We start from the raw sequence: 230,686 nt of genomic DNA, 5'->3' as shown, positions 1-230,686 counted from the left end.
TCTGACTCATCGCCTGGGCAGCGTACAGCATCATTTGAAAGGTACCAATCAAATTGACCTCGATCACCCGCTTGAAACGCGCCGGATCATGCACGCCTTCCCGACCAAGCATCCGCTCGGCCAGCACGATCCCGGCGCAACATACCAGAACGTGCAGCCCCTGCTGCGCAGCCGCGGCGCTGACAGCCGCAGCACACTGCGCCGGATCGGTGACATCGGTGCGCACAAATTGCCCCCCGATCCGCTCCGCCAGTTCCGTACCGGCAGCTTCGTTCAAATCAGCAATCGTTACTCGTGCGCCGGCCCCGGCCAATCGCTCAGCCGTCGCTGCGCCCAGACCGGATGCACCACCGGTAACGAGGACACTCAACCCTTGCAGTTGCATGATGCGCTCCTTTGCTCAACGGGCAACTGCCCACTCAAAATGCATACCATCACTGGCTCCCCTGCCATCGTAGTTCCAGTGACCACCCCAGAAGAAACCGAGGGCATTGGCAATGGGTACCAGTTCACGCACCGAACCGCGATCACCAACCAGCGCCGCCGGCTTGTAAAAGCCGTTCCACTGCGCATTAATATCAAACGCCGTCCCGTAAGCGTGATTACTCAACGTCGTCGGATTGCTGCGGATCGTCCGTGGCCACCAGGCCCCGTCAAATGTTAGCACCAAATGGAGCAGACCGGCATCTTCCCATGCCTGCCACAACCGCCGTAACTGGTCGGCAGCGACCCGATGAAACTTAATCCGCCCACCGTTGGTATTCCGAAAACGCTCCAATTGCGGAATATGCACCTCGATAATGTGACGGGCAACCCAATCATTTGTGATCGTAATATCATCACCACTCCGCCGTACCCACTCAATCTTCCCCAGCACCTGCTCACGCTGATTGTTCCGGTCGGTCAGGATGTTGAAATCAGGTTTGGGTGGCCAGTTGGGATCGCGACGCGGCTCACCCGCCCGTACCACCTCCGGGGCATTGCGCACATCAACGGCAGGTGATGGTGACGGTGATGGCGATGGCGCCGGTGCCGGTGCAGGTTGCGGTGCCGGCGTCGGTTGTACCGGTTGCGCAACCGGTTTGGGCTGCCAGTTCTGCACCTCAGCCGGACGCGGCAGTTCGCTCATACGGCGAATGACCCCATCACTGCCCCGGTACAACGTATCATACGCAAAGACCTGCACATCATAGACCTGCCCGTTAATCGTCTCACGCATGACCCCGCTCAACGGCGTGCCCAACTTCAATTCGATAGCCCGCTGATGAAACGGATCGGTAGGCAGATACGGAATCCCGGCCACCTTACAGGTCTCGGCCCAGATGAGAGCGTACTGCGGACTGGCCGGATCGGTCAGGCTGAGAAAGAAACAACCGGACTGCTGACTCATCGGGGTATAGAGCGTATCACCGGCAAAGACCTGCACTGCAAAGGCGCGGTCGGCAGTCACATAATTGCCACTGAGTGCCGGGCCAAGGCGGGCCTGCAGAGCGACAAAATGAAATTTCCAATCGGCCCGAAACTCCGTCTTCCCTTCGAGTGGTGCGCGAGCGGCACTGGCTTTGAGCGCACTACGATAACTTGCCTCAATCAACGCTCGGCTCACACCGGCAGTCGGAATCGCCCCAATGTCGGGGCCGAGCAGATCGGACAAACGCTGAACAGCGGCGTACTGCGTGCCTTCATTAAAGATCGTATCGCGGGCAAAGACCTGAAAATTGTACGTCTTGCCATCGACAGCCACCGGTGGCGGCTCGTTAGGTGCCAGCGGTGCACCCAGATCAACCTTCCCCCAATACAGCGAAAAGGCTTGATTAAGGCGCAACTGCGCTCCCCGTTGCCGCCAGGTAATCGTAGCCAGACCCAGCCAAAGCTCCTGCTCTGGCGACCGCACGCCACTCCCCAGCACGAACGCCGTATCGAGGGCAGGCTCTACCGGCGGGGCAGGCGGAATATACGGCTGCAACCGCACCTGACCATTGGCCGCTGACACCAGCATCCCGACATCGGCCAGTGACAGATGATGTTGGGCAACCAGCGCCGGGAGCCAGCCTGCCAGAACTGTCGCCTGCGCCTCACTGAGATCGGTGACCGAAGGCGCTTCGAGGCAGAGAATCAACGCACTACGATCAAGATTACGCCAGCGCTGACGCCAGATCGCCCGCCCGGCCCCCCAACCGGCACGTCCGGCTGTCAACAATTGATAGCGCGTGCCATCGCGAGCCAGGTAAAAATGGGGCAACAACGTCGTATCTGCCCGCTGGTAAGCAGCCAACGCGACGGCAAACGGTCGCTCATCGGCAACGACAACCACCTGTGAGACAGCACTACCCAATCGACTCTTTCCGGCGCGATCCGGTCTTCCAACCGAGACAATCTCTCCATCGGCATCGCTCATAGCTTACTCCGTCACAAGTGGCGAACGCTCAAGGCTCATCGTAGCACAGGGCGGCAGAGAAGGCAATTCAGATTTCAAGTTTTATCAGCAAGACTGATCAGGATGGGTAAAACCGGCATGACACCAGCGCCGACACCCCCGGCGCTCTAGCCAGGCCCGTCCTCAACCCGCCCGTCCACCCGCGAGAGTGTCTACCGCGCTCGCAGCACGGTCTGCTGATGGTACTGATAACACTGCCTCCAGCCCCGCCACCCCCGGCGCGCTAGCCAGGCCCGTCCTCAACCCGCCCGTCCACCCGCGAGAGCGCTTGCCGCGCTTGCAGCACGGTTTGCTGATGGTATGGATAACACCGCCTCCAGTCCCGCCACCCCCGGCGCGCTAGCCAGGCCCGTCCTCAACCCGCCCGTCCACCCGCGAGAGCGCTTACCGCGCTCGCAGCACGGTCTGTTGATGGTATGAATGCCACATCTACCAGCCCCGCCACCCCCGACGCGTTAGCCAGGCCCGTCCTCAACCCGCCCGTCCACCCGCGAGAGCGCTTGCCGCGCTTGCAGCACGGTTTGCTGATGGTATGGATAACACCGCCTCCAGTCCCGCCACCCCCGGCGCGCTAGCCAGGCCCGTCCTCAACCCGCCCGTCCACCCGCGAGAGCGCTTGCCGCGCTTGCAGCACGGTCTGTTGATGGTATGAATGCCACATCTACCAGCCCCGCCACCCCCGACGCGTTAGCCAGGCCCGTCCTCAACCCGCCCGTCCACCCGCGAGAGCGCTTGCCGCGCTTGCAGCACGGTTTGCTGATGGTATGGATAACACCGCCTCCAGTCCCGCCACCCCCGGCGCGCTAGCCAGGCCCGTCCTCAACCCGCCCGTCCACCCGCGAGAGCGCTTGCCGCGCTTGCAGCACGGTTTGCTGATGGTATGGATAACACCGCCTCCAGTCCCGCCACCCCCGGCGCGCTAGCCAGGCCCGTCCTCAACCCGCCCGTCCACCCGCGAGAGCGCTTGCCGCGCTTGCAGCACGGTTTGCTGATGGTATGGATAACACCGCCTCCAGTCCCGCCACCCCCGGCGCGCTAGCCAGGCCCGTCCTCAACCCGCCCGTCCACCCGCGAGAGCGCTTGCCGCGCTTGCAGCACGGTTTGCTGATGGTATGGATAACACCGCCTCCAGTCCCGCCACCCCCGGCGCGCTAGCCAGGCCCGTCCTCAACCCGCCCGTCCACCCGCGAGAGCACCTGCCGCGTTCAAAGGGAACTCACAAATTACACACTATCGCATTATGTCAATAAACAGCATCCTACCCGCAGAATAGCCAGGATGAGCTATTGTCTCTCACGGTAAACACCATGTACACTAGAGCAAGATAACCGGAACGGATTTCAGTAAGGAGCTGCTCGTGGCAAACCACTTTCCATTCCGTCGGTATTGTGTTGTCGCTCTGATGCTACTCATCGTGTCAACCAACGCCCTGGCTCAACCCGTTACGCAGACAACAACCACCACTGTCTTCATCCCAATGGTCGCCAATCCATTGCCACCACTTTCTAGCAACTGGCTGGAACGGGTGAACGGCTATCGACTACGCGCCGGTGTTCCTCCGGTCACCGAAGATGCTACCCTCAACAGCAATTGCTTTGAACACGCCCGCTATATGGCCGAAAACAATCACCTGACGCATAACCAGGACCCGAACCGTCCTTTCGCTTCCGCTGCCGGCCAGATCTGCGCCCAAAAAGGCAATGCCTGGATTGGAGGAGGTATTGTGTGGGAACCTGCCCACGCCGTTGATGGCTGGATGCGCTCGGTCGGTCACCGGATCTGGCTCCTGTACCCGACGACTCCTACATTCGGTTTCGGCTTCTACACAACCAGTAATGGAAATACAAGCGCGGCAGCACTGGATGTACTATCGTATTTCAACAATGGCGACAGTTACCCCAACTGGCCGGTGCGCTATCCGGCACCGAATCAGACCGACATCCCACCGACGCAATTCCCGATCACCGTACATTGGCGCTACTTCGGCGACACCCCGATTGTCAGCAGCACTGCTTTACGTGTCGTGGGTGGCGGCAATCTCGCGCATAGCTTCTCAACCTCATTACCGGTTGGACACAAGGGGATCGTGATCACGCCAACGCTCAGCCTTCCCCCCAACACATTGATCGAGGTTTCAGTCAACGGATCATACGCAAATCAACCGTTTAGCTACACCTGGCAATTTCAGACGGGAAGTGGGAGTTGATGGGGCGTGATTATTTGTATCGCCTTGCTGTAACACCTTACAGGCGCCCAGGCTCACGAACGTTGACAATGGACACCAGACGGCATAGCCTGCTTTCTGCATGACCAAAGGGCAGCGAGAACTGCGACCGTCCTCTACACAATCACGCATCGGATTGGGTTTCTACGCTCGGTGATATGCGTGTCACGTCATGTGGAGTGCGGCAGCGCTGCTGCCGCACTCACCGTACTCAGTATCAGGCGCGTGTCGCACCGGTGACCTGCACGACGTTCATTCTCGCTACGATCACCCGGTTTCAAGGAGATGACTTCTCCATCGCTTACACAGCCGTCTACCGGCATACCAGGCTCTTGGGCCTGGTATGCACGCCGTAACATGTCCAACACCATCTTTCCAGGTGGAGCAGGCGAAGTCACCACCTTCACTAACTAAGAGGACAGACCCCGGTACAGATTCCTCACCGGTCCTGTATCAGATCTGCACCGGCGGCAGTCCTTCCATTGCAGCGTAATCGCGCAAAATAGCCGCAACGTGCTCTAAATCCTCAAGGATGAAGTAGGTTTCATGCATCGAATAGGCCGCCCCTGGTGTATTGGCAACCCGTCGAATATCGAAGGGTACTCGCGGCGTATCGGGGGCGAAGGCGTGGTCGAGTTCACCAATCGACGACAGCAGACCGGCACCAAAGGCGCGTAACTCACCATCTTCGCGGATCAGGCCAAACTCGATACTGTACCACCAGAGACGGGCAATTTCGAGCCGCTGCCGTTCATCGCCGGCAAAGTAGAGCGGCCCAAACGCCTGGGCAATATCGGCAAACCGCTGATCGGTGAAAAACGCCAGATGACCGATGTACTCGTGGAACAGATCGGGGAGCGGTGTGAAATCAAGCTCGTCCATGCGCCGAATGTAATTGGTGACCGGAAAACGTCGTTCGGCGATATGCTCGAACCATTCGGTGGGATTGAGATACTCGTTTTGAGCGTCACACAACGTCCAGCCGGTCATCGCGGCCAGCCGTTCGCTTACCTGTACCGGATCGGGGAGACGCTGCAAATCGAGATTGAGTTTACGAAACCCTTCGCGGAAGAGCCGACAGGCGTACCGATCAAGCCGGGGAACCTGGCGTGCACAGAGTGTTGCCCAAACCAGATGGTCTTCTTCAGTGTAGGCAGGCATCGCGGGCGGAGCAATGGTTGTCATGACAATACCCCCTTGTATTGTATGCTACTGAATCGTCAACGAACGGCGAGTATCGCCCAATACTCACCGTTCGCTTACCACTTAGAAGAACCCTAACTCTTCCCGCGCCTCTTCTGACATCATCGACGGATTCCAGAACGGCGTCCAGACCAGATTAATTTTGACGTTTTCAAGTTCCTTGTAGACTTCTTTCAACGCCATCACTTCCCGGCGAGCCTGTTCGAGAATCTGCGGCCCTGCCGGACAGGCCGGTGTAGTCAGGGTCATATCAATATCAACGGTCTTGCCGCCATCGAGAATATCAATGCGGTACACCAGACCGAGATTGACGACATCCAGGCCGATCTCCGGATCGACCACATTCTTCAACGCTGCCCGAACCATATCTTCAGTAATCATACGATCCCTCTTTCTTAACCGTGGGTTGCCTCTTGCATGATACCATACACGGCGGATAACAACGACATGATACGAGAGGATGAACACCATCATGATCGATATATTAGCCAACAACCCCCTCCTGCTACTCTTTACAGTATCGGCAATCGGCTACCTGATCGGCAGGATCAACATCGGTGGAATCAGTCTTGGAGTAGCAGCCGTACTCTTCGTTGGGCTGGCCTTTGGCGCACTCGATCAACGACTGCGGCTGCCCGACATCATCTACCTGCTCGGTCTGGTCATCTTCGTCTACACGATTGGCCTGAGCAGCGGCCCCGGTTTTATCGCATCCTTTCGCCGACGCGGGCTACGTAACAACCTGTTTGTGGGTGGAGTCATCGTCGTTGCCGCCGGTATTGCTGTCGTGCTGCGCATGATCCTGGGTCTCAACAGCGCGCAAACCGCCGGTCTCTTCGCCGGCAGTCTGACCAACACCCCAGCCCTGGCGGCGGTCATCGAGCAGTTGAGTCAACGAGGCGCAGATGAAGTGCTCCGTACCGAACCGGTGGTCGGCTACTCGGTGGCTTACCCGGTTGGTGTACTCGGCATGATCCTTGCCATCTACCTGACGCGCCGGCTCTGGCGGATCGATCTGGCGCAGGAAAGCCAGCAGCTTCGCGAATTCGGGGCAGTTGGCGAGCACCTGATCAACTGCACTATTCGCGTGACCAACGCCAATGTGGACGGGCAAAGCATTGCCGAACTGGTCAGAGCTAATGGCTGGAACGTCATCTTCAGCCGACGCCAACATGATGGCCGGATCGAGCTGGCTACCGGAGCAGCCCGGCTCAATACCGGTGACCTGATCAGTGTCGTTGGCTCGCCGGAAGCCGTGGCCCAGGTCACGGCTGTACTTGGTGAGCCAACCGACGAGCAACTCATGCTCGACCGTCATACCCTCGACTTCCGGCGTATCTTCGTCTCCAATCCGGCGGTTATTGGAGTGCCACTGCGCATGCTCAACCTGCCCTCCACCCTCGGAGCGGTCATCACCCGCATTCGCCGTGGTGATGTTGAACTCTTACCGCACGGCGATACAGTGCTTGAACCCGGTGATCGGGTGCGTGTTGTCACCCAACGCGACAATATGGATCGGGTCAGCGCCTTCTTCGGCGACTCCTACCGTTCGCTGGCCGAAATTGACGTAGTTTCGCTGGGTTTGGGTACTGCACTCGGCATGCTGGTGGGACTGATCCCTATTCCGCTACCCGGTGGGGGAAGTTTCTCGCTTGGCCTGGCCGGTGGCCCGCTGATTGTCGCCCTCATCCTCGGCTGGCGTGGCCGCACCGGGCCGATTATCTGGAGCCTGCCGTACAGCGCCAATCTCACATTACGCCAGGTTGGCATGACCCTCTTCCTGGCCGGCATTGGCACCCGTGCCGGCTACAGCTTCTTCACCACCATCACCCAGGGCAATGGCCTGTTCCTCTTCATCGGAGGTGCGCTGATCACGATACCGGTTGCCATACTAACCCTCTTTATCGGTTATAAACTGCTCAAGATACCGTTCAGCCTGCTGATCGGGATGCTGGCCGGTCTCCAGACCCAACCGGCAGTGCTGGCGTTCGCCAATGAGCAGGCCGGCAACGAAGCACCTAATATCGGCTACGCGATGGTCTTCCCGACAGCCATGGTTGTGAAGATCATTCTGGCCCAGATTCTGCTTGGATGAAGGTGACGGGATACCTGCGCCACGGTTGTTTTGGATGCACCACCGAGGCACGGCGGGCACAGAGAGTTTCATGTGAACCTTCGCTGTGTTTTCCAGGTCTCGGCAACGCGATCCTGCCGGTGCCCCGGTTGGTGATGCGCACCACAGAGGCACAGAGAGCATAGAGGAAGTTGCAAAAAAAGCTGTGCGGTCGTGCTCCCAGACAGTCGCACAGGTGCATGAACGCTTGCCAATGACCAACAACAGCCTACCATACTTCTGAACCGTCGGCAGAGAGCAGCTCTGATCGTGCCATCACGCGCTGGATTGGTTGCCTTGCCCGCACATCATGCGCGTGTCGCGATGTTTGGAGTGCGGCAGCATGGCTGCCGCAGCAGCCGTACTCACGATCCGGCGCGTGGTACGCCGTTGACCCTGCTGGTCACGGGTAGGTTCTACAATACCAACCGCTGTCTCATCCAGGTCTCGGTGCCGCGATCCTGCCGGTGCCCTGGTTGGTCAGGTGCACCACAGAGACACAGAGAGCACCGGAGAATCTCTCGTTGGACTGGTTGCCTTGCCCGCACATCATGCGCGTGTCGCGATGTTTGGAGTGCGGCAGCCATGCTGCCGCAGCAGCCGTACTCACGATCCGGTGCGTGGTACGCCGTTGACCCTGCTGGTCACGGGTAGGTTCTACATACCAACCACTGTGTCCTCTGGGTCTCGGTGCCGCGATCCTGCGGGCACCCCGGTTGGTCAGGTGCACCACAGAGGCACAGAGAGCACAGGAGAATCTCTCGTTGGACTGGTTGCCTTGCCCGCACATCATGCGCGTGTCGCGATGTTTGGAGTGCGGCAGCATGGCTGCCGCAGCAGCCGTACTCACGATCCGGCGCGTGGTACGCCGTTGACCCTGCTGGTCACGGGTAGGTTCTACATACCAACCACTGTGTCCTCTGGGTCTCGGTGCCGCGATCCTGCCGGTGCCCTGGTTGGTTAGGTATTCGACACGCCGGTCGTTCGACTTGACAGCCATATTGATATAAGGTATCATTTCACTGCCGCATCCAGCGGCACCTTTTTGGTCAATCAAAAAATGATATAATGTATCAATATGGAACAACAAATGCCCGCCTCACAACCAATACCCGTTACCGTCCTATCCGGATTTCTCGGTAGCGGCAAGACGACCCTACTCAACCACGTACTGACCAATCGGGCCGGTCTTCGGGTAGCAGTCATCGTCAACGATATGAGCGAGGTCAATATCGATGCGCATTTAATCCGTTCTGGCGGTGCTGCTCTCAGTCGCACAGAGGAACGATTAGTGGAGCTAACGAACGGCTGTATCTGTTGTACCCTCCGCGAGGATTTGCTCATCGAAGTTGCCCGCCTGGCCCTTGCAGGCCGATTCGACTATCTCCTGATCGAGTCGACCGGCATTGCCGAACCCTTACCGATAGCGGAGACGTTTACCTTTCCTGGTCCCGATGGCACATCCCTGAGTGAGATTGCTCGCCTCGACACGATGGTTACGGTCGTTGACGCCTTTGCCTTTCCGCGTGACCTGCATTCGCTAGACGAATTGCGTGACCGTGATCTGGCTGTCAGCGGCGACGACGAGCGAACAGTGGTTGATCTGCTGATCGATCAGGTGGAGTTCGCAGATGTAATTGTCCTGAACAAGATCGATCTGGTGAGTGAAGCCGATCTGATCCGGCTTGAAGCACTCTTGCGCAAACTGAACCCAGAAGCTCGCCTGATCCGCAGCGTGTTTGGACAAGTTCCTCTCGACCACATTCTCAACACCGGACTGTTTAGCTTCGAGCGGGCAGCACAGATGCCGGGCTGGCTCAAGGAATTGCGTGGCGAACACACACCCGAAACGGAAGAATACGGGATTAGCAGCTTCGTCTTCCGTGCCCGGCGACCATTTCATCCGCAGCGATTATGGAACCTGCTCCACGAGGAATGGCCGGGAGTACTGCGCTCGAAGGGTATTTTTTGGCTGGCAACCCGTATGCACCAGTGCGGAATCTGGTCACAAGCCGGTGCTTCCTGCCGCATTGAACCGGGTGGATGGTGGTGGGCAGCGGTAGCCGACCAGCCGGATGATCCCGCCGAAGCAGCGGCACTGGCGGCAATCTGGGACGATCAGTGGGGTGATCGTCGGCAAGAGCTGGTATTTATCGGTCAGGACCTCGATGAAGCAGCCCTGCGAAAACGCATAACATCGTGTTTGTTGACCGATGAGGAGATGAGACCCGGTCCAACCGGCTGGGCAACGTTTACCGATCCATTCGGAAGCTGGGAGCCGGTTATGATCCTGGACGAAGAGGATTACCACCGCTGACAACAGCAGCATTCGCTCAGCGTTGACAGCGACCGTCATGCTCGCATAGGATAGGTGTCGCCAATTTCGCAACGTGTTCATATCGAAAGGATTGGAAAGGATGAAAGTTGCCTACATCTTCGCTACATCAGGCCACACCGCCAGCTACAAGCTCGGCAAGATGATTCTGCCACAGTTAGAAGCCGGCAACCACGGTGCCCAAGTTGTCGGAATGTTCTTCTTCGATGACAACACCTACCTGCTGCGGGCAGGTGATCCGATGGGGGAGCGGCTGGCAAAAGTCGCTGCCGAGCAGGGTATCCTCTTGATGATGTGCGACCAATGCGCGCTTGAACGCGGGCTGGCTGTCGGTGAACCGGGAAATTGCCGGGCAAACGGGACCGTGGCCGGCGTGCGGGTGGGATGCTTCCCCGACCTGTATGCTGCTCTGGCCGGTAACCCACCGGATCAGGTGATTACACTCTGATGCATCTCAAACTGGCAGCGAGAGGGTATATCGTTCTGACACCCTCTCGCCACAACGGAGGAACAGATATGTCACGTCGTTGTGATTTGACCGGTCGCTCTCCTTCATTTGGATACAACGTCTCATTTTCCAAGCGTCGCACAAATCGACGCTGGCTACCCAATGTCCAGAAACGGCGGATATGGGTACCGGAAGAACAGCGCTTTGTGCGCCTCAAGCTCTCGGCAGCAGCGCTGCGTGAAATCGAGCGGAAAGGTTTATTGCAAGCATTACGTGACCGCGGACTCACCCTAAAAGATGTTGAACGGCGTTCACGCGCATAACCTCTCCTTGACCGCTACAAGAGGCACCTCATCGGAGTCAATGCCGCAGTTGTAATACAACGATTGGTTCGGATTTATTCGTATGCATCTGGACTGGCTCATTGTCGGTGGCGGCATTCACGGTGTACATCTGGCACTCGTGCTGCGCGAGCGGTGTAGAATCGCCGCCGACCGCATTCGCATTATCGATCCCTACGATCATCTGCTCGCGCGCTGGGAGTCTTGCACAACCGCCTGTGGGATGCGTTATCTTCGCTCAACGGTTGTGCATCACCTCGCGCCTGATCCATACGATCTGCTACGATTTGCTCGACACATCAACGCTGACGATCACCATTTTCATGGTCGGTACCAGCGCCCATCCCTCGCTATCTTTCAGGCTCACACGCAATCGCTCATACGTCAATACCGATTGTCAGACTACACGCTGCAAGGGCGCGTATGCGGTCTGCGGCGGCGATCAACGTTCTGGGATGTGGAAACCGATCAGGGCATGCTCTCAGCACGACATGTGTTGCTGGCAGTGAGTTGTGGTGAACAATTGCGCTGGCCGGCCTGGGCGCGTGAACTACGAAAGGCCGACGCAGCGGTTTATCACCTCTACGAACCGACGTTCGCCCTCGATCAGATCGCCGCGCACAGTGCCGTCGCGATTATCGGGGGCGGGATCAGTGCCGGTCATCTCGCGCTAAACCTTTGCAGAAAAGCGCAGGTAACGTTGCTTATGCGTCGTCCGATCCAGGTCGCCCCGTTCGATAGCCCGCCCGGTTGGATGGGGCCGAAAGAGCTTCGTCGCTTCCACGCCGAACCCGATCCGACCCGACGACGTGCGATGATCACTGCGGCCCGCTTACCAGGAACGATGCCGGTTGAACTGGCCCAGAGTCTGCATGCCGCTGCGCAACAGCAACAACTTCAGATCGTGATTGATGAAGTACACGCCGCCACCATTGCAGATGGTGCGATCACCTTGCAGCTTACGCATCACCGGCTGGCGGTAACAACGGTTATTCTTGCCACCGGCTTCACATCTGAACGTCCCGGTCATCCGTGGCTCGATGATGCCATTGCCTACAACGAATTACCAACCGCGCCGTGCGGCTATCCCCTGATCGGCCCTGCTTTGCAATGGGCACCAGGGCTATTCGTGAGCGGCCCGCTGGCCGAACTCGAGATCGGCCCGGTAGCACGTAACATCATCGGTGCCCGTCACGCCGGTGAGCGATTGGCGCGTCAGTATGCCGATGGGAGCTGACAGGCCGATTGTATAACCGAGCTTCTGCGTCGCGTATCCGCCGGTGCGCCACCCGCAGTCGGCTATTGTCACCTTTGTTCTACATATCCGCGTTACCTTTGCACTCCTGACCCGGTTTATATATCAGAACACCGTGTTGATCCAGGAGTGCAGCATGCCACGCTCACGCTTCCCTCGTACCGGTGCCCCCTGCGCGCACCCCATCACCAATCACTGGCCAGCATGCCAGACGACCACTGTGGTACAATACCACCCCAGAACAGTTTCCCAACCGCTACCCACCCCAGCAGGGAGGTTTCATTATGAGCCAACCGTCGCCCAAAACTATGCTGGTTCCCGACCCGCCATCGGCCCCAACCGACGACCCGTTTCGCTACGGCTGGCGCTTTGTCCACCGTCCCACCCCCGACGACCCGCATCATCTCGAGCAGGTGCCGCTCACCCTCGAGGATGTCCTTCATCCCGAGGTGGGAGATTTCATCGTGCATAGCATCCGTCACGAAACCGACCAGCGCTACCTCACCGATGTGCTCCAGGCGCGGCTCGAACGCACCGGCGAAGCCACCGTGATGAGCGATATCCGCATCGCCTGGGACGTGCCCGGACTACGGCCACACAGCCCGGACGTGATGGTGATTCCCGGCATCACCAAACGGGAGAACTGGAGCACATTCGATGTCGCGCAGGAGGGGTAGCGGCCAGCGTTGATCATCGAAATCACCTCACCGGAGACTCGTGAGATCGATCTGGTGCGCAAAGTTGAACACTACGCACGGGCGGGGGTCGCGCAGTACGTGATCGTGGATTATCTGACACGGGAAGAGCCGCTCCGGCTGCGGTTGCTGGACTACCGGCTGGTGGGGGAGCACTACGTGCTGCACCCGCCGGACGAGCACGGACGGGTGTATTTGGAGAGTGCCCGACTGTGGTTGGGGATCGCGGACAACCACGTCGTGTGCTCCGACGAACGGGGCGAGGTGATGGGGAACTACACCGCGATGATGGAGCAGGCGGAAGCGGCGCAGGCCCAGGCCCGGCGCGAAGCCGAGGCACGGGCAGCGGCTGAGGAACAGGCGCGGCGTGAAGCGGAGGCCCGCGCTGCTGCCGAAGAGCATGCCCGCCGTGAAGCTGAGGCGCGGACGGCAGAAGCGGCTGCACGGGCGGCCGCCGAAGAACAGGCTCACCGCGAAGCCGAGGCTCGCGCTGCTGCTGAGGAGCGAGCACGGCTCGCGGAAGCACAGGCCCGCCGTGAAGCCGAGGCGCGGGCGGCCGCCGAGGAGCAGGCCCGCCGCGAGGCTGAGGAACGAGCGGCGGCTGAAGAGCGGGCACGGCTCGCTGAAGAACAGGCCCGCCGCGAAGCCGAGGCACGTGAAGCGATTGAAGCACGACTACGCGAGCTGGAACGCGAATTATGTCGATTACGCGGCGAAGAGTAGAGGTACATTTCAGATCAGCCAGGAGAAGACCTTATGATAGCCGGCACGATTCACCCCGCCACGCATATCGGTACTGTAGCCCTCACCGTCACCAACCTTGAACGCTCACTGGCATTTTATCAAAACCTGATTGGTCTGCGGCTTCATCAGCGTACTGCACAGACGGCTCATCTCGGCGTTGGTGGCCCTGATCTCTTGATCTTGTACGAACAACCGGCATACCGCCGCTACCGTGGCGTCTGCGGGCTGTACCACGTTGCAATTCTCGTTCCAAGCCGCTATGAACTGGCTCGTGCGCTGGCCCGTCTCTTTCGGGCACGTTATCCAAACGCACCAACCGATCACATCATGACCAAAGCCACCTATCTTGACGACCCGGATGGCAATGGGATTGAAATCTATTGCGAGTCGCCAGAGGACGGTGTCTTTGTCATGAACGATGACATCTTTTTTGCCCGTCGTGCAGACGGCAGTCTGAGCAACGGGCGTGAACCACTTGACGTAGCTGCATTATTACGCCTGCTCTCACCCACCGACGATCTTGCCGCTCCTATGGCAGCGACAACCAGTATCGGGCATATTCATTTGCACGTGGCAGATATAGATGTTGCAGTAGACTTCTACCACCGACTGATCGGCTTCGATATTCAGGGCGTAATGCGCCGTTTTCAGATGGCGATGGTCTCAGCCGGTGGCTACCATCACCATATCGGACTGAACACCTGGCAGGGCGAGGGTGCCCCCTCAGCACCACCCGATGCCCTCGGTCTCCAGTGGTTTTCAATTGTTGTGCCCGATCAGAACGCACTGGCACCGATCCTTGCCCGTCTTCACGACGCAGGGATCACCGAAGAAGCACATCCGGCAGGAAGGCTGCTGCATGATCCATTCCACAACCGGATTGTTCTCACCACAAGAGAACAATTCCTGGCAAGTGCGTCGCACAGCAGCAATCTAACCTGAAAGACGCATCCACAAGAGCGCCCGTTTCCACGCGACACAGTTGGAACCACGTATGCAGCGTAGCGCCGCGTTCATATTTAACGTGCGGTGTGTAGAAGTCATCCCATCAATCCAGACACGCCCGTTGTTCTTACAATCCGTAGCGTGACCGGTGAGACACGCGCATGGCATCCTGCACATCGAGCACGGAAGCGTGGCTGCCGCACGCCAAACTATGCAAACGTAAACAGCACCCACTTCGGCGTGTGATGTCTACACGGAAAGCAGCGTGATCGTGACTGTATAACTTTTTCTGTTGACGCCAATCTCCGTCGAGAATATAATGGGGCAACTATTTTCCCATTGGGCACCCAGACAAATGCACCTATCAGGAAAGGAGTTGCTATGCGTCGCGTTCTCCCGGTCATTCTGCTCATAGCAATGCTGCTTAGCGCATGTGGCAACCAGGCTACCACTTCCTCTTCGTTTGAGTATCCAACTGAGGCGATTAACATTATGGCGCCGGCCTCCCCCGGCGGTGGTTGGGATAGTACTGCTCGTGCAATGCAGGCGGCACTGGCCGCGACTACCGGTCAGACTGTGCAGGTCTACAACGTGAGCGGCGCCGGCGGTACCATTGGTCTGGCGCAATTTGTGAATGAAGCCAAAGGCAAACCACACGAGTTGATGGTCGGCGGCCTGGTGATGGTTGGGGCAATTCAAACCAACAAAGCACCGGTTAATCTGTCACAGGTCACCCCCATTGCGCTGCTCACTGCCGAAGCAGAGGCAATTGTTGTGCCTGCCGACTCGAAGTATCAGACCCTGCAAGAACTCATCGCTGACTTCAAGGCCAATCCGACAGCCATTTCGTGGGGTGGCGGATCGGCTGGCGGTACCGATCACATTCTGGTTGGTCTGATTGCTAAAGCTGTCGGCGTCGCCCCGGCGAATGTCAACTACATTGCCTATTCGGGTGGTGGTGAAGCGACCGCAGCGATTCTCTCCGGTGCAGTGACAGCCGGTGTATCTGGCGTGTCAGAGTTTGCCGAGCAGGTTGCCGCCGGAACCATGCGTATGCTGGCGGTATCGAGTGAGGAACGGATTGCCGGTATCGATGCACCAACCCTGAAAGAAGCCGGCGTCGATGTCGCATTAATGAACTGGCGCGCCGTGTTTGGTGCTCCCGACCTCACGCCTGAACAGCGGGCTGCCGTTATCGCCACCATCGAGAAGATGCACGCCAGCAAAGAGTGGCAAGACGCGCTTAGCAAAAATGGCTGGACTGACTTCTTCCGCACCGGTGATGAATTCAGCACATTTTTGAATAATGAGATCACTCGTATTGGGGGCGTCCTGCGCGATCTTGGGTTAGTGCAATGAATGCACCCACACGGGCACTGCTTTCGTTACGGCTGGCCGCATTAGCGGTGATTGGTCTGGGAGGGGTTATCCTCTCCCAGATCACTCAGATAAGCGAAAGTGCGGGGTTCACTGTCGTTGGGCCGCGTGTCTTCCCAACGATTGTTGGCAGTGGTTGTTTGATCTTCGGTCTCCTCTTCTTCCTGCGGGTTACGGTTGTACCAGATCACGATCTGGTGGCTGAAGTAGCTGCCGAGGAACAGACAACCGATTGGCCAACAACGCTATTACTGCTGGTACTGCTGGTCGCCTACGCGGCTGTGTTATGGCCACTCGGATATGTGATTGCCACCACCCTCTTCTTTCCGCTGAGCAGTCGCATATTGGGAAGCCAGCATCTGCGTCGTGATCTATTGATCGGCTTTCTGATCGGCCTCATTGTCTATCTCGCTTTCACCCGTCTCCTTGGTGTTCGCCTGCCCGCCGGTATCCTGAGCGGCTTGCTATAGGGATAGTCTGTGGACGTTATCGGTTATCTATTGGCCGGGTTCGCCAATGCGCTCACGCCACAATACCTCTTCCTGGCGGCGATTGGCGTCACCATCGGTACAGCAGTCGGTGTGTTGCCGGGCATTGGGCCGGCCCTTACGGTTGCCCTGCTCTTGCCGTTAACCTACAACTTCGACCCAACCGGTGCCCTGATTATGTTTGCCGGTATCTACTACGGCGGGATGTACGGTGGCTCTACCACCTCAATCTTGCTCAACACACCCGGCGAATCGGCATCGGTAGCCACCACCTTTGAAGGGTTTGCAATGGCGAAAGCCGGGCGGGCCGGCGCAGCCCTGGCGACAGCGGCGATTGGCTCGTTCGTGGCCGGCACCCTCTCGACACTCCTCCTCACCTTTATTGCACCACTCCTGGCCCGCGTGGCTCTGCTCTTCCAACCGGCAGATTATTTCGCACTCACCGTGCTGGCCTTTGTCAGTGTTACAGCGCTGGTCGGTTCATCAATCATTTGCGGCATGATCAGCCTCTTCATCGGTCTCTTTTTCGGGCTAATCGGGATCGATATCCTCTCTGGTCAGGTACGCCTGACCTTCGGGATTGTCGAATTGCTGGACGGGATCGATGTGGTAGTGGTTGCCGTTGGTCTTTTTGCCGTAGGAGAAGCGCTCTACGTCGCCTCACAGCTCCGCCATAAACGCGAAGAGGTACTCTCCGTCCGCTCGTCCGTCTGGATGAATCGTGACGAGTGGCGACGCTCGTGGCCGGCATGGCTGCGCGGTGCACTCATTGGCTTTCCGTTGGGAGCCTTACCTGCTGGCGGTGCCGAAATTCCAACCTTCCTCAGTTACACTGTCGAAAAGCGGCTATCTCGCCATAAAGATGAGTGGGGGAAGGGCGCAATTGAGGGTGTGGCCGGACCGGAAGCAGCTAACAATGCCGCCTTTTCGGGAGTACTGGTACCACTGCTAACACTTGGCTTACCAACATCGGCAACCGCAGCAATCTTACTGGCCGCTTTTCAAATCTACAACCTCCAGCCTGGCCCCCTCTTGTTTCAGCGCTCGCCCGATCTGGTCTGGACGCTGATCGCCAGTCTGTACATTGGGAACGTCATGCTGCTGATCTTGAATCTCCCTCTCATTCAAATATGGGTGAAGATTCTCACCATTCCGCGACCACTGCTTTACAGTGGGATTCTGGTCTTTGGCACCCTGGGTGTTTACAGCATGGCGAATAGTTTTGTCGATGTCGTCCTGATGTACGTTATCGGTGTCATCGGCTTCTTCATGCGTCGTTTCCGCATACCGGTCGGCCCGGCGATTCTGGGGCTGATTCTCCTTCCCCTGGCCGAATCGCAATTCCGCCGGGCACTCGCCATCAGCCAGGGCGATCTAAGCATTTTCATCACCCGACCACTCTCGCTCGGCCTTCTGCTGGCCGCCCTGGCAGCCCTGCTTCTGCCCTACGTACCGGTCATCATTAAGCGCATAACCGGCAAACAGGTGCAGGGTGGCCGACTCGTATTTGGGCGGGGTGAAGAGGATTGATCGGGCAATGGTAGTTGTGCCGGATGATACAGAGAACGCTCTCACCCCCGGCCCCTCGCCCGCTGCGCGCTATGCATTACCCATAACGCGAATACTGCATTGCCCGTGTGCCGGAGCGGGTCGGGGGTGTGATGACGGACGTGCTCCCCAGCCAGGCGCTGGGAGCGCGCGCCTCTGGCGCGTATGGTGCCGGTACCAGTGCTGGAGGGAGGAACCAGGAGCTGGGAGCGCGCGCCTCTGGCGCGTATGGTGCCGGTACCAGTGCTGGAGGGAGGAGCCAGGAGCTGGGAGCGCACGCCTCTGGCGCGTATGGTGCCGGTACCAGTGCTGGAGGGAGGAGCCAGGAGCAAGCTCCCGCCCCTGGCGGCATTCACGGACGGCCAGGACAGATGATCGAACCCAACGTCTACCCTATCAGGAAGCTCTGGATCACACGTCTACCCTCCCCTCTCCCGCCCGGCTATGCACAACCCATACCTGGTGTCAACCACGTGCGTATCAGCGGGCATGATCGCTATTGGTGTTGTTTTGAACGACTGGCCCAGTGGCAGTGCGCCGCTCCAGCCGTGGTATCACGTGCTGAATGGGTTGCCTTACACGCGCCTCATGTGCGTGTCGCGCAGTTTGGCGTGCGGCAGCCATGCTGCCGCGCCAGCCGTACACACGATCCGGCGCGTGGCATACCGTTACCCATCCTGGTCACGGGGATGCTGGATGTGCTCGTTTCGATCATCGAGTCGGTCAGGCATGCATGCGACACCTGCGCGTAGACGGTTATGTTGCAAGAGATTCGTGCCTGCGTACCAGCGGCCACGGCCAGCCCCTGCCGGCGGTGGTGAGGATGCATCCACGCAGGCTGGAAGCCTGCGCCACGGGGAGTACGTGCAGCCCGACCTAACGCAGCGTGACATGTGGGTAATGCATAGGCTGGAGGCGGAGGCAATGCTTTGGCGAGCCAGAGGCTCGCGCTCCCAACGCTGCCGCTATGCATTACCCACAACTGATGTTAACCATGTGCGTAGCAGCGGGAATGATCGCCATGGGTGGTGTTTTAGGCGACTGGCCCGTGGCAGTGCGCCGCTCCAGCCGTGCTATCACGTGCTGAATGGGTTGCCTTACACGCGCATCATGCGCATGTCGAACAGTTTGGAGTGCGGCAGCCATGCTGCCGCGCCAGCCGTACACACGATCCGGCGCGGATTGCAGCGGACTCCCGTGCCGGTATGTGACTCTGATGATGGAGATGGCTGAACGCAGATTGATCGCCTGCCCCACAGCGTGCTGGTGCCGGTGGTGTGTAGAGGCGGGTTCCGTAGGGGCGGGTTGAGAACCCGCCCCTACGGATGGTACCTGTACCGTTCACCTGACCATCCACGGGATGCGGTGGATGGGAATGTCTTGCATCGTGTGCCATGGCGTGCCATGGATGGTTGTTCAGAGGTGATCACAGCCGCTACGCTCCCCGCTCCCACGCAGCGCTATGCATCACCCATACCCAGGTTGTCACCTTCTTCGCACATAAGCAGCACCTATCTCATTGTGCGCGATCCTGTGTACTATCGCGTTGCATCACTGTCGCGAGAGTCTCACGTCACGCATGGGCAGCGGATGGTCGCAGTGGTAGCGACGGTAGACGGTGTATCCGACCGTGGGGCAGGCTGGAAGCCTGCCAGTGGGGCCAGCCCCTGCCGGCGGTAGCGAGGATGCCTTCACGCAGGCTGGAAGCCTGCGCCACGGGGAACGCTTGCAGTCTGCCTGACGCAGCGTGACATATAGGTCATGCATAGGCTGGGGGCGGGGGCACGCGCTCGACCTCCTCACCCCAGCGAGGGGAGGTTGGGAGAGGGACGAGATCACACCCCCACCCCCGCTGGAGGCGGAGGCAATGCTTTGGCGAGCCAGAGGCTCGCGCTCCCAACGCTGCCGCTATGCATTACCCACAACTGATGTTAACCATGTGCGTAGCAGCGGGAATGATCGCCATGGGTGGTGTTTTAGGCGACTGGCCCAGTGGCAGTGCGCTGCTCCAGCCGTGCTATCACGTGCTGAATGGGTTGCCTTACACGCGCATCATGCGCGTGTCGCACGGTGTGGAGTGCGGCAGCCATGCTGCCGCGCTAGCCGTACACACGATCCGGCGCGTGGCATACCGTTACCCATCCTGGTCACGAGGGTGCTGAATGTGCTCGTGCCGATCATCGAGTCGATCAGGCATGCATGCGACACCTGCGCGTAGACGGTTATGTTGCAAGAGATTCGTGCCTGCGTACCAGCGGCCACGGCCAGCCCCTGCCGGCGGTGGTGAGGATGCATCCACGCAGGCTGGAAGCCTGCGCCACGGGGAGTACGTGCAGCCCGACCTAACGCAGCGTGACATGTGGGTAATGCATAGGCTGAGGGCAGGGGCACGCGCTCGACCTCCTCACCCCAGCGAGGGGAGGTTAGGAGGGGGACGAGATCACACCCCCACCCCAGCCCGCCCCCGCTGGGGGCTGGAGTCCATCCTCCCCCGGCGGGAGAGGAACGTGAGCCGGAGATGTGATGAGGGGTCACTTCTTAACAGATTCTAAACTAAATCTGGCGCACATCGTTCAGGTAACGACCGTATCCGTGGTACAATCAAAGAAGAGGTTTTAAATGTTTATGCAACGAACTATCATCCTATGAACATCTACCAATTCACTGTACGAACCATTGATGGCGAACAGCAATCCCTCGCGGTCTATCGCAATAAGGTGCTCTTAATCGTCAATGTAGCCAGTCATTGCGGGTTAACGCCCCAGTACGGCGATCTTGAGTCGCTCTACCGACGCTACAAAGATCGTGGCTTTGTCGTGCTCGGTTTTCCGAGTAATCAATTCAACCAGGAACCAGACGATGAGGCGACGATTAAATCCTTCTGCGCTCGCACGTATGCAGTGACATTCCCGCTGTTTGCCAAAGTTGAGGTGAACGGCCCCAATACTCACCCGCTCTTTGCCTATCTCAAGGCGCAGCAGCCAGGACTTAGCCCCGATGGCGAGATTAAGTGGAATTTCACCAAGTTTCTGGTAAATCGGAATGGCACTGTCGTTCGGCGGTATGCCCCAACTGATACGGTCGGCGCCATTGAACGTGAATTGGTTGAGTTGTTGTAGAAGTAACAACGCAGAGAATTCCCCCTTATTGCCAGACATTTCCAAACGGCGGACAAACAAACACGGCGCAGCAGTGCTGCGCCGTGTTTCGCCATGTTTGCGAACATCGATTACTGTAACTCTGAAACTGCCCCTCCGCCGTCGTAGCAGTATAGACAGATACTGATAATACCAATCCAATGATGGTGTGTGATAGGGCCAAGGCACTGGGCTATCTGTCACAAATGAAGCATCTAAACATCCAGCCATCGTGTCCCGGACATGCTCCTCAACTTGAGGATAGCACCCCTCAGACATAAACGCCCAATTCAGTGACCACACGTTATCTTAAACCCTTCACAAAGTCATTTGCGCTCAAAGATACAACACACCCCTTGACGGGCGCCGGGAAGTCTGATAAGATTGACATTAGATCAAATATCTAATATCTAATATCTAAATTTTATGTCTACTGATCCATCACCCCATCGCCAATTGCGTAAACTGGTTGCCGATCAGTTACGTGCGGCTATCCTGGAAGGCCGGTACAAACCTGGCGAGTGGCTACGCCAGGAAAAGCTGGCGCAAGAACTCAATGTCAGCCAGATGCCGGTTCGTGAAGCCTTAAAAGAACTGACGGCCGAAGGACTTATCGAGCACGTACCCTACCGCGGAGTACGTGTGATCGCCTTTTCGCTGACTGATATTGAGGATTTATACGAACATCGCGCCTTTTTAGAGAGTAGAGCTGCGGCATTTGCTGCGGCACGGATCAGTGATGAAGAGTTAGCAAACATTGCTCAGGTGCTGGAGCAAATGAATATCTATTCCGCACCTGAGCAGGTCAATGAATATCGGCAACTGAATCGCACATTTCACCAGCTTATCTTTACAGCATCTGGGCGAGAATACCTCATTCGTACCCTCAATCAGATGTGGGCGACCTTCCCAACAATGCTCATCGGCAACTTTGCCGCTACCGCCCAGCGCCCCCTCTACAAGCGAGACGAGACTGACACGCTTGAACACCTTGCCATCTTTGAGGCGTTAAAAAACCATCAACCTGAAGCAGCCGAGCAGGCTATGCGCACTCATATCCTCAACACTGTACGGTATCTGCGCGATTCACTGCAAAGGCAAGCAGACTTGGAGCAGCCATGAAGATATTGATGCCCATTGGGGGTGCTCTCGATCACGAAAACCCTCATATTATGCGTGAATTTGTCGAGCGTTCAGGCGGAGCGCAAGCGCGGATCGTGATTTTGCCCCAGGCTTCAGCTTTAGCCGAAACCGGTTCACACTACGTACATCAGTGCCTGTCATTGGGAGCGGGACAGGTTATCTCATTGGAATTTCGCCAACGGCATGCTGCTGACACAACCGAAAACTTAGACGCGATTGAAGAAGCCAGCGGTATTTTTTTTACCGGCGGAGCACAAATGCGTATTACCCAGCTCATCGGTGGTACTCGTCTGGCCGATGCCCTGTATCGGGCATATCTACGAGGTTGCGTCATTGCAGGGACGAGCGCTGGTGCTTCCGTCCTGTCCAAAACGATGATCGCGTATGGTAAGAGTGGCCCTACCCCACGCGAGCGGATCGTGCAATGTTCACCAGGATTAGGCTTCACCGACCGCTTTGTCTTCGATCAGCATTTTCGTCAGCGTGATCGTTGGGGCAGATTAATTTACGTCGTATGTACTCATCCCGGTGTGTTGGGCATCGGTATCGATGAAGATACGGCCGCCATCATTGAGGATGAGCAGCACATCCGGGTATATGGAAAAGGCGCAGTTACGATACTAGACGGACGAACCATTTCGGAGTCAAATGTTGCTGAGGTTGAGGCTGGACGACCGGTGGCCGTTGGACACCTGACAGCACATGTATTAACGGCAGGCTGCACCTACGATTGTGTGAATGGTAACGCGCATATTACCGTTGTGCCCTCGCTTAGCGATGAGTAGCCAGAGACCGCCTGATTTATCTACAAGGAGCACTGCATGAAACCCTCGCACTCATTGTTAATCATCGCCGTACTTTTGGTCCTGACAGCCTGTAGCAGTTCACCCTCATCTTCGCCATCCGGTTCATCGCAAACTATGCCGACCACGGCCGTCACTCAACCCACGGCCGACCAGCCTGCTGTTGACCCAAATGCCCCCAAACAGGGCGGAACGTTAATTTTTGGTACCCCGCAAGAACCGGCTATTCTTAACACATTACTGACAACCTCGTCTATCGAAGATGCTGTCACCTCACTGTTTGTTGAAGGACTGGTTCAGGTCAATGATAAAGGTGAATATGTACCAGTTCTGGCTGAAGAACTGCCGACCGTCTCAGAGGATGGGCTGGTTGTAACGTGGAAGCTACGCAAGGGTGTAAGGTTCTCAAACGGGCTAGAATTCACATGCGAAGATGTGAAATTTACGATGGAAGGTGCTCTGTCTGACCTCTCCCAGGTTAGCACATCCGGGTATAGCTCTATCGAAACACTGGAATGCCCTGATCCATACACTGTCGTTGCTACCTTCTCGGAAGTATACGCACCTTATCTGCGTCTATTTGCTTACATCGTGCCCCATGATGCCGGCCCTCTCGATCAGATGGAAACCTGGGCATACAATCAGAAACCGTGGGGAACGGGACCTTTCGTCCTTGAAGAATGGGTTGCTGGCGATCATCTCACATTTGTGCGAAATCCATACTACCGTGAAGAAGGAAAACCATACCTGGATAAAGTCATTATTCGCGTCTTACCGTCACGCGAAGTGGGCATTCAATTGTTAGGAACCGGTGAGATTCATGCCTTGTGGGACATTACCGAAGCTGATCTGGCCACTATCGAACAGTCTGCTGGTCAGAATGTAACCTATAAAGCGACGGTAACCGGCGAGAACGAGCTGCTTGTCCTGAACTTTGGCAATAATGATGGCAGTGCTCCGGCCGATCCTGCCACGAATCCGCATCCCATTCTCTACGACCTGCGCGTGCGGCAGGCGATTCAATACGCCATCAATAAACAAATGATTGCTGACACCCTCTTGTATGGAAAGGTCAAACCGGGTAGTACCGTCCTTCCTGCCGGTCCGTTTGCCTGCCCTCAACCAGCCAGCGAATACAATCCTGAGCGGGCAAAGGCATTGCTCGAAGAAGCGGGCTGGCAAGTTGGCGCCGATGGCATTCGGGAAAAAGACGGTATGCGCCTGAGCCTGAAAATAAACTCAACGAGCGGCAACTTGCTGCGCGAGCAAACCGAACAGGTACTTGCCGAGATGTTGAAACAAGTGGGGATTGAACTCACGATTGAAAATATGCCATCAGACGTCTTCTTCGCCGGTGGGGAAAGTGACGGCATTCGCGACACAGGCAAGTTCGATATTATTCTCTACACAACCGGGCCAGGGCTTGATCCAGACAGCCATCTGTTCAGCAACTACAGCAGTGCTCGTATTCCGACTGCTGAAAATGATTGGGCAGGTGCAAATTTCAGCCGCTATATTAACCCCGATGTAGATGCATGGATTGATGAGGCTGCTATCGTTATGGACCAGGATGTCCGCAAAGAACTTTACTGCAAGGTAGCAACCCAGATTAACCAGGACTTGCCACGCATCTTTCTGTACGAGCGGCTATCAATCACTGCACACCGACAGGAATTTCACAACTTGACCATTTCACCCAGTTTCGTCGATTTTGCATGGGCCGCACAGGATTGGTGGCTCGATCAGTGATTATATTGCTTACCAGGGTGCTATGACTACCTATCTGCTACGACGACTGCTACAGGCAGTACTGACACTCTTTGTAGTCAGCCTGATCCTCTTTGGGCTGATTTCAGTAACGCCGGGTGGTTTCATGACCGTGTATGCTGAAAAATCAGACATGACGGCAGCAGACCTGGCGCGCATCCGGGCAAATTTAGGATTAGACGATCCGGTACCAATACGTTACGTGAAATGGCTCGGAAATCTGCTCAAAGGGGATTGGGGTCGCTCCTTAACGTCAAAGCGCCCGGTATTGGAAGAGATCGGCAGTCGATTACCCAACACCCTATTGCTGATGAGTTTGATGCTGATATGCACACTACTGGTCGCTATTCCGCTGGGAATCCTATCGGCAATCAGACAATACTCATGGCTGGACAACGTACTCACCACGATTGCGTTTGCCGGGCAATCGCTGCCGGTCTTCTGGTTTGGGCTACTTCTGATTATTGTCTTCTCGGTGCTTTTACGAGGTCCAGACGGAAAGCCTCTTCTACCGGGATCAGGTATGTACACTCTCGGTGAGCCATTCTCTCTGTGGGATCGTATCCGTCATTTAATTTTACCGGTGACCATGCTCACCTTTGTCTCCGCTGCCGAATATATGCGCTATATGCGTTCGGCGATGCTGGACGTCATTCACGAGGACTACATTCGCACGGCCCGTGCGAAAGGTATTCAAGAATGGGTCGTTATTTATAAACATGCCTTACGCAATGCGATTATTCCGCTGGTCACCCTGCTCAGCCTCGATCTACCATCACTATTTGCCGGAGCACTATTTACCGAGACGATCTTTGCGTGGCCGGGTATCGGGCGGCTCTACTTCACAGCCGCCCTCAAAAATGACTACCCCCTGGTTATGGCTATTCTTACAATCTATTCTGCTCTGATAATCCTTTCCAACTTATTGGTTGATCTGATCTATGCCATGCTTGATCCACGCATTCGACTGTCATGAAAGACTCACAATCACCCTGGTTCTTGTTCGTACAACGCTTTCGCAAGCATACTATGGCACTTGTCGGTATGGTCATTCTGGTAAGTATTACCATACTGGTTGCATTTGCGCCCTTCTTCACGACTCATGATCCGATGCAACAGAATCTGCTCAATCGCTTTCAGCCACCATCAGCAACGCACTGGCTCGGCACTGATGATCTGGGACGTGATTTATGGGCACGCATCCTGTATGGTGGACGTATTTCGTTGAGCGTTGGTCTGCTGGCAATGGCTGTGTCGATTACACTTGGTTCTCTCATCGGATTACTTGCGGGATATTTTGGCGGATGGGTTGATAGCGTGCTGATGAGGACAACAGAGATTTTTCTTTCTATTCCGCGATTATTTGTACTCATCGCATTGGGCATGTTTCTCCGTTCTCTCGACCTGTCAATGTTTCAGGCCGGTTCGTTCATACCTATCGCGCTAGTCATCGGTTTGCTTTCCTGGATGGGAACTGCACGCATGGTACGCGCTTCTACCCTCACGGTGCGCGAACGCGAATACGTCCAGGCATGTCGGGCACTGGGAGGTTCACATCGCCGGATTCTACTTCGTCACATTTTGCCAAACATTGCCAGTCCGATCATCGTTTCAGCAACGCTTGGACTCTCTGGTGCCATTATCAGTGAGAGTGGTCTTTCTTATCTTGGCTTTGGCGTACAGCTTCCCACACCTACCTGGGGGAATATGCTCTCTAATACCCAAAGTCAGATTACAACAGCACCCTGGGCGGCCATTTTTCCCGGTTTCATGATCTTCCTGGTAGTTATTTCAATTAATTATATTGGTGATGGTTTGCGTGATGCACTCGATCCGCGCCACCATTCACGCTAGGAAATAACGTATGATGCAGGTCTTTCGTTCTTTGCTGACCAGGAATCTTCTCGCGTTACTTCTCGCTTTCTTTTTTATCATATCGGTGCAGGCACAATCAACACCAGGATTACTTTTGATCATCGGCGGTGGATATACCGATACGTATAACGGTTTTATGCAATACGCCATCGCGAATGCACGCAACGGGTTGGTGAAGATTCTGGTGCTGCCGGTACCGTATGCAACTAATGCCGAAACCATTACCCAGGCTGAACGAAATCAGAACTTGAAAGATGCCGAGGAGCGGCGCCTGCAAATCGAGGGGGCGTGTCTGCGCAATGTACCGGCTGATACGTCTTGCGAGGTGGTATTAGTCCCTCTATTTACTCGTTCTGATGCTTCCGATCCGGCGATTCTTGAGCTGTTCAGCCATGATGTTGCCGCTATCTATATTCTGGGTGGCGATCAGGCTGTGGCAATGCAGGCTTTGATAGATACACCTGCTGAGCAACGGCTTACTGAACTGTATGCAAACGGTACCATTATTGGCGGAACCAGTGCCGGCGGCGCTGTGCAATCCAGAACAATGCTCGCAGCCTACCGTCCAAATTTCGCACCCGAAAATGCACTATTCTTCGGTGCGGTCGAGGTATGGAATACCGATGAACGTCGAGGGTTACCTTTCGGGATTCAGGACGCAATCGTCGACCAACATTTTCAGCAACGAGCGCGTATGGGGCGACTGATCAGCGTCATTACGCAACCCGATCTACCTCATGTTGGGATAGGTGTTGATGCCTATACCGGTGTTGTGGCCGACGGAAACTGGATTCGCGATGTGTTTGGATTGTATACGGTTACTGTGTTAGATGCCGAAACTTACCATGCCGCCGATTCTGTGCGCTATGTAACGATTGCCGACGGGCAGCCTCCCCTCATTAGTGTAAGAAATGTCTTGCTTACTGTGCTGTCACCGGGTGATTTTTCATACAATCTACAGACTCGGGTGCCCTATTTCGGTCAAACTGCCTATGAACCTCCACCAATACTAGAGCGCACGTTCGATTCATTACGTATTCCTTCAGGCGCAGGTACCCTTATTCTCGCCGGAGATATTTCCGACACCTTAAACAACAATGGTATTCTGCGCCGGTTTCTTGATATTACAGGCAAGGCAAATGCCAGTATTCTCGTGGTTGCCGATGGAGGTGCTTCCCCAGCAGCGAACCAGCGCACCGCTCAACGCTATGCCAATGCTCTGAGTGCTCTCGGAGCTCAGGTAACTGTAGGCGACGGGGAAGCGGTGCCTGATAATATTGACGGCATTGTGTTTGTTGGACGGGATGCGTCTAACATGACTCCCCCTGCATGGTTGCGTTCGGCCTGGCTGACCGGGACGCCTGTTCTTGCCGATAATGCTGCGGCAACTCTCCTCGGCAGCTTCTACGCCGCCCACGGGCCAACGCCGACAGGCGATGCAGAACAAGAAGAGATTGCAGTACAGCGATCCTTCGTGCAAGGGAAGACTGAGATTAAAGAAGGTCTGAATTTGCTACCTGTTACCCTGCAACCACAGGTATTGGCAGATAAACGTTTTGGACGGCTCTTCTCGCTGGCTTATAATCACCCGGATCAACTGGCGATTGCGCTCAATGCTAATACTGCGCTTGAAGTTCATGCAGAAGGTGCGCGTGTCCTTGGTGAGAATGGTATCTTTGTGTTGGATTTACGATTTGCCGAACGAACCCTGGGAACGAATAACGGGTTTGTCATTGCAAATGGGCTGTTAGATGTATTTGCGCCGGGTGAGATCGTTCAACCTGAACCTGCTGACATTGACGCCGTCTATCAACCACAGCCAACCCCACAACTACCAACGCTTACACCAACTCCGCTCCCCACCAGTACCGCAGCTCCTACCCTCACTGTCGTCAATCCAACAGTTCCCACTGCTACAACGTTCGCATCTAGCCCTGACGCTGAAACCGAAGCAACTCCGCCGGCTCAGCCCCCATATTGGCTGGTTGCTGTGTTAGGGCTGGCAGTATTGCTGGCAGTCTGGTTTGCGACAAAGGCAAGGCGGTGAGAATCTGCTGCGAACAATCATTTGCGAGCACTTCCCGGACAAAAAAACCACCCCCGCCAACCATTATCCGGTCGGCGGGGGTGATTGTTGAGCCTACGGCGTGAGATTACCGCCACCGAAATCATCGAAGGCAGCACCGACAGTGTCGAGGAACCAGACCCCGATCCGGCCGCCGGTACCGACGTAGCGGTTGCTGGCTACCGGTCGCGTGTCGGCCAGACCAATTGATTCGCAGCGCACGAAGACTTCAACAGTACCGTCGGCGTGCGCACGGGCACCGAGGGTGTCACCGGGTTGGAGCACCGCCGGGAAGGTGGCGATGGTCAGGAAGCCCTGCCCGCGTACCAACGCCTCAACCACCACTTGCTGATTGAGCGCATCGTAGCTGACCAGAATGGCACCGTTTTGCCCCTGATTGCCGTTCACTTTCAAGGCCAGCGTGTGATGCTGTCCCGCCGGATTGATGTTCGTCAGGCGCAGATAGGCTTCCTGATCTGGCCCAAAGACGGTTGGCCGCCACCAGGCCAGACCACCCTTCTCTACCGTCACTGCATTATTCTCGATGCGGTATTGATCACTCTGGGTTGCCCCACCCCAGTCTCGCCCCAGGCGGCCTGGGGCGCGGTTGAATGTATCGAGGGGAGATAGAGCCGGAAAGGAACTCACCTTGACCACCAGGGTCTGGGTTGGTTCAACATTGCCGGCACCATCGCGGGCAAAGAACTCGACGGTATACGTGCCGTCACTACTGAAGGTGAACGGCCCGGTGTAGGGCTGGAAGCCGCCGCCGTTGATCTGATACGCGATCTCGACAACGCCCGACCGATCATCGGTTGCGGTGAGCGTCACGGTGGCGCTGCCCGCATAGCAATCAGCCGGACAGAGCGGGTTATTCGGCCCGCTGACCGTCGCCGTGGTCGTTGGCGGTACTCCGTCCAGGTCGAGACCAACCACGATTGGATCGTGATCTGAGGTGCGGTAGAAATCGGGGGCGTACAGGCTACTGATCTGACCCGCCGACTTGAAATTGGTGTTGTAGTCGAGGACCGACGGTTCATCAGCATTGATGTGCCACTCGGCTATGCCGGCGATCTGGGGACTGAGGCTCGCATTTGCCAGCGCATAATCGAGATAGCCCCACTGACCGTTGAAGACATACGAGTAAGCATTCGCGCCCCCAAAGCGCTCAACCAGGTTCTCGTACCCCTGCGTCTCAAGGGCACGGATGGGGTCCTCTTTAGCGTAGCTGTTCAAGTCACCGATGATCAGCACGTCAGGATCGTTGATTCCGGTCGGATCACTCGCCAGCCAGGCCGCCAGCGTATTGGCGGCATTGGTGCGCACGATGTTGCAGTTGCCCTGGCCGTCACCGGCATCCGGCGCATCACAGGGGCTGCCTTTGCTCTTGAAATGGTTGACACTGACCACGAAGCGGGCACCGCTCGCATTCACCTCAAATGCCTGGGCCAGCGCTGCCCGATTGCGCGGTGCGCTATCACCGCCGGTGATGAAGGCGGGTGTATTGAGCGCCGCCGTCTGACCGACCGGTGTGACCAGAGCCGGCTGATAGATAATCCCCACCTTGATCGCATCGTTGCCGAGCGCATCAACCTGACCGGTCGCGGCATCAACATCGATGAAGGCATAGGTTCCCGGCGCTGTCGCACTGTTCAGCCGATTAACCAGATCGGCAATCGCACTGGCCGGGCCATAGCCGTCGTTCTCAACCTCCATGAGGCCCAGGACGGCCGGGTTGAGCGCAACAATCGTCGCTACCGTCTTGGCGGTCTGGCGGGTAAATTCGGTCGCATTCTCGGCCCCACGGCAATCGGTCGGCCCACCGGTAAGACCATTGGTACAGCCGCTGAAGGTGTTGAAATAGTTCAGCAAATTCATCCCGACCACGGTGATGCTGCCGCCAACCGCCGGCGGTGTCGTCGGACGTGGGTTCTCGGCGACGAAGACCGGGACGCCGCCACCCGGCGTCAAATCGCTCAAATCACCCACCGGCCGTACCCGATACGCATTCCCGCTCGCCGCATTACCGGCCCAGGTGTAGGTCATCACCCCAACCAGTCCGGTCACGCTATCGCCACCGCGCAGGGTATTGGCTGCACTCAACGGATTGCCACCACGCCCAAACAGGATCGGGTCGGGATTTTGATTCTGCAAGTTGTCGTCGACAATGATACGATTGAGGTCATTCGCAGCCTGTAACGCACTGGCCAGCGGCCCTGGCGGGAAGAGGCTGGTCGGCTGGTAGAGGCGTTCCGCTGCCGACATCACCACCTGACCGAAGCGACCGAGCTGGAAGTGTTCGGTCACTACCAGTTTCATCGGGAAACGCACCAGCATGCCTTCAAACCGTTCGAGATAGTCGGCTGCGGGGAAGGGCATGGCTACGTCAGTCGGGTCGATGGTACCACTGCCGACAACCGTGATTTGGGTTGCACTAATCTGGGTTTGGCCTTGAAATTCACTGACCGTGCCACGCACCTGAACCAGATTACCCAGAGCCACGTTGTTGTTGTTGCCGTTGAAGACAAAGATGCCTTCGGACGTCAGCGGATCGCTGTCGGCATCGGTTGCCTCTTCCTGCACGTAGAAGCCGCGCAGGTTGGGTGAAGGGCCTTCAAAATCACCCACGACCACACCTGCTACCAGCACCTCTTCACCGGCACAGGGTGAGGTGTCGGTTGTGCCTTGTATCTGGTGAATGAGGGTTACATTCGGCACATCAGGACAATTGCCCATCATCGGCGGGGGTGGCGGTGGACTGCTACATGGATTGGCAGGACTGCTCGTGTTGCGCGGATTGGGCGATCCGGCGCTGAAATCGCTTGCGTTGTTGTCAGTATCGACACAACCGTTCGTATTACGCAGGGCTGCCGTTGTATTACTCAACGTCGGTGCCGGCGCGCCCTCGAAGAAATTGGCACTCCCATAACCGACCAGATCAATGATCAGGGCCAGTTGCGCCGGCGAACAGGGGGTCGAGCCGCCGTTGCATGCCAGACCACTCGTGCTGTTCACGAGCGCAAATTTCCCGGCTGAGGCACTGGCATTGATTGAACCGGTTGCGTCCGGTGTCGGTAGCGGGCTACCGGTCGCCCCGCCGGACAGTTGCACCAGATAATACTGGCCAGGAGCCAGCGATCCACTGAGCAACACAATTGGGTTACTGCCAAAATTGCCCGTCCCGGTTGCACTGGCGTACTGAATCGATAGACCGCTCAGGCTAACCGTTGTCGTACCGCGATTAAAAATCTCGACAAAATCGTTGGTATACGGTGCGCCACTGTTGCCACCGCCTCCATAGACCTGGCTGATCACCAGATCGGCACTGACTGCGCGTGCCACCGGTGTTGATACACCGGCCTGCACCGCAATCAGGGCAACCACCAGCGCGAGATACATCCAGTGGCGCGTCCAACCTGCAATCCAACGCATAACATTCACCTCATACAATTCCAAACAAGCGACATCCACCGGTAAACCGGCCATGCGGAGGGCAGGCGAGGGTGAAGTGCAGGAGAGCCGCAAAGCAATGGTTGAGTCATCAGGCATCGCCTATGATAGGTGAAAATCTTGAACGGCACGTTAAGGGTTGTCCGAAAAATGGCTATAGTTTGATGACAGTTTTGTCAGATGGCAGGTGAATAAGTTGTCAGGAAAGGGAGAACAACCGGTGTGAGTTCGCCCCCTCTGTGCCCTCTGTATCTCTGTGGTGCAATTAACCACAGGGACACGGAGGACACAGAGGATGTTTATGTTAACCCTCTGCGCCCTCTGTGCCTCTGTGGTGCAACTATCACCACCGAGACCCGGAAGATTGTCTGCCAATTACCCCGAATTGCTCAATCTACGCTTGTCCTGCAAGCCACCGTGCGCCATGCTGTACTCAATGCACTGGCCGGTATGCAGGAGACGCACGATGGAACTATCAACACTTACCTGGACAGCCCGCCTCTCACTGTTGCGCAATCGCCTGATCTTCAAACAGACGCTACTGGTGTTTGGGATAGCAATCCTGGCCCTCGGCCTGCTGATCTTCCTCATTAGCGAAGAGAATCGCTGGCTCATCACATTGCAGGTCATGGGCATCACCACCGGCATCATCGCCGGGCTGCTCGTGATCGTGGTCGGGTTGCTGGCCCTGATCGGCTACGAACAGCAGTTTGTCCTTGATACCACCGGTGTCAGATCAACCCTCAGCGGGCGCACAAAGCTGTTCTTTCGGACAGTTCGGATTGCATCGCTGCTAAGCGGTCAGGTCACCGCCATGGGATCCGGCCTGGTCATGCGTACCAGCGACCACATCCGCTGGCAGGATGTTGAACGAGTCGAGGTTGACCGGCAACAGCGGGTGTTGACGCTATACCGCAAAAGAGGAGCACCCTTTCTGCTGGTATGTGGCCCTGAACAATTCAACACCGTGTGCGCGATTGTCCAGCAGCAGACCGGTCTCAGTGTGGGGTAGTGGTGGTTGTGGCGGGATAGGTGTTGGTGGTGCTGATAATCAGTCAGAGAGCGTGACGAGAAAGATGGGCAGCTCGTTGTTGCCCACCCGATCAACACCAAAAAGTCAAAAAGACATTAAGACAAGGAGAATGTACGGGCAAGACGCACACCCCAATCGGCGTAGACGTTAACGGGATTGAGGCCGCCGCGAGAGGCGCAACGGGCGCCGCCACGATCGCTGATCCACGAGCCGCCGCGCAGCACGTATCTAGCATCTTTGGTTCGTTTTTGCAGGTTCTCAGCAACCACATCACCGCTCAGCGGATACCTCAGATACGGGGTGCTGCACCATTCCCAGACGTTGCCCGCCATGTCTTCGGCACCACAGGCCACCGCGCCGTGGGGAAAGACACCGACGACAGAGAGCTGACCGATCCCGCTTTCGTGAGTATTTGCCCGCAGGCAGGGCACCTCATCCCACTCTCCCCACGGGTATTCCCGCCGTCCAGCACGGGGGTCAGTGGCCGGTATCACCACCGGATAGGCAGCGGCCCGCTCCCACTCGGCTTCGGTCGGCAACCGTACCGTTTCCCCGTCGTGCAGTACCCCGATCCTGTGCAGCCAGATGTCTACCCAGTGGGCAAAGGCAGTGGCCGCGTACCAGGATATAGCGACCACCGGACAGTTGCCTTCACCCGTTCGATAGCGTGTACCAGGCCAGAATCGTAATCGTGGGCGCATCTGATCAGGAGAGAGGCCATGCTGCCGGAGCAGGTGGCGTACCTCTTCCGCAGCCGCCACCTCTTCCCGACCGCCGCGCCCTGCCAGCGCGTCGAGGAAGCGCAGGTACTGGCGGTTGGTGACCGGAAAGCGGGCCAGGGCGTAGGGCTGGCGGATGTGATAAACGAATTGAGGCTTCTCGTCATCAGATTTCCCGTTGTCATCACCCATACTGAACGCCCCGGACTCGATGCGGGCCGCCCAGTAGTCGGGCTGTGTCAGATCCAGGCCGGGGCGGTCGTGATCAGCCTCGAGCCGGTCGAGCATGATTGCAGCCCGATTGCGCACCACCGGATCGGGATGCATCGCCGTGCGCCAGTCGGCGGTCAGGGCAGCCAGGGCACGCAGGCGGTCGGCAACCGCCAGCCGTTGCCTGGTCAGCTCGCCCACCGTGCGGGCATTGGCTTCATCCAGTGCCTCACCGGCCAGCAATATGGCCTCCGGATCGCCGGTTTCGCGCAACCGATCAATCATCATCTGCGCCATCTCGCGCGAGCCAATAGTGGCTTCGTGACCAATCGCGAGCAGGATCGTCTCTCGCCAGCGTCGCTCTGCCCAGCGGTCGATCAGGGCGTTAACCTTTGCTTCCTTATCGCGGCCCTGTTCGGTATAGTGGCGGGCAGCCAGATACTCCTGCAGGGTAAAGTGGGCAAAACTGAAGAGGGTGTCAATGTCGCGGGCCTGCACAAGCCCACTGTGGAGGGCGAGCTGGGCAAACAGATCGCGGATGTAGGTATCACAACGCTCATCGTGCCAGTCGGGATAGTATGCACGATAGATCGGACGTAGCAGTTCGCGCACCTGGGCCAGGGTCACTTCACGCTGTTCCTGCTCCAGCATGTGGGCAGCCAACAACTGCAACCGCAAGCGCACACTGTCATCGCTCTCCTCAAACAGCTTGACCGTCACCCCTGGCCGGTCACGGCTCAATTGCGCTTTGCGCCATGCCTCAATGGTCAACCGCACCAGCTTTTCGTAGATTTTCGCCCGCTCGACCGGCAGCGGTTCGCGTCCCTCAACCAGCACGGCCATACTGGTCAGCAAGAGCGGATTCGTCGCCATATCAAACAGGCGCGGGTTCCGTTCGAGGCTACGCCATAATTCAGCCGCCTCTGGTACCAGTCCCTCCGGGTTGAGTGACGCATCAGCTACACTGTCTTTCAGACGAAGGGCCAGGAAGAACTTGTTGAGCAGACGTTTGATGTCATCGGCATCCAACGGACGCAGATGGCGTTCGGTGAACCCCGCCAAACGGTCACTCAGCCCCTCAAAGGGGCGACTGGCCAGCAGATAGCGATGCTGCGGGTAGGCCCGTACCAGGCTGTTGATCAGATCGATGGTATGACCGCGCTCATCGGCATCACCGGTCTCGTCCAGGCCGTCAAACATCAGCAGACAGGGTGTGTCACGGTTTTGTACCCAGTCCCTGACCATCCCCGCCGGTAGATCGGGCACATCCCGCCGCAGCAGCTCGTCGAGCGCATCGAGCACCACCGTTGCCGGTACACCGACCAGATCGGCACTGGTGTATCGCCCACGCACATAGGTCATCAGCTCGGTCAGGCGGGCGTAGATCGGGAACGGGCAGCGTGTGACGAAGAGCTGCAACCGATCACGCAGGATAGCGACATCGCCTGTACGAAACGCCCGTTTTTTACGAAACGCCCGCGCCAGCATCAGCGCCCCGTAGTGCAGGGTGGTCGTCTTACCGCTACCGGCACGCCCGACCAGCAGCAGGCGGGTGGTAGTTGGTTCAGGACGTTCATCGCGGTTTACGTTAGTGCCCTTTCTCTTTTGTTGTCTATCGCGGGGTATAGCTGAAGGTTCACTCAACAGGCGAAACACCGGTCGGCTGGTCTCAACCGCCTTGTAGGCATCACGGCGCGGATCAGCCTGCCCGTCCAGCTTACCGAGCAGATAGGTGTCGAAACGCTCCATCTGCTCGCGCTCGACCACGTACAGCGGCACGTAGACCTGCTCCAGGTTCAGTTCGGGCTGTTCACGACCCAGGGCAGGGATTTTGGCCATACGCCGCATCTCCTACTCCAGTCTGAACAGGTAGCGTTCGCGAGCTGAGGACGCATGTTTCTGGCGCTCCCATTGTTCTAGCCGCTGCCTTTGACGCTCCTTCTCCCGCTCGAGTCTGGCTTCTTCCCCAGCATCGCTCTTTAGACCACCGATGATGTGGTAAATCCAGCGAAGTAGACTCTCGTACAAGCGTTTGACAATGGTAACCGCGCCAAAGATAAGCGCGGCGATGATGAACAGGCCGACAACCTGCAACGGTGGATACTGCGTAATCAACGACCACAGTTTTTCAATCGAGCATTCTCCACTGAAGAAGCCTATGATACAGATAAGAACTTCCTGCAGTGTCGGTGTCGGTTCGGAGGTGGGCAACGTGGCCGTCGGCGTCACCGCAGGCGTTGGCACAGGCGTTGCAGCCGATGGTGTCGGCGGCAGCGGGGTCTGGGCAGTCACGGTGTGCAACGCCACCAGCGCTATCACCGCTGCACCGGTTATCAGGAGCAAGGCTATGGTTCGTTTCAGCATAGGTGTGTCGTTGGGACGGCAGGTTGGCGAGTTCTTTACGGTGTATTATACGGATGTTCGAGGGTTTTGGTAGCAGGGAGTGGGGAGTGGAGACGGGCGTGCTCCATAATGATTCTCGTTCACCTTAATCCCGGCCCCCCTCCTGACCTCCCCCCGCTGGCTATCATTACCCATAACTGGTATCAACCACGTGTGTATCAGCAGGTGTGATCGCCATGGATATCGTTTTGGGCGACTGGCTCGGTGGCAATGCACCGTTCCAGCCGAGCCAGCACGTGCTGGATGGATTGCCTTACCCGCTCGTCATACGCGTGTCGCGTAGTTTGGAGTGCGGCAGCCATGCTGCCGCGCCAGCCGTGCTCACGATCCGGCGCGTGGGACGCCGTTCCCCCTCCTGGTCACAGGGATGCTGGATGTGTTCGTGACGATCATCAGGTCGGTCAGGCATGAATGCGCTACTGCGCGTAGACGTTTGGTTGTACCAGGTTCGTGCCTGCGCACCAGCAGCTACGACCAGCATCTGACAATGGTGGCGGGGATGCCTACACGCTGGCTTCCAGCCAGCGCCACGGGGAGCGCGTGCAGTCCGGCCTGACGCAGCGTGACATGTGGGTAATGCATAGCCAACTCCAGGGAGCGACCTTGGGCGACATATGCGTAGGGGCGACGCATGCGTCGCCCCTACGGAATGATGCACCGCTGGACACCCGTAGGGGCACGGCATGCCGTGCCCCCTGGCGTTTGGCCCTTGTTCCACCTCCCCCCAGCGGCTATACCTTATCCATAACTATTTTGTCAACTTCTTCGCTCACTCGCAGCCTCTACCGCATCGGGTGCAATCCTGGGCACTATTCGCGTTGCATTGCTGTAAGGTGGGTCTTACGTCATGAACGGGAAGTGGATGGGAGCAGCAGCGGTAGCCGGTGTATCAGCCTGTCGGACAGACGTTCACCCTGCGCACCATCTCATCGGCCACGGCCATCACCCGACGGCAGTGACGGGGATGGAATGCACGCAGGCTGGCAGTCTGCGCCACAGGGAGCGCTTGCAGCCCGACCTAACGCAGCGTGACATGTGGGTAATGCATAGCCGCTGGGGGGAGGAATTGTAGGGTGTATCCCCGCTGGGGGGAGGAATTGTAGGGTGTATCCCCGCTGGGGGGAGGAATTGTAGGGTGTATCCCCGCTGGGGGGAGGAATTGTAGGGTGTATCCCCGCTGGGGGGAGGAATAGCAGGGTGTATCCCCGCTGGGGGGAGGAATTGTAGGGTGTATCCCCGCTGGGGGGAGGAATAGCAGGGCGTTCCCCCTCGCCCGCACAAGCGGGGCCGAGGGCGACTACCTCATAGCCATTACTGCACCGGCAACCACGACCTGACCAAGCGCCAGGCCGCCGTCGTTTGGTGGCGCCAGGCGGGGGATCAGGACGGTGAAGCCGTCGGCGGTGAGCAGTGCGGTGAGGGTTTCCAGCAGGAACACGTTCTGGAAGACACCCCCACTTACCGCGACGGTTGTGAGGCCATGCTCATCACGCACGCGCCGGCAGGCCATCAATAAACCACGGGCTACTCCCTGGTGTACGCGCCCGGCGATGGCCGCCGGCGCTACCCCTCGTTGCATGTCATCAACCAGTGCCGCCAGCAGGGCGAGACCATCCAGCCTAAACGGCTCCTGAGCGGACGCCGCTTCACGGAGCGGCAGCGGGTAGGGCGGCTGGTCGTGATCGGCAATCTGTTCCAGGAGAATGGCCAGCTCCCCTTCGTAGCGCGCTGTTTGCCCGATCCCTACCAGCACCGCCGCTGCATCGAATAAGCGCCCCAGGCTCGATGTCCGTGGCGTGTTGAGCGAGCGTTCTATCATGCGGGCCAGCACTGTCCAGGCTGAACGATCAAGCTGTTGGACGAGTGGTAATGAAAGCTGCCAGAAGTCGGTGCCGTAGATCGTTGATAGTGCAGCCGCGGCCACCCGCCACGGCTGGCGTACCGCCTGTTCGCCGCCGGGCAGTAGCAGATGCGCCAGATGCCCGACCCGCCTGTAATCGGCGCAGGTCGCGATGAATATCTCACCACCCCAGACCGTGCTATCAGGCCCGTACCCGCTACCATCCGCCGCCAGACCAATCACCGGCCCATCAATGCCATATTCGGCCAATACCGCAGCAATATGTGCGTGGTGATGCTGCACGCCGATCTTGTGCGGGATCGCCATCGCCAGGGCAGCCTGCGTGGCCAGGTAGCCGGGATGGAGATCGTAAGCAACCACCTCCGGCTGGATGTCGAACAGGCGCTGAAAGTGGGCAATGCCTTCGTGGAATGAACGCAGGGTCGGGAGATTCTCCAGATCGCCGATGTGATGGCTCAGGAAGACCTCCCGTCCACGACCGAGGGCGAAGGTGTTTTTGAGGTGACCACCGCAGGCGAGGATCGGGCAGGGGAGTGCAGTCGCCAGGGTGATCGGTGCCGGGGCATAGCCCCGTGAACGCCGGATCAGCAATGGCCCACCGGCAGCCACCCGCACGACGCTGTCGTCACAACGCATATGGATCGGGCGATTGTGACTCAGCATCGCATCAGCAATTGGGCTTAAGCGTTGCACAGCATCGTCGTCTTCATACGCAATCGGTTCATCACTCAGGTTACCGCTGGTCAACACGATTGCCGCCGGGCGGGTCGGGCCAACCACCCTGGCGTATTCGGCCAGCAGCAGATGGTGCAGCGGCGTGTACGGGAGCATAATCCCCAGCGTCTGCATCCCCGGCGCTACCGAAGGGGCAACCGGTGCGTCTGGCCGGCGGGGTAACAGCACAATCGGACGCGCCGGGCTGGTCAGGATGGTATGCGCTACCGGATCGATGAAGCAAAGGTGGGCGGCGACTGCTTCATCGCGCACCATCAGCGCCAGTGGCCGTGCTTCGCGCTGCTTGCGTTGGCGAAGACGGCTTACCGCCGTTTCATCATCAGCAGCACAGGCCAGATGGTAACCACCCAATCCCTTCACGGCCACGATGTCGCCGTTTGCCAGGGCTGTGGCTGCCGCGATCAGCGGATCGGTGGTGTCAACCGACCAGCGCAGGTGCGGCCCGCACGCCGGGCATGCCGTTGGTTGAGCGTGAAACCGCCGGTTACGCGGGTCTTCGTACTCTGCCCGGCACTGGGCGCAGAGGGGGAAGGTTCGCATCGTGGTATTGACGCGGTCGTAGGGTACATCGAGCACTATCGTAAAGCGCGGGCCGCAATTCGTGCAGTTGGTGAACGCATACCGATAGCGGCGGTCGGCAGGATCGTTGATCTCGCGCAAACAATCGGCACAGGTGGCGGTATCAGGAGCGATCAGGGTGCGTCGCTGCGGTTGAGCCTGGCTGGTAGCAATCACAAAGCTGCGCTCACCAACCAGTGCCAGCGGCTCAACACTCACCTGATCGATCCGGGCCAGCGGTGGTGCCTCTGCGCGCAGGGCATGCACGAACGCATGCAGGGCATGCTCGTCGCCCTCGACTTCTATCGTAACCCCGTTGCTATCGTTGCGCACAAAACCGGCTAAACGCCAGCGGTCGGCCAGACCAAACACAAATGGCCGAAAGCCGACCCCCTGCACAATACCGCGCACACTGATCCGCCAGCGCCGCTGCTGAGGATTGTTCACTTCGCCTGTCATGAGTAATGCCCATCATCTTCGTGCTACCGACTGCTGGTACTACTGTAGCACAATCCAACCCGCAGAACGACTAACGACAACCGACGGTTGTGAAGTTACAACTTGCGTTATGCATCAGTAATTCTTATACTTCGTTCAAGCAATCACTTTTTTCGTTTGGATCGCCACGATTCGCGTTCGCTATCACTATTGAGCGAGGGGCGCAATGACCAGCAATGGCGCTACAACCACGGCTCATGCCGACCGTCCGTTAAACGCGCATGCGTTGCTCGAACGACTAAACGAACCGCAGACGGCTGCCGCCTTGCACCGGCTGCTCGACCACGCCGAACTGCTGGCTTTTTCGGTCGGCGCAGTGGATAGCCTCTTACAACGGGGTGACGTTATCGCCGACAACGTCGCTGCTAGCGTTCACGAATTGCGTGCCGCTCTCCCCGACGATGGTGGCGCTCTGGCTGCCCAACTAATGCGACTGTCGCGGACGCTCCCGCAACTGACTACGACTGTTGAGCAGTTGGCAACATTGACGGCCCAGCCGGCATTTCAGCGCCTGCTCGCAACCTTAAGCAAACCCGACACGCTGGCCGCGCTTGATCGTCTGCTGGCGCAGAGCGAACTACTCGCCTTCCTGGTCAGTGCGCTCGATCACCTGCTGGCGCGCGGTGATGAGCTGACCGAAAATATCCGCCTGGCGGTCGAAGAGCTGCGCACAACAATGAATGACCGCACGATCACGGCTGATAAGCTGATCGATGCCTTCATCGCGTTCCTACCCTACTTCCCCCGCCTGGTTGCCGTCGCTCCCAACTTCATCGAGGTGATCGAGCGAATCGAGCCATTTATCGCCTCGGCAGAGTTCGACGCACTGCTCGATTCGGGTGTGTTCCATCCCGATACGGTACAGCTGGTTGGGGAAGCGGGTAATGCCTTTGTCGCCAGTCGCGAGGCGTTGCGCCAGGAGCCAAAACCGATTGGTCTGTTTGGTCTGCTCCGGGCGTTACGCGATCCCGATGTGCAACGCGCTGCCGGGCTGATTGTTGAATTCGGTCGCCGCTTTGGTCGTTCGCTGAAATAGGCTGATGCACGAATTATCGATTGCGCACAACATCGTGACGATTGCCAGCGATGCTGCGGCAGAAGCAGGAGTGGATCGGATCAGCGCCGTTCACCTGCGGATCGGCGCCCTCGCTGGGGTGGTCGCCGATGCGCTTCGCTTCAGCTTCGCCATCGCCGCCGAAGGCACACCGCTGGCCGGGGCTGAACTGATTATCGAAGAGGTGCCGGTGGTCGTCTTTTGCCCGGATTGCAACGCCGAAGTGACGCTGACGAACCCACGGCTGTTCCGCTGTCCACGGTGTGATCGCCCCTGCGGTCAGATCGTTCATGGACGTGAGTTAGAACTGGTTGCACTGGAGACACCATGACCTACGAGACAAAACGGCTGATCGAAATTCGCCAGGGCGTGTTGAACAAGAACGATCAACTCGCTGCCGCGTTACGACACCGCTTTCACGCCGCCGGCGTGACGGTTGTCAATCTGCTGTCCAGTCCGGGCGCCGGCAAAACCAGCCTGCTCGAAGCGACGATGCGCATGATGCTGGCCGAGTGCCGGGTCGCGGCCCTGGTCGGCGATCTGGCTACCGACAACGATGCCCGTCGGCTGGCACGCAGTGGTGGGCTGGTACGGCAGATACAGACCGGCGATATGTGTCATCTCGAAGCCGACATCGTTGCCCGCCATCTCGCCGATTGGGACCTCAACCAGATCGATCTCCTCTTTATCGAGAACGTTGGGAATCTGGTGTGTCCCGCCGGCTACGATCTCGGCGAAGCGGTGCGCGTGGTCCTACTCTCTACGACTGAAGGTGAAGACAAACCGTTGAAGTATCCGGCGACCTTTGCCACCGCCGATGCGGTCATCCTGACCAAGATGGACCTGGCAGAACCGGTGGGGTTTGATCGGGTGAGCGCCGAGACTAATATTCGCGCTGTTAATCCTCTCGCCCCGATCATTGCCACCTCTGCCCGTAGCGAGGCCGGCCTGCAAGAGTGGCTAAACTGGCTGCGAGATCAGATGCGAACACGATCATCAAACGCAAAAACCCCATCAGCGTAGCGCTGTTTAGGGAAGTCTGGCGTCGTGAAGGAGTTGGACAGAACCGGTAGGGTTTGATCGGGTGAGTGCCGAGACTCATATTCGCGCTGTTAATCCTCTCGCCTCGATCATTGCCACCTCTGCCCGTAGCGAGGCCGGCCTGCAAGAGTGACTAAACCGGGTACGAGACCAGATGCGAACACGATCATCAAATTCAAAAACACCATCGGCGTAGCGCTGTTTTTGATAGGGAAGTCTAGCATCTTGAGAGGTGAAGGAGGCGGTTCAATGGCAACATTGCTCTGGTTACAGGGTGGCGCCTGTAGCGGCAACACGATGTCATTCCTCAATGCCGAGGAACCAAGTGCGTGTGATCTGGTCACCGATTTTGGAATTGAGATTCTGTGGCACCCGTCGCTCGGCATGGAGCTGGGTGAGAACGCCAAACGTATCTTTCACGACTGTGCCAGTGGCGCCCGCCCGCTTGACATCTTTGTCTTCGAGGGTACGGTGATCCAGGCCCCGAACGGCACTGGCCGCTACAACATGTTTGCCGACCGCCCAATGCAAGAGTGGGTGCGCGAACTGGCTGCGCAGGCCAGCATTGTGGTCGCCATCGGTGATTGCGCCTGCTGGGGCGGCATCCCGGCCATGGCCCCTAATCCCAGTCAGTCCACCGGTCTTCAGTTTCACAAGCGCGAGCTGGGCGGTTTCCTCGGCCCCAACTGGCGCTCGAAGGCCGGTCTGCCGGTGATTAACATTCCCGGCTGTCCGGCTCACCCCGACTGGGTGACCCAGATTCTGGTCGCGGTTGCCAGTGGTCGCGCCGCCGACATCGCCCTCGACGATCTGCAACGTCCGCAGACCTTCTTTACCAGCTTCACCCAAACCGGCTGTACACGGGTACAATTTTTCGAGTACAAACAATCAACGCTCGAATTTGGGCAGGGCACGCGCACCGGCTGTCTCTTCTACGAGTTTGGTTGTCGTGGCCCGATGACTCGCTCACCCTGCAATCGCATTCTCTGGAACCGCCAGTCATCGAAGACCCGCGCCGGTATGCCCTGTACGGGTTGTACCGAACCGGAGTTTCCCTTCTTCGATCTCGCGCCCGGCACCGTCTTCAAAACCCAGAAGATCAGCGGGGCGATCCCGAAAGAGGTGCCAACCGGAACCGATCCGATCAGCTATATGGCACTGGCCGCAGCCGCTCGTGTTGCTGCGCCCAAGTGGGCCAAAGAAGATATGTTCGTTGTGTAGTAAGGGGAGAAGCTGGCAATGGTTAATATCATCGAGAATCCGGCAACACTTACCGGTCGTGACTTGCGCATCAGCCCACTTGGCCGTGTCGAAGGTGACCTCGATCTGCGGGTGACCATCCGCGACGGCGTTGTCACCAGTGCGTGGACCGAAGCCTCAATGTTTCGCGGCTTCGAGATTATTCTGAAGGGCAAAGACCCGCAGGCCGGGTTGATTGTCACCCCTCGCATCTGTGGTATTTGCGGCGGTAGCCATCTGACCAAAGCCGTGTATGCGCTGGACACCGCATGGCAGACCGAGCTGCCACCCAATGCCACCCTGATCCGCAACATCGCCCAGGCGTGCGAGACCTTGCAGAGCATTCCGCGCTGGTTCTACGCTCTCTTCGCCATCGATTTGACGAACAAGAAGTACGCCCATCTGCCCGAATACGATGAAGCGGTGCGCCGCTTCGCACCCTTCGTCGGCACCAGTTACGAGCACGGGGTGACCCTCTCGAATAAGCCGGTAGAGATTTACGCTATCTTCGGCGGCCAGTGGCCTCACTCCAGTTTCATGATCCCCGGCGGTGTCATGTGTGCGCCAACGCTGGCCGATGTGACCCGCGCCATCGCCATTCTTGAGTACTGGAAAGACGAATGGCTGGAGAAGAAGTGGCTCGGCTGTTCGGTTGATCGCTGGCTGCAAAACAAGAGCTGGGCCGATGTGATGGAATGGATGCACGAGAACGAGCGCCATTACAATTCCGACTGCGGCTTCTTCCTGCGCTTCGCGATGGCCGCCGGTCTCGACAAATATGGCGCCGGGTGGAATAACTATCTTGCCACCGGTACCTACTTCCACCCCGAACTGTACGCTCGCCCCACCATCGAAGGGCGCAACGCTGCCCTGATTGCCCGTTCCGGCGTCTACGTGAACGGTCAGTTCTACGACTTCGATCAGGCTCAGGTCCGCGAAGATGTCAGCCACTCCTTCTACGAGGGGAACCATGTCTTGCACCCATTTGAGGGGCGTACCGAACCAATTGACCCGGAAGTTGGCCGGCGACAGGGCAAGTACACCTGGGCCAAAGCTCCCCGCTATCTCATCCCCGGCGTAGGGAGCCATCCGCTGGAGGCCGGCCCGCTGGCGCGCCAGGTGATTGCCGGTCGTCCAGGCGCTGCCGACTGGCAGGACTACGATCCGCTCTTCCTCGATGCCGTAACCACCGTCGGGCCGAGTGTGTTGGTGCGGGTGATGGCTCGGATGCACGAAGCACCGAAATACTACAAGCTGGTGCGCAAATGGCTCGATCAGATCAACCTGCACGAGAAGTTCTACATCAAGCCAAAAGAACTACCGGAAGGGCGTGGTTTTGGCTCAACTGAAGCTGCTCGTGGCAGCCTCTCCGACTGGATCGTTTTGAAGGACGGTAAGATCGAGAATTATCAGGTGATTACACCGACGGCGTGGAACATCGGCCCGCGTGATAGCCGCGAGGTCAATGGGCCGATGGAACAGGCGTTCCTCGGCGCTCCCATTGCCGACCCCAACGATCCGGTCGAACTTGGTCATGTGGCGCGGAGCTACGACTCATGCCTGGTCTGTACGGTACACGCCTACGACGAGAAGACCGGCAAGGAGTTGGCACGGTTCCGCATTGGTGAAGGCGCGTAGCAGGGGCAAGCGCGCAGGAACGTCTGCACCGGTACTGGTCACCATGCCGGTGCAGACGAACTCGCATTGTTCGTGCTGGCAATATCTGAACAGGTACGATCACGGTATGGCTGAACAGTTGCTGATAATCGGGTGTGGCAATCTGCTGCGCGGCGATGATGCCGTCGGGCCGGTGCTGGTGCGGCGAGTGCTGGAACTGGGGTTACCACCCGGCGTCGGTGTCGCCGATGCCGGTACCAGCGGGATGGATGTTGCCTTCCGTATGCGCGGCGTCGAGACAATCATTCTGGTTGACGCTGCCCGCACCGGCGCCGACCCCGGCACGATCTATTACGTACCGGGGTCTGTCGTTGAACACCTGCCACCTCTCAGCGGGATCAATCTGCACGCCTTTCGCTGGGATCATGCACTGGCGTTCGGGCGCTGGTTACTCAAAGACGAGTATCCCCGTTCGGTGCAGGTCTATTTGATCGAAGGGGCCGATTTCACAATTGGCGCTCCGCTCAGTCCGGCTGTGGCAGCCCGCATGGAAGACCTGGCCCGTCATCTCAGCCACAACCCGTGGCAGCCGTACCCTGGACACGCAATTGATGAACAACACAATGGAGACCTGGCAGCTTGAATTAACCGCGCAGGGCTATCTGCATCTACCCGCAGCCCTGGCCCAACGCTACTTTCCGACCGATTTGCTGGTTGTCCTTCCCCAGGCCGACGAAATCTGGTTGGTGCCGTTACGGGGTCCGGCTGCGGGTGGCTTGCTGCTCAAACAACGCAACGCCCGTGGTGATCGCAGTGTGCTGATCTGGGAAGCATTGCCCCCGGCAACACCACCCGGTTACCGGTCTGCCGTTTGGGATGCTACCAACGGGGTCTTGCGGATGTCGTTGCAACCAGTAGCCGAGGAGACCGTATGAACCAGCTTGCCATTCGGCCCCAACCACTCGGTATTTTTGCCTTACCGGCCGGCTACCTCGTCCTGCCGCCAACCGACGAACCATGCGCGACAACCGCCCTGGCAGCTCTGCTCCGTGGTACCACTCCCACTGAATGGCCGCAAGCCTGGCAATTCTACGCCCACGCGCTGGACGGAAATATCACGGCAGCCCTCGAAACCTTACCGTCGTCGCCAGAGCCACTTGCCATCTACAATCGCTATGTCTTGACCGGTTCCCACATCGATCATCTGGCGCTGCACATCATGCTCGACGGCGAACTGGCCTGTTTGCACGATGTCGCAGCGTTTACCATGGGTCAGCGCCAGGAACCGCCACCACTCGATCAGGCCACCGGCGAAATTCGGGCGCTCTGTCTGATTGCCCACGCAGCGGCAGCGATTGAGCGCGGCGAACCGACTGCTGCCGACCATTACTTTGCCGACGCCATTGCTGCGGCTACGCCGGTCTCACCGACGCTGGCGGGACAGATTTACCTCAACCGGGCTGAACTGGCGATGCAAACCGGTGGTGACGTATCGCTGATCACGCGCTGGCTGCAACAGGCGCTCGACCTGATTCCGGCTGAAGGCGGTTCCGATATGCGCGCCCGTGCCGCGCTGCAATTGGGGCAAATCCTGCAAGAGTACGCCGGCGGGCAACGCGGCCCCCTCCAGGCCGCAGTCCGTTGTTATCAAGAGGCACTCCGCTTCTTCCAGCGCGAGACCCATCCGCTTGAGTTTGCATTCATCCAGAACAATCTGGCCCTGGCGTACCTGGCGATGCCGATGACCGATGCCGGAGACCGGCTCCGGGGAGCGATTGCTGTCCAGGCGCTACGCGCCGCGCTGAGCATCTACGATCCCGATCAACATCCCCAGGAATGGACGAGCGCCCGCCTGAATCTGGCGAATGCGCTGCAATATGTCCACTCCGCCCGCCCTGCCGATCACCTGCTCGAAGCCGTTGCCATTTACGAAGACCTGCTTCGTCGGCGCGATCCGGCGACCGATCCGGGTGGGTATGCCCGTATTCTGGCCAATCTGGGCAATGCCCTTGCTCACCTCGGCGTCTTTGCCGAAGCCCGCGAGCGACTCAACGCAGCCGCAGCACTATTCGATCAACTCGGCGACGAGACGGCCCTGGCGACGGTGCGTGAACTACTGGCCAACATCGCCATCTGTGAAGCTCAGGGAAATTATGGAAGCCTATCAACGCCAACAGTTTGATCTTCTCTTGATGACGGCGGTCGATCACTTCGTCGAACGCATTGTGCAGCGGTGTGCCGGCGCAGAAAATGCCCTTATGCGCTTACGCAGCGATCCCCAGGGGGAAGGCATCTGGCTCGACCGGTTTGTGGCTGCGATCTTTCAAGACTTTTTGCTCGACAACGTTGCCGGCGCGTGTTTCGTGCTGCAAGGATTGGCTCAGCGCACAATTACCCCACCGCCCGCCGGAACAATCGACTCAATATTGCAAACGATGGCCAGACAGGCGTTCGCCGAATTGCTGGCCATGCGTAGCGAAGAAGTGCTCGAACAGATGATTGGCTATGCCGGCTAGAGATGAGACGGGTATGACCCAACAACTTCCTGCTACTGATGACCTTGAACAGATCGCAGCGCGGGTTGATGCCGCAGTCGCGGCTGTAGCCGGTCTGGAACCTGCGGCTCAGACCGTTGCGCTTGAGCTAAAACAGGCCATCGAGGCATTTCACAAACTGGCGCTCACGACGATGGTTCGCCATCTGAAGCACGATCCACGCGGCAAAGAGTTGCTGCTCGAACTGGTTGCCGATCCCGCCGTGTACGCCATGCTGCTGATGCACGGTATCGTGCGCGCCGATCCCATCACCCGCGCCCGCCGCGTGCTCGATAGCGCCCGCCCCTATATGCAGTCACACGGCGGTGATGCCGAGCTGATTGATGTTCGCGATGGGGTGGCCTACCTGCGCCTGCATGGTTCGTGCAATGGCTGCTCGCTGTCGGCATTTACCCTGCGCAAACACGTCGAAGAGGTACTCTTGCGCGAAGTGCCGGAGATCACTCGTCTCGAAGTGGTAAACGATCAGCCAGCACCGGCTATGTTACGCGCTGAAGCCCAAACCCATCCCGATCCGGCAAAAGGATGGGTGCAGGGACCGGCAGTCACTGCCGTTCCACCAGGGCAAATGATCAGTTTCACCACCGACCAGACCAGCGTGCTGATTGTCAATCTGGAGAATCGTTTAAGCGCTTACCGCAACGCATGCGCTCATCAGGGTCGCCCGCTCGACGGCGGTGTCCTCGATCCCGCCAACGGCACCCTCACCTGCCCATGGCACGGCTTTTGCTTCGACGTGACCAGTGGTGAATGTCTGACTGCGCCCCAGGCCCAACTCGAACCGTTTCCGTTGCGGGTGGTGGATGGGATGATCTGGGTACGACCATTATGATCACGCTGCAAACGATGCGCTGGCTGGGAGCACCGGCACCAGGCGGACTGGCGTTACCGGCAGCAGACGCCGCGCCGACAAATCTCTATGCGCCACGTGGTGTCTATCTCGACCAGCAGCGCCTGATCGCCGTTGACACCGGCAATCATCGGGTATTGATCTGGCAACAGCTCCCGGTGCGCGATCATCAACCCGCCGATCTCGTGCTTGGGCAGCCCGACTTCACGCACGAAGGGCCGCGTGCAGCCGGACGTGGCCCGGCCAACGGATTTCACGTGCCAACCGGAGTCACGGTAGCTGAAGGGCGACTCTACCTTGCCGATGCCTGGCATCATCGTGTATTATGTTGGCATCGATTTCCCGAACGATCCGACACACCACCCGACAGTGTCATCGGCCAGGCTAACCTGCTTGAGATTGAGCCAAACCGTGGTGGCGCAGTTGGGCCTACGACACTGTACTGGCCGTATGGAGTAGCATGGATCGCGGGCTGGTTTTATATTGCAGATACCGGCAATCGCCGGGTGTTGGGATGGCGCGGATTACCAGAACCCACTCAACCGCCCGATCTGATTCTGGGGCAACCGGATGGATGGAGCAATGCGGAAAATCGTGGTGGCCCGCCGACGGCGCACAGCTTTCGCTGGCCGCACGCCCTGGCCGGCGATGGCACCACGCTCTACGTTGCCGATGCCGGGAATCACCGCGTTTTAGCCTGGACACCACCACCAACCGATGACCGACCGGCCGATCTGGTCTTGGGGCAAACCGATATGCAAAGCGCGTTTGAACAACCACACGTACCCCAGGGAGCGCATCGCCTCCGCTTTCCCTACGCAGTTGCCTGTACTGCGGATCGACTATGCGTAGCCGATACGGCAAACAATCGGCTCCTGGTCTGGCAACCTCTCCCGCGTCACGGGGCCGGGCTTCCGGCCCAGGCCGTCTTCGGCCAGGCCGACTTTGCCGGTAGTGGGGAAAACCGCTGGCAAGCCATCGCTCCCGACACCCTCTGCTGGCCCTACGGCCTGTGTGCGCACCAGCAGTGGCTGGCCATCGCCGATTCGGGGAATAATCGAATCATCATCGGGCAATGGGCGGATGGGTAGGCAAAGGCAATACCTTCGGCCACCCCAGGAGAAGGTTGTGAATAGCAAAAATCGCACGACTCCTGTCTGACGATATGTGAAAGGAATGATCGTATGTGTCTTGGCATACCCGGTCGAATCATCGAGATTTACGACAACGGCCTCACCCGGATGGGCAAAGTCGACTTCAACGGCATCGTCAAAGAGGTCTGCCTGGCCTACCTGCCCGAATTGCAGGTCGGCGATTACACCATTGTGCATGTTGGATTTGCCATCACCCGTCTCGACGAGGAGTCAGCCCGCGAAACGCTGGCCCTCTTCCAATCGCTCGGTGTGCTCGAAGAGGAGCTAAATCCGACAGCGGAGGATCAGCATGAAGTATCTTGATGAATTTCGTGATCCTGAACTGGCCCGCCGCATGTTCGATCAGATTCGACGCATCACCACCCGCCCCTGGGCGATTATGGAGGTTTGCGGCGGTCAAACGCACTCAATCATTCGCAACGGCATCGACCAGCTCTTGCCGCCAGAGATTGAACTGATCCACGGCCCCGGCTGCCCGGTCTGCGTCACACCGCTGGAGATTATCGATAAGGCGTTAGCGATTGCAGCACGGCCCGGTGTCATCTTCTGTTCATTCGGCGACATGCTGCGCGTGCCCGGTAGTCGCAAAGACCTCTTTCGGGTCAAGAGCGAAGGTGGCGATGTGCGTGTTGTCTACTCGCCGCTCGATGCCGTCAAACTGGCCCAACAAAACCCCGACCGTGAAGTCGTCTTTTTTGCCATCGGCTTCGAGACAACTGCCCCCGCCAATGCGATGGCCGTCTACCAGGCGGCCCGCCTCGGCCTGAAGAACTTCTCGCTGCTGGTATCTCACGTGCTGGTGCCACCGGCGATCCGGGCGATTATGGAATCGCCTTCTAACCGCGTCCAGGGATTTCTGGCCGCCGGTCATGTCTGTAGTGTGATGGGAACGGATGAGTACCGCCCACTCGTCGAACAGTACCGCGTACCGATTGTGGTCACCGGCTTCGAGCCACTCGATGTGTTAGAGGGTATTCGCCGCGTCATTCTTCAGCTCGAACAGGGCAAAGCAGAGCTTGACAATGCCTATGAGCGGGCCGTGCGCCCAGAAGGCAACGTGGCCGCCAAACAGATGCTGGCCGACGTTTTCACCGTCACCGACCGGGCATGGCGCGGGATCGGGGTTATTCCCCGCAGTGGCTGGAAGTTGAGCGAGCGGTACGCCGCTTTCGATGCTGAACAGCGCTTCGATGTCAGCGACATCCAGACCACCGAGTCGGCACTATGCCGGAGTGGTGAGGTATTGCAGGGACGCCTGAAACCCAACCAGTGCCCGGCATTTGGCAAGGAGTGTACGCCCCGCACCCCGCTCGGCGCGACCATGGTCTCAAGTGAAGGCGCCTGCGCGGCGTACTACCAGTACGGACGCTTCATTCCGGTTAACCAGGTTGGCGTGACCGGCTAACGCTACCGGCATCACGATACGCTGATCGCCATAGTACACAGAAACCATAGCGGACAATGCCTATGCACGAACCACTCGACTTCAGCGGCTGGACATGCCCGGCACCACTGCGCGACTACCCGACAGTTGTGATGGGCCACGGTGCCGGCGGTAAGCTCTCCGCCGAACTGATCAATCATCTCTTCCTGCCGGCCTTTGGTCAACCTGCTCGCCCACTGGCCGACGCGGCCATCACCGAGATTGGCAATAGCCGTCTGGCCATCTCCACCGACAGCTTCGTCGTGCGACCGCTTTTCTTTCCAGGGGGCAACATCGGCGAACTGGCCGTCAACGGCACGATCAACGACATTGCCATGATGGGAGCGCAGCCCCTGGCGCTGACCGCTAGCTTCATTCTGGAAGAGGGCATGCCACTGTCGCAACTCGGCGTAATTGCCGAGAGCATGGGACGTGCCGCCCGTCAGGCCGGCGTCACCCTGATTGCCGGCGACACCAAAGTTGTTGACCGTGGTCACGGTGATGGAGTCTACATCACGACAACCGGTTTCGGCCTCATTCCGGCAGGCGTAACGATTGGCCCGGAACAGGCCCGTCCCGGTGATGCGATCATTGTCAGCGGAGCCATTGGCGTGCACGGTGTCGCCATCCTGAGCGTGCGCGAAGGGATTGAATTCGGCGCCCCGGTCGTCTCCGACACGGCTGCCCTGCACGATCTGGTACGCACAATGATTGCCAGTGGCGCACGCATTCACACACTCCGCGATCCGACACGGGGTGGCGTTGCGGCAGCACTCAACGAAATTGCCCAAACCGCCGGGATCGGAGTTGAGATTGTCGAACGTGACATTCCCATTCCACCCGCAGTCCAGGCCGCCTGCGAGTTACTCGGTATGGATCCATTACACATTGCCAACGAAGGCAAACTGATTACCTTCGTCGAACGCAGTGATGCCGAACACCTGCTGAGCGTCATGCGATCACATCCATTGGGGCGCGAGGCTGCCCTGATCGGCTATGCAACCGCCGATCATCCCGGCGTCGTGGTTGCCCGCACCGGCATTGGTGGCACGCGCGTCGTTGACACCTTGATCGGCGAGCAACTGCCACGCATTTGTTGAGCGCATTGGCTGCGATACAGAAGATCGCCGGATGGGGCAGGTGAAGGCAATGCCTTCGCCTGCTTCTTTATATCAATGACACCAAATCAAATGGTATAGAAATCCTGCCTCCATCCTGGCAGCGCGAGCCTCCGGCTCGCGTTGGAGCGCCAGCTTCCGCCACCCGCCCCCGCTGGGCTATGCATTACCCATAACTCGAATACTGCATTGTCCGCGTGCCGGAGCGGGTCGGGGGCGTGATGACGGGCGTGCTCCCCAGCCGGGAGCTGGGAGCGCGCGCCTCCGGCGCGCATGGTGCCGGTACCAGTGCTGAAGGGAGGAGCCAAGAGCAAGCTCCCGCCCCTGGCAGCATTCACGGACGGCCAGGACAGATGATCGAACACAACGTTTACACAAAGTGTCAAAGCCTGGGGCGAAAGTTTGGCAGGTGCGCTATCCCACCAGATAAACGTATGCGTGTCCAAAAGCAACTTCATGCGCTGCCCATCCAGAACTCGTCAGCCAAGGGGTCATCGAAGTCGAAACTCGTCCACGTAGCTCCTGCGTGTAAACCCGCCACCCGAGAAGCTATAGGCACAAGGCGGGCAATGGGTTTGTTTCCATCAGTGAGGATCCACTCTTCCCCTAAGGCGATCTGAGCAAGCAACTCTTGTAATCGCGTCTGGACTTCCTTTACATCTATTTGTTTAGTCAGCATGCACCTTTCTCCTTTGAGCCGTTTGGTGGACACGTTACACTCGCTGACTATGATTTAGGCGGCTTCCATCTGGTATGCCGACCAGGATACCTGGCCAGATTACACCAGGACATCCATATGGTTGTATTGTGCAGCATGGTTCTGTATCATGCCACCGGTTAAGCGACGTAGAGAATACCAGTGCCAACCATATCCCTTGCGTTTCCTGCTTCAACATATCACGCTACTGCTCTCATCGTCAAGAGGCGATCTTGCAAACATCATCCTAAACCCTCGCCTGGATGTACGCCACCATCCGCCTGAAACACGCTTCCATCCGTATCGGAAAAGCGTTATACTCTGCAACAAACATCACCCTAATGCGATAGGCGCCTGTCGGGCTCCGAGAGTACATCTATATCTCCACCACTATCTCAACCCAGACCCCGGCAGACCTGCGTTTTAGCTGTCGAAAACCCGGCACGGTTGACTCTGTTCGCGCCGTTAGGGATACGGTGGAGGTGATCGTCGGCTGTACGTGTATGTTGATGTTCTGGCTGCGCTATGGTAGTGGGTGAAGGGCATCGAACGGTGAACGCCGCCGGTGTGCGACAGTAGTGGCATAACGGAATACGTAGCGTACTCTTCTGGGCGTGAACGACCAGAACCCATGTAATGTACGCAATGGATATAGTTTCCCAACCGGATGACCCACAACGCATAGTTTGGCGTGCGACGCGGGTGCCTCTGGCTGGCAACAGTATTGTCTCCGAAACGCGATCCCACTGCGTGCGGAGCAGGAACACTGGTTCGGCACTTCCGCACTCAGGGATGGTGCAGGATGATCGTCGGATCACAGGTCATGAACGCTATGACACCAGATGTGATACGATACCACCCTCTGTGCCCCTGTAGTGCCCCCTCCCGGCAATCACTTTTTTGCGCCAAATCTTCAGATGATGCTATAATGCAACCAATATCTGCACGCTCTAATGATCGAAACTTGTAGCGGAAGGAGGTGAGCATATGGCAGACCCCAGCCTTGATGACCTTTGTTGCCATCAGCATTTGTGTTTGTTCCGTCTTCATTTGCTCACCTCTGGAGGTATCACACCGTATGAGCGACGTCAAAGTAGAAAAAACTCCGATTGAACGCTACGATCCTGCCGCAATTGAGACCAAATGGCAGAACCGTTGGGCTGCCGACCAACTGTACCGCACACCACCAATTGATCCCGCCAAACCAAAATATTATGTGCTTGATTTCTACCCCTATCCCAGTGGCGATGGTCTGAGCGTCGGGCACTGCCGTAATTACGTCCCAACCGATGTCGTCGCACGCTACTACCGCATGCGCGGCTACAACGTCTTGCATCCGATGGGGTGGGATGCCTTTGGCCTGCCAACCGAAAATGCCGCGATTAAGACCAAAACCAATCCGGCGGTATTGACCCGCCGCTACAGCGCCAACTACAAACGACAGATGAATATGCTCGGCCTCAGTTACGACTGGGACCGTGAAATTACGTCTTCCGAACCCGATTACTATCACTGGACACAGTGGATTTTCCTGCGCCTCTACCACTCCTGGTACGACCGACGGGTTGATAAGGCGCGTCCCATTCACGAGCTGGAAGCTGAACTGGCCGAATATGGCACCAGCCGTCTTGATCTGCCACTCACCGAACCCCAGGTCACAGCGGAAGAATGGCGCCAGGCCACGCCCTTGCAACGGCAAGAGATTCTGCGCCGTTTTCGGCTGGCCTACCGCAGCGAAGCCGTTGTTAACTGGGACCCGGTGGATAAGACCGTGCTGGCCAATGAAGAGGTCTTGCCCGACGGAACGGCATGGCGGAGCGGCGCCAAAGTTGAGCGCAAGGTGCTCAAACAATGGTTTTTCCGCATTACGGCTTACGCCGACCGTCTGGATCGCGATCTGGACACAGTCGACTGGCCGGCGAAGATCGTCACCATGCAGCGCAACTGGATCGGGCGCTCGCGTGGTGCCGAGGTCGTCTTCCACACCGAAGCCGGCGATCCCATCATCGTGTTCACGACTCGTCCTGACACGCTGTGGGGTGCCACCTTCATGGTGCTCTCGCCCGAACATCCGCTGGTCGCGAAGCTGACGACGGATGCGCAGCGTGAACAGGTCGAAGCGTATATTGCGCAGGCTCGTAATCGCCCCACAACAACGGCAGTTGCAGAAGAGAAGGAAAAAACCGGTGTCTGGACTGGTAGCTACGCGATCAATCCGGTAAATGGGGTCCGCATTCCGATCTGGATCGCCGATTACGTATTAATGGGGTACGGCACCGGTGCCATTATGGCGGTACCGGCCCACGACGAGCGCGACTTCGCCTTTGCGATCACGTATGGGCTGCCGATTATTCCGGTTATTGCCCGTTCTGATCAGGCGGCACGTTCTCTGGTGCGCGCCGGTACTGTGACTGATGATACGGCAGCGGCATTGCAGGCCGCGGGCTTTACCGTCACCCCGCAAGACAATGGCGATCTGCTGGTCGAATTGACCGCTGATCGCGTTGCTGAGTATGCCGCGTTGATCCAGCCTCGCTTGCGTTCAGGCTGGACCGAGGTGGTTGGATCGGGCTGGCTTTTCATCTTCCCCGATGAAGTCATCGCTCTTGAGTCAATAGCCGCCGATGAGCGCATTACAGCACGGTTGCGCGAGGGAACCGGTAATCCCCATCTGCCAACGGCGATGGCCTATCTGCATAGTATCGCCGCCTACCGCGATCTCGTGTATCACGACGAGTATGGCGTACCGATCCACTCTGGCCCGATCAACGGCGTACCGGCAGATCAGGCGGTAGAGCAGGCCATTGCCTACCTCGAACAGCAACGCATCGGCAAAGGTCGTACCAACTACAAGATGCGGGACTGGCTGATCAGCCGCCAGCGCTACTGGGGTACACCCATCCCGATCATTCACCGTGAAGATGGGCTTGAAATTGCGCTGGATGATCAGGATTTGCCGCTCACGCTGCCGAACGTCGAGAGCTACGAGCCAACCGCTACCGGCGAGTCACCACTGGCGCTAATCGACGAATGGGTCAACGTCACTCTCCCCGATGGCAGCCGCGGTCGTCGGGAGACGGATACAATGGGTACGTTTGCCTGTTCGTCGTGGTACTTCCTGCGCTTCGCCGACAACCACAACGATCAGGCCCTGGCCAGCCCGGAAGCGCTCAATTACTGGTTGCCGGTTGATATGTACGTCGGCGGTGCTGAACACGCTGTCATGCACCTGCTTTACGCCCGCTTCTGGACGAAGGTGCTCTACGATCTCGGTGTGGTGAATTTCTTTGAGCCATTCACCCGCCTGCGCAATCAAGGTCTGATCCTGGCCCCACCACGTGAGGTGAACGGCGAGATCGTGATCGAAAAGATGTCGAAGTCGAAGGGCAACGTAATTACACCCGATGAGGTGGTTGCCGAACACGGTGCCGATGCCCTGCGCGGCTACGAAGCCTTCATTTCAGACTTCGAGCTTTCGGTGCCCTGGAGTACCGATGGTGTACCCGGCGTAAAACGGTGGCTCGACCGGGTCTGGCGCATTGTGCTCTCCCCAACGGCTGAACGTGGTCAAACCAGTGCGGTCATGAACGAACGGCAACTGCGGCGGGTGACCCATCAGACCATTCAGCGCGTGGAAAACGATATTCTGAACTTTAAGTTCAATACGATGGTCGCGGCGCTGATGGAATTCACCAATACCCTCTATCGCGCCCGTGATGCCGGTCTGTCCGGAACACCGGCATGGCAAGAGGCGATTGAGACGTTGCTGCTGCTGATGGCACCGATCACACCGCATATCAGCGAGGAGCTGTGGGCACGCCTCGGCAAACCCTACAGTATCCACCAGCAACGCTGGCCGGTTGCCGATCCGGCAGTCGCCGCCGAGGAAGAGGTCGAGATTGTGGTGCAGGTGAACGGCAAAGTGCGTGGAAAATTGACCGTACCGGTCGATCTCGATGAAGCGCAACTCCGTGAGCTGGCACTAAATAACGAACGGGTACAGCAGTTTATTAACAGCAAGCCGATCCAAAACGTGATCGTTGTACCCCGGCGCCTGGTAAATATCGTCGTTGGCGCATAGGTTGCAGGATAGAGGAGGAGAGCCGCTGCCCGGCAACGGCTCTCCCTGATCTGGATATGAATCTGCCACCAATCCTGACTCACCGCGTCGTTCGCGCCTATCTTGTCATTGCGCTCGGCGCACTGCTCTTCTGGCTGCGCCGCATCTTCCTCCCTACCTTTTTTGAGCTACAGGGGGTCATGTTTGACATTGCGGTGCCCTCAGCACTCAACAGTTGCTACAACCGTCCGGCCCTGGCAACCTGTAGCGATGCCGTGATCGTCGTTCTAACCGTCTTCGGGGTCGTGGCTGCGGTTGGGTGGGGAAACCTGGCGATGACCGTCTTTGCACTTATTCTGGCAATTCCACCCCTTGCCCTCTACTTTGCGCTCAGCCCCATCTGGCCACCGCTGATTGCGCTGGCTTTCATTCCCATCGCGCTCGAATTCGGTCTCTGGTTTCTCTTTCCCCGCCAATCCGACACCCCCAACGATAGCGATTGATCACCAGCACGTTCCGGGTAATATGCGATTCTGCCTGCCGATGGTATCAGCGTCACGAATGTGCCAGCGCGATACGCCACTCGCTGAGTATACGATGGCCACTGACTCTTGAAGACACTATTCTGGGTGTCATCATCAATTATCGTGCCAACGGCTGATGCTGCGCCAACAGAACCACCACTCACTGCCTCTAAAAACACCTCAAGCGTTTCGTTCGGCTCAGGGATGTCATCGCCGATAACGACAACGATAATTGATGGCTTCTGATCATCGCGTGGAATGACCAGTTCGGCCGGTGTTGTCGCCTGATAGTCCTGACCGGGTGTCGCCGAAATTGGTTCAATCCGATAACGCACCCGCACATCGCGCTCACGATTGGTGGTACTGAGCGATAACGGAAACTCTAATTGCGTTGTCGCTCCCGAATTACCTTCATCTACGGCGGCTGGCCCAACACTCACGACGACCGTATCATCATCACGGATCGTCAACATCTGCACGGCATCAATCAGCTCGCCATTGGTAATACCGGTGAGTTGAAAACGAATCGTCTCATCCTCTTCAACAATGTCATCACCATACACCTCAATGGTAACAGTTGCAGTTGTGCCCGCCCGTGATCCGGCTGCAAACCGCAAGGTACCGGATGATCCACCTGGAACACCATAATCTCGATTACCCGCCGGGTATGTTCCGCCGGATTCAACCCGGTACGTCACCTCCACATCAAGTGCAGCATCTGTCAGCAGCTCGATGACTACATCACGGCGTGTTACCGCAGGCGGATTACCTTCATTGACCGGATCGATTGGCCGGACACGCACCTGTACAGCAGGCACAGGGGTCTCCGTTGGTGTTGCGGTTGGCTCCGGTGTCGAGGTCGGCACTGGCGTCGCAATGAACGTCGGTGTTGCGGTCGGCTCCGGCGTGAACGTCGCCGTCGGCGTATTCGTTGGCCGTGGCACGACCGTTGGCGACAGGGTAGTGGTCGGCGTTGCCGTGACGGTTGGCTCCGGTGTTGCCGTGGCAGTCGGTTCTGGCGTGGGCGTCGCCGTCGGCTCCGGCGTGAACGTCGCCGTCGGCGTATTCGTTGGCCGTGGCACGACCGTTGGCGACAGGGTAGTGGTCGGCGTTGCCGTGACGGTTGGCTCCGGTGTTGCCGTGGCAGTCGGTTCTGGCGTGGGCGTTATGGTTAGTGTCGGTGTAGACGTAAAGGTAGCTGTTGGCACCGGTGGCGGCTGGCGCGTCGGTGTCGTTGTGGCGGTTGGTACCGGTGTTGGCGTTACTGTCGGAGTGAACGGTTGCTGTGTCGGTGTTGCTGTTGGCAACGGTACATCAGTTGCCGTCGGTGTATTAGTTGGGCGGGCAGTTGGTGGTGTGGTTGGAGTCGCCGTTTCAGTGGCAACCACAGGCGAGCTAACAGTTGGTGTCGTTGAACGGGTTGGTGTTGGCGTGCTCACGACTATCGGCGTGGCCGTTGGCCCCGGCAGAACCACACCACTGCCGACAGTAGGCGTGAATGTGGGTGCTCCACCACCAGCCGGACTAGAGGTGGCTGTTGCGGTCGGTGTTGGTGTAATCGTTGGCGTTGGTGGATCGATGCGAGTAGGTGGCGGTGGCACAGCAATTATTGGTGCCGGTGAAGGGAAAGCCGCGGCCTGGGTCGGGGTTTGAGTTCGCCGTGCCACTTCAGTCGCTGCCAGATTTGGCAGATCTGCAGCCGGTGGCGCGAAGCTCAGATCGGCCGGAAATGGTTCATACGCTCGCAACAGGCGTGCAGCGCTAACACTGATAAACGGCTGATTGTATGGGGTCAGCCACCAGAAGATCACCTGGGTGACACAGAATACCGGTAGGATCGCCAGCAAAAGCGCTCCTCCTACCAGCCAGCGCAAATAGTCAGGGCCGGTATTTGTCTGTGTCTTACCCGCCGACGACACGTCCCCGCTCCTTCGGATAACGTAACCGGATCGTGAAGGTGCTTCCCTGACCGGGCGTGCTGGTCACGGTTATCGAACCACCCTGCAACTCCAACAACTGACGTGTGATTGCCAGACCTAATCCACCGCCACGCTGAGCAGAATTATTCCCGTCAACCCGTTGGAAGCGGGTAAACAAACGCCCCATAATCTCGGTCGGAATACCAGGGCCGGTATCACTGATCGCCAGCCAGAGTGTATCACTATCGACCCCTGCGCTCACCAATATCTGGCCCTGGTGTACGTAACGACGGGCATTATCGAACAACTGACTCAATGCCTGCTTCAACAACTCACGGTCAGCCAGAACTGGAGGCAGATCGTCCGGGAGAACGAGCAGTACCTGAATGTCACGCTCACTCAACACAGCCCGATAAGGACGCAGTGCCTCTTCGATGACCGGCGCCAGTGCTACCGGCTGGATCTGCACCTCAATCTGGCCGGCATCGAGATTGGCGACCATAATCGCATTATTGACCAGATGGGTCATCTGGATAGCACTCTGGCGCACCTCTTCCAGCATGTCACGTTGCTCGGCGTCGAGCGCTGATGCCGATTGCCGCAGGATCAGTTCGAGGTAGCCGCGAACAATCGTCAGCGGTGTGCGCAACTCGTGCGAAATCGTGGCGATAAAATCGGTCTTGGCCCGATCAATCTGGATCGCTGATGTAACATCGTGCAACACGATCACCTCACCGAGCCGGGTACCATCAGTCATACATACCGGTGCTCGTCCTACGGTCAGAAAGCGATGACCAATCGTAACAACTTCTTCTGGTCGGCCAAACAGCTCGGAACGCGCCTCTTTACCGGTTAATGGCAGGTCGTGGATCGAAAGATCGGCATGTGCCGGCAGCACCGGTTGCAGCAACTGCCGGGCTGCCGGATTCAGCAATACAATCCGTCCTCGCGCGTCACTGACAATCACACCATCACTGATTGAGGCCAGAATAGCACGGCGCTGTTCGGCATCGCGTTGCGCAGCTTCATACAGCAGTGCATTCACCAAAGCCACTACTGTCATGTTGGCAATCGCCTGTAAATGCGGCAGCACGGCAGATGAAAAGGCATTTCGCTCTGGATGGGCAAAGATAAGCGCACCAATTGTCTGCTGCTCACGAAGCAATGGCACCACCAGAGCACTTTGCACCCCACCGGCAGCCAGCAACGGATCGGTGTAGGGCACCAGTTGCGTTTCACCATTTACCGGCAGTGTAGTCAGCGCATGTTCGGTTAGCGTCGCATAATTCAGTGGTGCATTCGTGCGCACCCGAAAGCGCCAGCCATCGGTATCGGGAACGATGGCAATAGCTTCTGTTTGGGGTTGGAGATCGGTAGCACTGTTGGTGGCAATCTGCAAAATGGCATCAATCTGCAATTCACGGTTAAGCTGACGGCTGGTCTGATACAAATGCAACAGATGCGCCGTCATCTGGTTAAAGGCGAATGCCAGCCGCCCCAACTCATTTTCCGCCTGCACTGTACTGCGCCGGTCGAGATCGCCGGCACTAACCGCATCGGCTACTGCGACTAGTTCGTCGAGTGGACGGGTAATTTGACGGGCAACCCAGTAGCCAACAATCACCGCCGCTAATGCCAGGCCGGCAGTAACGCCGATAACTGCGTTGCGACTGCTGGCCCAGGCGCTCAGGATAAAATCACGTGACAGTCCAACAGCGAAATAGCCGCTTTGGGAGCCTCTTATCAACAATGGCGCGTACACCAGTTGATATTCGTAGTCGCCGGCGCTGATCGTGGTCGACAACGAACAGGTCGGCAGACGCACCGGCTCGATAGGGGTTACCAACCGTCCGGTTAGATTGCCAATGTCGAGACAGGTACCGAGCGCATTCATGCGCACCAACATCTCGATCTGATCCGCATTCAGACGAAACAGAGGGCGAAAACTCTCTGGTACAGTAGCAGCCAGGAGATCGCCATTGCTGTCTAACCACACGGTCAAGGCAGCCTGGCTACGCTCCTGCAAAAAGTTCAGCGTCCGGTCGAGCCGTTGCGCAACCAGCACACCACCCAGCAATTGTGGCACGTCAGCATCATCGGCACGGGCATAGACGGGAGCTACCGTAAAGAAGTGCAAAACCTGACTGCCATCAGCCTGTTGGAAAGCAATCAACCCACTATACTTATCACCCAGAATTTCGTCAGAGCCAACCGGTGTCTGTACACCTTGCAAGACCTGTTCGATCAACGGCAAGCCGGCAAGGTTTGTCCCAACATACCGGGTTGGCTCATCCCCAACCGGCGCGCGTTCCCAGTCGAGCAACGCCATGCCGGAGGAATCGAAGACTATCAGCCGATCTGGGGAAATATTCTCGTTACTCTGACCCAGTGTCCACAAACCGCGCAGTGCAATTGCCAGCCCATCTTCATCACGGCGGGCAATAGCGTCGACCACCGCTGGTGCACCGCTATCGGCATTGGCTGCGGTAAACACGATTTGTCCGAGGTAGGCAATATTGCTAATCTCGCGCAAAGCCAGGGTTTCGGCAAAGTTGCGTGCAACCTGCCCGAGTTGATTATTGAATCGTTCCTGCCAGCTTCCCGCTACCAGCGTCATCGCAATACCCGAACCGACGAGCATCACCATGATCATCAGGAGCAGGTAAGGCAGGATGATCGTAAACAGAATACGCGAACGTAAAACAGTGATGACCTGCCGCACGGCGTTCCCCCGGTGTATATACATTCATATATGTGCGGCGACGACTCATAGCCAGTATAGCCGATGACACAATGATAGAACAGAGGGGATTGGTAACAGTTTCGTAATCTGGTAACACGCCCTTCAGGAGTCGCAGCGTTTCACCGGCAGCGCAAACGCAAACGTACTACCCAATCCTTCACGGCTTTGCAACCAGATTTGACCGTGGTGCGCTTCGACAGCCAGCTTGCAGAAGGTAAGCCCTAGCCCTGTCCCACGCGACTTCTGCTGTTGTACCTGCCCAAACTTCTCGAAGATACGAGCGTGGTATTGGGGAGGAATCCCAGGCCCTTCATCCCGTACCCAGTAGACCAGCCACTCGCCGGCGAGCAATGCCGGGATGGTAAAGGAGAGAGCCGGATGTTCACCGCCGGTTGCATCGGTTGGCAATGATAGATAGCGCGCACCTATCGTCACGGCCCCCCTGTCGGGAGAGAATTTAACCGCGTTATCGATCAGATTTTGCAAAACACGAACAATCTTATCCCGATCAACCTCAATCTGTGGCAATCCAGCGGGCAGGTCACGAGCCAGCGTAATCTGCCGTTGCTGAGCTGCTACCTGAAGCCGCTCAACAGCATCCTCGACCAGATCATACGGTGAGAGCTGTTCATAGTTCAGCGTCATCCGCCCCTGCTCCAGCTTGCTGATGTCAAGCAGGGTATTGACCATCGCCAGCATCGTTTCGCTACCCTGATAGGCAATGCTCAATAACTCTTGCTGCTGAGGAGAGATTGAGCCTCCCAATCCCCGCTGCACCATCATAATGCCGTTCATGATCGCGGTCAGTGGCACCCGCAGATCGTGGATCAGCATCCCGGTGTTAATCATCACGCAAACGCGCCAGCTCTCGCTCTTTCGCAATGTCTTCAAACAGAGCCAGACTGCCGATCTGCATCCCCGCAGTATCGCGCACCGGTAAAATGGTATGGCGAAGATAACGGACAGCTCCCTCGCTTAATTCCATCTCAATCACACGATGTGGTGCGCCTTCATTCAACCACGGCGGCTCCTCTACCACCAGCGCTTTGTTCATCAATTCTTCGATCAACTCTGCAAGCCGACACCCGATTAGCGCCTCACGTGAACGATGGAAGATACGGGCAGCAGCCGGATTTCCGGTAACGACGACCCCGCGCATATCGGCCATGAGAATCCCATCGCTGGTTGAATTAACAATGGCCTCGAAGCGATCACGGACTGTGCTGACCTGTTGAAACAGATGGGCATTCTCTAGCGCAATCCCAATCGTCGCCGCCATCCGGGTGAGCCGAATCGCTTCCTCTTCAGTAAAGTGGCCGGTACGCTTGTTCAGTAGCTCGATCACCCCAATTGTGCGCCCTTTCACCACGATTGGCACACAGAGGATAGACTGAACATTGTAGCCAATCCCTTCACTGACCTGACGGTAGAAGCGTGCATCTTGTTCCGGGTCATGCACAATCGCATATTGCTGCGTGCGTGCCACATCACCAACAATCCCCAGGCCAGGTGGCACACGCAAGCCGACCAGCTTTTCCTGCCCTTCCTCCAGGGTCATCACAAAGACCAGTTCACCCGTCTCTTCATCGAGCATAAGCAGCGAACCGGCATCGACGTGGAAGAACTGGTTAATCTTTTCCATCACCAGATGGTAAATCTCTCGCGGGTCCAGGGATGAGGTGACTGCCGCAGCAATATCGTTCAAGGTTGCCAGCTCTGCTTCACGGCGTGCCGCTTCTTCGATCATCCGAAATGAGGTGATGGCAGCCGCCAATTGACTGGCCATCAGGCGGGCAACATAGACCTCTTTCTCGTCAAACTGACGCACCTGATCGATAGTTGCAAAGGCTAATGCACCAATCACCTGATCTTGCGCAACCAGTGGGATGATCAAGAGTGAACGGATACGGGCTTCGGAGAGCATTCTTAGCAGATACATCGTTTCTGCCGAGCGGTTACTCTGCCCCGAAAGAGTGGTGACATCCGATATCTGATGCGCCTGTCGCTGTTGCAACGACTGGCGCACGAGAGGGAAATCGCGTAGCGGGAGGGGCGGCGGTAACGAAACCCGTGGCGGAAATGTACTGACCAGCGAGATCGTTTCACCCGTCGGATCGAGAAGCAGCACACCACACATCGAGACATCCAACCCCTGAACAAATTCATTCAGCGCCAGCAAGAGGAGTTCATCGAGGGTTGCTGCCGTTTCTATCGCAGTTGCAATCCGTAATAGACTCTCAGGATGTAACTCTGATCGTTTTATCGACAATGGTTCATTCTTCATCACACCCACTCACAAATGGCCGGCCAATCGATACACCGAAGCCGGTTCGTTTCCATTATGTAAACTAACCGGCGTCAACGGCTCAAGAACAAATTGACCGGATGGCACAGTCTTCAAGACACTCTCAGCTACCACTATCTCATCATTACGCGCTAATTGACACAATCGTTGCGCTTCCCGCACCGCAGCGCCAGACCAGGCCATTGTTGCATTGTCGGCCTGACCAATCACGCCAATAACCACTTGCCCGGTAGTAATACCACCGGCCAGCGCGAGATCAACCCCAAACTGTTGTCGCCATTGCAACCGTACATCGCCAAGTACAGCCTGAACTTTGCGTGCCGTCTCCAATGCCCGTACTGCATCATCAGATTGTGGCTGTGGAAAGCCAAAGACTGCGCTGAAACTTCGCTCGTCGATTGCGATGTAGACCCCGCGCTGTTGATGAACTACCGACCGACACACGTTATGGAACGGAGCTGCAACACGTTCAAACAACTGTTGAGCGGTCAGATCGGTCAGACGCTCGATCCCGCGCAAGCAGGCGTAAACGAACACCCCAGAGACCGCCTGCGGCTGTAGCGCCTGCATTAACTTCGCTTGCTGACCCATCAATTCACGTACCGTGGTCGGTGGTAAATATCTACTCAGCAACCGCCGGGCGTGAAACAGGTGCTCTGGCTCAACAATCCCTTCGTAGCCGTAGCGCACCATGACGGTAATCGCATACGCTGCCAGCACCGATACCAGTGCCAGTGAACGCTGGCTATAATGATAGGGGTTAAGGCTGGCCAGCGTCAACACACCGATTGGTCGTTCGCCGTGGAACAGCGGCACCGAGAGCGCGGAACGCATCAACTCCAGGCCAGGAGTCGGAATCCAGCGTGTATCACGTTCAATATCATCGATGATGACCCCACGTTGGGCACGGAGCACCCAACCGGCCAGCCCATGCCTGAGAATCGGCGCTGATGCCAGGTTAAGCGGTAATACATCGCCACCGCTGAGCGTAATCCGGGTACGAATGGTCAACGTCTCGGCGTCGATCAATAAGAAGGTGCCGTGACTTGACTCGGTCAGCTCAGCAGCAATTTGCAAGAGTTGTACCAGCGCTCGCCCAAGATCAGGTTGTTCGGCCACACTGCCGGCAATCCGCTCGAATATCGCCAGGCGATTCTGTTCTCGTTCCAGCCATTGCCGGTAGATCGTTGTCTGCAGATAAGCTGTAAAGAGCGTAGTACTGTGCTCAACCAACTGTTGTTGTTCTTCATTCAAGCGCAGATCGGTACCGGCTAATATCAAACAAAGCGATCCGATAGGCGTTTGTTGCACCCATAACGGCCAGCTCACGACCGTCAAGGTCTGAGGCGAAGCGGTATTCAACAATTCCCGCATCTGTACACTTGAAAGATGAACAGAGCGTCGTTCACGCAACGCCCGACCAACGGCACTACTGTTGATGTCAAATGTGGTTGTTCGCCGGGCAACACCGATCCCCCAGGCTGCCGACGGAAACAAAAGTGCTCGCTCGACATCGTGCAAGAGCAACACAACACCGCGTACCGGCAGATGTTCAGATAGGGTCTCGGCAACCGCTGCCAGCATGGCCTCGCGATCAGAGGCCATACAGAGCCGCTGAGCCAGTGTTACCAGCGTTGAAGAGCGTGGCACTGCCGCAACTGCATCGGCAACGGTCTGACGTAATGCAACCAGTGGATCGGTATCGGTCAGTGGTGGAAGGTCTGCATTCAATGCCCGTACTGCGTGTTGCCGCGCCTCATGCAAGGCATAGCGGAGGCTAAGCCATGCCACAAGTGACAAGACCAGGCCAATGATACCGCCAAGGATAAGCGCAACGCCAAACGTCAGCGCCGTTTCGCCATTACCCCAGCGTGTCACAATATCAAGCAGAGCATACAGCAGCAGCCCAAGTGCAATCCCACCTGGCAGAGTAAGGGCAAAGATGCGATGCAGATTGCTACGTGGCAGATACACAGCGGCCTCTCAGGTTTAGTTGATGTTGCTCTATCTTAAACGTAGATCGAAGACGTATATTGCGCCTATTATATACGGTTTTGTGAAAAAAACATGACCGACTCACAAATTGTGAGTCGGTCGTAATACTGGAGCGGGAGACGGGGTTCGAACCCGCGACCTACACCTTGGCAAGGTGTCGCTCTACCAGCTGAGCCACTCCCGCCTACTGTGCCCTGTATTATACACAATTTGTTGCATTTGTCGAGTCGGGTTGCTCCTCCAGGATAGGTCGCGTCGACTATAACACACCTGAAAGGCGAGTTTCCAACCTGCCCACAGCTACTCCCACCTGCCGGAATACCACCTGCCGACTATTCACCACCGATTGCCCGGCCAGCGATAAAATATGCTACCCTTCTGCCACGACTGTCGATTAAACAGCAGGGCCGACCATGACAACACCACTCCTTGTACTTGACTTTTCCGGTACCCTCAGTCTGGAAGCAGTACGGTTTGGCGCACCAGACCGACTGACAAGCGCACTACAACAATCGGGCTTGTCCAGGCTGGGGGTCGATGCTACTCGCTACTGGAATGATCTGGTTATTCCCACCTGGAATGAAGGCAGCACGACCCGTATCGGGCTGCAACGATTATTGGCTCGCCAGCTTCAGAAGTCTGGCATTTCACCTAGCGTCGCTATGCGTGCTGCCAGCCGCTTTACGCGGGCATATATGGCTGCATCGATCATCGATCCCGCCTGGCAACCACTGTTCGCTACGCTGCGCACTGAACGCCGGGCAATCCCTCTGATTGCCACCGATCATTACGCCGAGGCCACAGTACAGATCGCCGATCAACTGGCAAATCTGCAATGGACGGCCAGGGCATTACGCTGGCACCACGGGCAGGTCAGACGCTGGCGTGTCCGTGCAACAGCTTATCCAGACCTGGCCTTCATTGCCAATTCCGCCGATCTTGGTACTGCCAAAGCCGATCCGGTCTTCTGGCAGCGGGTACAATCAGGTATTCGCACATCAATCAGTCACGTTATTATTGTTGACGACTTCGGTGCCAGCGAAAATCTGGCCGATTTCTACGCCAATCCAGCACGTGTTGAGCGGCGCCGTCAACAAACAATTGCCGCTATTGAACAAGTGTTTGGTGTGCCGGTAACGACCATCTGGTTTACAAGCGATCAGTCTATTGCCCAAACGGTGCAAGAGATTCTGAAGAAGTGAGTCCCCTGCGCTGATGTAAAGATCAAACCTGTTCCCGCATGAGCGCAGTGTTCATCTGAAGTCACCGGTATCCGTGTCATTGTCCGGCGCACCGCAAGATCGCGTGCGTCGTTGGTGAAACAGTTTTATCTTGTTGGCCGGTATACATCGCTGCTATAATCAGCATGCGCATGACTTGTCGTGTTTTTCTGGTCATGCGTTAGAGTGGAAAGGAAGGTTCTGCGTGCGTCTGCTTGCACTTATGCTAATGACAATCCTCCTCGCCGGTTGTACAACACCGATGCCGCCAACCCCAACCCCACCACCAACAGCAACTGCAACTCCTACCCCCATCCCAACCCCGACCGCCACACCCACACCGGTACCAACACCAACGCCGGCTGCCGAACCGGCAGGAACGGCTATCCCGGCAGCGATTCGCCAGACGGCAAATATCGAGACGTATCGGATGCAATTGTCGCTCCGCGGCAGTGGTCTGGTCGGTGGCTTTAATCTAGGCAATACCACAACCGACCTGCTCTCACTTGATGGTCAGTTCGCCGGCGCTGATGTCTCGTTTACCCTGCGCGGTTTCCTGGCCGCATTCCTCGGCGCCGATGTCACCCGTGGTCTACAGGCGATGACGGTCGGTGGTGTCAGCTATGTACGCGGCCCGCTCACCTTCCTTGGGGCGCCTGATGATGTCTGGTATCGCCTGACGCCTGAGCAGAGTGTGATTGCTACCCCACCAACCCAGGTTGATACGACACTCAGTGCGGTGAACAGAGCGGGTGCCGATTTCAGTCGTTTTACGATTGGTACGACCGCTGAACGTGATGGTGTGCAGTGTCAGGAGTATGTCGGCGACCGTGAGGCGACAACAGCCCTCTTTGCCAGTCTTGGCGCCATCGGTCTACCAACCCAGTTACCTGATAGCACCGTTACCGATGCCGCTGCCCAGATTTGGGTGTGTGAGGATGGCTATCTACGGCAATTGACTGTAACCTTTAGTGGTACGGCAACCGATGCCCAGGGCCAGGCGCAACCATTCTCGTTTGCGCTTGATGTGCAATTGAGCGATATTAATGAGGATATTCGCCTGACCCCACCTGCTGATGCACGCGACCTGCCCACGCCTGGAAGCGGTACGCCGTAAAAAGACTGCAACGCACGACCACATTGCGTCGTATTGTATAAGTAGGAAACACATAGATCGCCTGCATCAACACGACAACCTACAGACAGGTAGTGACTGCATCCAGGCAGGGGGAAATTTCATGCGCGCCTCATTGCGTTGGTTCATCGGTATTGTACTCGGCGTCCTATTGCTGGCACCAGTGTTGGCCCAGGGACGCCTGGTGCTGGTCGATCCCGGCAATCGATTAAACGAATCGGCAATTCAGGCTGCCGCCGGCCCACTGCTACGCCGTGGTGCAGAGGTGGCAGTGTACGTGGTGGATAATGGTGGTGAAAGTGATTTTGAACGACGCCTGATCGCCGATGGCCTGGCCCGTAGCGACGGCAGCGTGCGTTCGACGCTCATCGCCATTTACGTTGCCGTGAATAATCGCTACAGCGCCATCTGGTTCGGTGACGAGTGGAGTGATGCGCTGGCTGTCAATGACAACTATGAATTGATCCGCACCGACCGCCTTAATCCCGGTCTGGCCGACGGTGATTTTACCCGTGGGGTCACCAGTGCATTAACCGCAATCGAAGAGGCGATTGTCAATCCACCACGTCCCGGCGGGGGGATTACCATCAACACAGATTTAACACCGGTGGTGATTGGTGGACTTAGCCTGGCCGGTGCCGCAGCAGCCGGTGCGGGGGTTTATCAGGTTCAACGCCGCCGCAAGACGCGCCAGGCTGCCGAACGTCGGCTTCGTGATGCGCGAGAGCAAATGGGTACGCTGATCGTCCAGCTTGGGCAGCGCTTCAACACTGCCACCGAAAAAGCTGCGTTTGACCACGTTTCGTATCCACCCGCTGCCGTTGCCGAGCTAGCCCAGATGAGCGAGGCGGCACGAAGAGCATTTACCGATCTCAAAATAGCCTTTGACGCCATCGGTGAGCAACTGGAACGCGAGGCCAAACCAACCTTAGAACGACTAGAGCAAGCCGCCGTTGCTTACGAGCAGTTGCAACCGCAGGCTGCCGCCGTCGCCGAACGGTTGGATGCCCTTGAACAGCGCCGTGCCCAACTCGATGCGTTGATCCGTCAGGCACAGGAGGATGTTGCACAGGCAAAAAAAGGATTGACCGACGTCTCTGAGCGCTTGCCGCAGTTTGGCAATGAGCTATCCAACCACGCTGCCGTTCTGGAGCCGCTTCAGCAGGCTATCAGCCGTGCCGAAGCCGCACTGGAGCGTTTGGAAGCTGATGCGGCAATCGCCGCAGCGCAAGAGGCGTCGGTTATCCAGCAAACGTTACTTGGTGTGCTTGAGCGATATGCAACCGCACGGCAGGCCATTGTGCAGGGTCGGCGCACCGCCGAACAACTGGCTGCTGAAGGCTATCGCATGGATACATGCCACGCCGCACTGGATACGGCACGGGCGGCGCTTGACCGGCTGGCCGGTTTGCTGCAACAGGGAGCGTTGAATGCAGCAGTCACTGCGATTGCTGAAGCTGAAGCAGCCCTTGAAAAGGCACGGCGCGAAGGCTTCGACCTGCCAACAATTCGGGCTGACAATGAACGCCGCATTGCCGCTCTCGCCGAGCGTGGGCCGCAGATCAACGATCTGATCGAGGCAGGCCGTGAAGCGTTCGATCTGGTTGATGAATTTGCCGAGAGCACCTGGGCTGATATTCGCGGGAACGGCAGTGAAGCGGAGGCTGCCGCCGAACGGGCTTTTGAGCACTGGGAGCAGGCTCGTGCCGCTAACACGATGGAAGCCCAGGACTTCCTGACCGCCCGTGACTATCTTGACGCCGCCGAGCAGGAACTCGATCACGTTGAGCGCCTGATAACCGCCATTACCGACCGCCTGCGTGCCCTGGAAGAGGCACGGGCTATCGCCCGCGATATATTAGCCGAAGCGGAACGATCCATTCAGGCGGGCCGCACATTTGTCGCCCAACACGATACCGACGTTAGCCCCCAGGCCGATACGCTACTGGTCCAGGCCAGCTCGCTGTTGCAAGCGGCGCAGGCCGAAGCTGCCAAAGAAAAACCTGACTGGCTACAACTGACCCGTGCAGCGCAAGAGGCCGACCGCCTGGCTGATGAAGCACTCGCCGGTGCCCGTGATGAGGTCGAGCAGGTCAACCGTCTGCGCGAGCGAGCGCACCAGGCGCAGCAACTGGCAAGGAACGAGGTGCAAAAACTCGTACATTACGTTACTGTTCACGACGCCGATCTCTCGCCGGCTACTCACCAGCAGATCGAACAGGTGCGCCAACAGCTTCAGCAAGCGTATGCGCTACTACGGCAGGCCGAGGAAAGTGAGGATGCAGCGCGGCGTCAGGCATTGGCAACTGCGATTGACCACTATCAGTCGCTTATTCAGGCAGCAACCGAGACCTACCAGCGTGCCTACGCCGAGGTACAGCGTCTTGAGCAAGTGCGAGCTACACTCAATCAGACGCTCCAGCAAGTGCGCGAGAAGCTCAACCGGATTAGCCAGTTCCAATCGGCACTGCGTGCATCGAGTGCAGCAAGCGGTACATTTGCCGCTCTCCAACAACGGTTTAACCAGATTCGGTTGCCGATTAACGGTGAAGCGGCTCTGCAGGCCGCATTGCGTGAGGCGCAGGCGATTGATGCTGCGGCGACCGATCTCCTGAGGACCCTTCAGCCACCGATGCCATCAACCCTGGCAACTGACAGCATCGCGTCTACCCTTGGACGGATGTCCGGGGGCTGGGGACATAGCCGTTCGTGGAGTTCTTCGTCAAGCCGCCGCAGCTCGTGGAGCAGCCCCCGCTCCAGTGGGTGGAGTAGTCGAGGCGGTGGCGGCGGCTCGTTTGGCCGCGGCGGCGGTGGTGGCTCATTTGGTGGACGCGGTGGCGGCGGTGGCTGGTAATGATAACGCCACGGGTGTTTCGTCACTCAATGTCTGCCAGGGCAATAGATGTTCGTGGCGCTCAACCGGCATCGGCGCAGCTAACAAACGGCGGGGGCCGTAGCGAAAGAAGAGGCCGTGGGTCACGCAACGCAGGTAGGTACCTTCAGTGGTGAGCGCCTGACCACAATGTGGACATGTCAGATGGGTGTGCATATCGTCTTCTCCTTAAAAACGACACGCCGCTCCCCCTTATGGGTAGAGCGGCATTGCTTTGTCCGGCCTCTTTACCGGTAGATAATTCGTTCTTAGCTATTGTACAATATTCTCATCATTCTGTATAGAGTGATCTTAACGAAAAAGGCACTCCCCAGGATGTACGTACACATCTCGCAGACATTGGTCACACGCAGTAACTAATGAGCGACCTGCCTGTATTGATCGGGGTGCTTACCTGACAATCACATACCAGCAGCGACTAGCACGTCAACATATACATCCGGCAAAGTGCATGATGGGGCCGCTGCCCTCCATACAACGTATACGGTTGTCAGGCTTTACTATGGTATATCATAGCGACAAACTACTCTCTGGAACGGGTTAGGAATTGTCATGGCGAAACATCCGTTAGTGATGGCCCTGGCCAAAGTGATTATCGCGGCTGCATGGGCCGATGGAGAACTATCACTTGACGAAGTCAACGACCTTAAACGACTGCTGGCCGAACTTGGTCAGACCGGCGGTCAGTTTGCCTTGACTGCCGACGATTGGGCGGAGCTGGAGATTTATCTCTATTCACCGGTGGAAGCTGCCGAACGCGCTCGCCTGATCGCCGATCTCCGCGATTTAATTATCACACCAGGACAGCAGCAGCTCGTCTTGCAGGCAATCGAACGACTGCTGATCGCCGACCGCGTGCTCACGCCGGTTGAGCGCGAGGTGGCGCAGGAGATTCAACGTGCCCTAACGCAGGATAGCCAGAGTCTGCTGTTTCAAATCGGACGCGCCTTTCGCTTAGCACTAGGCATACGGGCCGGCGGCCCCAACCGCGAAGACCTTCTGCCGGAATTTATGCGTAATCGTATTTACTATGCTTTGCAGATACGGCTGGGTCAACATATCGACGAATTTGGACTTGATCGTGATGAGCTGCACGTGTTGACCCTAGCCGGGGGTTTACTGGCAAGAGTTGCCTATGTCGATAAGCAGGTGACACCTGCCGAACACGACCGCATCGTGGCCATTCTCAAAGAGTGGTGGCAGCTCGATGATACGCAGGCAGCGCTGGTTGCTGAGGTAGCTCTCGACGAGAGTGCGGCCAGCCTCGATTTCTTTCGCCTGACCAAAGCCTTCGCCGACGCAACCACTGTGGAGCGTCGGCAACGCTTTCTCGACGCGCTCTTCGCGGTTGCCCTCGCCGATGGTGAACTTTCCGGCGCCGAAAGTGCCGAAATCAGTCGGATCACTGCTGCGATTAATTTGCCTCACGACAGTTTTGTGGCGGCGCGACTGCGCCTGCCACGCCAACCAGGAAAGCGTCTATGACAGTTACATTATTTGCCCCACTTGACATGCATCTGCACCTGCGCGAAGGCGCCATGTTGCGCCTCGTCGCGCCATTCTCTGCTGCGCAGTTCGCTGGTGCCGTGATCATGCCGAATCTCGTACCACCGGTGGATAACGCCGACCGCCTTGCCCGCTATCACGAGGAGATTCGGGCTGCGGTTGACCCGTACCCGTTTCTCCCGCTGATGACCCTGTTTTTTCGCCCCTACGATGCCCAAACCTTGCAGGCATTGCGTGAGCATATCTTCGCGATTAAGCTCTACCCGGAAGGCGTAACGACCAATAGCGCCGGTGGGGTCAGCGACCTGACGGCGATTGAGCCAACGCTGGCAATGATGGAAGAGTTGGGTATTCCGCTCCTGGTACACGGCGAGAGTCACGGGTTTGTGCTGGATCGTGAAGCCGAGTTTTTGCCGGTGTATGAGCGTTGGGCCCGCACGTTCCCACGCCTGCGGATTGTAATGGAGCATATCACAACGGCTGCCGCCCTCGACCTGCTGGATCGTTATCCGAATTTGTTTGCCACCGTCACCCTGCACCACCTCTTGATCACTCTCGACGATGTGGCCGGTGGTCTGTTGCAGCCGCATCTCTTCTGTAAGCCGATTGCCAAACGTCCGACTGACCGTGATGCACTGCTGGCTGCGGCATTAGCCGGCCATCCCAAACTGATGTTTGGCAGCGACTCGGCACCGCATCCGATAGATCGCAAAGAAGCCGCGTTCTGCGCTGCCGGTGTCTTCTCAGCGCCGGTGTTGCTGCCGATGCTGGTCGAATTGTTCGAGCGTCACAACGCCCTCGACCGCCTGCCCGACTTCGTGAGTGGGAATGCCCGGCGGATTCACGGCCTGAACCCGCCGCCCCGCACCGTGCGATTGGTCGAAGACCCCTGGCAGGTACCGATGCGTTATGGCGATGTCGTTCCGTTCGCCGCCGGCCAGACGCTACGCTGGCAGGTGGTTGCTGAGTAGAGTGTAGCAAGCTGTTTCTCACCACAATGGACACCGACGAGGGCCGGCTGCCTCGTCAACCTGGGTGAACAGGTGGCAATCGCTGCTACAGGCAGCCCGGCCCTCTGCACAATATCCCAACGACGGAGTGACAATCGGCTACGTGATCGATTTACCGGCCAAACCGGCCCCCCACACGTCGGGCGGTGGCGGTGGCATAAACAGATCGGTGATGTCAATTGCCTGCCGCAAGCGGCCAAAGGTCGTTGCAATAAACGTTATCCGACGGAGACGGGCAGCCGGTATGGGACGTTCCAGTTCATACAGCGGCCCAACATCAATCCGGTAATAGTGATCGCCGGCACGTGGATGGTTGGGTTCATCAGGGAGCAGGTCACGCCGCTGAACCAGTTGATAGCGCAGGACAGGGGCATAGTATTGCACCTGCCAGCGCGCTGCCCCGAATGACGCCGGCTGGTAGAACGCCAGATAATCGGCGGCCAGTTGGGGCGGGGCATGTCGCAGTGGCAACCGATACCAGCCGGCAATACACACCCGTTCAAGATCGTGCGGTTGTGGCACGATAACGACCAGCACCCGTGCATCGTTGTCAGGCTCAATCATAGCAACACCCTCATTGCACTACACCACCTCACCAATTCTGCGGTGAGGTGCACACTGACCTCTGAACGACCTCGACCCGTGGTACACTACTTGTAGAGTGTCTACATAATAAACCGCTAGAATTGACGAAACGTTATGCACGTCTGGCTCAGATGTTTTCTCATCGTGATAACTGCGGTTGGCCTTGCCGCTTGCACTACTACCAGCCGGCCTACCGTTCAAGCCACTATCGGCGCAATTGAAGCGGTCAATGCCGATAATATTGAGGGTTTTGAGCGGGTGATCGAACCACGTCCGTTTGTGTTTCCGGCTGACCACGGCCCCCATCCAACGTTCCAGACCGAGTGGTGGTACTACACCGGCAACCTGACCGCCGACAATGGCCGGCGCTTCGGCTTCCAGCTCACCTTCTTCCGGCGGGCGCTCAGTCCCTATCCGCCGGCCCGTGAGTCGGCCTGGGCAACTAATGATGTCTACATGGCACACTTTGCAATCAGCGATATTGATGGTGGGCGTTTCTACGCCTTCGAGCGCTTCAGTCGATCCGCGCTCGGTCTGGCAGGCGCCAGTGGCGATCCGTTCCGGGTCTTTCTCAACGACTGGTCGGTCGAAGGAAGTGGTCCGCAAGGGATGACGATGCGCCTCCGCGCTGCCCAGGATGAGGTTGCCCTCGACCTGGTTGCCGTTAATAGCCGACCACCGGTGTTACAGGGGAATGCCGGAGTCAGCCAAAAAGGGTCGCAGGTGGGTAACGCATCGGCCTACTATTCGCTCACCCGCATGATCAGCAACGGCACTATCCAGATCGGCTCAGCGACCTATACGGTGAGCGGCCTGACCTGGATGGATCGCGAGTGGGGCACCAGTGCATTGGAAGAAGGGATGACCGGCTGGGACTGGTTTGCCTTACAGCTTGAGAGCGGCCACGACCTGATGTACTATCAGCTCCGGGAAGCCGATGGCAAACCGTCGCCATTTGTCGGGGGTAGCCTGCTCCTCCCCGACGACACGGTGATCATCCTCGGCCCCGGTGATGTCGAGCTGGAGGTCACCGCGACCTGGCAAAGTCCGAAGAGTGGGGCGGTCTACCCGGCTGGCTGGCGTCTGCGGATTCCCCGTTATGGGATTGATCTGGTAATCACACCGGCACTGCAAGATCAAGAGCTACCCACGGCGGTCGTCTATTGGGAGGGCGCGGTGGATGTAGAGGGTAGTATGCGCGGTCGTGGTTATGTCGAGTTAACCGGTTATGCTGATGGACAATAACATACCAACAATTCCGGTCACTATCATCAGCGGTTTTCTCGGCAGTGGCAAAACGACACTGTTGCGCCGCCTGCTGAGTCGTGGCGATCAGCGAATTGGAGTGATCGTCAACGAATTCGGCACGTTGGGCATTGACGGCGAACTGTTAGCACAGAGTGGCGCTGCGCCACTGATCGAATTGAACGGTGGCTGTGTCTGTTGCGTCGCCGGTAGTGACCTGCTCCTCGCGCTTGAAACCCTGTTCGCCAGTGGGCCACTGTCAGCCATCGCAATTGAAACGAGTGGTCTTGCCGAGCCGGGCGCATTGATCCGACAGCTTCGCGCTGCCGATATTCCACTCGATACACTGGTTACCCTCGTCTCAGCCGTTGATTACGAGCAGGCGATGACGGCCTCGCCACTCACACTGCGCCAGATACACCTCGCCGATTTGATCCTGATCACCCACAGCGACCTGGTTTCTGCGCAAACCATTGCACAGATCAGTGAGCAACTGCGCACAATCAACCGGCGGGCACCGCTTGTCCCAATCGTCCAGGGTGATGTGCCACCGACGCTGATCTTCAGCCCACGCTACGATGGCACACTACCTGCCGAAAGTCCACACCTGCACGACGAATTTGCCGTCACGAGCTGGCAAACCGATCTACCATTACAACGCACTGCGCTCGAACAGACCCTGCGCAGACTGGCAGCCGATGGTATCTATCGGGCCAAGGGCATCGTATACTGCACCGACTCACCCTGGGCAGACGAAGTCCATCTGGTCGCCGAACGCTTGACTCTGAGCGCATTACGCCTCTCTACCCAACCCCGACCGCTCTGTCGCCTCACCCTGATCGGGCGCGCCGCAGCGCTGGAACCGGCAGCCAATGCGTTAGACTCCTGCATCGATAGCGACGAGCGGATTACCCGATGGCAACAGCGGTTAGCCGGGCAGATGTAGCAGATTGATCGTCGCAATTGTCCGACCAGCCTCGGATTCGATCATCACCAGATCGATCAGGCGGGGAATATACGCAGCGTAGGGCATCAATGCGTGCATCGCCTGTTGGCACAAGGTAGCGTGAGCCGAAGCCAGCTCCTGGCGCAGTGCAGGATCGATGAGCCAGCGTCCGGCAATGCGTTGCGTATCGATTAGCGCCGGCCCTCCCTCTGCACGCCAGATCGCCTCCGCAATCAGCCGGACACCCCAACTTGCCCGTCCGGCCCGAACATCGTCGGCCAGATCGTGTACATCATCACGAAGCTGACGGGCAAGGATGAGTGCATCGAGTGCAGCACTCAGAGCGATGGCACACGGATCGTCGAGCTTCAGACCGGCAAGCATGATATGAGCGCGTTGCACCACGTGCCACCCGGCTGCGCGTGCACACACCCAATGCGCCGTCAATGATTGCAGTTGGGCCGGTTGCCAGGAACCGGTATGCGTGCGAGCTGCGAGTTCCCGGCGATACGCCGCCACCATGCGTCGTTCCAGGTCTGCCAGCAACTCGCAATGAACGGCCAGCGTACCGAACAAGTGCCAGCTTCGTCGCCACAAAGCCCTGGTCAACGGCGCGGCAGCCTGTGTCAGTTCACCATCAAGACACGCATCACGGATGGCCGCAGCCCAGGCACCACACAATGTCGCCAGGCTCAGGCGTTCGATGATAGACGACGGCAATGGCAACAATGGTGACAACCAGACCGGCCAGAGGATGAAGATGCGATGAATCTCGCTATCGAGGACCTGATTCAGCGGACAGCGGATAACGGAAGGGAGTGGGTCACATAGAGCGATCAGGCGGGAATAGACTCGTTGCCAGTACGCTGCTTCAAAGGGGAGCAGGCTCAGCATGCATTTACGCCAGTACCTGGATAATAATCGCCGTCATATCATCATCTTGCTCGGCATCGCCGCGAAACTGGCTCACGACCGCCAACAAATGATCGAGTGCACGTTGCGGATCAGCCGGATCGGACTGGTCGATCGCTATCATCAACTGCTCGAAGCCAAACATTTTGCGCTGCGCATTTCGCGTCTCATAAAACCCATCGGTGAGAAGAAAGAGCTGATCGCCAGTCTGGAATTGCAGCGTCGTCTCACAATATTCCCGATCAAGACGAGCACCAAGGGGGAGGCTACCATAACCGATCTCTTGAATCTGGCCATTTCGGCGGAGATAAGGAAAGGGATGACCGGCAGTGGCAAATGTAATCATATTAGTGGATGAGTCGAGGATGCCAAGGAAAACAGTGACATATTGCGAGCCGACGCCATCACGGTAGAGTGCATTGTTAGCGGCACGCAGTATCGCTGCCGGTGATTGTTCAGTGGTGATGTAAGAGCGTAGAATTGAGCGCGCCATCACCATGACCATAGCAGCGGCAATACTCTTACCGGTAACATCAGCAACAACAATCGCCCAACGCCCATCTGACAACTGGACAAAATCATAAAAATCGCCACTCGTCTCGCGGGCAGGTTCAGAATACGCAACAATACGGATATTCCCGAACAGTGGTGGTGATGGTGGGAAAAGACGTTGCTGAAGCGAGCGGGCAATTTCGAGATCATGGTGCAATATCTTATCCTGAATGAGACGCGAACGGGCCTGATTGAGCCGGTAACGCGATGTCGTTAGTTGATACTGATAGAATGAAATTGCTGCCCACACCAACGCGGTATAGAGGAAGACCGGTATGAACAAACCGGTCGCCTCTTCAAATACACCACGTGTAGTACCACTGTTTGCAAAATACCAGACATAGGTGAGAAAGATAATAACAAGATTGACGATAGCAACAAAACCGGCAAGACCCCATCCCAATAACAGCCCGCTCAAAATTACAAATAATGGGGTGATTTCCGCAAACATTGTCATGCCAATATCGTCAAGCCTGACTGTATTGATCAGCATGAACACAACGACCCCTATGTTTGTCCAACCAACAAAGAGTCTTGCTCCTACTACTTCACGGTTTATGCGAATTAACCATTCAATAATCCCATTTATTGCAATCGAAACTGCAACCAGTATATACGCTACCGGTAGCGAGAAGGGTGGAATAAGCATAATGAGTAACGCTATAACGGTCAGCGTTAACACTAAAATATTGAGCATTCGCAAGGTGAAACGCAAGCGTACCTGGTCGTTTTCAATATCAAGCTGTTTCAATAACTCGTTGAATGATTGAATGTCCTGTGATTTCATATACCCTGCGAATGCTCTCCATAGAAAGAATCAATGTGAGAAGACTGTATTATCAGCTCCAGACCGGAGCAGCCGCCTGCCGCTCCAAATCTTCAAGCTGTTTTCGTTGCGTTGGGTCGGCAAGGGCTTTCCGCAGACGATCCATCTCTTCCGGGTCGGGCTGCAAACCAGCTTCCTTCGCTGCTGCATCCGGATCGGCGAGCAGGCGTTTGCGAAAATCGGGATCAAGCACTGCGCGACCGATCAGTCGCTCAAAGTCAGCACTCATGCGAACGTGGCCTCCTTTTCATTGACCGAACACCATTGACAAAGGCAAGTATACCACTTCTTTACTTTTATATTGCAGAAAATCGACCTTCAGCGCCGGCATACTCGCCCTGTAATACGCAAAACCCATTACAATACATGAGGCATAACCAAACCTATTCGCGGAGTTCCTTATGGAAATTGAGGCAAAGTACAAGATCAGCGCCAGCGACATGGATCGACTGGCAGCGCTGAGTGCGCTTGGGCCATATACGTTACGCACGATGGCCAGTGAACAGCAACGGAACACCTATTACGATAGCGCTGATGGCAGGCTGGCTCAGGCACGCTACGGTTTGCGGATTCGACAGATCGGCAAGCGATCAATCATCACGCTGAAAGGACCGGCCCGCGTTGATGGGCAGGGTATTCATCATCGGGCAGAGTTTGAGTTTCCCGGTGATGATCCCGATCCAGCTCATTGGCCAGAAGGACCGGCCCGTGATCTGGCGCAGGCGCTGTTACTGGGAGCGCCAGTACGCCCACTACTGACCATCGAAACCAATCGACGGATTATTCACGCCCATCGTGATGGGCAGGATCGCGTTGAGCTAAGTCTCGACCGGGGTACCATCTATGCCGGCAAGAAACAGGCACCAATTTGCGAGCTGGAACTGGAAGTGCTACCAGCAGGATCGGTCTATGATATAACTGAACTGGCTGCTGCACTCAGCGCACTGGTCAACATTATGCCCGAACGCCAGAGCAAGCTCGAACGGGGCATGGCCTTACTACAGCGCAAGTAATTCTTATATACCCGAGAGGAGCAGGCAGATGGGATCAGCCACACACTTAACGGATTATGTTGAGACATTGCTCACCGCATATCGGGTTGACCGAGCGCATGCCCGTCAGGTAGCCGATCACGCTTTGACATTGTTTGACGCGTTAAACCAAAACCGGTCATCCGATGCGCGTGTGCTGGTTGAGGCTGGCGCATTGTTACACAATGTTGGTCTGACTACCGATCCACCTGAACATCATCTGGTCGGTCGGGATATTGTGCTGCGCCATGCCCCTGGCGATGCAACCGACCACCTGATTATCGCGGCAATTGTTGCGCTTCATCGACGCAAGCCGCGCTTTCAAATTGAACCAACGGTGCTCTGCCTGAACAAACGATCACGAAAGCTGGCTCTGCAACTGGCTGCAATTGTGCGGGTAGCCGACGGTTTCGATTATAGTCAGACCCAGACCACAACAATTCAGGTTCTGAGCAGAAATGGTCGTCTAAGCCTGGTGGCTACCGGTCCACACGCCGCGGTTGATAGTGAACGAGCACTGGCCAAAGCCGATCTGTGGGAGCGCGTGATTGGGCCACGCCCGGAAATTGTGGTGCAGAGTGAGGGTACGGTCGTTGAAGAAGTGGCCGGTGAAGACGAGCCGGCTGACAGACTGCCCTACTGGTATGCATCAGGGGCGGTTCCATTTGCCGAATTGGGGCGCATCGTCTTGCGACGCCAGATTCGCCGTCTCCAGCAAACGGCACGGGCGGTCAGGGATGATGAAACGATTGAAGCGGTTCATGATCTACGGGTCGCCACCCGACGGATTCGGGCCGCGTTACGCCTTCTATCGCCGGTCGCCCCGGTCAAAACTGCTCGACAGGCAACTGTCGCCGTCCGCACACTGGCCCGGCAAGCCGGTGCCACCCGTGATCGAGATGTCTTGCTCCACGATATGACCGGTCGTGATATGAGCGGTCTGGAGCCGGTGATAGAGGCAATACGCGCCGAACGAATGGCTGCGCACGCTGAACTGGTGAATTATTTATCCGCCAAACAATATGAGCGTGAGCTGCGGGCATTAGCCCAACTGGCATGCGTCAATGAAGGATGGGACAACCGACCGCGGGTGCGTGATCACGCAGGCAGTATGCTGTACGCTCACTACGAAGCACTACGCTCCTATGATCGTGATGGGTTGCCTGAAGATGAAGCGAGCCTGCATGCGATGCGAATAGCCGGCAAGCGGTTGCGCTACGCACTTGAGCTGGTCAGTGATATTGTTGGCGAGCGATTGGGTGATCTCTTGCAACCTCTCATCGATTTTCAGGATCATCTCGGTGCTCTCAACGATATCAGTGTAGCGCGTGGCTTACTGGCACCCCATACCGACCATGCGCCGGCGGCGGTTGCCGGCTACCTGGCGGCACGCGAAGCGGAATGGGCTGTGCTTCGGCAGGAATTGCCGGAGTGCTGGAACGTCCTGGCCAGTTCCACCTACCGGAATCATTTACTCACCGTCATCGGTGATCTCTGACGGAGATCGGCCAGGGCAAATGGGAGATAAAGAATCAGAATAGTAGCAATGCCGATCACCTCCATCCAGATGATGTAAATCGGCCACGGGCCGAGCAGATCGAGGAGACTCGGCGTGTACGGTTTACGGGCCAGGAAGAGATAATTACTGTCGAGCAACCAGTTCACGACGCCAACCGCCGCCATCAACAGATTCGCCCCGATGATCACCCGCCCTACCGAACGCCAGGTGGGGCGGTATCCTTCCAGCGCGATCATCGTTAACGCGGCCAGCACGATACCCCCGTGCGAAATAAAACTCTGAAACGCCCGAAAGTGGGGAAAGCCGTAGACGCCGATGTCGGGTGTGAGCAATGCCTGCACCGCACCACCAATCCCCATGAAATACGCAAACTCGAAGATGCGATAACTACGGGTGAGGAGCATGATGACAGAGAGCCATGTAAACATGGTGCAGAGGTGCAGCGGCAACATATACTGAATTGACCAGAGACCGTGCACCCAGAACCACCAGTTGTACGCCAGCTCATTGACCGCTAGAATAAACGCCAATCCATACCGCCAGTAACGCCCTGCCTCCGCCGACATCCGACGGCCAGGGCCAAGTATCCAGACACAGGCAACGGCGACACATGTCAGCGCAATCAGGTGTGGCCCACTGAAGAGTACAAATGGTGGCCCATTCCAATGCAATGCGAAGAGATCGTTCATGTCCCCTCCATCGTTAGTTACTCGCAACAACTGGATACTTCTATCATAACCCAAGTTGCTACCTTAGTTCACCACAGAGACACGGAGGACACAGAGGATGTGGATAACTCGGGTTGCTTCCGTGAGATATGACGTAGCACGTCCACAGGAACTTGCTGCTCCCCATATCGTTCGTACAGTTACGCCATACAGTGTTGCGTGCAACGTCGTGCTGGTCATCCTGGTAGTAAACCCCTCTGTTCCGCTCACAGCATAGGTGGCAACTTGGATTATCATAACAGAAACCAAAAAAACTGGTATTGCCCACACTGCTGCGCTATCGCTATATCCGGCATCACTGTAGAACCTGTTTCAAAAAACATCTGCTAGAGATTATCTCATTCATTGCCGACCGACCCCATGATCGTGGCGAGCACCCACAGCATCCGCGTGACCAGCCGGGTCAACGGCAGGCCACGCGCCGGATCGTGAGCACGGCTAGTGCGGCAGCCTTGCTGCCGCACTCCAAACTTCGCGACACGCGCACGACGAGTGGGTAATGCAATCAATCCAACGTTGGCGATGGTCGTCAGCCCGCCTCGCTTTCACATCGGCAGCATGGGAGCAGGATATGCTGTCGTTGGCAATTGGCAAGCGTTCAGTCCACTGTGCGACAGTCTGGATGCATGACAGCACAGCTTGTATAAGTTCTGGGATATATATCATTCATTGCCGACCGACCCCATGATCGTGGCGAGCACCCACAGCATCCGCGTGACCAGCCGGGTCAACGGCAGGCCACGCGCCGGATCGTGAGCACGGCTGGTGCGGCAGCATGGCTGCCGCACTCCAAACTTCGCGACACGCGCATGACGAGCGGGTAAGGCAATCAATCCAACGCTGGCGATGATAGTCAGCTATCATCGCTGTCATACGGGCAGAGCGGAAGCAGGATATACTTGACGATTAGCAAGCGTTCATGCGCCTGGGCAATGGCACGACCGTACAGCTTTTATGAAATAAGCTCCAGGAAAACCCAAGTGCCACACTTTACCGGAATCCGTTGAATCGAGCCAAATGGCACCGGCACCGTCAACCATTAATACCAGACTGCATCAGGGCGTAAGCATACGAGGTAGGATTGGTGACAATGGTGAAGGTGAATCGTACCGCCTGCCTACCGCTTCGATATGGTCGCACGGCCAGATACAGACTGAACGCTCACGTATGGCGAGAGGCAAATCTGTGCACAGCTTTACAGCGCGAAAGCCAGATAGGACAACTGGTAGGATCTGCCTGGCGAACGAGCTTCTAGCAATCTCTAACGTCGAGTGCTAAAACTGACTTGACAAACCGACCGTTCTTGTGTACTATTACCAACGGATTAGCACTCTCGACGTGACAGTGCTAATTCATGGAACCTTCGCACATTGGAAGAAACCTAATACCAAACGGAGGATAGCAGCTATGGCGGATTTCCGCATCCGACCCCTTGGCGACCGTGTGGTGGTCAAGCCGGTAGAGCGTGAAGAGAAGACCAAGACCGGCATTTACCTGCCTGATACGGCCAGCAAAGAGCGCCCAATGGAAGGCACGGTGCTGGCAGTTGGTGAGGGTCGCCGTGATGACAATGGCAAGCTGATCCCGATGAACGTCAAAGTTGGCGACCGCGTGATCTTCGCCAAGTACAGCGGCACCGAATTCAAGCTCGATGATGTCGAGTACCTGATCCTGTCGGAGAAGGACATTCTGGGTATCGTTCAGGAGTAACAACGTCGCGCAAGTAGCGCTATTCTCAAGGGAGGATTATAGATCCTATGCCAAAGCAGCTTTATTTCAACGAAGAGGCACGCCGTGCCCTGAAGCGTGGTGTAGACCTGGTTGCTGATGCGGTAAAGACCACGCTCGGCCCGCGCGGTCGCAATGTGGCAATTGACAAGAAGTTTGGTTCGCCGACGGTAACCCACGACGGTGTGACGGTCGCGAAGGAGATCGAGCTGAAGGATCCCTTCGAGAACATGGGTGCGCAACTGCTCAAGGAGGCTGCGACCAAGACCAACGATGTGGCCGGTGACGGTACCACCACGGCGACGGTGCTGGCTCAGGCCATCGTCACCGAGGGTCTGAAGGTAGTAGCCGCCGGCGCCAACGCCATGCTGCTCAAGCGTGGTCTTGATCGCGGTGCCGAGGCCCTGGTAGCCGCTATCAAGGCGAGTGCCGTACCGGTTCGCGACCGCGCCGACATTGCCCACGTTGCCACCAACTCGGCGGCTGACAGCGAAATTGGTGAGCTGATCGCCGAAGTGATGGAGAAGGTTGGCAAGGACGGTGTGATCACCGTTGAAGAGTCGAAGGGCGTTACCTTCGAGAAGGAATACACCGAAGGTATGCAGTTCGACCGGGGCTACATTTCGGGTTACATGGTCACCAACGTCGAACGCCAGGAAGCCGAGCTTGATGAACCGTACATCCTGATTACTGACAAGAAGATTAGCAGCATTCAGGAAATCCTGCCGGTGCTCGAGAAGGTGTTGCAGGTGACGAAGAACTTCGTCATCATCGCTGAAGACGTTGATGGCGAAGCGCTGGCGACGCTGGTGGTCAACAAGCTGCGTGGCACGATCAATGCCCTGGCCGTCAAGGCGCCTGGCTTCGGTGATCGCCGCAAGGCCATGCTGCAGGACATTGCTATTCTCACCGGTGGCACCGTCATCAGCGAGGAGATTGGCCGCAAGCTCGATAGCGCCACTATCGAGGACCTGGGCCGCGCGCGCAAGGTGATTGCAACCAAGGATGACACGACGATTATCGAGGGCCGTGGCGATGAGGCGGCGATCCGCGCCCGCATCGAGCAGATCCGCGCCCAGATTGCAACCACCACCAGTGACTTTGATCGCGAGAAGCTGCAAGAGCGGCTGGCCAAGCTGGCCGGTGGTGTGGCCGTGATCAAGGTCGGTGCTGCGACCGAGCCTGAGCTGAAGGAGAAGAAGCACCGCGTTGAGGACGCCCTGAGTGCAACCCGTGCTGCCGTTGAAGAGGGTATCGTGCCCGGTGGTGGTGTCGCGCTGATCAACGCTATTCCGGCGCTCGACAACGTGCAGGTTGCTCACGAAGACGAGAAGGTTGGTCTCCAGATTCTGCGCCGTGCGCTCGAGGAGCCGCTGCGCATCCTGGCCCGCAACGCCGGTGAGGACGGTTCGGTGATTATCGCCAATGTCCGCCGCCTGCAAGAGGAGAAGGGTGACAAGACCATCGGTTACAACGTGCTGACCGGTCAGTATGGCAGCATGATCGAGCAGGGCATCATCGACCCGGTGAAGGTCACCCGCAGCGCTGTACAGAACGCGGTTTCGATTGCCGGTATGATCCTGACCACCGAGGCGCTGATTACCGACATTCCTGAGGACAAGCCGGCGGCAACTCCGGGCGCCGGTGGCGGGATGGACTTCTAAGGTTCCAGCGCTACGATAGTACGACAGGGGTGTACGAACGTGCACCCCTGTTTGTTTTTGGTTTGCGCATAGATGTGTATCACTTGGGCTGTCAGATCCGTGCTGGCGTACTGCTGACGTGCTGCCAGTGAGCTGCTAGTGGTTCGTCAGCGGCACACAAAATGGTGGTACGCGACACACCCCCACCCTCACCCGCCCCCGCTAGGGGCGGGAACCGGCATGCCGGATGGATGCCGCTGGCGCGTGCTGGTGCCGGTGATGAGCGCGCCGGAGGCGCGCGATCCCAGCTACTGCTCCGACGCTTGCTCAGCGCGCCTCCGGCGCGCTCCCAGGCGATGCCGGTGCCTGCTGAGCGCGCCGGAGGCGCGCGCTCCCAGGCGATGCCGGTGCCTGCTGAGTGCGCACGAGGCGCACGCTCCCAGGCGATGCCGGTGCTTAGAGTCTATTTCAAAAAACGTCTACCAGAAGTTATCTCATTCCTAACCGACTCGATGGTCATAACGAGCACATCCAGCATCCCCGTGACCAGGAGAGTCAACGGCGTGCCACGCGCCGGATCGTGAGCACGGCTGCTGCGGCAGCATGGCTGCCGCACTCCAAACCCTGCGACACACGCATAACGAGCGGGAAAGGCAACCCATCCAGCGCGTGATGGCGCGACCGAAGCTGCGCTCTGCCAACGGGCAAGGAGCCGGGTAGGCTGTCGTTGGTGATTGGCAAGCATTCAGGTGCTTGTGCGACAATCTGGGAGTACGAGAGCACAGCTTTTACACCACTATGGAGAACTCACGGACGTAGCGCGAGGGTGACGGTAAATAGCGTGTCGTGATTTTTATTAAACCAGATTTGATATTACGTCCAGGCTATCAAGCCTGACCGGCTCTGGCAAGAAATATATTGTTAAGAACAATGTTCCACCCGCTTCCTATCTGCTACCAATAGTGCTACCATGCGGTATATACACGCACAAGATATATCAGCAACCGGATTGTATTTAGTGTATAATAGCGGTATGATATGTCAAATATATGTCCAGACAGGAGGCGAGCGATGGATCTCTGGATTATGATCGGTATCGTCATCTTCGTCTTTATTGGGCAGGCCATTCTGTGGTCGTGGGTCATTATTCGGCGAAATCAGGTGGCGCCTGATGTTAAGATCTTCAACTGGCGTGAACTCTCGCAAGCCTTTGACCGCTGGCTGGCGGATCGGCAGCGCCGACGCCGTTCGTCGTACCGTTAAGCTGTTGTCAATGATCATGTACGGTGCAGCAGTCAGATGTTGCACCGTACATATCTTTCGTGCGCTAAACACGATGACAGGGGGATTGTCGATCAGAGAGGTAATTGCAGGTTAATAACGGTGAGGTTTTACCTTGCTTCAAGCTGCCAGCACTCTCTTACCATACGGCGTGCACCGGATTGGTGACGGGCATGTATACGCGCAATGGTACAGGAGACTGACATCAAACCTATCAACGACGCATAACACAAGACGATACCGGGTGTGAATAGATACCTGGTATCACCCATCGCATGCGGGGGCAACCGATCCATACCTGTCGAGAAATTCTGATAGGGGCTGAGACAGGGCAGGCAGTATGAGCGTTTGGGCGTTGCTTTCAACCGGTGCCTACGCTGTCACTCGCTGACGCCGTAGCGCAGAGGCAAGGTCGGCGGCGGTCGTTACCTCAGACAGGTCGATCCCCAGCGCTACAATCGTCTGCGCAACTTCTGGACGCACACCAACCAGGGTCACTGTTGCCCCCAGCAAGCGGGCCGACTGCACCAGTTGCATCAGACCGGCAGCAACCGTTGTGTCAACAAACGGCATCCCGGTAATGTCAAGCACCAGATGGCGGGCATCGGCCCGATCAATCGCTTGAAGCGCTGTCGCCTGCGCCACCGCGATCCGTTCGGCATCAAGCTCACCAACCAGGGGCATTACCAGGGTTTCCTGAGAAACCGGCAGCACCGGCATACTCAAACCACGGATCAGCTCGCGCTGACGCTCATTTTCGGCCAGTAGGCGCGATTGTTCGGCCATTTGTCGCTCAACTTCGGCTAACGCCTGCTGCAAATCAGCCGTCCGTTGGGCAACGCGTTCCTGCAAGCCGGTACGCTCCTGCTCAAGCGCCGCGTTGGTCTGCCGCAATTGTGTGATAACTCCTAGCAGGCGCTCGTGAAAGAGCCAGAGCTGTAATAACAGGATTGCGCTGATCCCCAACACACCGGCAAACTGAAACGGTAGTTCCAGAACCTCGGGAATAGGCGGAAAGAGACGGACTTGCGAACCCAGTACTATCGTGACAACAACGGCAATCCAGGCCACGATCAGCAAGCGCCTGAGCACAACTCCGCTCAGAAATGGCAGCATGGCGACAATTGCCAGCACAGGGGCAAATGCCATCAGCGAGGCCACATTCGGCAAGATAACCGCCCCGAATAGCCCATACAGAACGAGGGCAATAAACGAAGTCATTAACGCGACGCGCACCTGACCGCTGCGCGTCTGTGCCCATGCCTGTAAGAGGCCAACCACCAATACCCAATCCAGGATCATGAGCGCAATCAGGGTGGGAGTGCGCCAGATTGCCGCAGACACTGTCGCAACGATTGCGACAATCCCGACAATTCCGGCTACCCAGAGAAAAAAGCGCCGGAGCTGGCGAACCTGTTCGAGGGTAAGGATGGAAATGGTTGATTCGCTCATGTGAACTCTTCCTCACGTGAATGCGATCTGCGTTGTTTGCAGCAATGCTCAGTACGCCATCCTACCATATCTTAACAAACGCATGTCAGTCGGGCTTTTCCCCTAATCCATCGTCAGGCCACCATCAACATCAATCGTCTCGCCGGTGATGAAAGATGCTTCGGTTGAGGCCAGAAACAGCGCTGCTGCCGCCACCTCTGCCGGTAGGGCAAAACGACCCAATGGGATCAGGCGCTGCGCCCGTTCCCGTAATTCCGGTGTCATCACCGACAACAGCGTGGTCTCGACCGGGCCGGGACAAATTGTGTTCGCCGTGATCCCATGTGGTGCCAGCTCACGGGCCAGCGCTTTGGTAAGACCAATGGCTCCCGCTTTGGCGGCGCTGTAGGCAGCACTGCCGAGAATCCCACCGCCACGCTTGCCGGCAACTGAAGCAATGGTGATTAAACGACCGTAGCCGGTCGCAATCATCGCCGGCACGACTGCCCGGCACGTGTGATATATCGCGGTAAGATTGACTGCCAGTGTGCGTTCCCACTCAGCAGGTGTTAGATCAAGAAATGGCGCTGAACTGAGCACAGCAGCGTTATTCACCAGAATATCAATCCGCCCCCACTGATGCAATACGTGATTGACGGCGGTATCTACCTCTGCGGCAATGGCCACATCGGCCACGACGCCCTGCACCCGATCACCGAGTCGCTCAGCAGCAGGAACCACTGCCGCGTCACGATCTAGCAACGCAACCTGTGCCCCATGTTCGACAAATGCGGTGGCAATTGCGTAGCCAATACCACGTCCGGCACCGGTGACAATGGCAGTGCGACCTCGCAGATCAAACATTGACCATCCTCTGCAGGCGGTTATAACGATACTTCATCATAATTCTAAAAGACACAGCAGTCAACTTGCGGTTGGTAGATCAGAGCGATCAGCGTCGAGCGTGGTTCAACGTATTGAAGTTCGTTTTGCATAGTGTTACGACACGTATCTGGTAACAGGCGCGGTGGAAGCTGTACTCCATACCGGTGAGGCAGGGGTAGGCGCTGCGGGTGGCCGCGTATCTCCAAGCGATGGCTACGCGGCAGCATGGCTGCCGCACTCCAAACTTCGCAACACGGGTCGTGCTGCGATACGAGACGCATCTGGCAACGGGCGCGGTGGATGCTGCACTCCATACCGGTGAGGCAGGGGTTAGCGCTGCGGGTGGCCGCGTATCTCCGAGCGATGGCTGCGCGGCAGCATGGCTGTTGTACTCCAAACTTCGCGACACGGGTCGTGCTGCGGTACGAGACGCATCTGGCACAGGCGCGGTGGCTGCTGTACTCCATACTGGTGAGGCAGGGGGTGCTGCGGGTGGCCGCACCTCTGAGCGATGGCTGTGCGGCAGCATGGCTGTTGTACGCCGAACTCTGCGGCACGGGTTGTGCTTGCTGGCACGATCAGTAGGGGCGACGCATGCGTCGCCCCTACAACTCGTCATCACATCAAATATGGCAGCATAACGTGACACACCACACCAGCCAACTCTTACCCCGATACTGCACCTGGACGAGGCACCGCTAAATGCCAGCGCTAGAGGGGCACGGCATGCCGTGCCCCTACTGCTGCACCACCGACAACCAACCGACCCGCCGGTGGCACACCTGAACGACGCAGATTGTTGAGAACGATTTGGGGTCAGACTGTGGAATGTAACCACTACCAGGCCTCTCCACGGCGGGCTGGCACGCTCATCTTGCGCTATCGTTTGCCAGAACAAGGTAATCCTGCTATACTTGGCACAATTGTTCGGATAGATCACAATGACCGGGTGGAACCGGTCATTCTGTTGTCAGAGGGAGAACTCTGAAATGCAGTTGCTCTACCTCGATCCACATCAGTTAGAGGTTGATCCAACCGGTGTGCGTGAAGAACCGGGAGATATTGCCGGCCTGGCGACAACGATTGCCGAATACGGGATGCTCCAGCCAATAGGGGTGACACCAATCGGCGGTGGACGTTATCGAGTAGTGTACGGTGGGAGACGGCGAGCCGCTGCCATCCAGCTCGGCTTGAGCAAAGTGCCGTGTATTGTGCTCGATAACGATGATCCTGATCTTCTGTTACGTCAACTCATTGAAAATGTGCAGCGGCAGGATTTGAACGACATCGAACAGGCCCGCGCTTTTGCCCGTCTCCGCGAGCATATTATCGCAACCCGCGGTAAATTGCCCGACAACGAACTCGATGAAGCGGTTGGGCAGGCGGTGGGACTGGGGGCACGCACAGTTCGCCGCTACCTCGGCCTCCTGGAATTGCCTGAAGAAGTGCAGCAGATGATCCGGCGCGGCGATCTGAATGTAACCCAGGCTCAACATCTGCGCCGGATTACCAACCCAAAGACGCAAATTGATTTAGCCCGCTTTGCCGTTGAGGAGGGGATGTCGGCAGCCGAATTGAGCCGGCTCACCACCTACTTTGCCGCCAATCCAAACCTTACCCTCGACGTGGCTTTGCAGGCGCTTGAACAGGGTGAGGAGTTACGCACGAAGGCCACTCCAGCCGGTAGCAGTGGCGGCCCACTCAGCCATACCCCGGTGGCGATGGCCGATCTCCCTGCACACGATGACACCTGGGACGATGAGGAACAGGGCGACACCTATCTGACCGTAGAAGAAGAGACTATCGAGAACCAGCCCAAAAACAAGGCGCGCGTCTTCCGCATTCGCTCACTCGATCAGATGGTTGACGAGAGTGATCGACTGGCCCGGGCTGTACACGATGGTGATCTGCTGAAGTGGATTGAACGCGACGAGGGCGCAGTCTTCAAGGTGCGGCTTTTGTTACGTCAATTAGAAAGCCTGACTCACGCTTTACGGGAGATTGCCCGCCAACGCAACCTCCCGCTCGATGAGGAGTAGCGGCAATAACCACCTGCTGGCGTGGCGACCGTCAATTGCGCCACGCCAGTGGTGAGATAGCGTGCAGTGTTTGTACGTTCTTCACTACGGATACCATAACCCAGGTTGCTACCTTTATCACCACAGAGGCATAGAGGATGGGTGTAATCCGGGTTGCTACCATGAGGTATGACGAAATGCGTTCATAGGAACTGGCTGCTCCCTACATCGTTATGCGGTACGCCATACGGTGTTGAGGGTAACGTCGTGCTGTTCATTCTGATAGTCAGCTTCCGTCGCCTGCTCACAGCATAGGTGGCAACGTGAGTTGCCATAACCTCGCAAAGTAGGGTTTGCCTCAGCACCGTGTAGGGCAAGCGCCAGTATTGCGCTACACGGTGCATATCATCTATCTTTGCCTCACCATGTAGAAGAGACAACACCACAGTGAGTAAATTATCAGATACCCTGGTGCAGGTTTCACTGCCCACTGCCCCTACGCTATGCGGTCAGAACCGCCAGATGGGGAATGTTTCATACATACAGACATAGCCCAGCAGGACGCAGAGAGCGTACTGTCGTACACTCCTCTCAATGCTGACAATCGACGCCAATCATCACCAGGCACTGCGAGTGGAGGGCAACTATGCTGCTGACATCCTGTGCTGCCGACGGTGCAGCGTGGTTCGTCCCCTTTGGCAACTATTGACAAGTCTGGTATTATAACGAAACAACCCCTGTTCAAATCTGTGGTACGGCAAAGTTAGCTCGCACATCAACAAAGATGGAATGATGCTGAACGTATTGCTACCGTTGCCCAACAGACATCTCATCCATCCTAACGATAGGATGATCGGGAAAGAGCATCCATGCCGACAGCTCGCTCACGATAGTGTAGCGGCTACCGACCATTCATCGGCAACATACGGGCTGAAGTGCTATGCATACGAACGATAATCAGCCGGATTGGTGCGGAAGCCTGGCTTCTGCACACCGTGTGGCGTCCGGTAGGAAGCACTGACAGGGTAAGCGCGTCATTTCAGCGAGAGTACTGAAGTCATTGCACGCATCATTAACAGGCGAGATGACCATGACGAGGGCGCACGTCGTCCCTGCGACCAGCAGGGTGACCGGCACAACACACACCTGCCAGCGAGCACAGTGGGATTGGAAGCATGGCTTCCGCACTCCAAACTCCACGACACGCCCATCACTGAGCGGGAGAGGTAGCCAATCTGGCAGGTGATTAATCAGCTCTTGACAAACAGTTCAGATTGTGTTAACGTATAAATCGAATTAGTAATTCGTTTTAGTCCAATTCAAGATACGGTCAATGAACGACCAATCTCGTCCAAAACGGAACCGTCCGCCATCCATGTACGATGTGGCGCGACTGGCCGGCGTTTCGCAGACTACGGTATCGTTCGTGGTCAACAATGTCACGAGCGCTGCCATTAGTCAGGAAACACGCGACCGGGTCTGGGCGGCCATTCATGCCCTTGGCTGGCGCCCTAATGCAGTGGCGCGTAGTTTGCGTACCCGCCACTCACAAACGCTAGGGTTGATCTCCGACGAGGTCGTCACGTCTCCCTATGCGGTACGCATGATTTTGGGCGCCCAAGAAGCCGCATGGAATAATCGTCAGATGCTCCTGGTAGTCAATACCAGTGGTCAGCAGGATATTGAGCAGACAGCGCTGCAATTTATGCTGGAACGCCAAGTTGAGGGCTTGATTTACGCAACAATGTATCACCACGAAGTGACACCACCGACTGGAATTACGACAGTACCAACAATTCTGGTCAACTGCTTCGTGGCCGACCGGTCATTGCCGGCGATTATTCCTGACGAAGTGCAGGGAGGGTATACGGCGACGGAAACCCTGATCCTGCGGGGACACCGCCGGATCGCCTTTATCAACGAGATCATTCCAATGCCGGCTCTGTTTGGTCGCCTGGAAGGGTACCGGCGGGCGCTGACCGATTATGGCTTACCGTTTGATCAGTCACTAGTACGCAGTTGTCATTCCAATGCCCAGGATGCGTTTAGCGCAGCCCGTGATCTGCTCGAACGGCCTGATCGGCCAACCGCCATCTTCTGCTTCAATGACAAAATGGCGATGGGCGTGTATGATGCGATCAAGCGGTTGGGCTTGCGCATCCCCCAAGACGTGGCAGTTATCGGGTTTGACAATCTCGAACTCATCGCTGCTCAGCTCTATCCACCACTCACGACCATCGAGCTACCGCACTACGAGATGGGCAAACGAGCTGTAGAACTATTGCAATCGCTGCCCGCAGGCGAAAGCCTGCCACCGACACAGCATTATATCCCCTGCCCGTTAATTGAACGGGCATCAGTATAGTTGTTGTTCGTAACGTTACTCTTCGCGGAAAGGAGGTGTCTTTGTCGCAACAACCACTTTTGAACGGATCGTCAGAGTTGACTGCAACCCATGGAAGGAGCTAGAACCATGTTTCGTTCACGTTTGAGCTTTTTGATTGTGCTGATGGCCGTGGTAAGCCTCGTGCTGGCGGCGTGTGGTGGCGGTGGGCAAACGACACAACCAACCCAACCGGCTGGTGGGACCGGAAACCAGACGTCTGGTGAACAGAAGCGCGTCACCATTCTCGGTGCATTCGGCGGTGGTGAAGCCGATGCCTTCGAGGAAGTTATTAAGGTTTTCGAGGCCGCCAACCCGGATATTGATGTCGTGTACACCGGTGTGAATGATTTCGATACGCAGATTGTTGTCCGTGTACAGGCAGGCGATCCGCCGGACATTGCCGGCTTCCCGCAACCGGGTGGTGCTGCTCGCCTGGCTGCCGAGGGTAATCTAGTTCCGTTGTGGCCAGAAGTCATTGCGCAGATTGATAAGAACTACGCACCGTTCTGGAAGGAACTGGGTACATTTGGTGGGACTCCCTACGGCGTATTCCACCGTGTTAACGCCAAAGGCTTCATCTGGTACAACAAGCCTGCTTTTGAAGCTGCCGGCTACACGGTGCCAACCACCTGGGACGAGTTGAAGGCTCTAACTGAGCAAATGAAGGCTAACGGGCATACGCCGTGGTGCGAGGGGATCGAGTCGGGCGCTGCTACCGGCTGGAAAGGCACCGACTGGATCGAGAACATTATGTTGCGCACCCAAACCACGGCAACCTACGACCGCTGGATTTCGGGCGAAGTACCCTTCAGCTCGCCAGAAGTGAAGCGTGCCTTCGAGATTCTGGGTGAAACCTGGTTCACCGATGGCAATGTCTACGGTGGCCGGCAGTCGATTGTGTTGACCAACTTCGGTGATGCAGCAACCTTCCTCTTCACCGAGCCACCGAACTGCTGGCTCCACATGCAAGGAAGCTTTGTGACCAACTTCTTCCAGGACTCGGTCAAAGCCGATCTGGATAACAAAGTTGGCCTGTTCGTAATGCCACCGATTGACCCGAACGTAACGCCGGCCCTCGAAGTTGGTGGTGACGTCTTCGTCGTACTGAAGGACCGGGATCGGCCAGAAGTACGCAAGTTCATGGAATTTATGGCAACCGGTGCTGCTGCTGATCCGTGGATCCGGCAGGGTGGTGGTATCTTTCCGCACAAGGATCAGAATCTGAGCCTCTACCCAACCTCGATTGAGCGCCAGGTTGCCGAGGCAATCCTGGCTGCGCAGGCCGCTCGCTTTGATGCCTCAGACGCGATGCCAGCAGCCGTGAATGCTGCCTTCTGGAAGGGTGTGACCGATTGGGCAAGCGGCAATCGCGATCTCGATACGGTTCTGTCCGAGATTGACGCAGCCCGTAATCAGTAGCCGGTAGTTCGATATGGCGGGTAGCCTGCTACCCGCCATCCTCCATGTCTGATTGTGATATAGAGTGGCAATGCTGCCACTCAAGGAGGAGTTCTGATGCGACCAACACGTGAAATCAGCCGATCTCCAGAGGTAGGCGGCATCGGGGTCTTTTTGTCAACCACCCTCGGTCGTCTCCTGGTGTCGATTTTTGTGCCGGCCATTACGTTTTTTGTCCTGTATCAGGTCTTTATCTTCCTCCGCGACACCCAGATCCCGCAGTGGATTACAGCCATCATTGCTATTTTGTGGGGTGTCGGTGGCGTGTTGGCGCTCTATACACTCTCAAACTATCTGATCGAGCAGTTGAATCCATCGTGGCGCAGGCGTCTGATCCCCTTTGTGTTTGTGGGTCCGGCACTGGCCATCCTGACCTGGTACCTGGTCTTGCCGACTATCCGCTCATTCATTGCCAGTCTCTACGACGCCCGTGGTATCAATTTTGTCGGGCTTGATAACTATATCTACGCTTTTACCAGCCAGGAGATGTTGCAATCGTACCGCAACAACTTCCTCTTCTGGATGATCTTCGGTACCGGTATGAGTGTCGGCTTCGGTCTGCTGATTGCCGTGCTTGTAGATCGAACGCACCCGATCTTCGAGACGGTCTGCAAGGCACTGATCTTTATGCCGATGGTGATTTCCGGTGTCGGTGCTTCGGTGATCTGGAAATTCATCTACGAGTATCGCCCGACCGGCTCGACCCAGATCGGATTACTGAACGGGATCATTACTGCCCTGGGTTTTGAATCGCAAGGCTGGCTCCTGTTGCAGCCATGGAATAACCTTTTTCTGGTGATCATTATGGTCTGGCTACAGACCGGTTATTCGATGGTCATTATTTCGGCGGCCATTAAAGCCATTCCCGCTGATTTGCTGGAAGCGGGACGCATCGACGGTGCAAACGAGTTCCAAATCTTCCGCAGCATCATTTTGCCGTCGATTCAGGGCACGTTGATTACGGTCACCACGACGATCATCCTCTTCACGCTGAAGATTTTTGACATTGTGCAGTCGATGACGGGTGGTAACTTCGGGACACAGGTTATCGCCAACGTGCAGTACGTCCAATTGTTCCGCCAGGTGAATAACGGACGGGCCGCAGCCATTGCGATTATCTTGCTGCTGGCGGTGTTGCCGGTGATGTATTACAACTTGCGGCAGTTTGGCAAGCAGACGGAGGCCTTCCGATGACAACAGCAACTCTTGCAACACCACGCCATCGCCGCCGCTTTCGTTTCGGTACGTTCATGGTGTATGTGGTGATGATTATCATCACGCTATTCTGGATTACGCCAACGGTCGGTTTGCTGGTCAGTTCATTCCGCCCGGCTGATGATGTGAAGACGAGTGGCTGGTGGACGGTTGTCACCAATCCGGAGAAGGCCCGCTTTACGCTCGACAACTATCGCACAGTGCTCGGGTTACCTGTTGCCGGTCGCGCAGCACCGACTGGCGGCAGTCGGGTTGGGATGGAGGTCGCGCTGATCAATACCCTCACCGTCGCCCTCCCGGCAACAATCATTCCGATCTTGATTGCTGCATTCGCCGCCTACGGCTTCGCCTGGATCGATTTTCCCGGTCGGCGCGCGCTGTTTATTCTGGTGGTGGCGATGCTGGTGGTGCCACTGCAAATCTCGCTGGTGCCGATTTTACGTGACTACGTGGCATTGCAACTCGGCGGAACGTATCTTGGGGTCTGGCTGGCACACACCGGATTCGGTTTGCCCCTCGCCGTCTATCTGCTCTACAACTACATCAGCACGATTCCGCGCGATATTTTCGAGTCGGCTTTTCTCGATGGCGCAACCCACTTTACAATCTTTACCCGTCTGATTTTGCCACTCTCGACACCGGCATTGGCCAGCTTTGCCATCTTTCAATTCCTCTGGACCTGGAATGACTTGCTGGTGGCCCTGGTCTTCCTCGGTGCTGAGCCACGGGTCCAGGTCGTTACCCAACGCCTGCTGAGTCTGCTCGGCCAGTTCGGCCAGGAGTGGCATCTACTTACGTCCGGTGCCTTTATTTCGATGATCGTGCCACTGATCGTCTTCTTCTCGCTCCAGCGCTTCTTTGTGCGTGGTCTGATGGCAGGCTCGGTGAAGGGATAAGACGCTACCGTTCTGAATCTATTTCAAAAAACGTCTACGAGAAGGTATCTCATTCATTCCTGACAGACTCGATGATCGTGACGAGCACCCACAGCATCGCCGTAACCAGCAGGGTCAACCGCGTGACACGCGCATGGCACGAAGCACGGTTGGTGCGGCAGCATGGCTGCCGCACTCCAAACGCCACGATTTGCGCATGATGCGCGGGCAAGACAACCATCCAGCGTGTGATGGCACCGCAGATGGTCGGCAGCCCTCCTCGCTGCCATACCGGCAGCCTGGGAGCGGGATATGCTGGCGTTGGCGATTGGTAAACGTTCATGCACCTGGGTGATGGGCTGGGAGCACGACTGCATAGCCTTTCTGAAATAAGTTCCGACAATCTCCATGGTGAAGGTGATCCTATGGCAGGCGCTCAACAACGTCCGCGTTACCACTTTTTGCCGCCGGCAAACTGGATGAACGACCCAAATGGGCTTATTCAATGGGAAGACACGTTTCACTTGTTTTATCAGTACAACCCCGCCGGCGCATATCATCGCCATATCCATTGGGGTCACGCAACCAGTCACGATCTAATTCACTGGCAACATCAACCGATTGCCCTCTCACCAACGCCAGGTGGTGCTGATGCTGATGGTTGCTGGTCGGGCTGTGCCGTTAATGACCACGGCACACCCACCCTGATCTACACCGGCTTTCGATTGCCTGAAGTACAACAACCGTGCCTGGCAGTCAGTCACGATGGTTTACAAACCTGGCAGAAGTGGCCAGAGCCGATCATTGCTGCACCACCGCCGGAACTCGATCTGCTTGGCTTTCGCGACCATACTGTCTGGCAAGAACAGGGAGTCTGGCACATGCTGATCGGTTCGGGCATTCGTGGTCAGGGTGGTACCGTCTTGCTCTACCGCTCGCCCGATTTACGACACTGGGAATACGCAGGCCCACTCTTGATCGGTGATGCCGGTCAGTTCGATCCGGTCTGGACGGGTTTGCTCTGGGAGTGTCCAGACTTTTTCGCGCTAGGCGACCAGCAGGTGCTCGTCTGCTCGGCCTGGGATCGACGACCATACTACACGATTGCGATGATCGGCGCGTATCGGGATGGCCGCTTTGTCCCGCATACAACCCACAAACTGGATTATGGCGACGCTCATTTCTACGCCCCGCAAACCATGCCGATCCGCGATGGACGACGCATCATGTTTGCCTGGTCAATGGAGGGACGAAGCGAGGAGTCCATTGTAGCGGCAGGTTGGGCCGGGGTGATGACGCTGCCACGCGAGGTGAAGATAGCCGATGATGGTCAGATCGTAACATTGCCGGTGAACGAAGTCCAGCAGTTACGTCAAGACGAGATCGTTATCCCATCAACGCGGGTCATGCCGCACGACATCCACTGGCTGCCCGTCCACGGTGCGCAGCTTGAGGTAGAGTTAATCCTGCGCCCACCACGGCATGGAACGTGCACCGTCATGCTGCGGGCCAGCCCCGACGGCAGCGAAGCGACCGTTTTGCGCTACAACAGCCGAACCGCAACCCTCACCCTCGACCGGCGCCGGTCGAGTCTGGCCGGTGATGTCTGGCGTGACGCTCACCACGCCCCCCTTACTCTGCACAACGATGAGCCGTTAGTGCTGCGCATCTTTCTTGATGCCTCGTTGATTGAAGTCTTTGCCAACGAACGCCGTTCGATCACCAGTCGTATCTACCCAACCCGCCCTGACAGCACGGGTATTGCGATTTGTGCCGACGAGGCTGCGGTTGATCTCCTTGCCGGACGGGTGTGGGAGATGGCCGGAATCTGGTAGCGTACATTACCACGGAAAGAAGACCGGCACCAGGATCAGACAAATCACCATCACGAGCAATTGCAGCGGGACACCAGCTCGGACATAGTCAATAAAGCGATATTCGCCGGGTGCCAGCACCAACGTGTTCACCGGGGAAGCAATCGGGGTAGCGAAGGCGGTCGAGGCCGCAAGTGCTGCCGTGATCAACAGAGGTTCGGGGGCCAGGGTCAATTGATCGGCAACGCCGAGGGCAATCGGCATAATGAGGACGGCAGTCGCCGTATTCGAGATGAACTGGCTCAACAGGCTGGTAACGATGAAGATACCGGCCAGCACAACCAATGGTGAAAAGTCACCCAGCACGCTGACCAGTTGTTCAGCGATGAATGCTGCCCCGCCAGTCTTCTTGAGCGCAGTTGCCATCGGCAGCATCGCAGCAATCAGGACCAGACTCTCCCAGTTGAGTCGACGATAGACCCCACTGAGCGGCACGCAACCGCTCAACACCATGGCGACTGCGGCCAGCAAGGCGGCGGTCACAACCGGCAACCAACCGGCGGCCATAACGATCAACATGAGGATCATGATGGTCATTGCCGTCCAGGAACGCCAATCAAGCCGATGACCGGTTATTGCCATATCGCGTGGGAAGGCGACCACCACCAGATCGCCAGCGGTTTGCTGTGTCCGAACAATTTCCTGTAATTGATCAGGAGCACCTGCCACCAGCAGCGTATCACCGAAGCGTAACGGCTCGTTGACAAGATCGCCTTGAAATGGCTGACCGAGACGTCGTACCCCCAACACGGTCACACCGAAAAGCTGACATAATTCCGCCCTGGCAATAGTCTGCCCTTCAAAGCGCGAGCGCGGTGTTAATGCCACTTCCATGATGTGAAGATCTGGCCCGAATGGAAGACTCGACGATAGGGACTGGACAACAACTCCCTCCTGGCGGCAAAATCGTTCGATTGCGCCTTCGTCGCCTATCACATCGAGAAGATCACCTGCCAGAATCCGCGTTGCCGACGTAACGGCCCGCGGTGACCCCGGTTCTGGCCGTGATCCAGGCCAGCGTCGTACCCCAACAACCGTAATACCGTAGCGATTCTGGAGCCGCAGTTCAGACAGCGTGTGTCCGGCCAGTGGCGAATCAGCTAACACCCGTACCTGCACAAGGTCTTTGGTCAGGAAATAGTCAGCAGCCAGTTCGGCCAGGGTTGGCCCCCGCTCCACTTCTGACACCGGTACATCGCGCACCGGTAACAGCCAGTGGCCAAACCAGGCCACGGTGAGCGTGATCATGACCAGGATGGTCATCCCAATTGGCGTAAAGCTGAAAAAGCCGAGAGGTGGCCGCCCGGCACTGACCAATGCCTCTGCCGCAATCAGATTGGGTGGCGTTCCGATCAACGTCAACATACCACCGGTGAGCGCAGCATAGGCGAGCGGTAACAGCAGGCGGGCAGGGCTAATCCCTGCCCGGCGAGCCAGACTCAGCGCCACCGGAATCATAATTGCCACGGTACCGGTCGAGCTGATAAACGCCGACAGGAACGCAACCGGAACCATCAAAGTTACCAGCATCCGGCGCTCACTCTGCCCGGCGATACTACCGAGTTTATTCCCAATCCAGGCCGCAACCCCGGTCTGAAGTAACCCATCACCAACAATCATCAATGCCGCAATCAATATGACCGTCGTATCACCAAAACCGGCGACTGCTTCAGCCGGGGTCAGAATCCCACCGAGCATCAGTGCAAGCATACCGAGCACTGCTACGAGATCGATCCGGATTCGATCAGTGGTGAAAAGGACAATCACGCAGAGCAGGATGGAAAAGACCAGAATGATGTCAAATGTCATGAGCTGGCTCGAACCTATCTCAAAAACGCTTACGAGAAGTTATCTAATACCTCTCTGACCGACTCTCTAATGGTAACGAGCACATCCAGTATCCCCGTGACCAGTATGGTCAACGGCATACCACGCGCCGGATCGTGTGTACGGCTGCTGCGGCAGCATGGCTGCCGCACTCCAAACTCTGCGACACGCGCATGACGAGCGGGTAAGGCAACCCATCCAGCGCGTGATGGTACGGTTGGAGCTGCTCTCTGCCAGCAGGCCAAGAGCAGGGTAGGCTATCGCTGGTGATTGGCAAGCACGTGTGCGCCTGAGTGACGGTCTCGTAGCACGATAGCACGGCTTCTATGAAATAAGTTCTCTTGCACAGCTCTCGCCTGGCAACACCACTGGCATCGCCATTGTCAGACTATCAACTAAACACACACCCAGCGACGACCAGCCACAGATGTGCCTATACCCCTCCAGCCCTGATCAGGCCGGCCAGATTACTCCGCCCCTGATCTGCCAGTATTGTCGCCTGCGCGATAAAGAGCTGAGCTGTTGTCACTGCGTCATTCAGCGCGTTGTGCTGGGCATACACCGGCAACCCAAGCGCCGTTGCCAGACCACGCAACTCAATTGCGGGATCGGGCATATCGTGTGGTTGTTCGCCCAACCAGCGCGCATTCATATGGAGTGTGAGAGCCAGACGAGCAGTATCCAGAATTGGTCGCCGCAACTTACCACCAAACGGCTTCAGCGCGGCATTAATGAAACGAACATCCACTTGCGCCACATGCACAACTAACACCCGCCCGGCAATGCGACGCAGCAACTCGGCCAGCACCTCTTCGGCGGGCGGCGCATTCTGTAGCTCGGCTGGTGTCAAGTGATGCACCCGAATACTCTCAACACTCGGTTCACGATCAGGAGGTGGCTTGATCAGCGAATACCAGGTCTGTTTGAGCAAGACCCGCCCATTCTCGATATTCACGGCACCAACGGCAATCAAGGCATCATGACGGGTATCAAGGCCGGTGGTTTCGACATCGATCACGGTGTAGGGAACTTCCCGCCATGGTAAACGCCGATCAGGTTCGGGAAAGGCTTCGTAGGCCCGTACAAAATCAGCCGGTGGCGTGCGTTGAAACAGTCTCGCCCAAAACGCCATAGACACCTCTACGCCAGTCGGTCAGTTTGAAACATCAGCGCTACGCCACGTTGGACAGAGGCAATCGCCTGCAAGGACTCTTTGACTTCACGCCGTTCACGCGGCCCCAGTTGATGAAAATTGACCAGGTTATCCGGTGGCAGACCAAGCGCAATCTGCTTTTGCTGATGGTGCAATCGTAAACTTGAGAGCAATTCAAACGCGCTGATCAGGTTATCGGCATCTTCGTGGCTCAGCACACCGGCAGCTTTGGCTGCCCGCAAGCGGGCAATGGTGTTCGTTTCATTGCTGTGGGCTTCAAGGGCAAACAAACGTGCCAGATCAACTACCATCGCCGTTCCGCGCAGCTTGAGATCGAGCAGATCGCGTTGATCACCACGTCGTTCGAGCGCAACCTGACGAAAGAAGGTCAACGGCGCCGGCTGTCGCAACGCAGCGCGGGCCAGGCGAGCCATAAAGATGCGATGTTCGGCAGCGTGCTGAGTTATTGTGCGCAGAACAGGTTCGGCGGGCAACTGACCATATACCTGCCGGTAGTCAAAAAAGATTGCAATACGCAGCAACGACTCCTCATCGGGAATCTCGATCCAGCGGTGGAAATAGCGTTGCCAGGTAGCCAGTGACTGGCGCCATTCGGGATTGGTCGCCATAATGTTGCCTGGACAGCGCGGGAAACCACATTCAACCAGCCAATCAACCACCAGGGTAGCCAGTTGCTCAAAGTAACGGACATCGTCTGCCGAAGCCGAGTCATCGTACACCAGCGCATTATCCTGATCGGTGCGTAACGTCTGTTCGTAACGTCCTTCGGAACCGAGCACAAGCCAGGCATACGGCACCGGTGGCGGTCCAAGCTGCGCCTCGGCATCGTGGATCAGGCGTTGTAATAGAGCATCGTGCGCCACAGCCACTACCCGGCCAATATCACTGACCCGCGCTCCGGCAGCGGTCAGCGTGAAGACTGCATCAGCCACCTGATCGGTATAACGACGTAAATCGGCCAGCGATGTCGCCCGTTGCAACAGGCGCGGTAAAAAGAGCGGGCTATTGCTCTGGCGGCGCAAAATATCGGTGTGGGTAACGACCCCTACGACCCGATCACCTTCAACAAGGGGTAAGTGATGGATACCTCGCTCAAGCATCAGCAATAACCCCTCAAACGCCAGCGCGTCAGCCGCTATCGTAGTTGCCGGCGCACTCATCACCTGGCGTACCGGCGTCGTATCCGGCAGCCCTTCAGCCAATACCCGGTTGCGCAAATCACGGTCGGTGATAATGCCGATAGGCGTATGTTCAACAATCAACGATGAAATCCGCTCGTCACGCATCAAACGAGCTGCATCGCCAACTGTCGCCTCTGGGCTAATCGATACCGGCGGACGAGCCACCAGATCGCGTAAACGGGTTTGAAACAGGGCAGGGTTGGATTCCGACTGTCGTGATTGCAGGGCATAGCCGAGCCGCTCGATAACCGAAGCAGCAAAGAACGCGGCAAACTGTGGTTGTTCAGCTCGCAGGCGATGAAAGATCGCACCGGGCAGAAGATAGAGCAGCGTATCAGTATGTGCACGAACGGTGACCAGCGGTGGCTGGCCACGGATCAACGAAGGATGACCAAACGCCTCGCCGGGGCCAAGCGTATCAACGACCTGATCTTCACTACGCAGCAGATCGACAGAACCCTTACACACGATGTACAGAAACGACGATGGTTCACCGCCTTTGGTGAGAATGGTCTGCCCTGCCCGCACAAACTCAATCTGCAATTCACCGGCGATTTGATGCACAACCTGTTCGGGAAGGCGGTCAAAGGGTGGATACGAGCGTAAAAAGCGTGCGATCTCATCCATTGCGAAACCCTGCAACTACAACAATGGCGAATGTATCAACAGCCGATGTTATCGACCGGCAATCATCATTCGCGAGAGGTGACAATAGCTTAACTGCCGTAGCGCAATCATGCTACACACCGATAGCAAAAGAAAACCGGGTTACGCCCTTATGATAACCGATATTGTCATCTTCTCGGTGATGAAAGCAGAGCAAAATAGTAGAAGTCATCTCATCCGTGGGTGAAATATGGTGTGGTAACGAATGTTTTCAACCATTACCCAAGAGGTATTTCCGTATCGCATCAAATCGTAGGGGCACGGCATGCCGTGCCCCTACGACTGGCACACCTGGTCATGCTTCTGTACGAGGATCACACTTGAAGAATGCACATTTGTGAGCAAGATGTGGCATCATTCATCGCGCTAATGACCCGGTGGGGAAGGTTGCCAATCCACCTGATACACGCAAGACCATTTGGAAGAGTAGAACCTCTTTCAGAAAACGGCTGTCAGGAGTTATCTCATTGCTGACCAACCCCATGATCGTAACGAGCACATCCAGCATCCCCGTGACCAGTGGGGGCAACGGCGTACCACGCGCCGGACAGCGAGCACGGCTGCTGCGGTAGCCATGCTGCCGCACTCCAAACGCCGCAACACGCGCATGACGAGCGGACAAAGCAACCATCCAGCGCGTAATGGCACAAACGGAGCTACTCTCTGCCAACAGGACAGGATGAGGCAATGTATCATCACCAGGATGGAGAGAAAAACATTCTCCTCGCAGCCAGCAGGATAACCGGTGCAACAGGCCCCTGGCAGCTCACATAGCAGGTGCAGAAGCATGGCCTCCGCACGCCAGACTACGCGACGTGTGCAGCGCCAAAACACGCTCCCTCTGCAACCAGATCGACAGCCGGGGCTACGACAGGCACACCGCACCGGTCAAAAAAAGCACGAGGCACCTCTAGGTGGAGATGCCTCGCCAACGACGATGGAACTACACAGGAGACTACCGGCGCTCGATGAGGAGACGAATAGCCGTGCGTTCCTCGTCATCGATAGCGACATCGATAAACGACGGAATACAGACGATATCGATACCCTCCTCGCTCAGATATGCGCGAGCGATAGCAACGGCCTTAATGGCCTGATTGGTTGCGCCAGCGCCAATTGACTGTACCTCGGCCGAACCATTCTCGCGCATTACACCGGCAATTGCGCCGGCAACGGCACTCGGCCGCGAGCGGGTCGAGACCTTCAAGACCTCGGCACTGCGCTGACGAGCGGGGGTGGCGTTTCCTTCGCCAACAGCCCGCTCTAGCGGCTGGGCGTTGCTCATAGCTTCCTCCTGTTGGTGACGTGTACGGGTAGTTAGACGGCTCGTATCATCGGGCGGAGTTGCCAGGCTCATACCGGCGCAGCCTCCTCGTGTAAAAACCCTATAGCCGACGATCGAAAGCGTGTTGTAATTGTACCACACGTTATCGTGATGTGTAGACCAAAATATCACCAAATTTGGGTGTATCTGGCCAAACATCACCGTGCATAATCAACGGCGCGGGTTTCGCGGATAATCGTCACTTTGATCTGACCAGGATATTGCAGACTCTCTTCGATCTTCTTAGCCACATTGCGAGCCAGATGGATACTGGCCAGATCGTCAATTTGATCGGGTTGCACCATCACCCGCACCTCACGACCGGCCTGCACAGCAAACGCACGCTGGACGCCGGGGAATGATGTAGCAACGGTTTCGAGAGCCTCCAGCCGCTTGATGTACAGATCAAGCGTTTCGCGACGTGCACCAGGACGGGCACCAGAAATTGCATCAGCGGCAATCACAAGAAAGGCTTCGACGGTTTGCGGTTCTTCATCGTAGTGATGTGCTGCGATGGCGTGCACGATTGCCGCCGACCGCCCAAGACGCCGGGCAATTTCGGCACCAATCAGAGCGTGCGGACCCTGAACCTCGTGATCAACCGCTTTACCGATGTCGTGCAACAACGCAGCGGTCTTGGCAATATTGACATTGGCACCCAATTCAGCAGCCATATGGGCTGCCAGTAAGGCACATTCTAGCGAATGTTGCAAAACATTTTGCCCATAACTGGTGCGATATTTCAAACGACCGAGCAGCTTAATCAGATCGGGGTGCAACCCCTGCACATTCGCTTCGTAAGCGACACGCTCACCTTCTTCGCGCATAATCTGCTCGATCTCGAGTTGTGTCTTGTGAACCACCTCCTCGATACGGGAAGGATGGATCCGGCCATCCTTCAACAACTTCAACAGCGCCACTCGTGCTACTTCCCGACGTACCGGATCGTGGCACGAGAGAGTCACCGCTTCAGGGGTATCATCAACAATAATATCAACACCGGTGATCTGCTCGAAGGCGCGAATATTGCGTCCTTCACGACCAATGATGCGCCCTTTCAGTTCTTCACTCGGCAGGTTCACCGTTGAGACGGTCATTTCTGCAACGTAATCACTCGCGCAGCGCTGAATGGCCAGACCGATAATTTTACGGGCAATTTTATCGGCCTCCTCTTTCGTTTGCTGTTCGAGTTCACGGATGCGCCGGGCTGCATCTTCACGTGTTTCACGCTCAACTTCGGCCAGAATAATTGAGCGCGCTTCTTCACGCGATAACTGCGAAATTCGCTCTAGCTCTTGCGCCTGTTGGCGCTTTAACCGTTCAGCTTCTTGCGTCAACTGTTCAATCTGACGCTCGCGCTGCTGGATCAGCCGCTCACGACGCTCGATCCCTTCTAATTTACGATCGATATTTTCCTCTTTACGTTGCAGACGTTCTTCCTGTTTTTGCAAGCTCTGGCGCGATTCACGTAACTCGGCTTCAGCTTCGTTTCGAATCCGTAACGCTTCATCTTTTGCTTGCAAGAGGATTTCTTTTTGCTGCGAACGCGCCTCTTCAATTAACAGGCGGGCTTCGGCAGCTTTACGTTGGACCAGTGAGCTGACGCCATTGTTCGCCCAATAGACACCTATGCCTGCACCGCCAGCCAGCCCTGCCAGCAGGGCGACGACGGCCCAGAGTAGCTCTGTCACGGTAGCCTCCTATGCAGTTGTTAATGTGCACGACGCCGGATGGAAGTATGACCGACGATATGCAGATAGATATTGTAACTGTGGATTTTCAATCCATACAGGTAACTTTCATCATACTGATCGATGTACCACCTGTCAAGACTCTTGCCAATAGTGAATAAGATAACATACTTCTCAAATGAGAAAACCGATGATTTTTACCAGACCTGTTGTGATGACAACTCTAGCCTGTTCCAAAGCGATGGAGCGATGGCATTGCTATACGCAGCATCAAGCTCGTGTAGTACGGTGATTGCTGTTACTTGTCCGCCCCTGAACAACGTCTTTACGGGGCTTCCAGGTTGTCATGCGGAGCATCAGGCCACCTGTTTCTTCACATATCGCATGGTATCATGCAATAAACAACAACACCCGGAGGGAGTGATGGAGCTACCGTTTCCCGGCATGGACCCATACCTCGAACAGCCGGCGCTGTGGCCGGATGTGCATACAGCGCTGATTGCAGCAATGCGCGATGCCATCCAGGAGCAGCTTGGACCTGCCTATATTGCGCTCATCACGCCCTACATCGCGTTGGAGAGTATCGAGATTGCCCCCACCCGACAGGCGTTTGTGCCCGATATTGGCGTGTTGCGTGATGATCCTGCCGACACCGGTACCGCTACAGCAACCATCACCCCCGCCCCGCTCACGCTACCGGTGCAGATGACGGTGCCCACCCGGTATGCCCGGATTGAAATCCGCGCTGTTGTTCAGCAGACCCTGATCACCGCCATTGAGCTGCTCTCACCTGCCAACAAACGCCCCGGCCTCGATGGTGCCGATGCCTACGAAAAGAAGCGGCAGGAACTCTTCGCCAGCAGCGTTCACCTGCTCGAAATCGACCTCTTGCGCGGCGGGGTTCGCCCGCAACTGGCCCGGCCCCTGCCACCAACCGCCTACTGCGTCTTCCTCAGCCGAGCCTATCGCCGGCCACTGGTCGATGTCTGGCCGATTGCCCTTAGCGACCCGCTGCCGGTATTGCCGGTGCCCCTCAGCTACCCTGACCCCGATGTCGCCCTTGACCTCGGCGCGGTCTTGCGTCAGGTCTACCGTCGTGCCCATTACGAACGGCTGATCGATTACCGCGCCGACCCACCACCGCCACCCCTCGCCCCTGACGAAGCCGCCTGGCTGGATCAGCATCTGCGTGCGATGGGGTTGCGGTAGCTGACAACGATACCGTCGTGGAGAAGGGGTTTGACCCGTGTTGAAGCTGACATAGTAGTACACATAGCTCCACCGTTCACCAACAGGTATTACAATCGCGTATGCGATAGCACTGACCTGGAGAGAGTATCGTACAATAGTGAGGTAATCGCTCCTTGTACCGTCTGAAATGCTTAAGCCGGCAGGCATGGTGAATATGACAGCGCACGACAGTGTATTTGCAGGGCGGAACGGCGAAGGGGTGTTATAGCCTGAGTATTTCTACTCGAAAGAAGAGGTTCTGATAGCGCAGAAAAGCGAGTCGTACCCGGAGGGAGTGATGGAGCTACCGTTTCCCGGCATGGACCCATACCTCGAACAGCCGGCGCTGTGGCCGGATGTGCATGCGCGCCTGATTAGCGCGATGTGTGATGCCATCCAGGAACAGCTTGGGCCAGCCTATATTGCGCTCATCACGCCCTACATCGCGTTGGAGAGTATCGAGATTGCCCCCACCCGACAGGCGTTTGTGCCCGATATTGGCGTGCTGCGTGATGATCCTGCCGACACCGGTACCGCTACAGCAACCATCACCCCCGCGCCGCTCACGCTGCCGGTGCAGATGACGGTACCCACCCGGTATGCCCGAATTGAAATCCGCGCCGTTGTTCAGCAGACCCTGATCACCGCCATTGAGCTGCTCTCACCCGCCAACAAACGCCCCGGCCTCGATGGCGCCGATGCCTACGAAAAGAAGCGGCAGGAACTCTTCGCCAGCAGCGTTCATCTGCTCGAAATCGACCTCTTGCGCGGCGGGGTTCGTCCGCAACTGGCCCGGCCCCTGCCACCAACCGCCTACTGCGTCTTCCTCAGCCGAGCCTATCGCCGGCCACTGGTCGATGTCTGGCCGATTGCCCTCAGCGACCCGCTCCCGGTCTTGCCGGTGCCCCTCAGCTACCCTGACCCCGATGTCGCCCTTGACCTCGGCGCGGTCTTGCGTCAGGTCTACCGTCGTGCCCATTACGAACGGCTGATCGATTACCGCGCCGACCCGCCACCGCCACCCCTCGCCCCAGACGAAGCTGCCTGGCTGGATCAGCATCTGCGTGCGATGGGGTTGCGGTAAGGGTTAAGCGGCAGGTTGGAGTGTCTTATACGCTGCCCGTCCGGTGCAATGTGCGGTGGGCACAAAGGTTTACCTGCGAGCGCGAACGGTATCCACATCAGGTGAGTGATCCAATCTCTTTCCCAACGATGCCCACGTTCAAGAGGCATCCCTGCGCTGCATTGCGGCCAGGTGCGCCATCTGCTAACTACATCAATGGTCACCGCAGTACGAGAGGGTTGTCTGGTGCGTCCGCATTCAGGGTGCGATGCATCACCACCTCAAACCCCGTTGGGGGCGGGTCGGAGGGGGCGAGCCGGAGGCTCGCGCTCCCAGGGTACCGGAGCTGGGCGAGCCGGAGGCTCGCGCTCCCAGGGTACCGGAGCTGGGCGAGCCGGAGGCTCGCGCTCCCAGGGTGTCGGAGTTGGGCGAGCCGGAGGCTCGCGCTCCCAGGGCTATGCATTACCCACATGTCACGCTGCGTTAGGCTGGGCTGCAAGCACTCCCCGTGGCGCAGGCTTCCAGCCTGCGTGGAGGCGTTCCTCTCTACCGCCGTTAGATGCTGGCTGTGACTGCTGGTGCGCAGGCACGAACCTGGTACAACCAAACGTCTACGCGCAGGTAGCGTATTCATGCCTGACCGACTCGATGATCGAAACGAGCACATCCTGCATCCCCATGACCAGGATGGGGAACGGTGGGCCACGCGCTGGGTCGTAAGCGCGGCTGGTGCGGCAGCATGGCTGCCGCACTCCAAACTTCGCGACACGTGCCCGACGAGCGGGACAGGCAATTCATCCAGCACGTGCTGGCAGGGCTGGAGCGGCTTCCGTATACACCAGATTTGATATAAGAAGGGAAAGCCTCAGTTGAACACCCTTCTACCATCTGCTATAATCGGGATCAGGCATGGTTAGGAGACGGGTATGCCCTGGATGCACCATATTCAACCTGTCACAAGGTGAGGAAATACACATGCTTCGTTCATCATGGCGAGCCACGACGCTCCTGGTGGTATTAACACTCTGTATGCTTATATTAGCCACGTGTACTAACCGTGGCGTTTCACTTACAAATCCCTTGTACGTTCAGCAATTGACTACCGATCCAACCAACTACGCCGGTCGAGAAGTGACAGTTGATGGAGCCTACGTCTGGCGACCCGGCAACCCATCACTATCGGTACTGGCAGTCGGTGTGAGCACGCTAGACAATGGGCTGGATGCTCAACCTATCGGCGAACCCATCTGGCTCGAAGGATTTCCGGCTGAAGTTACCGAGCACCTTCATCGTCCGGGCGATTCGGTGTATGGCTTCGTGCGCGTGCGTGGTCGCTTCGAGGCGAACGGTAACTATGGGCCGGGTGGTGCCTACCGCTACCTGTTGACGGTCAGCAGTGCCGAACCGATTGAGCGGATTCGGCGGGTCGAGCAGCGGCTTGCTGATCGACCACTGGGGCCGGATAAGGTATCGTTCTTCGAGCTACTCCGCAATCCCGATCAGTATCAGGGTCAGCGGGTAACCACGCAGGCATATTACTTCTGGAATTCGGTCATTTATGTGCTGGCGGAAGGTATTTCGACCGAAGAAGACGGTTCCAGTCCGCAACCGGTCGGTGGAGCCATTTGGGTTGAGCAATTCCCACCCGATCAATCAGCGGCTTTGAATGTTGGCCCCAATAACAGCTTTGTCTGGGGTCTGGTTGAAGTAACCGGCACGTTCCAGACCGGCGGTGGTTTCGGGCGTGATGGCGCTTACCAGAGTATCTTCTTCGTCGAATCGGCCCGTCCACTCACACCGTAGCGGTTGGGTAGACGGTATCTTTCATCTGTTGGAACGAAACGTGCACCGGTATCGCCAGCGATCAGCCGGTGCACCATTCACGCAATGGGGCAAGGCGTGTGTACTACTTCATCGAGCCAATGCGTGAAGAAGATATTCCTGCCGTGCAAGAGATCGAGCGGCAGAGTCAGATGGCACCGTGGTCAGCCCTGACCTATCGCCGCGAGATTCGCAACCGTCAGTCGTGCCGGTATGTCGTGGCCCGCGCCGACACGCAGCTCCCCGATGGCACACCCCCTGCAACCGATTACCCTCTCCTGCTGCGGCTGTTGCAACGCATTGGCCTGGTTGCCCCCGCATCTACCAGTACTGCACCAATCGTTGGCTATGGCGGTATCTGGCTGAACGAAACCAGTGGTCACATTACAACGATTGCGGTTGCACCGGCCCATCGCCGGCGCGGAGTTGGTGAGCTGATCCTCAATGCGCTTATTGATGGTGCTTACGAACTGAACGCTCAGTACCTCTCGCTCGAGGTGCGGGTCAGTAACCTGACGGCCCAGCGCCTCTACCTCAAATACGGCTTTCGTCCGGTAGGTCAACGGGCGAACTACTATGTTGACAATCACGAAGACGCTCTGGTGATGTGGACAGACCCCATCACAACGACGAGTTATAAGGAGCGTCTCCGTGAGCTACGCCGACAATTGCACGAACGGCTACGTCAACAGGTCGATCAAGTGGTGGTTGGGAGTCCAAGTAACGGTCCAACCGTCGGGTAGAGTGGACTCTGGCGCAGATCGGCAGCCCGAAAACGACCCTGGAAGATGGCATCGGCCAGTTCACGGTGCAGATGGGCCAGTCGTTCCCTCCCCTGCAATCGATCACGAAACGCCGCGTGTCGCAGCAGCAACGCCGCTTCATTCCGTGGCGAGAGTTTTCCGGCGTAGAGCTGGTGCGGTGCGCGCGGTGCCAGCCCTAGCTCATCGCACCGTTGCAATAACTCGCGATCACGATCATGACGATAGATCGGATTGACGGTGGCCTGATCGCGATAGACATCGCGATAGTAGCGCGGTGGGTACGAGCCTAACTGACTGAGCAGCACGTTGATCCGATGACGATGCCGTTCATTTGGGATGTGGAGATAATCCCACACCACAAAATCAACCCCAACCTCAGCACAGGCGTGCAATACCCGTCGCAGATTGAGGTTGCTGTCGTTCACATAGGGCATCACCGGCAACAAGGCCACGCCAACCGGAATACCCGCCCGTTTCAGCTCGGCAAGCATCTCCAGGCGGAGTTGGGGTGACGGTGCCCGTCCTTCAAGGCGCGTCGCCAGATGCTGATCCAGGGTCAGCAACGTCGTTACCACCACCGCCAGACTACGCTCGTTCATCTTTTGCAACAGTGAGCGATCTTCCAGCACGAGTGGACTCTTGGTCATAATCAGACATGGCTGACCGTGTTCGGCAAAAAGCTGCAAGACCTGGCGGGTAATCCGATAGGTCTGCTCAGCCGGTTGATAGGGATCGCTCAAGGCGCTGATCGCAATCAGATCACCACGATCAATCTTTGGCAACGCTGCTGCCAGACGTTGCGGCAGATCAACCGGGATCGCAATCGTCTCGTTGAGCGGGCGTTCGTTGTACACCCAGCTATCGCAATAGGGACAGCCCAATTCACAGCCGGTATAAACGCTCATCGTATAGGCCGAGAGAAAATACTCGTTGATGAGCGGTCGGCGGGCACTTAGCGGCGGTACATTGGGCGCCAGTTCTCGTTGATAGTACGCCATACCAACCCAACTACGACAATTTCAGCGAACGTTGACGCCGAACCTCAGCCAGGGCTGCCAGTAGCTCGGCATGGATCAGACCATTGGTTGCGACCAGTCGATCACCGCCGAGCGGTCGCCACGGCTCACCCTGCCAGTCGGTGACGGTGGCACCCGCTTCGAGGGCGATCAACCCGCCGGCTCCAACATCCCATGGCTTCAGCCCCAGCTCCCAGTGTCCATCAGTGCGACCGGCAGCGACTGCACAGAGATCGAGGGCTGCTGAGCCGGGCCGCCGAATATCCTGTACAAGCATCGCCAGATGGGTCAACTCGGCCAGATTGTTGTCAGGCTGCTCAAACCGGTCGTAGGGCAACCCACTGCTCAACAAACTACGTGCCAGCGTGGGTGTTTGCGAAACCCGCAGCCGTCGCCCGTTGAGAAATGCACCCCGACCACGCTCGGCGTAGAACAGCTCGTTGCGCATGGGATCGTAGACAACTCCCAGCAACGGTTCGTTATAGGCGAGCAGGGCAATCGAGACACAGAAGATCGGCAGCCCGTGGAGAAAATTGAGCGTTCCATCGAGTGGATCGATCAGCCAGGTGTAGGGCGATGACATACTCACCCCACTCCCCTCCTCGGCGATAATCGCGTGATCGGGATAGCGAGCACGGATCGCGCCGACAATCAATGCTTCACTGGCTCGATCTACTTCGGTCACCACATCGGCGTACTGTTTCGGTTCGTAACTCACATCACGCTCGGCGCCGGCCCGGATCAGCGTGCCGGCCCGGTAGGCGAGATCGATAGCAAAATCAAGCATCACGGCAATCAATCCTGTGTATCAATGACGTATCAGTACCATTGTCATTGTAGCAGGGAGAACGCAATCCGCAAATCGGACAAAGTGCGTAACAGCGAATAATGCGTGACGGCACCATACGATTGCCGGCGCTGCTCGCTGCCATTGTTAAACATAATCCACCGCACGACCCGACCGCTCCTCATCGTGCGCTGCGACGCAACTACTATCTTGACAACGGCCTGTCACCGTCTTATAATATGACCACCTGGTCATATGACCAGGTGGTCACTTGAAAGAAAGGTACTCCAATGAGCATTCCAGACATCATCGGTCTTCTCCTCCTTCTCTACGGGCTGACCTGTCTCTACATCAGCCTTGCCAAACCGGCGGCGATCTGGCGGCTCGGCAAGATTCAAGGCTTTGTCCAGCTCATTGGCGAGAAGGGAACTACCGCGCTCATTTTCGGCCTGGGAGTTGGAACGGTAATTGCCGGGACGTACCTGCTCTGGCTGTAGGAGCATAGCAATGCCGACAGAAACCTTCTTCAACCTCCCCGAAGAGAAACGGTCACGCCTGATCGATGTTCTCCTCGATGAGTTTGCCCAGAACGACTACGACAGCGTTTCGATCAATCGCATCACCGAGCGGGCCGGCATTGCCAAAGGCAGTTTTTATCAGTACTTCGCTGACAAGAAAGACTGCTACCTGTATCTGATTCAGCTCGGCATCGAGCAGAAAACCGCCTTTCTCCGCCAAACACCGCCGGCATCAACCACAGATATGTTTGCCTATCTCCGCTGGCTGCTCGATGTCGGTATTCAGTTCCAGTTTCACAACCCCCGCCTGGCGCAGATCGCTTACAAGGCGCTGTACGACGATGTGCCACTACCGGCGGAAACGATGCAGGTGATCCGACACGGCAGTTTCGCCTACTTCAAACAACTGGTCGAACAGGGCATTGCCGATGGTTCACTTGTTCCCGACCTCGACGCCGACACAGCCGCGTTCGTGTTGAACGTTGTCTTCACCGAGCTGGGGAATCATCTGATCGAGCGTTTTGCGGTCAATCCGGCAGAGTTGTTGCGCGAGGGAGGCATCGTCTTGCTCCAACCGGCTATGCGTCGTGTCATCGAGCAGGTGATCGACATCCTGGAACGGGGCATGCGACGGCGATAACGCTGTGACCACTCGCAACAATATCAAGGAACAACCTTATGATTAACGTCCAGAATCTCTCTTTTACCTATCCCGGCACCAGCACACCGGCGTTGCATGACATCACCTTTACCATTGAGGCCGGTGAAATCTTCGGGTTTCTCGGCCCCAGTGGTGCCGGTAAATCCACCACGCAGAAGATTCTGATCCGCCTGTTGCGTGGCTTTCGTGGTCACGTCACGATCCTCGGTCGCGATCTGCGTGACTGGGACGACAACCTCTACGAGCAGGTAGGTGTCTGCTTCGAGCTGCCCAATCACTACGGCAAGCTCACAGCCATCGAAAATCTACGCTACTTTGCGCGCCTGTATTCCAGGCCAACCCTGGCACCTGAGACTGTGCTCGACATGGTTGGTCTGAGCGAGGACGGCCACCTGCTGGCTTCACAATATTCAAAGGGGATGAAGATCAGGCTCAACCTGGCCCGTGCGCTCCTGCATCAGCCCCAACTGCTCTTTCTCGATGAGCCTACTGCCGGTCTCGACCCGGTCAATGCACGGCGGATCAAAGACCTGATCAAGGCCCAGAAAGAAGCTGGCCGCACCATCTTCCTCACCACCCACGACATGAACATCGCCGAAGAGCTGTGTGATCGGGTGGCATTCATCATCGACGGTCAGATCAGGCTCATCGACTCGCCACGGGAGCTGAAGTTGCAGTACGGCAAAAAACTGGTACGGGTGGAATATCTGGTCAACGGTCACCTGGACGCCTGCGAGTTCGCCCTCGACGGTCTGGCCGATAATCGTCAGTTCCACGATGTACTCCGTCTGCCAGTACAGACCATTCACACGCAGGAGGCCAGTCTTGAGCAGATATTTATTCAGGTGACTGGACGCAATCTGAATTGACCCGTCATCAGCAACCGTTCGGTACGGCAGGCAGGGTGAACGTCCTGGTACGCCCCTGATCGTAAGCACGGCTGGTGCGGCAGCATAGCCGCTGTCCTCCACACCACGCGCTGCGGCAAGCCGGTCTGGGAACGGTATCCGCGCTGGAACGTGAGACCACTATTGACGAAGTGGCAACACCGGTTCTACGCTGCCACGCTCAGGGGTGGCAGGTTGATCGCTGGATCACGGGTCATAAACGTTATAACACCGGATTAGATATTACACTGCGAGAACGCTATGAACCGTCTCTTACACACAACCTATTGGGATATTGTTCGCCAGTATCGCAACGGATTTTACTTCGTTACGGTGTTGATCGTCGCGCTCCTGGTTGTTTTGTTACGTCAACTCGATGGCGTGGACTGGCAACTGTGGTGGCCGGCCATTCTGCTGGAAACGCTGGTGGTTAACAGCTTTTTCTTTATGGCCGGGCTGGTCTTGCTGGAGAAGGGGGAAGGCGTGCTGGAAGCACAGGTTGTCACCCCGCTCCGCGACTGGGAGTATCTGCTGGCGAAGATTATCAGTCTATTCGTCCTTTCAGCCAGCGAGTCGCTGGCCCTGATCCTGCTGGTGAGCGGCCCAGCCTTTAACTGGTTGTGGATGCTAATCGGCATCGGTTGTTTTGTCGCCATGTACACGTTATACGGATTTTTTGTTGTGGCGCGTTACGATTCGATCTCTGAATTCATCCTGCCTTCGGCGCTATGGACGATGGGTTTTTCGATTCCGCTGTTACCCTATTTTGATCTCTGGCAACACTGGCTGATCTACCTGCATCCACTTCAGGCACCCCTGATACTGGTGGAGGCAGCCTACAAGCCGCTACCGGCCTGGCAGTTGTGGTACGGTATTCTTTACAGTCTGGTCTGGATCAGTATCGGATGGGTCGTCGGGCGGCACACCTTCTACCGCTTCGTGGTGACCAAAGAGGGCAGTCGGCGGCGAAGCGTATCGTTAGCGAGGTCGTTATGAATATGTTGCAAACACTCCGTGCTCTTGGCCCAATCGATCTGCGCAGTGTCTGGCGCGATAAGATGCTCTCGTGGATGATCTTCCTGCCGATCCTGGGAGCAATCATTCTGCGAGTTGGATTACCGCCGCTCACCGCACGTCTGCGCGCACAGTACGCCTTCGACCTCGAACCGTGGTACCCGCTCTTCCTGAGTTATTTTTTTGTAGTGATGACACCGGCAATCTTCGGGATTATGATCGGCTTTCTACTGCTCGACGAAAAGGACGACCAAACGCTGAAAGCGTTGCAGGTCACGCCACTCTCGCTCAGGAACTATCTCGCGTATCGTATTGCCATACCCGTTGTTCTGACCATCGCCATGATGTTTATTCTCTTTCCATTGTCGGCGCTTGACGACATCTCAATCCCGGCGACGTTCCTCACGGCCATTGCGGCTGCGCCGATTGCGCCTGCCCTGGCCCTCTTTATGGCAGCACTGGCCCAGAATAAGGTGCAGGGTTTCGCGCTGATGAAGCTCGCCGGCGTTGTGCTGATCATGCCGATCTTTGCCTTTATCGGTGATGGACACTGGGAAGTGCTCTTTATGGTCATTCCAACCTACTGGCCGATGAAGAGCTATCTCTTGCTGAGTGATGGTCAGATCGCCACTGCCTGGCCCTACCTGATCGCCGCAGTTGTCTACCCGGCAATCATCATCTGGTTGTTCGGGAAACGCTTCAACCGGATAATGGTAGAATAGGCCGGGAATCATCAGCTTAAACCTGAGCAGATGTGGTGGTTTATCAACCCGGCATCCGCCCTGATATGAACAATCGTATGCAGCATATCGGCGTCGTTATTGTTTCTTACAACACCGCTCCGCTGCTCCGGCGCTGTCTGGCAGCGCTGGAGCATTGCCATCTTCCGCTACAGATCGTCGTGGTTGATAACGGCTCGCACGACGAGAGCGTTGCCCTTGTCCGACGCGAATTCCCGCACGTTATCCTGCGCGAACGGCCAGAAAACCCCGGCTACGCGGCGGCTAGCAATGAAGGCATTGCGCTGCTGCACGAACACAACGATGCCGTCCTTATCCTCAATCCAGACACCGAGGTCTTACCTGGTGCCATCGAGGCGCTGGCCGATTTTCTGGCTGCCCACCCGCGGGTCGGCCTGGTCGGGCCACGCCTGCTCAACCCCGATCACAGCCTGCAACGGGCAGCCTTTCGCTTTCCCGATCTGATCACCACGGCTCTCGATCTCTTCCCACCGGGTGAGGTGTTACCCGGTCGGCTGTACGATTCCTGGTGGCACGGTCGCTATCCGCACGAATTAGGCGACTCCCCCTTCCCAATTGACTACCCGCTGGGTGCGTGTATGCTCGTCCGCAGCAGCACCATTGCTGAGGTTGGTGGGATGGATGAAGGTTACTTTATGTACTGTGAAGAGGTCGACTGGTGCCGGCGGATCAAACAGGCCGGCTGGGCGATCTGGCAGGTACCGGCAGCGCGGGTTGTGCATGTTGGTGGCGCGGCTACCGGTCAATTCCGCTGGCGCATGCAGGTTGCGCTCTGGCGTGCCCGCCGGCGCTACATGCAGAAGTTTGCCTCACCGATCACGCAACGCGCCTACGCTGCCCTGGTCACGGTTGGGATGCTTCGCCTCACCGGCAAAGCCTGGCGCGACTATCTGAATGGGCGGATCGACCGCGATGCTCTGCGCGGTCAGCTCCTGGCTTACGGCACCATTTTGCGTGACAGCTCCAATTTCTCATCAATACCGGTTGCGAAGGTTGCAGGCTGATGCTATAGTAGCAACAAGAGCAGAATTGTCTGGCGGGACAATACCCTGCTCACATGTAGATGAGATTTTTATATCGCGATTCAAGCCTAACGCTGTGAGGTTGGTTCGCGTGAACATACCGACGCATTGCTCCGCAGTTCGTCGTAACGCTACCTGGATCAGATGTGTGTACGCCGTTCGCCGTTGCGAGCAGGCCGTTGCCGGTAGTGATACAACAACCCGGTACGATAGCGTGAGCTGGCGTCGATGAATGCTCCGCGCTCCACCCTCCCAATGCACAACAGGAGCAGACAAGACAACGATGTACGACCAAAAGCGACCAGATGTCGCGGTCTTCATCGACTTCGAGAACATTTATGTCAGCGTGCGCGACAAGCTCAACGCCACGCCTAATTTCGAAGCGATTATGGACCGCTGCAACGACCTCGGCCGCGTCGTGATTTCACGCGCCTACGCCGACTGGTACCGTTATCCTCGCATTACCAGTGCCCTTTACGCCAACGCTATTGAACCAATTTACGTTGCCACGTACTACTACGACAAAGATGCCGGTCGTACCGGACGAGCAATCAAAAACAGTGTCGATATGAACCTTTGTATCGACGCGATGAAGACGCTCTATACCAACCCGAACGTTGCCCGCTTCGTTCTGGTCACCGGCGACCGTGACTTTATTCCGCTGGTACACAGTATTCGCCAGCACGGCAAAGAGGTGTACATCATCGGTATCGGCGGTGCTGCCAGTACCCATCTGGCTCAAAGCGCCGACGAGTTTGTCTTCTACGAGCAACTGATCGGGCGTCAACCGAGTGCCAGTGCCGCCGCCACGGCAATTGCCAATCGGGCAACCGAGCTTAACCGCGCCCTCGAAATGGTCGAAGCCGAGCCGCCACCGACCCCGGTCGTTGCCCCACCCCCGCCCGAACCGGACATTTACGATGTGCTGGTGCAGGCTATTCACCTGGCCCGCAAGCGCGGCTATGTGACCACGCTGGGATCGCTGAAGATGCTGATGAAAGAGCTGATGGGTGGCGATTTCAAAGAGAATCGCTACCGTGACCTGAACGGACGGCCATTCTCCAAGTTTAAGGACCTGGTGATGGACGCCGAACAGCGCGGGAAGGTGCAAATCTTCACCAAAGGCTCGGTCAACGAGGTCTTCCTGCCCGGCGAAGACCCGATGAAGCTTTCGCGCTTTGCCCCGGCGCTGATGGAAGAGTTGCCGCCCGAACCGGTGGTGATCGATCCGCCCATCGGGAGTAACGGCAGTGTCCAGATCGCCGAGATCAGCCCGGTCGTGGTCGAAGAGTTGAAGACGGTTGTGCCAGAACCGGCACCGACCACCACAACCACCAGCAGTCGCCGCCGCCGCCGGCGGTCGCGGCGCAGTGGTCGCCAGCGCGAAGAGCATACCGTCATTCAGGAAACGACCGAGGTTGTTGTCGAACTGGACGAGCCTGAGTACAATCCGCCTCAGATCGATGAACCGACCCCGATCAGCGCGGAGACACCTGTCGCAGTCGAACTCGTGGCAGAGCCACTGCCTGTTCCAGCCGAACCAGTGGTGGAAGCGTTACCGGCCACGGTTGAGGCCGCCCAGGGTGCAGCCGAGAGCGAACAACCGGCCAAGCCGAGTCGCAATCGGCGCCGGCGGTCGCGGAAGGCAACCGCCGAGGCTGGCGAAGCGGCTACCGGCGCATCCGAGTCAACCGACGAGGCGGGGTTGACGGTTGCCCCGGCAGTCGTGGAGCCATCGGCGCCACTGCCCGAACCGGCAGGCGATCTAGCGATGACGGCGCCAGCGGTGACCACCGGCGCGTCGGAGTCAACCGCCGAGGCGGAGGTGATGGTTGCTCCGGCGGTTGAGGAGCCATCGGCGCCACTGCCCGAATCGGCAGGCGATCCTGCGATGACAGCGCCAGCAGCAGTGTCGGGTAACGAAGCGACGATGGCATCCACCGCTGAAGTGGAGTCATCTGCGGGGGCGTCAACAGCCGAGGACGGTATCGGTCAGGTTGATCTCAGCGTCGTATTTAGCGAAGCTGAATGGGAACTCTTACGAGCGACTGTCCGTGAATTGGGCAAACCGGCCACCTTCCAACAACTCTTGAGTGCGCTTCAGGCTGCACGTAAACAACACGGGTTGCCGCGTACTACCGAAGAGAATCGCACAATGCTCAAGCAAGCCATTCACCATGGCATGTTTGAGCGCACGACTCGGAGCCGTCGCGTTTATTACACCCTGAAGACGAGTGAGTAGCCTGATCAAAATCTGTGGCCTACGCACAGTCGATCTGGCGCTGGCAGCCGCCACTGCCGGCGCCGATCTGATCGGCCTGGTCTTTGCGCCCAGCCGACGGCAAGTCACCGTCGCCGCAGCTCAACAGATTGCCGCCGCCGTGCGCGCCCTGCCACCACCACGCCCGTTGATCGTCGGCTTATTCGTGAATGAACCGGCGGCCCACGTAGCCGACATTGCCGCCACAGTGGGATTAGAGGCGATTCAGTTGAGTGGCGATGAGCCGCCAGATTACCCGACCCCACACGGGCTACCGGTGATCAAAGCGATTCGGATGATCGATACCCCACTTGAGCAGGCATGGCTGGCGCGTATTGCAGCTATACCAACAGTTGGTCAGGGGCTACCCCCACTGACTGCACTGATCGACGCGCACGTCAGTGGTGCCTACGGCGGTACCGGCATCCAGGCCGACTGGGGACGGGCCGCACACATTGCGCGGCAGGTGCCGACCATCCTGGCCGGTGGCCTGACACCGGTGAATGTCGCACAGGCCATCGCCATCGTGCAGCCAATGGGTGTCGATGTCAGTAGCGGTGTCGAGCGTGATGGCCAGAAAGACCCGGCCCTGATCAGGGCATTTATCGCTGCTGCACGCAGTGCATAAGAACTTGAGACTGCAACACGCCGCTATCGCTCAACGTCAGATAGCAGCATACACGCCTTTAACACTCTGCCTGATGCACAGCCGGGCACACGACACCTGAGCCACTTGAGATAGGAACCGATGATGCGTAGCAGACCCAACCAATCCCTCACCCAACCACCACAACACCAACAGCCTGGCATCACCATCCTGCGAGCGGTTGGCATCCGGTTGCTGCGCATGCTTCTACGGGTAGTATGGGCCGTTGCGCTGCTGATGCTGTTGCGGTGGATCGTTTTACGAGTGCGCCGTATCCGTATCAGACCAACCCCATACACCACACCACCGATTGGCCCTGAAGCCATCGACACCCGTCGCCGCCGCATCGTTGTTAGCGATCTGCATCTGGGGGGTGGTGACAGGCGCGATGATTTTTGCGATGACGAAGCCTTGATCTCATTTATCGATCAGTATGTCAATCGTGAGCCGACCGAACTGATCCTGGCCGGTGATACCTTTGAGTTTTTGCAGGTCAGCCTGCCTGACGTAGACGATAACGAGTGGAGCGCACAGGCAGCGGCCCGTCGGCTTGAGGCCATCATCAACGCTCACGCCGGCGTCGTTGCAGCCTTGCGGCGCTTTGTGCAGAACACCAGCAATCAGCTCACGATCCTGATCGGCAACCACGATTTCGAGCTGCACTATCCGGCGGCAAAGATGGTGTTACGGCAGGCACTTGGTCTGCCAACAGATGATCCGCGCCTGCGGTTTGGCATCAGCTACCACGGTGGTGGCGTCTATATCGTACACGGCAATCAGTTCGATCCGTGGAACCGCTTCGTCAATTTTGCCGGGATTAGTGAACCATTTGAAGTTGTGCGCGGCACCCAACTGGTCAAAGAGGTGATCAACGATCTCGAAGACGATCCCTTCCCGCTGGCACCGTTAATCGACAACATCAAGCCATCATCGGCATTCTTCTGGTACTTGATGAGTTTGCAACGGCTACGCGACCCGGATGCCCGCCGCTTTGTGACGCGAGGTATTATTGGGTTTCTGCAAGTCACCGCGTGGGCGCCACCGCATCATCTCTCCAGCGAAGCAGACGAATGGCTGAAACACTCACCCTTCATCGTGTTCTGGCAACCAATCGCCACGTTCCGCCGTGGGCGTGTTGCACGCCATCAAGCCATCGCCCGTCAGTTTGGTGTAGCCGCCGAAGCCGTCGGTGACCTGCCAGAAGTGGTTGATCAGGTGCGCGACGAAGCCCGTCGGCAGGCGAGCCGCGAGGTTACGGCTTTCAACGATGAAATTGCCCGCGAGATGGCACAGATTGCGCGCCAGCCACCGTACCAGGCTGACCGCCTGTTCGTGTGTGGTCACACCCACCTGGCCCGCAATATCGAATTGGGTGATGGGAGGCGCTACATCAATACCGGTACCTGGACCGATATTGTCTTCGATGTGGAAACCATGCGTCGCCCCAGCCAGCGTTATCCATTTCTGGAGATCGTTAACGACAGCGCCGGCACACCTCACGGTCGGTTACTGGTCTGGCACGGCCCGACCCAACCACCACAGGTCTGGCACGACGAAGAACCACCGCAGCAACGGCGGCAAAGTCGTGTACAATAGGGTCAGATGCAACCTATCATCTCTAACAGGTTTCATAGGAAAAGGAGGCATTCAGCATGAAAAACGTTCTGCGACTACTCGGCATTGCCGCCGTCATCGGGCTGGCAATTGCCATTTTCCGCGCTGTACGCCAGTATCAAGAGGATAGCGTCTTCGATCTCACGCCGGCGACCAACACCAACACCGGCAACAACGGCCAACGCAGCAGCATCAGCCCAGAGCTGTTGAGCATGCTGGCCGATCCCGGCGACAAAGGGCCGGTCGAGCTGATGGTTGACGCGAACGGCAAAGAGTGGCTGGTCAACCGCCGCAACGGCTACCGCTATCCGATTGAAGACGGCATTCCGATTATGCTGCTCGAAGAAGGCGAGAAGAACAAGGACGAAAGCCTGATTCAGAAGTAGCGTCGCCTATGCTACAAGCGCCTCCCGTGCTACACGGGAGGCGTGTTGGCCTATACAAATCTGTCTGCTCATTTCGCTTTGCTCTATTCTCCTAGAAAGCCAGACTATGCACGAGGTTGCTTCACGACCGGGCCGTTTCGGTCCCTACGGTGGGCGATACGTCCCAGAAACGCTGATGCCGGCGGTCAGTGCTCTGGAAGAGGCGTATACCGCGGCAATAGCCGATCCCGCCTTCTGGGCGGAGTTGAACCGGCTCCACCGCACCTATACCGGCAGACCCACACCACTAAGCTTTGCTGCCCGCCTGACCGCGCACTGTGGCGGTGCGCAGATTTATTTGAAGCGTGAAGACCTGGCCCACACCGGTGCGCACAAGATCAACAATGCACTCGGCCAGGGCTTGCTGGCCAAACGGATGGGGAAACGACGGGTGATTGCCGAGACCGGTGCCGGTCAGCATGGGGTTGCCACAGCCACCGTCTGCGCGCTGTTGGGGCTAGAGTGTGTGGTCTACATGGGTGTTGATGATATGGCGCGCCAGCAGCCCAATGTCTTCCGCATGCGCCTGCTCGGTGCCGAGGTGCGCGGCGTCAGCAGCGGCTCACGCACCCTCAAAGACGCGATCAACGAAGCGATGCGCGACTGGGTCACCAATCCTGACAGTTACTACCTGTTGGGTTCGGCCCTCGGCCCGCACCCCTACCCAACAATGGTGCGCGACTTTCAGCGGGTGATCGGTCTGGAAGCGCGCGAGCAGATTCTGGCCGAAACCGGACGCCTGCCCGATGTGGTGGTCGCCTGTGTTGGCGGTGGATCGAATGCGATTGGCATCTTCCATCCCTTCCTGGACGATCACGGTGTGGCGCTCCGCGGGGTAGAGGCCGGCGGCAAAGGTGAACGCCTCGGCGAACATGCAGCCCGCTTCCGCGCCGCTACGCCCGGTGTGTTGCAGGGCACCTATTCCTACGTCTTGCAAGACGAGGCCGGCCAGATCGCGCTCACTCACTCGGTCAGCGCCGGGCTTGACTACGCCAGCATCGGCCCTGAGCACGCCTGGTTGCACGACAGCGGGCGCGCCACTTATACCGCGGCCAGCGACGATGAGGCGCTGGCGGCGTTCCAGTTGCTGGCTCGCCTGGAAGGGATCATCCCGGCCCTGGAAAGCGCCCATGCGGTTGCTGAAGCCATTCGCCTGGCGCCAACGATGCGCCCCGACCAGATCATTCTGGTCAATCTGTCAGGCCGCGGTGACAAAGATATCTTTACCGTTGCCGGGTTGTTGGGGGTATCAATCTGAACTTGAAGGGCGCGGAGCAGCGCGTATGACAACGACTGTCATTCTGAACCCGGCAGCCGGGCGTGGCCTGGCTGGTCGGCGGCGACACATCATCGAGGCGGAACTACGCAAGCACAATCTGGAATTCGAGATCTTCACCACCCATGCCCGCGGCGGTGCCACTGAACTGGCGATTCAGGCGATCAACCGCGGCAGCACGCAGATCGTCGCCGTAGGTGGCGATGGCACCATCAACGAGGTTGTCAACGGCATCGTCGAAGGGGGCAAGCGCACAGCGGTCACCTTCGGCATCATCCCACTCGGCACGGGCAGTGACTTTGTCAAATCACTGCCCGGCGTCAAACCGAACGACATCAGTGCCGCCGTTCAACGCCTGGCCGCCAACCAGACCCAGGCCATTGATGTCGGACGGATTCGGGTCACTGCCGGACGGCTCACCCTGACCCGCTACTTTATCAATGGGCTAGGCATGGGGCTTGACGCCGCCGTCGCCGTTGAAAGCCTCAAAATCCCCTACCTGCGTGGCTTTGCCGTCTACCTGATCTCCGTCTTACGGGCACTGGCTACCTACCGTCCCGGCCCGATGACCGTGCGTTTCGACGGACAGCAGATCAGCCGGCAACTCTTCTTTGCCAGTGTCGGCAACGGTCGTTGCCAGGGGGGCGGTTTCTGGATCACCCCTGACGCCAGACTCGACGATGGTCTGCTTGATCTGTGCATTGTTGATACGATGCCGATTCCAAGGGCACTACGCAAGATTCCGCTGCTGATGCGCGGTGTGCACGCCAACGAACCAGAAGTCACGATGGCGCGGGCACGTCGGATCGAGGTCACCTGCCCCACCCCCATCCCGGTCGCCACCGACGGCGAAGTCGTCGCCACCGCAGCCCAACGGGTTGAGGTAGAGGTGGTGCCACGGGCGGTGAAGTTGCTGGTGTAATCCCACTTTGCGGAATGGTGGGGGGGGAGTGGGGAATGGGGAGGTGAGGGATCACCCCCACCCCAGCCCGCCCCCGCTGGGGGCGGGAGTATACCCCCCAACTCCTCCCCCCAGCGGGGGAATACCCCCCCAATTCCTCCCCCCAGCGGGGGAATACCCCCCAATTCCTCCCCCCAGCGGGGGAATACCCCCCCAATTCCTCCCCCCAGCGGGGGAATACCCCCCAATTCCTCCTCCCAGCGGGGAAATACCCCCCCAATTCCTCCCCCCAGCGGGGGGAGGCCAGGAGGGGGGGCAAGTGACCGGAAATCATACGGAGCACGCCCATCTTCCCACTCCCCCGATGGGGGTGAGAGCCGGCCTGGTATCACTCCTCAAACGCGCAATTCGTAAACTTCAGTGTTTTGCCATTCTCGGTGACAATCCGCACGATCTGATCCGAGGCACCGTTTGGCAGCCTGGCTTCGATCTCCAGCGTTACGGAGACCTCCGCACCGGGTTGATTGACGAGGTGCGCAATTACTTCTTCGGCGATCCGGGCAACATCGCGACCGGCACGGATGGGGTCAAGGCGCACCGTGCCGTAGAAGCGCCGCCGTACCGGCGTCGGCGCCGGCGTCGGCTCCGATGGAGGCAGAGGCGGCGGTGGGGGCGGTACAATGGGATCGGGTACGTCTGGATCGCGGATAACGGGCACCACCGGCTTCGGCCCACGCTCGATCTGGCGGCGGGCAACGTCGGGCTTGACTAGCATGCCACCACTCTCCACGGATAGCGTGATCTGTTGGCCAGCGACCAGACCCACATAGCGTTCGTTCGCGGCGTCGTACCCTTCAGCGTAGGCAAATGTCTCTTCTGCCCACGTCAGTCGTGCCAGCCCATCGTTAATGGCTCGGATCAGCACCGATGGCCCGGCGAGGCGCGGCAGATAGAGGTAGGTGGCAAAGTATTTGATCAGTTGTTGCAGACCCACGTGGGGTGCGTCACGATCCCACAACGGCACCTCGTCCAGGTATTTGCGCAGCATCGTTGGCCCGAAGCTGGTGAGCAGTAGCTCTTCGGCGCGCAGTTTTTTGTACGCACGCGCAGCCAGGAAATCATTGCCGGACAGACGAAACGCTTGCCACGAGATCGGTTCCTGGGGTTTGCCCTGTTCGGGAACCAGCAACCAGCAGTAGGTTTCGGGAATCCGTGCATCCACGGTTTGATCGGCGCTCTGGCGTTGCGTCTCGGCCTGTTTGACCTGAAACGGCGACAGGTTGAGGACCTCACGCTCGGCCAGGATCGAGTCCCAGGCCAGGAATTTCCGCAGCGCATCGTCTAAATCCTGCCAGCGCACGCCATCGGCAGCCAGAAAGACCAGCGTATTTCGGAACAGACGAGGTGTGCTACCGCGCGATTCCAGGATCGCCTGCGCTTCCTGCTGCGCCGGGTTGGTGGCGTCTTTGCGGTACGGAGACTCGACCGGCAACACCACCAGGCGCGTCTCAAGATCATCAGGCACATCCGCCCCCGAACGCGGCAGGGGATGCACGCGGGCGAAGCCGCCCAGATTCCGCAATTCGGCACGCAGGCGCTTCTCCAGTTCGATAAACACGCTGTCGGGGTTGCGGCGAAGTTGGTCCGCCCGATCCTCGGCCAGCCTGGTCACGGTGGGTTGGGTGTCGTACCAGTAGCGGCTGCCATCCTGATATAGATACGTTGCTGCTCCTGCCAGCCGGCGCAGGGCATCGCCAAAGACTGCCGGTGACTCGCCCGGCATGACACAGCCGAGTTTCACCCGCCGATCCTCCAATCCACGCTGGGCAGCAGCGGTCTTCGGCGCCGAACCGAGGTAGATGGTGCGGGCGACGCGGCGGGTTGCCGATAGCCTGCCGAGGTTGGTAACGTCACTGTCAATCCTGGCCGGCAGTGACTGCGGGCCGTCTACGTCCTTTTCGATAATCGGTGTCCAGTTGTCGGACAGGTAGCGCGTTAACTCAAACTGTACCCGTGGATCGTCCATCGGGATGGTTGAGGGGAGGATGAGCGGGCTGCGATCCCCTTTTTCCCACAGACAGTGAATGACGGCGGCCATCAACCGCAATACGCCACGGGTGCGCTGAAACTTCACCAGCGTTGACCAGTCTTCGTAGAGGCGGTCGAAGACCTCTGGGTGAATCGGGTACGCCGATGCAATGCGGCGTTCGTAGTCGCTGGTGCGGCATTCCGGCGGAAATTCAGCCTGATTCGTGCGATACAGTTCGGCAAACGCCTGTACCGTCACATCGCGATATTTGTACGCTTGCGGCGAGTCGAGTGGCTGGAACAGGCGGCGTCGGACAATCTCAAACCCTTCTTCGGCAGTCGCCGGACGCCACGCCGACTCGACCCGTCCGATCACATTCCGCAGCCGATCCAGCGCTTCTCGCCCGCGCAGACCACCAACTTCCACATCATCAACGTGCGACGAGGTAGCGGTGTCGGACGCGGGGAGCGAGATGACCAGCAAACAGTTCCCGGCCAGCTTCGCCGACTCGGTCAACGCCTGGGCAAACGAGAACTGGGTCTCGAAACTCCCGCCAGGAAGATCGCTCTGGTCGTGGAGCTGCCGGGCATAGGCCACCCATTCGTCAATCAGGATCAGACAGGGGCCGTAACGCAGAAACAGCTTCCGCAGCGTATCGCCGGGACTGGTCGCACGTTCGTCGTCGGCCCGAATCTGCTCGTAAGCGTCACGCCCGCCCAGTTGCCACGCCAGCTCGCCCCAGAGCGTGCGAATCACCGTGCCATCAGGTTTCAGCGTCGGATTGCCGGGCGAGATTTTGTTGCCGACCAGCACCACCCGCCGCACGGACGGCAACGAACTCACCCCGGCCTCAGCCATCACCTCATCAACGCCAGGGAGCATGCCCGGCTGCACACCGGAAAAGAGATGGTACAACGCCAGCATCGAGTGGGTCTTGCCACCGCCGAAATTGGTCTGCAACTGGACAACCGGATCGCCGCCCTTGCCGGATAAGCGCTCGACGGCGCCGACCAGCAGGCGCTTCAGACTCTCGGTGAGATAGGTGCGACGAAAGAACTCGACCGGATCGCGATACTCATCACTCCCTTCACCGAGATGCACCTGCCACAGATCGGCAGCAAACTCTGCCTGCTGATAGCGCCCACTGGCAACATCGGGGTGCGGAATCACCACCTCGCGCCACGGGCGCAGCCCCCCGCTCGCCGCTACCTCGATCAGCGAACCGCCGGCTTTGCGCTTCTCACTCCGCACCTGTTCATCAAAGCGCGACCGCAACAGCTCCATCTTCATCCGCTCTATCTCGTCCGCCTGCGGAGCAGAAATAGCGCTCAGCAATCGCGCCGCCGAATCGAGCACGCGGTAGGTATCATCACTCGAAAACGTCTCCTGGTGCGCCCACTTATTCCGCCACTCGCGCAGCTCACTCACCAGACTACGTTCAGTAAAACCGAGGGTCTTGCGAAAGACATCATTCCACTGCTCCCACATCATCCTGAGCAGCACGGCCACATCGAGGTTCGGCGTATCGTCATCGACCCAGCTCAGCTCGTTGCGCCAGTTGCTGGTGACGGTCGTTACCCAGTACTTACCGTACTGCGTCTGCAACTCCCGTTCGACGAAGGGGCGCAAACCCTGCCGCAGCAGGTCAAGTGCTTTGCCGATCCGTTCCTGGTTGGTGATGGCCATAGATAACTCCTCTTCTGGCAAGATGGACTACTCAGACTGGCAAACCTGAACGACCTGGACGTTGTGCATTGCGAGCAATTGTCGGTAGTGAACCCAATCACTGTCAACTGCATTGTAGACAGGCGGATGTGATGGACAGGCACGGGCAACAGCGACAAATTTCCGGTCAGAGCGATCAAAACGTGCAAGTGCCGGATCGTCCGGAAACTCAGCAAATTCGCGCCCGTCTCCTACCGGAGTAATTGCTACCTGACGACACCGCTGCGGATTAGCCAGATTGGTCAGCACCCACTTCAGAAACCTGTCGCCAACTCCAGGCTGGCCCTCCTGTCTGAGATGTTGTTTGTATTCTTTGATAATCCGCCAGCCACTATCAATCACCAGTATACGTTGATCTTCTGTAAACTCGCGGAGAAACTGCTTACATTGCAGCACACACGCAGGTGACGCCTGAACAGCACGTTCATTAGCCACAACAGGGATATTCGTATCAACAATCGCTTCCTGAATCATCACACCTGCCCCAACTGACGTTTCATCGCTGCTTCACTCATTGCCAGCAGATCACCCATCTCGTCACCGAAGAAATCCTTTGGCCAGTTGGTAATGTTGCCATACGGATCGAGGTGCAAACGCTGAATGTGCGACACTCCCTCTGCATCGGTTGTGCAAACATAGAGAGCAGCCTGATCGGATGGCAACACGTCTTCCGCAATCCGACGTTGCAGTCGGCGTAGCAGATGCTCACTATGGCTTTCCACAATGATCTGCACGCCTCGCGTTTTGACTGCATCAATGAGAACGTCGGCCAGGTCTGCCTGCGCCCGTGGATGGAGATGAATTTCCGGGTGTTCAAGAATAACGATAGAGCCTTTTGGGACATAGTAACAGAGTGTGATCACCGGTAACATTTGGGAAATGCCAAACCCAACATCGGTCATCAACACCTCCGGCGCTTGCTGAGCACGGCGCACCCAAACCTGAAAGAGAGAAGCGCCCGGAGCTACCGCACGCACAGCAAAATCTGCAATCAGTTCCATGGTTTTGAGCCATTCGGCGACCCTTGTCTCCAGCGCTGACGGTTGATCGCTATCCGTGCCGGATGCGACATCTGAAGACAAACGAGAGGCCAGCAGCGCCTCAATCACGCGCTCACCCCGATACCCCACACCTGTGGGTGGCGTGCCTGACCAGGTGTACTGCCGACGCGGATATTCGCGTAATGGGCCGAGGTACGTCATACGGCGGCAGAGTTGTTCCAGGGCAAACTCAAGATCGGTTAGAAAGCTCACATGTTTATAATACTTTTGTACCTCATCCGGAAATCCGTAACACTTCACGGGTGACGGCAGGCGCGGGGACTTGCGGGAAGGCCGGCTAAACAAACCTGCCGGGTCACTGTACAGCTCATACTCCTGCTTTACCCGATCTCGCAAACGCATACCCAGCGTATAACCGGCAAGTTGATACGCCATCTCCTCAACTACTGCGCGACCGTGGGATGCCTGAGCTTGCAGGTTCGGCGTACTGTCGCTATGCTGATGCCATCCGATACGCGCCTGAAATGCAAGTTCTCGTGCGGGAAGATGGTCACCGTTCTTCCGTCCCGGTAGTGCAATCGTCAGGTCTGGTGGCAATTGCCACGCGATCCGCCAGAAGAGCGATTGTGTTTGCTCGTGTCGATGCAGCAGATCGGGAAATGTACCTGCATCAACCGGACTGTGCGTATCGCCAAGGTTCAGCACCTGTTGCCGATCCGATGACTCGGTTGTCTGCTTCAGTAAGAGGAGAAGCTGAAGCAGACTGGTTTTACCTGAGCTATTACTGCCGAAGAACATCGTGATCGGGGCACACGCGATCCATTCGCTTGCACGCCACGACTTGAAATGACGCACCTCAACCCCCGTTAGCATCCCCACTCCCTTCCGCTACAGCTCCATCCCCTGCTGCACCGACATTCCTTCAGCGCGCTCCCCCGCCAGCCGCACCACCTCACCCCAGCTCTGCACCAGCGCATTGTACGACAACGCCTCATCAGCCCACTTCTTGCGCTCGCAGATGCTGTACAGGCGATAGGCCAGTTCACGGGCCACCTCCGCCCGACTGCCCAGCCTGGTCAGCAGGGCGGCAGTCGCCACTTCCCCACCGGTCTCCAGCACCCGGATAAGCTGATGCACCACCTCCCAGTGCGTACAGCGCGCATCGCGGGCCGGGTCCCAATCGGCGGGCAACTCGGCGGGCCGGAACAGCCGCACCTTCCCCCGCTTCGCCTCCAGAATCCCCGCCGCAACCAGCCCATCCACACTGGTATTCTTCGCCTTCGAGAGCGTCTCGGCGACACCAAACTCACCCTCGCTGAAGCCATACTGCTCGAACCAGGCCAGCGCCCAGCGCGTATCGGCGTCGAAATCACCCTCCTGCTCGGCCAGCGTCTCGTCCAACACCTGATTGATCAGCGCCAGCGCCTCGCGCACCGTCACCGGCTGGCCCTGCGCGTCCAGCACCTGCGCGTAGCGCGAATAGACCGCCATACCGGGACCAATCGCGGCCTGGGCCAGGTCTACCGGCGCAATATTGCCCGCCTGCAACTCGCGCAGGGCACGGGGCAACTCCGCTTTCAGCGCCTGCACAAACGCGCGCCGCGTCGCCACCGGCGCATCCGCCGGACGCTGCCGGCAGACCAGGACGATGCTGGAGGCCAGGGCGTTGGTGTCCTTTCCAAGCATGCGATTGCTCAGTTCCGTGCGCATCGGCCAGGTACCACTGATGGCAAAGCCGGCGCGGATGACGGCAGACAGGAAGGTTTCCCAGCCGGTGCTGACGACGCCTGAGAGGGCGGGGGTCTCGCCCGCATGTTCCTGATGCGCGCCGGAGGCGCGCGCTCCCAGCTCTCCCGGCACTCCCGGCTCCGCCGTTTCACGCTGTTTGAAGGCGTAGTAGATGGTGACCGGAAATGCCGGGTGGGCCTGGGCAGCCAGGCGCTGGAGTGCCGTCGTCATCCCGTCCATAAAAAACCGCTCGGCAGCGGCTTTGCTACCGTGGCGGTAGGGCGTGGCTACCAGCTCCTCCGCTTTGGGCACGGCCACGGTGGCGAAGAGATCGGGGTAGACCGAGCGCAGCGTCCTGCGCAGCCAGACGTAGAAGAAGTCGGAGAGGTCGGCGTAGCCGATGTTGTCGAAATAGGGCGGGTCGGTGGAGATGATTTTGTTGGTGCTGATGGTTTGGTTTGCGGCGTCGGCCTGGAATGCCTGACCAAGAGCTTTCGCAGGAGCAACATGCAAAAACTCTACTACCCATTCCAGAAGCGCACTAAAGTTGCCTGTGGAGTCTGAGAAAACGTTAGCCTCTGCATAGTCCCACATCATTGGAATAGCTTGTCTACCAAAGGTATTCCTTATTTTTACAAATCCTGTATCCCAACTACAGATGGATGAAGATCTGTCACTGAGTCTGTCAACACCCAACGCCAAATACACCCCCACTGCCTCAGCGTAAGCCTGGGCATCGGCGTCGTTCTGCTGGGAGTGTGCGCCGGAGGCGCGCGCTCCCAGTGCCTGAAGGTAGTCGGCTTTCACCCGCTCCATCGCCTCTCCCACCAGGTCGGCAAACGTGGTCAACGCCACAAGCTGGCGTGGGGTGAAGAGGTCGGCCCATGTGAAAAATCCATACCCCCGGCCACTCACCAGGTCTCGTGTTTCTCTATTCATCGGTAAATCCGGCTTCCACGCCGGCTGCGCCTGGCGGGCGATCTCCTCATGCTCCGGCATCGGCGGTAGATACACCCGCCCACGCGGCCCCTCGGCCACAATCGCCAGCAACCGCGCACCCATCCGCCCGGCACATCCCTCAGCTTTGATGTAGTCCCCTGTTATCGGCATCCCCGACAGCAGGCACTCGAAGTTGGCACCACGGGCCAGTTTCGTTCCCCGCTTCACCCGCTCCGGGTCCCGGGGCTTACCCACCTTCACCGTGAAGCGGTAGGTATCACCTGCAATGACCGGCTCGACGTAGGCTTCCTTTCCCGGTTTGGTTGAGAGCATAAATGTCGATGCCAGCGGCACATCCACGTGGGCAAACGCCGGGTTGGGGCTTTTTACCGTCCGTGCCCACAGCCAGGCAATCACCGTGAGCTGCTGCCCCACCAGTGGTTGCAGATCGGGCCGATCCGCCGCCAGCTCCGCCGTGATTGTCACCTTTGGGTAGAGCTGCCCGATCCGCCGTTCGGCCTCATCGCGCATCCATTGCCCGTAATAGCGTACATCGGCGGCTAACCCCTGTGCGCCCTTGTAGGAAATAGGAGATAGAAGAGAGGAAATAGGCTGCTGCTGAAGGACAGTGCCAGGCTCCGTGACCGCAATCCTATTGCTCATTCCAGCCGACGATGACGACGCATGGTCGTCAGCATCCGGCCCACTTCGTCTATCAGTCCATTCAGCAGTGCTGTCTCTGTCTCCGGAAACCAGCCGATCTGAATGCAAAGTATCAACAGTGTTTCCAATTCTGCCAGTGACCCCTGGGCGATTGCCAGAAACTGCCCCTTCTCCTTGTCCGACTCCCGCGTCCAGCCCTCGGCGATGTTCGCCGGAATCGACACCGCTGCCCGGGTCATCTGCGCTCGCATCCCGTAGGTCTCCTCGCGTGGCAGGAACGCTACCAGACGGTAGACTTCCCGTGTGGCTGCCATCGCCTTCTGCCACACGATAAGTTCCTTGTAATGCATCAACGTCTCCCTCTCCACCCCCACTGCTTACACTTCCTCTCTCCCCCCTATCTCCTACCTTCTCCCCCCTATCTCCTATCTTCTCCCCCCTACCTCCTACCTCCTCCCCCCTATCTCCTATCTTCTCTCTCCTATTTTCTGGATTGACCGGGGGCTGATCACGAAACCGAGGCGGTAGCTCAATCATCGCCTTATTGATGAGCACCGCAACCGGATTCAAGTCACTGGCATACGCTTCCAACCCCAACCGCTGCGCTTCGAGCGGAATCGCCCCGCCACCCGCGAACGGGTCGTGAAACGCCGGCAAGCGGTCGGGGTTGAACAGCTCCGCCGCACGGGGATGCTGCGCGTTATCCCGGCACGTCCGTCGCCAGCTCTTCCAGATTTCCTCCCGCGCTGCGGCAAGCAGCGCCTCGTCGGTCGTGTTCTCCCACTTCACCAGTCGCTCGATCAGCCGGAACAGCCGTTGGCGCTCGGCGGCCTGCGCTTCCGGCGTCGGAAACTCCTCCGGCACCGCCGATGGGTCGTCCACCAGTTGCGCAAACAGCACTGCCCGCGCCGCCGCCAGCGGGCGCCGCGCCCACCACAGGTGCAGCGTCGAGGGGTGGCCGTGGCGAATGGATTTTTCACGGGCACTTTCGGCATTAATTTTCTCCAGTGGCAGTGCCACCTCGATCAGCTTACGGCGACGATGAATGCTGGTCATTGTGGTTCCTCTCCCCGGCTGAGCAATTCGGTCACCTGATACTGGACACTGGTCACGCCGAAATCCGGTTCACGCCGGAAGGGGTGGCGGATGTAGCGCACCTGATACCGGTCGTCCGGCTGGAAACTCACCAGCGCCAGAATGTAGTCGTCGGGTTTATTGAGTGCGGTCAAAATCTCGTTTCGGGTCACCGTGATCGTATCGGCGTCGGCCCGGCGCCCCTTGACTTCAATGAAGCGCAGCCGACCGGTGCGCGGGTCGCGGCTTTCAATATCGTAGCCGAGCCGGTCCCATTCCCGATCCGATGGCTCGTAGCCCAGGCTGCGCTCGATCTCCATCACAATGGCACGCGCCCGCGCCGCAATCGCCTGCGTATCCGTCGGTTGGGATGGGATGGTGGATGACCGACCGGTTAGCGCGTCCAGCAGCCCACGCGGGATAATCAGCGCCCCACCAACCAGCACGGGCGGTAGGGGCGAGAGTTGGGACTCGCGATCAAGCTCATCCATCCGCTGTTTGAGCCGGATTTCAAGATCGTCGGCTCGCTTCCGCGCCTCTTGCCAGTTAAGCCGGGCATTCCGTTTTCCGGCCTGCTCGTCCAGTTTCCATTCCTCGGCGCGACGATCCCAGTAGATAATCTCTTTGGTCAGCCGATCCTGCACGGCAGCCCGCGTCTTCGCAATCCAGGCCAGCCGTCGCTCGCGCACCTCGCGGATGTGTTCAGGCACCATCTGCGCAATCACATCCTGCATCACCCGCTGCTCCAGATCATGCGTCACCCAGGCCACATCAGGGTGCGCCAGTATGGTTGCAGCATCGGGTTCGTCGGCAGCGAGTGGGCGGTAGTCGAGGTACGGCGCATACTGGAGATGCCGGGTACGACCGTGGGCATCAATTTCGACCGCCAGCATCCGGCGCGACACCGTCCGCCGCTCGCCCGACGGCAGCAGGCTGGCGTCCTGAATGGCATGTTCGACGATGCAGAGCACCCGTGGTTCGCGCCCGACATCCCGCTCATCAACCAGGATCGCACCACGCTTGAGCAGATCACGGTGCTGTTCGAGCGTCAGGTCAATCACAGCATCGAGCAGCGGATGACCGGGGCACACGAAGGCAGCCAGTGGGCGACCCATCGGGGCGATAAGATCTTTCTCGAAGCAGATGCGCTCGTAGCGCGGGAGCACCGGATTACCGCTCCCGATCTGGCGATTGCGATTGCGTACCACTGCCGGCACGTGAGTTACCTCGTAGCGCCGGGGTTCGCGTTCGCGCACCGTACCGCCGAGCCGGCGAAACGCCGCGAGAAAGAACGACTCAATGTAATGCGGTTGTAGCCGCCGCGCTGCCGCCCGCTCCATCTCTACCCGGATACGGGCCACCCGACTGACATCCATCACATCGTGGGCCAGCGCCCGCTCTTCCAGCAACGCCTGCAACCGCTCCTTATCCACGGCGTTTTCAACTACCTGCGACAGCCGGGCGCGCACCTCCGGCTGATCACCGTAGCGGATCGCCTCGATCATCAGATCGCGCAGCGGGCGACCGTCGAACTGGAGCTTACCGAGCACGTCGAAGACCTTGCCACCGAGCGCCCGCCGCGCCTCTTCCAGCTTATCGAGCAGACGGCGGTACACATCGCCTTCGCGGGTCTCATCGGCCACCAGATTCCACAGGAAACAGACCTCGGTCTGCCCGATACGATGAATCCGGCCAAAGCGTTGCTCCAGCCGGTTCGGGTTCCAGGGCAGATCGTAATTCACCATCAAATGAGCGCGTTGCAGATTAATCCCTTCACCGGCGGCATCGGTCGCCACCAGCACCCGCACAGCGGGATCGTGCAGAAACTGCTCCTGCGCCTTCCGGCGCTCCTCGCGCCCCATCCCACCGTGGATCACCACAACCGCATCTGGCCGACCGAACAAACCGTTGATCTTCCGCTCCAGGTAGGTTAGCGTATCACGGTGCTCGGTAAAGACAACCAGCTTCTGCGTCGGCGACGGTTTCGGCTTCGGAGCACCATCGGCATCATACGGCGTATGCGCCTCGGCGATCTGCGGCGCGAGCGCAGCGGGCGTAAAAATCTCACCGAGCAGCGCCGACAACTCGCGCCACTTGGTATCAACCCCCTGGCGACGCACCGCATCAGCCTGCACCTCCAGCGCCCTCAACGTATCAATCTCACGCCGCAACTCAGCAATCGTGCGTGCTGCCGTCGCCTGATCGAGCACATCCTCCTCAATCTGTGCCAGCTCACTCTCAGGCGCCTCTTCGAGTTCGTCAATATCTTCCCGACTGAGATCGGGCATCGAACTGGTGACCTGCACCTCACGTTGTTCCAGCTCCAGCTCGCGCAGACGCCGCTCCAACCGCTCACGCCGGCGCCGCAGCGATTGATAAATCGCTTCTGGTGACGAAGCCAGTCGCCGCTGCAGAATAGTCAGGGCAAACCCCACCGTCCCTGATCGGCGGTCATTTTGCAATGCATCGGCGCGGTTAAATTCCTCGCGCACATAGGTCGTCACGTCGTGGTACAGCCGCGCCTCCTCAGCAGAGAGACGGTACGGCACGGTGTAGGCAATTCGCTCCGGAAAGAGCGGCGTCCCATCAAACTTCAGCAGATGCTCTTTCGTCATCCGCCGCATCAAATCGGAGACATCAACCTGATGGACACCATCGCGGAAACGACCCTCAAACCGATCAGCATCAAGCAGCGCAAGAAAGAGCTGAAAATCCGCTTCCTTGCCGTTGTGCGGTGTGGCCGTCATCAGCAGAAAATGCCGGGTCAGACGAGAAACGAGCTGACCGAGCTGATAGCGTTTGGTGTACTTAATCTCACCGCCGAAGAAGCTGGCCGACAGCTTATGCGCCTCATCGATCACCACCAGATCGTAGCGGTTATCAGGAGCAGCGAGCTTCGCCTGCGCCTGTTCATCGCGGGCCAGCTTATCGAGGCGGGCGATCACCAGCGGATGTTCCAAAAACCAGTTCCCGGTGCGGGCCGCTTCCAGACCATCGTTGGTCAGAATCTCGAACGGCAAATGGAACCGGCGGTCGAGTTCATCCTGCCACTGCTCAACCAGATTACCGGGACAGATAACCAGACAGCGTTGCAAATCACCGCGGGCGATCAACTCCTTCATCAACAACCCGGCCATAATCGTCTTCCCGGCGCCGGGGTCATCGGCCAACAAAAAGCGCAACGGCTGGCGCGGCAACATCGCCTCATAGACAGCGGTAATCTGATGCGGCAACGGTTCCACCAGCGACGTATGCACGGCCAGCAGCGGATCGAACAGATAAGCCAGCCGAATCCGATGTGCCTCAGCGACCAGCCGAAAGAGCGATCCATCGCCATCAAAACTCCAGGGTCGCCCCTGCTCAACCAGCTCCAGGCGCGCTTCATCACTGCGATACAGCAACTGATCGGCCACCTTCCCGCTGGGATCGCGATACACCAGCGTCAACGCCTCCGTCCCGTACCACTGTACACTCACCACCGTCACCGGCGTATCGGGCAGAATACCGCGAATCGTCACCCCAGGTTTCAAATCATCGAGCGCCAGCAACGTCTCTCCCCGTTCCTATCACGTAGAAAACACTCCTGATTTTTATGAATGGTAACACACCATGATTAGCGGTGCATTACAAACCACGTGGTGCCTGCCGCCTGAAGCGGCATACCCTCTAAGGATACCAGAGAAACGGGGGCACGGCATGCCGTGCCCCTACGTCACACCGAACGGATTCTTTGGACGCCGGTAGGGGCGACGCATGCGTCGCCCCTACCACCCGCTGGCGGCCCACCTGAGAACGCTGTGGCACCTGGCACAACCGCCTTCCACGCCCGGTAACATATCACCACATCTGGCGTGTGGCAGCCACCCTACCGCAGCCACCGTCCTCAACGCCGGGCACGTCTCACAACAACACGAACAACGTGTACGTCGCCGGATTGTCGGGGTACGGCATGCCGTGCCCCTCCGCCACACCGAACGGATTCTTTGAACGCCAGTAGGGGCGACGCATGCGTCGCCCCTACTACCCGCTGGTGGCCCACCTGAGAACGCTGCGACACCTGGAACGACCGTCTTCCACGCCCGATAACATATCACCACATCTGGCGTGTGGCAGCCACCCTACCGCAGCCACCATCCTCAACGCCGGGCACGTCTCACACCGGCCACACGAACAACGTGTACGTCGCCGGATTGTCGGGGCACGGCATACCGTGCCCCTACTGCCGCCGATAACAGGCCACCCCACCGCTTCCACCGTCCCCAACGCCGGGCTGCTGTTCTTGCCGACCGCTAATCCTCACCCACAGCGGCAATCACGTGATCGTAATCAACAATCCTCCCACCGCGAGCGGTAAGCGCGATCACGTCGATCCGCCAGCGGGTCGTGGCGGGTAGATCATGCGCCGAAAGATAGTGATACGCCAGCGCAACCAGACGTTGCTGTTTTGCCAGCGTAATCGTCTCCAGCGCGTGCTGATCGTGACGGGTACGAACCTCAACAAAAACGATCTGGTCGCCTTCACGGGCAACCAGATCGATCTCACCATCCCGGCAGCGCCAGTTACGAGCGATGATTGTATATCCGCATCGTTCCAGATACGCTGCTGCCGCCTGTTCACCAACTTCGCCTAACCGACGCTTAGGTGTAGGCATACTTTCGCCAGACATCGTGCCGTTCCAGCTCGCCGAGCAGGGCAAACGCCAGATACTGCGGCTGGCGCGGTGTCGAGAGCAGTACCATGTTGGCCTGTTCGGGAGTACGCCCACCCTTGCGGTGATTACAATCACGACACGCCGTCACCACATTCTCCCAGGTGGTCTGACCTCCTTGCGAGCGTGGAATAACGTGATCCATCGTAAGATTGTTCCGTCCGGGTTGCTGCCCACAATACTGACAGGTCTCACGATCACGGGCAAAAACTGCCCGCCGCGAACAGGGGAGCCTGAGCTGGCGCGGAATCCGAATGTAGCGTACCAGCCGAATAACCAGCGGCACACTGTAGGTCACGGATTGCGCCCGCAACTGCTGCATGGCAGCTTCGACAAGCTCAGCCTTTTCTTGCAGAAGGAGGATAAGCGCACGGCGAACTGAAATTAGTTGCAGTGGCTCGTAACTTGCGTTGAGAACGAGAACTCGCTGTGCCAAGACACAACCCCCTTAACATGAACCGATGTTATCACCATAACAAAGGCTCTTGCCCGGGGGCGTCCTGGCCCCGTGCTAGAGCGGCCTGATGCGGTTTGCGGAAGAAACTGCCCTTATGGCCTGCAACGCCGCACTATCACCGCCCATACTGCGCTGCCCGCGATGACGACTGGCGCAGTAACAGGCTACCTGCCCGGACGGTGCCGGACAGTACAATCTACGGTGTTGTAACGGCGAATGCGCCATAGAATATAGCTTTCCCATAAAACAATCTGAGTAACCGATATAAAAGTAACATATATTTCGCTACTTTGTCAACCCATTACCGATCTATTCTCCCTACCTCACTGAAGATTAAACCGTCAATCAGTTGTTCAACCGGTGCGTGATCGTCGGTGAAGGGTTGGAATTGCGCCATCGCCGGAGTGAATTCACGTAGTGGCCCGAAACTCCCTTCGTACAACGACCAATACATCACCAGTTGCAGCGCTGGTTCGTCGATCTGGGTGGCATTTTCGATAAAGTTGATCACCCCATCGCCAACCGGCTGATTCACCCCGATTAAGATCGCATTACTGAAGCGGGTGTCGATAATATACACCTGTGGAAAGACGGCGATCATTGTTGAAGCCAGCGCATTGACCAGCCGGTCATCACCGCTCGCCGGTCTCCCGGCATTCACGACCGCAACGCCACGAGGAGTGAGTTTCGCTCTGACTTCACGAAAGAATTCGACGGTGGTAAGGTGAAATGGAATGTACGGCTGGTGGTAGGCATCCATCCCAATCACGTCGTATTGGCGGTCGGTGGTTGCCAGCCAGTAGCGCGCGTCTTCGTTGTAGGTGGTGAAGTAGGGTGCCTGGGCCGTACCATCAGCCATGTCGAAGTAGCGCCTGCCCACGTCACTGATCTTCCGATCAATCTCTACCGCATCAATGACGGTATCAGGGCCATAGATAGCCAGAAATTGCTGGGCAATACTCCCCGCGGCAGCACCGAGCAACGCCAGTGAACGCACATCCTCTGGCCGGGTATTGGGGTAGAGGTACGGTGCAACGCTGAAGTAATCCCACGGCCCACCATCGGTGAGGAGATCGAGCGGATCCCCCGTTTCGCGGTATTTGAGCCGGTAAATGGAATGTAACGCCAGCCCTTCGTTGAGGATCAAGACCCGCCGCCGATCAACCACGCCGTCACTGTAGGTTACTTCCTGCTCAGCAACCTGAATGTAGTTGTAATCCGACTCAAATTCGGCAATTAACCGGCAATTACGACAATCAGCAGCTTTAATTGCACCGGTGTTGAGTTGATACGCTCCGGCCAGTAAGATGACCGTCAACACCAGGAATAAGCGTCGCGGATCGCGTAAACCGATCAAACTCAGAACTACCAGAAAGCCGGCAAAGAGAAAGAGCGTGCTGGTGACACCAATCGCCGGAATCAGCACCAGCACCGTCAGGAAGGTACCGGCAATAGAGCCAATTGTTGAGAGCGCCGAGATGGTACCGGCTGTCCGTCCGGCATGTTCAACATCGTCGGCCCGCCGCAACTGCAACCGGATCGCAAAAGGGCCAACCATGGCCATCAGAATGACCGGCACCGCAAAGAGAATGATAACCCCGATCAGCGCTGCCAGAAAACCGCCAGCAGCGACGTTCCGTAGTGCGCCCTGAGCCAGCCCGAGGATTGGACGGGCGATGAAGGGAATGATTGCGCAACTCAGCCCGGCCCAGCCAATGAGTTGAAACAACAATCGCCAGTCTGGCCGGCGGTCGGCCAATGCACCACCCAGACGATAGCCTATCGCCAGGTAGACCAGGGTCATGCCGATAACGACTGCCCAGATCGGTTGTGAAGTGCCGAAGAAGGGTGCCAGCATGCGCGGCATCACCATCTCGATACCGAGCGTGCCAATCCCGGCGAGAAACACGACGGTCAAGAGCAACCGATCATCTACTGTTGCAGTCTCGTGCGAGGGTAACGTTTCCTGAGCCATGCATTATGTCCACAATGTCCGGCGAACACATCTCCGATCTCATCCAACAGAAAACTCGATTATTATGTCAATCAAATAAATATCGAGAAAACACGTTCAAATATCGCATGGAACGCTCTTGAGAGTTCGTAATGCGTTCAATAATCAGTCAGCAGATGCCTGTCACCGAATTGCACTGATGATGAGCCGCTCAAGAAGCTGGAGGAGCAGCATGGCAATAATCGGCGAAAAATCAAACATCCCAAAGTTAGGCATCACACTGCGAATAGGCCCGAGAATCGGTTCCGTAATTTCGTGCAGAAACCGGGTAGCCGGAAAATTACCCTGTGGGTCGATCCATGACGCCAGCACACGTCCCAAAATGGCATAAAACAGGACAGTGAAGAGAATACTGACAAAACTAACCAGAAAGCCTGACATACTACTCCCTCCCATCGGTATCTGCCGACTCGAAGCGAACTTTGACGGCAGCAGCGTGCGCAACGAGACCCTCTGCTTCTGCTAACCGCATCGCTGCTGGCCCAATCCGATTGAGACCACTTCGATTCAGGCCAACCAGCGAGATGATCTTGCGAAAACTATCAACGTTGACCGGTGAAGCATAGCGCGCCGTGCCCTCGGTTGGCATGATGTGTGATGGCCCGGCAACATAATCACCCAGTACTTCAAACGACTCTTCGCCCAGGAAAATACCGCCTGCGTTGCGCACCATTCCGACATACGACCACGGGTCGGCGACCAACAGGCAGAGATGCTCTGGCCCGTAGTCATTGGCCAGCATGAAGGCTGTTGCCAGGTCGGGCACAATCACGATGCCACCACGCCGGGTCACTGCGTCACGGGCAGCCTGTGCATTTGGTGACGGTAATGTGGCAAGCTGTCGTTCGACTTCAACCTGCACCTGTTCGGCCAGCACCGGATCAGGGGTCAATAAAATGGCACTTGCCTCGACATGTTCGGCCTGTGCCAGCAGATCAGCCGCAACCGCCCGCGGGCTGGCTGTGTGATCGGCGATGATCAGGGTCTCGGTTGGCCCTGGCAGACTGACGATTCCTACCGTACCGTACACCAGGCGCATCGCCTGAATGACATACCGATTCCCTGGCCCGGCTATCGTCTCCACCCGTGGAACGCTCTCGGTGCCATAGGCCAGCGCGGCAATGGCCTGGGCGCCACCAACCGCAAACAAGCGATCAACTCCGGCCAGATGCGCCGCTGCCATCACCACCTCAGCCGGTTCACCGGTCGAGCGTTGTGGTGGCGAGCAGACCACAATCTCGCGCACACCGGCGACCCGTGCGGGTACCGCAGCGTGGATCAACGATGACGGGAGCGGGGCTGCTCCACCGGGAACGTAAAGCCCAACTCGATCCAGGGGCCGCACCAACTGCCCCAGTGCTCCTTCGACGCTAAATTCAACCCAGGAGTTGCGCAGTTGCCGTTCATGAAAACGCCGAATCTCGCCGATTGCCAGCAAGAGGGCATGACGTAACGCCGGATCAAGATCGGCTGCCGCCGCAGCCCACCGCTCACGCGGAATTTCAAGCGTTGCCCGATCTACCCCATCGAAGCGTTGCGTATACTCGCGTAATGCGGCATCGCCCCGTTGGCGCACGCCAGCAATAATCCCGGCAACGGCAGTAGTCGTCGCAGCATCGTCATCGAGTGGCATACGCCGCAGAATACCGGCACGGGCAGTATCAATGTCGCGGATGATAGGAACCGTCATGCTGTATCGCTCTCATACGCTACTTAGCTGCATCCATCACGCTGATAGTCATGCAGCTCTGAAACCAATCCTTTCCGTCATTCTACCGCATCCTGGTAACTATGGACGCGCCGCCAGCGTCACCGGGACGGTTACGGACTCGTTATCACGCCAGATCGTTAGCGTAATCTGATCACCAACCTGAAACCGGTCAATAATCCCAACGAGCTGGTCACTCGAGAAGACCGCTTCGTCATTGCAGGCAATGATCACATCACCACCGATCTGCACCGGTAATCCGCGGTACGTGGCAGATGTCGTCCCACCACGCAACCCTGCTACTGCTGCGGGACTCCCTGGTTGCACCGCGCCGATCAACACGCCTCGATCAATCGACAACCCAAAACGCTGCGCAAACAGGGTATCAACCGTGGTCATGCTGATCCCCAGCCAGGGATGATCGTAACGGCCCTGGCTAATCAACGCCGGCACCACCCGCGCCACGGTACTCGCCGGCACCGCATAACCCACCCCCTCGAAATCACGTCCACCCAGGCTAACCGCAATCGCTGTGTTGACCCCGATCACCTCACCGCGCAGGTTCAACAACGGCCCACCCGAATTGCCCGGATTGATTGCGGCATCGGTCTGAATCACATTGGGAATACTGAAACTGCCAAAACTACGGGCCGGTGCACGCAATGTGCGTCCCAGACCACTGATCACGCCAACGGTGAGTGTATTCTGTTCGCCGAATGGACTCCCAATCGCAACCGCAGTCTGACCAACCTGCAACGCGCCACTGTCACCAAGTGGCAGTGGTTCCAGGCCCTCCGGCAGATTAGTTAACCTGATCACAGCCAGATCACTATCGGGATCGCTACCGACCAGATCTGCCAGCACCGTCGCCCCATTGGCAAACCGCACCTGAATGTTCGTTGCACCGGCTACCACGTGGTGGTTGGTAACTATATGGCCCTGCGTATCGAAGAGAAAACCAGACCCCTGCCCAACCAGGCCGTCAGGAGATACTGGTGGATGACCGGGGGGCAAATTCGCACTCTGATCCACAACCACATCGAGGCTGACCACCGCCAGATGAGCACGCTGGTAGAGTGCGATCAATTGCTGCTCAATCTCATTCAAGCCAGCCGTACTTATCACGGCTTCATCGAACGTACTTACCGTCGCCAGCGGCGGCAATGTCGTTGGCGACGGGCCAATCGTTGCTGTGGGCCGCGGCAACTGGCTAACTGGCGTCGGCACCTCGTTTAGTTGTGGACGCGGCGCATTTGCAGAGGTACAACCAGCCACGATGAATATGGCAAACACAATCAAAAGCCGGTGCATAACAGGATCCTCGTTAATGTAGAACAAAAAACAGTAAGCAGATCAGCGACACTATTCTCATCATACCAGGAAACCACCGCTCTCAGTGGGGATGAGGCAGATGAACCTCACGATTTCACCATTCAGCCCCTGCCGGCAACGCATAGAGATCATAGCGGAGTTTATGCAGACACCCTCCGCCTCTGTGGTACCACGAAACTACCGCGATTCAAGAGAAGGAGTCAGACGGAATAAAAAAACCATCCGTGCCTCTGCGGTACGATTTCACCACAGAGACACGGAGAGCATTGGGGTCTGGATCGGCGCTAGCCTGCTTTCACCACGCCGACCGTCACTTCACCGTCACCGAATTCATGGGTTTCGGTGTAGGCATTGGTCGGCGGTGTGCCAACAGTGAGTTCCAGAGCCAGTGTCTCAGTCTTGAGGTATTGCTCGTACTGGGCCAGCGTACTGGCAAGCAACTCACTCTGGTCGGCAGTGTCGAGGAAGAGATGGATGCGATCACTGATCGCCAGCCCTGCACTCTTGCGTGCATCCTGCACATAACGCACCAGATCGCGGGCCGCGCCTTCGAGCCGCAACTCGTCGGTGACGGTGGTGTTCAATGCGACCAGCATCCCATCGGCCTCGGCAACGACGTACCCTGCCGGTGCACTGCTCTCGACCAGGATTTCCTCAGCCAACAGTTCTACCGTCTGACCATCAACAGTCAGGTGGACAGGCTGACCGGCTTCTACCGCCTGGGCCACGGCCCGCGCTGCATCACCGTTCAGGTCGCGCAGGGTAGCGGTGAGGGCCGGTACCAGCTTGCCGAACTTCTTGCCGACCAGGCGCAGATTTGGCTTCAACCGGTATTCCACCACAGCACTACTGGCGTCAAGGTAGCGCACTGCCTTCACATTGAGTTCATCACGCAACTCGCTCTCGAAGCGCCGTACACCGTTGAGGACTGCCGGCGTGCTGGCCCGCAGCCAGATTTCACTCAGCGGCTGGCGAACTTTCAAGTTGGCCTGCTTGCGCGCTGACCGACCCAGCGAAACGGCGGTGAGCAGTGCTTCAGTATCGCTGACCAGTTGCGCATCGAGCAGTGACTGATCGACACGTGGCCACTGGGCAAGATGCACACTCTCGGCAGCAGAGGGATCACGTTCGGCGACCAGGTTGCGGTAGATCTCCTCGCTAACGAACGGAATAAACGGTGCCGCCAGCTTCGCCACCGTCACCAGACAGGTGTAGAGTGTCTGGTAGGCTGCCTCTTTGTCAGCATCAGCTTCACTCTTCCAGAAGCGACGGCGATTACGGCGCACATACCAGTTCGACAGCTCATCAACGAAATGTTCGATGGCATTGGCCGCTGTATAGACATCGTACTCCTCGAAGCATGTCGTGACTTGCTGGACGAGCTGATTGAGTGCTGCCAGTGCCCAGCGATCAATCGGTTGCAGTTCGGCAGTACGGTTGCTGCCCGGCTGCCACTGATCGAGATTGGCGTAGGTCACGAAGAAGGCATACGTATTCCAGAGGGTTAGCAGGAACTTCCGCATACTCTCGCTGACCAGTGCCATGCTGAAGCGGCGAGCATTGCCGGGAGGCGCAGCGGTGAACAGGTACCAGCGCAACGCATCAACCCCGTAAGCATTGATCACCTCTTCCGGCTCGATCACGTTGCCCTTGCTCTTGCTCATCTTCAGACCGTTCTCGTCAAGAATATGACCGAGACAGATCACATTCTTGAACGCTGGCCGGTCAAAGAGCAGCGTGCTGATCGCGTGCAAGGTATAGAACCAGCCCCGCGTCTGATCAACCGCCTCGCAGATGTAATCGGCGGGGTGGGCCATCTCGAAGATGTCGCGGTTTTCAAACGGATAGTGCCACTGCGCAACTGGCATCGAACCACTGTCAAACCAGCAGTCGGCAACGTCGGGAATACGCCGCATCAGGCCGTGTTCTGGGTCTTCCCACACCACCTCATCGATGTAAGGACGGTGGAGATCAAGATCGCGCAGTGAACGCCCGACCTTCTCTTCCAGTTCGGCCAGCGAACCGATACAGACCATATGCGAGCCATCGGCGTTAGTCCAGATCGGGATGGGCGTTCCCCAATAGCGCTCACGGCTGATAGCCCAGTCGATGTTATTCTCAAGCCAGTTACCGAAGCGGCCATCGCGGATATGATCTGGAACCCAGTGGATCTGCTGATTATTGGCAACCAGATCAGCCTTGAATGCAGTCGTGCGAATGTACCACGAGCGCTTGGCGTAGTAGAGCAGCGGTGTACTACAGCGCCAGCAGAAGGGATAGTAGTGACGGACCCGGCCACTGCGCAGGAGTAAACCCCGTTGTTTCAGATTCCGCGTAATATCGGGATCGGCCTCTTTGAAAAACTTACCGGCAAAGCCGAGTTCGGCGAATTCAGGCAGCACGCGCCCGTCCAACCCAACCGAGAAGAGGGTGGGTAGACCGTGTTTGCGGCCAACCTCCAGGTCACCGTAAGCCGGCGCGATATGCACGATGCCGGTACCATCATCGAGGCTGACAATCTCGTCGGCGATCACCCGGTAGGCAGTATCCCAATCGACGGTGTCACCGGCACCCGGCACACCCCGGAAGAGTGGCTCATAGCGCAGACCAACCAGATCATTGCCGCGGAAGTGACGCAACACTGTAAAGCTCTCAGCCGGCAAGACATTGCCGACCAATGCGGCAGCCATCACCAGCCGCTCGCCGTTGTGTTCGACTTCGACATATTCAGCATCATGCTTCACGGCCAGGGCCACATTAGCCGGCAACGTCCAGGGTGTGGTCGTCCAGGCCACCAGAAATGCCCCTTCGAGGGTACCATCAACGGCAGGTGGCGGTGCGGTGAAGCCGTTTACCCGAAACTTGATGTACACACTCGGATCATCAACATCATCGCGGGCACCGAGGCTCACTTCGTGGTCGCTCAGACTCGTGCCACAACGCGGGCAGTGCATCGTCACCTTGTAATCGCGGAAGAGTAGCCCGCGATCCCACAGTTGCCGGAAGATCCACCACGTCGACTCAATATAATCGTTTTCGTAGGTGATGTAGGCATCTTCGCTGAGCCAGAAGGCGATGCGCTTGGTAAATGCCTTCCACTCCTGAATATACTCCCAGACACTTTCGCGGCAGAGACGGTTAAATTCGGCAATCCCAAAGCGCTCGATATCCGGTTTGCCGCTGAAGCCAAGCTTCTTCTCGATCTCGATCTCAACCGGCAGGCCGTGTGTATCCCAGCCTTCGCGCCGACCGATGATCCGATAACCCTGCATAGCGCGATAGCGCAGGATCACATCTTTGAAACTGCGTGAGATGGTGTGATGCAGACCGGGGCGACCGTTCGAGGTTGGTGGTCCCTCGTAAAAGACAAACGGCTTGTCGCCGGCTGCCAGCGATTTAGCGACAATGTTGTTCGCTTCCCACCAGGCAATCACCTCTTCTTCGAGCTGGGGGAACTTCACGTTAGTGTCAACTGGTCTGAACATGAAACCTCCATCCGAACCAAACCAAAAGCCCCGTCCCCAACAGGGGACGAGGCAGATTAACCCCGCGGTACCACCCCAATTCGATGCTGTGGCGCCTGCCACTAAGCACCGCACTTTGCGAGTGTCGATCAACACTCTGCCCCGCTAACGGTGGGCGTTCCGGGCGCGGTTACTGCGCGGACGAAACCATCACGCGGTTCACCTGCCAGCTCAGGGGTGATGTTCACTATCGCTGCTTCTACCCGGCTCACACCGCCCCAGGCTCGCTGAAGAGCTGGCGATAGCTACTCGTCCCCGTCATCGCCGTTATCTGACAGTATACGCCGTGAGTTGCGCTGCGTCAAGCATGGTGAACGGGGTAAGGATATTGATGTGGGGAGTGGGGAGTAGTGGAAAGCTGTTTCACTGCCTGTTTGCGAACCTTTGCCAGCAGTCTCAGTATGGATTATTCAGATGAGCCTCCTTTGAACGAACCCCCTCATGCCGGTTAGCAGTATACACCTGGGAGCGCGAGCCTCCGGCTCGCATCCCAGGTGATCGCCCTCATCATCTCGACCTGGTACTACCATCAGTGGATTCGCTGCGTAGCACCAAACCGGCGACCCGCTATCCGACATTCCATAGGCCCAATGCTGTAGGGGCGGGTTCCAAACCCGCCCCTACTCTCAACCTATTCCAAACCCGCCCCTACATTGATCCCTTCGGACAGAACCGTCTCAGTGGCTATGCGCCGCTTCCAGTTCTTTCTTGTGCGCTTCGACAATCTGGTTAACCAGATGTGGCGGCACCTCTTCGTAACCCGCGAAACTGATCGAGAAGCGGCCACGGCCCTGGGTCATCCCTCGTAAATCGGTTGCGTAGCGTTGAATCTCGACCAGAGGAGCCTGGGCGTGGATCACCGTCTTGCCGGTGCCGGTTGGCATCATCCCCTGTACCCGACCACGGCGCGTGCTCATATCACTCATCACATCGCCGGCAAACTGATCGGGAACAATGATCTCCATGTTGTAAATCGGTTCGAGAATGATCACACCGGCCTTTTGGGCAGCCAGGCGGAACGCCTCTTTCGCAGCGGTCTTGAAGGCAATTTCCTTCGAGTCAACCGGATGTTCTTTCCCGTCATAGACAGCAGCCCGTACATCGACAACCGGATTACCCGAAATGATGCCTTCTTCCATCGCCTCGCGAATACCCTTTTCGATTGCCGGCATAAACCCGCGCGAGATTACGCCACCCACAATCTCGTTCACGAACTCAAGCGGGTCTTCACGGTTCGGATCGGGTGGGAGCGGCTCAACACGCAGCGCGACATCGGCGAACTGACCGGCCCCACCGGTTTGTTTCTTGTGGCGGTACTGAGCAGTCGCAACACTACGGATCGTCTCGCGGTAGGGGATGCGGGGCAGTTCGAGGTCAATATTCACATCGAACTTGCGCTTCATCCGTTCGGCAATGATCTGCAGATGCGTCTCGCTTAGACCACTGAGCAACGCTTCGCCGGTACGCGGATCGCGGGATACGTGGAGAGACGGATCCTCTTCGGTCATCCTGGTGAGCGCAGAGCTGAGTTTGTCAAGGTCGGAACGGCTGCGTGGTTTGACCGTTGCAATGAAGGCCGGTGCCGGGAATTGGATAGGAGTAAGTGCGAGTGGTCGCGACGACAGGCAGAGGGTATCGTTGGTTTGCGTATCACCGAGCTTCGTTAACAAACCAATATCGCCAGGCCCGACCGACTCAACCTCAATCTGCTCTTTACCACGCACAATATACACGTGGGCGACGCGCTCTTCCTTACGGGTGCGTGCATTCATGAGCGTCATACCGGCCCGCACCTCACCCGAAAAGACGCGGAAATAGCTAAGCTTGCCGTAGGTGTCAGAGACCGTCTTAAAGACCAGTGCTGCCAGTGGTTCGGCGCGGTCTGGACGTAGCTCAACCTCCTGGTCGGTGTTCAGATCGGTGGCGGTGGTTGTCTTGCGGCCTGCGGAAGGAATTGAGTCGACGATTCCGTTAAGGAGCTGGGCAATCCCCACGACTTCAGTTGCTGAACCGCAGAACACCGGCACGATTGAGCCATCGGCAATACCGGTGCGCAGACCGAGCAGCAATTCCTCGCGGGTCAGCGCATCTTCACCGCCTTCAAGATACCGTTCGATCAGATGATCATTGGTTGCGGCAATTTTATCAATCAGCGCGGTGCGCCACTCGTGCATCAGATCATTGAGTTCCGCCGGCACATCAGCCTCGATGTAGCCGCCATCGTGTTTCGGGCTGGTCAGCCAGGCTCGTTGTTGACGCAGCGAGATAATACCCTTGAACTCTTTACCGGCACCGATAGGAATCTGCATCGGAATAACAGCGGCATCGAGCAGCTCACGGGCCTGCTCGATCACGCGGTAGAAATTCGCATTTTCGCGGTCGAGTTTATTGACAAACAGGATGCGTGGAATGCGCTGTTGGACGGCCATCTCCCAGAAGAGTTCGGTACCGACTTCAACACCGGCACTTGCATCGAGCACAATCAATGCGCCATCGATGATACGCATCGCGGCGGCAGCTTCACCGGCAAAATCAGCGGCACCGGGCACGTCGATCAGGTTGATCTTATCGCCGTTCCACTCCAGCGGCAGCACACTCAGCGAAATAGACATCCCGCGTCGGTGCTCGTCGGGGTCGTAGTCACTCGTCGTAGACCCGTCCTCGACGCGCCCCATCCGCGGGATGGCGTGGGCGGTCATCAGCATTGCCTCGGCCAGCGTTGTCTTCCCGCTGCCGAGGTGACCGAATATGCCGATGTTGTGGATCCTTTCCGATTCGAACGCTCGCATAGCTGTCCTCCTTGACGCAAGCCCGCGCCCGTTGGGCGTGTGCTGGAAAGGAAAATAAAGTTGTTAAGAACAGATTATCAGGGTTGTGATGGTTGCGTCAATAGGGTAAGACGCAACACAACTTTTGCACAGGAAATTCAAAGCTGTTGAGCGACTAGAGTCACAAACCGGCATCGTTGCCGGTACCTGTCCGGTGTAGATAGTTGGCACATATCTTCCGCAAAGGAACTGAGCATCAATGGGCAATCACCGCTCCTGGAGGGCAGGGATAACACCTGCCCTCTCAGGATGAATGAACAGACCGGCTGGGATCAGGAGCGATTGGCGTGCGACGTCACACCCCGCCAGCATATCTGAACCAGCCGCGTCGCAGGCCGGTGATACGACGCTTACGACTTGTCATGGTCGTGGCGCGGACGGATCACCAGCACCGGCGTGGGGGCAACCTGCACAACCTTTTGGGTCACACTACCAAACACCCAGCGACTCAGTCCACTGCGACCGTGGGTGGCGATGACGATAAGATCGACATTGTGGTTCTCGGCGTACTCGATAATCGCCTCGGCTGGTGGCAGTGCGCTGATCTCGGTATGTACCTCATAACCTTCGCTCTGGAATTGTTTGGCAATGTGTTTCAGATAATCGAGCGCCTCCTGTTCCATCTGCGTGATGGCTTCAGTTGTCGTCGCCAGCATGCCGCTGTAATCGACACTGGTGGTAAAAATGGGTGGTACCGCACGGAGTAATGTAATCTTCGTCGTACCTTCATTGGCGGCCAGGGCGTGGACGTGCGGTAATACCTGCTCGGCAAGTTCCGAACCATCGAGGGGAACGAGAATGTGGCGATACATTGCAACCTCCTTGTTGCGTCATCCTTCACGGCCCAGGATCGTCGAGTGGGCGTGGATTCCAACGACGGTGTCCTTCGATAACCTGTGCCAGACTGCCATCGGCGTTGAGCAAGAGGCGTAGTGAGCGGCGGAGATCACAACTTGGCACAGTGCAGACCGAAGGATCGGCCATTTCATACGGACATTCTCCCACATTTTGGCAGCGTGCGACCGAGACAGCGTAGCGCGGGCTGCCAGGTGGTCCATCGAGTGTGCGCAGGATCAGTGGCGCATATTGCAGATCTGGTGCAATAGTGCGCAGATGAGCGCGAGCGCGAGCAATCATCGGATGCGGCGGTCGTTTCGGTCGTGCCATAGCATGCTTATCTCCGGCTTGAAACCCTCTGCCAACGGTGATACTATGTACACGTTATCACAAATTCGGTTACGTAGAGTGCAATAGCCCGCAACCAGGTGTGAAGATTCTTATACCATTTCTCAATCTTCGACACCTCAATCTTTACTCATGAAATCAGTATGGTTGCATGGAGCGTTTTTGTGTTGTATGGGGGGAACGATGATCAAGGAGTTTCGCGAGTTTATCAGCCGTGGCAACGTGATCGATCTGGCGGTTGGCGTGATTGTCGGGGCAGCGTTTACAGCGATCATCAATTCATTGGTCAACGACATTATCAATCCGCTGATTGGCCTGCTGGTTGGTGGCCGGGCCGATTTTAGCAACTACTTTATTCCGCTGGCCGGTCAAACTGCGACAACGTTAGCCGAAGCTCAGGCCGCCGGGCCGGTGCTGGCCTATGGTTCGTTCTTGACGGCTGTGATCAATTTTCTGTTGATCGCATTCGTGGTCTTCATGATTGTACGTACCGTCAATCGTATGCGGAGTAAGCCGGAGGCTGTACCACCTGCACCACCGGAACCAACGCCGAGCGAACGCCTGTTGGCCGAAATTCGTGATTTGTTGGCCCGGCAGGGGTGATCAGGGGGTGATCGCATCATCCCCTGCCCTTTCATCTATTCAGGTGGGTGTGGGCAGCGCTGTGTGGTTTGGTACAGGATTGACGACGTATAACCTGCTATACCGCATCATCGTATGACAATGTGAACGGGCAAATGTACGTCCGTAGGGGCGGGTTCCAAACCCGCCCCTACGGGAACCCGCTCATCCGTATCCTGCACGTGACACCCACGGATCATCGCAGAGGGGACGAATAGTTATGGTTCACCGCATATGCGGTAGCAGGCAGTGATGCCCCCTATCGCTCAAGATTTGACATAGCGTAGATTCCCAATCACTCCGGGCTGTATGAAAGCCTGCACAGCTCAGCAGAGACAGCGGTCGGGGCGCACGACCGTGCGCCCCGACTGGATGGTGCCAGGATAATCTTTTGCGGTGAACTGCAATTCGTGCGGGTAATCTTTCGGGCCAACCCACGGATCGGATAGCCTCTCAGAACGAAACTGCCCGGTCACCCAGGGTGGTACCCGGCCAGATACGGATGCCGCGTTCAAGCCGGTTTTCCTGACCAATCTGACACTCATCACTGATGATAGTGCCGTCAATAATGTGGGATCGCTCGCCAATCCGATTGTTGTACCCCAGCACACAGTTACGGAGTGTACTGCCCTCTTCAATCGTATTCCCATCCCACATGACCACACCTTCGATCTGGCATTCAGGACCAATCGTGCAGCGCGAGCCGATAACGGTTGGGCCAATAATCCGTGTCCCGCGCCCAATCCGTGTCCCGTGGCCGATGACCACCGGACCAACAATCTGCGCGCTAGAGTGAATCTCTGCTTCGCCTTCAAGCCAGACACGCTCGCCAATCTGTTGTCCACGGAAGTGGTACTGCACTTTCCCGATCAAAATGTCATGGTGAACATCAAGATACGTTTGCGGCTTGCCAATATCCGTCCAGTAAGCGCGTGACGGAAAGCCGTACATCGGATCACCGGTCTGAAGCACCACCGGGAAGAGGCCGCGCTCGAACATATAGAACTGATTCGGGGGCACGTAGCGGAAAATCTCCGGTTCAATCAGATAGGTACCGGCGTTGACCAGATTGGTCGTGATGTCTTCGGCGCGGGGCTTCTCAAGAAAACGGCGCACACGTCCATCGCGTTCAGTCTCGACCAGCCCAAACTGCGTCGGATCATCAACCGGCGTGAGCGAGATGGTCACCTTGCTGCCACGCTCGCGGTGAAAATCGAGCATTGCCTGCAAATCGAGGTCGGTCATCACATCGCCATTGAAGACAAACGTTGTCCCATCAAGCATGTGCTCGACGTGTTTCACCGCGCCGGCAGTACCGCGTGGTTCCGGCTCTTCAACGATGTGGACATTCATACCCAGTCGTGAACCATCGCCGAGCGCTGTGCGGAAGCGGTCGGCCAGATATTGCACGGCCAGGATGACATCTCGAATACCATAGTCGCGGAGACGCAGCAACATCCACTCGATGAATGGCTGATTGACCAGCGGCAACATTGGTTTGGGTGTCCGGCAGGTCAGCGGGCGCAAACGTGATCCCTGCCCACCAACAAGAATAACAGCTTTCATAGACAGTTCTACTTACTAAATGTACACAACGCTCCTGATAGATAGGCGTAGTATAACGCCATCAGACCACAAAAAGTTTACCGCAAACCGGGGTTTGGGTGACGATTTTCTCAGCCGGTGGTCGCTTGTACTTCTGCACGGACTCGTGCGCGCCAGTAATTCAGGATATCGTGCAGCGTCTCTGCCAGCGTATAGCGCGGTTGCCAGCCGGTGCGGGCACGGAGCCGACTCGCATCACAGACGACCAGCGGTATATCAATCGGGCGCATCAATTCGGGATTGAGCCGCACTTCAACCGGTACAGTACATTCGGCTAACAGCATATCAAGTAGCTCGCGTATCATCACGGCCCGACCCGAACCAACATTATACACCTCGCCACTCTCGCCGTGTTCGGCCAGTAACGCATACGCCGCGACAACATCACGGACATCGGTGAAGTCGCGTTGCGCAGCCAGATTACCAACCTGCACAACTGGCGGTTGCAAGCCTAATTCGATCCGTGCAATCTGACGGGCAAAGGCGGCAGTCACAAATCGTTCATTCTGGCGCGGCCCGATATGGGTGAAGGGCCGTACACGCACGACATCCAGACCGTGGCTGTAGTGGTATTGCAACGCCAGCAAACTTTGGGCGGCCTTGCTCACCCCATACGGACTGGTCGGACGCAGGGGGGTGTCTTCGTCAATCGGTAAATCCTCCGGGTCAATCTTTCCGTATTCCTCATTCGTGCCAATCACTATCACGCGGGTGGTCATGCGGTATTCAATCAACGTCAGAAAGATGTGCAAGGCGCCCAACGTATTGGCGGCCAGCGTTCCCGCCGGGTCGCGAAACGATTCTGGCACGAATGGCTGGCCGGCAAGGTGAAAAATGACGTTCGGTCGCACCTGCACCAGAGCGCGCGTAGTGGCCTCAGCATCGGCCAGATCGGCCTGGACGATCTGCACGTTCCCGATCAGTTCGGGAAGTACGAGCGAAGGAGAGCGAGATAATCCCCAAACATCCCAGCGTCCATCGGCCAGGAGATATTCGGCGAGGTGGCCGCCAACAAAACCGTTAATGCCAGTAATGAGTGCCCGCATGGTATTATTGATACCTTGTGTTCAGAAGTGTCTTGTTTGATTGTGCAATTTATTGACAGTGATTGTGCACCGTGTTACAATATTTGTAACATTGTACCACGCTTCACGGTTGGTCAATACAGGTCAAAATATCATTCCAACGTGCAATCGTTTCCGTGAATGATGGTACAATAGGATTCAAGTGTAAAAACTATGCGCAATAGTCTCGTCTTTGCATAAGCGCTGGGAAGGGTCGCGGAACCATGGCACCGCAGCATTTTCTCTCCCAATTTTCAGACAAGCCACGCTACAATACCAAGGCTGTCGCACAGGAGACGGGCGTGCCTGCCGACACTTTCCGCGCCTGGGAACGCCGTTACGGTGTACCGCGTCCACAGCGGACGGAAGGTGGTCATCGCCTGTATTCCGAGCGCGACATTGCAACGATTCGCTGGCTGCGTGATCGAACCGCCGAAGGACTGACGATCAGTCAGGCGATTGCCCTGATGATCGAAGGAAGCGACACCAGTCTTTCGTGGCTGAATACCGCAGTTGATACCGAACCGCATACCTGGGAACGGATGCAGGCACGCATGATCGCTGCCTTAACCGATTTTGATGCGACACGGGCCGAGCAAATTCTGGGTGAAGCATTTGCGCTCTATCCGCTGGAAGATGTCTTTTTGAAATTGATCCAGCCGGCAATGGTTGAAATCGGTGAGCAGTGGCATGCCGGGCGGCTTTCCGTAACCGCAGAGCATTTTGCTACCCAGTTCATTCGGCGCAAGTTATCAAGCCTGTTCAATACCTATAACGTTACCGAGGGTCGGGGGCTGGTTGTGGTAGGGTGTGCGCCAAGCGAACAACACGATCTTGGTGCCCTGATGCTGGCCGTCTTTCTGGTGCGCCACGGCTGGCAGGTGATCTACCTCGGCCCGGAAGTGCCGGTAAAAGACCTTCTTGATGCGGTGCAGCATATCCAACCCGACCTGGTGTGTCTGTCTGCTTCAACGACCGAAACGGCCACCCAATTACTCGAAATTGGTCGGGCATTGCAACAGTTACCACCGCCTACTCCTCTCTTCGGCTATGGTGGTCGTGCATTCAATTTGAATCCGGTGTTGACACATAAGATGCCGGGCACATTTTTGGGGCGTGACGCACAGGAAGCAGTTGAGAACGTCGCATCACTCCTGAGTCGCAGTCGCTAATGGTGCAGGTACATCGCCGGCATTATCACCATGTCCTGGCTGATAATGCGTAACTCAGTATTGCCTTCAAGCTCAATATTGCGTATAGTAAAAACAAGCGTAATATGTGACAAAAGGAGTGTGGTGTGTCGCTGAATTCACTCACGATCTTTTCGCGAGGTAATAGTTTGCCGGTGAACCAGGCGCTACCGGCTGAAGAGCAGCTTGCCCAACTCCTCCGTCTTAACGAACTTCCTGTATCGCCTCACGCCGATGAATTGCCGCCACCGCCGGGCCGCACGCTGGCCGAGGCTTACGCGATCTGCGAACAAATCATTCGTCGTCATTCTAAGAGCTTTTTCTTCAGCACCCAGTTTCTACCGCCGGCACAGCGGCGAGCCGTGCGCGCCCTGTATGCCTTCTGTCGGACAACTGACGATACGGTTGACATGGCCGAGTCGGACCCGGCGCGTGCTCTGGCCGAATGGGTGCGCATTGCGCGCCGACCACGGTTTGACACCTCACACCCGGTGTTGTTGGCCTGGGCCGATACCTGTCAGCGCTACAATCTTGCCCCGAGTTTGATTGATGAGTTGCTGGCCGGTGTGGCGATGGATCTCACGATTTCGCGCTATACCACGTTTGCCGATCTCTGGCTCTACTGCTATCGGGTGGCTTCAGTGGTTGGATTGCTGGTGATCGGGATTACCGGCGCTGCACCCGGCGCCCAGCCTTACGCGATCAAGCTCGGTGTCGCTTTGCAGCTCACCAATATTCTGCGCGATATTGGCGAAGATGCCGACCGCCAGCGCGTCTATTTGCCCGAAGATGAGCTGGCACGGTTTGGTTTGACTGCCGATGATATTCTGGCCCGTGTGTACGACGAGCGGTTTATCAGGTTGATGAAGTTCCAGATTGCACGTGCCCGGCAATTGTACGCCGAGAGCTGGCCAGGTATTGCTCTGCTGCCACCAGAGGTGCGACTGGCGATTGCCGCCGCAGCCCGGGTGTATAGCGGTATTCTCGATAAAATAGAACAAAACCAATACGACTCATACACCCGCCGGGCCTATGTGCCGTTACGCGAGAAGATTGCGCGTTTGCCGGGTATCTGGTGGGATGTGCGTGGTTTGACGAAGAAGTTATCGCGGTAACAGTACGCTGTCCTCTTCGTGAATGCACCGGTGTTTGATCTTCTGGTACAATACAATCAGTTTTGCCCGCCGAGATCAAATCTGACACGCCGAAATGGACAGCGCTATGTCGTCATACGCTCTCTCCAGACCTCACTCACAACATTCGTGGTCACCGTTGGTTTTTGATGTAATCCTGTGGGTCCTCTTTTTAGGCCCGATAGCCTCGCCACTGTTACGGGCAACAGGTTTACCTCTCGTCAGTGAGACGGGTACCCTGGCCCGTGAGTTGCTGGCTACCTATATCTGCCCGACTCCAGAACGCTCGTTGTGGTTGCTGGGGTGGCCGATGGCGGTCTGCGCCCGCTGTTGGGGGGCCACCATTGGTCTCTGGCTGGGCCGCCTGGCTATTGGTGACCGTGCGCCTACCTTGTTGCGCCGCTATCGTTCCCTGCACTGGTCGTGGCGCCTGTTGCTGTCTGCACTGCCTTTCCTGCTCTGGCCGCTTGAAATTGTCGGCCATTACAGCGGCTGGTGGTTTGCACCGCTCTGGCTGTTGTTGGTGAATGGGATACAGGCTGGTTTCGCTGCCGGCATCTTCTTCGCTTCAGTCTGGCCTGGCTTGTGGCCGGCTGCCCGTACAGGCGAGAGTGTGCCATCGCTGCAATAATTCCATTCCACAAGCGGATACGTAGCGAAATGCTGATTGGTCTATTCTCCTCTACGCTCTCCGTGTCTCTGTGGCTATATCACACCACGGGGGCACAGAGGAGAGTGGAAGACATCCAACAAGATACCTCTGTGTTCTCCGTGTCTCTGTGGTGCATTCAAAAGAGGTGCATTCAACACCCAGGCGGAGTAAGAGGCAATCATGGTATCTCCATGGCGCTTACGACCACGCTGTAGCGGTGGCGCAGGCGTTATTCAAACGGCAAGCGGCTTGCGTCTGCTTCGACCACCCGGCCCTGCCAACCGCTATCGAAATGCGCAGATCGATGATTTTGGGCAGTGGCCCGGTAACCCACGAGCGTTGCAGCCACCGTTTACCCTTCGTCTGCGTGCACGCACGTCACATCCGGCAGATCGGTTGGTTGGTACTGCCGGGTTTGGCTTGTGGAGCTATCCATGGGCCTGGCCGCTTCGTATGCCGCAGGCGGTCTGGTTCTTTTTCGGTGCGCCACCACACGATATGCCACTGGCAATCGGCATACCCGGCCACGGCTGGAAAGCCGCCGTCGTTGATACAGGTCGTCCGGCAGCCCGCAAATGGATACCGCTTGCCCCGGTCATTGTCCCGCTGCTCAACATTCCACCGCTGTACCGCCGCATCTGGCCATGCATCCAGCGCGATGTCGGCGTCGCCGAAGCAGTCATCAGCCAGGATATTGCCCAGTGGCACGAGTATGAAATCCGGTGGGGACTGCATGAAAGTGAACTTCTGGTTGACGGTATAACGGTATTACGGGCACCCTCACCCCGTGGCCCGCTCAGCATTGTGATCTGGATTGATAATCAATACGCGATTGTGCGCCCAACCGGGCAACTGGGCTGGGGCGTGCGTGCCTGCAACGAAGCCCAGTGGATCGAAGTAGCCCTGATCTCACCCTTCCAATTCCCAACTCCGTAGCTCTTCCAACCAGCGATGACTGGTCAGATCCATGTGTACCGGCGTCAGGCTGGCATATCCGTCACTAATAGCAGCAATATCAGTGCCTTCCTCGTAATGATCTTCAGGTTCTGCGCCATCAATCCAATAGTACGGTCGGCCACGTGGGTCATACCGCACCACCAGCTCATCACGATACACCCGACGACCCAGGCGGCCAACTTTAATCCCGCGCAGGCTGGTGGGTGGTACTGCCGGAATGTTCAGATTTAACAGCACCTCTGAAGGCAAGGAACGCTCATGAATCAGCGTAACCAACTGGCGCACCGCTATTTGCGCCGCCCGAAAATCCCACTTCCCATCCTTCGGGCGCACCTGTGACACCGCCAGACCGGGAATGCCAAACACCAGCCCTTCCATCGCTGCGGCGACGGTACCCGAATAGAGCAGATCGGTACCCAGATTCGCGCCCAGATTAATCCCTGACACCACCAGATCGGGTTTGCGGTCGAGCAGTCCCATAACCGCCAGTGCCACACAATCAGCCGGCGTGCCATCGCAGATCAGCGCTGGTGAGCCATCGCTCAACGTTCCTTCCCAGGCTCGCAATGGATCAAACAGCTTGCGATAATGGCCGGCAGCACTCCAGTTTCGATCCGGCGCAACGACAGCCACTTCGCCAATGTCACTTAAAGCAGCACGCAGCGCTACCAGACCCGGACTCTGGTAGCCATCATCGTTGGTTACCAAAAAGTACATACTACTCCTTTGGTAATTCAATATCGGTTAGCCTAACCGTCTTCCGCCCCTGGAACTTGATAGTCTTCTGGCCTTCACTCGACATCTGGCCGTGCTGTTCGAGGTTGGCAATCTCCTGTTGCATCGTTGCCGCCAGTTCTACTTCACCCTGATTGAGCAAGCGCGTGACGGCACTCTTCAACTTCTGGGTTGCCCCACTGACATCACCGGCAGCCAGGTCTTGCAAGGCGCGCGTTTGTAGCTTAAAGGCGCTGACCTTTTCGACGATGTTCATAACGTTGGGATTGACCTGTTGCAACTGGGCCGGATCGGCAGTGAAGGTGAGCATAATATCGATTTTCGTCTTCTCGCCCTGAATCTGCAATGCCGGTGCATCGTAGCTGATTTCAGCCTGACCGATCCGATACGTCCCCATAGGACGGGGATCAATCACCAATTCGATCAGCAATACCCGCACCTGCCCACTCTCAAGCTCGCCGAGATTGACACTGACAGCCCGATCAGCAATTGGCTGATAACCGAGATTGTCAATGAGCGGCGTCACCTGCCAGACGGCCCGTGGTGTCACTCCCTGCACCAGGCGCAGCGTGAGGACACTGTTCTGGATGGTGGTCTGCTGGGCACGCTGTACCGTGTGCTGAAAGTATTGCACAATCTCGCCGGGCTGCGCAATGTAATCGGCTACTCCCCGCGAGCGATTTGCCATTTCAATCAGCAGGTCTTCGTTCCAATCCTTACCGATCCCCAACGCTGTGATCGGAATCCCCAACCGTCCGGCATCGTCTGCCCGGAGCAGACACTCCTTCTCGTGTTCGGTCTGACCATCGGTTAGCAGTACCAGTCGGCGCACCCCCTGCGGCATCTTTTGTAATTCCTGTATCCCCTTCTCCAGGGCCGGGGCAATGCGAGTACCACCGGCATCGCGGATCCGATGCACCAGATCGAGGATCGCTGTCCGTTGCCGCACCGGTTGGGCCGGCACCAGTACCTCAGTCCGATGGTCAAAAATCACAATCGAAATGATATCCTGCTCATTGAGTTGCTCGATTGCTCGCACCACCGCCTGTCGCAACCGTTCAATCTTCTCGCCCTTCATCGAACCGCTGCGGTCGAGCACGAAACAGACGTGAATCGGTACTCGTACCTGCGTCAATACCGCACCCGGCTGTGCTTCAAGCAATACATACGCTACCTGTGGCGTGGTTGTCGCGGCCAGAAAGGGACGCGCCAGTGCGGCACGTAGGGTAACTTCTCCTGCCATGGCAAACTCCTCGTCTCTGCATGACGGCCATTCGGCAAAATAACTTCGCCTATGCGACGATGCGAGGTCGGCAACGGTTGCAACTACCTGTATTGTAGCGCACAATGAGCAAATTCATGGGCAATCTTCTGGCAAAGCGGGAGATGCCGGGGACTACCAGCCTGGGCACCAACGGCAGGCCCAATGATAGAAGCGAGGTTCTCATTGGTGCAGCCCTGGCATGTCGGAGAGGGAAAATACCGGAGACACCGTAGTTTTTGCCGCCCAATTTGACAAGCGGATCATGAGCACTCGTAGCACTGTGGCAGAGAGTTGAACACCTGGTGCAGCGGATCTGGCAGTAATCGGGATGTCATAGAACTTTTTTCATAAAAGCTGTGCTGTCGTGCTCCCAGCCGGTTGCCCAGGTGCACGAACGCTTACTAATCGCCAACGCCAGCATATCCGGCTCCCAGGCTGCCGGTATGGCAGCGAGGAAGGCTGCCGACCATCATCGGTGCCATCACGCGTTGGATTGGTTGCCTTGCCCGCTCGTTATGCACGTGTTGCGCGGTGTGGAGTGCGGCAGCCATGCTGCCGCCCCAGCCGTGCTTTGTGCCAGGTGCGTGTCACGCGGTTGACCCTGCTGAGCACGGCAATGCTGTGGGTGCTCGTCACGTTCATAGAGTCCAGGAATGAATGAGACAACTTCTCGTAGACGTTTTTTGAAATAGGTTCTAAAACGTGCTCAGCGCAAGAAACGTAACACCCGCCCATCAAGCAAACTGCTGAGCAACAGACGGTCAATCAGCGGATCACGCTGCATCAACAGATCAACCTCAGACCGGCAATAGGGACAGGAGGTCAGATGATGAGCAATAGTGGCCTGTTGAGCAGGCGTGAGCAGGCCCTGACAGTAATCGATTAACTGATCGGTAGACGGGCAAAGAACTCGATATAACCTTCGTCGTAAAGCCTGCTGTAGATTGCGCAGAGTTACTAAACGCTGACGACAAAGATCGCAGTGATGAAGGTGTTGAGCGGTGGCTTCATCAAGCTCACCATCGACTGCTGCAACAAGTTCCAGACCAGAAAGATGACCTGCGCCGTCACTTCGTTGATCGTTCTCCATACCGGCGCGCCTCCAGATAGTACCGGCAGATTGATCTGCACACATTTCCTGTTGAAAGAAACGTTAACGGGGACGTTTTTTTACGTCCCCGTTACCATCATTTTCCAACAGGCCCTATATCTGGTCAGCAATGGTGCGCAGATGACTATTCCGACTCAACCGACTCAACACGTTACGCTTGATATTGTACACATCGTAGACGCTCTCGAAAAGCGTATTGTAGCGCTCGAAGATTGCACGTGGCGTCAAGCCCAGGACAAACGAGCCATACACCACGACACGTTCACCCTCACTGTGCAACTGACTATCAATGTAGCGCCAGAATTCCTGCCGGTCAACCCGTTGCATTGCCTCTTCATCGGGTGCTGCGTGGGGCATACGCTGCAGATCGATCCGCTCTTCGGGCATCATTTCTGCCCACGATTGTGCACGCACCGCATCAATCACCACACTAGAGGCACAGAGCTGCAAATACTGCAACAACGCGGCCAGGTTCGGAAAGGCCGCAAACCGTTCAGGCGTCACCGCTCGCCAGAACTTGGTGAAGGCACCCACCACAAAGTATTCGCTGCTTTCACCACTGTTGACAAACGCACTACACCGGCGAATCCAACCTTCAACCAGCGAGCTGTAGTGCTGAAAGAGGTAACTCCAGGCAATCTCGTCACGTTCAACTAATGCTCGCCGAAACAGCTCATAACTATAGCGCGAGTCGTGCGACTGACCACGGTAAAATCGCTCGCTTTCAATCGCACAGCGCTGGGCCAGATCTGCAACATCCATTGTCGTAACGTCAATTGCAACCTCATCGCCTACCACTGGCGCCTGAAGCCGGGGCGATTGATGAGAAGGTGTCATTGCAGGCGCAATCATAGTTTCCTCGCTTTGTCTGTAGATGCGCTCGTCATCCTGGTTACTCACCGATGCCTGACGTAGTGACGCCGCGCAACGAATACTGATTTCGATCCCTCTGCGCTGCATTGTAGGAAGTTGGCTTGTGAGTGAGAAGATGCTTAGATGAGCAGGAGATGACAAATGAGGAAGAAAAAGAGGGCACGTTGTTACGTACCCTCGAACGATGTATCCGATGTGAGACAAACAACAGATTACAGATCGCGCAGGCGGGCGGCTGCCTGCTCCGGCGTCAGATCACGCTGCGGCTGACCCAGCATTTCGTACCCTACCATAAACTTACGGACAGTTGCCGAGCGGAGTAATGGCGGGTAGAAATGTGCGTGCAGATGCCAGCCTTCGTGAGCAAGGCCATCGGTAGGGCGCTGATGAAATCCCATACTGTAGGGAAACGACACATTGAAGAGACGGTCATAGCGACCGGTTAACTCGCGCAATATCGCCGCCAGGCCATCACGACCACTCTCATCAAGATCACCAATGGCACCGGCGTGCACCCGCGGTAACACCAACGTCTCGAAGGGCCACACAGCCCAAAACGGCACCAGCGCCACCCAGGCGTCGTTGGCACACACGATCCGCTCACCAAGCTGCAATTCCAGCGCCAGATAGTCGCAGAGCAGGCAACGTTGATGCTCGTGCCAGTACGCCGTTTGCGTGGCCAGCTCCTTACGCATCTCGTTTGGCAACTGCTCGTTGGCCCAGATTTGACCGTGGGGATGTGGATTGGATGCACCCATCATCGCGCCACGATTCTCGAAGATCAACACTGACTGCACCCAATCGATGGCCCCCAACTCGTTGTACTGGTCAACCCACACATCAACGACCCGTCTAACCTCTGCCTGAGACATTTGGGCCAGCGTCAGATCATGACGGGGTGAAAAGCACACCACGCGACAAATACCACGTTCGGCCTCGGCGTGGAGCAGCACCGGCCCTGCGTCGTGCTGATCGGCGAGGGGCAGCCGCACACTGACCCGATCCAACGGAATATCAGGTAAAAGAGCGGCAAAATCGTTCTCGAAGACAAACGTCTCGGTATACGGTGGGTTCTGGACGCCATTCGCCCGCGTATTTCCCGGACACAGATAGCAGGCCGGATCGTAAGACGGTAATTCGGCTGGCGGCAACGTCTCCACCTGCCCCAGCCACGGGCGTTGGGTACGATGCGGCGACACCAGCACCCATTCGCCGGTCAGCCGATTCAGGCGGCGGTGCGGTCGCAGAAAGAGTTCTTGCTGTTCCATGCACATCTCGCTTGCTTAGCGCCCGGCCAGGCCAGAGGTTGCAATACCCTCGATGAAATAACGCTGGGCAAACAGGAAGACGATCAGGGTCGGTAGAACAGCGAGGGTGGAACCGGCCATGATCAGATCAACTCGCGCGGCATAGAGGGCCTGGAGATCGACCAACCCCTGCGTTACGACTTTACGATCCGGACTGCTAATGATAATCAGCGGCCAGAGAAAACTATTCCAGGCGTAAAGAAAGGCAAACGTCGCCAGCGTGGCGATGGCAGGGCGGGCCAGCGGCAAAAAGATACGAAAGAGAATACCCCAGTGCGAAGCACCATCAATTAACGCTGCATCTTCCAGGTCTTTCGGTACACTCATGAAAAACTGACGGAGCAGGAATGTTCCGTAAGCGGTAAACAACCACGGGATGATTAGCGCTTCCAGGCGATCAACCCAGCCAAAGACCAGCATCAGACGGTACATTGGCACAATCAGCACTGCAAACGGCACCATCAACGTCGCCAGGTACGCGCCAAACAGCCATTCGCGACCGGGAAAATCGAGGCGGGCAAAAGCATAACCGGCCAGCACCGAAGTAAACACCCACCCCAAAACGACCAACACCGTCACGATAATGGTGTTGATCAACTGCGTGCCCAGAGGCACGATACTCAACACCTCCAGATAGTTCGACCAGCGTATCTCGCTCGGCCACAGGGTTGGTGGTACCTGTACCACTTCCGTTGACGGTTTCAGCGAGGATAATACCATATAGATAAACGGAAAGACCATGATGAAGCCTGTGACGCTCAGCACCAGATACGCCAGCAATCGCTCCCATGGTCGGCGTAAGATTGCACTTGCCATGTCCGGCCTCGCTTATTCGTAATGAACCCAGCGCCGTGAAATCCGAAACTGGATCAGAGTCAACAGCAAAATGATAACGAACAACAACCAGGCCAGCGCAGAAGCATAGCCCATCCGCCCACCAATAAACGCCTCACGCCAGAGCAACGGTACCACCGTCAGCATCGAGTCGGCTGGGCCAACCGTATTGGAACGGGTCAAACCCAGAGCAACCGGCACATCAAACACTTGCAGACAATTGATCAGAGTCGTCACCAGTACAAAAAAAGTTGTCGGCGACAGCATTGGCACCGTAATGAAAAGAAACTGCTGCCAGCGACTGGCGCCATCGAGACTGGCGGCCTCGTAGAGTTGGGGCGGTACCCCTTGCAAACCGGCCAGAAAGATCACCATGTTGTAGCCGATGGTCTTCCACGAAAAGACCAGAATCACACTGATCAACCCCCATTCCGGGCTGGTCAACCAGGGGATTGGTTGCAAACCGAAGAGCCGCAGAGCGTAATTGACAAACCCAAAATCAATATTGAGCAGGTATCGCCAGAGCAGGGTCACACCAACGACCGAAGCCACGACCGGAATAAAAAACACTGCCCGAAAAAAGGTACGTCCGGCGATGCGTTCATTCAGGATCACTGCCAGCAACAATGCCGGGACGGTCGAGACAACCAGCGTCACCATCGAAAAGGCTGCGGTATTCCACATTGCCCGATAGAAGGTTGGATCAGACAGCGCACGCTGGTAATTGCTGAAACCAATGATATTTGGGTCACCAAATAGACGCGCATCGGTAAAGCTCAGGTAGAACGAGATACCGAGTGGCACCAGGAAAAAGATCAGCACACCCAAAATCGTCGGCAGCAACATACCGAAAGCGTCAAGCCACAGCCGAACACGCCGACCATTGAATCGGCGTGAGGAAGCGGCAGGCAACGCTGCCGGCGCCTGTTTGGCCATGTATCACCTCCGGGGAATATCTGAAACGCAAATGCGTAGGAGCAATTAATGACCTGGAAGCATTATAAACCAACAAGAGCGAACGGTGCACGCCCACCGTTCGCTCCGTGTGTCATGATCTACTTAAATGTGCTGGCCGTCTGTTCACAGGCCTGCTGACCAAACTGCTCTGGGGTAATCTGACCAGCAATCATCTGATCCCAGAGGCTCTGGACAGTGCCACTGAAATCAGCCCAGTTGCCATCCCAGACCGGTGCTTCGAGCGCAGCATAGGAGATGCCATCGAGGAAGGCCTGGTTATTAGCGGGTGGGGTCGAGGCCAGGAAAGCCTCAACTGCGGCCTGATCGCTGCGGGGCGGGATATTGGTACCCAAAGCAGCCACCTTCGCCGTTGCCTCGGCGCTGGTGAGCACCTTCAGCACTTCCCAGGCGGCCTGCGGATTGGCCGTCTTCGCGTGCACCAGGTACGGCCCCCAGAAGAGCCAGGTGCTCTTCACCTTACCCTCCGGCATCACTGCCACATCCCAGTTGAACTGTGCATTCGTGCGCACACCGGGGGTAAACCAGCGACCGTTGAAGTACATCGCGACCTTACCGGCATTGAAGAGCGCTTCGCCGTCGGCATCACCGGCCGGCAACAGCTTCTCGTCGTAGAGCAGACGCACCATCTTCGCGCCCTCAATCGACTCTGGGGTATTCAAAGCACAGCCACGGCGATCAGGCGTGAAGGGGCTACCACCGGCAGCGTAGACGAAGTACCCCCATGCCGGCCCCCACCAGTTACCAAAGCCAAGGCCGTACTGCTGATTGGCCGGATCGGTCAGTTTCCGTGCTGCATCCAGCATGGTCTCCCAGTTCCAGTTCCCCTCGGCAGCCAGCTCCTTCGGCGTCTTGAGGCCGGCAGCCTTGAAGAGGTCCTCGTTGTAGTAAACAACCATCGTCGAGATGTCACGCGGCAGGCCATAAATCTTACCGTCGCGTGTCAATTGCTCGATCACGTTCGGGTAGAAATTGCTCAACTGGAAGCTGCTGTCGGCATCGATCAGCGGCTTCAGATCGAGAATCTGGCCGGTATTCACGAAATCTGCCAGCTCAACGCCACCGATCCAGAAGATGTCAGGTGCGTTCCCGGCAGCCAGCTCAGTCTTTAGCTTCTCGAAATAGCCCTGGTTAGGCGCTGGATCGTAGACCGCAGTAATGCCCTTGTCTTTCAGCTTCTCGTTCACCAGCGCATTCAACTCCTCATAGACGCGCTGCTCGGCAGCATCACCGGGACGTGTACGCCAGCGAATCGTCACCGACTGCTGTTCACCACTTCCTGTTCCGCCACCGGTACCGGTAGTCGGCTGCTGGCTGCCGCCACACGCAGCCAGCACTGTGGCCAACAAGGCCACCAGCGCAATCCACGACAGGGTGTGTTTTCGTAGCATCGTTGCTGTTCCTTTCTCAAGATAACCCCCAACCATCTACCACAACCGTCTCCGTCACTCGACTGCCGCAACAGACGTGGCGTGCCATCAAAACGTGCATCAGTGCAGATGACGTTGAGCAGTGTGTGGTAGGCGATATTATATGGTTGTTGTGTGAACCATGCAAGTTCTTAATATATCTGTGCAGTACCATACTGCCACATACCACGACAAAACGCGGTACAATGTGTCATATCAGACTACCTCATAGCACAACGCTGGAAAGGAGAGAGGGATGCAACCTGAATGGAGCGGTGACCCAGAAGTGAAACCGGTATTCCTGGCAGTGACGCTGACCGGCATGGTCGCGTTCCTGTTGATGGTCTGGCTCTTTGCTTTCTACTGGTGATGGTGAAGCCAACGGTGCGCCTGAAACCCGGTTCGTGGGGCAGGCGCAATTTTATTCTTGCCAAATCTATGTTTTCTGGTACAATAGTTGATAAGTCCAGGATGTAAACTATGCCTGAAATCAGCACCTGCGATTCACCACAAATTGAAGCCTACCGCCTCTTCCTGAAACTGCACCGTCGGTTCCAGGAGCTTAACCGTGAAGAGTTTCGGCCCTACGATCTTTCGACTCCGCAGTACGCGATCCTCTTTTACGCGACTGAAGAGGGAGTTCCGCTCAGTTACATCTGTAACGAGATGCTGGCCGACAACTCTAACCTGACCCGGCTGGTTGATCGCCTGGAACGGCGGGGGCTGGTACGTCGAGCGACCGATCCGCGAGATCGCCGGGTAACCCTGGTGCAACTGACTCCGGCCGGTAAGGCGCTGATTGACGAATTGCGACCGCGCCATCGCCGGTTGGTTGAACAGCGCCTGAGTTATCTTTCGGAAGAAGAGCTGGCTGCCTTTCAGCAAGCAATGCAACATTTGTATGAAGCGCTACTAACGCATCAAGATCACGAAGATACTGAATAGCTATGCGATCTACCCAGACCCTGTCCAGCCGCCCGGCAATGTTTCGGGCACTCCGTCATCGCAATTATCGCCTCTTCTTCTTCGGACAACTGATTTCGTTGACCGGGACGTGGATGCAAAGTGTGGCACAGGGCTGGTTGGTCTTACGATTAACCGACTCGCCTTTTCTCCTCGGTCTGGTTGCGGCGGCCAATTCGCTACCGGTATTGTTTCTGACCCTTTTCGCCGGAACGGTCGCCGATCGCTTCCCCAAGCGGCGCATTTTACTGGTCACACAATCGGTTGCCATGATACTCGCGGCAACCCTGGCCGGGCTTACGCTGACCGGTACGGTTCATATCAGTCATGTGCTGATTCTTGCCTTCCTGCTCGGTTGTGTCAATGCCTTTGATGCACCAGCCCGCCAGGCGTTTACCGTCGAGATGGTAGGGCGTGAAGATTTGTTGAATGCGATTGCCCTCAATTCTTCCATCTTCAACGGTGCCCGCACTATGGGGCCAGCAGTAGCCGGTATTGTTGTGGCATGGATCGGTGAAGGGCCGGCATTTCTCTTCAATGCCCTGAGTTTTGGTGCAGTGTTAGCCAGTCTCTCGCTGATGCAGTTGGATGCACGTCAGGCCAACGGTATGCAGCGTGGCAATATGTTGCGCGCCGGTTTGCAGTACATTGCCAGTGAACCTTCTGTACGGGCATTGCTTTTGCGAGCCGGTGCAGTTAGTTTCTTCTGCTTCGTGCATATCCCGCTTTTGCCGATTTTTGCCCGTGATATTCTTCAGATCGGTGCCGCCGGACTGGGATGGTTGTCGGCAGCAAGCGGTTTTGGCTCTTTGGTGGCAGCACTGACGCTCGCTCAATTACGCGATGATGCGCCACGCGGTAAGCTCCTGACCACAGCCTCATTGCTGTGTACGCACCGCTCTTGATCGGCTTTACGCAGGCACGCACGGTGCCGCTTGCTCTCTTGTTTATTGGATTGTGTGGTTGGGCCGGTGTGACCACGATGGCGCTGACCAATACGCTTATTCAATTGATCGTGCCCGATGACCTGCGTGGGAGGGTGATGAGTGTGTTTACCCTCTCATTGATGGGGCTGAGTCCGCTTGGCGGTATGCTGGCCGGCAGTATTGCTGAGCTGGTCGGGAGTGTTCCGCTGGTAGTTGCCGGTAGTGCATTGATCGGCTGGCTGCTGGTGTTAAGCGTTGAATGGCAGGCGCCGTACTTACGCCGGATGTAGCGCCTGCCAGGTCAGGGTTGTCGCTCGATCAGGCTGGCAAATCGTTCGAGTGTCTGCAAGCCTACCAGGCGAATATCTCCGATCTCGAAAACCGGCTGCACGCGAATCCCACGCTGACGTTGTTCGGCATCAAGCGTCTCAGCCAGTCGTTGCGCTGCACCGTCATTCATACAGGCATCAAATGGCTCAATAGCAAGCCCTAAGTCAGCGGCATACGACCGCATAAGCGCCGGTAGGTCACTATCACGGGTCGCCGCCACTTCACCCTGTCGCTCGAAGAGCAATTCATGCATCGGCCAGAAAGCGTCTTGCTCACCGGCACAGAAGGCAGCCGCAGTCGTGATCAGGGAAGCCGCGCCATGGTTCAATACCGGACGGAAGACATACAGGACACGCCCGGTCACAACGTACTGTTCGATCAATGCCGGTTCAACCGTCAACACGTGACGGCGACATACCGTTCAAAGAAAATCGGAATAGTCGGTCAGGGTGAGCGGAGCTGCCGGATCACCCAGCGTATACGCACCATTTGCATCGCGTCCGACCAGCGCACCGCGGTACGTTACCACCGGCACTGCGGTCGCCGGTACTGCGGTGACGGTTGGCAGTGCTGCGGTCGGCGCAGCAACCGTTGGCGCCGTCGTGGATGTGGGTGACGTCGACGGTGTTGTGGTTGGAACCACGGCTGTTGGCGACGGCATGTCGGCTACCGGCGCTGAAGCCGTACACGCCACAAGCATTATCACAACCACCAAGATCAGTGGACGAGCCATTCGTGCAATCAACAGAGTCTCCCTTCAATTAAGGTGCCGGCACACAACCAGGGCGGCTTGTCAGCCAGGGAGCAAAGGAAATGTTACTTCCGACTGCATCACCAATCCCTTGCGGGTTGGCATCTGGTTCATACGGACCAGACGCATTCCCCCACCAGTTATTGCGCATATCCAATGCAACTTCACTGGCTGCCCCACGACCGATGCCAAAGGTGAGATAGGTTGGACGAATAACCGGTGTATGGCCTTCCAGGAGATTCTGTTCAATTCGCAGCGGCATCAGGAAGCCACCATCAGGTGCTACTTGCAGAGTTTCACTCCGCAGACCAAATCCCAAATCGCCGCCGATTAAGGCATTGCAGGTGATCGTTCCCTGCAAGATACCGTTGGTCGTAAGCTGGAGATTGACACTACCACCCCGAAAGAGATTGCTTTCAATCGTGAGGATTAAGGTGTCGCGCGCATTTTGATTCGCAATTCGCACCATTGGAGCGCCCGCGCTAAGCAAATTACCGGCAATCCGATTACCGGTTAACGTGACACTATTCCCACGACTGTACGACGCATCAAGGGCTGCCCCAAAAGGAACGTCATTGCCGGCAATTTCGCTCTGGCTGAGTTCAAGCCGCGAGTCGACAACCAACACCCCACCACCATTGTCGGTAATACGGGCAGCGCGAACAACCAGCCCTCCCTCTTCACTGACCAGCACCGTTCCCGCCAGTCCGCCGCCGCGAATTTCGGTATGTTCCAGTGCAATAAAGCTCCCAGGACGGCCAAAGATACCGCTCCAGCGTGCGCCGGTTGCGCCCACAAAACGCACTGGACTGCCGGCCTGGCCCAGGGCAATCATGCGTCCACCATCAACATAGATTGACACGCCTGGCGCCAAACGTACTTCCACACCCGGCTCAATGATCAACTCACTGCCAGGGGGAATCTGCACATCGCGATTGAGAACGATTGGCCCCTGCCCGCTGGCCCAGCGCGTACTACCCCGCAAGACCAGAGCCGGGATCGGTGTTGGTGCCGGCGTAGCCGTTGGCAGAGGAGTAGCGGTTGGCGGTGGCGGATTCGTCGGACTGTCATCAATGATCAGATCGGCGCTGGTTGGTGTTGGCGGTGGTGGTGCTGTAGGCGGCGGAGGCACAGTTGGTGGAGGATTTGTAGCGGTTGGCACCATTGTCGGCACTGACGGTGGGGTACCTTCGGGAACCGGGTATGCCGGTACACCGCTTGCAGTAGCGGTCATTTCAGCCTGTAGCGTAGCGGCCAGAGCAGTCGTCTCAAGTACCACACTGGTCTGGGTTTGAGCCACATCAATCGTTGGGACAGTAACCGGATACGGGCCGGTTGTCGCTCCACCGGCAGCACCGGTAGGTGCCGGGTACGACGCAGTCAGGGTTGGCGGGCGAGTTATCGGTGAGGTGATCGTAGGGGTCGTGTCAACGACATTGGTGCCGGGTGAGAAGATGAACGTCAGTGCAACACCAAGGCCGAGCAAAGCCAACGCACCGATCAACAGCCACGTGTCACGACTCAGTCGCGGCCCTGGCGTTGACGGAACAGGTGAGGGTTCGGTCTCAGACACAGACTGGCCTCCGCTACAATGCAAACGTCTCTCGTGTATCTTATCACATCGTGGCAAGGGCTGCGTGCGGGTAGTAGCGACAACAGACAAAGACCCGGCATGAAAACCATCATCCCCACACCTATACCACAACCCAGGCCAGTTCCGTCAGCATCTCTGTCGGGGTTAGACCACCGTGCATGCCACGATACGTAAACGGGTTGGCTTGCGGATGATCCCAGACAATCACTTCTCCAGGTGCAGGGAGAATTATCAATTCACCCAATCGAGAGCGTAGCCGTTCACCGGGTTGCGGCCCGAAATAGCCATCTTCCACCAGACGGGCACTCGCCACCACCGTTGCCCGCTCGCCGAGTCGACGTTGCAATGCTAGCTGCACATCAGCGACGGCTGCGGGCTGCACGTGCAAGACCGTCACGCGCGGCGATCCCGATGGTGGGAGAGGTCGGCGATCACCACCCTGCCGCAGGAAGCGCTCCAGGTCGGGCCATAGCCGGTTAAGCACAATTGCCTGTTGCGGATCAACCGTTATATGACCGTGATCGGCAGTCAATAACAAGACGGTCGGTTGCGGTGCCCTGTGAAGGAGCGGCCAGAGATACTGTTCAAGATGATCAAGCGTGGTGACAATTTCATTCTCAACCTGAACCGACTCTGGCCCGTACCGATGCATCGCAGCATCGACAGAGTCGATGTACAGATGGTAAAAGGTGGGTGCCACCTGTTGTTCAAACAAATACCGCAGGCGGACAGTTGCATCAGGAATATCCTGGAATGGCACGACCAACGCCCCACTGCACATGGTACGGGTATACACCGAATGGGCCAGCGCCGCCGGCATGAGCACAACACTACTCGCACCTGCCGTTTGCAACTGCTGGTAGAAACGGCTCTGCGGATAGACGGCAAGCGGATCAACACCATACGCCACCAACCCATCGGCCTTGCGATCAAAGACGGGAGAAAAGAGCAGTGAGCCAATGACAGCCTGGAGATCGGGTTCAAAGACATGCCACTCGTAGATACCACTCTGATCGACAGCCAGACCGGTGTGGAGTAACGTTACATGGACAGGAGTAGAGGAGGGAAAAGCGGTCGTCAACTGGCAAATTCGCCCGTGGTGGAGAAAACGGCGCAAAAACGGTGCCCGTTCAAGATACTGGCTGAAGAAATGCCAGCCGAACGAATCGAGCATCACCATCACCACCGTCGCCGGATGATCAGGTAAGCCACTAAGAGCAACCTCAGGTAACGGTGACGCAGCCTTGCCGGTTAACAGATAGCGAATGGTATCCGGAATCCGGGCAAACCCGAAGGTATCGTACAACGGTCGTACATGGTCTGCATTCAAGCAGGCTGCATTGATTGCAGCCGTCGACTCGGCAACCAGCATAGACGCCTCCTGAATAATAAAGCGTGCAATATGTCACAGGTAATAACCGACTCGATTGCACACAGTGTAGCCATATCACAATACTTGTCGCATGCAAAGATTTGTCATTAAATATTCACCACGTACACTACCGCCAATCAATTGACGATTCGACAGGTTATAGATAGAATAAAAGTCAAGTATCGCCATAGATAGCACCGGCACCATTATGAGCACACGCGATCTCATTGGACTGATTGTCTCGTTCGGGTATGCATTTGGGCTGCTCATCATTGCCGAGGTGATTCGCCGCTGGCGAGGGTATCCGCAAGATTTCACCCGCAAATTTGTCCACATCGGTGCCGGTATGTGGGTGTTTGGGGTACTGGCCCTGTTTGAAAACTGGACAATTGGGATTATTCCGTTTGCGACCTTCATCGTCCTCAATTTCATCTTCTATCGTTTTCGCTTACTGGCAGCAATTGACGCTCCCGACAGCACACCAGGCACAGTCTACTTTGCCTTATCCATAACAATCCTCTTTTTAATCTTCTGGCGTACCAATTCTCCCGATGATCGCGGTTATATCGCAGCAGCCGGTACAATGGCTATGACGTGGGGTGACGCACTGGCAGCAATTGTTGGCAAGCGCTGGGGGCGCCACTACTATCAAATCGGTCAGGGACGCCGCTCATTTGAAGGCTCGGCAGCGATGTTCATCGCCAGCACTGTCGCAATTCTGCTGACCCTGCTATTTACACCGGGATCAGCGCTTAGCCCGCAGAGTTCCCCGATAGATGTTGGGGCAGCACTGATCACCAGTATTGTGGCGGGACTGGTGGCAACAATCGCCGAAGGTGTTTCACCGCATGGAACCGATAACATAAGTGTACCACTATTGGCCGGTGCAGTCATTGCCGTAATGCTAGGAGTTGTGTGATAATATTAGTCTGGTGGGGCAACGCTCACTGAAGTTGTAGAGGAGCGCAGCTTGGATAATCTTCGCATTCCAATCTTGAAAATAGGCGACATTTTAATCGCCTCAATTCAGGTGGCGCTACACGATGCGTCAGCAGTTCAATTTAAAGATGATCTGTTGCAGAAAATTCACGACACCCGTGCCCGTGGTGTGATTATTGATTTAACTGCTCTTGATGTTGTCGATAGCTTTATCGGTCGCCTGATTGCCGACATTGCCGCAATGGCCGGCCTAATGGGTGCCCGTGTAGTCCTTACCGGCTTGCAACCGGCCGTTGCTATCACCCTGGTTGAATTAGGACTTGAATTACCGCGTGTACTCACGGCTCTTAACCTCGAAAAGGGGTTGGCTATGATGCAGCGGATGACTGGTGAGGAGAGCGACGATGGCGCAGAGTAAGACTGCTGTCATTCGAAGCGACCTTGATATTGTCATCGCGCGCACCATGGCTCGCGATATGGCCAAGGCGCTCGGCTTCGGGCCGATTGATCAGGCTCGTATTGCGACAGCCGTGAGCGAGCTGGCCCGCAATATCTTTCTCTACGCCGGTACCGGCAATGTGACGGTGCGTGATATAGAGAAAGGGTCCCGCAAGGGGATTGAAATTATTTGCGAAGATCAAGGTCCTGGGATTCCGAATATCGATCTGGTGATGCAAGACGGCTACAGCACCTCGCGCGGGATGGGAATGGGCTTACCCGGCGCCAAACGGCTAATGGACGAGTTCGATATTAAGTCGAAAGAAGGCGTCGGCACAACCATCGTCTGTCGCAAGTGGCGGAACTGATAGGCAGCGTTTATATGCGCGAGAGATGTCAGAGGTTGGGGGCACAACAGATGTTGCCCCCTATCTTGTTGGCGCCACTATCTGTATTCTACATCACGCTCACGAACCATCAACTCGATACTTCCCGATCCAGGATAAAGGCATAGGATCTTCATTGATACGGCACATCACTGCTGATGCCGCTCATCGCTTCAAGGGGTGAACATCCCGCCTGTACTTATCGATCACCTGTGCTGCCATTGGGTTACAGGCGCAGGAGGAGGCTGATGATCAAGCTGGACACCTGCTCCCCGATCCACACCATTGCTCACGCCCAGCTTGCTCACTACAGGTGCTCAAACCAGACGGACGTGTTCTGCACACATCGACCCCATGACCCACAGGGGAAACTGCTGCGACAGACGCCTGATCGTGAGCAAGGCCGGTGCGGCAGCCACGCTGCCGCACTCCGAACGATGCACCACGGGCAACCTGAACCAGGCACAATATCCCCTTAAGAGAGTGGTACGGCTGTGTGCGCAGCAGGAACGCTGATTTCGCAGCCCCGGCTCAGGTACAGTGTCAGGGTGTTTGTCGGATAGCGTGCTATGACCTCGATCACGTCAGATTTGATATACCCTCAACCGGACCACTCATGCACTCATCCGGTCGCCTTCATCGTAGGCCCTGGCATACAGTTCAATAATTTCTTGTTTGGTGGGCTTGCGCGGATTATTCGCCGGACTACCGCTATCAATGGCGGCATCGGCCATTGCCGGCGCCAGTTCCATCAACCGCTCGCGCTCCACGCCTAACTGGCGAAGCGAGGGTATCTTGATGTCTCGCACCAGACGACGGATGGCAACGACCGCTCGATCAGCCGCTTCCATCAGCGATAGACCCTCGGTCGGCTCGCCCATTGCTCTGGCAATATCGGCATAGCGCTGTGGATCACCAACCAGGCTGAATTCAGTCACTACGGCAAGGAGGGCTGCGTTTGAGACGCCATGGGCAATGTGGAAGTAAGCGCCAATCGGTCTGGACATGCCGTGGACAAGCGCTACTGACGAATTACTGAACGCAATCCCGGCCTGTGTTGCCCCCAACATCATCTTCTCGCGGGCTTCGATATTGTTGCCATTGGCCCAGGCCTGACGAATATTACCGGCGATTAGCTCGATGGCCGACAAACATAATACATCAGTCATCGGCTGGCGTTTGACCGACACATAGGCTTCAATCGCGTGTACCAGCGCATCAACACCGGTAGCTGCGGTCACACTGGGTGGCGATGAGATGGTCAACATCGGATCGACGATGGCGATGGTCGGCATTAAATAGGGGCTACCGATCAACATTTTCACATCGGTCTTTTGATCGGTAATGACGGTGTAGATTGTCGCTTCACTACCGGTGCCGGCTGTAGTGGGGATAGCGACCAGCGGCACACCGGGAGCGCCAATCTTGCCAATCCCCTTGTATTGCTCGATGGAACCGGGATTGGTTACGAGCACAGCAACCGCTTTTGCGGTATCAATTGGACTGCCACCACCAACTGCCAGCACAAAATCGCAGCCACCCTCCCGGAATGTTGTCAACCCCTCTTGCACATATTCCACCACCGGTTCGGTGTTGACACCGGCATACACCACACTGTTTATGCCGTGATGAGCCAGATTCTGTTCGACCTGGCCGACGATGCCGAGTTTCTGCATGATCTGATCGGTGACGATGAGTGCCTTCTTCCAGCCCCGCTTCGCGCACTGTGCACCAACCTGATCGACAGCACCTGAACCAATGATCATCTGTGCCGGCATGATAAACTCACGTGGTGGCATCATACACGCCCCTCCTTTCCAACAGGTGAACGACAGCCCGGCGCCTATCCGAACAGTCCACGCAGGGTCTACAGCGATGAAGAGACAAAAGCCGTGCTTTCGTCTACCTCAGTAAGGTCTTTTCGGATAGGCGCGTCGATACCGATGGTGATTTACTTAAAGTGTAAACTATCTTTCGCACTGCGTCAAAAGGGAAGTTCAGCCGACTCCATCATTTCTGGAAAGATGTATGTACCGGTGCCATCCACAGTGAGAGCACTCGCGGTATAATCAAAGCGTTCGTACATTGGCGAGCGAGAGGCGCTGCTCTGCCTGATACAAAGGAGTATCACAATGGATTTGACGGCAAATTATGACATGTTTCTCGGCCCCGAACACGAGATGTTGCGCCAGACGGTGCGCAACTTTGCCGAGCGCGAAGTCGCACCGCATATTCGCGAATGGGATCGGAGTGGCGCAGCGGCTGAGGGGCCAGAAGATCGGCCTCATCTACGTCCGGTGCTGAAGCGGATGGGTGAATTGGGGCTGTTGGGTATCTGTATTCCACAACGCTACGGTGGCGCCGGGATGGATTACCTGGCGCTGGCGGTAGTCTGTGAAGAGCTTGAGCGAGTCGACAGTTTCTTGCGGGTGGTCATGAGTGTCCACACCGGTCTGAATTCGCTCTCGATCTTCCAATGGGGAACGGAAGAGCAGAAACAGCGCTTCCTGGTGCCACAGGCGCGGGGTGAAAAGCTGGCCGCCTTCTGTCTCACCGAACCCAACAGCGGTACCGACGCTGCCGCTATGCAGGCGACCGCCCGCCGCGACGGCGAGGACTATATTCTCAACGGCGAGAAGATATGGATTAGTCTGGCCGATCTGGCCGATAACTTCCTGGTATTCGCAAAAACCGACCCCGGTGCCGGCCCGCGCGGGATCACAGCCTTTATCGTCGAGCGTTCGATGCCCGGTGTCAGCAGCTATCCCATTCACGGCAAACTGGGAGTACGCGCCGGTAATACCGGTGGTGTCGTCTTTAACGATGTTCGCGTGCCGCGCTCGCACCGGCTGGGCGAAGAGGGTGAAGGGTTCAAGATTGCAATGGCAGCGCTTGATAATGGCCGTTACACTGTAGCTGCCGGCGCTACCGGTCTGATCCAGGCCAGTCTCGAAGCCAGCATTCGTTACGCTCGCGAGCGGCAAACCTTTGGCGTACCCATTGCCGAGCACCAGCTCGTCAAGCGGATGATCAGCCATATGGTGCGCAAACTTGACACCTCACGTCTGCTGGTCTATCGAGCGGGATGGATGAAGAATAAGGGCATTCGCAACACCCGTGAAACGACACTGGCCAAGTGGCACGCGACGGTTAGCAGCTTTGAGGCTGCCGATGATGCCATTCAAATCCATGGCGCCTACGGCTACGCCGATGAATACCCGGTTGAGCGTTATCTGCGTAATGCACGCGGTGCTATCATCTACGAAGGTACCCGCGAACTACAAGAGTTGTTGCAGGCAGATTTCGTGATGGGGTATCGCAAGTATCCGAATTTGCGCTGTGAATTGCCGGCGTATGACCCCGATTTCTGGGAGAGCGACGGCTGATCCAGCGATTACCGGCTCTTGCGCTGATGGTAGCGGGTGGGCGACAGCAATACCGTCGCCCACCCAATCTCATACCGGTTTTGCAACAGGTTCTCTATGATCCATTCCTCGCCATTTCTCATCATTACCCCCAATCCAGCCGTTGATCGCATTCTGATCACACCCGGCTTGCGCGTTGGTCAGGAGCAGCGGGTACACGAGGTATTGGTTGCGGCTGGCGGTAAAGGGTTAAACGTTGGCCGGGCACTGCGTGCCCTTGGGGTCAATGCCACGATCCGGGCACCACTCGGAGGCATCACCGGGCAGCATGTCAGTCATCTGGCCCAGAAGGAAGGTTTGGCCCTTCACGGCAGCGTCATCAGCAATGAAACGCGTGCGTGCACCTTGATCGTCGATCCGTCACATCAGCAGGTTACGGTGTTAAATGAGAAGGGGCCACGGCTGACCGGTGCCGAATGGCAAACCTTTACAGCGGCAATTGTAGACGACCCGGCACCGTGGAATCTGATCTGCGGCAGCTTACCGCCAGGGGTTGAACCGACAGCGCTCGCGGAATTGATTAAAGAGATTCGTGATCAGGGACGGCACGTACTGGTCGATACGAGTGGGCCGGCACTGGCGGCAGCAGTCAGCGCCGGCCCGGATGTGGTGAAAATAAACAGCCAGGAACTCAGTCACTTGACCGGTATTGACTTACCAGATGAGATGAGTGTGTATCGAGCCGCCCATGCGCTTCATCGCCAGGGTATTGCCCGGATCGTCATCACCCTCGGTGCGGCAGGTGCTATCGGGATTGACGCGAATGGGGCGGTACGTGCCACACCGCCAGCCATCCCGGTACACAATCCGATTGGATGCGGCGATTCCTTCTTTGCCGGGTTAACCGTTGCCCTGAGCCGGGGACACTCTCTCGCCGATGCCATGCGCCTGGCTACCGCTTGCGGCGCTACCGACGCCCAGACACTGGAACCGGGAAGAATTGATCCAGCCACCGTCGCCACACTCGCTGCCCAGGTACGCCTCGGCGCGTACTAGACCGCAGCCAAATGAGGAGGGGTGGCTCCGATCAGACGGGCCAACTGCCGCATTTGATCGGCATTTAGATAAGCACTGCGCTGCCCGCTGGCGGTGTAGAAGGTCAGATCACCGCCGGCACCGAGAATCAAGCGATACGATCCCAATTCCCGAATCCGCTTCTGCACCGAGCCAAGCAGATCACGCAAGACAGCCACTTCATCGGCGTTCAGCACGACAGCATCATAACCACGAATTAGATGGTGCAATACCAAAGCCGGGGTTGCGTCGGGATGGTACGCTGCTTCAAACTCACCGATCAGCGCGATCTGCATCCTCCGCCTCCTTCCTGACCGGTCGGTCGCGGATTGCGATCACCACCTGCCAGATACTTGCCTCCTCGAACGGAACCGGGGGCAAGGTCGTATCCCCAAATACACTCAGCGGACGTAAACCGGCTGCCCGCAGCATGGCCGTCAATTCAGGAAAGCCATACAGGCGAATCTGGTCGCCGGGATGGGTAACGTCAATCCCACGCCCGGCATCAACATAGCGATAGTTAATAACGAGGGTTGCCCGTCGCGGATCGAAACGGGCTTCACGCAACACAAACCCACTGCCAACCGGATACCAGCCACTGCGAAAATCGCGCAAGTAGCGTTCGATCTGATATGGATTAAGACACTGAATCAACACCTTCCCACCGGGAACGAGCGCACGAGCTATCCCATTGAGCACGGCCTGATTCGTCTCATCATCGAAAAAACCGAGACTGCTATTCATCAGCAGGACGACATCAAACCGCTCGTGATAGGGCAACTGCCGCATATCGCCGGTCACAAACTCAACATTTAAACCCTGATCGGTAGCCGCTGCCTGGGCATGAGCAATAACCGATGCCGCAGCATCAAGCCCAACCACCGTCCAGCCACGCGCCGCCAGAGCCAGGCTATGCCGTCCACCACCACAGGCTACATCGAGAACGGTTTCAACACCGCGCAATCCCAATGCATCAATCAAAAAATCAACCTCGCGGCGGGTCAACTCATCGGCATATTGGCGATAGTGGGCAAACTCATAGACCTGAAATAATTCTTCCCACCATTCACGAGAGGCCTGGTCAGGCATAGCAGCTCCTGGCGCAATCACAGATCAATTGTCCGTGGCATAATCGGTAGTTCATCAACCCGCAGGCTTGGCGGTAAGGTACAGACCCACAGTAGTGCCTGCGCGACATCATCAACAGTCATCAATCGCTTGCGCAGTTCTTCGGCAGGATTGAGCGGCGCAATATCGGCATTGATCATACCAGAATACACGGTCGTTACGAAGACGTTGTACGGACGCAACTCCTGAGCGAGCGCCTGTGACAGACCCGATAGAGCAAACTTCGCTGCACAGAACGGTGCAATATTTGCCATCCCAACCTTCCCAACTCGTGAACCGAGATTGACAATCGTACCGCTGCGCTGGCGCTTCATATAGGGAACAACTGCCCGCATGAGGTAAAAGACGCCGTTGAGATTCGTATTCATCACATCTTGCCATTCGGCGTCACTAAACTGTTCGAGCGGCGCGATCTTCTCGATATTGCCGGCGCAGTTCAAGACAATATCGATGCGACCAAACATTTGGGCCGTGGTGTCAACCAGTTGCTGAACCTGAGCTGAAACGGTAATATCTGTTGGAATTGCAAAGGCGTGATGACCCTCAGATGTAATCATACTGACCAAATGTTCCAATCGATCACGTCGCCGGGCAGCAGCGACAACGGTCGCCCCCTCACGGGCGAAGAGACGGGCAGCAGCATAGCCGACTCCACTCGAAGCGCCAGTAATAATCGCAACGCGCCCCTTTAGCTTCATAGCACCTTCTCCAGGCATTACGGCAAACAACAAGCTCTGTAGATATTATACCTGAGGAATAAAACAAAATCGGTTATCATGACAGATAAGGATTGGTAACACCCTGGTAGCATCATGACGCTATCATTGCACTGCAAGAGAAGAGATGGTATAACATAACAGGTACATACCAAACCAGGAAAAGGACCGCAATGTATTGGGAAACTATCGCAGACCTGCTGCACCATCCGCGAGTCGTTGAGACCCGTTATCACATGCACCATAGTGTCCCCAAGCACGATCATTTGATGCGCTCAGTGCATTTCTCATATTATCTGGCACCGTTCTTCGGTGCTGACCAGGTAACGTGCGTGCGGGCGGCACTGCTCCACGATCTCGACTCGCGCTACGGCACATTAACGACACACGGTGCTATTGCTGCCAGGATCGCTGCCGAGTTAGGCGAACCTGAAGCAGTCTCAGCAGCTATTGTGAGCCATATGTACCCCTTCGGCCCTCGTCCGACGACACGGGAAGGATGGGTGTTGGCGGTAGCCGATAAGCTTGCCTCACTGGCCGACTTGAGTGCATTTATCGGCGGCCTGTTCTCCGGGCGTAGCCTGCATATCCGGCGCCAGCTTTGTCGTAGTGATCCATTCTATGCTTCCCGCCGTGCCCGTCGCCGCCATCGACAGTTAATCAGCTCACTCTGGCGTCGGCTGGGACGCAGTGGTCTGTCGTGGTGGAAACTGGATGGGCAGACACCATAGCACCGCACAGCGCCTCGTGCGGTAACGGCAAATACCCTGACAAAACTGTACCGTTAGGCGGGCTGAAGCCCTGCCTCACGTTGTGCAAACCCCGGCGGGGTTGGAGTAGAGCACGCGCGGCTTGCCTCTCGCCACCGTCAGGCGGGCTGGAACCGTGCGGCGGGCTGAAGCCCTGCCTCACGACGTGCAAGCCCCGGCGGGGCAAGAGTGGAGCACGCACGGGTTGCCTCTCGCCACCGTCAAGCGGGCTGGAACCGTGCGGCGGGCTGAAGCCCTGCCTCGCGTTGTGGAAGGCCGACAGGGCTATCCATTAGCACGCCCGGCACCCACCGGCTGTAACCGAAATCGTTGCGGAAGTCAAGTCTACGGGGCTATCCAGCACGCCCGATCCACCCCCGCCGCCAGGCCAGCCTTGCCAGCTTCCACGTATTGAGGCAGGGTTTTAACCCGCCGGGCCACTCACGATAGCTGATCACCAGCCGCCGAGGGCGGCGACGGAGCGTCGGTAGGTGATGGATCAGATAATGGCGCTGTCCGCGCCGATGACGACTCAGAGGTTGGCGATTGGGCCGGGGATGGTGAAGGCGTTTGCGGCACCTCAATTGGGGTGACAAACGGACGTAGTCGTTCAGGCAACACACCGGCAGGGCGCGGCGGATCGCTCAGGCGACCGTACAGATACAGGAAGAGGTCACGCGCCATTGCGCTGAGCGGTGCCGAAAGAATGGCTCCCAGTAACCCGAACACCTGCGAGCACACTACCAGGACAACCATCAAAATCGCCGGATGCACGCCCACACTCTCACCAATGATACGAGGAACCAGGATATGGTTTTCAAGCTGCTGAATCGCAATATAGAGTATCGTCACGGCCAGCGCTGTCGTCGGTGAATCGGCCAGACCGAGCAAGATTGCCGGAATAGCACCGATGATCGGCCCGATCACCGGCACCAGTTCGGTAACGCCGGCAACCACTGCCAGTAACACGGTATACGGAATATTCATCCCGGCCATATTCAAGGCCGTAAGGCCGATCCAGGCCGCCAGTCCAACCGATGTACCGAGGATCAACTGCCCACGGAGATAGCCACTCAGATCGTGATCGATAATTGTCACCATGGCCCAAAAATCGGCACGCAGACGGGGGTGAATCATCCGATCCAGGTAGGCTCGCCCGGCTCGTTGATCCATCAGCACATAGAAAAGCCAGAACGGAACCAGGAAGAAACCGAGCAAAAAGGTAACTGTGTTGACCACTGAAAGGACACTGTTCACCAAAAACTGGCCAACACCCTGCAGATAACTGACAAAATTGGCCCGTAGCGTGCTTAGCCCTTCAGCGGTTGCGGAAGCAATTGCACTCTGCACTTCCGCTTGCAATGCTGGGGGCAGGCTGGCAAGTAACTGCTCATACTCATCGATCAACCGGTTGGCTTCACGCTGGATCGTGGCAATATCTGGGAGAGCACGGATCAACTCCGTGATCTGAGCAATCAGTGGCGGCACGACGAAGGCAATGGCAGCCACAATTGCCCCAAACGTGAGCAGGTACACCGTCAAAATAGCCAGCCAGCGGGGCAGCCACCGGTTGAAGAAATTCACCAGCGGCAAAAAGAGGTAGGCCAGTACACCACCGAAAATAAATGGCGTTACTGCCGACCCTGCCGCCGACAGCAGCCAGCCGATGAGGTAAATTGAAAAACCAATCAGCAGCCAGCGGGCAGCCTGACGGAGGAACGCAGGGGTCAGAATACTCATGAAACCTCACCAAAACGTGTCAGCGCTCATCACGTGGATTGAGAGTACTGACCGTTAGCATAGTCGCAATCGAATGGCCGGTATTCGTCCAGCTATACGCCGTATCATCGCGAAAGAAGAGCGTATCGCCGGGGGCGAGATCGTACTGCTCCTCACCCAAAGTATACCGCACATGACCAGCCAGGACATGCACCATCTGACTGCCACGTGATGAGAACCCCTGCTGACTGCTGCCAGGATAGGCTTCGATCAGGCGCGCATCGAGATCGCTGTTGGGTGGCAGCAACGAAAAGACCTGCACCGGCGCATCATCGAGCGAGAGGCGAACACGGTCAGCGACTCGCACTACCTGGCCAAGCTGTTGATCGTCCTCTCCCTCGAAAAAATGCGTCATCTGGACACTAAAAAACTGTGCCAGTTTGCGCAGGTTGGCCACCGAAATATTAACCTTATCACGTTCAAGACGGCTCAGGAACGAGGGAGTTAGCCCCGATCCCTCTGACACCTCCTGGAGGGTCAGACCACGTTCTTGACGCAGACGACCGATCTTTTGTCCGAGTGACATAGGTTAGCTCTATATAAAGAAAAACGATAGCCGGCACTTTTGTCTGTGCCGCCGAACATACCACTATCTCAACTGTTGCATATTGTCAGATGTGATTATACGCTAGCGTCAGCGTTACGTCAAGGTGTTGCACAGGGCAAATGAATGTACTTTAGCTCATAAAGATGCAAGATGACGCAAAGAATGCACACGTTTCATAAAAGCAAATGACATAAAAGTTCGTCATCGATTACGCACTTATTATATCACACGATCACGGCGTCGTAGCAACCAGGCGGTTATCAGGAGACAAATGCCGGCATAGCCGAGCAGTGCCGCCCACCGCCCAATCAAATGTAGCGGGTCGTGAGTAAAAGCAGCCTCGATTTCAAGGAAGCCAGGAGTGCATCCTGCCGGAATACTTCCCTGATCATCAGTGTTGGGCAGATCGCAGAGACGGTTCAGATCAAGGCTGGCGCCGAGGGCATCCATTGACCAGCGACTGATCGTTAACCATGAGAGTGGTGTCGCCAATCCCTCGATAGCAAAGATCAGACCGGCAAAGAGGATTTGGGGGATGAGGGCAAACGGCACCAGACTGATAGCCCGATCAGGGGTAGCCGATGCCGCACTGATGGCCAGGCCGAGTGCCATGCCCGCCCCTGACGAGAGAAACAGGGTGAGGAAGGTTTCAATCAGTGGTGGCAACAAAATTCCGGTTTCGCCGGGCAGTGCGACTTTGAACAGTAGCATGCCCAACAAGACGATGGTCTGCACCAGGATCAACAGGCTCAGAACAGTAACTTTTGAAAACAGGTATGGCCCTATCTGCAGATTGACCAATCGCTCGCGCCGGTAAACCGCCTGTTCCTTCGTGATTTCGCGCGCCGCGTTGATGATACCAAACCAGACACTCACGGTCGCCAGCATGAAGAGCACTTTCTTCGCTTCACCGCGTTGGATCAGGTCCTGGGCCTGCACGCCGGTTAGTGCATCGCTACGCGCAACCAGCAACAGGAGTAAGGCGATGATAGGCGCCTGAAGCAACAGGATGAGCAGGTTACGCCGATCCTGGAGCATTAAATCAAGGTAGCGCCTGGTCAGCAACCCGAACTGCCGCCAGGCCGAGATGCGTTGAGTCGTTTGCGACGTTTGACCACTCTCAACATGCGGGCCGGCGGGGGTAGCAGCCAGCCGCTCTGCAACATATTGCCGATACAACGCCGATTGCCGATACCGCATCTCCCACAATTCAGCCAGACTCGGTGGTGACGCAGCCTGCGGGTGCGCCGCCTGCCATGCCTCGTATTCTGCCCGTAAATCCTGGCGAACAACCGGATGATCGGCAGTGGCAACGCCTTCAATCTTGGTGTAAATATCGGCAAAATCGCCACTTGTGATCTGGAAGAAGTTCAGCGCAGCAGCCGGCGGCCCAAAGAAGACCATCCGGCCATTGCCGGCCATGAAGATGACGTGATCACACTGGGTAATATTCGCGGTCGCATGCGTCACCAGCACTACTGTACGTCCGCTGTCGGCGAGGCGGCGCAGCGTATACATCATCTTCTTCTCCAGACCGGGATCAAGACCGCTGGTCGGTTCGTCGAGAAAGAAGAGGCTGGGATCGGCAAGGAGTTCGGCACCGATGCTCACCCGCTTCCGTTGCCCGCCGGATAACGCCTCGATAGATTTATCGCGATGAGCAGACATCTCGACATCATCGAGCACCCGCTCAATCCGGGCTACGATCTCCTGATCGGTTGTATCAGCCGGCAACCGCAGGCGAGCGGCGTATTCCAGAGCACGCTGCACAACCAGCGTGCGATGCAGGATGTCGTCTTGCGGAACGTATCCCAGTACTGAACGATAGGCGGCAAAATTGCGGTAGAAATCATCACCATTGACCAGCACCTCCCCCTGGTCGGCGGGAGCATAGCCACACAACGCTTTCATTAATGTGCTCTTGCCGGTGCCAGAGCCACCGACAATCGCCACGAATTCGCGCGGTGCAATCGAAAGTGATACGTCATGCAAGATGACACGTTGTACTCCGTTACGACTGACCACGCGCGACAGGTTACGCGCATCGATCCTGAGCGCACCACGCTGATCGTAGCGATCAAGGCTGGTGACGTTGTACACCAGCTTGAATGCCCCGATCTGGATTACGTCTCCCGGCTTGAGCACGACTGGCGCGGTTACCCGCTGACCATTCACAAATGTACCGTTGGTACTGCCCATATCGCGCAATAGCACGCCACCACCAGGGGCGCGATCAAGCCGGGCGTGAAAGCGTGAAACTTGCGGATTATCGAGAATGATGTCGCAACCAATGCGACCAATCGTGATCTCCGGATCGTTGGGATCGAGCGGAAAACGGCTGGGGACTTCGCGCAAAGCTGCGGTTGTGGTCAGAGCCGTATTGTGATACGTCAGTGAGACAAAATTACCTGTAGCCGGATCACCGATGCGCAATACATCGCCATCGGCCAGTTCACGCATCGTAATGCGTTGACCGGCGAACAGCAGGCCATTACGACTGCCAACATCAACAATGCGATGCCCCTGTCCATTCGGCTCGATACGAGCGTGCCGACCACTGACAAAACGCGATTGCAGGACAATGTCGTTGTCGGGCGCCCGACCAATGGTTAGCGGTTGTACGCCTAAGACAACATCACGTTCTACACCTGGCTCGCTGATATGGAGTGTCGCACTACCGGTGGTGATGATGGTAGAGGGACCGGTCGCTGCCGGAACTGGCAGTGATCGACCACATGCGGGGCAAAATCGCGCATCCGAACGGCCTAGTGGGGCCTGACAAAAGGGACACACTGACGGTTGAGCGGGTGCCACAATCGCAGCTCCTGTGCTATAATGCAGGGCGTTTTAAGCAAACAATTCCTGTTTTGTGATAGCATATCTCGCCCTGATTTGCAATACCCTGAAACCAAAACATCAAGCGTCAGGCAAACAATCGGGTGCTGCATCCAATAGCGCATCTGTAACGTCATACGGGTAAGGAACGCAACCTCGTTCGGGAATGATAAGGACAACCGGTGGCAACGCACAAGCGCGGGCAATGCAGAATCTGTGGCAAAGCAACCGGGGCTGCACAACAGGTATGCCCTCATTGTGGTGCCCCGCTGTCAGTATTACCCGAACAGGTGATTGTAACCGGCGAGCGACAACTCACCCTTACTGCCGATACGATCAGTCTGCGTGATCTGCTGGTGATCGTGGAAGCAGGAGTTGCTTTCTGGCGTCAGCAATACGAGAACTCTGCCGGTGTCGCCCGCGATCAGGCAGCCCAGGCGCTGAACGAACTCTCGCAGATTCTGGCCAGTCTGGCACAACAAATCCGACAAGGACGCGAAACAGTACGGATCACAACCCGCCTACCGGCGCAACGACGCTATCCGCTGGCCTGTCCCCATTGTGGTCGTGGCAACCGTGCCGGTGCCCGCTTCTGTGTTTCGTGTGGGGCAGCCCTGCAACCACCGTGGCAGGCCACTCCGCTACCACCACCCCTGCAAGCCGAGATTGCCGTGCGAAGCCACACCGGACAGGTGCGTTCGCTGAACGAAGACACGGTGTACGCCGGCAGGTTTAGCCTGGGTGACGAACCGCTTGGCTATTTACTGCTGGTTGCTGATGGCATGGGGGGAGCGGCAGCCGGTGAAGTTGCCTCACAACTGGCAAGTGAAACAATCAAGAGCTTTCTGCAACGGGAACTTAACACGACATTACCCACAACCGACGATGACTGGTTATCGTTGCTGCGAGCAGCCGTGCAGACAGCACACCGACAGATTGTTGCCGCAGCACACAGCGATCCTCAGCGTGCCGGTATGGGAACAACCTTGACCCTGGCGCTGATCATTCATCGCCGGGCATACATTGCCCATGTCGGTGATAGCCGTGCGTACCTGATTACCCCTGGAACAGGTGATGAGACCCCGGTCTGGCATCAGCTTACAACAGACCACACCATCGTGGCACGTCTGGTCGATATTGGTCAGCTTAGCCCGGAAGAAGCCCGCACTCACCCGCAACGCCACATCCTTTACCGCTCACTGGGAGCCGATCAACCTCTGGAAATTGATACGCTGGTTCAACCATTGGCGACCGGGGATGTGCTGATGCTCTGCTCAGATGGGTTGTTCAACCATGTGACCGATGAGGAGCTGGCGCAGATGGCTATCGTGCACGAGCCGGGTCTGGCGGTGAGTGGATTGATAGACCTGGCTAATCAACGGGGTGGGAGCGACAACATTTCAATTGTCCTGGCTCGTTTCACTGGCATACCTGCAACAACATAGGTTGGACGATATGCGCTGTTCGACATGTGGTACCGAGAATCGTTCCAATGCCCGTTGCTGCGCCGGCTGCGGTCAACCCTTACCAGGGCGAGAACCCTTGCCGGTTACCGACGCTTGCCTGAGCACAATGCTGACCCAGGCAATTGATCCACTCACATCACCGCTCAGCGGTGAGGAGGAGATGATGGAAGCGAACCTGCCTCTCTTTGCCAATCGGTTTGCCCCAACCTATCCGTTGCCCGACCCGTGGCCCGTTGGCCCACTGGAAGTGCGTGATCTGGCACCGTGGCAGCGGTGCTGGGCCTGCGGCTCGGTCGCGAATGAAGCCAATGAGTCGTATTGCATCGATTGTGGTGCTGCCCTCGAAGTGCGTACATATCCGGCTTTTTTATCGGTACGCACAATGCCACAAGGGCCAGCACTCATCTCGCGCCTGGCTGACCCCCTGGCACGAGCGATGTTACCTGATATTGTCGATCAATATGAATTTGATGAGTGGCAATTGACGGTCCTGCTCGATCAGGAACTGCAACCACTGAACAGTCCTCTTGATGAGACAACAGCGCTTACGATAGGCGCTGCGCTGGCCCGCTTGCTGGTTAGTCTCCATAGTGCTGGTATAAGCCTGGGAACATTCACCATCGACGATCTCGGTCTTATTGGACCGACGCAGGTTTGCCTCCGCCACGCCAATCATTTGCGCCTGGTCAGTGATGATGAACGGGCAACAGCATTTCAGACCGATTTGCGCGTACTGACCGATGTGTTGGAACGATTGACTGCCATCCCAAGAACCACCCAGCGGCTGGACGAAGCTACTATCATTGATGCCGAACAGGCAACTGACAGCCTGGGGACTATCCTGCGCCAGATTCGTACCGGTGAACTGACTGATGCAACTGCGGTTGCCAGGCGACTGGAAGCGCTGCGTGATGAACGAACACATCCGGTACCGCTCTTGCAGGTAGCCGGCGCATACAGTGATGTTGGGCGGGTGCGCGATCACAATGAAGATAGCCTGTTCAAACTTACCCTCTGCCTGGAAAACAACGGTCAACGACAGAGCTGGGGATTGTACATCGTTGCTGATGGTATGGGTGGGCACGCCGCAGGTGAAGTAGCCAGCGGGCTGGCAGTACGGCATGCGGCCCAGACAATTATTGACTCGTATCTGCAACAAATGCTGGCCGGCCCTCGTCTGTATCACGAAGCCGACATGCAATCACTGGTACGTCAGGCAGTGCTGGCAGCGAATGAGGCGATTTACAACGAAGGCCGTGCGCAGGCAAACGATATGGGTTCAACCTTAACCATGGCGCTGGTGGTCGGTGATCGGGCAGTGGTAGCTAACGTCGGCGATAGTCGCACCTATCTCTTTCGCGACGGTAAGCTGCAACGGATCAGTCAAGATCACTCGCTGGTCATGCGGCTGGTCGAACTTGGACATCTCAGCGAAGACGAGATCTATTCGCATCCACAGCGAAATGCCGTCTTGCGATCACTCGGTGATCGCGCTGAGCCGGAGATCGATCTGTTTCAGGTTCACCTGCGTCCCGGCGATGCGCTCTTGCTTTGTTCAGATGGTCAGTGGGAAATGACACGTGATCCGGTCATGGAACGTATCATTACTGAGGAAGCCGATCCACAAGAAGCCTGCAAAGCGCTGGTAGCAGCGGCAAACCAGGCAGGTGGTGAAGACAACATCGCGGTTATCCTGGTGAGACTAAGCCTATGAGATGTCCACAATGTGGCGCTAGTGTACACGATCAGATTATCTTCTGCCCGGAATGTGGAGCACGGATCCGCAGAGAGGAAGTACCGGCCACAACCCCGCCACTTCAGGTGTTGCAGGGACGCTATGAGCTGCGACGGCGACTCGGCGCAGGTGGAATGGGATCGGTCTATCTGGCCACAGATCGACGACTCAGTACCGCCCAATGGGCGGTTAAGGAGATGAGCGACACCGCTATCACCTCACCGCTTGAGCGCCAGCAGGCCCAGGCTGCATTCCAGCAAGAGGCAGAATTACTGGCGAGATTGAGCCATCCTTCCTTACCGCGGGTCACCGATCACTTTGAAGAGAATGGTCGGCACTACCTGGTTATGGAGTTTGTGCCCGGCGAGAACTTGCGCGATTATGTTAATCGCGTAGGGTTGCCGCGCCCCCTGCACGAAGTCTTGCGCTGGACTGCCCAGATTTGTGAGGTGCTGGCCTACCTGCATACCCAGCAGCCACCGATCATCTTTCGCGATCTGAAACCGACGAACATCATGATCACGCCGGAAGGCACAATCAAGCTGGTTGATTTCGGCATTGCCCGACTTTTCAAGCCAGACAAGGAGCGCGATACGCAGGCATTCGGTACCCCTGGCTACAGCGCCCCCGAACAGTACGGTCGTGGGCAGACCGATGCCCGCTCCGACATTTACAGCCTCGGCGTCTTGATGCACCATCTGCTCACCGGTCACGATCCCAGCACCACGCCGTTTCGCTTACCGCCGATCACGCAACTCAATCCCTCGGTACCGGCGTATATAGCAGCGGCGATTGCCCGCGCCACAGATAACGATCCGAGCCGCCGCTTTGCCAGTGTGATCGAGTTCCAGCAGGCACTGTTTGGCAGCCAACAACTGGTCAATGTGCAACCAGGCGTTGCATCAGTAGCTGCTCGCTCCGGCCCTATTGGCAGTGAGGTTACTGCCGTTACACCCAGTACCGGAATGGCCATCGCCGGGCGCTGGATCGGAATCATTAGTGATGTGTTGATGGTGGTTGCGATCATCCTGGCAGCCTTTACCCTTTTCGGCGCCGATGAGTTGTTCGGTGGCTTCGGGTTAATTCTCGCTATGGGAGCAATCCTGTTCGCGCTCATTGGTGGTACTCTCAGCCTGATTGCTCTGGTCAGTCCGAATACGGCTCAAACACTACACGGGCGGCGCGATGCGGCTATTGGCTTTGCGAGTAGTAGCGGCGCCTTTCTACTCTGTTGTGTGTTAGGTTTCATGATTGCACAGATGGGATCATAAGCGTATGGCTGATACAATAACTCTAACCTGCCAGTGGGGACGTGCACCGATTCCATCCTCGACCACCCCGCAAGTTGGATATTTGCTCGTTGAAGCGGTAGCGCCGGCCACCCTGGCCCCCTCCCTTCCCCTCAACCTTTGCTTCGTGCTCGACCGTTCGGGGTCGATGCAGGGGGCAAAGCTCGATAATTTGAAAGCCGCAACCCGGCGGGTGATTGAGCAATTACAACCAACTGACATCGCAGCAATCGTCATCTTTGATGATACGGTACAGACATTGATCCCGGCTACCCCTGTCGGTGACCGCTCGGCACTGCTGGCTGCTGTCGACTCGATCAGCGAGGCCGGAGGTACGGCTATGTCGCTGGGAATGCAGGCCGGTCAGGTTGAACTCCAGAAGCACCTCGGTTCTGACCGACTCAGTCGCATGCTGTTGCTCACCGACGGTCAGACCTGGGGAGATGAACCGCTCTGTCGCGATCTGGCTCGATCATTAGGTCAGGCCGGGGTACAGATTGTCGCTTTTGGGCTGGGCACCGAATGGAATGAGCAGCTTCTCGACGATATTGCCGCAGCCAGTAACGGCTATAGCGACTATATTGCTGCGCCAGAACAGATCGGCACCTTCTTTCAGCAAGCCGTGCACGAAGCGCAGGCAACAGTAGCAACCGAGACCCGTCTGCTCTTACGGTTTGTGCGTGATGCCACGCCACGTACCGTCTATCGCGTTAAACCGGTTATTGCCAATCTTGGCTATCAGCCGATTGGTGAATCGACTGTCGCCGTGCGTCTCGGCGATCTGGTTGGTGGACAGCCGGCAGCAGTTCTGATTGATCTGATGATTCCGCCACGGGCGAAAGGTCGGTTTCGGATTGCGCAGGCTGAACTTCACACCAAACCGATTCATCAGAGCAGTGAGCTTGTGATTAAGCAAGACATCCTGCTCGATGTAGCCGATCAGGTTGGGACGGAAAGTTACAACCCGGCGGTCATGAATCTGGTTGAGCGGGTTACTGCGTTTAAGCTGCAAACACAAGCGCTTAACGAAATGACCAGTGGCAATGTGGCCGGTGCCACCCAGAAACTGCGTGCAGCCGCCACTCGTTTACTTGATCTCGGCGAACTGGAGCTGGCAGAGAAGGCCCAGCAACAGGCTGTAGCGCTCGAACAGGGTCAACAACTCAGCCCGCAAGCCCAGAAAGAGCTGCGCTATGCGACACGCCGGCTCACGCAACGTTTAGATGATCACTAGGAATTTCTCGACATCGTTGAAGGACGGAATGGTGTGTATCTGATGTACCCGGCAAATGTTGCTGTCACGTGATCACACTGTTGTGGGAATATGGTCATCATACGCCTTGCCCTATAGTCTTGCGTACAATGCGCTCACGGCGATTAACACGGTGGTGCAAAATGAGAGAGCATCTTACGGATCATGCCATTCCTGATGTTCGAGAAATGTTCTGAACATGGTTCCCTGATGTGTTTCGTTCGTCGCTCACAATAGCGACTGCTAGCCAGTATGAGGAACGACTATGATTATCTGTCCCTCTTGCGGTGCCCAGAATGATCCAACCAATCGCTTTTGTGACCAATGCGGCAGACGGTTGGCTGAGCCGACTTCGTCATCGGTACCGCTTATGGTGTCTCCCGATCAACCAACTGCACTCGCGCCATCCTGCCCGGCTTGCGGTGCGACTGTGTTGCCCGGTGAACGATTTTGTAGTATTTGTGGCGCTGACCTGATGACAACCCCGCCAGTACCGGCTGCTGGAAACGATCAGGCTACGTTGATTGCGCCACCTGCCGGGCCAACCGCCGCCGATGCGCCGACGGTAATCGCACCGCCACCTGCGGCGAACGAGCCGACGATCATCGCCCCACCTCCCGTCGCACCTGCCGAGCCACCAACCGCCGCCGATGCGCCGACGGTAATCGCACCGCCGCCGACGGCGAACGAGCCGACGATTATCTCCCCACCTCCCGCCGCACCTGCTGGGCCATCAGCCGCCGATGCGCCGACGGTGATTGCGCCGACGGCGAACGAGCCGACGATTATCGCCCCACCTCCCGCCGCACCTGCCGGGCCAACCGCCGCCGATGCACCGACGGTGTTCGCTCCGTCACCAGTGGTTGAAGGGCCGACGATTGTTGAGCTACCATCAGCAGCCGATGCTGAACCACCGGTCACTGAAACACCAGCCGTCGTCACACCACCACCCGACGCACCTGCTGAGCCACCACATCCACCGGTTGCCCAAATGTCATCAGCACCTGTGGTTGCTGATATTTCCGCTGAACGTGCACGCCTTGAAGCACTGCTGGCTGCCCATCAGGAGACGGTGGCGCAGTACGAACAGATGGCGGCCCGCTATCCGGCAGGTAGCGTCCCTGCATTTATCCTCGCCGGTCTTGATGCAGCGCGGGCTGAACTAGCTAAAACCGAAGCTGAACTCGCTGCGCTACCCAGCGGCCCAGACCCGGCTGAAATTGCCCGATTGGAAGGGCTACTCACTGCCCATCGCGAGACAGTGGCACAGTACGAACAGATGGCGGCCCGCTATCCGGCTGGCAGCGTCCCCGCATTTATCCTCGCCGGTCTTGATGCAGCGCGGGCTGAACTGGCTAAAACCGAGGCTGAACTTGCGGCGCTGTTAGGAAACGCTCCAACACCTGCGCCTGCTGCGGTCGCGCATCCGGCAGCACCAACACCAATTGGCACGCCAGTCTCAATTCTTCCTGCCCCAGAGGCATGTCTGGTACTGGCCGATGGGAGTGAGATCACACTAGCACCGGGCAGGAGCGAATACATTATCGGGCGAGAAGACCCGGTGAGTAATATTTTTCCGGAAATCGATCTAACCCCATACGGCGGCGAATTAGGCGGGGTGAGCCGTCAACACGCAAAGATTGTCCATATCGGCAATCAGTGGAGTATTGTTGATCTCAACAGTACCAATCATACCCGTGTCAACGGGCAGCGCATCGAACCACAGACGCCAACACCGATCAGTGACGGCACAAAACTCCAGTTCGGCAGACTGGTTGCCACATTTCACGTGAAGTCATAACGTTTTGGTTAAGCTTATCAGGTAGAACGGAAAAGAGACGAGGTGGCGATAGACTGCCTCGTCTCTTTACTGTTTACTCCAACTCTTGCGCAAAGATGTGCATCGCGCAGTCATACCCAGGCTAAAATGCGGCCAGGTGCTCCACCGGTAATATCAAACCTGGTAGCATAGAAGCATGGTACCGATCAGCACTACTCTGCATCCTGAGAGCATGAGCCTCCGGCTCGCCCCGGGCTGGTATGGTGAGTCAGTATCAGCAACCACGATCACCATCCAGGAGGTATGCCATGACCAGGAAGCAGCCCTCCCAGACCGTCGTGACCGCATTGCTCGCTAACCTGAGGCAGAGCGCTGGCGTTTCACCACCCTGTGGCGCAACTACCGGGCTGCCCTATGGGACACCGAGGAATGTCGGTCGCTTTGGACGCCGTCCACAAACGATTGGCTGAAACAAGTGCAGCCGATCATCGCCATCATCAACGCCGCGCTGGCGGCGGCCAGGGCGTAGGAGTATCCAGTGGCCTTACCTCCCCAAAACCACTCGCATCACGGTAAGTAACCAAGAGTCACCAGCGTCTGATAGTGGTGCTCACCACCTCCCTGCGTCCACGAAAAAGCCAAACTTCACAAATGGGTCAATATCCGCCTGAAGAGGCGAAAGGTTTACCGGTTATGCTGAATACTACTTCTCGTCGTCACCGCCGGCAATCCGCCGCATCCGTGCCGCGATAGCGGCGGCACCGAGTAATGCCAGCATCGAACTGCAAAACACCAGCAGTAGCCAGATGGCGTAGCGATTGAACAAGGCACTGATAGGGGATGGCTCAGGCTCCTGGCTTAGGCGTGATGACCCGTGATCTCCGGCAATCGTCTGTTCAGGTATTGCCGACAAGGTAACACCATGCGCCGCGTGCAGCGATGGAGGTGCGATCACCGCTATGGTCACGCATACTGCTATCAGAACGAACCAGCCCCATCGTGTTGGTTGAAACATACATTCATCTCCATACCGACAATCAATTCCTGCCCTATCATAACGCGAGTTGGGGATGCAGGACTCCAATGCCTGAAGGAACTAAACCGCTTCAGCATTGCGGTCTGGGCAGCACGCCGGCACGTGTGGTTAGATGGCTCGATTGCGGTCAATCGCCAATGCACGTAGGGGCGCACAACCGTTTAGCTCCTGCTCGTCACATCAATCTTGCGATGTTGGTACAAACAGCAAAGCTGATTGTCAGTGGAGATAGTCGTCAGCTCAACGCTTAGCACTACGTTCACACATCAGAAACAGCAAGCGCTGCGGATGAAGTATCATCCGCAGCGCACTAGTGTATGTACCGCCTTACCCTCGCACCATCGCACGCTGTTTAACCGGCTGGTCGTCTGCGATCACACCATCGCGCACGCTGATAATGCGCTCGGCGTATTGGGCAACGTCGTGTTCATGGGTGACGAGGATGACTGTAATCCCTTGTTCAGCATTCAACCGCTGAAAGATGCCCATAATCTCTGCGCCGGTACGGGTGTCAAGAGCACCGGTTGGCTCATCAGCCATGATGATACGTGGCTCGTTGACCAGCGCCCGTGCAATGGCTACCCGTTGCTGCTGTCCACCGGATAACTCGTTTGGCCGGTGGTGGAGCCGGTCTCCCATGCCTACCGCTTCCAATGCACGTCGCGCCCGTTCCTGGCGATCAGGCCGCCCTCTGCCATAAAGCATTGGCAGTTCAACATTCCGTAGCGCGGTTGTGCGCTGGAGCAGCATGTACTGCTGAAAGACAAACCCGATCTTCTCATTACGAATGATCGCCAGCTCATCATCACTTAGCTCACCAACATTTACCCCTTCCAGCAAATACTCGCCTGATGTTGGCCGATCAAGACAGCCGATGATATTCATCAGCGTACTTTTTCCACTCCCTGATGGCCCCATAATCGCGACCATCTCACCTTGCTGAATACTCAGCGAAATCCCGCGCAGCGCGTGGACTTCGGTTTCTCCCATGACGTACACTTTGGTAATATTGTTGAGTTGAATGAGCGGTTGTTGCATAACGCCTCAGTGGGTATGTCAGTCCTGAAGATTCCTCTGCATCCATTGTACTTGAGATCAGGGAATGTTGACCCCTGCCAGTCTATTCCTGTCTTTCTGCAAAGACTGGTATAATATTGACAATATTATGACGTTATCGTATTGCTATTTGTTGAGGCATATATGACCGATTCGACTGCTGCCCGTCCGTTAGAGATGGATAAAGCCTACGAGCATCGGCTCGTCGAGCAGCGACTCTATGAATGGTGGGAGCGCAATGGTCTCTTCGCACCACGTGATGATGCTCCTCGCCCCCCGTTTGTAATCTCGATTCCGCCACCCAACGTGACCGGTGAGTTGCATCTCGGCCACGCGATGTTTGTCGCCATCGAAGACCTGCTCATCCGCTGGCGGCGCATGCAGGGTTATCAAACGCTCTGGGTGCCCGGTACCGATCACGCCGGGATCGCTACTCAGACGCAGGTCGAGAAGCTGCTTGAACGGGAAGGCACCTCACGCCAGGCGGTTGGTCGAGAAGAGTTCTTACGCCGTACCTGGGAATGGAAAGAGAAGTACGGTGGTGAGATCACGCGCCAGTTGCGTCGGTTAGGGGCATCGTGTGATTGGTCGCGCGAGCGCTTTACGCTCGATCCCGGTCTATCCCGTGCTGTGCATACCGCCTTCAAACGGTTGTACGACGATGGCCTGATCTATCGCGGCACCTACCTGGTCAACTGGTCGCCCAAATTGCAGACGGCGGTTAGCGATCTCGAAGTAGAGTACGAGGAGCGCAACGTTTCCATCTGGTACGTGCGCTATCCCGTTCGCACGGCAGATTGGGCCGGCCCGACAGCACCCTGGGGATCGGGACAGTGGGCGGCTGGCGCGACGGAGTTTATCACTGTAGCAACCACACGCCCTGAGACGATTCTGGGTGATACAGCGGTAGCGGTTGCTCCTGGCGATCCGCGTTATGCCCATCTGGTCGGCAAAGAGGCGATTCTGCCGGCGCTCGCCCGTCCGCTGCCGATTATTGCCGATGAGTATGTTGATCCCGAATTCGGCTCTGGAGCAGTCAAGATTACACCCGCCCACGACAAGAATGACTACGAAATCGGTAAGCGTCATCACTTGCCGATGATCAATATTCTCAATCCTGACGCGACGATCAACGAGGCCGGTGGCCCTTACGTTGGTCTGGATCGCTTTGAGTGCCGCAAGGCCATCCTCGCCGATCTCGAACGCGAAGGACTGCTGGTCAAGACCGAGCCGCACAAGATGAATGTCGGGATCAGCCAGCGTGGTGGCGAGATCATTGAACCACTCCTCTCGGAACAGTGGTTTGTGCGGACACGCCCGCTGGCCGATCTGGCGATTGCTGCGGTACGCGATGGCCGGGTGCGGATCGTGCCCGAACGCTTCGAGAAGGTCTATTTCCACTGGCTCGAAAACATTGAAGATTGGTGTATCTCGCGTCAGCTCTGGTGGGGGCATCGGATTCCGGTCTGGTATATGCCCGATGGTTCGATTGTGGTGCCCGGCCCTGATGAGCCACCGCCGGCTGAGGGTGTGCAAGACCCCGATGTCCTCGACACCTGGTTTAGCTCAGGTCTGTGGCCGTTCAGCACGCTCGGCTGGCCCGACGAAACCGACGATTACCGCCGGTTCTATCCCACCAGCGTGATGGAGACCGGGTACGACATTCTCTTCTTCTGGGTGGCCCGAATGATGATGATGGGCTGCTACTTCACCGGTCAGCCACCCTTCCACACCGTCTATCTGCACGGCCTGGTGCGCGATGAGCATGGCCGCAAGATGTCGAAGTCGTTCGGTAATGTGGTCAATCCACTCGACATTATTGAGCAGTACGGTGCCGATGCGCTACGGTATACGCTGGTGACCAGTGGTACGCCCGGTCAGGACGTGAACCTGAACCCCCAGCGCATTGAGTCGGCACGCAATTTTGCCAATAAAATCTGGAACATTACCCGCTTCGTCATCAGCAAGCTCGGCAACCTGCCGCGCACCGAGTCCAGCAAAGTGACTGCTGAGTCGCTCCAGACCGCAGGCTACACCCTGGCCGACCGCTGGATTCTCTCGCGCTATGCCCATCTGGTGGCCGAGGTAGATCGCCTGATGGAAGGCTACAATTTCGGCGAAGCCGGTCGCCAGATTCACGATTTTCTCTGGGGCGAGTTTGCCGACTGGTATGTCGAGATTGCCAAAGTGCAGCTCGAAGGTGATGAACAGCGGAACGAATTGACCCGGCGCGTGCTGTTCACCGTACTCGACGGTAGCCTGCGCCTGCTCCACCCCTTCATGCCATTCGTCACCGAAGAGGTCTGGCAATACCTGACCGAAGCCTACCAACGGCCTGATCCTGAACCGGCTACACCGTTTGCCGGGCTTGGTCTGCGCACAATCAGCTATGCAACGTATCCAGAGCCGGCACCGCTGGTGGCGATGCGTGATGAAGCGGCAGAAGCCGATTGGTCATTAGTCCAATCCTTGATCGTGGCAATTCGCAACGTGCGCAGTGAGTACAAAGTTGAACCGGCGAAGCTGGTTGCAGCGACGGTCGTTGCCGGCGACCGCGTCGACCTTTTGCAGGCACAGGCTGCGCTGATTAGCCGACTGGCCCGTGTTGCAGCCGGTGATCTGGTGATCGTGAGCGAACTGGCCGAAAGACCGCGACAGGCGGCTTCGATAGTAATCGGCTCGGTGGAATGCTTCCTGCCGCTGGCCGGTATGATCGATCTCGCCGCAGAACAGGCGCGCTTGCAGAAAGAGTTGGCCCAGGCTGAAGCTGATGTGGCCCGGCGTACAGCCCGGCTAAACAACGAAAGTTTTATCAGCAAAGCCCCTCCCCATGTCGTTCAGCGCGAGCGCGAAGGGCTGGAAGCCGCGCAGGCAGCCCTGGCCCGACTACGCGAGCGCCTTGCCGAACTGGCCTGATTGCGCAGGTTGTACGTAGAGAAGAAGAGGGACGGGAGTGGCGCCCGTCCCTCTTTACATCAACTCTGGAGTCATAAGATTTCATGTCAGCCAATCATTACCCGATTCTGCACCTCTGAACAATGCAGCACCGCAGGCAAGAGCTGGTACCCCCTGGGAGCGCCCGCCTTCGTCGCGGTCATCACCTGTGAACGCATGCACTGCTAAAACACGCTGGACGGTTTATTCCTGTTCCCAACGGGACGGGTTAAGGTGAGGACGTATCGCGTATCACATCTGGTAGCAGCGCAAGCTCGACGTGTTATCCACCATCACCCTGCCGCCACATCTGAGCGCTGATGCGTGGAACCAGTACCTCTGCACTGGCGATCATACACCAGCGCCTCGCCGGTGGCACTTCAGTACGGCGCATCCCCCTGAAAGAGGCATATCTCTATAGCAAGAGTTGGTATTACACCTTGGGGAGGTCGAAGCGTAGTGTTAGCGTCATCCGCAGCCTGATGGCGTATCGGCAGGTGAAGGTATCAGAGTCACCTCTCCTGCTTCCCGTCTTCACTACCCAAATATCACAAATACTCTCGCTGATTGACACGGCGACGCCACTCTTCTTTGATCTCAATCGCAGTTCCCTGCGAGACCAGAAAATCGAGTAACAACCGACCAAACGTATTTGCCTGTTCGAGAAACGGAAAGTGACTGGCTTTAGGCAGCACAAGCAACTGGATCGGACGCTCCGCCAGTTCATTGAGAAATGCGGCATGTGCAGCATTGACAATCGGGTCTTTCCCACCGTAGACCGCCAGCAGTGGTGTCTGCAAGGAGATGATGTATGGGCGGAGATCGGTCTCTAACAACGACTCGTGAACCTGTGACAATACCTTCTCACTCAGGCTCGACGTATCTTCTTCAATCTCCTGCTGAATTTCAGCATCTGCCACCTGCAATGTCCGCACCATACGTGCCCAGCCATTCTGGCTGGTATTCATCCCCAACAGTCGCGAGAGTGTGCCCGGCTTGATGTGTTGCGCCAATACCTGACCGTGTAATGGCGTACAGACGGTGAGCAGACGGTTGAATCGCTCAGGGTGTTGATGAGCAGCGAGGATCGCGACCATACCCCCCATGCCGTGACCAACCAGCGTAGCGCGCGCAATACCAAGACGATCCATAAATTGAGTCAACATCTCGACATACGTCGGCACGGTAAACTGGTCGCCACGGCGGTCGCTTTCGCCAAACCCCCAGAAGTCAAAGGCGTAGGCGCGATGGCGCTCTGAAGCAATGTCCATAATTGGCACCCAATAGCGCCACGAACCGATCCAGCTATGCAGAAAGATGATCGGCTGGCCACGACCAAAGACTTCGTAGTGTGCCAGACGGTTATCGAGGTGGATAACGCTCATAGTTCCACCTCCTCGGTGTACGAGCCATTTGTCTCTTGCTGTAGCGGTATGGCAAAAGCAAATGTGCTTCCCTTTCCTAATTCACTCGTCACCCAAATCTCGCCACCGTGCATTTCCACCAGTTGTTTGGCAATGCTCAATCCCAAACCAGTACCACCGGCTATATCGCGCAGTGGATTGTCGGCCCGATAGAATGGGCGGAACAACTTCTTTAATTGTTCAGGTGACATACCGACACCAGTGTCTTCCACCTCGATTTGCATCATATTCGCCCGATTGAGGAAGGCGCGCACGGTGATCGAACCGCCTTCATAGGTGTATTTCACCGCGTTAGAAAAGAGATTGAAGATGATCTGGCTCACACGCTTTTGATCGGCAGTGACCGGTGGCAGGGTTGGCGGGGCATCAATCCGTACTGTCATACCCTTGCGCTCATATTCGAGCCGCAGCGATTGCACCACTTCGTCGATCACCGCTGGAATCTCAACCTGAGTAAAGGTGAGCTTCTTCTTCGAGTCGGGTCGCGAGAACTCCAGAATGTCTTCAATCAATGCGCGCAGTCGGTTGGTATTGTTCTTGATAATCGTCAGATAGTTGATCTGATCCGGTGTCAGATTCAGACTGGCGGTGAGTAGCAACACATCAACATAGCCCTTGATGGCTGTGAGCGGTGTTCGCAATTCGTGGCTGACATCCGAGATGAACTGCCGCTTCTCTTTATCAGCCTCGATCTCACGGGTGATGTCGCGGAGAACGACGACTTCCCCGTAATGCTGACCATCGGGGCCGCGTACCGGCGCAATATTGACCGCGATAACCTGCGATGGATCGGTGAGATCGACCGATGTACTAAAGATTCCCTGGCTCTCCCGCATGCGGCGCAGACCCTGCACAATCCCGTTATAGATCGTCTGGGCACGTCGACGACTGGTCTCATCGTCACCGATGCTGGCCAGTTGCTGCAACGGCTGGTTGAGAACCTGGCTGGCAGGTATATCCAACACTTGCTCGGCAGCAGGGTTGAAGAGGGTGATCTGCTGGCGCGTATCAAGCACAATCACACCCTCGGTCATTGAGCGGAATACTGCCGCGCTCTTCGAGGTCTCTTCGCGCTGTTCTTCAAGCAACACAGCGTTGCGGAGTGCCAGATCATTGATGAAGTTGTAGAGCTGCGCATTATTCACTGCGGCAGCGATCACACTGGCCACTGTACCGAGCAGGTTCATCTGTGAAGCACTGAAATAGTGGCGCTGCGTGCTGGACAGGATCAGAACACCAATGGCGTTATCACTGGTTTGCAGCGGCACACCGGCCACCGATTGCACATCGTCAGCCCGTCCGGGTTCTTTGAGCCAGCGTGGATCGTGTTTGACATCGGGAATATTGACTGCTTCCAGATGCTGGATAATCCAACCGGCCAGTCCTTCAGTACCATCGGCAAAGCGTAGCGGGATGTTGGCAATTTCGGCCCGCCCACGCCCATGCAATACCGCACGACAGAACAACTCGCCGGTTACCGGATCGCGCAGCATGAGCGAACCACGCTCCACACCCAGGTTCTCGGATGTTAACTCCAGGGCACGCTGAATAATCAGGTTCAGGTCAAGCTGCGTTGTCAATTCCAGTGTAATCCGGTTAACTGCCTCCAGACGTTCTTTCTCTTCCGAGAGCAGCCGAGTCGCCTGTTCCAGTTCGGCAGTCCGCTCACGAACCCGGGCATCCAGATCGGCGGCCAGATTGCTGATCTGGTCAAACAGGCGCGCATTCTGGATTGCCTGACTGGCCTGACTGGCGATGGTGAAGACCACAGCCAGCATCTCTTCGTCGTAGACATCTGGCTCGCCTGTGCTGATAGTCAACACCCCGACCAGTTCATTATCGACCAGCAATGGCGCACCAATCCACGAACCATCCTGCCATCCAAAGCGTCGCAACTCGTTGAAGCGCGGGTCCTGGTGCGTATTTGTTATCAAGACCGGTTGATGATCGATAGCCATAGCCTGGAACAGGCTACTACTCTCCAATACGATGCTTTTAACAAGGGATGTGGTAACGCCAAAGCCACGTTCTTCACTCACCCGCAGATCACCATACCCCTCATCGCGTAAGAGCACTGCTGCGTGGTCGTAACGGACGATTCGCTGCAACTGGGTGAGTACCAGGGTTTGAATTTCGCGCAGCGCCAGCGTCGAGGTAAATGACTGGGCAACTTCGCGCAACATATCGGCCTGATACCGCCGTTTTTGCTCAAGGGCGAAGAGCTGTGTGCTCTTGAGCGCCTGACTGGCCTGATTCGCCAGGATTGACAGCAATGAAATCTGGTGTGGTGTCCATTCATGCGGCGTGCGCATCCCTACCCAAATCACAGCCAATCGTTCTTCGATAGGGCCGACAGCAACTCCCAACGCGCTTCGCACACCCAATTTGAGAGCATGATGGTCGCCATTATCGAAATCAGCCAGGTCACTGATCGCAATCGGCTGATCGCGACGCAAAAGGCTGGCAGTTAAGCCATCGCGACGAAAATCGATGTACAGATCTTCCCGAAATTCAACGCCATCAATCAGTACCTGGCGTTCAATGTTGCCACGTCGATCAAGGCGCAGCACGGCTGCCAGTTCAGCCCGCAGCAAACGTACTGCTGCATCGGCCAGCAACATCTGAATCGTATCCGGATCGAGGGTTCCCGATAGGTTCTGCGATACCTCGAACAACGTACTCATCTCGCTGGCATTTTGGCGAATCTCGCTAAAGAGACGAGCGTTGTTGAGGGCTACTGCGGCCTGATTCGTGATCGTTGTGACGAAGCGCAGATCATTGTCATCAAACGCATGCTGGGAATAACTCTGAATGTTGACGACCCCCAGCACCTGATCACCGTAAATAATCGGCACAACCAGGTAGGACTCCTCGATCCATTGATCATCACCAACCCGGCCCTGATCAACAACCAGCCCCATAGACCGCGCAGCCGCAGCCGTCCCTAGCAGCAATGGCCGGCGATTGCGAATGACCCAACCATTCGTTCCACCACCTAGCGGTCGTGGTTCTAGGAAGAGCCGCGTGCCACGATCATACGCGATGGGATAGCTGATCGTATTGGTTGACTCATCGTACAACCCGATCAGAGAGGTACTGGTATCGATAATCTCGCCGATACCTTGATGCAGGCGTTCGATCAATTCATAAATATCAAGCGAAGCATTAACGGCAGCACTAATGCGATTGATGATTGTTAATTCCGAAATTCGCTGTTCACGCTCTTCAAAGAGGCGAGCGTTTTCGAGGGCAATTGCGGCCTGGTCGGCCAGTCCCGCCAGTAACAGCATCTCATCGTTGGTAAACTGCCGTCGGTAATTGGTCATCACACTGAGCACACCAATGATCTGCTCGCGGTAGATGACCGGAACACCCATGAACGAAATAAGGTTGTTACGCTGCTGGTAATTTGGATAGAGCGACCCACCCAGTGAATTGACATCTTCGATAATCAACGGCTGCCCGGTCTCAGCAACCCGTCCGGTAAACCCCTGACCAATCGGCACCCGCATAGTGCGACCCTGCTCGGCGGGAATACCATCAAGTGCAGCCGGCGTCAGTACATTGCCTTCACTGATCGTCCAGAGAGCGACTGTGGTCACGTTCAACTGTCGGCTCACCAGCTCCATCAGTTTATTGAGCACCTCCTGGGGCCGCAGCAGCGACGATAAGATACGTGCTGCATCGAGCAGGGTGGAAAGTTCGCGTACCTTCTGGCGGGTCGCCTCGGCACTGCGCTGTGCCTCGGCTGTCGCACGGGCACGCGCGATCGCAGTACTGGTCTGGCTGGCAATCGTCTGACACAGCTCCAGAATTTGTGGCGGGAAGCTTCCAGTTCGGCCAACAAAATCTAACCCGACGGCACCGATTACTTCGTCGTTCAAAATGATCGGGATAATCCCGATGGAGCGAATGTCCAGTTCACGGAAGATAGGATGCGATGGTGCAAACAACGGGTCATGTTGGGCGTCTTCCGAGACGAGTGGTCGCTTCTCTCGATCCAGCCAGTCAACTGACGGATTGTCAAAGAGTTGAATACGTATTTGATCGAGCAATCCACTATCCACGTACTCGGCTACCGCCGGTGCATAGCCGCTGGCGCGGTCATAGATCACCATTCGCGCCTGATCAACGCCGGTGATAGCGCCCATGGCGTTGACGATCTCTTGATAGATCGCCTTTAAATCGGTCAGGGCGTTAGTGGTAGTTGCCACCCGGTTGAGAATGGCTAACTGCTCAACCTGGGTCTGGGCCTGTTCAAGCAAACGGGCATTCTGAACACCGAGCGCCAGTTGATTGGCAATGGTCATCAGAAATTCGCGCTCACGCTCTCGGTAGATGCCGGGCGTATAGCTCATCACCGCCAGCACACCAACCACAGTCTGGTCACCAATTAGCAACGGTACGCCAAGCCATGCTGCCGAACGGCGATCCGATCCAAACGGTACTGGCTTGAAGCGAAAATCGGATTGCTCCAGTTCTTTGCTCAGATCAACAAATTGCAACGGTTGACGTGTGCGGATGATGTACTCGGTCAGGCTTCCCGGCGTCGGAGGCTGACGATGATCGGTGAATTCCTCTGCACCCTCATCGACTTCGTAGCACAGAGTCATCTCGTCATGTTCGGGATCGTACAGAAATGCCACGAACGAGTCGAGGCTCAGGAACGCCTGAATGTGTTTGTACACATCACGCAGCATTTGCCGCTGATCAAGGGTAGAAGCAATGATCTGCCCGATGCGATTAATAATATTCAGTTCAGCGATCCGCTGTTCACGTTCAGCAAACAGACGGGCATTTTCCAGTGCTATCGCCAGTTGATTGGCTAATGCCGCCAGGAAGCGCAACGTGCGATCATTGAAAGCACCCGGCGTTTCGCTCTGAACTGAGAGCACACCGATAACTGCGCCCTGACTGATCAGTGGCACGCCAAGCCACGAACGTATCTGCTGCCCCTCGCTCACCAGGAAACGCGCTTCATTCCGCAGATCACTGGCCAGCAGATCATCGATCCGTAAGGGGTTGCCCTCGTCAATGATTTTAGCGATCAGGCCAGTTTTGGGGGCAACATATTTCTCAAACCCGGCCACAGATTCGCCGCGTTGTTTGAACAGTTCAAAGCGGACAGTATTCTGATCAGCGTTGTAGCTAACGAGATAGAAGAAGTCGGGTATACCGAGGAATGCCACAATCTCTTGATAGACCCGTTCCAGCAGGATGTCGAGATCCGTCGTCGAAGTGGCTGCCGCGCCAACGTGGAAGAGTGCCGCCATCTCTTCCGCCCGATCACGAGCCTCGCGCAGCAAGAGATGGTTTTCGATCACTATCGCAGCCTGATCGGCAAAGATCTCCAGTGGCTCTACTTCACGGGCAGTCGGGCGTCGGCGATTTTCGTTGTCGCTGGCAAAGATGATGCCCAGCAGCATCCCCTCGGTTGAATAGAGCGGCACACAGAGTCGATCATCAAGTTGCCATTCGTCGGCATCTCGCTCATCTACGAATGGATGGTAATCGAAGATACCGGTATCAAAGCCTGCTTCCAGCTTGTGCGCCTCTTCAGCCGGGACAAAGTAGGCTCGCCCCAGGCGGAAACGAGGATCAAGATAGCGCGTTACCAGGGCCAGATCAATGGGGTGTTGGGCCAGTCTGGCTTGCTCAGCCAGCGGAATCCCGGCAGCCACCTCCAGATACAGCCGGTTTGGATCGTCGAGCCGGCTCAGGCAGAAGAGTACTGTGCGCAGACCAAGTGCCTCGATAATGCTGTACCCGATCTGCTCCAGCAAACTGGACAGTGATTGATCGGCACGCATAGCCTGACCGATCTCGAGCACATCACTCAGAATGTCTGCCCGGCGTTGCAGCATTTTCGCCATGTGCTCAAGCTCAAGGTAATGCTGTGCGTTACCGATCCCGATGGCCGCCTGGTGCGTCAACGCCCGCACAAATTCACTCGCTTCAAAATCGAAATGGCGGGGCTGCTCGGCCATCAGCAACACCAGACCATACACACTACCCTGGTAGAAAATTGGTGCTGCCAGCGCCGAATTAGCTGTAGGGCAATGCAAAGCGGTACGCTCGTGTTCGCCCAGATAATCACTGAGAGCAATCTCGCGGCGCGTCAACGCTTCCTGAGCCGTCAAAATGGCATGGTCGAGCTGACTGCCCAATATCTGGCTACGGATTGGTGGAGCATAACCAATAACTTCGACAATAACAAAAGTATAGCTCTCGGTTTCCAGATCATCTTCAGCCAGCCGTGGTAACCATTCACCCGATACAGCGTATGTATGATTCGCCGCCACTCGTAATGCAATCAGGCCATGGCTGGCACCAGTTGCACGCAGCGCCTGTTCGAGCACAAATGCCAGAATTTCATCCTGATTGAGCGTGATTGCCAGTTGGCTACCGATGCGCTGCAGGGCACGTAATTGCTCAATCCGTTGTCGCAAGCTACTGTCTACCTGGGCAAACCGGTTGGCATTCGCAATTGCCCGTGCCGACTGACCGGCTAAAATACCGATCAGGCGTTCATCTTCGGCATTGAAATTGTTTACCTGAGTTGAAACCAGTTCAAGGGTACCGAGCAGCGTGTTACCACTACGTAAAGGAATTCCGAGATAGCTTCGTGCACGGAGATTGCCATTCAACGTCAGCCCACTGATGTCATCGAGGGCACCAAGCCAGGCTGGTGGCCGACTTAGATCATCAATTCGCAGCAGACGTTGATGACGAATCAACCAGGAGCTAAGGGTGTCACTTTCATCACCCACCTGACAACGCAGGTGTTGCTGATAGGCAACCCGTAGACGCTGGTTACGCTCATCGAAGAGGGTGATCCGGCCACCGCTGAAATGAACCAGCTTCGCCGCACCGGTCAACGTTGCTTCAAGCGTCTCTTCAAGTGACAGGTCGGCAGCGAGAAGCTGATTAATCTGTTGTAAACGCTCCAATTCACCGGCCCGCTGCTGGGCAGCATCGTACAGCCGACGGTTTTGCACCGTAGTCGCAATCTGAGCGCTCAGCACCTGCAACAGATTGCGTTCGATCTGGTCGAGCACGTAGCCGGCTGCGGCATATCCAATTGCCAGAAATCCAACCATCTGCTCTTTACTGCGCAACGGTACCAGCCATACGCTATGACAGCCGGCTGCCACTGCGTGGGCGGTTATCGGATTGGTTTGCGCAGCATCGGCAGTGTCAGAGATCAGGGTCGGTTCATTCCGCTCACTCAACTGCTGCAAGGCAGGGGTGAGGGGGATCGAGTCTTGATAATCTGTCTCGACATGACGTTCGCTGTAGATGGTAATGGTCTGAACAGTACCGGGCTGGTCAGGGTGAGAAAGATAAACTGCCCCGAAATCGGCATGCAGTGCTACGGCCATGTTTTCAGTAGCACGTGCAATGGTCTCCTCAATGGCCAGACTTGAACCAATTTCAAGGCTATTTTCGTAAAGGACGAACAGCTCGCGTGCATGACGACTTTCGTGCTGTTGCAGAGCTGTCGCGTGTAGTAACAGAGCTAATGGTCGTGCCAGCGATTGAATGGTGTAAGCCGCCTCCGGGCCGGGATCGAGAAGTAACAGCAAACCAACCAGCTCAACCCCGACGGTTAGCGGTTCGACCAGAAGTGGCCATGTGGAGGATGCCCCGCGACGCTGGGTACGACTCCGCCACATTCCCTGTTGGGTGGTTTGAAACGTTACCGTTTGCGCGATGGTTTCGTTATCGGCGATTGCCAGTTGTGGCGGGAAGATGGAGTCCCCGGCACTGCTTACCGCTCTGGTCAGTATTTGCTCATTGAAGTTGAACCAGTAGAGAGCCAGAGCCTTCGCCGGTAAGAGTGTACATGCCTGGCGGCACAACTGCTCCAGTGCGACACTCATATCGCCGACGCCGATATTTTCCAGCGTCGCATACCCCAGCGCGCGCAGTTGCTCGATACGCTCACTCAGGCGCGCACGTTGCCAGACTGCCAGCAGGGTCGTAATTTGCGTAACAAGTGCTGTGGTAAATGCCGGCTCGAAGACAGCCGCCAGCGTTAATCGTCCGTAAAGCTGGGATGAGTCACGCAATTCAAGTGCGTGACCATTGATCGGCGTTTCACCCCAGCTTACACTGGCGATCTCTTGTTCGTTGGCAAGTAATGCCAGACGTCCACCAACGCCGAGGTGACGTTCGAGCAGTTCACCGATCAAATGACACAGCGCTACCGGCTCGGTCTGGCCGAGGGGGCGTTGGCTGTGCAGGGCTAACTGGGCAAGTAACTCCCAACCCTGTGTCGGTGCTCCGGTGACCGTCGTACTCATAGTAACACTATCGCTCCTGCTGGCGTGTCTATTCTGCTCTGAGGACTACTTCGCATGCATAAACGAGACGCAGATCGACATTTGGTAATGGATGCCGGCCCCTGATCAGGAGCGACCATAGATAGCAAAGCTGCGTTTACCTTGCTCACGGGCTTGAATGAGTGCCCGCTGGCGCACCTCCTCAGCCACTTCACTCAGCTCGCGAATGTCGGCAAATGGGCCATCATCCTGGGTCAGAACCCCAATGGAGAGCGACATTAACGGTGCCTGGCGGGTTTCACCGGTGTCGTCAACAAACTCGATATAACCCTGTTTACGATGCCGATAGTTATAATGCAAACCGATCTCTTCATCAAAGCGAGCAATGATGCGTTCACAGATAGCGTGGCTTCGTTCAGGAAGCGTCGTGATCATGAACGACTGACCAACCGATTGTTGACCAACAAATTCTTCGTTACCACCCAGCTCACTCACCACTTCGTTCAGCATCAGGGCAACGAAGCGCAGCACATCTTCGCCAACCACCGCGCCGTACACGTTCGTAAACGTCTCAAACCCATTGATATGAACATTGATCAGTGCCCAGCGCGGTGCCACCAGGAGCTGACGAAGCTGGTCATTCAGCAACTCAGCCGTTGGTAGATTGGTTACCGGATGCAACTGATTACGGCGACGTGCCTCTTCGAGCTGGTTCTTGACAATCGTGTGCACCTCTTCGATATCGAAGGGTTTAACGATGTAATACTGAGCCTGTACTTCACCCAATCCGATCAGCCGATCACGTCGTTCACCACGCGCTGTCAGGAAGATGATTGGAATATGGCGGGTACGTGGGCTGGCGCGAAGGGCACGTCCAACGTCATACCCCTCCATATCCGGGAGATTGACATCGAGCAGGGCCAGATTTGGTGGCGTTTTGCTGCAAATCTCAAGTGCCTGTTGACCGCGTAGAGCAGTGTAGACTTCATACCCCTGAGCAGTGAAGTAGATTTTCAACAGGCTGGAGATGTCTGGCTGGTCCTCAACGACGAGGATTCGTTCTTTGCTCACAGCGATTTCTCCTCGCGAAACGGCGGCTATAACCGCTGGCTCGCACTGATGTGATCGGGCAGGCGGCCATTCCCGGCAGACTGATTGGAACGAAGCGAACTCATCCGTACCGGCGAATCACCCTCTGATGGTGAATTGACATCTGGTCGAGCCGGATCATAATAGACGTTTGGCCAGTGGTAAATAATCCGTCGCGGTTCTCCGGTTGCTTCATCGATGTCGTTCAGGTCATGACCGGCTACGGTCTTCCGGATCAGATTTTGTTCGTTGTCAAAGATTATAACAGCATTTGATTCTATCATGCGACCAGGATAGATGACAAATCCGCTCCCTAATTTCACGTTGTGTCCGACCGCTGAACCGAGTACCGGCATATTCACCTCGACCGGGACACCTTCGTGGATGACTTTAATCGGTTCACCTTGCAGATTGAAGTCGGTGAACACGTTGTTGGCACCGATGAAGGTATTGCGCCCGACAACACAGAGTTGCAGCGTGCTGTTCTGGGCAACCATGCTGTTTTCCATCAGTGTCGTCATGAACAGGCCGGCATTGAATGGCAGGAAGCAACGATCACTAACCACGCTGAGCATGATTTGTGATCCCTGCATAATGTTCACGTTATTACCAATATAGCTGTTCGCTATTACCACGCCTGGCCCGATGTAGACATCGTCACCGATAACCGTTGGGCCATGGATGATGGCAGTTGGGTCAATCGAACAGCGTTTTCCTACCTTCACCAGCGCACGTGAAGCCAGGAAGTGGTTGCGCCACTGCTCTTCCAGCGGATTGATCTTCTCCCAGAAGGCTTTCAGCGCAAAGGCGATTTTGCCTGGGAAGAGCCGCCAGTCTTCCGCCGTCCAGCGCAGAATGTTGTGCAGGCGTGCCTTGCTCATCCTGACATCGAGAGCTGCTGCCCACGAGAAGACGCCCATCAGAACATTCGCCATCAAGACATGCAGCCAGCTTTCGATAGAGACGAAAGCCCGAATTGGAATCTGGTAGGTCAAATCGCCCTTGTGGGCCATATAACTCGGAATGCGGTAATAGCCCATCTCGTGGCTGAGTGTATCGATCACGAGTGGTTGTGCCTGTGAGAGGTCGTTACTCCCCGCAGGGAGGTAGTAGAGATCGGCAACATAATAGTCACCTTCACGGCGAATATGGCGGGAAAGCTGGGTAGCGTGGCGCTCGATGCTGGGATCGCCCTTCTGCCCGGTTGCCGGATTGGTCGCCTTGAAGGCAATCTGGGCCGGTGTGCCACGTGCACGGGCTTCCTGAATGAAGGTGTTGATCAGTTCCGCATTGAAAAAGAGGTTGTCGCGGTAGATCAAACGCTCATCGTGGGCCGGTATGTCAGCGACTTCGGCCAAATGGTCAATTTCAGTTGCTTTTTTACCGTACACCTTCAACAGATCGCGCTGCAGGAGCCAGAGTGGCTTGTTGAGAATCCGCAATTCACGGGCAGGCTCAGCGAAGGGCGGGATAAGGGTTGGATCACGCAGAATAATCCGCTCCATCGAACGAGTCCTTTCTGCCGTTGCCGGCGCGGATGGGTTCATCGTCTGTTTGTACTATAGGTTGTAGCTCCTGTAGACACAAGATTTAGAGATTACATTCGGATTAATGCATCTGCCTGATTAGAAAGCCAGTTTTTGCCGCAAATATGCGCCTGTCGGCGAAACAGGAATGGCGGCAATGGTTTCTGGCGGACCAGCACCTATCAGATAACCGCCCCGCTCACCTCCCTCTGGACCTAATTCAATCACCCAATCGGCAGCAGCAATCAGATCAAGTTGATGTTCAATTACGAGCACTGTATTACCGGCGTCAACCAGACGTTGCAGGACAAACAGGAGACGATCAATGTCAGCAAGGTGCAAACCGGTTGTTGGTTCATCAAGAATGTAGAGTGTGTGCCCATTGCTTCGTCGGCTAAGTTCAGCAGCGAGTTTAATCCGTTGGGCTTCGCCGCCGCTCAGGGTGGGGGCCGGTTGCCCTAGTTTGAGATAATCGAGACCGACGTCGTGCAATGTCTGAAGCCGTTCGGCAATTGTCGGCACACGGGCAAAGAAGTCTAGTGCGTCCGCAATGGTTAAGTCGAGCACCTCGGCAATATTGAGGCCACGATAACGAATATCCAGTGTTTCTCGATTATACCGCGTTCCGTGGCAAACGTCACAGGGCACGAACAGATCTGGGAGAAATTGCATTTCAACCTGAATTAACCCTTCACCGGCACAATGTTCGCAACGACCACCTTTGACGTTGAAACTGAAGCGAGCTGCATCGTAGCCACGGGCTTTGGCCTCGTTGGTAGCCGCAAACAGTTGGCGAATGGTGTCAAAGATCCGGCTGTATGTCGCCGGATTTGACCGGGGAGTACGTCCGATAGGGCTTTGGTCGACTACGACAACCCGTTCCAGATGCTCAATCCCCAGCAGGGCATCGTGTTCGCCGGCCCGTGTTTTGCCGCCATGCAGCAGTTGGCTCAGACGCGGTGCCAGGGTGTCACCGATCAGGCTACTCTTGCCACTGCCGCTGACACCACTGACCACGACGAAGCAGCCAAGCGGAATGCGGACGTCGATGTTTTTGAGGTTGTTGGCCCGACAGCCACGCAACTCCAGCCATCGGCCATTGGGTTGGCGGCGCTGCGCAGGTAGAGGAATGCGCCGCTGACCACTCAGGTATTGTCCGGTCAATGAGCGTGGGTTTTGCAATAAGTCGGGCAGGCTGCCATTGACCACAACTTCGCCACCACGTGGGCCAGCTCCTGGCCCGATGTCAACAATCCAGTCAGCAGCGCGGATCGTTGCTTCGTCATGTTCGACAACAACAAGGCTATTACCGAGATCACGCAAATGAAATAATGTAGCCAGCAAACGGTCATGGTCACGTGGATGTAGACCGCTACTCGGTTCATCGAGAACGTAGAGTACACCTGAGAGACCGGCTCCTAACTGCGTAGCCAGGCGTACACGCTGCATCTCACCCCCGCTGAGGGTCATGGTTGTCCGATCCAGCGTCAGGTAGGCCAGTCCCACTTCTTGTAAAAAGCGGAGTCGTTGCGTAATCTCATGCACGATTGGACGGGCAATCGTCTGGTCGCGTGGGGAGAGTTGTGCCTGTTCTAAGAGCCAGGATGCCCATGCAAACGCCTCTCCAATTGTCATTTGGTGTACATCGGCGATTGAGCGACCGGCAATCAGAATGGCTCGCACTTCAGCTCGCAGGCGGGTGCCGGCACAGGCCGGGCAGGCGCGAGGTGTGGTGTACTGTTCTAACACCGATGAATCTCCGTCAGCACCCTGGCCGGCCAATCGCCGCCGGAGATTGGGAATGACCCCTTCAAACTCGGCTTCTAAACTGCGAGGCTGACCATTCACGTGATAGTGCAACGTGATTGGCTCACCACCGGTACCGTACAACAGGGCGCTCAGACATTCGGGAGATAGCGAGCTGACCGGCGCTGTCGGATCAATGCCGAAATGGTTGGCGAATGAGCGAACCATATCGCGATAGTAGCGCTGACTATTCGCATCACCCTCTCGCCACGGTGCAATTGCTTCGAGAAGAGGCAGACTGCGGTCGGGTATGACCAGTGCCGGATCAAATTCCGGCACAATTCCAAGACCGGTACACGTAGGACAGGAACCCTGGGGACTGTTGAATGAGAAGTCGCGTGGTTCGAGTTGACCAAGGTCGAGCGGGCCGTGTTGCGGACAGGTATAGCGTTCGCTAAGGAGATACTCATCGCCGTCGATGACCTGTACGATGAGCTGACCGCCGCTCAGTTTCAGCGCGGTTTCTACCGAGTCGGCAACACGAACCCGATCCAGTGCCGGAGTACCATCGGTGGTCTGACGAATGATGAGACGATCAACAATTGCCTCAATGGTGTGTGGCTGGTATTTTTCGAGACGAACCGGTTCATCGAGATCGTAGACAGTCCCGTCGATACGGGCGCGCACAAAACCACGACGGCGAATCTCGCTCAATACGCTCTCGCTCTCGCCGGTAAGCGGTGCCAGTAACAACACGCGCCGCCCAACCGGCAGATTGACTATCACGTCAACCATTTGTTGTGGTGTGTAGCGACGCAAAGGAGAACGGCACTGAGGACAGTGCGGTTGACCAATACGGGCAAACAGAAGGCGCAAAAAGTCGTAGATTTCGGTGACGGTGCCAACAGTCGAGCGTGGATTGCGGGCACTTCCCTTTTGATCGATGGCAATTGCCGGCGATAGGCCCTCGATCAGATCGACATCGGGCTTTTCGATCTGGCCGAGTAACTGACGTGCATACACTGACAGGCTTTCGACATACCGACGCTGTCCTTCAGCAAAGATGGTGTCGAATGCCAGAGAGCTTTTTCCTGAACCAGAAACACCGGTAATAGCCACAAGCTTACCGCGAGGGATATCGAGATCGATCTGCTTTAAATTATGGGTACGCGCACCGCGAATACGAATCCAGTCCATTGTGAAATCATTTCAATGGTAGGGAATGTGGAAAATCCAGCAGCGGATGCTCTCTGAGCGTCTATCCGCACAAGCCTTGCCAGGGTCGATGCAATGGGTAAGCCGGTTTGTTGCTGTTACCTGTTCTGATACGGTGTTTCGGATAGACTCTCAGAACATCACTCATTTCAGGATTCGCGAAGAACCGCTATTGCCATCCCGTATCTGTTCAAACCCTGGCAGATATGTGAGTTGTCAGCCTGTATATATTACCATAGACCAGTTCGTCAGATCAAAAAAGCCTGAGACCCATGTGATGCCTGGCATCATCATGGGTCTCCGCAACGCAATGGCAAAACGGGTGGAGCCAATGGCCGGACTCGAACCGGCGACCGGCTGTTTACGAAACAGCTGCTCTACCGACTGAGCTACATTGGCGATGTACCTCTTCGATTCTAGTCGAAGAGCTGAGGTTTGTCAAGATCGCAACGGGTTGAGCTGCGAGAAGATGTTGGCGCAATAACGGATAGCAAGAAGGTGAACAACAGGAGAATGAAGGCATCTCATCCGGGCAGTGAGTACGAAACGGAAGAGAACCTTTCGGCGCGTTGAGATACCTCTACCACATGGGCTGGAGTGCGGAAGTACAACTTCCGCACTGGTTGCGCATCAGATCGGGTGTGTGGGCCATGCCGGCCCATACACCATCACCCAACTTTTCGACAAAACAGCCACACCTCACAATCGCCCTGCGACATGACCAATCGTCAAATCCTCAACCGTCGCGTATGGTGGAAGTGCAACAAGGGCGGCAATGACCGCAGCAACATCGCCCGGTTGTAGCATATTGGTACGCGACCAGTCACCGGGTATGGCATCCCAAATCGCGGTATCGGTGGCGGCGGGTAGGATCGAACAGACACGAATACCGCGTGGGCGCAGCTCTTCACGGATGGCAGCCATAAAGCCAAGTGCGCCGTGTTTAGCGGCTACATATGCCGACCAGCCTGGGAATGCCTGGCGAGCGGCAACTGAGGCAATATTGATGAATAGGCTACCGCGATCCATGCGGGCTGTAGTCGCTTTCGCAACCAGGAAGAGACTGGTGAGCTGAGTCCGCATGTGTTCTTCCCAGGCGGGAAGTTCAATGTCGGCCAGCGGTGCTACCAAAGCCCCACCAACACTATGCACCACAACATCAAGTGTCCCTTCTCCAGCAGCCTGAGCAACGGTTGGGGCAACCTGGGCTGGATCGGTGACATCACACGGTACGACAAGGCATTGGGCACCAGCCGCAGTAGCCTGTCGGGCAACCGCTTCGAGGGCAGTACGATCACGCGCCGCCAGCGTTAAACGAGTGTCAGGCCCGGCCAATGCAAGTGCTGTAGCTGCACCGATACCGCGTGAAGCACCGGTAATCAGAATGGTACGCATATTCTCTTGTCCTGTTGCAATAGACGACAGCCACTTGCGCTTCAGGCTAGCGAAGAGACTGTTTCGCTGAAACAGCAGACTCAACGTTGTTATCGCCTATCGGCTACACTGCCGGGTTCCCGGACATGGCGCTGGCAGATAAGCGCAAATAGCTGTCGTGTGCAGGTGCGTGCGAAAGACTCATTCCTGACGATTATTCACCCGGTTAATATGCGCCATAAACTCGGCCCTCGTCTTGGGGTCTTCGCGGAACACGCCCCGCATTGCCGAGGTTACCATGCGGGCATTGGCCTTCTTGACACCGCGCATGACGCCACACATGTGAATGCCTTCGGCCACGACTGCGACACCGGCAGGTTCAAGGGTGGCATTGATGAAGTCTGCGATCTGCACCGTCATCCGTTCCTGCACTTGCAAGCGCCGGGCAAACATCTCAACGATGCGTGGTATCTTACTTAGACCGACAACTTTGCCATTGGGGATATAGGCCACGTGAACCTGACCAAAGAATGGCAGCATGTGGTGTTCACAGAGACTGTAGTAGTCGATGTTGGTGACCAATACCATCTCATCGTAGGCCACGCTGAAGACAGCACCGTTGATCAACGCCTGCGGATCAATGTGGTAACCTGCCGTCAGTTCGGCATACATCTTGGCCACTCGTGACGGTGTCTTCTGCAACCCTTCGCGATCCGGAACCTCACCAATAGCAGCCAGAATTGTCCGTACCGCCTCCTCAATCCGAGGATCGGCGTTAAATGACATACCTTCAAGTTTCCCTCGACCGGGGATGATCAAACTCTCGTAGTGCTCCTCATCAAGCTCAGGAGTTGGGTGGTGATAGCCGTTACCATTACTAGACATAGATGTGTTCTCCATTACAGGCACGAACAACGCGACGTGCGCGTTCGGCGACGAAACACAGGATTACGTGCCATCAGGCGGGAATGACCGACGGACCGGCATAGCTAAAGATGTTCTTGCGGGTCTCCCACAAGCGCAAGAGCGCCAGGCGACCTTCAAGGAGCGGCGCAAGTTCATTCCAGAGGTAAACGATGATATTCTCAGCGGTCGATGGGCGGTCGGCAAAAGCCGGAATCTCACGATCCAGGTGGCGCAGATGCAATCGGTCGATGACCGAGTGTACCGTGCGGTCAAGCCACTCCAGATCGACCAGCATACCGGTTGCCGGATCAATCGGCCCCTGTACCGTAACCTCTAGCGTATAGTTGTGACCGTGACCATTAGGATTATTGCATTTGCCATAAATAGCCAGATTCTCCTCATCACTCAAGGCTGGTGCATGCAGACGATGGGCAGCGGCGAAGGTGTACAGGCGAGCAAATTGGGTCTCACCAACACCATCGTATTCGGCCCACAGATCGGGCTGTTCATAGAGGCGGAGATGCTTCAGGCGCGCATGGGCAGGCAGGCGGGCTGCAATTAAACGCCAGAGTACGCGCACCAGATTCTCGGTCGTGGGCACTTGATCGCGAAAGTAAGGTGTATCGTAATTGAGGTGCTTGTGGTCAAACTCTTCGAGCACCTCATTCACGATAGCCTTCAGTTCGGTCATATTCATCACCATCCCGGTGCGCTCGTCAAGCTCACCGGTAATGCTGACATCGAGTGTATAGTTATGCCCATGACCGTATGGGCTGGTGTACGGCCCGAAGACGCGCTCATTTTCTTCCGCACTCCAATCATCGCGCCAGTAGCGATGAGCTGCCGAAAATTCAAAGCGACGGGTTGCAACGACCATAGAATAATCCTTTCTGTTAACCATCGCTGTGTCAATCATCAAAATATAAAAACTCTTCCCTTATGAACGGTACCACGGCTCTGAAAAAAGTCAAGGTCTCTGTTCCCGGAATGCACACCATCTGCACGGTTATGTGATGCGCAGGCATACCTGCTCATTTTCCAATAGCACGCGCAAACCCTTGTTCAGAGACTACTGTGCATGTTGCAGCCTGATCACACCGTATCACCGGGTGGGGCAGGCCAGGGTATTTGCCTGCACAGGAATCACGTCCCTGGTTATGTGCCGACTGATAGTCGGGAGAAATGAAGTGGGCGCTACATGGCGCTGCGTTATGGGATAATAGCTACTGATACGCTGTCATTGGTTAGCGCAATATGCTATAATGCGCCACACCCGGATCAAGGGCGGCGTTCGTATGCCGTGATTGAGGTTGTCTTTTCAAGGAGCGACAATGAAGCTCACATGCATGCAGGAAGATTTAAAGCGTGGTCTGGCCGCAGTTGGCCATGCCGTCGCCGGTAAGAGCACTCTGCCAGTGTTGGCGAATATACTCCTTGCCACCGATGAAGGTCGGCTGAAGTTGACGGCTACCAATCTGGAGGTAGGTATTAATCGCTGGATCAGCGCTACGATTACTCGCGACGGTGCAGTAGCCGTACCGGCCAAATTATTAACTGATGTGGTCGGCGGCCTGCCAAATGATAAGGTAACACTAAGCCTCGATCAGAAAACCCAGACCTTACGTGTTGAGTGCGGGCGTTTCGTGAGCAATATTAAAGGGGTGGATGCTGACGAATTTCCTTCGCTACCAACTGTTAGCGCACAAACGCCGCTGGTATCACTACCGGCTGAGGTATGGCAAGAGGCGATTGATCAGGTGGCGTTTGCGGCTGCCACTGATGAGTCGCGTCCGATCCTGACCGGGGTGCTGGTACGCACGCGCGATCAGCAAGTCACGCTGGTTGCGGCGGATGGCTTCCGTCTGGCGATGCGAACAATTCAGTTGTCTGCTCCGGTTGCGCACGCGGTTGATTGCCTGATCCCGGCGCGTACATTGAGCGAATTGGCCCGGATTATTGGTGATACGGACGCAGAAGTGGCAATGGTCTATACGCCAGGGGGCAGCCACGTGCTCTTCCACACCGAAAATATTGAAGTCGTATCACGTTTAATAGAAGGAAGATTTCCTGATTTCGAGCGGATTATCCCGCAGCAGTACCTGACACGCATGGTTCTTGATAACAGTGAACTGGCGAAGGCGGTCAAGCTGGCATCATTCTTCGCCGGCAGTAGCCAGAATGTGGTGAAGCTGAAGATTGAACCGGCAAGTGAATTAGCACCGGGACGGGTTGTGATCAGTGCAAATGCTGCTGAGTTGGGTGATAATACCAGTGAACTTGATGGCAGTGTGACCGGTGAAGGCGGTGTTATTGCGCTCAATGTCAGATTCCTGGCCGATGCGATTGCAGCAGTACACTCCAATCAGATCGCCTTTGAAATGCAGAGTGCGCAAAGTCCGGCAGTGTTTAAGCCGGTCGGTCAAGACGGGTACATTCATATTGTGATGCCAATGAGTATGCGATAGATGGTATCGGTGGCAGAGCCGACATCAACAAATCGGTGGAGGAGTTACCCGTGAGTGTGACAACGCTGATAATTGTGCATACTGTCTCTCTCTTTCGAGATGGTTTGCGCCTTGCCCTGTCGTCAACGCCTGGATTTTCAGTGGTTGGTGAAGCCAGCAATGGTCAACAGGCTATCCAGTTAGTGGATCAGGTTGATCCCGATCTGGTGCTGATGGATACCGATTTGCCAGGTGTAAACGGGTTAGAGGTAGCGCGGGTTATCAAGCGAAGTCATCCTCACATTGCCATCGTACTGTTTGGGCCGGTACAGAGTGGCGCGTTTGTGGTGAAGGCCATTCGTGCCGGCGTAGCGGCATGTGTGCCACCGAATATTGAATTTGCCGATCTGCTCGGCACGCTGCGTCAGGTGCGACGTGGCGAGTATCCGATCAACGATCTGGTATTGGCTTCACCCGAAGTGGCTGCTACAGTTCTGGAGGCATTTCGGCAGATGGTCGGTGATGATGATATACAGACCATCTTTTCACCACTATCAGCGCGAGAGCTAGAAGTGCTGGAACTGGTAGCAGCCGGACATACCAATCGTGAGATCGCGGCCCGGCTTGATATCAGTAACCAGACTGTCAAGAATCACATTTCGTCGATTTTGCGCAAGCTGGCTGTGAATGATCGAACCCAGGCTGTGGTTTATGCAATGCGCCGGGGTTGGATCAAGGTTATGTTACCGAATGGGTAGTGTACGACTCATTTGGTTGTTGATCAGCGCTGCATCCGGTCGCTGATCGGGTGGAGCATGAGGAGACGTTTGTGGGGCGTTTCCGTGTTGTGCATCCTTGCCTGCTGGTTATCCTGTTCGCTATAGTCCTGGTGGGATGCGATCTGATCCCTGTGGGTGAGGGAGAGCAAATTGCAAATATCGAGACAATCATTGCCGGTACGCCTTCGGCGACACCAACGGCTACCGCTACTGCTACGGCAACTGCCACACCCACTGCGACGCCGACATTCGGCCCAACACCAACGGCTACCGCAACAGCTACGCCAACGGTGACACCATTGCCACCAACGCCAACACCGAATCCGGCATTAACCGGCTTTGGCTACTGTACCCAAACCGTTGGTTTGACTACCGGTCGCTTCTCGGCAGCGTTGCAAGAGGTGCGAACGAGCGGGAATCCGGCTTTTGAGCAGCTTGACCTCATCTTTGATCTGAGCCAGGGTTCGGCTCCGCTGAGCGCGACAGTCAGTTGTCTGACCGTAGCTGATGCCCGCATCGTGCCGGCTGCTACAATGCTTAACGCTCCGTATGCTCTGCGGATTGAACTGGCGGGCTGGTTGCGTGATGACCGCTTTGCAGCGTCGCCAGTTTCACAAACGGTGTCATTTACAAATACCCGCACGATTACCCAGGCATTGCTGGTGGTCGATCCCCAGGCTGACGTGGGGGCAACCATGCTGGTGCCGCTTGCTGAACCGGTGCCATTTCGGGTGACGCTGGCCCAGAACCGGTTGTCAGTGGCCGTTGCGCGTTCAGCTACGTTTGGCGTAGCCAGTGATACGTTGCGAGTGCCATCTGGTAGTGCACCAGCTTCGCTCGAACCGCTCTACTTCCTGTTCGATGGTGATGTCTGGCAACTTGATCTGGCATTCTCCACTGTCGGTGATGGCATGACCCGTCGACTGGCCGGTGCGGTGAATATTACCGACTCGGCTGAAACAGAAACTCATCTGGCAGTCAGTCCGGGTGGTGACTATCTGGCATTCTGTCGCGCCGAGCCGGGACTCGATCCGGCTGATGCAGTGCTGGCCGTGCCTTCGACGCTCTGGCTGTTGCCACGCGCCGGAGGCGAGGCGCAACCGCTGGCTCAGGTAGGGGTGAGTTGCGCCGATCCGGTCTTTAGCCCGGATGGTGCCACGATTGCGTTTGCGGTTGATGAAACCGGCGCAATTCCGACCCAATGGACAATTTATACCGTACCGGTGAGCGGTGGTGAACCAGAGCGGGTAGAGGCTGCACTCGACGAATGGAGCCGGTTCATGCCGCAGTGGCTCAGCGGGGGACGGTTGGTGTACCGCGCTGAAGCTCCCGATGGCCGCAGTGCGCTCTTCTTGCGTCTGCCGACCGGGGAAGTTCGCGATGTGGGTGCTGAACTGTTGACTGATGAGCGCCTTGTGGTGCGGTACCGTGGCTTTGGAGCATTGATCGCCAGCCCCAACGGGGAATACGTTGCGGTAGAGGCATTGCGCGCTGATGATCCAGGTGCCGATCTGTTGATCCTTGATAGCGCAGGGCAACTGGTCGAGCGGATCGGTACGCAGCGTGTGACCTTACCGGCACCCACGGCCACACCGACTGTGCCTCCAACCGCTACAGCAACTGCCACGCCAACCGCGACACCGACCGGCACCGTCACACCCCAGCCGCCAACCGCGACACCAACCGCTACTGCGATCCCAACGGCAACGCCAGAACCCATCCCGCCCCAACCACTGCGCGAAGGACCCTTCTGGACACGACCGTTAGGATGGGACCAGGAAGGGCGGTTGCTATACCTGACAACGCTATGTGCCAGCGATCTGGTGCAGGACTATCAGCTCTACCGCTGGCGTGGCCTTCAGCGCAGTGAATTGCTGGCCACCGGTCAGAGTCTGGGCGGAATCGGCGCTGTTGTGGTACGTAATGGGCAGCTCTTCTACGCTGCGGTGAATGGGGCCGATGCCGGTCCGCGTGGCCCGCAGACCCAAAGTCAGCGTTATCCAACAACATTGTGGGTGTGGGACGTAGATAGCGGTGACCGGGCTGCACTACTCGATCTGGTGCGCGGTGTCCGTGACGTGAAGTAATGATGGGGAAATCGGGTGTTACAACACTACACTCGCACCGGGGCTGAGCTGGCGGCGAAGTGGTTTTCGTCTTCACCGGATATGCGGTGAAGCGTGACGATCCGCACGCTTCGCAACAATCCGTGAGGATTCATGATACGGATGGGAGGGTTCCGTAGGGGCGGGTTCAGAACCCGCCCCTACTGTTCACATTGCCATATATGAGACGTGACGAACGCGGGAGGGACGGAAGGAACCCGCCCCTACTGACGATGCATGTACCTGTTCACATTGCTATACAGGAGACGCGGCGAACATGGAAGAGGCGGAAAGAACCCGCCCCTACTGACGATGCATGTACCTGTTCACATTGCCATACAGGAGACACGGCGAACGCGGGAGGGGCATAAGGGGACGCCTTGAAGCGCGTGCTATGCGTGATATTTTTCAGATTTGATATGAAAGGCAGTTTCACGCCACACTACGATAAGTTCCCGTGGGTCTCACCCGGAAAGAAGCGATTATCTCTTTTATTCCACGTCAGTTTGGGGCAGGCGACGCTATTGTTTGGCAGCTCTTGAACCGCCTACTCCTTCCGGCTTTCGCTCTAACTGCCACCAGATAACGATCAGATCGCGAGCAAAGAGCACAAGGCGCGCCAGAAAGTAGATCATCCGGTACAGGGTGTGGCGTCGCACTTCATCGTAGTCGATCAGGATGAGGCGTGGCGGATTCTCGCCGGTAAGCATTAAATTCTGCGACTGTAAAATAGTCCGTTTGACCAGAAAGCTCCAGATTCGTTCTGGCAGATACCGCAACTGTTTACGTCGCTGACGTTCAGCAGGACTGGAACTCACTCTACCATAGAGGTCGGGGAGGTGACCGGTGCTGAGCAGACAACCGATAGCCCGAAAGATAATGCGGCGCAGATCGTACCCTATCCGATGACAGTGATCGGCAGGAATGCGTCGCCAGTCGACGGCTGCCAGCACACGGGCATGTTGAAGATAAGGCTGGATAGCAAGGATATGAACAAATCCGGCTTGATCGCGGCTGAGGACAAAATAGGTAGGAATGGTATGGTCACTACCGAGACAGCCTGCAAAGCGTTGGGCCGCGCTCTTCATCTGGCGGGCTTCGCGCAACATTGCGCCTACATCACAACTACTTAAATCACCTTTGAGTTTGACGACAAAGCGGTAATCATCACTGCGGTAGACCTCGGTCTCATTACCACCGGCGACTCGTTCGAGCACATGATCAACATCAATCGGCGCAAAAACTTCGTTCTGATAGGATTCCATGTAAGCTCCACGAAGAATAAAGTCTGAATGATAGCAGTCGTGCTGAAGCGTATCGTAGCATGCATGCATGCTACGATACAAGAGACGAACGATGCCGGGATAACGTTGCACTAGCGAAAGATTTGCACCAGTAAAATCTGGTACGGCGCCGGCATACCTTCGTTGAGGTGAATGCGCGCTTCAGTGACCGGTTGTCGTGGATCGTTGCTGATAATGCGCACACGAGCCTGTTGGGTTGTGTACAAGGGGCCAATCCAGCGGGCTGTGAGCTGAACATTCGTCTGCGATCCGGCAGCAATGGCAGCACTGCCCGTATGGCTAATGCTCAGCCATGCCTGCGGATCGACTTGTGGGCGCAGCTCAATAACCAGACCATCAGAAAGCGTCAGCGGTGGTTGTGGTTGATCAATATGCTCAATGTCGCAGGCGATAGTCTGTGAACCGTTGACGAACTGGAGACCAACTGCTCCCATATCATTTTTCGTCAGACTGGCGACATTTCGATAGTGGAAGCGAATAGTGCCATTTGGTTGCAACAGTGCCTGGACACTCAAGGTACGGGTGGTACCGTAGAGTGGCACGTTATCCCAGGTGATCAATACACCACTGCTAATGTAGGCAACACTAATCTGTCCCCCCTGAGCACTGTTGAAATCCACATGGAGCGGAACGATAGCCGGCGCTGTGGTTGCTATCAGTGGCATGCAACTCGGAGTAAAGTAGCCAGAGGAGGATGCAAATGGGGCAAAGGCAATGATGCCATTGGCACTGATGTAGATATTGCGATAGTAGGTGTTGGCAAACGGAAAATCAAAACCGAGATCGATGGCCGAACTGTTGTCATCATCAAAGAGGTTCAGGATTTGGGCGTCGAAAGGCGGATCGATCCATCCACCGCTAGGGCCACTCGATTCATCACTCCGCCAGACCCCGTAAGGTTCGCTATCGATGCGTAAGGTGTAGCTGAGCGGCATATTGCCATCGTTACGAAGCGGTAATGTAATAGGCGTTATCTGGTTGAAATCCACCGTGGCCGTGATCAGGTCCTGGACAACGGTGAGTTCTGGCCGCAACGGATCGAGGGCAAAATTCAGCGTCACGGTGCTGCCTGGGTCCGGTGTAATTGCTTGCTGTTGTGATGCGAAATTACTGGCCGTTGCCGTCAATTGCTGCGCAACGCCGCCGGGGACGGTCAGACTATAACCGCCGGTTGCGTTGGTATTGAGTGTTACACCGTTCGTCGTGGTAATGACCCCGCGCAATGGATAACCGGTTTCGCTATCGGTCACTGTGCCGCTAATAGTGGCGTGTGACGGGCGGGATGGTACCGTCATCGTGACCGGAACAACTAATGGTGGATCGGTTAGATTATCACCGTAAATCAGAATGCGCGCTGTATAGACACCAGGTCCGGCTACGCGGCGCGCATCGAGAGTGATTGGAATGACGATATTGCCATAACTGGCTAACGATGGTGATGACCATTCCGGCAATACCAGCCAGGGCACGGTGACACGTGCAGCCGCGACGGCGTTGAAGATGTCAAGCCGACCATAGCCATAGATGTTGTTCGGCACCGTATCTGGCCGACAGGCACTATGGTTAGCACCCATATACCTGCTATCACCGGTTAATGGCAAAGCTGTACCGGTGAGCAGGGCGTATGTTGCATCATAATCCCCAATCAGTTGCGGTTTCGCTGACCAGAGCAAAGCAACCGCACCAGCTACGTGTGGTGCAGCCATCGAAGTACCTGACAATGCACCGAAGGTGTTTGCATCGGTAATTGTCGAGGTAACTGTCGAAACGATCCCCTGCCCGGGTGCAACCAGATCGGGCTTAATGCGGCCATCGGTGGTTGGGCCGATGCGGCTGAAATAGCTCAAAAGGTCATTTTGATCGGTAGCGCCAACGGCAACCACATTACTGTAATCGCCGGGCGATGCTACTGAACTACAAGTGGTGAAATTACTACTGATATTGCCGGCAGCAAAGACGACAAAGATACCGGCTGCCTGCCAGGCTGTAGTGTAACCACTGTATACCGGATTGCCCCCGCTATCGAATGACCAGGAATTATTCAGGATGTGCGGGCGCAGACTGGGGCGTGGGTTATTACCGGCAAGATCGGTAGGGGCCAGCATCCACTGGGCAGCAGCAATAATGTCACTATCATTACACGTGACACTACTACAGGCACGGGCGGCAATCCAGCGTGCGCCTGGTGCCACACCCATAGCCGGTTCACCAGGCGGATTAGCGACCATCGTACCCATAACGTGCGTCCCATGCGTCCCTGCGTCCACCGGTGCTGGTTGGTTTCCGACCGGATCAAACCAGTTGTAGTTGTGATCAAACGTGTTGCTGCCAAGGTTGCCACGATACTGATTTACCAGTGCCGGATGGGTGTACTGAACACCACTATCAATGTTCGCAACCGTAATCCCACTACCGGTCACACCGAACTCACGCCAGACTCGATCAGCCCCGATGCGAGCAATATTCCAACAGACATTGTTAGAGGTCGCCGAACACGAAACAGCGGTGGTTGTGGCAGGGGGTGACATCTGCAATTGATGATCGGCCATCAACAGAGCTACATCGGTATGGGCGGCCAGGGCGTTGGCTAAGGTCGCATCACCTTCAACCAGTAAGGCATTAACTATCCAGAGTGGTTGATAGCGTACACCAGCCGTATCGAGCATTGCCCGCACCGCACGTTGACTCCGCTCGGCGTGAGTCGTCAGCGTGCGGTAGACATACTCCCCACGCTCTTCCCAGTCACGAATGAGAAACGCCGGGCCAAGATCGGGTCGGTCGGCAAAAAAGACGAGAAAACGGGTTTTACCGTCACGCAACGCCGCCTGAAGATCAGGATCGACACGCTCACGCTGTTGCGGTAAGGGTACCGGCACGTGCGGTGGTGCCATCATCATGGCCGGCGCCACCGGTGGAGGATAGCCGGTATGTAGATAAAGGGTTGTGGCATTACTGTCGGTGTTGGTAATCGTCAGATTGACGGTGGTCGTATCACCGAGTTCGACTGTCGCTGAGAGACTGGTTGGGGCCGCATTCAGATGCGATGCATCGGCGTGAGTTGATGGTGGTGGCGTGAAGGTAAACCAACTAAGCACACCAATAATGAGGGTGAAGATTATCAGAGATGTGCGCTTCATACAGACAATGCCACAGTGCTGAGTAGATTAACGTCAGTATTTGCATCATAGCACAACAGGAGCGTTTGTGCCTTTACAATTCGTTTATTCGTCTTCAGAAATGTTAGTGATCACGTTCACACTGCAACGTGCATATCAGGACGAGCGAGCCTATCGCTCACGCTGAGTCTCTTCTCGATGTCAAAGCAACATTCAGAAGCGACGTATGGGTTGCTTGTTCCCCCGTTGGTTAAACTGGCAACAATCTTTTCCGCAATGACCAGCCCAACCTTCACTAAAACAGACCAACAATATTCCCCTCGTCATCAATGTCAATCTGATGGGCCGCTGGATGGGCACCCAGACCCGGCATCGTGACTGTCGTGCCGGCAATCGGCAAGATGAATCCGGCACCAGCACTGAGGCGCACCTCGCGAATCGGGAAGGTGAAGCCTTCCGGTGCACCGCGCAAGGCCGGATCGTGGCTCAGGCTGAGATGCGTTTTCGCCATGCAGATGGGTAAATTGCCAAAACCAGCATCCTCAAGGGCTGCCAGTTGGGCGGCTGCTGTTGGGCTGAACGTTACCGCTGCCGCGCCGTAAATGCGATGCGCGATAGTGGTGATTTTGTCGGCCAGCGACCACTCCAGTGGGTAGAGAAACTGTACCGGACGCGGTCCCGGTCGTTCGGCAATCTCGATAACCAGGCGGGCCAGGTCTACGCCGCCGGCACTGCCTGCGGCATAGACATTGCTCACCGCCATGCCAGCAGCGCCGGCAGTGGTGGCAATGTGGGCAACTGCGTCTATCTCTGCTGGCGTGTCTTCCGGGTATGCATTGAGGGCAACAATCACCGGTACCTTGAACTGGTGCAGGTTCTCGATCTGGCGCCGCAGGTTGGCGCCACCGCTGATGACATCGTCGGGATTTTCGTGCAGTAAGGCAGGCGGCAACGGTTTGCCGGCTACAATGTCGTACTTTCCGCTATGCGCCTTCAGCGCCCGAATAGTCGCGACGATGACCGCCACATCGGGCCAGAGTCCGCTGGCCCGACACTTTAGATTGAAGAACTTTTCTGCCCCGATATCCACGCCAAACCCGGCTTCGGTGACCACATAATCGGCACACCGTAACGCAATCAGATCGGCCAGGATCGATGAATTACCCTGGGCAATGTTGGCGAATGGCCCGGCATGAATGAGGGCTGGTGTATTTTCGATAGTCTGCATCAGGTTCGGTTTGAGCGCCTCACGCATAAGTACTGTCGCCGCCCCGGCACCACGCACATCTTCAGCAGTAATGGGTGTACCGTCACGGCGGAAGGCAACCACCATACGACCGATCCGGCTGCGGAGATCGCGCAAGGCAGCCCGGGCACCAACACCGTTCACCATCGCCAGAATGGCCATGAGTTCACTTGCGACACTGATGTCGAAGCCGGTCTGACGAGGAAAACCATTCTGTTTACCACCCAGCCCGATCATCACCTGGCGCAGAAAGCGATCATTCACGTCAACAACCCGGCGAATCTCGATCCGGTCGGGATCAATATCGAGCGGGTTGCCGTGATACCAGCTATTGTCGGTCAGCGCAGCCAACTGATTGTGCGCCTGTGATACAGCGTGAATATCGCCGTTCAGGTGCAGAATGCTTTCGACAAGGGGCACGATCTGGCTGTAACCGCCGCCGGCACCACCGCCTTTAATGCCAAAGACCGGCCCTAACGAGGATTGGCGTAAGGTGACCGCGGCACGCTTGCCAATGCGATTGAGCGCCATTGCCAGCCCGATGGCGGTTGTGGTCTTGCCTTCGCCGAGCGGTGTGGGGGTGATTGCGCTGACCAGGACATAACGGCCCAATGGCCGGTCGTGGTAGTCGTCAAGAAAGGTGAGGTCAATCTTGCCGCGGTACCGGCCATACGGTTCGAGGTACCTGACAGGCAGGCCAAGCCGTTCGGCAATGGCAGCGATTGGCTCTAGCCGGGCTTCGGCAGCGATCTGGAGACTGGTTTTCATCAACTATTCCTCATCGTAACCGCAGAAGCGAAGGGCAGTGAGGGCCAGGACGCGAGTGGCTGTCTGTAAATCGACGATGGCAACCGACTCGTTCGGTCGGTGGGCATTGCGGACATCACCCGGCCCGTAGAGGACGGT

The 230,686-nt window shown here is 56.9% G+C and carries 171 protein-coding genes, 2 tRNA genes, 4 pseudogenes and 1 other annotated feature (2 of these 178 cut by a window edge); of the genes and pseudogenes, 93 read left to right on the top strand and 84 right to left on the bottom strand.

Annotated features, from left to right (window positions below; all coding sequences use genetic code 11):
* Together CAUR_RS14715 and CAUR_RS14710 are read right to left on the bottom strand one after the other, a co-directional pair.
* On the bottom strand, nucleotides 1–385 hold the 5' portion of the coding sequence (locus CAUR_RS14715; RefSeq protein WP_012258656.1) for an SDR family NAD(P)-dependent oxidoreductase. 374 nt of this gene lie to the left of the window's left edge; 385 of the gene's 759 nt are visible here — the first part of the coding sequence; it begins with the start codon at nucleotides 383–385; its stop codon lies beyond the left edge, outside the window.
* 15 nt (nucleotides 386–400) lie between these two features.
* Nucleotides 401–2,398: a M15 family metallopeptidase gene (locus tag CAUR_RS14710; protein WP_012258655.1), complete on the bottom strand. Its 1,998-nt coding sequence runs from the start codon at nucleotides 2,396–2,398 to the stop codon at nucleotides 401–403.
* A gap of 1,396 nt (nucleotides 2,399–3,794) precedes the next feature.
* Between CAUR_RS14710 and CAUR_RS14705 the strand changes: the two genes are divergently transcribed.
* Nucleotides 3,795–4,643: a CAP domain-containing protein gene (locus tag CAUR_RS14705; protein WP_012258654.1), complete on the top strand. Its 849-nt coding sequence runs from the start codon at nucleotides 3,795–3,797 to the stop codon at nucleotides 4,641–4,643.
* A gap of 471 nt (nucleotides 4,644–5,114) precedes the next feature.
* Here CAUR_RS14705 and CAUR_RS14700 read toward each other — a convergent pair whose 3' ends face one another.
* Nucleotides 5,115–5,846, bottom strand: coding sequence for an aromatic amino acid hydroxylase (locus CAUR_RS14700; RefSeq protein ID WP_012258653.1), 732 nt, complete (start codon nucleotides 5,844–5,846; stop codon nucleotides 5,115–5,117).
* A gap of 81 nt (nucleotides 5,847–5,927) precedes the next feature.
* Nucleotides 5,928–6,245: a metal-sulfur cluster assembly factor gene (locus tag CAUR_RS14695; protein ID WP_012258652.1), complete on the bottom strand. Its 318-nt coding sequence runs from the start codon at nucleotides 6,243–6,245 to the stop codon at nucleotides 5,928–5,930.
* Nucleotides 6,246–6,336: 91 nt separating this feature from the next.
* Between CAUR_RS14695 and CAUR_RS14690 the strand changes: the two genes are divergently transcribed.
* The 18 genes and pseudogenes from CAUR_RS14690 (at nucleotide 6,337) to CAUR_RS14600 (ending at nucleotide 28,925) form a co-directional block, all read left to right on the top strand.
* On the top strand, nucleotides 6,337–7,959 hold the full coding sequence (locus CAUR_RS14690; protein ID WP_012258651.1) for an aspartate:alanine exchanger family transporter: 1,623 nt from the start codon (nucleotides 6,337–6,339) through the stop codon (nucleotides 7,957–7,959).
* Nucleotides 7,960–9,067: 1,108 nt separating this feature from the next.
* Nucleotides 9,068–10,294, top strand: a complete 1,227-nt coding sequence (gene zigA, locus CAUR_RS14685; RefSeq protein ID WP_165446171.1) for a zinc metallochaperone GTPase ZigA — start codon at nucleotides 9,068–9,070, stop codon at nucleotides 10,292–10,294.
* 100 nt (nucleotides 10,295–10,394) lie between these two features.
* A complete protein-coding gene (locus tag CAUR_RS14680) occupies nucleotides 10,395–10,760 on the top strand; it encodes a SaoD/DsrE family protein (RefSeq protein WP_012258649.1) in 366 nt (121 codons plus the stop codon).
* Nucleotides 10,761–10,828: 68 nt separating this feature from the next.
* Nucleotides 10,829–11,083 carry a 50S ribosomal protein L28 gene (gene rpmB / locus CAUR_RS14675; protein ID WP_012258648.1) on the top strand — a complete coding sequence of 85 codons (255 nt, stop codon included), beginning with the start codon at nucleotides 10,829–10,831 and terminating at the stop codon, nucleotides 11,081–11,083.
* 82 nt (nucleotides 11,084–11,165) lie between these two features.
* Nucleotides 11,166–12,338, top strand: a complete 1,173-nt coding sequence (locus CAUR_RS14670) for a SidA/IucD/PvdA family monooxygenase (RefSeq protein WP_012258647.1) — start codon at nucleotides 11,166–11,168, stop codon at nucleotides 12,336–12,338.
* Between the two features lie 302 nt (nucleotides 12,339–12,640).
* A pseudogene (locus tag CAUR_RS14665) lies at nucleotides 12,641–13,774 on the top strand (Uma2 family endonuclease).
* A 33-nt stretch (nucleotides 13,775–13,807) separates the two neighbouring features.
* Nucleotides 13,808–14,737, top strand: a complete 930-nt coding sequence (locus tag CAUR_RS14660; RefSeq protein ID WP_012258646.1) for a VOC family protein — start codon at nucleotides 13,808–13,810, stop codon at nucleotides 14,735–14,737.
* A gap of 384 nt (nucleotides 14,738–15,121) precedes the next feature.
* Nucleotides 15,122–16,099, top strand: coding sequence for a Bug family tripartite tricarboxylate transporter substrate binding protein (locus tag CAUR_RS14655; RefSeq protein WP_012258645.1), 978 nt, complete (start codon nucleotides 15,122–15,124; stop codon nucleotides 16,097–16,099).
* Nucleotides 16,096–16,587 carry a tripartite tricarboxylate transporter TctB family protein gene (locus CAUR_RS14650; protein ID WP_012258644.1) on the top strand — a complete coding sequence of 164 codons (492 nt, stop codon included), beginning with the start codon at nucleotides 16,096–16,098 and terminating at the stop codon, nucleotides 16,585–16,587. Before CAUR_RS14655 ends, CAUR_RS14650 begins: the two co-directional genes overlap by 4 nt.
* Before the next feature lie 9 nt (nucleotides 16,588–16,596).
* The gene (locus tag CAUR_RS14645; RefSeq protein WP_012258643.1) at nucleotides 16,597–18,135 is read left to right on the top strand and encodes a tripartite tricarboxylate transporter permease; all 1,539 of its coding nucleotides are present in this window, start codon (nucleotides 16,597–16,599) and stop codon (nucleotides 18,133–18,135) included.
* Between the two features lie 131 nt (nucleotides 18,136–18,266).
* The gene (locus CAUR_RS21255) at nucleotides 18,267–18,905 is read left to right on the top strand and encodes a hypothetical protein (protein WP_157866452.1); all 639 of its coding nucleotides are present in this window, start codon (nucleotides 18,267–18,269) and stop codon (nucleotides 18,903–18,905) included.
* Between the two features lie 1,893 nt (nucleotides 18,906–20,798).
* Complete coding sequence (locus CAUR_RS14630) at nucleotides 20,799–21,272, top strand: glutathione peroxidase (protein ID WP_012258642.1); 474 nt, start codon at nucleotides 20,799–20,801, stop codon at nucleotides 21,270–21,272.
* A 444-nt stretch (nucleotides 21,273–21,716) separates the two neighbouring features.
* Nucleotides 21,717–22,412 carry a GntR family transcriptional regulator gene (locus CAUR_RS14625; protein WP_012258641.1) on the top strand — a complete coding sequence of 232 codons (696 nt, stop codon included), beginning with the start codon at nucleotides 21,717–21,719 and terminating at the stop codon, nucleotides 22,410–22,412.
* Nucleotides 22,409–23,218, top strand: coding sequence for a cyanophycinase (locus tag CAUR_RS14620; protein ID WP_012258640.1), 810 nt, complete (start codon nucleotides 22,409–22,411; stop codon nucleotides 23,216–23,218). Before CAUR_RS14625 ends, CAUR_RS14620 begins: the two co-directional genes overlap by 4 nt.
* Before the next feature lie 36 nt (nucleotides 23,219–23,254).
* Complete coding sequence (locus tag CAUR_RS14615) at nucleotides 23,255–24,985, top strand: peptide ABC transporter substrate-binding protein (protein ID WP_012258639.1); 1,731 nt, start codon at nucleotides 23,255–23,257, stop codon at nucleotides 24,983–24,985.
* A gap of 22 nt (nucleotides 24,986–25,007) precedes the next feature.
* Complete coding sequence (locus tag CAUR_RS14610; protein ID WP_012258638.1) at nucleotides 25,008–25,979, top strand: ABC transporter permease; 972 nt, start codon at nucleotides 25,008–25,010, stop codon at nucleotides 25,977–25,979.
* Nucleotides 25,976–26,857 (top strand): oligopeptide ABC transporter permease, encoded by an 882-nt coding sequence (opp4C, locus tag CAUR_RS14605; RefSeq protein WP_012258637.1) that lies wholly within the window; start codon nucleotides 25,976–25,978, stop codon nucleotides 26,855–26,857. The genes CAUR_RS14610 and opp4C overlap by 4 nt, the downstream gene beginning before the upstream one ends.
* Nucleotides 26,858–26,867: 10 nt before the next feature.
* Nucleotides 26,868–28,925, top strand: a complete 2,058-nt coding sequence (locus CAUR_RS14600) for a Type 1 glutamine amidotransferase-like domain-containing protein (RefSeq protein WP_012258636.1) — start codon at nucleotides 26,868–26,870, stop codon at nucleotides 28,923–28,925.
* A 93-nt stretch (nucleotides 28,926–29,018) separates the two neighbouring features.
* On the opposite strand, the gene CAUR_RS14595 is transcribed toward CAUR_RS14600, so the two are convergent.
* Nucleotides 29,019–32,375, bottom strand: coding sequence for an ExeM/NucH family extracellular endonuclease (locus CAUR_RS14595; protein ID WP_012258635.1), 3,357 nt, complete (start codon nucleotides 32,373–32,375; stop codon nucleotides 29,019–29,021).
* A 484-nt stretch (nucleotides 32,376–32,859) separates the two neighbouring features.
* On the opposite strand from CAUR_RS14595, the gene CAUR_RS14590 reads away from it, so the two are divergent.
* On the top strand, nucleotides 32,860–33,405 hold the full coding sequence (locus CAUR_RS14590) for a hypothetical protein (RefSeq protein WP_015909300.1): 546 nt from the start codon (nucleotides 32,860–32,862) through the stop codon (nucleotides 33,403–33,405).
* Nucleotides 33,406–33,521: 116 nt separating this feature from the next.
* On the opposite strand, the gene CAUR_RS14585 is transcribed toward CAUR_RS14590, so the two are convergent.
* From CAUR_RS14585 to hypF, 3 genes are all read right to left on the bottom strand, one after another.
* Entirely contained in the window at nucleotides 33,522–36,194 is a 2,673-nt protein-coding gene (locus tag CAUR_RS14585) for an SUMF1/EgtB/PvdO family nonheme iron enzyme (RefSeq protein ID WP_012258633.1), read from the bottom strand.
* A 12-nt stretch (nucleotides 36,195–36,206) separates the two neighbouring features.
* Entirely contained in the window at nucleotides 36,207–36,719 is a 513-nt protein-coding gene (locus tag CAUR_RS21590) for a hypothetical protein (RefSeq protein WP_012258632.1), read from the bottom strand.
* Nucleotides 36,720–38,055: 1,336 nt separating this feature from the next.
* Nucleotides 38,056–40,371: a carbamoyltransferase HypF gene (hypF, locus tag CAUR_RS14580; RefSeq protein ID WP_012258631.1), complete on the bottom strand. Its 2,316-nt coding sequence runs from the start codon at nucleotides 40,369–40,371 to the stop codon at nucleotides 38,056–38,058.
* A 205-nt stretch (nucleotides 40,372–40,576) separates the two neighbouring features.
* Here hypF and CAUR_RS14575 point away from each other — a divergent pair, with 205 nt between their 5' ends.
* From CAUR_RS14575 to hypE, 14 genes are all read left to right on the top strand, one after another.
* Nucleotides 40,577–41,446: a helical membrane plugin domain-containing protein gene (locus tag CAUR_RS14575; protein ID WP_012258630.1), complete on the top strand. Its 870-nt coding sequence runs from the start codon at nucleotides 40,577–40,579 to the stop codon at nucleotides 41,444–41,446.
* Between the two features lie 4 nt (nucleotides 41,447–41,450).
* Complete coding sequence (gene hypA, locus CAUR_RS14570) at nucleotides 41,451–41,795, top strand: hydrogenase maturation nickel metallochaperone HypA (protein WP_012258629.1); 345 nt, start codon at nucleotides 41,451–41,453, stop codon at nucleotides 41,793–41,795.
* On the top strand, nucleotides 41,792–42,487 hold the full coding sequence (hypB, locus tag CAUR_RS14565; RefSeq protein WP_012258628.1) for a hydrogenase nickel incorporation protein HypB: 696 nt from the start codon (nucleotides 41,792–41,794) through the stop codon (nucleotides 42,485–42,487). Before hypA ends, hypB begins: the two co-directional genes overlap by 4 nt.
* A gap of 267 nt (nucleotides 42,488–42,754) precedes the next feature.
* Nucleotides 42,755–43,726 (top strand): NADH-quinone oxidoreductase subunit B family protein, encoded by a 972-nt coding sequence (locus tag CAUR_RS14555; RefSeq protein WP_012258627.1) that lies wholly within the window; start codon nucleotides 42,755–42,757, stop codon nucleotides 43,724–43,726.
* Nucleotides 43,727–43,744: 18 nt separating this feature from the next.
* Nucleotides 43,745–45,382, top strand: a complete 1,638-nt coding sequence (locus tag CAUR_RS14550) for a nickel-dependent hydrogenase large subunit (RefSeq protein ID WP_012258626.1) — start codon at nucleotides 43,745–43,747, stop codon at nucleotides 45,380–45,382.
* 106 nt (nucleotides 45,383–45,488) lie between these two features.
* Nucleotides 45,489–46,004 (top strand): hydrogenase maturation protease, encoded by a 516-nt coding sequence (locus CAUR_RS14545; RefSeq protein ID WP_012258625.1) that lies wholly within the window; start codon nucleotides 45,489–45,491, stop codon nucleotides 46,002–46,004.
* Nucleotides 45,985–46,296: a hydrogenase maturation protease gene (locus tag CAUR_RS14540; RefSeq protein WP_012258624.1), complete on the top strand. Its 312-nt coding sequence runs from the start codon at nucleotides 45,985–45,987 to the stop codon at nucleotides 46,294–46,296. Before CAUR_RS14545 ends, CAUR_RS14540 begins: the two co-directional genes overlap by 20 nt.
* Nucleotides 46,293–47,543, top strand: a complete 1,251-nt coding sequence (locus CAUR_RS14535; RefSeq protein WP_012258623.1) for a tetratricopeptide repeat protein — start codon at nucleotides 46,293–46,295, stop codon at nucleotides 47,541–47,543. Before CAUR_RS14540 ends, CAUR_RS14535 begins: the two co-directional genes overlap by 4 nt.
* Complete coding sequence (locus CAUR_RS14530; protein ID WP_012258622.1) at nucleotides 47,515–47,877, top strand: hypothetical protein; 363 nt, start codon at nucleotides 47,515–47,517, stop codon at nucleotides 47,875–47,877. Before CAUR_RS14535 ends, CAUR_RS14530 begins: the two co-directional genes overlap by 29 nt.
* A 13-nt stretch (nucleotides 47,878–47,890) precedes the next feature.
* A complete protein-coding gene (locus CAUR_RS14525; RefSeq protein WP_015909297.1) occupies nucleotides 47,891–48,748 on the top strand; it encodes a NifU family protein in 858 nt (285 codons plus the stop codon).
* Entirely contained in the window at nucleotides 48,745–49,857 is a 1,113-nt protein-coding gene (locus CAUR_RS14520; protein ID WP_012258620.1) for an NHL repeat-containing protein, read from the top strand. Before CAUR_RS14525 ends, CAUR_RS14520 begins: the two co-directional genes overlap by 4 nt.
* 93 nt (nucleotides 49,858–49,950) lie before the next feature.
* Entirely contained in the window at nucleotides 49,951–50,223 is a 273-nt protein-coding gene (locus CAUR_RS14515; RefSeq protein WP_012258619.1) for a HypC/HybG/HupF family hydrogenase formation chaperone, read from the top strand.
* On the top strand, nucleotides 50,210–51,325 hold the full coding sequence (gene hypD / locus CAUR_RS14510) for a hydrogenase formation protein HypD (RefSeq protein ID WP_012258618.1): 1,116 nt from the start codon (nucleotides 50,210–50,212) through the stop codon (nucleotides 51,323–51,325). The genes CAUR_RS14515 and hypD overlap by 14 nt, the downstream gene beginning before the upstream one ends.
* 62 nt (nucleotides 51,326–51,387) lie before the next feature.
* Nucleotides 51,388–52,443, top strand: coding sequence for a hydrogenase expression/formation protein HypE (hypE, locus tag CAUR_RS14505; protein ID WP_015909296.1), 1,056 nt, complete (start codon nucleotides 51,388–51,390; stop codon nucleotides 52,441–52,443).
* A gap of 472 nt (nucleotides 52,444–52,915) precedes the next feature.
* Here the strand turns inward: hypE and CAUR_RS14495 are convergent, their stop codons facing one another.
* Together CAUR_RS14495 and CAUR_RS14490 are read right to left on the bottom strand one after the other, a co-directional pair.
* Complete coding sequence (locus CAUR_RS14495) at nucleotides 52,916–53,140, bottom strand: type II toxin-antitoxin system Phd/YefM family antitoxin (RefSeq protein ID WP_012258616.1); 225 nt, start codon at nucleotides 53,138–53,140, stop codon at nucleotides 52,916–52,918.
* An 804-nt stretch (nucleotides 53,141–53,944) separates the two neighbouring features.
* Entirely contained in the window at nucleotides 53,945–54,208 is a 264-nt protein-coding gene (locus CAUR_RS14490; protein WP_015909294.1) for a hypothetical protein, read from the bottom strand.
* Nucleotides 54,209–54,236: 28 nt separating this feature from the next.
* Between CAUR_RS14490 and CAUR_RS14485 the strand changes: the two genes are divergently transcribed.
* Complete coding sequence (locus CAUR_RS14485; protein WP_012258615.1) at nucleotides 54,237–57,239, top strand: leucine--tRNA ligase; 3,003 nt, start codon at nucleotides 54,237–54,239, stop codon at nucleotides 57,237–57,239.
* A gap of 56 nt (nucleotides 57,240–57,295) precedes the next feature.
* Nucleotides 57,296–57,721, top strand: coding sequence for a hypothetical protein (locus CAUR_RS21925; protein ID WP_012258614.1), 426 nt, complete (start codon nucleotides 57,296–57,298; stop codon nucleotides 57,719–57,721).
* 140 nt (nucleotides 57,722–57,861) lie between these two features.
* Here the strand turns inward: CAUR_RS21925 and CAUR_RS21920 are convergent.
* The 6 genes and pseudogenes from CAUR_RS21920 to CAUR_RS14455 form a co-directional block, all read right to left on the bottom strand.
* Nucleotides 57,862–58,545, bottom strand: a pseudogene (locus CAUR_RS21920) (Calx-beta domain-containing protein); the annotation flags it as partial.
* 1,099 nt (nucleotides 58,546–59,644) lie between these two features.
* Nucleotides 59,645–62,383: an ATP-binding protein gene (locus tag CAUR_RS14470; protein ID WP_242604937.1), complete on the bottom strand. Its 2,739-nt coding sequence runs from the start codon at nucleotides 62,381–62,383 to the stop codon at nucleotides 59,645–59,647.
* 123 nt (nucleotides 62,384–62,506) lie between these two features.
* Nucleotides 62,507–63,253 (bottom strand): sensor histidine kinase, encoded by a 747-nt coding sequence (locus CAUR_RS21585; protein WP_012258611.1) that lies wholly within the window; start codon nucleotides 63,251–63,253, stop codon nucleotides 62,507–62,509.
* Entirely contained in the window at nucleotides 63,246–64,688 is a 1,443-nt protein-coding gene (locus tag CAUR_RS14465) for a GAF domain-containing protein (RefSeq protein WP_012258610.1), read from the bottom strand. Before CAUR_RS14465 ends, CAUR_RS21585 begins: the two co-directional genes overlap by 8 nt.
* 9 nt (nucleotides 64,689–64,697) lie before the next feature.
* Nucleotides 64,698–66,683, bottom strand: coding sequence for a GAF domain-containing protein (locus CAUR_RS14460; protein ID WP_012258609.1), 1,986 nt, complete (start codon nucleotides 66,681–66,683; stop codon nucleotides 64,698–64,700).
* Nucleotides 66,684–66,812: 129 nt separating this feature from the next.
* A tRNA-Gly gene (locus CAUR_RS14455) sits at nucleotides 66,813–66,888 on the bottom strand.
* A gap of 229 nt (nucleotides 66,889–67,117) precedes the next feature.
* On the opposite strand from CAUR_RS14455, the gene CAUR_RS14450 reads away from it, so the two are divergent.
* The 3 genes from CAUR_RS14450 (at nucleotide 67,118) to CAUR_RS14440 (ending at nucleotide 71,913) form a co-directional block, all read left to right on the top strand.
* The gene (locus CAUR_RS14450; RefSeq protein ID WP_012258608.1) at nucleotides 67,118–67,906 is read left to right on the top strand and encodes a hypothetical protein; all 789 of its coding nucleotides are present in this window, start codon (nucleotides 67,118–67,120) and stop codon (nucleotides 67,904–67,906) included.
* A 223-nt stretch (nucleotides 67,907–68,129) separates the two neighbouring features.
* Complete coding sequence (locus CAUR_RS14445) at nucleotides 68,130–69,041, top strand: hypothetical protein (protein WP_015909293.1); 912 nt, start codon at nucleotides 68,130–68,132, stop codon at nucleotides 69,039–69,041.
* A gap of 121 nt (nucleotides 69,042–69,162) precedes the next feature.
* A complete protein-coding gene (locus CAUR_RS14440) occupies nucleotides 69,163–71,913 on the top strand; it encodes a coiled-coil domain-containing protein (protein WP_012258606.1) in 2,751 nt (916 codons plus the stop codon).
* Here CAUR_RS14440 and CAUR_RS14435 read toward each other — a convergent pair.
* Nucleotides 71,878–72,108, bottom strand: a complete 231-nt coding sequence (locus CAUR_RS14435; RefSeq protein WP_015909292.1) for a hypothetical protein — start codon at nucleotides 72,106–72,108, stop codon at nucleotides 71,878–71,880. The two genes, CAUR_RS14440 and CAUR_RS14435, sit on opposite strands and share 36 nt — an antisense overlap.
* A 396-nt stretch (nucleotides 72,109–72,504) precedes the next feature.
* Here CAUR_RS14435 and CAUR_RS14430 point away from each other — a divergent pair, with 396 nt between their 5' ends.
* Nucleotides 72,505–73,437: a tellurite resistance TerB family protein gene (locus CAUR_RS14430; RefSeq protein ID WP_012258605.1), complete on the top strand. Its 933-nt coding sequence runs from the start codon at nucleotides 72,505–72,507 to the stop codon at nucleotides 73,435–73,437.
* A complete protein-coding gene (pyrC, locus tag CAUR_RS14425; RefSeq protein ID WP_012258604.1) occupies nucleotides 73,434–74,429 on the top strand; it encodes a dihydroorotase in 996 nt (331 codons plus the stop codon). The genes CAUR_RS14430 and pyrC overlap by 4 nt, the downstream gene beginning before the upstream one ends.
* Nucleotides 74,430–74,567: 138 nt before the next feature.
* Here pyrC and CAUR_RS14420 read toward each other — a convergent pair whose 3' ends face one another.
* Nucleotides 74,568–75,032 (bottom strand): hypothetical protein, encoded by a 465-nt coding sequence (locus tag CAUR_RS14420; protein WP_012258603.1) that lies wholly within the window; start codon nucleotides 75,030–75,032, stop codon nucleotides 74,568–74,570.
* A 135-nt stretch (nucleotides 75,033–75,167) separates the two neighbouring features.
* Between CAUR_RS14420 and CAUR_RS14415 the strand changes: the two genes are divergently transcribed.
* Nucleotides 75,168–76,298: a lipocalin-like domain-containing protein gene (locus tag CAUR_RS14415; RefSeq protein WP_012258602.1), complete on the top strand. Its 1,131-nt coding sequence runs from the start codon at nucleotides 75,168–75,170 to the stop codon at nucleotides 76,296–76,298.
* On the top strand, nucleotides 76,288–77,244 hold the full coding sequence (locus CAUR_RS14410; RefSeq protein ID WP_242604936.1) for a CobW family GTP-binding protein: 957 nt from the start codon (nucleotides 76,288–76,290) through the stop codon (nucleotides 77,242–77,244). Before CAUR_RS14415 ends, CAUR_RS14410 begins: the two co-directional genes overlap by 11 nt.
* Here CAUR_RS14410 and CAUR_RS14405 read toward each other — a convergent pair.
* Genes CAUR_RS14405 through CAUR_RS14395 form a run of 3 tightly spaced genes read right to left on the bottom strand, consistent with a single transcriptional unit; the run spans nucleotide 77,227 to nucleotide 79,763 of the window.
* Entirely contained in the window at nucleotides 77,227–78,138 is a 912-nt protein-coding gene (locus tag CAUR_RS14405) for a hypothetical protein (protein WP_012258600.1), read from the bottom strand. The genes CAUR_RS14410 and CAUR_RS14405 overlap by 18 nt on opposite strands.
* 4 nt (nucleotides 78,139–78,142) lie before the next feature.
* Nucleotides 78,143–79,495 (bottom strand): PP2C family protein-serine/threonine phosphatase, encoded by a 1,353-nt coding sequence (locus CAUR_RS14400; protein WP_012258599.1) that lies wholly within the window; start codon nucleotides 79,493–79,495, stop codon nucleotides 78,143–78,145.
* A 52-nt stretch (nucleotides 79,496–79,547) separates the two neighbouring features.
* A complete protein-coding gene (locus CAUR_RS14395) occupies nucleotides 79,548–79,763 on the bottom strand; it encodes a Franean1_4349 family RiPP (protein WP_012258598.1) in 216 nt (71 codons plus the stop codon).
* A 172-nt stretch (nucleotides 79,764–79,935) separates the two neighbouring features.
* On the opposite strand from CAUR_RS14395, the gene CAUR_RS14390 reads away from it, so the two are divergent.
* Nucleotides 79,936–80,547 (top strand): CYTH domain-containing protein, encoded by a 612-nt coding sequence (locus CAUR_RS14390; RefSeq protein ID WP_052303788.1) that lies wholly within the window; start codon nucleotides 79,936–79,938, stop codon nucleotides 80,545–80,547.
* A 28-nt stretch (nucleotides 80,548–80,575) separates the two neighbouring features.
* Nucleotides 80,576–82,063: a CHAD domain-containing protein gene (locus CAUR_RS14385; RefSeq protein WP_044233662.1), complete on the top strand. Its 1,488-nt coding sequence runs from the start codon at nucleotides 80,576–80,578 to the stop codon at nucleotides 82,061–82,063.
* Here CAUR_RS14385 and CAUR_RS14380 read toward each other — a convergent pair.
* Nucleotides 82,033–82,773, bottom strand: coding sequence for a YwaF family protein (locus tag CAUR_RS14380; RefSeq protein WP_012258597.1), 741 nt, complete (start codon nucleotides 82,771–82,773; stop codon nucleotides 82,033–82,035). The two genes, CAUR_RS14385 and CAUR_RS14380, sit on opposite strands and share 31 nt — an antisense overlap.
* A gap of 1,446 nt (nucleotides 82,774–84,219) precedes the next feature.
* Between CAUR_RS14380 and groES the strand changes: the two genes are divergently transcribed.
* The 3 genes from groES to CAUR_RS14360 all read left to right on the top strand — a co-directional run bounded on the left by groES (nucleotide 84,220) and on the right by CAUR_RS14360 (nucleotide 87,446).
* Nucleotides 84,220–84,522 carry a co-chaperone GroES gene (groES, locus tag CAUR_RS14375; RefSeq protein ID WP_012258595.1) on the top strand — a complete coding sequence of 101 codons (303 nt, stop codon included), beginning with the start codon at nucleotides 84,220–84,222 and terminating at the stop codon, nucleotides 84,520–84,522.
* Between the two features lie 47 nt (nucleotides 84,523–84,569).
* Nucleotides 84,570–86,204: a chaperonin GroEL gene (gene groL / locus CAUR_RS14370; protein ID WP_012258594.1), complete on the top strand. Its 1,635-nt coding sequence runs from the start codon at nucleotides 84,570–84,572 to the stop codon at nucleotides 86,202–86,204.
* 1,050 nt (nucleotides 86,205–87,254) lie between these two features.
* Nucleotides 87,255–87,446: a hypothetical protein gene (locus CAUR_RS14360; RefSeq protein ID WP_012258593.1), complete on the top strand. Its 192-nt coding sequence runs from the start codon at nucleotides 87,255–87,257 to the stop codon at nucleotides 87,444–87,446.
* A gap of 390 nt (nucleotides 87,447–87,836) precedes the next feature.
* Here the strand turns inward: CAUR_RS14360 and CAUR_RS14355 are convergent, their stop codons facing one another.
* Entirely contained in the window at nucleotides 87,837–88,916 is a 1,080-nt protein-coding gene (locus CAUR_RS14355; RefSeq protein ID WP_012258592.1) for an STAS domain-containing protein, read from the bottom strand.
* A gap of 102 nt (nucleotides 88,917–89,018) precedes the next feature.
* Entirely contained in the window at nucleotides 89,019–89,759 is a 741-nt protein-coding gene (locus CAUR_RS14350; RefSeq protein ID WP_012258591.1) for an SDR family NAD(P)-dependent oxidoreductase, read from the bottom strand.
* 1,010 nt (nucleotides 89,760–90,769) lie between these two features.
* On the opposite strand from CAUR_RS14350, the gene CAUR_RS14345 reads away from it, so the two are divergent.
* The 6 genes from CAUR_RS14345 to CAUR_RS14320 all read left to right on the top strand — a co-directional run bounded on the left by CAUR_RS14345 (nucleotide 90,770) and on the right by CAUR_RS14320 (nucleotide 99,567).
* Nucleotides 90,770–91,819 (top strand): ParB/RepB/Spo0J family partition protein, encoded by a 1,050-nt coding sequence (locus CAUR_RS14345; RefSeq protein ID WP_012258590.1) that lies wholly within the window; start codon nucleotides 90,770–90,772, stop codon nucleotides 91,817–91,819.
* A gap of 1,312 nt (nucleotides 91,820–93,131) precedes the next feature.
* Nucleotides 93,132–94,163, top strand: coding sequence for a LacI family DNA-binding transcriptional regulator (locus CAUR_RS14340; RefSeq protein ID WP_012258589.1), 1,032 nt, complete (start codon nucleotides 93,132–93,134; stop codon nucleotides 94,161–94,163).
* Between the two features lie 108 nt (nucleotides 94,164–94,271).
* On the top strand, nucleotides 94,272–95,603 hold the full coding sequence (locus tag CAUR_RS14335; RefSeq protein WP_012258588.1) for an ABC transporter substrate-binding protein: 1,332 nt from the start codon (nucleotides 94,272–94,274) through the stop codon (nucleotides 95,601–95,603).
* Nucleotides 95,604–95,699: 96 nt separating this feature from the next.
* Nucleotides 95,700–96,836, top strand: a complete 1,137-nt coding sequence (locus CAUR_RS14330) for a carbohydrate ABC transporter permease (protein ID WP_012258587.1) — start codon at nucleotides 95,700–95,702, stop codon at nucleotides 96,834–96,836.
* Entirely contained in the window at nucleotides 96,833–97,753 is a 921-nt protein-coding gene (locus tag CAUR_RS14325) for a carbohydrate ABC transporter permease (protein WP_012258586.1), read from the top strand. Before CAUR_RS14330 ends, CAUR_RS14325 begins: the two co-directional genes overlap by 4 nt.
* Before the next feature lie 404 nt (nucleotides 97,754–98,157).
* On the top strand, nucleotides 98,158–99,567 hold the full coding sequence (locus CAUR_RS14320; protein ID WP_012258585.1) for a glycoside hydrolase family 32 protein: 1,410 nt from the start codon (nucleotides 98,158–98,160) through the stop codon (nucleotides 99,565–99,567).
* A gap of 6 nt (nucleotides 99,568–99,573) precedes the next feature.
* Here the strand turns inward: CAUR_RS14320 and CAUR_RS14315 are convergent, their stop codons facing one another.
* The 6 genes and pseudogenes from CAUR_RS14315 to rny form a co-directional block, all read right to left on the bottom strand.
* A complete protein-coding gene (locus CAUR_RS14315) occupies nucleotides 99,574–101,415 on the bottom strand; it encodes an SLC13 family permease (RefSeq protein ID WP_012258584.1) in 1,842 nt (613 codons plus the stop codon).
* Nucleotides 101,416–101,866: 451 nt separating this feature from the next.
* Nucleotides 101,867–102,565: a 3'-5' exonuclease gene (locus CAUR_RS14310; RefSeq protein WP_012258583.1), complete on the bottom strand. Its 699-nt coding sequence runs from the start codon at nucleotides 102,563–102,565 to the stop codon at nucleotides 101,867–101,869.
* A gap of 8 nt (nucleotides 102,566–102,573) precedes the next feature.
* Nucleotides 102,574–104,415 carry a DUF294 nucleotidyltransferase-like domain-containing protein gene (locus CAUR_RS14305; protein ID WP_012258582.1) on the bottom strand — a complete coding sequence of 614 codons (1,842 nt, stop codon included), beginning with the start codon at nucleotides 104,413–104,415 and terminating at the stop codon, nucleotides 102,574–102,576.
* 397 nt (nucleotides 104,416–104,812) lie between these two features.
* Nucleotides 104,813–105,076, bottom strand: a complete 264-nt coding sequence (locus CAUR_RS21250; RefSeq protein WP_179944191.1) for a hypothetical protein — start codon at nucleotides 105,074–105,076, stop codon at nucleotides 104,813–104,815.
* A 333-nt stretch (nucleotides 105,077–105,409) separates the two neighbouring features.
* On the bottom strand, nucleotides 105,410–105,739 hold the full coding sequence (locus CAUR_RS14295; protein ID WP_015909285.1) for a stage V sporulation protein S: 330 nt from the start codon (nucleotides 105,737–105,739) through the stop codon (nucleotides 105,410–105,412).
* A 197-nt stretch (nucleotides 105,740–105,936) separates the two neighbouring features.
* Nucleotides 105,937–107,562: pseudogene (rny, locus tag CAUR_RS14290) on the bottom strand (ribonuclease Y).
* A 330-nt stretch (nucleotides 107,563–107,892) separates the two neighbouring features.
* On the opposite strand from rny, the gene CAUR_RS14285 reads away from it, so the two are divergent.
* From CAUR_RS14285 to rimI, 4 genes are all read left to right on the top strand, one after another.
* On the top strand, nucleotides 107,893–108,678 hold the full coding sequence (locus CAUR_RS14285) for a DUF4058 family protein (RefSeq protein WP_012258579.1): 786 nt from the start codon (nucleotides 107,893–107,895) through the stop codon (nucleotides 108,676–108,678).
* A gap of 319 nt (nucleotides 108,679–108,997) precedes the next feature.
* Nucleotides 108,998–109,783 carry a DUF4058 family protein gene (locus CAUR_RS14280; protein WP_012258578.1) on the top strand — a complete coding sequence of 262 codons (786 nt, stop codon included), beginning with the start codon at nucleotides 108,998–109,000 and terminating at the stop codon, nucleotides 109,781–109,783.
* A gap of 954 nt (nucleotides 109,784–110,737) precedes the next feature.
* Nucleotides 110,738–111,565, top strand: coding sequence for a hypothetical protein (locus tag CAUR_RS14275; RefSeq protein WP_012258577.1), 828 nt, complete (start codon nucleotides 110,738–110,740; stop codon nucleotides 111,563–111,565).
* 98 nt (nucleotides 111,566–111,663) lie between these two features.
* Nucleotides 111,664–112,326 (top strand): ribosomal protein S18-alanine N-acetyltransferase, encoded by a 663-nt coding sequence (gene rimI / locus CAUR_RS14270; RefSeq protein ID WP_012258576.1) that lies wholly within the window; start codon nucleotides 111,664–111,666, stop codon nucleotides 112,324–112,326.
* On the opposite strand, the gene CAUR_RS14265 is transcribed toward rimI, so the two are convergent.
* Nucleotides 112,281–113,345 (bottom strand): SPL family radical SAM protein, encoded by a 1,065-nt coding sequence (locus CAUR_RS14265; protein WP_012258575.1) that lies wholly within the window; start codon nucleotides 113,343–113,345, stop codon nucleotides 112,281–112,283. The two genes, rimI and CAUR_RS14265, sit on opposite strands and share 46 nt — an antisense overlap.
* A gap of 10 nt (nucleotides 113,346–113,355) precedes the next feature.
* A complete protein-coding gene (locus CAUR_RS14260) occupies nucleotides 113,356–114,150 on the bottom strand; it encodes an inositol monophosphatase family protein (protein WP_012258574.1) in 795 nt (264 codons plus the stop codon).
* Between the two features lie 290 nt (nucleotides 114,151–114,440).
* Between CAUR_RS14260 and CAUR_RS14255 the strand changes: the two genes are divergently transcribed.
* The 12 genes from CAUR_RS14255 (at nucleotide 114,441) to CAUR_RS14200 (ending at nucleotide 126,156) form a co-directional block, all read left to right on the top strand.
* Entirely contained in the window at nucleotides 114,441–114,647 is a 207-nt protein-coding gene (locus CAUR_RS14255; RefSeq protein ID WP_012258573.1) for a hypothetical protein, read from the top strand.
* Between the two features lie 10 nt (nucleotides 114,648–114,657).
* Nucleotides 114,658–115,308, top strand: a complete 651-nt coding sequence (locus tag CAUR_RS14250; protein ID WP_012258572.1) for a TetR/AcrR family transcriptional regulator — start codon at nucleotides 114,658–114,660, stop codon at nucleotides 115,306–115,308.
* A 38-nt stretch (nucleotides 115,309–115,346) separates the two neighbouring features.
* Nucleotides 115,347–116,198, top strand: coding sequence for an ABC transporter ATP-binding protein (locus CAUR_RS14245; RefSeq protein WP_012258571.1), 852 nt, complete (start codon nucleotides 115,347–115,349; stop codon nucleotides 116,196–116,198).
* A gap of 279 nt (nucleotides 116,199–116,477) precedes the next feature.
* Nucleotides 116,478–117,212 carry an ABC transporter permease gene (locus tag CAUR_RS14240; RefSeq protein ID WP_012258570.1) on the top strand — a complete coding sequence of 245 codons (735 nt, stop codon included), beginning with the start codon at nucleotides 116,478–116,480 and terminating at the stop codon, nucleotides 117,210–117,212.
* Nucleotides 117,209–117,952, top strand: a complete 744-nt coding sequence (locus tag CAUR_RS14235) for a hypothetical protein (RefSeq protein WP_012258569.1) — start codon at nucleotides 117,209–117,211, stop codon at nucleotides 117,950–117,952. Before CAUR_RS14240 ends, CAUR_RS14235 begins: the two co-directional genes overlap by 4 nt.
* A gap of 77 nt (nucleotides 117,953–118,029) precedes the next feature.
* Nucleotides 118,030–118,995, top strand: coding sequence for a glycosyltransferase family 2 protein (locus tag CAUR_RS14230; protein ID WP_242604935.1), 966 nt, complete (start codon nucleotides 118,030–118,032; stop codon nucleotides 118,993–118,995).
* Between the two features lie 301 nt (nucleotides 118,996–119,296).
* Nucleotides 119,297–121,255 carry an NYN domain-containing protein gene (locus CAUR_RS14225; protein WP_015909278.1) on the top strand — a complete coding sequence of 653 codons (1,959 nt, stop codon included), beginning with the start codon at nucleotides 119,297–119,299 and terminating at the stop codon, nucleotides 121,253–121,255.
* Nucleotides 121,248–121,901, top strand: a complete 654-nt coding sequence (locus CAUR_RS14220) for a phosphoribosylanthranilate isomerase (protein ID WP_012258566.1) — start codon at nucleotides 121,248–121,250, stop codon at nucleotides 121,899–121,901. Before CAUR_RS14225 ends, CAUR_RS14220 begins: the two co-directional genes overlap by 8 nt.
* Nucleotides 121,902–122,021: 120 nt before the next feature.
* Entirely contained in the window at nucleotides 122,022–123,515 is a 1,494-nt protein-coding gene (locus CAUR_RS14215) for a UDP-2,3-diacylglucosamine diphosphatase (protein WP_012258565.1), read from the top strand.
* A gap of 56 nt (nucleotides 123,516–123,571) precedes the next feature.
* On the top strand, nucleotides 123,572–123,919 hold the full coding sequence (locus tag CAUR_RS14210) for a Trm112 family protein (protein ID WP_012258564.1): 348 nt from the start codon (nucleotides 123,572–123,574) through the stop codon (nucleotides 123,917–123,919).
* 106 nt (nucleotides 123,920–124,025) lie between these two features.
* A complete protein-coding gene (trpB, locus tag CAUR_RS14205; RefSeq protein WP_012258563.1) occupies nucleotides 124,026–125,216 on the top strand; it encodes a tryptophan synthase subunit beta in 1,191 nt (396 codons plus the stop codon).
* Nucleotides 125,217–125,241: 25 nt separating this feature from the next.
* The gene (locus CAUR_RS14200; RefSeq protein WP_012258562.1) at nucleotides 125,242–126,156 is read left to right on the top strand and encodes a diacylglycerol/lipid kinase family protein; all 915 of its coding nucleotides are present in this window, start codon (nucleotides 125,242–125,244) and stop codon (nucleotides 126,154–126,156) included.
* 367 nt (nucleotides 126,157–126,523) lie between these two features.
* On the opposite strand, the gene CAUR_RS14195 is transcribed toward CAUR_RS14200, so the two are convergent.
* The 17 genes and pseudogenes from CAUR_RS14195 to CAUR_RS14115 all read right to left on the bottom strand — a co-directional run bounded on the left by CAUR_RS14195 (nucleotide 126,524) and on the right by CAUR_RS14115 (nucleotide 153,033).
* Nucleotides 126,524–129,850, bottom strand: coding sequence for a Swt1 family HEPN domain-containing protein (locus tag CAUR_RS14195; RefSeq protein WP_012258561.1), 3,327 nt, complete (start codon nucleotides 129,848–129,850; stop codon nucleotides 126,524–126,526).
* 27 nt (nucleotides 129,851–129,877) lie between these two features.
* Entirely contained in the window at nucleotides 129,878–130,363 is a 486-nt protein-coding gene (locus tag CAUR_RS14190) for a hypothetical protein (RefSeq protein ID WP_012258560.1), read from the bottom strand.
* Complete coding sequence (locus CAUR_RS14185) at nucleotides 130,363–131,763, bottom strand: AAA family ATPase (RefSeq protein WP_012258559.1); 1,401 nt, start codon at nucleotides 131,761–131,763, stop codon at nucleotides 130,363–130,365. The genes CAUR_RS14190 and CAUR_RS14185 overlap by 1 nt, the downstream gene beginning before the upstream one ends.
* 15 nt (nucleotides 131,764–131,778) lie before the next feature.
* Nucleotides 131,779–134,088: a DUF1156 domain-containing protein gene (locus tag CAUR_RS14180; protein WP_242605143.1), complete on the bottom strand. Its 2,310-nt coding sequence runs from the start codon at nucleotides 134,086–134,088 to the stop codon at nucleotides 131,779–131,781.
* A gap of 128 nt (nucleotides 134,089–134,216) precedes the next feature.
* Nucleotides 134,217–134,570: a four helix bundle protein gene (locus tag CAUR_RS21580; RefSeq protein WP_083772630.1), complete on the bottom strand. Its 354-nt coding sequence runs from the start codon at nucleotides 134,568–134,570 to the stop codon at nucleotides 134,217–134,219.
* A 208-nt stretch (nucleotides 134,571–134,778) separates the two neighbouring features.
* Nucleotides 134,779–135,276: pseudogene (locus tag CAUR_RS21575) on the bottom strand (DUF1156 domain-containing protein); the annotation flags it as partial.
* A complete protein-coding gene (locus CAUR_RS14165) occupies nucleotides 135,273–138,842 on the bottom strand; it encodes a helicase-related protein (RefSeq protein ID WP_012258557.1) in 3,570 nt (1,189 codons plus the stop codon). The pseudogene CAUR_RS21575 and the gene CAUR_RS14165, both read right to left, overlap by 4 nt.
* A 741-nt stretch (nucleotides 138,843–139,583) precedes the next feature.
* Nucleotides 139,584–139,946, bottom strand: a complete 363-nt coding sequence (locus CAUR_RS14160; RefSeq protein ID WP_012258556.1) for a YraN family protein — start codon at nucleotides 139,944–139,946, stop codon at nucleotides 139,584–139,586.
* Nucleotides 139,933–140,439: an HNH endonuclease gene (locus CAUR_RS14155; protein ID WP_012258555.1), complete on the bottom strand. Its 507-nt coding sequence runs from the start codon at nucleotides 140,437–140,439 to the stop codon at nucleotides 139,933–139,935. The genes CAUR_RS14160 and CAUR_RS14155 overlap by 14 nt, the downstream gene beginning before the upstream one ends.
* Before the next feature lie 322 nt (nucleotides 140,440–140,761).
* Complete coding sequence (locus CAUR_RS14150) at nucleotides 140,762–142,435, bottom strand: spermidine synthase (RefSeq protein ID WP_012258554.1); 1,674 nt, start codon at nucleotides 142,433–142,435, stop codon at nucleotides 140,762–140,764.
* A gap of 162 nt (nucleotides 142,436–142,597) precedes the next feature.
* On the bottom strand, nucleotides 142,598–142,855 hold the full coding sequence (locus CAUR_RS14145; protein WP_012258553.1) for a YggT family protein: 258 nt from the start codon (nucleotides 142,853–142,855) through the stop codon (nucleotides 142,598–142,600).
* Between the two features lies 1 nt (nucleotide 142,856).
* On the bottom strand, nucleotides 142,857–144,164 hold the full coding sequence (gene hisD, locus CAUR_RS14140) for a histidinol dehydrogenase (RefSeq protein WP_012258552.1): 1,308 nt from the start codon (nucleotides 144,162–144,164) through the stop codon (nucleotides 142,857–142,859).
* A gap of 99 nt (nucleotides 144,165–144,263) precedes the next feature.
* Nucleotides 144,264–145,493 carry a S1C family serine protease gene (locus CAUR_RS14135; protein WP_012258551.1) on the bottom strand — a complete coding sequence of 410 codons (1,230 nt, stop codon included), beginning with the start codon at nucleotides 145,491–145,493 and terminating at the stop codon, nucleotides 144,264–144,266.
* Nucleotides 145,494–145,798: 305 nt separating this feature from the next.
* Nucleotides 145,799–148,999, bottom strand: coding sequence for an isoleucine--tRNA ligase (ileS, locus tag CAUR_RS14130; protein WP_012258550.1), 3,201 nt, complete (start codon nucleotides 148,997–148,999; stop codon nucleotides 145,799–145,801).
* Nucleotides 149,000–149,038: 39 nt separating this feature from the next.
* Nucleotides 149,039–149,309 (bottom strand) — a binding site (T-box leader).
* A 406-nt stretch (nucleotides 149,310–149,715) separates the two neighbouring features.
* Complete coding sequence (fusA, locus tag CAUR_RS14125) at nucleotides 149,716–151,827, bottom strand: elongation factor G (RefSeq protein ID WP_012258549.1); 2,112 nt, start codon at nucleotides 151,825–151,827, stop codon at nucleotides 149,716–149,718.
* Between the two features lie 389 nt (nucleotides 151,828–152,216).
* On the bottom strand, nucleotides 152,217–152,678 hold the full coding sequence (locus tag CAUR_RS14120; RefSeq protein WP_012258548.1) for a universal stress protein: 462 nt from the start codon (nucleotides 152,676–152,678) through the stop codon (nucleotides 152,217–152,219).
* 25 nt (nucleotides 152,679–152,703) lie between these two features.
* A complete protein-coding gene (locus tag CAUR_RS14115) occupies nucleotides 152,704–153,033 on the bottom strand; it encodes a hypothetical protein (protein WP_015909276.1) in 330 nt (109 codons plus the stop codon).
* Between the two features lie 201 nt (nucleotides 153,034–153,234).
* Between CAUR_RS14115 and mscL the strand changes: the two genes are divergently transcribed.
* Nucleotides 153,235–153,654: a large conductance mechanosensitive channel protein MscL gene (gene mscL, locus CAUR_RS14110; protein ID WP_012258546.1), complete on the top strand. Its 420-nt coding sequence runs from the start codon at nucleotides 153,235–153,237 to the stop codon at nucleotides 153,652–153,654.
* A 471-nt stretch (nucleotides 153,655–154,125) separates the two neighbouring features.
* On the opposite strand, the gene CAUR_RS14105 is transcribed toward mscL, so the two are convergent.
* Both CAUR_RS14105 and CAUR_RS14100 read right to left on the bottom strand, forming a co-directional pair.
* The gene (locus CAUR_RS14105; RefSeq protein WP_012258545.1) at nucleotides 154,126–155,238 is read right to left on the bottom strand and encodes a nucleotidyltransferase family protein; all 1,113 of its coding nucleotides are present in this window, start codon (nucleotides 155,236–155,238) and stop codon (nucleotides 154,126–154,128) included.
* Nucleotides 155,239–155,348: 110 nt separating this feature from the next.
* A complete protein-coding gene (locus tag CAUR_RS14100; RefSeq protein WP_012258544.1) occupies nucleotides 155,349–156,323 on the bottom strand; it encodes a GDP-mannose 4,6-dehydratase in 975 nt (324 codons plus the stop codon).
* Nucleotides 156,324–156,565: 242 nt separating this feature from the next.
* Here CAUR_RS14100 and CAUR_RS14095 point away from each other — a divergent pair, with 242 nt between their 5' ends.
* The 4 genes from CAUR_RS14095 to CAUR_RS14080 all read left to right on the top strand — a co-directional run bounded on the left by CAUR_RS14095 (nucleotide 156,566) and on the right by CAUR_RS14080 (nucleotide 160,252).
* On the top strand, nucleotides 156,566–157,513 hold the full coding sequence (locus CAUR_RS14095) for a MerR family transcriptional regulator (protein WP_012258543.1): 948 nt from the start codon (nucleotides 156,566–156,568) through the stop codon (nucleotides 157,511–157,513).
* Nucleotides 157,514–157,638: 125 nt separating this feature from the next.
* Nucleotides 157,639–158,646, top strand: coding sequence for a phytoene/squalene synthase family protein (locus tag CAUR_RS14090; RefSeq protein WP_012258542.1), 1,008 nt, complete (start codon nucleotides 157,639–157,641; stop codon nucleotides 158,644–158,646).
* Nucleotides 158,647–158,752: 106 nt separating this feature from the next.
* Complete coding sequence (locus tag CAUR_RS14085; protein WP_015909274.1) at nucleotides 158,753–159,295, top strand: DUF2085 domain-containing protein; 543 nt, start codon at nucleotides 158,753–158,755, stop codon at nucleotides 159,293–159,295.
* 201 nt (nucleotides 159,296–159,496) lie between these two features.
* A complete protein-coding gene (locus CAUR_RS14080) occupies nucleotides 159,497–160,252 on the top strand; it encodes a hypothetical protein (protein ID WP_012258540.1) in 756 nt (251 codons plus the stop codon).
* On the opposite strand, the gene surE is transcribed toward CAUR_RS14080, so the two are convergent.
* From surE to CAUR_RS14040, 8 genes are all read right to left on the bottom strand, one after another.
* Nucleotides 160,226–160,990, bottom strand: a complete 765-nt coding sequence (gene surE, locus CAUR_RS14075; RefSeq protein WP_012258539.1) for a 5'/3'-nucleotidase SurE — start codon at nucleotides 160,988–160,990, stop codon at nucleotides 160,226–160,228. The genes CAUR_RS14080 and surE overlap by 27 nt on opposite strands.
* A gap of 1 nt (nucleotide 160,991) precedes the next feature.
* Nucleotides 160,992–162,251 (bottom strand): vWA domain-containing protein, encoded by a 1,260-nt coding sequence (locus CAUR_RS14070; RefSeq protein ID WP_012258538.1) that lies wholly within the window; start codon nucleotides 162,249–162,251, stop codon nucleotides 160,992–160,994.
* A 727-nt stretch (nucleotides 162,252–162,978) separates the two neighbouring features.
* On the bottom strand, nucleotides 162,979–163,362 hold the full coding sequence (locus CAUR_RS14065) for a cupin domain-containing protein (RefSeq protein WP_015909273.1): 384 nt from the start codon (nucleotides 163,360–163,362) through the stop codon (nucleotides 162,979–162,981).
* Between the two features lie 114 nt (nucleotides 163,363–163,476).
* Complete coding sequence (locus CAUR_RS14060) at nucleotides 163,477–164,235, bottom strand: RNA polymerase sigma factor (protein ID WP_012258536.1); 759 nt, start codon at nucleotides 164,233–164,235, stop codon at nucleotides 163,477–163,479.
* A 233-nt stretch (nucleotides 164,236–164,468) separates the two neighbouring features.
* Nucleotides 164,469–165,524: a UDP-glucose--hexose-1-phosphate uridylyltransferase gene (locus CAUR_RS14055; protein WP_015909272.1), complete on the bottom strand. Its 1,056-nt coding sequence runs from the start codon at nucleotides 165,522–165,524 to the stop codon at nucleotides 164,469–164,471.
* Between the two features lie 15 nt (nucleotides 165,525–165,539).
* Entirely contained in the window at nucleotides 165,540–166,379 is an 840-nt protein-coding gene (locus tag CAUR_RS14050) for a carbohydrate ABC transporter permease (RefSeq protein ID WP_012258534.1), read from the bottom strand.
* A 12-nt stretch (nucleotides 166,380–166,391) separates the two neighbouring features.
* Nucleotides 166,392–167,333, bottom strand: a complete 942-nt coding sequence (locus CAUR_RS14045) for a carbohydrate ABC transporter permease (RefSeq protein WP_012258533.1) — start codon at nucleotides 167,331–167,333, stop codon at nucleotides 166,392–166,394.
* Between the two features lie 119 nt (nucleotides 167,334–167,452).
* Nucleotides 167,453–168,763 (bottom strand): ABC transporter substrate-binding protein, encoded by a 1,311-nt coding sequence (locus tag CAUR_RS14040; RefSeq protein ID WP_012258532.1) that lies wholly within the window; start codon nucleotides 168,761–168,763, stop codon nucleotides 167,453–167,455.
* A 498-nt stretch (nucleotides 168,764–169,261) separates the two neighbouring features.
* Between CAUR_RS14040 and CAUR_RS14035 the strand changes: the two genes are divergently transcribed.
* From CAUR_RS14035 to CAUR_RS21570, 3 genes are read left to right on the top strand one after another with little or no spacing between them, the layout of a single operon-like run.
* Entirely contained in the window at nucleotides 169,262–169,726 is a 465-nt protein-coding gene (locus CAUR_RS14035) for a MarR family winged helix-turn-helix transcriptional regulator (protein WP_012258531.1), read from the top strand.
* Nucleotides 169,727–169,728: 2 nt separating this feature from the next.
* Complete coding sequence (locus tag CAUR_RS14030) at nucleotides 169,729–170,649, top strand: MFS transporter (protein ID WP_242604933.1); 921 nt, start codon at nucleotides 169,729–169,731, stop codon at nucleotides 170,647–170,649.
* Complete coding sequence (locus CAUR_RS21570; RefSeq protein WP_242604932.1) at nucleotides 170,631–170,960, top strand: MFS transporter; 330 nt, start codon at nucleotides 170,631–170,633, stop codon at nucleotides 170,958–170,960. The genes CAUR_RS14030 and CAUR_RS21570 overlap by 19 nt, the downstream gene beginning before the upstream one ends.
* A gap of 11 nt (nucleotides 170,961–170,971) precedes the next feature.
* Here the strand turns inward: CAUR_RS21570 and CAUR_RS21775 are convergent, their stop codons facing one another.
* The 3 genes from CAUR_RS21775 to CAUR_RS14010 all read right to left on the bottom strand — a co-directional run bounded on the left by CAUR_RS21775 (nucleotide 170,972) and on the right by CAUR_RS14010 (nucleotide 174,717).
* Nucleotides 170,972–171,745, bottom strand: a complete 774-nt coding sequence (locus CAUR_RS21775; RefSeq protein WP_256440065.1) for an Rcas_1661 family thioredoxin-like (seleno)lipoprotein — start codon at nucleotides 171,743–171,745, stop codon at nucleotides 170,972–170,974.
* A gap of 16 nt (nucleotides 171,746–171,761) precedes the next feature.
* A complete protein-coding gene (locus tag CAUR_RS14015) occupies nucleotides 171,762–173,324 on the bottom strand; it encodes a hypothetical protein (RefSeq protein WP_012258528.1) in 1,563 nt (520 codons plus the stop codon).
* Between the two features lie 121 nt (nucleotides 173,325–173,445).
* Nucleotides 173,446–174,717, bottom strand: a complete 1,272-nt coding sequence (locus CAUR_RS14010) for an alkaline phosphatase family protein (protein ID WP_012258527.1) — start codon at nucleotides 174,715–174,717, stop codon at nucleotides 173,446–173,448.
* A 208-nt stretch (nucleotides 174,718–174,925) separates the two neighbouring features.
* On the opposite strand from CAUR_RS14010, the gene CAUR_RS14005 reads away from it, so the two are divergent.
* The 3 genes from CAUR_RS14005 to CAUR_RS13995 are packed head-to-tail and all read left to right on the top strand — an operon-like array spanning nucleotide 174,926 to nucleotide 176,462.
* Nucleotides 174,926–175,636: a diacylglycerol/polyprenol kinase family protein gene (locus tag CAUR_RS14005; protein ID WP_012258526.1), complete on the top strand. Its 711-nt coding sequence runs from the start codon at nucleotides 174,926–174,928 to the stop codon at nucleotides 175,634–175,636.
* A 51-nt stretch (nucleotides 175,637–175,687) separates the two neighbouring features.
* Nucleotides 175,688–176,074, top strand: a complete 387-nt coding sequence (locus tag CAUR_RS14000) for an STAS domain-containing protein (RefSeq protein ID WP_012258525.1) — start codon at nucleotides 175,688–175,690, stop codon at nucleotides 176,072–176,074.
* On the top strand, nucleotides 176,061–176,462 hold the full coding sequence (locus tag CAUR_RS13995; protein WP_012258524.1) for an anti-sigma regulatory factor: 402 nt from the start codon (nucleotides 176,061–176,063) through the stop codon (nucleotides 176,460–176,462). The genes CAUR_RS14000 and CAUR_RS13995 overlap by 14 nt, the downstream gene beginning before the upstream one ends.
* 632 nt (nucleotides 176,463–177,094) lie before the next feature.
* On the opposite strand, the gene CAUR_RS13990 is transcribed toward CAUR_RS13995, so the two are convergent.
* The gene (locus CAUR_RS13990; protein ID WP_012258523.1) at nucleotides 177,095–178,282 is read right to left on the bottom strand and encodes an iron-containing alcohol dehydrogenase; all 1,188 of its coding nucleotides are present in this window, start codon (nucleotides 178,280–178,282) and stop codon (nucleotides 177,095–177,097) included.
* 330 nt (nucleotides 178,283–178,612) lie between these two features.
* Here CAUR_RS13990 and CAUR_RS13985 point away from each other — a divergent pair, with 330 nt between their 5' ends.
* Together CAUR_RS13985 and CAUR_RS13980 are read left to right on the top strand one after the other, a co-directional pair.
* Nucleotides 178,613–179,866: an acyl-CoA dehydrogenase family protein gene (locus CAUR_RS13985; protein ID WP_012258522.1), complete on the top strand. Its 1,254-nt coding sequence runs from the start codon at nucleotides 178,613–178,615 to the stop codon at nucleotides 179,864–179,866.
* 96 nt (nucleotides 179,867–179,962) lie between these two features.
* Complete coding sequence (locus CAUR_RS13980) at nucleotides 179,963–180,901, top strand: 1-phosphofructokinase family hexose kinase (protein ID WP_012258521.1); 939 nt, start codon at nucleotides 179,963–179,965, stop codon at nucleotides 180,899–180,901.
* Here CAUR_RS13980 and CAUR_RS13975 read toward each other — a convergent pair.
* From CAUR_RS13975 to CAUR_RS13965, 3 genes are read right to left on the bottom strand one after another with little or no spacing between them, the layout of a single operon-like run.
* Nucleotides 180,898–181,215: a hypothetical protein gene (locus tag CAUR_RS13975; RefSeq protein WP_012258520.1), complete on the bottom strand. Its 318-nt coding sequence runs from the start codon at nucleotides 181,213–181,215 to the stop codon at nucleotides 180,898–180,900. The genes CAUR_RS13980 and CAUR_RS13975 overlap by 4 nt on opposite strands.
* Complete coding sequence (locus CAUR_RS13970; RefSeq protein WP_012258519.1) at nucleotides 181,193–182,008, bottom strand: class I SAM-dependent methyltransferase; 816 nt, start codon at nucleotides 182,006–182,008, stop codon at nucleotides 181,193–181,195. Before CAUR_RS13970 ends, CAUR_RS13975 begins: the two co-directional genes overlap by 23 nt.
* 17 nt (nucleotides 182,009–182,025) lie before the next feature.
* A complete protein-coding gene (locus CAUR_RS13965; RefSeq protein WP_012258518.1) occupies nucleotides 182,026–182,745 on the bottom strand; it encodes an SDR family oxidoreductase in 720 nt (239 codons plus the stop codon).
* A 287-nt stretch (nucleotides 182,746–183,032) separates the two neighbouring features.
* On the opposite strand from CAUR_RS13965, the gene CAUR_RS13960 reads away from it, so the two are divergent.
* On the top strand, nucleotides 183,033–183,494 hold the full coding sequence (locus CAUR_RS13960) for an HD domain-containing protein (protein WP_242604931.1): 462 nt from the start codon (nucleotides 183,033–183,035) through the stop codon (nucleotides 183,492–183,494).
* 459 nt (nucleotides 183,495–183,953) lie between these two features.
* Here CAUR_RS13960 and CAUR_RS13955 read toward each other — a convergent pair whose 3' ends face one another.
* The 3 genes from CAUR_RS13955 to CAUR_RS13945 all read right to left on the bottom strand — a co-directional run bounded on the left by CAUR_RS13955 (nucleotide 183,954) and on the right by CAUR_RS13945 (nucleotide 188,652).
* Nucleotides 183,954–185,252, bottom strand: coding sequence for an AI-2E family transporter (locus CAUR_RS13955; RefSeq protein WP_012258516.1), 1,299 nt, complete (start codon nucleotides 185,250–185,252; stop codon nucleotides 183,954–183,956).
* 19 nt (nucleotides 185,253–185,271) lie between these two features.
* Entirely contained in the window at nucleotides 185,272–185,817 is a 546-nt protein-coding gene (locus tag CAUR_RS13950; protein ID WP_012258515.1) for a helix-turn-helix domain-containing protein, read from the bottom strand.
* A 240-nt stretch (nucleotides 185,818–186,057) separates the two neighbouring features.
* On the bottom strand, nucleotides 186,058–188,652 hold the full coding sequence (locus CAUR_RS13945) for an FHA domain-containing protein (RefSeq protein WP_012258514.1): 2,595 nt from the start codon (nucleotides 188,650–188,652) through the stop codon (nucleotides 186,058–186,060).
* A 203-nt stretch (nucleotides 188,653–188,855) separates the two neighbouring features.
* Here CAUR_RS13945 and CAUR_RS13940 point away from each other — a divergent pair, with 203 nt between their 5' ends.
* The 5 genes from CAUR_RS13940 (at nucleotide 188,856) to CAUR_RS13920 (ending at nucleotide 196,216) form a co-directional block, all read left to right on the top strand.
* Nucleotides 188,856–190,118, top strand: a complete 1,263-nt coding sequence (locus CAUR_RS13940; RefSeq protein WP_012258513.1) for a PP2C family protein-serine/threonine phosphatase — start codon at nucleotides 188,856–188,858, stop codon at nucleotides 190,116–190,118.
* A 10-nt stretch (nucleotides 190,119–190,128) separates the two neighbouring features.
* On the top strand, nucleotides 190,129–191,853 hold the full coding sequence (locus CAUR_RS13935; protein ID WP_012258512.1) for a Stp1/IreP family PP2C-type Ser/Thr phosphatase: 1,725 nt from the start codon (nucleotides 190,129–190,131) through the stop codon (nucleotides 191,851–191,853).
* Entirely contained in the window at nucleotides 191,850–193,145 is a 1,296-nt protein-coding gene (locus CAUR_RS13930; protein WP_012258511.1) for a serine/threonine-protein kinase, read from the top strand. Before CAUR_RS13935 ends, CAUR_RS13930 begins: the two co-directional genes overlap by 4 nt.
* A 4-nt stretch (nucleotides 193,146–193,149) precedes the next feature.
* Nucleotides 193,150–194,397: a vWA domain-containing protein gene (locus tag CAUR_RS13925; RefSeq protein WP_012258510.1), complete on the top strand. Its 1,248-nt coding sequence runs from the start codon at nucleotides 193,150–193,152 to the stop codon at nucleotides 194,395–194,397.
* A gap of 283 nt (nucleotides 194,398–194,680) precedes the next feature.
* The gene (locus CAUR_RS13920) at nucleotides 194,681–196,216 is read left to right on the top strand and encodes an FHA domain-containing protein (RefSeq protein ID WP_012258509.1); all 1,536 of its coding nucleotides are present in this window, start codon (nucleotides 194,681–194,683) and stop codon (nucleotides 196,214–196,216) included.
* Between the two features lie 682 nt (nucleotides 196,217–196,898).
* Here CAUR_RS13920 and CAUR_RS13915 read toward each other — a convergent pair.
* The gene (locus CAUR_RS13915) at nucleotides 196,899–197,210 is read right to left on the bottom strand and encodes a hypothetical protein (RefSeq protein ID WP_015909265.1); all 312 of its coding nucleotides are present in this window, start codon (nucleotides 197,208–197,210) and stop codon (nucleotides 196,899–196,901) included.
* Nucleotides 197,211–197,558: 348 nt separating this feature from the next.
* The gene (locus CAUR_RS13910; protein ID WP_012258508.1) at nucleotides 197,559–198,269 is read right to left on the bottom strand and encodes an ABC transporter ATP-binding protein; all 711 of its coding nucleotides are present in this window, start codon (nucleotides 198,267–198,269) and stop codon (nucleotides 197,559–197,561) included.
* Between the two features lie 162 nt (nucleotides 198,270–198,431).
* On the opposite strand from CAUR_RS13910, the gene CAUR_RS13905 reads away from it, so the two are divergent.
* Nucleotides 198,432–201,203, top strand: a complete 2,772-nt coding sequence (locus tag CAUR_RS13905) for a valine--tRNA ligase (protein WP_012258507.1) — start codon at nucleotides 198,432–198,434, stop codon at nucleotides 201,201–201,203.
* A 566-nt stretch (nucleotides 201,204–201,769) separates the two neighbouring features.
* On the opposite strand, the gene CAUR_RS13900 is transcribed toward CAUR_RS13905, so the two are convergent.
* The 9 genes from CAUR_RS13900 to CAUR_RS13860 form a co-directional block, all read right to left on the bottom strand.
* Nucleotides 201,770–202,606, bottom strand: a complete 837-nt coding sequence (locus tag CAUR_RS13900; RefSeq protein ID WP_012258506.1) for an alpha/beta fold hydrolase — start codon at nucleotides 202,604–202,606, stop codon at nucleotides 201,770–201,772.
* Nucleotides 202,603–210,951 carry a GAF domain-containing protein gene (locus tag CAUR_RS13895; protein WP_012258505.1) on the bottom strand — a complete coding sequence of 2,783 codons (8,349 nt, stop codon included), beginning with the start codon at nucleotides 210,949–210,951 and terminating at the stop codon, nucleotides 202,603–202,605. Before CAUR_RS13895 ends, CAUR_RS13900 begins: the two co-directional genes overlap by 4 nt.
* A gap of 105 nt (nucleotides 210,952–211,056) precedes the next feature.
* Complete coding sequence (locus CAUR_RS13890; RefSeq protein WP_012258504.1) at nucleotides 211,057–212,001, bottom strand: GGDEF domain-containing response regulator; 945 nt, start codon at nucleotides 211,999–212,001, stop codon at nucleotides 211,057–211,059.
* Between the two features lie 26 nt (nucleotides 212,002–212,027).
* On the bottom strand, nucleotides 212,028–213,524 hold the full coding sequence (locus CAUR_RS13885) for a multidrug transporter (protein ID WP_012258503.1): 1,497 nt from the start codon (nucleotides 213,522–213,524) through the stop codon (nucleotides 212,028–212,030).
* 120 nt (nucleotides 213,525–213,644) lie between these two features.
* Complete coding sequence (gene uvrA / locus CAUR_RS13880) at nucleotides 213,645–216,488, bottom strand: excinuclease ABC subunit UvrA (protein WP_012258502.1); 2,844 nt, start codon at nucleotides 216,486–216,488, stop codon at nucleotides 213,645–213,647.
* A 341-nt stretch (nucleotides 216,489–216,829) separates the two neighbouring features.
* Nucleotides 216,830–216,905 (bottom strand) — tRNA-Thr (locus CAUR_RS13875).
* A gap of 300 nt (nucleotides 216,906–217,205) precedes the next feature.
* The gene (locus tag CAUR_RS13870) at nucleotides 217,206–217,901 is read right to left on the bottom strand and encodes an SDR family NAD(P)-dependent oxidoreductase (protein WP_012258501.1); all 696 of its coding nucleotides are present in this window, start codon (nucleotides 217,899–217,901) and stop codon (nucleotides 217,206–217,208) included.
* 180 nt (nucleotides 217,902–218,081) lie between these two features.
* Nucleotides 218,082–218,765 (bottom strand): GTP cyclohydrolase I FolE, encoded by a 684-nt coding sequence (gene folE / locus CAUR_RS13865; RefSeq protein WP_012258500.1) that lies wholly within the window; start codon nucleotides 218,763–218,765, stop codon nucleotides 218,082–218,084.
* Nucleotides 218,766–218,838: 73 nt separating this feature from the next.
* A complete protein-coding gene (locus CAUR_RS13860; RefSeq protein ID WP_012258499.1) occupies nucleotides 218,839–219,663 on the bottom strand; it encodes a 6-carboxytetrahydropterin synthase in 825 nt (274 codons plus the stop codon).
* 454 nt (nucleotides 219,664–220,117) lie between these two features.
* Between CAUR_RS13860 and dnaN the strand changes: the two genes are divergently transcribed.
* From dnaN to CAUR_RS13845, 3 genes are all read left to right on the top strand, one after another.
* Nucleotides 220,118–221,251, top strand: coding sequence for a DNA polymerase III subunit beta (gene dnaN, locus CAUR_RS13855; RefSeq protein ID WP_012258498.1), 1,134 nt, complete (start codon nucleotides 220,118–220,120; stop codon nucleotides 221,249–221,251).
* 50 nt (nucleotides 221,252–221,301) lie between these two features.
* Nucleotides 221,302–221,988 carry a LuxR C-terminal-related transcriptional regulator gene (locus tag CAUR_RS13850; RefSeq protein WP_012258497.1) on the top strand — a complete coding sequence of 229 codons (687 nt, stop codon included), beginning with the start codon at nucleotides 221,302–221,304 and terminating at the stop codon, nucleotides 221,986–221,988.
* Between the two features lie 71 nt (nucleotides 221,989–222,059).
* Nucleotides 222,060–224,096, top strand: coding sequence for a TolB family protein (locus CAUR_RS13845; protein WP_012258496.1), 2,037 nt, complete (start codon nucleotides 222,060–222,062; stop codon nucleotides 224,094–224,096).
* Nucleotides 224,097–224,635: 539 nt separating this feature from the next.
* Here CAUR_RS13845 and CAUR_RS13840 read toward each other — a convergent pair.
* From CAUR_RS13840 to CAUR_RS13825, 4 genes are all read right to left on the bottom strand, one after another.
* Nucleotides 224,636–225,379 carry a hypothetical protein gene (locus tag CAUR_RS13840; protein WP_012258495.1) on the bottom strand — a complete coding sequence of 248 codons (744 nt, stop codon included), beginning with the start codon at nucleotides 225,377–225,379 and terminating at the stop codon, nucleotides 224,636–224,638.
* 110 nt (nucleotides 225,380–225,489) lie between these two features.
* Nucleotides 225,490–228,555: a S8 family serine peptidase gene (locus CAUR_RS13835; protein WP_012258494.1), complete on the bottom strand. Its 3,066-nt coding sequence runs from the start codon at nucleotides 228,553–228,555 to the stop codon at nucleotides 225,490–225,492.
* Nucleotides 228,556–228,829: 274 nt separating this feature from the next.
* Complete coding sequence (locus tag CAUR_RS13830; RefSeq protein WP_012258493.1) at nucleotides 228,830–230,548, bottom strand: formate--tetrahydrofolate ligase; 1,719 nt, start codon at nucleotides 230,546–230,548, stop codon at nucleotides 228,830–228,832.
* A gap of 3 nt (nucleotides 230,549–230,551) precedes the next feature.
* A protein-coding gene (locus CAUR_RS13825; RefSeq protein ID WP_012258492.1) for a M20 family metallopeptidase crosses the window boundary here: on the bottom strand, nucleotides 230,552–230,686 show its 3' portion. 1,155 nt of this gene lie beyond the right edge of the window; only the last 135 of its 1,290 coding nucleotides appear in the window; the start codon falls outside the window, past its right edge; its stop codon occupies nucleotides 230,552–230,554.

The sequence above is a fragment of the Chloroflexus aurantiacus J-10-fl genome, from assembly GCF_000018865.1.
Lineage (GTDB): Bacteria > Chloroflexota > Chloroflexia > Chloroflexales > Chloroflexaceae > Chloroflexus > Chloroflexus aurantiacus.
Note: the sequence above shows the minus strand (reverse complement) of the source record. Positions and strands in the feature narration are given on the sequence as shown.

Coding starts and splice junctions, on each gene's coding strand:
- CAUR_RS14340 (WP_012258589.1), top strand. CDS start 93,132: ATGAACGACCAATCTCGTCCAAAACGGAACCGTCCGCCATCCATGTAC.
- CAUR_RS14315 (WP_012258584.1), bottom strand. CDS start 101,415: ATGACATTTGACATCATTCTGGTCTTTTCCATCCTGCTCTGCGTGATT.
- CAUR_RS14525 (WP_015909297.1), top strand. CDS start 47,891: ATGACCCAACAACTTCCTGCTACTGATGACCTTGAACAGATCGCAGCG.
- CAUR_RS14200 (WP_012258562.1), top strand. CDS start 125,242: ATGACAACGACTGTCATTCTGAACCCGGCAGCCGGGCGTGGCCTGGCT.
- CAUR_RS14690 (WP_012258651.1), top strand. CDS start 6,337: ATGATCGATATATTAGCCAACAACCCCCTCCTGCTACTCTTTACAGTA.
- trpB (WP_012258563.1), top strand. CDS start 124,026: ATGCACGAGGTTGCTTCACGACCGGGCCGTTTCGGTCCCTACGGTGGG.
- CAUR_RS13995 (WP_012258524.1), top strand. CDS start 176,061: ATGGCGCAGAGTAAGACTGCTGTCATTCGAAGCGACCTTGATATTGTC.
- CAUR_RS13970 (WP_012258519.1), bottom strand. CDS start 182,008: ATGCCTGACCAGGCCTCTCGTGAATGGTGGGAAGAATTATTTCAGGTC.
- CAUR_RS14625 (WP_012258641.1), top strand. CDS start 21,717: ATGTCTACTGATCCATCACCCCATCGCCAATTGCGTAAACTGGTTGCC.
- CAUR_RS14120 (WP_012258548.1), bottom strand. CDS start 152,678: ATGTATCGCCACATTCTCGTTCCCCTCGATGGTTCGGAACTTGCCGAG.
- CAUR_RS14380 (WP_012258597.1), bottom strand. CDS start 82,773: ATGAACGATCTCTTCGCATTGCATTGGAATGGGCCACCATTTGTACTC.
- CAUR_RS14410 (WP_242604936.1), top strand. CDS start 76,288: ATGGACAATAACATACCAACAATTCCGGTCACTATCATCAGCGGTTTT.
- CAUR_RS14440 (WP_012258606.1), top strand. CDS start 69,163: ATGCGCGCCTCATTGCGTTGGTTCATCGGTATTGTACTCGGCGTCCTA.
- CAUR_RS14005 (WP_012258526.1), top strand. CDS start 174,926: ATGAGCACACGCGATCTCATTGGACTGATTGTCTCGTTCGGGTATGCA.
- CAUR_RS13920 (WP_012258509.1), top strand. CDS start 194,681: ATGATTATCTGTCCCTCTTGCGGTGCCCAGAATGATCCAACCAATCGC.
- CAUR_RS14680 (WP_012258649.1), top strand. CDS start 10,395: ATGAAAGTTGCCTACATCTTCGCTACATCAGGCCACACCGCCAGCTAC.
- CAUR_RS14325 (WP_012258586.1), top strand. CDS start 96,833: ATGACAACAGCAACTCTTGCAACACCACGCCATCGCCGCCGCTTTCGT.
- opp4C (WP_012258637.1), top strand. CDS start 25,976: ATGAAAGACTCACAATCACCCTGGTTCTTGTTCGTACAACGCTTTCGC.
- CAUR_RS14010 (WP_012258527.1), bottom strand. CDS start 174,717: ATGCTGGTTGCCGAGTCGACGGCTGCAATCAATGCAGCCTGCTTGAAT.
- CAUR_RS13980 (WP_012258521.1), top strand. CDS start 179,963: ATGATCCATTCCTCGCCATTTCTCATCATTACCCCCAATCCAGCCGTT.
- CAUR_RS14535 (WP_012258623.1), top strand. CDS start 46,293: ATGAACCAGCTTGCCATTCGGCCCCAACCACTCGGTATTTTTGCCTTA.
- CAUR_RS14190 (WP_012258560.1), bottom strand. CDS start 130,363: ATGATTCAGGAAGCGATTGTTGATACGAATATCCCTGTTGTGGCTAAT.
- CAUR_RS14100 (WP_012258544.1), bottom strand. CDS start 156,323: ATGCGGGCACTCATTACTGGCATTAACGGTTTTGTTGGCGGCCACCTC.
- CAUR_RS14145 (WP_012258553.1), bottom strand. CDS start 142,855: ATGTCAGGCTTTCTGGTTAGTTTTGTCAGTATTCTCTTCACTGTCCTG.
- CAUR_RS14350 (WP_012258591.1), bottom strand. CDS start 89,759: ATGTTTGATCTGCGAGGTCGCACTGCCATTGTCACCGGTGCCGGACGT.
- CAUR_RS14115 (WP_015909276.1), bottom strand. CDS start 153,033: ATGGCACGACCGAAACGACCGCCGCATCCGATGATTGCTCGCGCTCGC.
- CAUR_RS13885 (WP_012258503.1), bottom strand. CDS start 213,524: ATGGAGCGGATTATTCTGCGTGATCCAACCCTTATCCCGCCCTTCGCT.
- CAUR_RS21925 (WP_012258614.1), top strand. CDS start 57,296: ATGAATCTGCCACCAATCCTGACTCACCGCGTCGTTCGCGCCTATCTT.
- CAUR_RS14210 (WP_012258564.1), top strand. CDS start 123,572: ATGAAAAACGTTCTGCGACTACTCGGCATTGCCGCCGTCATCGGGCTG.
- CAUR_RS13895 (WP_012258505.1), bottom strand. CDS start 210,951: ATGAGTACGACGGTCACCGGAGCACCGACACAGGGTTGGGAGTTACTT.
- CAUR_RS14650 (WP_012258644.1), top strand. CDS start 16,096: ATGAATGCACCCACACGGGCACTGCTTTCGTTACGGCTGGCCGCATTA.
- CAUR_RS14330 (WP_012258587.1), top strand. CDS start 95,700: ATGCGACCAACACGTGAAATCAGCCGATCTCCAGAGGTAGGCGGCATC.
- CAUR_RS21590 (WP_012258632.1), bottom strand. CDS start 36,719: ATGCTGAAACGAACCATAGCCTTGCTCCTGATAACCGGTGCAGCGGTG.
- CAUR_RS14485 (WP_012258615.1), top strand. CDS start 54,237: ATGAGCGACGTCAAAGTAGAAAAAACTCCGATTGAACGCTACGATCCT.
- CAUR_RS14515 (WP_012258619.1), top strand. CDS start 49,951: ATGTGTCTTGGCATACCCGGTCGAATCATCGAGATTTACGACAACGGC.
- CAUR_RS14310 (WP_012258583.1), bottom strand. CDS start 102,565: ATGGCGTTTTGGGCGAGACTGTTTCAACGCACGCCACCGGCTGATTTT.
- CAUR_RS13930 (WP_012258511.1), top strand. CDS start 191,850: ATGAGATGTCCACAATGTGGCGCTAGTGTACACGATCAGATTATCTTC.
- CAUR_RS14585 (WP_012258633.1), bottom strand. CDS start 36,194: ATGGCCAAAATCCCTGCCCTGGGTCGTGAACAGCCCGAACTGAACCTG.
- CAUR_RS14575 (WP_012258630.1), top strand. CDS start 40,577: ATGACCAGCAATGGCGCTACAACCACGGCTCATGCCGACCGTCCGTTA.
- ileS (WP_012258550.1), bottom strand. CDS start 148,999: ATGTTCAGACCAGTTGACACTAACGTGAAGTTCCCCCAGCTCGAAGAA.
- CAUR_RS13830 (WP_012258493.1), bottom strand. CDS start 230,548: ATGAAAACCAGTCTCCAGATCGCTGCCGAAGCCCGGCTAGAGCCAATC.
- dnaN (WP_012258498.1), top strand. CDS start 220,118: ATGAAGCTCACATGCATGCAGGAAGATTTAAAGCGTGGTCTGGCCGCA.
- CAUR_RS14105 (WP_012258545.1), bottom strand. CDS start 155,238: ATGAAAGCTGTTATTCTTGTTGGTGGGCAGGGATCACGTTTGCGCCCG.
- CAUR_RS14160 (WP_012258556.1), bottom strand. CDS start 139,946: ATGCCTACACCTAAGCGTCGGTTAGGCGAAGTTGGTGAACAGGCGGCA.
- CAUR_RS13860 (WP_012258499.1), bottom strand. CDS start 219,663: ATGGTCGTTGCAACCCGTCGCTTTGAATTTTCGGCAGCTCATCGCTAC.
- CAUR_RS14180 (WP_242605143.1), bottom strand. CDS start 134,088: ATGCGCGATGAGGCCGAACGGCGGATCGGGCAGCTCTACCCAAAGGTG.
- CAUR_RS14260 (WP_012258574.1), bottom strand. CDS start 114,150: ATGCTTGATTTTGCTATCGATCTCGCCTACCGGGCCGGCACGCTGATC.
- uvrA (WP_012258502.1), bottom strand. CDS start 216,488: ATGGACTGGATTCGTATTCGCGGTGCGCGTACCCATAATTTAAAGCAG.
- hisD (WP_012258552.1), bottom strand. CDS start 144,164: ATGACGGTTCCTATCATCCGCGACATTGATACTGCCCGTGCCGGTATT.
- CAUR_RS14360 (WP_012258593.1), top strand. CDS start 87,255: ATGGATCTCTGGATTATGATCGGTATCGTCATCTTCGTCTTTATTGGG.
- CAUR_RS13935 (WP_012258512.1), top strand. CDS start 190,129: ATGCGCTGTTCGACATGTGGTACCGAGAATCGTTCCAATGCCCGTTGC.
- CAUR_RS21580 (WP_083772630.1), bottom strand. CDS start 134,570: ATGCATTACAAGGAACTTATCGTGTGGCAGAAGGCGATGGCAGCCACA.
- groES (WP_012258595.1), top strand. CDS start 84,220: ATGGCGGATTTCCGCATCCGACCCCTTGGCGACCGTGTGGTGGTCAAG.
- pyrC (WP_012258604.1), top strand. CDS start 73,434: ATGACAGTTACATTATTTGCCCCACTTGACATGCATCTGCACCTGCGC.
- CAUR_RS14345 (WP_012258590.1), top strand. CDS start 90,770: ATGCAGTTGCTCTACCTCGATCCACATCAGTTAGAGGTTGATCCAACC.
- CAUR_RS14035 (WP_012258531.1), top strand. CDS start 169,262: ATGCCTGAAATCAGCACCTGCGATTCACCACAAATTGAAGCCTACCGC.
- hypF (WP_012258631.1), bottom strand. CDS start 40,371: ATGACAGGCGAAGTGAACAATCCTCAGCAGCGGCGCTGGCGGATCAGT.
- CAUR_RS14080 (WP_012258540.1), top strand. CDS start 159,497: ATGGTATCTCCATGGCGCTTACGACCACGCTGTAGCGGTGGCGCAGGC.
- groL (WP_012258594.1), top strand. CDS start 84,570: ATGCCAAAGCAGCTTTATTTCAACGAAGAGGCACGCCGTGCCCTGAAG.
- CAUR_RS14415 (WP_012258602.1), top strand. CDS start 75,168: ATGCACGTCTGGCTCAGATGTTTTCTCATCGTGATAACTGCGGTTGGC.
- CAUR_RS14045 (WP_012258533.1), bottom strand. CDS start 167,333: ATGGCCAAACAGGCGCCGGCAGCGTTGCCTGCCGCTTCCTCACGCCGA.
- CAUR_RS14230 (WP_242604935.1), top strand. CDS start 118,030: ATGCAGCATATCGGCGTCGTTATTGTTTCTTACAACACCGCTCCGCTG.
- CAUR_RS14255 (WP_012258573.1), top strand. CDS start 114,441: ATGAGCATTCCAGACATCATCGGTCTTCTCCTCCTTCTCTACGGGCTG.
- CAUR_RS14710 (WP_012258655.1), bottom strand. CDS start 2,398: ATGAGCGATGCCGATGGAGAGATTGTCTCGGTTGGAAGACCGGATCGC.
- CAUR_RS13905 (WP_012258507.1), top strand. CDS start 198,432: ATGACCGATTCGACTGCTGCCCGTCCGTTAGAGATGGATAAAGCCTAC.
- CAUR_RS14335 (WP_012258588.1), top strand. CDS start 94,272: ATGTTTCGTTCACGTTTGAGCTTTTTGATTGTGCTGATGGCCGTGGTA.
- CAUR_RS14385 (WP_044233662.1), top strand. CDS start 80,576: ATGGGATCAGCCACACACTTAACGGATTATGTTGAGACATTGCTCACC.
- CAUR_RS14275 (WP_012258577.1), top strand. CDS start 110,738: ATGCTTCGTTCATCATGGCGAGCCACGACGCTCCTGGTGGTATTAACA.
- rpmB (WP_012258648.1), top strand. CDS start 10,829: ATGTCACGTCGTTGTGATTTGACCGGTCGCTCTCCTTCATTTGGATAC.
- CAUR_RS14305 (WP_012258582.1), bottom strand. CDS start 104,415: ATGGATGAGATCGCACGCTTTTTACGCTCGTATCCACCCTTTGACCGC.
- CAUR_RS14215 (WP_012258565.1), top strand. CDS start 122,022: ATGATGCGTAGCAGACCCAACCAATCCCTCACCCAACCACCACAACAC.
- CAUR_RS13835 (WP_012258494.1), bottom strand. CDS start 228,555: ATGAAGCGCACATCTCTGATAATCTTCACCCTCATTATTGGTGTGCTT.
- CAUR_RS13960 (WP_242604931.1), top strand. CDS start 183,033: ATGCGCTCAGTGCATTTCTCATATTATCTGGCACCGTTCTTCGGTGCT.
- CAUR_RS13925 (WP_012258510.1), top strand. CDS start 193,150: ATGGCTGATACAATAACTCTAACCTGCCAGTGGGGACGTGCACCGATT.
- CAUR_RS13965 (WP_012258518.1), bottom strand. CDS start 182,745: ATGAAGCTAAAGGGGCGCGTTGCGATTATTACTGGCGCTTCGAGTGGA.
- CAUR_RS14540 (WP_012258624.1), top strand. CDS start 45,985: ATGGAGACCTGGCAGCTTGAATTAACCGCGCAGGGCTATCTGCATCTA.
- CAUR_RS14595 (WP_012258635.1), bottom strand. CDS start 32,375: ATGCGTTGGATTGCAGGTTGGACGCGCCACTGGATGTATCTCGCGCTG.
- CAUR_RS14430 (WP_012258605.1), top strand. CDS start 72,505: ATGGCGAAACATCCGTTAGTGATGGCCCTGGCCAAAGTGATTATCGCG.
- CAUR_RS14615 (WP_012258639.1), top strand. CDS start 23,255: ATGAAACCCTCGCACTCATTGTTAATCATCGCCGTACTTTTGGTCCTG.
- CAUR_RS14670 (WP_012258647.1), top strand. CDS start 11,166: ATGCATCTGGACTGGCTCATTGTCGGTGGCGGCATTCACGGTGTACAT.
- CAUR_RS14070 (WP_012258538.1), bottom strand. CDS start 162,251: ATGGCAGGAGAAGTTACCCTACGTGCCGCACTGGCGCGTCCCTTTCTG.
- CAUR_RS13955 (WP_012258516.1), bottom strand. CDS start 185,252: ATGAGTATTCTGACCCCTGCGTTCCTCCGTCAGGCTGCCCGCTGGCTG.
- CAUR_RS14225 (WP_015909278.1), top strand. CDS start 119,297: ATGTACGACCAAAAGCGACCAGATGTCGCGGTCTTCATCGACTTCGAG.
- CAUR_RS14660 (WP_012258646.1), top strand. CDS start 13,808: ATGATAGCCGGCACGATTCACCCCGCCACGCATATCGGTACTGTAGCC.
- hypE (WP_015909296.1), top strand. CDS start 51,388: ATGCACGAACCACTCGACTTCAGCGGCTGGACATGCCCGGCACCACTG.
- CAUR_RS13900 (WP_012258506.1), bottom strand. CDS start 202,606: ATGAGCGTTATCCACCTCGATAACCGTCTGGCACACTACGAAGTCTTT.
- hypD (WP_012258618.1), top strand. CDS start 50,210: ATGAAGTATCTTGATGAATTTCGTGATCCTGAACTGGCCCGCCGCATG.
- CAUR_RS14195 (WP_012258561.1), bottom strand. CDS start 129,850: ATGGCCATCACCAACCAGGAACGGATCGGCAAAGCACTTGACCTGCTG.
- CAUR_RS13975 (WP_012258520.1), bottom strand. CDS start 181,215: ATGCAGATCGCGCTGATCGGTGAGTTTGAAGCAGCGTACCATCCCGAC.
- CAUR_RS14285 (WP_012258579.1), top strand. CDS start 107,893: ATGGAGCTACCGTTTCCCGGCATGGACCCATACCTCGAACAGCCGGCG.
- CAUR_RS14450 (WP_012258608.1), top strand. CDS start 67,118: ATGACAACACCACTCCTTGTACTTGACTTTTCCGGTACCCTCAGTCTG.
- CAUR_RS14630 (WP_012258642.1), top strand. CDS start 20,799: ATGAACATCTACCAATTCACTGTACGAACCATTGATGGCGAACAGCAA.
- CAUR_RS14240 (WP_012258570.1), top strand. CDS start 116,478: ATGAACCGTCTCTTACACACAACCTATTGGGATATTGTTCGCCAGTAT.
- CAUR_RS14030 (WP_242604933.1), top strand. CDS start 169,729: ATGCGATCTACCCAGACCCTGTCCAGCCGCCCGGCAATGTTTCGGGCA.
- CAUR_RS14400 (WP_012258599.1), bottom strand. CDS start 79,495: ATGAAATCACAGGACATTCAATCATTCAACGAGTTATTGAAACAGCTT.
- hypB (WP_012258628.1), top strand. CDS start 41,792: ATGACCTACGAGACAAAACGGCTGATCGAAATTCGCCAGGGCGTGTTG.
- CAUR_RS14355 (WP_012258592.1), bottom strand. CDS start 88,916: ATGAGCGAATCAACCATTTCCATCCTTACCCTCGAACAGGTTCGCCAG.
- CAUR_RS13985 (WP_012258522.1), top strand. CDS start 178,613: ATGGATTTGACGGCAAATTATGACATGTTTCTCGGCCCCGAACACGAG.
- CAUR_RS14060 (WP_012258536.1), bottom strand. CDS start 164,235: ATGATTGCGCCTGCAATGACACCTTCTCATCAATCGCCCCGGCTTCAG.
- CAUR_RS14040 (WP_012258532.1), bottom strand. CDS start 168,763: ATGCTACGAAAACACACCCTGTCGTGGATTGCGCTGGTGGCCTTGTTG.
- CAUR_RS14395 (WP_012258598.1), bottom strand. CDS start 79,763: ATGAGTGCTGACTTTGAGCGACTGATCGGTCGCGCAGTGCTTGATCCC.
- CAUR_RS14050 (WP_012258534.1), bottom strand. CDS start 166,379: ATGGCAAGTGCAATCTTACGCCGACCATGGGAGCGATTGCTGGCGTAT.
- CAUR_RS21255 (WP_157866452.1), top strand. CDS start 18,267: ATGACGGACGTGCTCCCCAGCCAGGCGCTGGGAGCGCGCGCCTCTGGC.
- CAUR_RS14150 (WP_012258554.1), bottom strand. CDS start 142,435: ATGGCTCAGGAAACGTTACCCTCGCACGAGACTGCAACAGTAGATGAT.
- CAUR_RS14055 (WP_015909272.1), bottom strand. CDS start 165,524: ATGGAACAGCAAGAACTCTTTCTGCGACCGCACCGCCGCCTGAATCGG.
- CAUR_RS13950 (WP_012258515.1), bottom strand. CDS start 185,817: ATGTCACTCGGACAAAAGATCGGTCGTCTGCGTCAAGAACGTGGTCTG.
- CAUR_RS14495 (WP_012258616.1), bottom strand. CDS start 53,140: ATGCTGACTAAACAAATAGATGTAAAGGAAGTCCAGACGCGATTACAA.
- CAUR_RS14250 (WP_012258572.1), top strand. CDS start 114,658: ATGCCGACAGAAACCTTCTTCAACCTCCCCGAAGAGAAACGGTCACGC.
- CAUR_RS13915 (WP_015909265.1), bottom strand. CDS start 197,210: ATGTTTCAACCAACACGATGGGGCTGGTTCGTTCTGATAGCAGTATGC.
- CAUR_RS14245 (WP_012258571.1), top strand. CDS start 115,347: ATGATTAACGTCCAGAATCTCTCTTTTACCTATCCCGGCACCAGCACA.
- CAUR_RS14095 (WP_012258543.1), top strand. CDS start 156,566: ATGGCACCGCAGCATTTTCTCTCCCAATTTTCAGACAAGCCACGCTAC.
- mscL (WP_012258546.1), top strand. CDS start 153,235: ATGATCAAGGAGTTTCGCGAGTTTATCAGCCGTGGCAACGTGATCGAT.
- CAUR_RS14600 (WP_012258636.1), top strand. CDS start 26,868: ATGATGCAGGTCTTTCGTTCTTTGCTGACCAGGAATCTTCTCGCGTTA.
- CAUR_RS14065 (WP_015909273.1), bottom strand. CDS start 163,362: ATGGAGAACGATCAACGAAGTGACGGCGCAGGTCATCTTTCTGGTCTG.
- CAUR_RS13870 (WP_012258501.1), bottom strand. CDS start 217,901: ATGCGTACCATTCTGATTACCGGTGCTTCACGCGGTATCGGTGCAGCT.
- CAUR_RS14695 (WP_012258652.1), bottom strand. CDS start 6,245: ATGATTACTGAAGATATGGTTCGGGCAGCGTTGAAGAATGTGGTCGAT.
- fusA (WP_012258549.1), bottom strand. CDS start 151,827: ATGCGAGCGTTCGAATCGGAAAGGATCCACAACATCGGCATATTCGGT.
- CAUR_RS14085 (WP_015909274.1), top strand. CDS start 158,753: ATGTCGTCATACGCTCTCTCCAGACCTCACTCACAACATTCGTGGTCA.
- CAUR_RS13990 (WP_012258523.1), bottom strand. CDS start 178,282: ATGATGCCACCACGTGAGTTTATCATGCCGGCACAGATGATCATTGGT.
- CAUR_RS14555 (WP_012258627.1), top strand. CDS start 42,755: ATGGCAACATTGCTCTGGTTACAGGGTGGCGCCTGTAGCGGCAACACG.
- CAUR_RS14185 (WP_012258559.1), bottom strand. CDS start 131,763: ATGCTAACGGGGGTTGAGGTGCGTCATTTCAAGTCGTGGCGTGCAAGC.
- CAUR_RS13910 (WP_012258508.1), bottom strand. CDS start 198,269: ATGCAACAACCGCTCATTCAACTCAACAATATTACCAAAGTGTACGTC.
- CAUR_RS14435 (WP_015909292.1), bottom strand. CDS start 72,108: ATGCACACCCATCTGACATGTCCACATTGTGGTCAGGCGCTCACCACT.
- CAUR_RS14700 (WP_012258653.1), bottom strand. CDS start 5,846: ATGACAACCATTGCTCCGCCCGCGATGCCTGCCTACACTGAAGAAGAC.
- CAUR_RS14545 (WP_012258625.1), top strand. CDS start 45,489: ATGGCTGAACAGTTGCTGATAATCGGGTGTGGCAATCTGCTGCGCGGC.
- surE (WP_012258539.1), bottom strand. CDS start 160,990: ATGTACTTTTTGGTAACCAACGATGATGGCTACCAGAGTCCGGGTCTG.
- zigA (WP_165446171.1), top strand. CDS start 9,068: ATGCCCGCCTCACAACCAATACCCGTTACCGTCCTATCCGGATTTCTC.
- CAUR_RS14520 (WP_012258620.1), top strand. CDS start 48,745: ATGATCACGCTGCAAACGATGCGCTGGCTGGGAGCACCGGCACCAGGC.
- CAUR_RS14530 (WP_012258622.1), top strand. CDS start 47,515: ATGGAAGCCTATCAACGCCAACAGTTTGATCTTCTCTTGATGACGGCG.
- CAUR_RS14420 (WP_012258603.1), bottom strand. CDS start 75,032: ATGATTGAGCCTGACAACGATGCACGGGTGCTGGTCGTTATCGTGCCA.
- CAUR_RS14550 (WP_012258626.1), top strand. CDS start 43,745: ATGGTTAATATCATCGAGAATCCGGCAACACTTACCGGTCGTGACTTG.
- CAUR_RS14135 (WP_012258551.1), bottom strand. CDS start 145,493: ATGCACCGGCTTTTGATTGTGTTTGCCATATTCATCGTGGCTGGTTGT.
- hypA (WP_012258629.1), top strand. CDS start 41,451: ATGCACGAATTATCGATTGCGCACAACATCGTGACGATTGCCAGCGAT.
- CAUR_RS14490 (WP_015909294.1), bottom strand. CDS start 54,208: ATGAAGACGGAACAAACACAAATGCTGATGGCAACAAAGGTCATCAAG.
- CAUR_RS14590 (WP_015909300.1), top strand. CDS start 32,860: ATGGAACTATCAACACTTACCTGGACAGCCCGCCTCTCACTGTTGCGC.
- CAUR_RS14265 (WP_012258575.1), bottom strand. CDS start 113,345: ATGGCGTACTATCAACGAGAACTGGCGCCCAATGTACCGCCGCTAAGT.
- CAUR_RS14320 (WP_012258585.1), top strand. CDS start 98,158: ATGGCAGGCGCTCAACAACGTCCGCGTTACCACTTTTTGCCGCCGGCA.
- CAUR_RS21585 (WP_012258611.1), bottom strand. CDS start 63,253: ATGATTAACACCGGGATGCTGATCCACGATCTGCGGGTGCCACTGACC.
- CAUR_RS14655 (WP_012258645.1), top strand. CDS start 15,122: ATGCGTCGCGTTCTCCCGGTCATTCTGCTCATAGCAATGCTGCTTAGC.
- CAUR_RS14620 (WP_012258640.1), top strand. CDS start 22,409: ATGAAGATATTGATGCCCATTGGGGGTGCTCTCGATCACGAAAACCCT.
- CAUR_RS14465 (WP_012258610.1), bottom strand. CDS start 64,688: ATGAAGAATGAACCATTGTCGATAAAACGATCAGAGTTACATCCTGAG.
- CAUR_RS14610 (WP_012258638.1), top strand. CDS start 25,008: ATGACTACCTATCTGCTACGACGACTGCTACAGGCAGTACTGACACTC.
- CAUR_RS14280 (WP_012258578.1), top strand. CDS start 108,998: ATGGAGCTACCGTTTCCCGGCATGGACCCATACCTCGAACAGCCGGCG.
- folE (WP_012258500.1), bottom strand. CDS start 218,765: ATGTCTAGTAATGGTAACGGCTATCACCACCCAACTCCTGAGCTTGAT.
- CAUR_RS13840 (WP_012258495.1), bottom strand. CDS start 225,379: ATGGAATCCTATCAGAACGAAGTTTTTGCGCCGATTGATGTTGATCAT.
- CAUR_RS14235 (WP_012258569.1), top strand. CDS start 117,209: ATGAATATGTTGCAAACACTCCGTGCTCTTGGCCCAATCGATCTGCGC.
- CAUR_RS14390 (WP_052303788.1), top strand. CDS start 79,936: ATGGAAATTGAGGCAAAGTACAAGATCAGCGCCAGCGACATGGATCGA.
- CAUR_RS14405 (WP_012258600.1), bottom strand. CDS start 78,138: ATGCTGAGCCTGCTCCCCTTTGAAGCAGCGTACTGGCAACGAGTCTAT.
- CAUR_RS14295 (WP_015909285.1), bottom strand. CDS start 105,739: ATGAGCAACGCCCAGCCGCTAGAGCGGGCTGTTGGCGAAGGAAACGCC.